Here is a 228,920-nt window from a genome sequence, read left to right as displayed (position 1 = left end):
CGAGGCCCGCTAACAGTGGCAAAGCTGGGTAGCTCCCGCGGGAGTAACACCATTAGACGATTGAAGTTGTCACGGGAAGACCTCATGCTCTCTCGCTTCAGGCGGATCGAGGAAATCGATGCCAGGCTAAGGATCTGGCACGAGGAGAGAGATTTGGAGCGCAAGGCGCTCTACGCGGAAGACGTAGCAGCTGCCATAGCGACGGACCGCGAATTTTCTGGCCTTCTTCGGGCCTACGCAATTGCAACCGGCTTCCCCGCCGAAAGCCACGAAGAGCTTCTGGAAGAGGAATAGTCTATCGATTGGGTTAGGAGGAAGAGATGTGTTGTCGAGCCGAAACCTCACTCTTCGCCACCTCCTCAGCCCGGGTTGCTCGTCTGGAGTTTCGAATTTGAGTCGGTCCGTATTCGCTCAGCATGCGGCACGACCCGACTCTTCACTGCAGGAGAGACCCCCGGGGCTTGAGGCCAAGGGTCTCACTTCACTACTTATTGCTCAGGCCCCCCGTCAGCCTGTCGCCCCGGACGCCCGGGCGGCGGCAAGGACCGACTGCTAGCACTGCGTCCTCGATCTGGTTTCCACGCAGCAACCGCGCAGGCGGCACATCGTCCAGCCGAGGATTCATACCCTAGAACCGGCCTGGACCACGGCTCGGGACTCAGGGCGCAGCCGCGTCTCACCTCGGGTGATGGCCTTCGTTCGCCGTCGGCCCACTGCCGCACAGCACGGGTTTCCTTGACCGAACCGACCGACATAGGCAACGAGCTTCGCGCCGAGGCTGTCACACCCTAAATCACAGGTGATAGGCCGATATTTGATCTTTTTTCAACCTGCTACCCAAGCTGATTGTGATCTATGGCGGACTGGAGGGCTGCTACGGAAGGGCCGCCAGCCGGAGGTACTGGTACACGGTCTCCCTGCTGATGCCGTAATCGCGGGCGAGGACGGATTTCGGAACCCCGGCGGCGGCCCGCTGGACCAGCTCGGCCGCGCGTTCAGGCGTGAGGGTCTTTTTCCGCCCTTTGTAGGCGCCGCGCTGCTTGGCGAGTGCGATGCCTTCGCGCTGGCGTTCACGGATGAGGGCGCGTTCGAATTCGGCGAAGGCCCCCATGACCGAGAGCATGAGGTTGGCCATGGGGGAGTCCTCGCCAGTGAAGAGCAGGTGTTCTTTGACGAACTCCACCCACCCCTTTACGGGTGAGTCGCTGGACCAGAGCACGCAGGTCGTCCAGGTTGCGGGCCAGCCGGTCCATGCTGTGCACAATGACGGTGTCCGCGTCGCGGGCGAAGTTCAGCAGTTCTGCTAATTGTGGTCTGGCCGTGTCCCGACCGGACGCCTTGTCCGTGAAGGCCCGATCGAGCTGGCGCTTCTCGTTCTGATCCAGCGTGCTCACGCGCACGTACCCGATCCGCTGACCAGCCACAGCTGCCTCCAACCCTCTTACATGTGAGATTGAGTTCTAGGGCCTCTCCAGAGGCACGTCAAGGCTGATTGGCCGCAGAGCATCTGGTGAGCGGCCAATCCGCTGCCGCTATTCGCCCGCGGAGAATGACTTGCAGACTTCGGGAAGTAACAGACTGTCCCGTCCTGTGCTCCATCGCTTAGCTGTTCGGGCTCGTCAACGAAGCAGACGGGCCCGGAGTCGAGGTCTCCGAAGTGCCACTGGATGGCCTGATGGCTCGAGGAAGCACCGTGGAGCGGGGTTGGTGGTCCCGGGCAGAATGACCGCGCCGTGGATGCTAGCCCAGGGGCAGGGTTACTGTCACGCAGGCTCCCGCGCCGCTGGATGAATCGGCTGTCACCTCTCCGCCGGCACGGCCTACGGCCAGGCGCATGAGGCGCAACCCATGCCGGTGTGCCGACCAATCATGGCTGCCGGCACGTCGAAACCATGGCCATCGTCGGTTACTTTGAGCTGAATTCCATGGCTCATGCCTCGCGTGACGCAGCTCAGCCGGACTTCACTTCTGAGGCCGGGCGAATTTGTAGACGTTGCTAAGGAGCTCCTGCGCCGCCCGGTACAGGAGTGCAGCGGTCTGTCGGTCCACTTCCATCCTGTGGTGCGGAGCCTACAGCTGCACCGCGGTTCCACTCTCGCGCAGGGGAATCGCCAGGCGGTCAATGGCGCCGGTGACGCCAAAGGCATGAAAGTCGACCGGGTGTATATCGGTGAGGGCGCCGCCTACGGCGACCACGTCGTCGCTTATTAGTGACTTCTTACCCTTACTGTGCGCCTGTGTCGTCGGCATTTACTGATGCCGCGCCGAGGACTTCGAACCTCGAAGTGGCTGCGTTGCTCACCCGCAAGGCGCCGCACGCCGCGGCTTCCTGATGCCCGCCAATATCGCACTGAACCTGCGGAGCCGCAGTGGTGCGGCGCAGGCCTTTTGGCTCATTCGGGCTCGCGGCAGGGGGTCTGGGGTGGACTGATAATAGCGGGCCTGCGCAACTATCAGCCTAGTTACTTGACGTAACGGCGGTTATCGGCGTTGTCCGGGATCTCAGTTGATGCGAGAATCCCGCATATCCGGTCTCAGTCAGTTAACCTGGCAACCTACTGGTTGAGGCCGTTTTTTCATTTGAGTTGGCAACGCCGAGATCACCGAAACCAGTAACTACAAGGCAATCCGGCCTGTTCTCAACGCTGGATGCCTACGGAATTGCCAAGTTAAGTGAGACGACTCTGACCGGATCAATCTCACTTATGTTGGCAAAACCCCATGTCGGCGTTGCCACAAAACTGAGAACGTCCACCGCACCTGATTGCGAGCCCGTCGAGCGCCAGCACTATTCCAAAAAAGCAGTGGCTTCGCGCTTCCGTGATCATGGCCCGTTAGGCCTCACTTGTGGCCCGGCGCCCGTGGGCGCGTATTTTTTGTAGGGAAGGCAGCATGCTTTCAGGCGGAGCTGGCACGATAGCTCCATGAATTCCGGAAAACCCCTGCCTCGACGCTTCCTACTCCTGGGTACGGCTGCCACAACGGCGGGCGGCGCGCTGGCGCTGTCCTCCTGCTCCGTCTCGCCCGCGGGCAGCACCACCGTCCCGACGGCTTCCGGCGCTTCAGCACCGCCCGGCCGTCTCTTCCGGATCGGCAAGCTCAGCGAGATCAACGTGGGCGACACTGCCACCGGTAAAGCCAACGGAAGGACCGTCGTTGTGTTCAGAGCTGAAGACCGCAAGGTCGTGGCCTATGACGCAACATGCACGCACGCCGGCTGCACGGTTGCGCCTGCCGGGACCACCTTCGAGTGCCCCTGTCACGGCTCCACCTTCACCGGGTCGGACGGCAGCGTCATCACCGGGCCGGCCCGCCGCCCTCTCACGTCTCTTACCGCCGCCATCGACGGGGACTGGATCACGGTCGTCGCCTGATAATTTGAACCCCAAATCGCACGCGGCTCGTCACCGTGACTGGCGTCAGCTCTATGAGGCTCCAAGCCCAGATGCGCCTGAGGGCACGTTGCAGGAGTAGAAGTGGCTGCCGAACTCCCGCGCGTGGAGTCGTTCGGCAAACCTCGACGCTGCTCCCGCGCAGAAAGCCAGAGCCATGATTCCTCTGCGACGACGGGAAGTCCGCCTTTGGAGGTGCTGGAGGTTCCCTCCAGCTTGGCGAGTAGCGACATCTCTTCGGCCCGTGCGCGGCCCGACAGCGCACGGATCAAACCGTCCTTATTGCCAACCAGAAACAGCAGCACGCGGGGGTTCGAGCCGATCTCAGCCGCCAAGGGACGCAGCGAGAAGTCTGTCCGCCCGTGCTTGAGCACATGCGCGGACGCAAGCTCGAGCAGCTCTTCACGCCGCGGTCCAGGAACGCTCCGAGCGAAGCTTTGGCGCTGATCTGGTCAGCCAGACATACGAAGCCGACTTGTAGGGAGCAATACCTCGTCTACCGGCGCAACGTGCGGCGGCCGCTAAGCCCGCCCAACCAAAAGCGTTGCTCCGGACCGCCTCTAACCAGGAACGGCTTAACCAGGAACGACGGCGACACTCCGGACTCGCCGGTGTGCCGCCGTCGTCCCCAACCGCCCCCTAACCTCGCAAGCTCGGCCGGAACCCTGCGGTCGTGGCCCCAGCGTCAAAGAGGGTCGGGACGGAAGCGGGGGAGCCCGTCAGCCGCGGAGGCGCTCCATGCCGGGGTCGAACAGCGGCTCGGCGCTGACCGTGGCAGGGATGCGGCGGCCGAAGTACCCGATTTCCACGGCGTCGCCCTCGGAAACCGCGGCAGGCAGCCAGACGTAGGCGATCGGCTTGCCGATCGAGTAGCCGTACGCAGCGCTGGTGACGTAGCCCGACGCCACGCCGTCCACGTACACAGGTTCCTTGCCCAGCACGATGGAGGTGCCGTCGTCAACCGTCAGGCAGCGCAGCACGATGTCCGCGGGCTGTTCCTTGAGCACAGTCAGGGCCTCCGCCCCCACGTAGCCTTCCTTGTCCTTCGCCACCGAGAAGCCGAGGCCGGACTGGTAGGGGTGGTGCTCGGTGTTCATGTCCGTGCCCCAGAGGCGGTAGCCCTTCTCCAGGCGCAGGCTGTTGAACGCGCCGCGGCCTGCGGCGATGATGCCGTGTTCCTGTCCGGCCTCGAACAGCAGGTCCCACAGCTTGAGGCCGTATTCGGCGGTGGTGTAGAGCTCCCAGCCGAGTTCGCCGACGTAGGACAGACGCATGGCCGTGACGGGGATGCCGCCGATGGAAATTTCCTTGGTGCGGAAGTACTTCAGGCCGTCGTTGGTGAGGTCGTCGCTGCTGACCTTGCCGATGACTTCGCGGGCCAGCGGGCCCCACAGGCCGATGCAGCAGGTGCTGCCCGTGATGTCGGTGACGTGCACCCACTTGGTCGGATCGGCGGCGGACTGCTTACGGGCCTCAACGCGCAGGTAGTCGAAGTCAACATTGCTGTTCACGCCGAGCTGGAAGTCTTCCTCCCCGAGCCGGGCCACGGTCACGTCACTGCGGATGCCGCCGTCGTGCTCCAGCAGCAGGCAGTAGGTGACCGCGCCGGGCTTCTTGGCGATGTTACCGGTGCTCAGCCGGTGCAGCAGCGCCTGGGCGCCCGGGCCGTTGACGGCCAGCCGCTTCAGCGGCGTCATGTCGTAAAGCGCGACGGCGGTACGCGTCTTCCACGCTTCGGCCGCCGAAATGGGGGAGGAGAACATGGCCGCCCAGGGTTCGCGCTCCGGCGTCTGCCATTCCGGCGGCAGTTCCTCCAGCAGGGGGCGGTTGGCCTCGAACCAGTGCGGGCGCTCCCACGCGGCCGACTCCAGGAAGAAGGCGCCGAGTTCCTTCTGCCGGACGTTGAACGGGCTGACGCGCAGGTCCCGCGGGGATTCCTTGGGCTGCAGCGGGTGCAGGACGTCGTAGACCTCCACGAAGTTCTGCTGGGAGGTCTCGCTGACGTACTCGTCAGACGTCTGCACCTTCTCGAAGCGGGTGAGCTCGGTGCCGTGCAGGTCGGTACGGGAACGGCCCTCGATGAGCAGCTCGGCCACGGCCTTGGCCACGCCTGAGGAGTGCGTCACCCACACGGCCTCCGCAACGAAGAAGCCGGAGAGGTCCGGGGCTTCGCCGATCAGCGGGCCGCCGTCGGGGGTGAAGGAGAAGATGCCGTTGAAGCCGTCCTCGATGGCGGCGCTGCGCAGTGCCGGCAGCAGGTCCTGGCAGTCCTCCCACGCGGGCGCGAAGTCCTCCAGGGTGAAGTCCAGCCGGGACGGCATCCGGTGGTCAGACATTTCCTCCGCGCCGATCCGGGGCAGCTGCTCCATGTCCACCGGCATGGGCCGGTGGGCGTAGCTGCCGATGCCGATCCGGTCGCCGTGCTCGCGGAAGTACAGGTCGCGGTCCTGGTAGCGCAGGATGGGCAGGTGGGCGCCGTTGGGCAGTTCGTTGAGGCCGCGCTGCTCCTGGAGCGGCGTGGTCTTGACGTACTGGTGAGCCAGCGGCAGCAGCGGCACCTCGAGGCCGATCATCTTGCCGAGCTCACGGCCCCAGAAGCCTGCGCAGGACACCACGATGTCGGCAGGGATCACGCCGGAGGACGTCTCGACGCCGGTGACCTTGCCGCCCCACTGGCTGATGCCGGTGACGGTGGTGGAGCCGAGGAAGGTCACGCCGCGCCCGCGGGAGCGCTCGATCAGCAGCTGCACGGCACGGGCAGCCAGGGCCAGGCCGTCGGTGGGGATGTGCAGGCCGCCCAGAACCTCACGGCCGCCGGTGAGCTGGCCGGTGTTCAACAGCGGGTAGATTTTTTCGCATTCATCGGCGTCGACGATCCGGCTTTCGACGCCCCAGGAGGTCATCACACCCATTTTGCGCCTGAGGTCGGCCAGGCGCTCTGGAGTGGTTGCCAGTTCCAGGCCGCCCACCTGGTTGAAGCAGGACTGGCCGTCCTGGCTCAGGGAGAGCAGCTTGTTGACCGTGTACGTGGCGAATTCCGTCATGGTCTTGGACGCGTTGTTCTGGAACACCAGGCCGGGGGCGTGCGAGGTGGAGCCGCCGGCCAGTTCCAGCGGGCCCTGTTCGACGACGGTGATGTTGTTCCAGCCGCGGCTGGCCAGCTCGTCCGCGAGGTTGGTGCCGACGATGCCGGCGCCGATGATGACGACGCGTGGTGATGCGCTCATGGTGTGTGGTTCTCCTGGTTCGCGTTAGCGGAAAATTAGCGGAATACGACGGTGCGGGTCTTGTTGAGCAGGACGCGGTGCTGGCAGTGCCACTTCACCGCACGGGAGAGCGCCTGGGTCTCCGCGTCCCGGCCCACAGTCACCAGTGCGTCGGGGTCGAGGGCGTGGTCCACCCGGAAGACTTCCTGCTCGATGATGGGACCTTCATCGAGGTCGCCGGTGACGTAGTGGGCCGTGGCGCCGACCATCTTCACTCCGCGGTCGTAGGCCTGGTGGTACGGCTTCGCGCCCTTGAACCCGGGCAGGAACGAGTGGTGGATGTTGATGGCGCGTCCGCGCAGCTTCGTGCACAGATCGTCGGACAGCACCTGCATGTAGCGCGCCAGCACCACAAGGTCTGCATCGTATTCGGCCACCAGCTCCAGCAGGCGGGCCTCGGCCGCCGGCTTGTTGCCGGCCGTCACCGGAACGTGGATGAAGGGCAGCCCGGCCGCTTCGGCCATGGGCCGCAGGTCCTCGTGGTTGGAAACCACGACGGCGATCTCCGCACCCAGGCTGCCGGCCCGCCACCGGAAGATGAGGTCGTTCAGGCAGTGGCCGAACTTCGACACCATGACCAGCAAACGCTGCGGGCGGCCGTCGTGGATGCTGAAGTCCATGCCGAACTCGCCGGCGACGGCTGCGAACTCGGTGGTGAGGCTTTCGGCCGTCTGCTGGCTGACGTCGCCGGCGGCGCCGCTCAGCGTGAAGGCGGTGCGCAGGTAGAGCTTGCCGCTGACGTGGTCGTCGAACTGCTGGTGCTCCACGATGTCGAAGCCGCGGTCAGCCAGGAACGTGGTGATGGCACGGACGATGCCCGGCCGTTCCGGGCACGCCAGGGTGAGGACAAATTCAGCGGTACGGGTCTTGGCACTGGCACCGGCTGCGGGCGCGCCTTCAAGGACTGTGGACAAGATTTTCTCCAATGGGGTTTGCGGCAGCGGGGTAGCGGAAGGGCTGTTCGGCTTAGACGTGGCCGTTCACGGTGAGCCCGGGGGGCAGGTTGGGCGCCTCATCCGACTCGATGACCATGATGTCGCCGTCGACAACAGTCACTTCATGCGTACGGACCGGCAGCTTGGCCGGCGGTGCGTCGACCTTGCCGGTCCGGAGGTTGAACTTGGACGCGTGCAGCGGGCACTCGACCTCGCAGCCCTCCACCCAGCCGTCGGTCAGCGAGGCGTCCTGGTGGGTGCAGGTGTCGTCAATGGCGAAGAGCTCGCCGTCCTCGGTGTGAAAGACGGCGATGGGCGGGGCAGTGTTCAGACGCAGGGCTTCCCCTGGTGCCAGTTCGCTGAGCGGGCATGCCTTGTGCATGGGGGGCCTCTTTTCTTGTAGGGAAGGTATATGGATACTGATGGCGGCCATTTGTTCCGTATAGTTCAACAGCCGTCGTAATATGCAACAGAGTGCTTTCCATCACACTGTTTTGTCAAGGGCTAAGGGTTCCGATTACGCGGCCTCTCTTTAATGAGTCCCCAACCCCTTGACAGTCACCGTGGCATGGATCACGCTGTTGCATATAGCGATTGTTGTTGCGCTAATAGCAATAGAAAGAGGGTGAAGAAATGCAGACACTTGCGATCGTGGGAGCCTCGCTGGCCGGACTTTCCGCCGCGCGGGCAGCCCGCGCCCAAGGCTTCACCGGACGCCTCGTCATCATCGGCGATGAAGAGCACCGTCCGTATGACAGGCCGCCGCTCTCCAAGGACTTCCTGCTGGGATCCATTACGGCTGAGGACCTGTCCCTGGAAACCGATACTGACGACCTTGACGCCGAATGGCTGTTGGGTACGCGTGCCGTGTCCCTGGATGCGTCCTCGAAAATCATCGGCCTGGCCAATGGCGAAGTTGTCCGGGCGGACGGCATCGTCATCGCCACCGGTGCACGGGCCCGGCAGCTGCCGGCCCTGGCCGGCCTGAGCAATGTCTTCTCCCTGCGCACCCTCGCGGATGCGCAAAGCCTGGCGCCGGAACTGGTGCCGGGAAGCAAAATGGCGGTCATCGGAGCAGGCTTCGTCGGCGCCGAGGTCGCCTCTTCCGCCGCCTCGCGCGGCATGGACGTCACACTTGTCGACACCAAGCCGGTCCCCTTTGCAGCCCAGCTGGGCATGGAGATGGGCTCCGTGGTGGCCGGTCTGCACACCGCCAAAGGTGTCCGGCTTATCTCCTCGGCCGTCATCGAGGACTTCTACGCAGGTGAAGGCAACGTGACCGGGCTCCGGCTGGCCGACGGAACGTTCGTGGCTGCGGACGTCGTGGTGGTGGGCATCGGAGCCGAAGCCAATGTTGAGTGGCTCGCCGGTTCGGGCGTTGAGGTCGACGGCGGTGTGCTGTGTGATGCGATGGGCCGGACCAACGTTCCGGGCATCGTGGCGGTGGGGGACTGCGCGGCCTGGTTTGATGCTGCTGTCGACAGGCACCGCCGGGTGGAGCACTGGACGGGTGCCCTGGAGCGGGCGGCGCTGGCGGTGCAGGCACTGCTCGATGACGACGCCCCGGCGCAGCCGCTGAAGCCGCCGTATTTCTGGTCGGACCAGCACGGGGTGAAAATCCAGTTCGCCGGCCACTCAGCCGGCTACGACCGCCTCGACGTCGAAGCGGACGAGGCTGCCGAGCACAGTCTGCTGGCCGTGTACTACCGGGAGGACGTTCCCGTCGCCGTGTTGGGCATGAACCAGCCACGGCTGTTCACCAAGTGGCGCAGGAGCCTGGCGACGTCGGCGCCCAAGCCGGCAGCCGCCGTCGTGCCCGAAGTTTTGACGCCGGCGGGCGAACCCGCCCTTGCCGGTGCCGCCGCAGGGCTTTAGCCCCACTTTCCTTCTTGTTTTAGTTGTTTGTGTTTGGAATAGGAGAACAAATTGTCTGTTGAGGTATCCACCCCGAGCCTGATCCCGACGCTGGGCGGTCATCTGTACACGGATCCGGCCATCTTCAGGGCCGAGCAGGAGCGTATTTTCGAACAGATGTGGTTTTGTGCGATCCGGTCCTCGGACCTGGACAAGCCCGGGGCGTGGCAGACGGTGCAGATTGGCCGGGAAAGCGTGCTGATCTCGCGGACCCGCAAGGGCGAGATCCGCGCCTTCTACAACGTCTGCCGGCACCGCGGCGTGAAGCTGTGCATGGAGGAAAAGGGCGAAGCTGCCCGCAACTTCCAGTGCCCGTACCACGCCTGGACCTATGACTTCGAGGGCAAGCTCATCGCAGCCCCCAACCTGACCAAGATGCCGGACATCGACCGCGACGAGTATGGCCTCTCCAAGGTCCACATCCGCGAATACCTCGGCTACGTGTGGGTATGCCTCGCCGAGGAGCCGCCGTCCTTCGAAGAAGAAGTGATGGGCGCGATCGAGGAACGCCTGGGCAACGTGCACGCCATTGACGGGTACGACGTGGCAAACCTGTCCGTGGGCCGCCGCATCCGCTACGACGTGAAGGCCAACTGGAAGCTCATCATTGAGAACTTCATGGAGTGCTACCACTGCGCCACCATCCACCCTGAGCTGACCGAGGTCCTGCCGGAGTTCGCTGACGGCCTGGCCGCGCAGTACTTCGTGGGCCACGGCGCGGAGTTCGGTGAGGACATCAAGGGCTTCACCGTCGATGGCTCCGAGGGCCTGGACATCATCCCGGGCGTGGGCGAGGACCAGGACCGGCGCTACTACGCGATCACGATCAAGCCGACCGTGTTCGTGAACCTGGTTCCGGACCACGTGATCATCCACCGCATGTTCCCGATGTCCGCAGACCACACGATCGTCGAATGCGACTGGCTGTACCTGCCCTCCGTGGTGGAGTCCGGCAAGGACGTCAGCGCCTCCGTGGAGCTGTTCCACCGCGTGAACATGCAGGACTTCGACGCATGCGAGCGCTGCCAGCCGGGCATGGCCTCCAAGTCCTACGCCAAGGGCGGCGTGCTCGTCCCCAGCGAACACCACATCGGCGCATTCCACGACTGGGTCCAGGAAAAGGTCGGCGACGTCCAGCTGACCGGGGAAGCCCTGCTGGGCCTCACCGAGGACACCCCGCCGCTGGAGGAACGGGCCGTAACCCTGCAGCGCAAAGAGGCAGAAGCAACCCCGGCCTCCTAGAGCTCCGCTGACTGAGCCTGCCGAAATCAAATTCGGCAGGTTCAGTCATTTAAGCGGCCTGGGTCAGCCGTAAGCGGCTCGGGGTCAGCGGTGGGTGTAGCCCATCTTTCCGCTGATGGTCAGGCCGGCCTCCTGGAGGCCCGGGATCAGGCCGGGCGTATTTTCCGGGTCAAAGCGGAAGGCGGGGCCGGAGATGCTGACGGACCCGATGACCGTCCCGAAGTGGTTGTAGACGGGCACGGCAACCGCGGTCAGGCCGATCTCAAATTCCTCGTGAACAATGGCATAGCCATCGCGGGAAACCTCGAGGAGCTGGTTTTCCAAGGTGTCCCGGTCCGTGATGGTCCGCGGCGTGCGGGCCGGAAGGCCCACCTTCTGGAAGATCCGCGAGCGTTCCTCCACCGGCAGCGCCGCCAGCAGCACTTTGCCGCTGGAGGTGGCATGAAGGGGCGTGAGGCTGCCCACCCAGTCGGACGTGGCCAGCGTTGACGGGCCCATGGCCTGGTCCACATTCACTGCGTAGTTGGACCGCAGGACGGCGAGGTTGACGGTTTCCTTGTATTGGTCTGCGAGGGCCTCCAGGATGGGACGCGCCTCGTGGACCAGGCTCAGCCTGCCGGGAATGGAGCTTGCCAGGCGCAGGATGCCAAAGCCGAGCTGATACTTGCCGCGGTCGTTGTTCTGCCGCACGATCTCCCTGGCCACCAGCGAGCCGAGCAGCCGCGAAACGGTGGACTTGTGGACCCCCATTTCGTCTGCGATGTCGCTGACGCCGGCGTGTCCGTCCCTGGCGAGGATCTCCAGGATCTGCATGGCGCGGTCCACGGACTGGACGCCTCCGCCTTGGGCGTCCGGATCCCTGCCAGTCCCTGGTTCGTCTCTTGCAGCCATCAGTGGTGCTCCCATGTTGTCGCCGCGACCAGCGGTCAGGCGATGCGCCATCCCGCCTGCTTCACATTCCGATCCTAGACTGCGGCGGACACCACGGTGTCATTTTCCTGAACACAACGTTTATTTCCCGGACGCATAGCTTCCAAATGCGAGGAACCCCGCCGCGGCAGTGCCGTGGCGGGGTTCCCATGTATTTCTCTGGAGTAGTCAGCCGATTTTCAGGCTGTTTAGCGCTGGTGCCAGCCGTTCCTGGCCCACATACGCATTGAGGCTCTTGCCCCGGCTGAAGCCAACAAGGGTTACACCGGTGTCGGCGGCGAGGTCCGCTGCCAGGCTTGAGGGCGCGCTGACCGCGGCCAGAACTGGAATGCCGGCGAGGGCAGCCTTCTGAACGAGCTCAAAGGACGCCCTGCCCGAGACCTGCAGGACGGTTCCGCGCAACGGCAGAAGCCCTTCACGCAGCGCCCAGCCGACCACCTTGTCCACGGCATTGTGCCGGCCCACGTCCTCGCGGAGGCAAAGCAGCTCCGCTTCACCGGAGTCGCCGATCTTGAACAGCCCTGCCGCGTGGACGCCGCCGGTCTTGTCGAACAGGGCCTGGGCCTCGCGCAGCTGTTCGGGCAGCCGGGCTATGACGTCCACCGGCACACGCAGCTTGTCCGCGTGCACGTCATGGAGGTCAAAGTCGTCGCCGGGTCATGCGTGCCACGCCTTAGTCCCCCCGGATCAAATTGCCGGGAAGCGGCGGCTGCAGCTCCGGGCGCCAGGGGAGCGCAAATGCCGGAACCGGCTCACCCAGCTGAACGCCGCGGGACGGAACTGCCATGACGCCGTCGGCGGTTGCCAGTCCGCGCATCATTCCGGGGCCGGTGTGGTGGGCGGGATTTGCCAGGCCGTTGACCCAGCGGAACGGCATGAGCCGGGTGGGCGCGCGGTGGGGGTCGATGGTGGTCCCGCAGGGCACCCGGCTGATGCCGGGCAGGGGCTGGTGGCCGAGGGCCGCCAGCAGCGGACCGCCAACGGTGAACAGCGCCATGAGGGCGGCGAGCGGATTGCCTGGAAGTCCGACGACGAACCGCCCGTTGGGCAGTTTGGCCAACGCCGCGGGATGGCCGGGCCGCACGGCGATCCCGTCGACGAGTAGCCGCCCGCCGAGGGCGGCCACGGCGTCGCGGAAGTGGTCAGCGCCTGAGCGCCCGGTGCCGCCGGTGGTCACGATGACGTCGGGCCACTGTCCCATCGGCGCTTCGGAGGCACCCAGGGCTGTCAGCCACTCCTCGTAGGAGTCACCGATCCGGACCAGTGGCCCCGGGACGCCCCCAAGCATCTGGATGACGGTGCTGAGCTGGGGCCCGAAGGCATCCCTGACCTGTCCCGGTGCCGGGATCCTGGCCGTGACCACCTCCGAGCCGGTGACCAGCATCTTGACCAGTGGCTTGCCGCGCACCGTCAGCTGGTCGAAGCCGGCGACGGCGGCCAGGGCGATGTGCGCGGGGTTCAAGGTTGTTCCTGCGGGGATCAGCAGCTCGTCGGCTGCCGCTTCCTCACCCGATTTGCGGATGTGCTGCCCCGGGCGGGGTTCGCCGGGGGATGCCCCGTCACCCAGCATGAGCATGGCCTGGCCGTCTGCGCGCGTTGCAACCCGCCCGCTCTCCACGCGGAGCACCGACTGGGTGCCCGGAGGGATGACGCCGCCTGTGACCACCGGGCTTGCCTCTCCGCTGCGAAGCGGCCTTCCCGGTTCCGTCATTACCCAGGGGCCCTCACCACTGACCGTCCAGCCGTCCATCGCGGATGAGGCGTAGTGGGGCATCTCCTGAAGCGCGACGACGTCGGCCGCCAGGGTTCTGCCGATCGCCCCCGCAAGCGGGACATCCTCTGGTCCAAGGGGGCTGGCGCAGTCGAAAGCCAGTCGGCGTGCTTCCGCCCAGGTGTGCTCACCGTGGGGGACCGGGCCGCCGGCCGTGCCCGGCCTTTCGACGGTTTGAAGGGCTGGAGGTGTCACAGGTGGTTCCCTCGTTGGATGGTTGGCAGGTTTCGTTTCCCGAAAGCGGTGTTCCGGCGCTTACCTCCCCAGGTATTTCAGGCCTCCGAAACACCGTTTACGGGAAACGAAACTGCTGCTCTACGCCCCTGGTGGTGCGGGCTTGGGCCGCGCACCGCCGGCGGCCGCCCTGATATTCCAAATATATCGTAAAGATATATCAGTGCGGAAGGGCTGCAAGCATTTGATTTTCCTCTGTCTTGGCCTTCGCCGGTTCCAGCCTCACCACGACGGACTTGGAGGTGGGAGTGCCGCTGGTGTCGGCCACGGAGTCCAGCGGCACCAGCACGTTTGTCTCGGGGTAGTAGGCCGCGGCGCAACCCTTCGGCGTCGAGTAGCTCACGATCCGGAAGTTCTCGGCCCGGCGTTCTGTCCCGCGGAACTCCGAGACCAGGTCCACCATGTCGCCGTCGGCATAGCCCAGCTCGGCGATGTCCGCCTCGCTGACCAGCACCACGCGCCGGCCTCCGTGGATTCCGCGGTAGCGGTCGTCCTTGCCGTAGATCGTGGTGTTGTACTGGTCGTGGGAACGCAAGGTTTGCAGGATCAGGCGGCCGGGCGGGACCCGAAGGTACTCCAGGGCGTTCGCCGTGAAATGCGCTTTGCCCGAGGCGGTCTTGAATTCCCGGTTGTCCCGTGGCGGGTGGGGCAGGACGAAACCGCCGGGGCGCTGGATCCGCTCCTCGAAATCCTCGAAGCCGTCGATGACAGCCTCGATGTGCTTCCTGACCAGGGAGTAGTCATCCCGGAGGGAGAGCCAGTCGGCCGCCGGCGTGTTGGGACGGGCCTGGCCGGAGGCGTCGGTGAACACCTTGTGCGCGAGGTTGCAGACGATGGCCACCTCAGACATCAGGTGCTCGCTGGCGGGCTTGAGCCGGCCGCGCGATGCATGGACTGCGCTCATGGAATCCTCCACGGTGACCCTCTGGTCGCCGGAGCGCTGGACATCCCGCTCGGTGCGGCCCAGCGTGGGGAGAATCAGGGCGCGCTTTCCTGTCGACAGGTGTGAATGGTTCAGTTTCGTCGAGATCTGCACGGTCAGCCGGGTATTGGCCAGGGCCTTTTCGGTGGCATCCGAGTCCGGAGCCGCCCGCACAAAGTTCCCGCCCATGCCCACGAACAGCCGGACCTTGCCGTCCCGCATCGCCCGGATGGCGGCGACGGTGTCGTAGCCGTGTGCCCGGGGCGAACGGAACCGGAATTCCTGGTCGAGCCGGTCGTGGAAGCCCTCAGGCATCCGTTCGAAGATGCCCATGGTCCGGTCGCCCTGGACATTGGAGTGTCCGCGGACCGGGCAGACCCCCGCTCCGGGCTTGCCGATGTTGCCCTGCAGCAGCAGGACATTGACCACGTCGCGAAGGGTGGGTACAGAGTGCTTGTGCTGTGTCAGGCCCATCGCCCAGCAGACGATGGTGGAGCCTGACGCCAGAAGCCGTTCACCGGTGGCGTTGATCTGTTCCATGGTCAGGCCGGTCGCCTCGACGATGTCGTCCCACTGCACCTGTTCCAGCTGCGAAAGGTAGGACTCCAGGCCCACGGCGTGGTTCCGGATGAACTCGTGATCCAGCACCGTGGACAGGCCGGGGGTGTTCCTGCCCGCACGTTCCGCGTCCAGCAGGTATTTGCCGAGGCCTTGGAACAGTGCCTGGTCGCCGCCCGCCCTGATCTGCAGGAAGTCATCAGTCAGCTGCGTGCCCACCAGCGTTCCCGAGATGGTCTGCGGGTTCTCGAAGTGCAGGAGCCCGGCCTCGGGGAGCGGATTGACGGATACGATGGCGGCGCCGTTTTTCTTGGCCTTCTCCAGTGCGCTGAGCATGCGCGGATGGTTCGTGCCCGGGTTCTGGCCCGCCACGAAGATGAGGGAGGCCGTTTCCAGGTCCTTGAGGCTGACGGAACCCTTGCCGATGCCTATGGTTTCCACCAGCGCCGATCCGGAGGACTCGTGGCACATGTTTGAGCAGTCCGGAAGGTTGTTCGTGCCCACGCCGCGGACGAGCAACTGGTACACGAACGCCGCCTCGTTGGAAGTCCTGCCGGAGGTGTAGAAGACGCTCTGGTCCGGGTCATCCATGTCCCTGAGTTCCTGGGCAATGAGCTCCAGGGCGTCGTCCCAGCCAATGGGCCTGTAGTGCGTTGCACCCTCATCCAGGACCATCGGGTGGGTCAGTCTTCCCTGCTGCCCCAGCCAGTAGTCATCACGGGTTTTGAGTTCGGCGACCGAATGCCGGGCGAAAAACTCCGGGCTGACCCGCCGTCGGGTAGCCTCCTCCGCCACCGCCTTGGCGCCGTTCTCGCAGAATTCCGCCGCATTGCGCTTCTCATGTTCCGGCCAGGCGCAGCCCATGCAGTCAAAGCCGTCGATCTGGTTGACGGCCATCAGCGTCTGGACGCTGCGCAGCGGACCCATCTGCTCCAACGATATTTTCAGGGCGTTGGCCACCGCAGGGATGCCCACGGCCTTGGTTTTCGGTTTGCTGACTGTCAGTCGTGACTCGTCGATGTTTTCGCGAGGGGCCTTCGAAGCCATGGGTTCTTCCTTTAGATCTTTGCCGGGCCGGTTTCGGGGTGTGCTTTGCCTAGGGAACTTCGACGGTGACGATGTCGCCGTTCTCGCGGAAGAACATGCGGCGGCCGCCCCCGAAAGCCCGGACCAGCCACAGGATGCGGCCATCCTCGGTCAGGTCATCGATCCAGCCGCTGTGGCGGACCGTATACGACTCCAGCACGGTGACGAAGTCGCCGGGGATGAGCGCCGTCCAGTCCGCCACCACCTTGGTGCTGGAGGGCTGCGGCGCGGTGGTGCGCGCCATCACCGCCTCACTCACCGTGTGAGGACCGGTGTCCGGGCTGCACGGAACTGTTCGCGCGCCGCTTCGGCGGTGTGGAGGAGCAGCAGGGCGGTGGTGACCGAGCCGACACCACCGGGGACCGGCGTCAGCGCTGCGGCGACCGGGCGGACACTGGCTTCGTCGACGTCACCGACGAGCGAGCCGTCGGAGAGTACATTCGTTCCCACATCGATGACCACCGAATGTTCGGAAACATCAGTCCCGGTGAGCAGCCCGGTGCGCCCTGCGGCAACAACCACGACGTCGGCACCCCTGGTGTAGTTCGCGAGGGGGCCGGACTTTGAGTGGCAGACCGTCGTGGTGGCGTCCTTCTGCAGCAACAGCAGGGACAGCGGCTTGCCCACGACGGTTGAACGGCCCACCACCACCACGTTGCGGCCAGCCACCGGAATTTCGAAGTGGTCCAGCATTTCCACAACGGCGCGTGCCGTGGCCGGGGCGAAGGCGCGTTCCCCGACGGCGAGAAGCCCCAGGCTCAACGGGTTCGCGCCGTCGATGTCCTTTTCCGGGGCGATGTACTTGACCAGTTCCTGGGTTCGGACGCCCGCAGGCAGGGGAGTCTGCAGGATGATGCCATTGACGGAGGACTCCGCGCTGAGGTCCTGCAGCACGGCGATGAGCACCTGTTCGGTGGCGTCGTGGCCGACGTCGATGATCCGGCAGCCGATGCCGGCGTTTTCCGCGGCGCGCTCGATGGAGCGCACGTACCAGTGCGTGGAGCTGTCCTCCGTCGCGACCACGACGGCGAGGGTTGGGCTTGCGCCCTCGTCGGCCAGGGCTTTGGCTTCGGTCTGGGCCTGCTGTTGGATCAGTTTGGCGAGAGGCTTGCCGGAGAGCTGGGATGCCGTCATCGGAGGATCCTTTCCCGTACCTGGCGTGACAGCGAGTCAGCCGCCAGAACGACTTTTTCTTCAAGCCCGTCGGTTCGTTCCGCCAGCGCGGCGCGGGCCTGGGCGTCTTTAATGGCTACGACGTTGATGTCGATATTCACCCGGGCTGTGGTCGCGGCTGCCCTGGCCGCGTCGGCTGCCGCGGCAATGTCGCTGATGACATTCGGGTTCGCGATGTCCAGAAGTTCGGCCGCGAGCTCCACCACGGCGCCCGACAGGCTGATCAGCCGGGCCGGCGGCTGGGCAGCCTGTCCCAGCGCGTCGCCGATGGCGGCTGCGCGTGCCTCACGTTCAGCGTCGCTTGTGGCGGGCAGCTTGTAAGAGGCGATCACGGCTTTGAAGGCGGCTTCGTCGGCATCGGCCAGCCCCAGTGTCTCGCCAATGAGCTGGTCGGCGGCGGCAATGATTCTGGACGTGGTCTCTGCGTGCTGCTCATATTTGGCGCCGGTGCTGAATCTTGCCACCATCGCCACCAGGGCCGCGCCCTGCGCCGCGTGGAGTGCCGCGGCCGCGCCGCCACCAGGGGTGGGCTGCCGTGCGGCCAGCCTGCCGAGGTAGTTGTTGATTGTTTCTGAACCGATCATTTGTCCATTCCTGGGCTGGTAGAGGCTGGAGCGGAAAGGGGGTTGCACGCAGCCCGGCTCCCGTTGCGAGGATGAGCCGGGCTGCGTGCCCCCGGAGGGCCCTGCGGGCTGTTTAGCCGCGGAGCCTGGTCATTTTGGGGTCGTACAGCGGCTCTTCCGAAACGGTGGCCGTGATGCGCCGCCCGAAGTATTCGATTTCGACGGAGTCGCCCACCGAAACGGTGGCCGGCAGGTAGGCGTAGGCGATGGGCTTGGCCACGGTGTAGCCGTAGGCGGCGCTGGTGATGTAGCCGACGGCCTGTTCTTTGTAGAAGACGGGTTCCTTGCCGAGCACGATGGACCGGCCGTCGTCGACGGTCAGGCAGCGCAGCCGGCGGGCGGAGCCCTCCTCGGTCCGGCCTTCGAGCGCGCCCTTGCCGATGAAGCTTTCCTTGGCCATCTTGACGGCGAAGCCGAGGCCGGCTTCGAAGGGGTCGTGCTCCGTGGTCATGTCCGTGCCCCAGGAGCGGTAGCCTTTTTCAAGGCGCAGGGAGCTGAAGGCCGCCCGGCCGGCCGCGATGACCCCGAGGGGCTGGCCTGCCTGCCAGAGCGCATCCCAGAGCCGCTGTCCGTTGTCGGCGCTGGTGTAGAGTTCCCAGCCGAGTTCGCCGACATAGGAGAGCCGCATGGCGGTGACCGGGATCCCGCCGATGACAACGTTCTTGGCCCGGAAGTACTTCAGGCCTTCGTTGGTGAAGTCATCGTCGCTGACCTTGCTGACCAGGTCGCGGGCCAGGGGACCCCACAGGCCGATGCAGCAGGTGCCGCCGGTGGTGTCGCGCACCTGGACCCAGTCAGAGGCGGAGCCGCTTTGCGTCTGGTGCCGGGCCGCGCGTTCAAAGTAGGCGGTGTCGATGCTGCCGTTGGCGCCGAGCTGGAAGGTGTCCTCGGCCAGGCGCGCCACCGTGATGTCGCTTCGGACGCCGCCGGCGTGGTCGAGCAGGAGGGTGTAGGTGACCGCCCCGGGCTTCTTGTCCAGGTCCGCCGTCGTCAGCTCCTGCAGCAGCTTCAGCGCTCCCGGGCCTGAGATCTCGAGGCGCTTGAGCGGGGTCATGTCGTACATGGCCACGGCCGTGCGGGTTTTCCATGCTTCGGCGGCGGCGATGGGGGAGCTGAACATTCCTGACCATGAGTCGCGTGCCGGTGGCAGCCATTCGGCCGGCATCTCCTTGAGGAGGGCTGCGTTGGATTCGAACCAGTACGGCCGCTCCCAGCCGCCGGATTCCAGGAAGAATCCGCCCAGTTGCTTGTGGCGGGCGTGGAACGGGCTGACGCGCAGGTTGCGCGGGGAGAGCTTGGGCTGCAGCGGGTGCAGGACGTCGTAGATCTCCACGAAGTTCTGCTGCGAGGTTTCGCTGACGTACCCGGGGGTGAGCTGGACGTCCTCGAAGCGGGTGATGTCGCATTCGCCCAGGTCGGTTTCGGACTTGCCAGTGGTCAGCAGTTCGGCCATGGCTTTGGCAACGCCGGCGGAGTGCGTGACCCAGACGGCCTCGGCGACATAGAAGCCGTCCAGTTCCTTGGACTCGCCAAGGAGCGGGCCGCCGTCGGGGGTGAAGGAGAAGATGCCGTTGAAGCCATCCTCAATCTCGGCCTCTGCCAGTGCGGGCAGGAGCTGCTTCGTGGCCTCCCAGGCCGGGAGGAAGTCCTCCAGGGTGAAGTCCAGGCGGGAGGGCATGTTGTGTTCGCTGACGGTCTCTGGGGCGTACGTTCCCAGGGTGTCGACGTCGACGGGCATGGGCCGGTGGGCGTAGGAGCCGATCCCGTAGCGGTCACCGTGTTCGCGGTAGTAGAGGTCCTGGTCCTGGTGGCGCAGGATCGGCAGGGTTGCCCCGTTGGGCAGTTCGTTCCTGCCCTGCTGCGCCGGGACCGGTGTGGTCTTCACGTACTGGTGGGCCAGCGGGAGCAGGGGAACTGCCATGCCGATCATGGCACCGATCTTCGCGCCCCAGAAGCCGGCACAGGAGATGACGATGTCGGCCGGGATGACTCCCTCGGATGTCTCGACGCCGGTGACCCGCCGTCCGGACCGTTCGATTCCTGTCACGGTGGTGGAGCCGCGGTACTTCACGCCCGCGGCCTCGGTGCGCTTGATCAGCAGCTGCACGGCACGCGCCGCGAGTGCCAGACCGTCGCTGGGGACGTGGAGGCCGCCCAGGATGTTCTCCTCGTTCAGGAGCGGGTAGAGCTCCTTGCATTCTTCACGCGAGAGGATCTTGCCTTCGATGCCCCAGGAGGATGCGTAACCGAGTTTCCGCTTCAGGTCGGCGAGACGGGTCTCGGTGGTGGCGACTTCCAGGCCGCCCACCTGGTTGAAGCAGCTCACGCCGTCCTCAGTGAGCGAGAGCAGCTTTTCCACTGTGTACTTGGCGAACGACGCCATGGTCTTGGAGGGATTGGTCTGGAAGACCAGCCCCGGAGCGTGGGAGGTGGAGCCGCCGGGCATGTTCAGTGGCCCCTGGTCCAGGACCGTGATGTTGTTCCAGCCCCGGGCGACCAGCTCGTCGGCCAGGTTTGTGCCGACGATGCCAGCTCCGATGATGACAATACGTGGCGTGGATGCCATGTGGTTTCTCCTGCTGATTTAGGTAGTGGGCTTCTGCGGCCTGTGGGTGGCTGCTTTAGCGGAAGACGATGGTGCTGGCCTGGTCGATCAGCACGCGGTGCTCACAGTGCCACCGCACCGCGCGGGACAACGCCAGGGCCTCCGCGTCCTGCCCGATGGTGGAGAGCGTGGTCGGTCCGTAGCTGTGGTCGACGCGGATGACTTCCTGCTCGATGATCGGGCCCTCGTCAAGGTCTGCGGTGACGTAGTGGGCGGTGGCCCCCACGAGCTTGACGCCGCGGTCGTAGGCCTGGTGGTACGGGCGTGCTCCCTTGAACCCGGGCAGGAACGAGTGGTGGATGTTGATGGCCCTGCCCTGGAGGGACCGGCACAGATCATCGGAGAGCACCTGCATGTACCGGGCCAGGACCACGAGGTCGATGTCGTACTCGTCCACGAGCGCGAGCAGGCGCCGCTCGGCATCCTGCTTGGTGTCCGGAGTCACGGGAATGTGCACGAAGGGAAGGCCGGCGGCCTCGGCCATCGCCCGGTGCGTTTCGTGATTGGACACCACCAGGGCCAGATCCCCGCCAAGGCTGCCGCCCCGCCAGCGGAAAATCAGGTCGTTCAGGCAGTGCCCGAACTTGGAGACCATGACCAGAACGCGCTGCTTGGTCTCGTCGTGGACGTTGAACTTCATCTCAAAGCGTTCCGCGATGGGGCGGAATTCCTCTTCGAGCGTCTGCAGATCGAAATCCGTGGCGCCCGAGAAGGCCGTGCGAAGGTGCAGGGTCTGGCGGAGGCCGTCGTCGAACTGCTGGTGTTCCTCGATGTTGAATCCGCGCTCGAACAGGAAGGTGGTTACCGCCTGAACGATGCCGGCGCGTTCGACACACGACAGTGTGAGCACGAACTTGCCGGTCTTGGTTTCTCCAGCGGCTGCCGTCTGCGCCGCCGGGCTGGTTTCTGTGGCTGTATCCACAACGGTCATCTCGAATCCTTTAGATATATGGTTGATCACCTTATTGATATATCAGGGCTGATGGCCAGCGTATACTGATGTGCGGATGGGGTCAATAGTCGAATGTTGGCCCACAGGAGAGGCGGAGCGGTGGCGTTTGAAGCTTTGGCGACGACAGAGGCCGGAGGTTCGAGGTCTTTGGCCGATGTGGCCTATGAACGGATACGTGACAGCCTGCTGACCCTGGAGATCCGGCCCGGCGACCCCCTCTACGACGAGGGGATTGCCAAGGAACTCGGCGTGGGGCGCACTCCCGTCCGGGAAGCGCTGAAGCGGCTTGAAGTGGACCGGCTCGTGGTGACCTATCCGAGGCGTGGCACCTTCGCCACGCGCGTGGAGGTCACGGACCTCGCGTTCATCTCGGAAATCCGTGCCCAGCTGGAGCCCCTCGCGGCTTCCCGCGCTGCCAGGGTGGCCACCGCGGCCGCCCGGGACCGCCTCCGCCTCATAGTGGAGGAAGTGGAGGCTTTTGACGTGGCCAGCGCATCCGTGGTGGAGACCCTGCGCCTGGACGCCAGGGTGCACCAGGGAATCTACGCCGCGGCGGCGAATCCGCACCTTGAAGATGCGCTGATCCGCTATGACAATCTGGCAACGCGCATCTGGTGCATGGTGCTGGACCGCCTGCCGAACCTTTCCCGGCATGTGCACGAGCATGTCGAGCTGCTTGAAGCGGTGATCGAGGGAGACGAGGCCCGCTCGGCAGAGCTGGCCCGTACCCACGTCGACGGTTTTGAGAAGGCCGTGCGCACGGCGCTGTTTGCTGCCTAACGCTGGTACTGCTCAGCCAAGACGACGGCGGGACGTTGCCCCGCCGTCGTAATCGCGAAAGATGTGTCCCCGTCGTGCAAACGACGGGGACACATCTGTGTGGCAGTGGGCGGCCGGCTGAGAATGGCACCATCCCAGGGCATGGGAGGCATCGGCGGATTCCCCAGCCCTCGCGACGATCCGGGGCACGCTGTGAACGGGAATCCCATGAGGCCCGGTACTTCATGCGTTGCCGGAAGCCGTTCAAACCTGTCGTAGGCCGCCAGGTAGAAGCCCGTTCAGGCGCGAAAGTCAAGGGTGGAGCAGGCTGCGGAAAGCGTCCTTGACAATATCCGTGACGTGCACCACTCTGTTGTTTATTGCGAAGCTCATTGCTCCATACGGAACAAATCGAAGCGGTGCCCAGCGGTTTCGCGATCAGTCCCTGAACTTTAGAGAAGTGCTTTATGCACCAATGCCACTCTTTGAACCTCGCTCCCAGGGAACTGCAGCACCTGTTTTGACGAACCGAACCTGCCAGCCCAGGACCGGTCAGTCGAGGCAAAAACTGAGGCATCCGCAACACTCAGTAAGGGAACACTTTCATGACAAGCACACGTGACGTCAGCGCCGATGAACGTAGCGAAAGACCCGACTCCGTCGACACCTCCATATCAAAAGAGACCAGCTCCAAGTTCAAACGCCGCTTCATGGTGCGGCTTGTCGCTGTCTTCATCGGCGGGATGTTCCTCGACGGTTACATCCTCGGAATTATCGGCCCCGTCAGCGGACTCATGCGGTCAGATCTCCAGCTCGACGCACTATCTCTGGGCATGATCGCTGCAGGCCCGCTGGTTGGTATCTTCGTCGGCTCCCCACTGGCCGGCTGGGCTACTGACAAGTTCGGACGCAAGCCCATGTTCATGGTGGACATGGGCCTGTTCCTGGTCGCCTCAGCGGCCCAGTTCTTCGTGACCTCCGGAGACGGGGCCGTGATCCAGCTGGCCGCCATCCGGTTCTTAATGGGCGTCGCGATCGGCGGCGAGTACTCAATCGGTGGGCCATTGCTATCAGAGTTCTCCCCCCCAAAGCTCCGCGGCCGATTGCTCGGGCTGACTCTGATCGCCTGGTACGTCGGTTTCATGATGGCATTCATCATCGGCACGCTCCTGCACGACGCCGGCACCCCATGGCGCCTCGTAATCGGCACGAGCACGATACTCGCACTCGTCCTGTTCCTCGCCCGCTTGGGCCTCCCCGAATCGCCGAGCTGGCTCATTACGAAGGGACGGCATGAGGAAGCACTCGCGATCGCACGCAAGTATGTCGAATCGCCCCAGATGCACGACAGCATCACCGGAGAGATCGATCTGAGGATGATCCAGGAGGCCCAAGCCGCGCAGAGTAAGACCAAAATCAAGGGCGCCTCCTTCGGAATGCTGTTCTCGAGGCAGTACTGGCGCACCACCCTCTTCACCTCAGGTTTTTGGTTCTGCGCGGTCACTCCGTACTTCGCGATCGCGACCTTCGCCGACGACGTGCTCAAGCAATTCGGCTTCGGCGGCTGGACCGGTGGAGTCGGCCTGTCCGCACTTGCGGCCGCGGGTGTTGTCACCACCGTGCTTCTGATTGACAAGCTCGGCCGCCGAATCCTCACCGTGCCCGGGCAGTGGCTCTGTGCAGGCATCCTGCTGATCATCGGAGTCTGGGCGAACGCACCAGCGATCCTCGTGCTCGTACTGTTTCTCGCCTTCTCCTTCTTCAATGCCGGCTACACCACGATGACCCAGGTCTATCCGGCCGAGGTATTCCCCGGCCACCTGCGCGGCATCGGCATGGGCTTCGCCGCGGCCTTCAGCCGCATCGGAGCCGCACTCGGCACCTTCGCCCTGCCATGGGCGATCAGCAACATCGGCCTGGGCCCAAGCATGGTCGTAGCCGCCGCCGTCGCATTACTCGGCGCAGTCCTCTCGCAATGGCTCGCGCCTGAGACGAAGGGGCGCACCCTCGCCGAAATCTCAGCAAACTTCTCCCACTGACACCGGGACTGCACGGGTGCGAAAATCGTTCCGCCAGTTTGAAGCATTGCTGTCTGATAGCCGTCGATCTGTGATTCCCGGGACGGATTTGCCGGGTGAGCCGAAACTGTGGCTCGGACGATTGCGGGGGAGTAGTTTCTCCTGAGTTGTTCCCATGTCGGGTACATCTTTCCGCATGCTGCCGCGGCGGCGCTCGGGTCACCCGGCGCCGCCCGGCGGCTTGGCGCTGTTTTCCGCTTCAAGCAGCCCGGCAAGTGAGCGGCGCGAGCCCGTTAGAGCCGGACAATAGCCCGGCAATAGGTGACTGCGCATGGGCTCTCGGAGGAGAGACGATGCGGTGGAGAGAATGCAGGCGGGGCTGGAAGGAAACTCCAGGCCTGTGGGTGCTGTGGAGGATCCGGCCTTGGCGACCGTGCCTGTCTTTGCCGCGGGGCCCCTTTGAACGACGGCGAGGGCCTTCACCCGCGGCGACCTCGACCGCAAAAAACCCTTCCTCACGTCCTGCAGGTTTTGACGCGATCCTCCCTCACCTTTCGCAGGTTTTGACGCGATCCTCCCTCACCTTTCGCAGGTTTTGACGCGACGCCGTTCAAGTGGTGCGGCACGCCGAACGGCCCCCCATCTGCGGATGGGGGGCCGTTCGGCGGTTGCCGGTTGCTTACTGGGCTATTTTGGCGAGGGTTTCGCGTTCGGCGGCGATGGTGGTGTTGTCGCCGTGACCGGTCCGGACCACCGTCTCGGCCGGGAGCGTCAGGAGGCGCTCACGGATGGAGGTCAGGATGGTGGGGTAGTCGCTGTAGGAGCGGCCGGTCGCGCCGGGGCCGCCGTTGAACAGGGTGTCCCCGGTGAACACGGTCCCCTCGGTTTCGAGGTGGAAGCAGGTGGAGCCGGGTGAGTGGCCGGGGGTGTGGATCGCCTTGAGCACGGCGCCGCCGACCTGGAACTCGTCCCCGTCCGTGATGTCCCGGTCGGCGGTGGTGCCGGGGTAGACCTGTTCCCAGAGGACCTGGTCCTCCGGGTTCAGCCAGATCGGGGCGCCGACGGCGTCGGCGAGTTCGCGGGCGGCGCCGATGTGGTCGTTGTGCGCGTGCGTAAGCAGGATGCCCAGGACCTTCCGGCCCCGGACCTGGTTGATGATCGCGGCCGCGTCGTGCGGGGAATCAATGATCACGCACTCGGTGCCGTTCCCGACGATCCAGACGTTGTTGTCCACATCCCACGTCCCCCCGTCCAGGGAGAACGTCCCCGAGGTGACCAGGTTCTCAACCGTGACACTCATGCCGAAGCTCCCTGGGTTGCGGCGGGCTGGGTTGTCGTGGCGGGCTGGATTTCAACAACTGAGCGGAGGACCTTGCCCTCGTGCATCTTGGCGAAGGCTTCCTCGACCTGGTCGATCGTGATCCGTTCGGACACGAACGCATCCAGATCCAGGTTCCCGGCCTTGTAGTGGGACACGAGCATCGGGAAGTCCCGGGAGGGCAGGCAGTCCCCGTACCAGGAGGACTTCAGCGACCCGCCCCGGCCAAACACATCCAAAAGCGGCAACTCAAGGACCATCGCCGGGGTCGGGACACCCACCAGGACCACCCGGCCGGCGAGGTCGCGGGCGTAGAACGCCTGCTTGTAGGTTTCCGGGCGGCCGACCGCCTCGATCACGACGTCCGCGCCGTTCCCGCCGGTCAGGGCCCGGATCGCCTCCACCGGGTCAGTGGTCCGGGAGTTCACCCCGTGCGTCGCGCCCAGGGACCTGGCCATCTCGATCTTGTTCTCATCGATGTCCACGGCGATGATCGTCGTCGCCCCGGCGAGTTTGGCGCCGGCGATCGCTGCGATCCCCACCCCGCCGCAGCCGATCACGGCCACCGACTCGCCGCGCTTGACCTCACCGGTGTTGATCGCCGCCCCGATCCCGGCCATCACCCCACAGCCCAGCAAACCGACGGCGGCCGGGTCCGCGTCCTCGTCAACCCTGGTGCACTGCCCGGCAGCGACCAGCGTCTTCTCCGCGAACGCCCCGATCCCCAACGCAGGCGACAGCACGGTGCCGTCCTCCAGGGTCATCTTCTGCGTGGCGTTGGCCGTGTTGAAACAGTACTGCGGCTGCCCCTTCGCACACGCCCGGCACTGCCCGCACACCGCACGCCAGTTCAGGATCACCCGGTCGCCGGGGGCGACCTCGGTGACGCCCTCGCCAACAGCGGACACCACACCCGTGGCCTCATGGCCCAGCAGATACGGGAACTCATCCCCAATGCCGCCCAGCTTGTAATGCAGGTCCGTATGGCACACACCGCACGTCAGAACATCAACCAAAGCCTCACCCGGACCCGGATCCGGCACCAGAATCGTCTCCACCGACACCGGAGCATCCTTCGCCCTGACAACAACTGCCTTCACTTTATGAACCATGATCTGTGTTCCTTTCGGGCGTTCCGCGACTTGTCACACGCGACCGGACTTTGCGAAGCAGGTGCTTGCATGCTGTCGATGAGGGAAGAGCGCGGTGCCCTGGGGTCGGGCCGCCAATACGCCGTGATGTTTGAGATGTACAACTGATATATGAGTGATCGTATGCGCCGTAACTGACCTGAGTCAACGTGTTGGCGATGCCCCGCAAAGCCGTGCCCTGCCCCCGACGGGCTGATGCAAAGAGGCCCATGACTTACGGTGCCGCGCCTTGTAAGGTCGGGGCACCAGCTATAAACGGAAGTGTTCTGTACAAGGAGAGATCATGGCCGTCGACGATGAAATGCAGATCCTGCGGATGTGGTGCGAGCAGCTGGCGAAGGCGCTGGAGGTCCCTGATCTCGACGTCGATCAAGAACTGCTGCTGGATCTGGCGCGAAAATCTGCGGATCAGGTAATTCATGCCGCGGCGCCGGTGACGGCCTACATGGTGGGCTACGTGGCCGGTCATGAGGCGGGCAGGGGCGGCCCAGGTCCTGCGGGGGCCAAGGAGGCGACTGCCCGGGCAGCAGACATTGCGTTCCGGCTGTGCGAGGACCGGGCGAACAACAAGGGCGGCGGAGGCGGCGGTCCGGCCGGGGCGGCGTAGCCGGCAGAACTCAGTGGGGACCAACGCGAGAGCGGCCGGACCCCGGTGGTACCGGGATCCGGCCGCATCGTACTCAGTGCGTGCTGTGTTTAGTGCCGCTTGTCCCCGCTCGGATCAAGCTCATTCTTGGCGCACCGTTCATCACATTCGTGCTTTGTCACGAGGTCGAACTGGACGCCGCCGTGCTGTTCGACGCCACTGCGGATGGAACGCTCGACGACGGACGTGACCAGCCGCCTGCGCAGCGACAGTGGGTCCCTGCGGAGGTCCCTCGTGAGGGCGAAGCACATCAGGAACATCACGACGACGAAGGGCAGGGCTGACACGATGGTGATCCGTTGCAGTCCGGCCAGTGCCTCGGCGGGCTTGTCACCGCCGGCGAGGAGCATCACCGCGGCCACGGCTCCGGTGAGGGCACCCCAGAAGATCACGACGCCGCGGCGCGGTTCTTCAACGCCGTTGGAGCTGAGCGAGCCCATCACGATGGAGGCCGCGTCGGCGCCGGTGACGAAGAAGATGGCCACCAGAACCATCGCCAGGACGGCGACCGCGCCGGCAATGGCGTTGGGCAAGGGCAGGTGGTGAAGCAGGTCGAACAGGGCGCCGTCGAAGGAAATCGAAGGTTTCCCGTCCACGATCTTGGCCAGGCCATCGCCGGTGTCCGGGGTGGCATCCGCCGTGGCCTGGATGTTGATGGCGGCGCCGCCGAAGATGCCGAACCAGATCACGCTGACGATGCTGGGGACCAGCAGGACACCGGTGACGAACTGGCGGATAGTGCGGCCGCGGCTGATGCGCGCGATGAACAGGCCGACGAAGGGGGTCCAGGAGACCCACCAGGCCCAGTAGAAAATGGTCCAGCCGGACATCCATGTGCGGAGTGCGTCGTCGCCGACAGCCTCGGTCCGGGAGGCCATCTCGGCCAGGTCCCGGGCATAGTCGCCGACTGCCGCCGGGATCAGGTTCAAAATGAAGAGCGTTGGGCCGGCAACGAACACGATGACGGCCAGGACTGCAGCCAGGACCATGTTGATGTTGGACAGCCATTGGATGCCGCGGCTGATCCCGGAGACCGCCGAGGCCACGAAGCAGGCCGTGAGAATGGCGACGATCACCACGAGCACGGGGGTGGCCAGTTGGCCGTCGATCCAGCCGTTGGAGGCCATGCCGCTGCCGATCTGGAGAGCCCCGAGTCCGAGCGATGCTGCCGTTCCGAACAATGTGGCGAAGATGGCCAGCATGTTGATGACCTTGCCGAGGGGACCTTCCACCCGCTTGATGCCGAAGAGGGACGTGAAGACGGTGGAAATGAGCTGCTTGCGGCCGAGGCGGTAGGTGCCGTAGGCCATGGCAACGCCCACCACTGCGTACATGGCCCACGGGTGCAGGGTCCAGTGGAAGATCGAGGTTGCCATCGCGGTCTGGACGGCCGCGGGCGTCTGCCCATTAACCGTGCCCGGCGGCGGGGAGATGTAGTGGTAAAGCGGCTCGGCCACGCCGTAGAACATCAGGCCGATGCCCATGCCGGCGGCGAACATCATCGAGACCCACGAGACCATCGAGTACTCGGGCTTTTCGGAGTCTTTCCCCAGCGGAATGTTGCCGAAGCGGCTGACCGCCAGCCACAGCACGTAGACCACGAACAGGGAGGAGAGGGCAACGAACATCCAGCCGGTGTTTTGCATGACCCAGTCAAGGACCACCTGGGAAGTGGCGGCCAGGTTCTCCCGGCCGACAAATCCCCATACAACGAAGGCCAGCGTGAGCAGTCCGGCGACGCCGAACACTACCTTGTCGAGGCCCCCCTTTTGGAACAGCCGGCTGCTGCGCCGTGCTTCTTCGTGTTCTGATTCGGTTTCCCGGAGGGCCTGAAGGATTTGCAGATCCTCCTGGTGAGGTTCAGGCTCTCTTTCCAACGCCGGGTCCACCCCCGAGGACCGGTCGTCTTCACTGCTTTCATCGATAGTGACGTCACTATTGATTGTCATAAGGGGTTTCCCTATCTGAATTTGGGGCGGCCCAGCTGCTGTCGGCGGTTAGGCCGGCGGCAGCTTCGGCTCGTCCTCGGATTCGATTGTCGCCATCGACAATCTTGGTTACGTGTATGCGGACCACAGGTTCCGCCGGGGGAGGGGCGTCGGTTCCTGCTACTCTTCCGTTCCGAACTGATCAACACGATTCGTCTGCAGCAACAGAGTGCGCCAGCTCACACGCGTTGTCAAGGATTTTTTTGGTGCGGCCGTCATTCTTGACAGGGGATATGCCATACACGATGCTGTTGCTTATCATGACTGTCGTTGCGTATGGCGCAGTTTTCTGACGCCACCGTATTTTTCGGAAGCCAGCCGGTCCGGCACCTCGACCGATTTTCCGGCGTGGCGACGGCAACCGCCTATGCGCGTACGATATTCCTGTCGCTGCCCGGCGGAGGAGTATCTGTCATGCATTTCGCCTTTGTTTGCCTTCCGGCCACGGGACACGTGAACCCCACGCTGCCGGTGGTCGCAGAGCTGGTCCGCAGGGGCCACCGCGTCACGTACGCCACGTCGGCCAAGTACGCGGCCGCCGTCGAATCTGCCGGGGCCGTCTTTTTTGAGAACGGCGAGGACCTGTCCGCGCAGTTTCCCCGGTTCGGTAATGCTGCTCCCGGCAGTCCCGGGCAGGACGACGCCGGCCGGTCGCCTCGGGCGGGCATGCTCGCGGGGTTGGGGTCAGGCATGATGTCGGGACTTCTGGAGCGGCTGCTGGAGAGGGCGCGGGAAGAATTCCCCGCCTTGGTGTCCCGCCTGGCCGCCGATCAGCCGGACGCGGTCTGCTACGACGCCATGACTCTCGCCGGGAAGATGGCCGCCATGAAACTTGAACTGCCGGACATCGCATTGCTCCCGACCTATGCCACCAATGACCATTTCTCGATGCGGCAGCTGATGCCGGCGCGCCCAACAGCAGACATGCTGGCGGCGTGGAAGCAGGCGCGCGAGCTCATCGGGGATTTCGCCAGGGAGCAGGGCCTGCCCGGGTTCAACTTCATGGAAGGACCTCCGGCTTCCCTGAACATCTGCTTCATCCCGCGGGAATTCCAGCCCGCAGGTGACACCTTCGACGACCGTTTCCATTTCGTGGGACCCAGCCTTGGCCGGAGGGGCGGCGAAGAGGAATGGCAGCCCCGTGGAAAGGACGCGCCGCTGCTGTTCATTTCGCTGGGAACCACGCCGTTGAACGACCGGCCGGATTTCTTCCGCATGTGCCTGGAAGCGTTCGCAGGCACGCAATGGCAGGTGGCCATGGCCATCGGCGACCGGATGGAGGCGGCCGAACTGGGGGAGATCCCGCGGAACGTAGAGGTCCGGCCCTTCTTTCCGCAGCTGGATGTCCTGCGGCATGCCGGTGTGTTTCTCTCGCACACAGGAATGAACTCGACCATGGAGGCGCTGTACCTGGGCGTCCCTCTTGTAGCGTTTCCGCTGCAGCCGGAACAGGAAGCCAACGCCCGCCGCGTCGCGGACCTGGGGCTGGGACGCCGCCTGCCCGCCGAAGGCCTTACCCCGGGGCTGATCCGCGACGTCGTGGCGGAGGTCAGCCAGGACCGGGAGATTCGGCGCAACCTTGCGGCGATGAGCCAGCGCGTCCGCAACTCCGGCGGGGCAGCGGCGGCCGCCGATGCCATGGAGCAGTACGTGAGCGGTCCGGCTTAGCGCCGGGTGTAGCCCATGTTGGCGCTGATCCGCAGGCCGGCCTGGCCCAGGCCCTCGATGAGGCCGGGTGTTTTTTCCGGGTCGAAGCGGAAGGCAGGGCCGGAGATGCTGACCGCGCCGATGACCGTTCCCAGATGGTTGTAGACCGGCACCGCCATGGAGTTCAGCCCGATTTCGAACTCTTCGAGGACCACTGCATAGCCGTCGTGGGCGACGTCGATCAGCTGCTTTTCGAGTTTGTCGCGCCTGGTGATGGTCCGCGGAGTCCGGGCCGGCAGCCCTGTCTCCTTCAGGATGCGCTCACGTTCATCCGCGGCCAGCGCTGCCAACAGGACCTTCCCGCTCGACGTCGCGTGCAAGGGAGTCAGGCTTCCCACCCAGTCATAGGTGGCCAGGGTCGATGGCCCCATGGCCTGGTCCACGTTGACGGCGTAATTGGAGCGGAGAACGGCAAGGTTGACGGTTTCCTTGAACTCCTCGGCCAGGCTTTCGAGCACGGGGCGCGCCTCGCGGACCAGGCTCAGCCGGCCGGGAATCGAACTGGCCAGGCGAAGGATGCCAAAGCCCAGCTGGTACTTGCCCCGTTCGCTGTTCTGGTGGACCATCTCCCTGCCAACGAGCGAACCAAGCAGCCTGGACACGGTGGACTTGTGGATGCCCATCTCCTCGGCGATTTCGCTCACGCCTGCGTGGCCGTCGCGGGCCAGGATCTCCAGGACGGCGAGCGCCCTGTCGACGGACTGGACGCCGCCCTGCTGCCCGCCCTCGGCGTCGGCGTCGGCATCGGATTCAAGGACATTGTTCGAAGCCATCTCCCGATCCTATGCCGGGAAGTGTGACGGAGCCGACATCGCGTTAAGCCGGGTAACGCCGTCGGGCGTCGTGCCCGGTCCGGCCGGCCCAGCCAAATCAGCGCAGATCAAGGCGCATGAGCACGCGCGGGAAGCCGTTGAGGACGGAGTCGGTGCCGGCGGCCCTGGTGAAACCGGCTGCCTCGAAGAGCCTGCGGGTGCCCACGTAGGCCATGGTGAGGTCCACCTTCTTGCCCTGGTTGTCCACCGGATAACCCTCGATGGCGGGCGCGCCGTAGGAACGTGCAAAGTCGACGGCGCCCTGCAGCAGCCGGTGGGAAATTCCCCGTCCCCGGTACCCCGGCCGGACCCGGATGCACCACACGGACCACACGTCCAGATCGTCCACGTGGGGAATGCGGCGGTTGCGGGCGAAGCTGGTGTCGGCGCGCGGATGGACACCTGCCCACCCAACTACCTCGCCGCCGTCGTACGCCAGAACCCCGGGCGGCGGATCCTCCGTCAGCAGGTCCCGGACCAACTCCCCGCGGGCAGTGCCCCGCAGCTCCGCGTTCTGTTTGGAGGGGATGCGGTAGCTCAGGCACCAGCACACCGTTGCGTCCGGCCGCTTGGGCCCCACCGCCGCTTTCACGTCCTCAAACTGCGTCGCCGGACGGACTTCGATCGCCATGCCGCCACCCTGCCACCGGCCTGGAATGAAGGCAAGCGCCGGTGGTGCCCAATTGGGTAGCAGATCAGGGCGTTCTGAGCCCTGGGAACCCCCTTAGCTGCTACCTGGTTTTCGGCGCTTAATTGTCGGACCCCCTTGGCAGACTGTGTTCATGGAAGGCATCCGGAATTCGCGGCAACCGAGGTCGATCCAACCTGCCTAAAGAAACTCAAGATCTGGTTCCGGCGGCTCTACACCGCCCCCGGAACCGGAGACCTCGTCGCGATGGACTCGAGACGGCGACTCTTCCCGGCCCCGGTACGCCGCTTCATTCAAATCCGCGACGACACCTGCCGCACACCCTACTGCGACGCCCCAATCCGCCACCACGACCACATCATCCCCTGGCACAACGGCGGCCCAACCAGCCTTGCCAACGGCGCAGGCCTCTGCGAAGCCTGCAACCACACCAAAGAACTCCCCGGCTGGAAAGCCCAACCTCGACCCGGCCCAACCCAGACCCGGACCAAGACACACCATGGAAATCACCACACCTACCAATCCACCGCACCACCGTTGCCGGGCAGGAGGCTGCGGACAGTCGCACAGCCGGGAACCGGCGAAGCTGGAACCGGGCCGCCCCTACCCAGTCGGTCCTAACGCAGGCCGTTGCTGTGTGCCAGGGCGATTGCCTCGGTGCGCGAGGTGGCGCCGAGCTTGCGGTAGATGTTGCGGAGGTGGAACTTCACGGTGTTCTCGCTGACGTGCAGCATGGCCGCGATCGCCCGGTTGCGCTGCCCGGCGGCCAGCAGCTGCAGCACCTCGAGTTCACGGTCGCCAAGGTTCCAGGCGCCGACGTCGGGCAGTTTGCGCTCCGGCGCATCCAGCGGAAGGGTGACGGCGACGTCGGCGCCCCAGCCCTTCATCAGGTCAATCGTCATCCGGCCGTCCAGGACATCCACCCGTTGCAGCAGGCGGACAATGCTGGGGGCCTCGCGGGACAGGTTGCCCTGGCCGTCGTCGCGGACGTTGATGAGGAGGTTCTCGCCGTCGCAATCCCACTGGGTGCGGATGCGCCGCACGTCCGGCTGCTCAACCATGGCGAGCACCAGGCCCCGGACGATGGCCCGGGCCGCATGGGCCACTTCCCCGGGAAGGGCCCGGCCGTTGACCGGAGGTTCGATGAACTGGACGTCGATGCCGCTGAAATGCATCAACGGGCGGAGGTCGTCGCGGAGGCGCTGGAACGCCGTGGCAACAGGCTCTTCAACGAGTTCCGTGGTGCGGTCATTGAGCGTCCGCAGTTCCACCAAGGCTTTGGCAGCGACGTCGGTGGCCGACTTCCGTGCCGCCTCGTCGGCGAGCGAGGGAGCGCGCAGCGCCGCAAGCAGGGTCTCCAGCGTTGTTGAGTGCCGGTCCACCAGCTCCGCCGTGACCCTGACCCGTTCGGCGGACGCCGCCCGGGATTCAATGAGGTACGACGGCGGTGCATCCGCCACCTTTTCGCGGATACGCTCGGCCGCGAGGGTCCACAGATAACGGACCAGCCACGGCACCGGAACCTCCAGACCGGAAAGGCCAGCGCCGCCTTCTCCGGCGCCTTCTCCGGTGACCGGCCGGGGATCGACCAAAACCAGCAGCGCATTCGTGGGCGAGGGGAGTGCAAGGACCGGGTGCTCCCGCCCGCCGATCGGCGCCCGGCCCTGCCACGTTTCATCCCCGGACAGTGTGGCCTTGATGGCGTCCAGTTCGGCGATGGAAACCTGGCTGATCACGGCTTCGTCGCCGGACTTCTTTTGCGGCCGGCCCGTGCAGTCTTCCGTGAAGATAACGAGGGCGCTGCTGCGCAGGTAAGGGAGGGTGGCCTGGTGCAGCCGCTGGGCAATCTCGCCGAGCGACGCCGAGGACAGGGACGCGATCGCCTCAAGCAGGGGCTTTACACCTTCGGCGGTGTCTGGCGTCGGGCGAACAGTGACTTCGGTGGTGACTGACACCTGTCCATTGTATAGAAATCTGAGGGTATGCCTATCCCTTTGGATGGGAAAGACTGTCCGATTATGTCGTGGCGCCCACCCGCCTCGCCTTCGAGGATGGAACCAGGGAAAAACCAATCCTGAAAGACCTCACGAACAAAGGAAAGACTCATGAAGCTCCAAGTTGCTATCGACCTCCTGACCACCGAAGCCGCGCTCGAGCTGGCCGGCAAGGTTGCCGAATACGTTGACATCATCGAGCTCGGCACGCCGCTGATCAAGGCCGAGGGCCTCTCCGTCATCACCGCGGTCAAGGAAGCCCACCCGGACAAGATCGTTTTCGCTGACCTGAAGACGATGGATGCCGGTGAGCTTGAGGCCGACATCGCGTTCAAGGCCGGCGCTGACCTGGTCACCGTGCTCGGTGCCGCAGATGACTCCACCATCGCCGGTGCGGTCACGGCTGCCAAGGCGCACAACAAGGGCGTCGTCGTCGACCTCATCGGCATCGCCGACAAGGTCACCCGGGCCAAGGAAGTTCGCGCCCTGGGTGCGAAGTTCGTCGAGATGCACGCCGGCCTGGACGAGCAGGCCAAGCCCGGCTTCGACCTGAACGGTCTGCTCCGCGCCGGCGCCGAAGCCCGCGTTCCGTTCTCCGTAGCCGGCGGCGTGAAGCTCGCCACCATCGGTGACGTCCAGAAGGCCGGCGCCGATGTCGCCGTCGCCGGCGGTGCCATCTACGGTGCAGCCGACCCCGCAGTGGCCGCGAAGGAACTCCGCGCAGCCATCGTCTAGGTCTTTCCTGGTTCAAGGCCGACGGCGGCATCCGCCGCCTGGGCGGCCCGCACCGACAGGTGAGGGCCGCCATCGGTGTTTAACTCCTGCGGCTGCTAGGAACACGAATCCCCGTCTGAATCGAGACCGGGCAGGGATTTGAGGACCACCTCCGTGTTGGCACCGCTCGGTGGCTGGCTGATAACCGGCTCCCGTGCCTCTACATCAGCGGCTGCCTCCACCCCGGCCTCCGCCGACCGGTTCTGCGCCGTTGTTTCCTGCGCAGACCTGTTCCTGGTGCGGTGGGTGGTCCTGTGTTCCCCGCGGGTGTGGTGGTCCAGGGCAGTAGCTGACACCAGGATCACAGGGTCATTGGAGACCTGTTGCCTCGTCTGCCCCTGGGCGGCGAGTGCTCCGCCGCTGGCCGTCCCCAGGAGGACGGCGATGCTCGCCACGATGGTGGCATTGCGCGTACGTGTTTTCATTTTGGCCTCTTCCGGACCGGGCGGCCTGCATCTCCGGCGCGGACGTCGTGGAGAAGTGGCCCTTTCTCGAAAGTTACGCCCGCCCGGCCGCGACAAGAACCCTGCCGGTCAGATTAAGAGTGAACTCACAGTTTGATTCCAACAAGAGAACCGGTGCGATCCTCCCGCCACCAGCCTGCTGCTGCCGTCCGGGAGTTCGACGGCGGCCTGAACGCCGTCCGGCAGGTCCAGTTCGAGCGTGAACTGGCCGTGCTCAATTGCCCAGGCAACGCTGATGCGGCCCTGGGAAGTTACGACGGCGGCGGTCGCCGACGTGATTCCGCCGCCGGGCTGCGGGGCGATGCTCACGCGCCGGTAGGCGGTTTCCTCCTCCACCGGATTCTCCGGCAGGCCGATGCCGGCCAGGTGGGTGTACAGGAACGATCCCGCCGCGCCTTTGCTGTAGTGGTTCAGGGAGCCGCGGGCGCCGTGGTCCGTCACCCCGTCCCACCATTCCCACATGGTGGTGGCGCCGGCTTCCAGCATTCCCAGCCAGGAGGGCGTTCCGGTGGAGAGCAGCAGTTCGTAGGCGACGTCCAGGTAGCCGTGGTCGGCCAGGACGGGCAGCAGCATCCCCGTGGCCAGGAACCCGGTGCCGAGCCGGTTCCCGTTGGCACGGATGAGTTCCACCAGCCGGGCCGCGGCTTGCGGTGCCACCTCATCCGGCACGAGTCCAAAAGCCAGGGCGCGCACATAGTGCCCTTGGGACTCCTCGCCGAGGACGCCGTTTTCGTCCAGGTATTCCGTCCGCCAGGCGGCCAGTACCTCCTCCGCCAGGGCTGCGTACTTTGCTGCCGCGGCCGCGTCCGCCAGCACTTCGGCGGTGCGGGCCAGGACGCTGGCGGAACGGAACAGGTAGGCGGTGGCAAGGATCCCGTGGTCCCGCGACGGATCGGGGTTGGGCGGGCTGTCCGGCTCGAGCCACTCGCCGAAGTGGAAGCCGGTGTCCCACAGGAAGCGCTCGTGCGCCAGGGGCACGGGACGCCTGCCGGACCGTCCGGGGTGGCGGGCACCGGCTGCGGCCGCGGCAGCATAGTCAACCCAGCCGCGCATGGCCGGGAACGTCCGGGCCAGCGCCTGCTTGTCCCCGTAGGCCCGCCAGAGTGACCACGGGACCAGCACGGCGGCGTCACCCCAGCCGGCCGAGCCCGCGGCCATGTCCTCAAAGGCATTGCCGGAGGGGCCGTCGCTGGCGGGGTTGGGAACCACCGTGGGCACCCGCCCGTCGAGCCACTGGTCGGCGGCGAGATCGCTGAGCCACTTGCCGCTGAACGCTGCAACATCGAACATCAGCGCCGCCGTGTCCACGAAAACCTGCCAGTCGCCGGTGAATCCCGACCTCTCCCGTTGCGGGCAGTCGGTGGGGACGTCGCAGGCATTGCCGCGGAAGCTCCAGGAAATGGCGTCATGCAGGGCGTTCAGCCGCGGATCACTGCACTCGAACCAGCCGGTGCGGTCCAGGGGAGTGTGCACCACAACGGCGCTGATGTCCTCCGCAGCGAGCGTCCCGGGCAGGCCCTCGAGCTGGACGTAGCGGAAGCCGTGCGTGGTGTGCCGGGGCTCGAAGACATCGCCCGGCCGGCCAGCAGACACCACCTCGTCAACCTGCCCGGCGGAGAGGGGCGTCTTGGTGGCGAAGTCGAAGGCGCGGATGTTCTCCGTGGAAACCAGTCCCGCCGTGTCCAGGACCTCGCCGTGCCGGAGGACCGTGCGCGTTCCCTCCGGCCCGAGGCGGCCCAGCCGGACCCAGCCGTTGATGTTCTGCCCGAAATCGACGACGGTGATGCCGGCCGCCGGTGTTGTCATCCGGACGGGCCCCAGCTCCCCGATGCGCCGCGCCGGCGGCGCGGCCGGCAGGACCAGCCGGGAGCGGTCGTCGTACAGGGGACCCGCGGCCGGAACCACCGGAACCCAGCCATCCGCCGTCGTACTGGCCTGCCGGGCTTGACCGGCTAGCCCGGCCTGACCGGCGCGGAGCAATGCCGGGTCGTGGCGGCGGAAATCGGTGATCTGCCCGTCCATCAGGTCGGCGCGGGTGATGTGGCTTTCCCGGCAGAGCCAGCTTTCGCCGGTGGCGAGGAAGGTCTGCGTGCCGGCGGCGCTGGTGACCGAGGCCAGGAAGGCGGTCTCGGTGCCGAAGCCGTCCGGCCGCCGTTCGAAGCCGTGCCGGCCCCGGAACCAGCCGTCCGAGAGCAGGGCGGCAACAACATTTTCGCCGCCGACCAGGAGGTCCGTGATGTCCCACTGCTGCACCTGGAGGCGCTTCCGGTAGGACGTGAAGCCTGGGGTCAGCTCGTCCTCGCCCACGCGCGTTCCGTTGACGAAAAGCTCGTAGATGCCGTGGGCGGTGGCGTGCACAACGGCGCGCTCGCTGGCAGGGGCGTCCGGTTTTTGGGCGCCCGGCGCCGTCCAGCTGAAGGAACCCCGGAGCCAGTAGGCGGGCCGGTTGCCGGCTTCAGCGGAACCTGTCTCGACGGGGGAAATCCAGGCGGCGTCGCGGAGCCCGTTCCGGGCGGAGCGGTGCGAGGTGTCGGCAGTCACGGCTTCTCCTTGAAAGTGTGCTCAAAGAGTAGCGGATAAAAACCGGGTGCGCACTGTTTTTATCTGCGGTCCTCCACGGGATCGGCGTCACCGGTCCAGGCCGCCCAGTCCCGGGGGTCCACCGAGGGCCTGCCCAGCAGGTAGCCCTGGCCTCTGGCGATTCCCAGTTCCACGACGGCGGCGAGCTCCTCGCGGCTTTCGATACCCTCCGCGGACAGCGTTGCTCCAGTCTGTTCGGCCAAGGCAAAAACGAAGGGGGGCGGAGCCGGCCGGTTGCCTGTTGCGACGGCGCCGGCCAGGAACTCGCGGTCTACTTTGATGATGTCGGGCAGCAGGTGCAGGATGTGCTTCGCCGAGGTGGCGGCCGGACCGGAGCCGTCCACGGCAAGGCGCACACCGTGCTGGCGGAGGGGGCTCAGGACCGAGGCGAGGCCCGCGAGTTCCCGGTCCGCAATGTCGCCCATGATTTCGATGACCATCCGGTCCGGGTGGACCGTCCCTCCCAGCATCAGCGCCTGAACGCGGGGATCGGCGCATGCGGTGGGGCTGAGGTTGAACGACGCAAAAAGGTGGGGCGGAATCTCTCCCGCTGCGGAAAGGGAGAGGTGCAGGGCTGCGATTTCCAGGTCCGGGCCCAGTCCCATGGCTGCCGCTCCCCGGAACCAGACGTCTGCGCTGGTCCCCTCGTGGCTGACGAACCGTGCCAGCGCCTCAACCCCGATCACTCCTCCGCCGGGCAGTTGCCTGATGGGCTGGAAGGCCGTCAGCAGCATCCTCTTTGCCGGTGCGGCCGGGGCCGGCCCGGCAGCATCCTCCGACGGATCCTCATGTGAAGAGTCGGGAACGTTCCTGGTGCTGATCAGGTGGTGCAGCAGCGCCTGTTCGGGGTCATCCATGTGGGCCGCCAGCAGGTCGAGCAGCTGCTCCCTGGCCCAGGCCTTCTGCGGATCGGAGTCTGCCAGCACATCGCTGATGATCTCCAGCACCTGGCGCCGGAGCGTTTCTCCGTCCACGTTGCGGAACAGTTCCGGTGTATGTTCACCGTCCGGAGGCGACTCGTCCATGGCCATCACACTACTCCTCGGTAGTTGGTGCCGCGATTGAGGGAACGCCGGGGATGGGGCCATCCGTTACTCCGGGACGGTGCGGGGCCGCTACCCTGAAGCGGTGCGGACGAGGCGGAAAACAGGCAGCTACGAGGTGGGCCGGGCCAAGCGCGCCGAAATTCTGGACGCTGCCACACGGCTCTTTGCGGCCTCGGGATATCACCGGGTGCCGCTGTCGCAGGTCGCCGCCGACGTTGGACTCAGCGAAAGCGGGCTGCTGCACCACTTCCGCTCCAAAAGGCATCTCCTGCTGGCAGTCGCCGAGCGCCGGCTGGAGCAGACCGCGCTGTGGTGGAGTTCCGTCCAGACGGACGGCAGCGACGATCCGCACGAGCTGTTCCGCTCCATGGTCGAGTCCACGCGCAGGATCGTGGCTGAGCCGGGCCTCATCGAGCTGTTCGTGCTGGTTTCTGCTGAGGCCGCGGACCCGGCTACGCCCGCCCACCAGCTGTACGGCAAGTGGTACGAGCGGGCGGTGGACGAGACAGCACAGGTCCTTGCCCGCGGGGTGGAAAGTGGCTACTTCCGGCCGGACACGGATGCCCAGGCCGTCGCGCGGGAAATCATTGCCGTCAGCGACGGGCTGCAGCTGCAGTGGGTCCTCTCCGGGGGCAAGCTGGACCTGGTTGGGGGGATCCGCGACTACGCCCGCCGGCTGGCCCGCTCGATTCTGGTGAGCGGGGTTCTGGTGGACGGGGTTCTGGTGGACGGGGACGGGCCGATCCTCTAGGTCCGCCACGTCCTAGGTGCCGGGCACCCGGACCAGCTGCAAAAACCCTTCAAGGTGCGCGGCCATGTCCACGGACTCGTCGTACAGCCAGGCCAGCTGGACGCCTTCAATGAGTGCGGCGATCTGCCGTGCCAGCACGGCGGAATCGAGGCCGGGCAGAATGCGGCCCGCTGCAACCTCCCGCTCGATCTCTGTACGCAGTGAGCCGATGATTTCCCCGTCGCGGCGCCGGATGAAGCCGTGGGCCGGATGGTCGGGCCGGACGGCTTCGGCGCGCAGGGTGGCATCCAGCTGGATCACGCCGCGGATTCCGGCGTTGCGGCGCATGACTTCCGGCACTGTTTCGAGCAGGCCCTGTTGCTCCAGCAGGGTGCGCCGCCACGGTCCTTCCTGTTCCTCGCGGCGTACCAGGACGGCCTCCAGCAGGGCGTCCTTGCTCCCGAAGTGATGCAGCAGCGCTGTGTGGCTGGTCCCGATTTCCTCGGCGATTTGGCGGATCGACAGGCGCTGGAACCCCTTCTCCGCGAACACCGCAAAGGCCGCGTCCACCAGCTCGGCCCGCTTGCGCTCGCCGTTGGCGTAGGGCGCCCGCCGGCCGCTGCGCGCCGGCTGCCGTGCCGCCGTCGTCGTTTCCGTCATGCTGCGCCTCCTCGCGGCCGCGGCCGCCTTGGCTGAAGTCTTGCCTTCCCGAGGTTACCAAGTTTCTTTTCCACTTTGGTCAAGAAAATCACACCAAAGTATTCCAACTTGGAAAATGTTTGCCTAAAGTGAAGCCCAACCACAGAAAGGAACTTCATGACCGACCTCCAGCACTTCCCCGACACCTTCCTCTGGGGTGTGGCCACCGCGGCGCACCAGGTGGAGGGAAACAACACCAACAGCGACACCTGGCTCCTCGAGCACCTGCCGGGTACGATCTTCGCCGAGCCGTCCGGGGATGCGATCGACCACTACCACCGCTACCGCGAGGACATCGCCCTCATCGCCTCGCTGGGGTTCACCACCTACCGTTTTTCGCTGGAGTGGGCGCGGATCGAACCCGAGGAAGGGTATTTCTCCGCCGCGGAACTGGACCACTACCGGCGGGTGCTGGAAACCTGCCACGAGCACGGCCTGACGCCGGTGGTCACCTACCACCACTTCACCTCGCCGCGCTGGCTGCTCGCCGCCGGCGGCTGGGAGGACGAGGCCACACCGGAACGCTTCGCGCGCTACTGCAGCCGCGTGACCGAACATCTCGGTGACCTCATCGGCGTCGCCTGCACCCTCAATGAACCCAACCTGCCATGGCTCCTCAAGGCACTCGGCATCGGCGGCGAACCGGCCGAGCGGCGGGCGGATGTTCCGCTCTGGTCGGCGGCAGCCGGACGCCTGGGCATCGAGGCCGCGAAGGTTGCGCCGTTCCAGTTCACCGTGTCCGACGCCGGCTTCGACATTAAGCTCGCGGCCCACCGTGCCGGGCGGGACGCCATCAAGGCGCTCCGGCCGGAGCTGCTGGTCGGGTGGACCCTCGCCAACTCCGATATCCAGGCGGCCGAGGGCGGCCAGCAGGTGGCGGACCAGGTGCGCCGGGACGTCAACGAACGCTTCCTGGAGGCGTCGCGCGGCGATGATTTCGTGGGCATCCAGACCTACGGCCGGACCGTGTTCGGCCCCGACGGAGTGGCCCCGGCTCCCGAAGGCGCGCCCACCAACGCCATGGGGGAGGAGATCTACCCGCAGGCCCTCGAGGTGACCATCCGCGAAGCGGACCGGATCGCCGGCATCCCGGTCATGGTCACCGAAAACGGATTGGCCACCGACGACGACACGCAGCGGGTGGAGTACCTCCGCACTGCCGTGGCCGGGGTCTCGGCGTGCCTCGCCGACGGCATCGACGTCCGCGGCTACATCGCCTGGACGGCCTTCGACAACTTCGAGTGGATCTTCGGTTACCGGCCCAAGTTCGGCCTCATCGCCGTCGACCGCACCACCCAGGGGCGCACGCCCAAGCCCAGCGCCCACTGGCTGGGCGGCGTGGCCCGGGCCGCCCAGGAGCGGCTCACCGCGGTGGGCTGAAACATGCCGGGCTGAAACAGCCCAAAAGAAGCACGACGGCGGTCCGCACCTGATGGTGGGGGCCGCCGTCGGCCGTGGTTAACGCCGTGCTGACATCCCTTCCGTGGGCTGCGTGTTGTAGCCCAGGTTTCGGGAGACGGCCCTGGCGGTCGCCTGGACGGCCGGCGCCAGCACGTTCGGGGGAGTGGCGCCGTCGGGAACCACTATGGACAGTGCCGCGGCGACGGATCCCTCGGCGTCGAAAATCGGCGACGCGACGGAGACTGTCCGGGACGGCGCGGACCTCCTGATCATGGCGACGCCGGTGCGCCGGACGTCGGACAGCGTCCGCCGCAGCTGCCCCTCCGGCATGGCGTCAACGCCGGCTTCGGCGTCCGGCGGCTGCCGGATGACCGCTTCCTGGAATCCCGCATCGGCGCCGGCCAGCAGCACCAGGCCCACCGCCGTCGTACGCAGCGGCGCGCGGCCGCCCACCCGGTACGCCACCTCGGTGGCCTCCTTTGAGGACAGGCGCTCGATGAGCACGGCCTCGTTCTTGTCCCGAACGGCCAGCAGCACGTGGTGCCGGGTGACGGCAAAGAGGTCCTCGAGGTAGGGCAGGGCGATCTCCCGGACGCCGTGCCCGCGGGGGGACAGGGACGCCACCTCCCACAGCCGCACGCCCACCACGTAGCGCCCGTCCTCGAGCCGTTCCAGGGCGCCCCACGCCACCAGCCGGGCGATGAGGCGCAGGGCCGTCGGAGCCGGCATACCCGCATAGCGGGCCATTTCTGACAGCGTCAAAGCCCGACGGCGGTCGGTAAAGACGGCGAGCAGGCTCAGTGCCCGGTCAATCACCGGTTCGCCCTGTTTGGGGCGCTTGCCGCGCTGCGGGGCCGTTTCTTCCTGTCCTGCTTCAGCCGTCACCGGGGTCCTTTCGTCAAGCCGTGGAGTGACCAGCACCACAATAGCGTTTCAACCAATGAAATTACCGTGGGGTCCGTGAGGCCGTCCCAACGATTCTTGAAGAAGCCGGTCACCGGAAGCCATCTGACGAGAGGGCGCCGACCGAACGGCCCGCGATGCGGTCGATGCAGACCGCACCGGGCTCCCCCCAGATGTTGATTCCCGTTCGTCATCGAGAATGCAAAGGCGCACACATGAAACTCCTTTCCACCCCCGCCCGCCGGAGCGCGGCCGTCCTGGCCGGTGCGCTCCTCCTCACCCCGCTGACCGCCTGCGGCGGCGGAACCCAGGCCGCAACCGCCGTCGACAAGAGTGCGCTGACTATCGCGGTCGACAGCGACAGCGCTTCCTTTGGGTTCGATCCGCTGCGTGTTGCCGACGCGCAGCGCCAGTTCTTCGAGGGCCTCTACGAGAACCTCATGACCCTGCAGCCGGACGGGTCCGTGGCACCGGGCCTGGCCAAGGAGTTCAGCTACAGCGCGGACAACACGGTCCTGACGCTGACCCTCAAAGAGGGCGTCACCTTCACGGACGGCTCCACCCTGGACGCGGCACTGGTCAAGGCGAACCTCGACCGACGCAGCGACCCGGCGCTGAGTGCCTACTCTGCGATTGCCAAGGGCGGCGCGCAGGAAGTGACCTCGGTGACCGTCGCCGGCCCCACGAAGGTGGCCATCAAGTTCGCCAAGCCGCAGCCAGGGTTCGAAAAGAACCTCACCGGCACCATGGGCATGATCGTCGGCAAGACCGCCGCCGCCAAGAGCGCCAGCCTCGCCACCACCCCGGATGGCTCGGGCCCGTACACCCTCGACGCCACCGGGACGGTCAAGGGCAACAAGTACGTCTTCACCAAGAACGGCAAGAGCGCCGACGCCGCCAAGTACCCCTACACCAAGATCACCTTCAGCGTCATCCAGGACCCCCAGGCCCGCGCCAACGCCCTCGTCTCCGGGCAGGCCGACGTGGCCATGCTCACCTCTCCCACGGTGGACTTCGCAAAGTCCAAGGGCCTCGGCGTGTCCCAGATCGGCGGCACCCTGCACACCATGGTCTCCTTCGACAAGATCGGCAAGACCGCGCCGGCCTTTGCCCAGGAGAAGGTCCGCCAGGCGTTCCAGTACGCCATCAACCGCCAGGCCCTCGTGGATGCCCTGCACAAGGGGGACGTTGCGGCGTGGAACGCCCTGCCCAAGGACTCGGCCGGCTTCACCGAGGAACTGAACACCCGGTTCGCCTACGACCCGGCCAAGGCCAAGAGCCTCCTGGCTGAGGCAGGCTACGCCAGCGGTTTCGAGTTCACCATTGTGGGCAGCGCCGAAACCCAGACGGACCTGCAGGCCGTCCAGAAGGACCTGGCCGCCGTCGGAATCAAGATGAACATCAAGATGGCCACCTCCACGGACGAAGCCTTCGCGGCCGTGGCAACCACGCCCCTCGGCTATGCCGCGCTCGGCTGGGACAACCCGGTGGGCCTGATGTACGGCGTCGTGCTGAACGGATTCACCAACGTGCAGAAGGCCACCGATGAGCAGCTGAGCGCCGCCACCGGCGAGGCAGCAGCCGCGAAGGACGATGCCGCAAGGAAGACCGCGCTGACCAAGCTGAACACGCGTCTGGTGGAATCCGGCTGGATGATCCCGCTCTACGAGTCCCTCACCAACCAGGGCTACAACACCAAGAAGGTCCAGCAGGTGAAGTTCGCCGGCACCAACGCCTACCCGCTGCTGTCCTCCTACGCCCCCGCCAACTGATCCATCCACCGGCCGGAGGTCTTCCCCGCACGGAAGACGTCCGGCCGGACACCTGACCAATGGAGGTCTTCCCATGGCAATGTTCATCGCCAAGCGCCTGCTGATGGCGTTCGCCACCGTGCTGGTGGTCGCGGTGCTGGCATTCCTGCTGGTCCACGCCATGCCCGGCAGCCCGGGCGCCGTGTCACTCGGTGCAGGCGCGGCGCAGGACGCCATCGACGGGGTCAACCAGCGGCTCGGCTGGAACGATCCCCTCGTGGTCCAGTTCTTCCGCTGGCTCGGCGACGCCGTCCAGGGCAACCTCGGGACCTCCCTGATTGACGGAAGGTCCGTCAGCGCCGACCTCGCCAGCCGGCTTCCGGTCACGGCATCACTCGCCGCCGGGGCCACGGTGCTCAGCGCCGTCCTCGGGATCGGACTGGGCGTCACCGCAGCCGTGCGCGGCGGCCTCCTGGACCAGGTGATTGGAGGTTTCGTCGGTCTCCTGGTGGCCCTGCCCGCGTTCTGGATCGGCATCATCTTCGTCTACCTGTTCGCGGTCCAGTCGTCGGTGTTTCCCGCCACCGGCTACGTTCCCTTCGACGTTTCGCCGCAGGACTGGGCGCTGTCCCTGGCGCTGCCCGTCATCACCCTGGCCGTCGGCGGCGCGGCCTTCATCGCCCGCCAGACCAGGGCCTCCATGCTCGAGGCACTGCAGCAGGAACACATCCGCACCCTGCGGGCCACTGCCACCCCCACGTGGAAGATCCTCTACGTCCACGCGCTGCGCTACGCCAGCCTGCCCATCGTTGCCGGCATTGCCCTGCAGTTCATTGGCCTGTTCGGCGGCTCCGTCATTGCGGAGCAGCTGTTCGCGATGCCGGGCCTCGGCCAGGCCGTCCAGTCCTCCGTCAACACCCATGACGCCCCGGCGGTCCAGGGCGTGGTGGTCATCGCCACTGTCGTGGTGGTTGCCGTGAACCTGGTGCTCGAACTCGCCACCAAATTCCTTGACCCGAAGTTGCGTGCCTCATGATCCCCTCCATTGCGCCCACTGCAGCCCCGCGGAAGACCGTCCTGGCGAAGTTCTCCGGGCACCGCCTCCTCGCCTCTCCCGGCGGCCTCGCCGGTACGGTCTGGCTCGCCGCCCTGGTGGCCGCCTCCCTCACCGCATCCTGGTGGCTGCCGTACAAAACCGAGGACCAGGACTTCACCGCCGTCCTCGCCGGCCCCACCGCCGTCCACTGGCTGGGCGCGGACGAACTGGGCCGGGACCTGCTCAGCCGTATTTTCGCCTCAGCAGCCGGAACGTTGGGGACGTCGTTCATCACGGTGCTTGTCGGCGTCGGGCTTGGAACCATCCTGGCCATGACCGCCGCTGCCGCCGGCGACCGCGCCGAGGGGGTCATCAGCCGGGTCACCGAAATCATGATGTCGCTGCCCGGCACCGTCATCATCCTGGCCGTCATCGGAGCTGTCGGGACAAACATCCCGCTGATCATGGCCATTCTCGGCGTTCTCATTTCCGCCGGCATCTACCGGGTCATGCTGGGCCAGGCCAAGTCGCTGCAGTCCCAGCTTTATGTTGACGCGGCCAAGGTCGACGGCGTCGGCACACTGGGCATCAGCGTCCGCCACGTGCTCCCTGGCCTGACCAACACCATCGTGGTGCAGTCGGCCCTGATCTTCGCCGTCGGCATGCTGATCCAGGCGGGCCTGGCGTTCATCGGCTTCGGCCCGCCCATCCCCGAGCCGAGCTGGGGCGGCATGATCCAGAGCGCCTCCCAGCACGTCTACGACGCGCCCTGGCTCATGGTTCCCAGCGGCGCGGTGCTGGCCCTGACTGTCCTTTCCGCCAATGCGATCGGCAACGCCCTGGGCAAGTCCCCGAACGCTGCCGCATCACACCTGCCCTCGGCGGCCATCCGGCGGAAACGCGCCGCGGATGCGGCAGCAGCCGCTGCCGCCGCGCCTCCGGTGGATGATGCGCCCGGCGCCGGCCAGCTCAGCGTCCGCGGCCTTTCGGTAGCGGTCGACGGCGGCACCCCGCTGGTCACGGACGTCTCCTTCGACGTCGAAGCCGGCACCGTCCTCGGACTGGTGGGGGAGTCGGGCTGCGGCAAGACCATGACCGCACTGTCCCTGCTGGGGCTGCTGCCGTCGGGTGTCTCCGTCGCCGGCGGACAGATCCTGTGGAACGGCCGGAACCTGGCCGCCGCCACGGAAAAGGACCTGGAAGCCGTCCGTGGCCGGGACATCGCACTGATCTCGCAGGAGCCCATGCGTGCCCTCGACCCCATGTTCACGGTGGGCTACCAGCTGACCGCCGCCATCCGCCGGCTCCGCTCGGTGGGCAAAGCTGATGCCCGCGGGGAGGCCCTCAGCCTCTTGGAGAAGGTGGGCATCGTTGACGCCCGGCGCATCCTGAAGGCCTATCCCCACCAGATCTCCGGCGGCATGGCCCAGCGCGTGGCCATCGCCCTGGCCCTGTCCGGGAAACCGCGGCTGCTGGTGGCCGACGAGCCCACCACCGCCCTCGACGTCACGGTCCAGGCCGAGATCCTCTCACTGCTGCGCTCGCTGGTGAAGGACACCGGCATGTCCGTGGTGATGGTGACGCACGACCTCGGCGTTGTCGCGGACATCTGCGACAACGTGGCCGTCATGTACGCGGGCCAGGTGGTGGAGAGCGGCCGGACCGCCAACATCCTGGACAACCCGCGCCACCCGTATACGCTCGCGCTGCTGGCCGCGGACCCGCACGCCAACACTGCCGACGACATGCCGGAACGGCTGGCCACGATCAAGGGACAGGTCCCGCAGCCCAAGGACTGGCCCACCGGCTGCCGCTTCGCCGCCCGCTGCCAGTTCGCCGGATCCGCCTGCACCACCCCCGTTCCGCTGCTGCCCTCCGGCTCGGAAAACGGGGAGGTCCGCTGCGTCAAGGCGGATGAGCTCGCCGTGGAGGGCCTGGCCTGGGTCGCCACCGAAATGCCCGCACACCGCGTACTTGAGATCGCTGAAAAGGACATGGCATGAGCATCAGCACCGTAGAACGCGAGGACGCCGAAGCAGTCCTGCCAGCCCCGGCCATTCTGGAGGTCAAGGACCTGGTGGTCCGCTACGGCCGCGGCCGTAAGGCGGCCTCGGCGCCCGCCGCCGTCGACGGCGTGAGCTTCACCATCCGCCCCGGCGAAACCGTGGGGCTGGTGGGGGAGTCCGGATCGGGCAAGTCCACCATCGGCAAGGCCATCCTTGGGCTGCAGACGGTGTCCGGCGGCTCCATCAGCTTCCAGGGCAGCGACATCACGCACGCCAACACGGCGAGGCGCCAGGACCTCGGCGGCGACCTGCGGGCCGTGTTCCAGGACCCCAACTCGTCGCTCAACCCGCGCAAGACCGTCGGCGCCTCGCTGGCCGAACCGCTGCGCGTCCGCGGCATCTCCGCCGCAGAGGCGCGGACCCGGGCCGAGGAGATGCTGGAACGGGTCGGACTTCCGCGCGACGCCGTGGACCGCTACCCCAGCCAGTTCTCCGGCGGCCAGCGCCAGCGCATCTCCGTGGCCCGTGCCCTGATCTGCGAACCGAAGCTCGTGGTGTGCGACGAGGCTGTGAGCGCCCTGGACCTCTCCACCCAGGCCCAGGTGCTGAACCTCCTCGCCGACCTGCGGGACGAACACGGCCTCAGCTACCTGTTCATCGCCCACGACATCTCCGTAGTCCAGTTCCTCGCCCAGCGGGTGGTGGTTCTCTACCGCGGCCAGGTCATGGAGAGCGGACCGGCCGCAGCCGTCACCGAAAACCCGAAGCACCCGTTCACGCAGGCCCTCGTGGCGGCGTCCCCGGTGCCGCGCCCCGCGGAGCAGGCCGAACGCCGGAAACTGCGGGAATCGCTCGGTGTCCGGACCGCTGCAGCTGTGGCTGCATCGGCAGGAGGCTGCCCCTTCAGCCAGCGCTGCCCGCTTGCCACCGAGCTCTGCACCGCCGAACGCCCCGCCCTGCGGCGGGCAGGCGAGTCCGACGTCGCGTGCCACTACGCCTGACCTGCCGTTCGCAGTTTCACCCCCCCAGACAGGAGTGCTTCGTGACCTCAGAGTCCCTTGCCGCCGCTGACAGCACCGTCACGGCCGATGGCTTTGCCTCGAAAACAGCGGCGATGCTGCCGCGCCGCGTGCCCACCCCGCCGCCGTTCCCCGCCTTCCAGACGCCCGGCACGCCCGAGGAAGTCTCCGAGCACTCGCTGCTGCACCGGGAGTTGAACTACGCGATCGCCGTCGGCTTCCGCCGGCTCTCCATGGACGTCTGGCTGCCGCGCAACACCAGGGACGCCCGCGTCCCGCTGGTGGTCTGGATCCACGGCGGAGCGTTCCAGCTGGGTGACCGCCGGGAACTGCCGCCCACCTTCCAGCCCAATTCGGTCTTCCGCCTGCTAAACGAGGCCGGAATCGCCTGCGCCACCGTGGATTACCGGCACGCGCTGGAGGCTCCCTTCCCGGCCCAGCTGCACGACATCAAGGCGGCGGTCCGGTACCTGCGCGAACACGCTGAGGTGCTGGGCATCGATCCAGAACGCATCGGCGCCTGGGGCGAATCGGCCGGCGGCCATCTTGCCGCACTGCTTGGCCTGACCGGGAGCCGGGAGGACCTTGAGGGCGGACTGGGCGTCCAGGGGCAGCCGAGCTCGGTGACCGCCGTCGTCGATTTCTACGGCGTTTCCTCGCTGACCCGGATGCCGCCGATGGAGGCGACCACCAGCTTCATGAGCGGCGCGCTGCTCGCGGCCGTGCCGGACGGCGTGTCCCTGGAACCGGGGCCCATGCTGGTGGGCAACTCGCACGATCCGGCCCTGCTGGATGCCGCCAGCCCGCTGGGCTACGTCACCCCGGACGCGCCGCCGTTCCTGCTGATCCACGGCGACAGTGACGGCCTGGTCCCGCTGTCCCAAAGCGAGCTCCTGGCTGAGGCCCTGGCCGGCGCCGGCGCACAGCAGGAACTCATCACCGTTGAAGGCGGCGACCACTGCTTCTTTTTCGCCGAGGACCAGCTGGACCGCATTCTCAGCACCGCAGTGTCCTTCTTCGCACAGGAACTGACCACGCCATGAAGGAATTGACCACGCCATGACATCTACTTCAGGAGCCGCTCCGATGACCACCCCTTCCGCCCTCCGTTTCGAGCACCACGAGGAGCCGTTCGGCATTGGCGAGGACCGGCCCCGGCTGTCCTGGCAGGTCCGCACCGGTGCCCCGGGCTGGGTCCAGGCGGCGTACGAACTGGAGCTGGGCCCGGACGCGTCCAGCCTCGTGAGCTACGGGCGCGTGAACTCCGCCGGGCAGCACCTGCAGCCCTGGCCCGCACGGCCGCTGGGCAGCCGCGACCGTGTTGCTGCCCGGGTCCGCGTCTGGGGCAACGACGACGGCGGCCCCTCCGAGTGGAGCCCCGTGGCCTGGGTCGAGGCAGGGCTGCTGGACGCGGCCGACTGGCAGGCGTCCATGATCCGGCCGTCGTGGGGCGAGGACAGCATGTCCGACGAACCCGCGTCCCGCATCAGCACCACCTTCGAGCTGGACGGCAATGTTTCCTCGGCCCGCCTGTACGCCAGTGCCCACGGCATCTACGTCGCGTCCATCAACGGCCGCCGCGTGGGACGGGACCTGCTGGCACCCGGCTGGACGAGCTACCACCACCGCCTGCGCTACCAGACCTACGACGTGGCGGACTATCTCCTGCCGGGCACCAACGTGATCGGCTTTGAGGTGGCCGACGGCTGGTGGCGGGGCAATCTCGGCTTCCAGGAGAAACGCAACAAGTACGGCAACCGCACCGCAGTGATCGGCCAGTTGGAAGTCGTCGACGCCGATGGCCACATCACCGTGGTGGGCACCGATGAATCGTGGCTGGCGGGGCGCGGTCCAGTGCTGTCCGCAGATCTCTACAACGGCGAAACCTACGACGCGCGGCTGGCGGACGCCGGCTGGGCGGGAAGCGGCGGGGGACTGGAGCCCGTCGCCGTCGAAGACTTTGACACCGCCCTCCTGGTGGCCCCCGACGGGCCGCCGGTCCGCGCCACGGAAGAGCTGCCCGTCCGGGAAGTCCTGACCACCCCGTCCGGGCAGACCATCCTGGACTTCGGCCAGAACCTCGTGGGGCACGTGCGCTTCCGCGTGCGCGGCGAGGCAGGCACCGAGGTGGTGCTGCGGCACGCCGAGGTGCTGGAACACGGCGAACTGGGCGTGCGCCCGCTGCGGGTGGCCAGGCAGACCGACACTTTCATCCTGCGCGGGACCGGCGAGCCTGAATCCAGCGCAGAGGAGCAGTGGCAACCCGAATTCACCGTGCACGGGTTCCGCTACGTCGACGTGAGCGGCTGGCCGGGTGAGCTGGATCCGGAAGCCTTCACCGCCGTCGTCGTCCATTCCGAACTCAAGCGCACCGGCTTCTTTGAATGCTCGGAGCCCATGCTGAACCAGTTGCACGCCAACGTGGTGTGGGGCATGCGGGGCAACTTCGTGGACGTGCCCACCGACTGCCCGCAGCGCAACGAGCGGCTGGGCTGGACCGGGGACTTCCAGGTCTTCGCCTCCACCGCGGCCTTCCTGTACCGGATTCCCGGCTTCGCGACGTCCTGGCTGAAGGACCTGGCGGTGGAACAGGGAACCGACGGGCCGCCGCCGCTGGTGGTGCCCGAGGTGACGTTCGACAAGCCGCCGTTCCCCACCCGGCCCGTGATGGCAGCCTGGGGCGACGCCGCAGTGCTGGTCCCCTGGGTGCTGTACCAGCAGACGGGGGACCTTGAATTCCTGCGCCGGCAGCTGCCCGGAATGGCGGCGTGGCTTGCCGCGGCGGCAGAAGCCGCGGGGCCCGAACTGCGGTTCGAGCAGGGCTTCCAGTTCGGCGACTGGCTGGACCCGGCGGCGCCGCCGAACGAGCCCGGTGCCGCCAGGACGCCGTGGCAGCTGGTGGCCCAGGCCTACCTGGCCCACTCGGCGTCGATCGCGTCGCAGGCGGCGGCCGTGCTGGGGGAGGACACGGAGTCCGCCCGCCTGCGCAGCCTGTCGGACCAGGCCCGGGCCGTCTTCCGCAAGGTGTACATCGCCGCCGACGGCACTCTCGACCCTGCCACGCAGACCTCCTACGCGCTGGCGCTGCGCTTCGGGTTGCTTGAGCCGGAGGAGCAGGCCGCCGCCGGCGTGCGGCTGGCCGAAACTGTGGCTGGCGACGGTTACAGGATCGCCACCGGCTTCGTCGGCACGCCGCTGGTCACCGACGCGCTGAGCGACGAAGGCCAGGTGGAAGCGGCGTACCGCCTGCTGCTCCAGACCGAGTGCCCGTCCTGGCTGTACCCCGTCACCATGGGCGCCACCACCATCTGGGAGCGCTGGGATTCCATGCTTCCCGACGGCACCATCAACGCCGGCGAGATGACGTCCTTCAACCACTACGCGCTGGGAGCCGTGGCCGACTGGATGCACCGCACCGTCGCGGGGCTGGCCCCTGCCGACCTCGCGTACCGGAAAATTGCGGTCCGGCCGCTGCCCGGCGGCGGACTCACCTGGGCGGCCGCCCGGCACGAAACCCCTTACGGCGAGGCGGCAGTGCGCTGGGAGCACGACGGCGGGACGTTCGTCCTGTCGCTCACGGTGCCGGCCGGTTGCACCGCCTCGGTGTACCTCCCGGACGGCTCCGAGGCCATGGAAGTCGGGTCCGGAACGCACTCCTTCAGCTGTGGACCCGGCCCCGTTGCGGGGACCCCCCGGAGCCCGCAACTGTCGGTGCTGCCGTGACCCTGGATCCGGAGCTGGCCGCGCTCCTGCACCACATGGCAGGGGTGGAATCGGTCCCCGGGCTCCTCACCGAGCCGGGCGGGGCGGGGCGTCTCGACGCGTTTTGCGGCGGCCTGCTGCCGTACAGCCCGCCGGACGTTCCGCTCCGCGACCTGGCGGTGCCGGGCCCCAACGGCCCGGTCCCGGTCCGGATCTATGGCGGCCGCCCGGAGGGCGGGCAGCCGGGAAGCGCGGCTTTCCACGGCGGCACGGGCGACGGCGGGTTGCCCGCCCTGGTCTGGATGCACGGCGGGAACTTCGCGGTTGGCGGCCTGGACATGCGCGAGTCCGACCAGTTGGGACGGGAAGTCGCGGCCCGGAGCGGCGGCGTGGTGGTCTGTGTCGGGTACCGTCTGGCCCTCGACGGCGTCCACTTCCCGGTTCCGCATGAGGACGTGCTGGCAGCATGGTTCTGGACGCTGGCGCACGCCCGGGAACTCGGCGTCGACCCGTCCAGGGTCTGCCTGGGCGGGGCAAGCGTCGGCGGGAACCTGGCCGTTGGCGCGGCACTGTATCTGGTGGATGCGGACCTTCAGCTGCCGGCCAAACTGCTGCTCGCATACCCGTTACTGCACGGTGAACTCCCGGCTGAACCATGGCCGGACCTTCCCGCCATGGACCGGATGCCTCAGTTTCTGCGGTTCTCTGACGAGGACTGCCGGGACATGCTGGAGAACTACATCGGCGGACCTTTGGCCATGGCATCCTCTTACGCCATGCCCGGGCACGCCGACCCGGCCGGGCTGCCGCCGGCCGCTGTGCTCGCCTGCGAGTACGACGACCTCCGTTTCTCGGCCGAAGCCTTCATGGACGGGCTGCGTGCCGCGGACGTGGAAGTCAGCCACCGGCTGGAGGAAGGGGCCTTCCACGGCTACCTCAACCATTCCGCGGCGCTCGGTCTGGTGCGGCAGGGATTGTCCTTCCTGGCCGCCGAACTGGAGTCGGCAAAGCCGTTTCAATGATTGAAATGACCCCTGCAGGCTGTACTCCTGATCCGACAGTCTTGGAGGGACAGGCCGGGCCAACGAGGAACCGGCAGAGGCAGCAAAGGAGCCGATGATGACGGAAGGCCGTGTGCTGAAAGGCGTGGAGTTCGCCCGCACGGATGGTCCCGGCTCCCGCCCACTGCTGCTGGACCTGTACCTCCCGGAGCCTGCCGGCAGCGGGGCCGAAAACCGGCCGGGCGCAGCGGAACCGCTCCGGCCGGCCATCGTCCACTTCCACGGCGGCGGCTGGCGCGTTGGTGCGCGGTCTTCCCTGGGGCCCGTCACGGACGGCTTCGGGCTCACACCCTTCGAGGTCCTGACTGAAGCCGGCTTCGTCGTCGCCTCGGCGGACTACCGGCTGAGCGCTGAGGCGGTCTACCCGGCCCAGCTGCACGACGCCCAGGCCGCGGTCCGCTGGCTGCGGGACCACGCGGCCAGCTATGGCGTGGACCCCAACCGGATCTACGCCTGGGGCGACTCCGCCGGCGGCCACCTGGCCAGCCTGGTTGGCCTCATTGGCGGTGACAGCCGCGTCGCGGCGGTGGCTGCCTGGTACCCGCCCACGGACCTGAACCGGATGGGGGAGCAGGCCCTGCCCGACGCGGTCGCGCGGGCCAGCGACCACGGCTCCCGGGAAGAACAGCTCATCGGCGCCGTCCTCGCGGAGGAGCCGCAGAAGGCGGCGGCCGCGAGCCCCGTCAGCTACGTCGGTCCGCATGCCCCGCCCTTCCTCCTGGTTCACGGCACAGCGGACCGGTTCGTCCCCGCCGCCCAGTCCGAAACCCTGGCCGCCGAACTGGAAAAGGCCGGGGCCGCCGTCGAACTTCTTCTTCTCGACGGAGCGGACCACATGTGGTCCCTGCCCGACGGCAGCCCGGCCGCGGCGGAGAAGGCACTGGCCGCCACCGTCAGCTTCCTCCGCCGGCAATCCGGCATCCCCTGAGTTTTCACAACACCCCGCAACGGTGATGCCTCGCCTGAGGCTTTATTTGCCGTGCCCTCCGACCGACACCCGCCCCGGGCGAACCTGAAAGGCCCTCCATGCAGTACATAGGCATTAATCACGACGGCGACACGTGGGCAGCCGCCCTGAACGGCACCATGGTGTTCCCGCTGGCTCCCGTCACGGACTTCTGGGCGGACGCCGATGGGTGGCAGGAGAAGGCGCGTTCCCTGACTGCGGACGGCGGTCAGTGCTTTGAGCGGAGCACCGTCACCGAAGTTCCCCTGGTTCCGGCGTCTGCCCGCGTCATCTGCGTCGGGCTCAACTACAAGGCGCATGCGGCGGAAGGCAGCTACAAGGACCAGGAACTGCCGCCGCACCCCACCCTGTTCGGGCGATGGACCGCTTCACTTTCGGTCGGCAACGTCCCCGTCCCGGTGCCGGGCGGCGAGGCAGGCCTGGACTGGGAGGGCGAAGTAGCTGCCTACATCGGCAAGCGTGCGGAGTCCGTGACCGAGGACCAGGCCGCGGTGGCCATCTTCGGCTACTCCACCTTCAACGACCTCACGGCCCGGCGCGCCCAGAAGCTGACGTCGCAGTGGACCCTGGGCAAGAACGGCGACTTCACCGGCCCGCTGGGGCCGCTGGTCAGCCGTGACGAGGTGGGCGACCTGCGCGACGGCCTCGAAGTCCGCACCCGGGTCAACGGCACCGAGGTCCAGCACGGCAACACGCGGGACATGATCTTCTCCGTGCCCGCCATCATCTCGCTGATCAGCCAGACGTTTACGCTGCACCCCGGCGACGTGATCGCCACCGGTACCCCCGAGGGCGTCGGCTACGCACGCACGCCGCAGTGGCTGCTGCAGCCGGGCGACACCGTTGAAGTTGAGATTGAGCGGCTGGGCACCCTGGTCACTCCCGTCGGCGAACCGTCCCTCCGGGCGAGGGCCTGATGACCGCCGTCGATCATGCCGGGCTTGCGGACCTGCCCGGACACGTCCCGGTCCTGATCTCCGGGGGAGGGCCCAGCGGGCTCTTCCTGGCCCTGGACCTGGCCGGCCGGGGCATCCGCAGCACGGTCATCGAGCCCCGCACGCAGATCGACCCGGACAGGCCGCGCGCCAAGACCACCAACGCCCGGACCATGACGCATCTGCGCCGGCTGGGCCTTGCCGGCACGCTCCGTAAGGCGGCGCCGCTGCCGGTGGGTTTCGCGCAGGACGTCATCTTCTGCTCGGCGCTGACCGGGCGCGAGATCCGGCGCTTTCCCAACGCGTTCCAGCTCGACTCCGGCCGCTACGGGCCGCAGCCCGAATGCGGCCAGCAGGTGCCGCAGCCGGTGCTGGAGGCCGTGCTCCGGGAAGCCGTGGCGGCGTCTGCACATGCCACCCTGCTCACCGGACTGCGGGTGGAGGAATTCGCTGCCCGCCCCGACGGCGGGCAGCGGGTGACGGTTGCCGACGCCTCCGGGCACCGCACCGCCGTCGACTGCGCCTTTCTGGCAGGGGCCGACGGCGGCTCCTCCACGGTCCGCCGCGGCCTGGGCCTCCGGCTGGAGGGGGAGTCCGCCGCCCTGTCCAACATCAGCATCCTCTTCCGCTCCCGGGACCTCGGCTCCGCCATCACGCTGGACCCCGCCGTCCAGTACTGGGTGCTGGGGCCGGACGCGGCGGGCATGGTGGGACGGATGGACCTTGACCACACCTGGTGGGCCATCATCCAGGGCGTCAGCGATGGATCAGATCTTGATCCGGCCGCCCTGGTGCGGTCCCTCGTGGGCACGGACGTCGACGTCGACGTGATCGCCACGGATCCCTGGACAGCCCGCATGCTCCTGGCCCCGTCCTACGGCACGGACACGGTGTTCCTGGTGGGGGACGCGGCGCACCAGAACCCGCCGTGGGGCGGCCACGGCTTCAACACGTGCATCGGTGACGCCGCCAATCTGGCCTGGAAAATCGCCGCCGCCTCCGAGGGGTGGGCAGGACCGGGACTGCTGGAGAGCTACGGGCTGGAGCGCCGGCCCGTGGCAGACCGGACCATCCGCGACGCTGCGGCCAACGGAAAGGCGCTCGCCTACCACTTCGCCGATCCCGCCCTGATGGCTGACGGAGTCGCGGGGGAGGCCGCCCGGGCCGGCGCCCACGACGCCCTCGCCGTCAAGCAAAGCGAGTTCGATTCGCTGGGCCTGGTCCTCGGCTACAGCTACTCCGCCTCCCCGCTGGTGGTCCCCGACGGCGCACCCGTTCCGGCCGAGGACCCGATCCGTTACGTGCCCTCGGCCAGTCCCGGCGCCCTGTTGCCGCACGCCTGGCTGGACGGCGGCGCCTCCCTCTACGACACCCTCGGGGAGGGCTTTTCGCTGCTCGTGGACGCTGCCGTTCTCGACAAGGCGGGCGGTGTGCCGCCGGAGCACCTCTTTGCCCCGGTGCTTGCTGCGGCTGCCGGCCACGGTATCCCGGTGACCGTTACCGCCGTCGGGCCTTCCGACGTCGGGACGCCAATGGCGGAACTGTGGGCCGCCGATGCCGTCCTCGTCCGCCCGGACCAGCACGTCACCTGGCGCGGGTCGTCCGCGGAATCGGCGGCCGCAGCCCTGGCAGTCGCTGCCGGCTGGAGCACCACCAACTCATTCGAGCACCTGAAGGAGGGCACCAATGCCGGCGCCGTCGTTTCGTGATTTCCTGTACGCGCCCCACCACCCGCGTGTGGCGCGCCTGCGCGGCCTGGACGCGCGCGCCTACGCCGAGGAGGCCAAGACCGACTCATTTGCCGGCCCCATGATCGAGGGCTGGCAGAAGCTCTACCCGGAACCTTTCGTCGGTGTGACGAACGACGGCGTCGTCCGCCCCGGCCTGTTTCACCTCGCCGGGGCGCGCCCCGGGGAAGAAGCGCCGACGGCGGAGATGGTGGCCGCTGCGGGCAAGCTCCTGGCGGTTGCTTCCGCGGAGCAGCGGGACCGGCTGAGCTACGCGGTGGACGCCCACGACTGGCAGAGCTGGGCCAACCCGGAGTTCATGCAGCACGATACCGGGCTGCGCCTCGAAGACCTGGACCCGGCCGTGCGCGATGCCGCGCTCGCCGTCGTGGAAGCCAGCCTGAGCCCCGAGGGGTACGTGCTGGCGCGGAATCTGATGCGGATCAACGGCTTTCTCGGCGACCTGGTGGAGCTGCCGGAGCTGATGAACGAATACAGCTACAACTTCGCCCTCTACGGGGAGCCCTCGGAAACCGAGCCATGGGGCTGGCAACTGTTCGGCCATCACCTGGCGCTCAACTGCCTCGTAGCCGGGCCCCAGCTTGTCCTGTCGCCGATGTTCCTTGGTGCCGAGCCGGATGCCATCGACGCCGGGCCGCACAAGGGCGTGAAGGTGTTCAAGGAACGCATCAGCCTGGCCCGCGACCTGATGGCATCGCTGCCCGAGCCGCTTCGGCTCGAGTCGCTCTCCTTCGCCGAAATGGTGGATCCGGCGATGCCCGAGGGCCGGCTGCACCCGGGCGACGAACGCCACCTCGCGGGCTGCTTCCAGGACAACCGGGTGATCCCCTACGAGGGCATCCGCGCTGACTCCCTGCCACCTGAATCACTGGCGCTGCTGGACCGGCTGGTGGCGGACTTCGTCGCAGCCCTCCCCGCCGGTCCCCGCGCCGCGCGGATGCGGGAAATCCGGGAGCACTACGGTGAAACCTGGTTCTCGTGGATCGGCGGCTGGCAGGGGGAGGACGCGTTCTACTTCCGCATCCAGAGCCCCGTGGCAGTCATGGAGCTGGACCACCACACGGGCGTGTTCCTCAACAACAACACCCCTGCCCCGTTCCACATGCACACCGTGCTCCGCACACCCAACGGCAACGACTACGGGCGCGCGCTGATGCGGCAGGCGGCGGCGCGCTAATAACCCCATCGGTTGCTCCGCAGGTGCCCTTTTCACCCTCGAAAACGGCACCTGCGGAGCAGTCGATGGGTCTGCCGAGTGCCAATCCGCTGAACACCAAGAGGCCCGGACTCCATGGGGGAGTCCGGGCCTCTGGCTTTGTGGTCGTGGCTGGCGATCCTGGCTATATGTCCAGCGCCGGGCGGCGCTGGGGCGGCGGGCCGACGACGGTGAGGTCCATCTCCGCCTGCGCGCGGCCGAAGCCCTCCATGTCCATGTAGGGCTCTCCGCCTTCCGTGTACATGTAGTCGTCGGTGGGCTTATTGAAGTATTCGAAGAAGCCGTTGAAGACCGACGGCGTGAGGAACCCGACCATCTGGGTGTTGTGTGAGTCGAACGCGAAGGAGTGGACGGTACCCGCCGGGGCGTGCAGGAAGTCGCCCTTGGTGAGCAGCACCTCCCGGCCGTTGGCGTAGAGCCACATGCGGCCCTCGGTGCAGAGGAAGTTCTCCGTGTGCTCTGAGTGGAAATGCAGCGGAATGTATGGGGACCTGGCGCCCTTGGTGTGGACGGCGAAGTAATTCGAGCCCGTGTTCTCCGGCCGGGAAAGGTAAGTGAACATGGTCTGGTAGCTGACCAGGCGTTCGCCTTCACCGGCACTGAGGAAGTAAGGGCTCAGTGTGGCAGGCAGTCCGGCATTCTGCTGCAGTGACGGTGCCACCCTCTCGACGTCGGGGAAGGTGATACCGAATTCGGCACCGACTTCCGCCGCCTCCCGGGAGCTCAGCCGGTGCCCGGCATGGACCGGCGGGACATGCGAATCGATGGGGGTGCCGACCCGTTCGTAGTACGCCTCGGCGCCGCCCGGAGTCATCCAGTTCAGGAAGCGCGTGTAGTGGCTGGCCATCCGGTAGGCGTGAGGTGTCCCCGGCGGAATCACGACGGAGTCACCCGGAGTCAGGATGCGGCTTTCACCCGGGAGCCACACGTGGAGGATGCCGTCAAACACGTAGAGGGTCTTGTGCTCGACGCTGTGGCTGACGAACGGGGATTCGGCTCCCATGCCGCCGGAAATGTAGGCCGCGCTGAAAATGCCGCCGGTGTCCGAGGCACGGGCGATCACGGTCACCAGCTGCCCGTCGATCTCGTACCGGGCACCCTCGCCGGAGGCCATGTAGTAAGGCACGGCCTCGCCGGGCAACACATTCGCAACCGGCAATTGCTTGTTCATTTCCTCGACGCTGAGGGTCATCGCTTCCTTCTTTCTTCGGCATCGCCGCGGGGACGTCGTTTGGACAAGCTTGGCGGATTGCCGGACTCAAGTATGCGTGGATTTCATTGGTTGAAAAGTTGCTCCGTCAGCCGGGTTCACAGCCTCCTGACAGTTTCCGAACAGCGGTGCCCTAACCTGCTGCCGGATCTTTGAGGAAGGGGCTAGGACAGATGCCCTTCCGTTCAAAGCCGTACCGCACGGCCGATCAAGGAGACAGCATGTCACGAACCAAGAGAATCACCCTCGGCATCACCGCCGGCGCGCTGGTGCTGGGCGCCGGCGTGGGGGTTACCGGAATGGCCTCAGCAGCCACCACTCCGACCCCCAGCGCAACGTCGAGCACGTCGACGGACAGCAGCGCATCGACCGACGGCTTCCGGGGCCACAGGGGCGGCGACCGCGGCCAGATCGCGGCAGACCTTGCCACCAAACTGGGTGTTGACGAAACGAAAGTGAGCGACGCCATCCAGGCGTTCCGCGAGGCCAACAAGCCGACGACGGCGCCGACCGAGGGCACCAAGCCTGACCGCACGGCCCAGGATGCGGCGCTGGCCAAATCCCTGGCCACGGCACTCGGTGTCGACGAAGCCAAGGTCACCGCGGCCCTGACGGAAATCCGCACGGCTGAGCAGGCCGAACGCGCTGCCGCGCTGAAGACCAAGCTGGACACGGCCGTCAAGGACGGCACACTGACCCAGACCGAAGCCGACGCCGTCACGAAGGCCGTCGAAAAAGGCGTGATCGGAGGTGGTGGCCACTAGAAACCAGTCCGAGGGCGGCTACACCGTCAGCCCTGAATTCACCCATGAACTGAAATCACCCATGAACTGAGAATCCCCGGGAAAGTCCCGGGGGATTTCTCGTTCCTGTCAAACGCTCCCGCACATCCCGCGGCTTCGTCCCGCGGCGCGAAGGTGAGGACGCGTTTGGGTTGACGCGACGAAAGGTGAGGACGCGTTTGGGGTTGACGCGACGAAAGGTGAGGAAGCGTTTGGGGTTGCGCGACGAAAGGTGAGGACGCGTTTGGGTTGACGCGACGAAAGGTGAGGACGCGTGTGGGGTTGCGCGACGAAAGGTGAGGACGCGTGTGGGGTTGTGCGACGAAAGGTGAGGACGCGTGTGGGGTTGTGCGACGCGTCCTCAGATCCTGCCGCTGGGTGCCAAACGCTTCCGCAGTTCCCGTCGGCCGGAGCTAGCCCCGGTCCAGGTTCACGGTCCAGCTGCCGTTGGTATTGACCGCCGAGCACTGGAATTCTGTGAGTGAGGATTTTCCGGCGGTCGGGTCAGTGTAGGAGCCAGTGGTTTGGAAGTTGCCGCTCTTCGCCTTGGCGGTGGACTTGGTGCCGGGCTGGACTTCGGCAGTGGGGTACTTCTCGGTCACGCGCATTTCGCACACCGTGTTGGCCTCGTCCAGGAGCTCCGCGGCCGCCGGCTTCGCCGCAGCATCACTGGGGGAGGCGACAGACGGGGTAGCCGTGGCAGCCGGCTGGTCCGCCCGCGGACCCGGAGCCGAAACGGCGATGGCCACACCCGCCAGAACCACCACCATGGCGGCAAGGAGGATCAGAAGCAGCCGACGCCGGGACGCGCCTTTGGGGGTGGGAGCAATGGACACGGCGTGCCTCTTTCGAAACGCTGGTCAGGCCTGGAAGTGGCAGGTACCTGGCCCTGCGGTCACCCCCATTGGCGGCGGACGTTTCTGGCAGAATAGCCGCCCGGATCGCCGCCAACAAGGCATACGGCGAGCCGGCAGTTCACTACAGCACCTTGCGGATGGTCTCCTCGAAGCTCGTCACGTGGTGCAGTGCCAGCTCGCCTGCCTTGTCCGCGTCCCCCTCGGCCACGGCCCGGAGCAGGTCCACGTGCTCGCTGATGTGGCCGCTGACCGACGGCACCTTGTCCAGCACCAGGCACCAGATGCGTGTGGCCAGGTTGTCGTAGCGGATCAGGGTGTCCTCGAGGTGTGGGTTGGCCGCGGCGCGGTAGATCAGCCGGTGCACCGTCAGGTCGTACCGCATGAGCTCCCGGGACTGGGCGGGGGTGGGTGCCAGCTCCGAGATGGCCTTGGCGACGTCCAGCAGTTCCTCGCGCATGGCGGTGTTGGCCCGTTTGGCGGCCCGGCGCGCCGCGAGCGGTTCAAGCAGTTCCCTGATTTCCGAGACGTCGGCCAGCTCCGTGAAGTCCACGGTGGTGGCGAAGGTTCCCCGGCGGGGGTAGGACACCACCAGGTGGTCCACCTCCAGCCGCTTGATGGCCTCACGCACGGGCGTCCGCCCGAAGCCGAGTTCAGCCGCCAGCTGGCCGTCATTGATGGGCTCGCCGGGGCGGATGTCCAGCATGATCAGCTTGTCGCGCAACTGCCGGTACGCAGCCTCGGCCTGGGACAGCGATTCATCCTCGGCGGGCGGCATGGCGGGAAGAGCATTCACAGCGCGGCTCCGTTCATGGGCTCCAAGCGGAAGCGAAGTGCCATTTTGCTTCCGGCTATTGACTCTGTTGTGAGCTCAATCATACCATTGACACCAACACTGATATATCAGTCCAAAGCTAAGTGGTATTTCATAAGGAGTATTCGTGGTTGAGCAGTTGAACGACCGACTTTCCGCAGTCGATCCCGAGATCCAGCAAGCCGTCGCCCGCGAGCTGGACCGCCAGCAGTCCACGCTGGAAATGATCGCCTCGGAGAACTTCGCTCCCGCGGCCGTTATGGAGGCGCAGGGTTCGGTCCTCACCAACAAGTACGCCGAGGGCTACCCGGGCAAGCGCTACTACGGCGGCTGCGAGCACGTCGACGTCGTCGAGCAGTTGGCCATCGACCGTGTGAAGGCGCTCTTCGGCGCCGAGTTCGCCAACGTCCAGCCGCACTCCGGCGCTCAGGCAAACGCTGCCGCCATGTTCGCCCTGCTGAACCCCGGCGACACCATCCTCGGGCTGGACCTGGCCCACGGCGGCCACCTGACCCACGGCATGCGCATCAACTTCTCCGGCAAGCTCTACAACGTGGTCCCGTACCACGTACGTGAATCCGACTTCCGAGTGGACATGGCCGAGGTCGAGGCACTCGCACTGGAACACAAGCCCAAGCTGATCGTGGCCGGCTGGTCCGCCTACTCCCGCCAGCTCGACTTCGCCGAGTTCCGCCGGATCGCCGATCTCGTCGGCGCCTACCTGATGGTGGACATGGCCCACTTCGCCGGCCTCGTCGCCGCAGGCCTCCACCCCAACCCGGTGCCGTACGCCGACGTCGTCACCACCACCACGCACAAGACCCTGGGCGGCCCCCGCGGCGGCGTCATCCTGGCCAAGGAGCAGTACGCCAAGAAGATCAACAGCGCAGTCTTCCCCGGCCAGCAGGGCGGTCCACTGGAGCACGTCATCGCCGCCAAGGCCGTGGCCTTCAAGCTTGCAGCAACCGAGGGCTTCAAGGAACGCCAGGAGCGCGTCCTGGAGGGCGCCAAGCTGCTGGCCGAGCGCTTCCTGCAGCCCGACGTCGAAGCCGCCGGCATCACGGTGGTCAACGGCGGCACGGACGTCCACCTGGTCCTCGTTGACCTGCGCAACTCCGAACTGGACGGCCAGCAGGCCGAGGACACGCTGCACCGGATCGGCATCACCGTCAACCGCAACGCCGTCCCGTTCGACCCCCGCCCGCCGATGGTTTCCTCCGGCCTCCGGATCGGGACCCCCGCCCTGGCCACCCGCGGCTTCGGCGCCGCCGAGTTCACCGAGGTCGCGGACATCATCGCCACGGCCCTGATCGCCTCCGCCGGTGCCAGCGCCGCCGGCACGGGAACGCTCGACGACGGCACCGCCGTCGAACTCCGCGCCCGCGTCACCGCGCTCGCCGGGCAGTTCCCCCTGTACCCCCAGCTCAGCGGCGCAGCCGAGATTGCCGCCTTTGAAAATGACATGATTGGAGCAGCCCAGTGAGCACCCACCAGCTCCCGGAGCACCCGGATTTCCTGTGGCACAACCCGGAGCCCAAGTCCTCCTATGACGCCGTGATCGTCGGCGGCGGCGGGCACGGCCTGGCCACCGCGTACTTCCTGGCCAAGAACCACGGCATGACCAACATCGCCGTCCTGGAAAAGGGCTGGCTGGCTGGCGGCAACATGGCCCGCAACACCACCATCATCCGTTCCAACTACCTCTGGGACGAGAGCGCCGCCATCTACGAGCACGCCCTGAAGCTGTGGGAAATCCTGCCCGAGGAGCTGGAGTACGACTTCCTCTTCAGCCAGCGCGGCGTGATGAACCTGGCCCACACCCTGGGCGACGTGCGCGAGAGCATCCGCCGCGTGGGCGCCAACAAGCTCAACGGCGTGGACGCGGAATGGCTGGACCCGCAGCAGGTCAAGGAACTCTGCCCCATCCTGAACATCCGCGACGACATCCGCTACCCGGTCATGGGCGCCACCTACCAGCCGCGCGCCGGCATCGCCAAGCACGACCACGTCGCCTGGGCCTTCGCTCGCAAGTGCGACGAGCTGGGCGTGGACATCATCCAGAACTGCGAAGTCACCGGCTTCGTCAAGGACGGCAACCGTGTGGTGGGCGTCAAGACCAACCGCGGCACCATCAACACCGAGAAGGTGGGCCTCTGCGCCGCCGGCCACAGCTCGGTCCTGGCGGAAATGGCCGGTTTCCGGCTCCCCATCCAGTCCCACCCGCTGCAGGCACTGGTGTCCGAACTCCACGAGCCGGTCCACCCCACCGTCGTCATGTCCAACCACGTCCACGTGTACGTCTCCCAGGCGCACAAGGGCGAACTGGTCATGGGCGCCGGCGTCGACTCCTACAATGGCTACGGCCAGCGCGGCTCCTTCCACGTGATCGAGCACCAGATGGCGGCCGCCGTCGAACTGTTCCCGATCTTCGCCCGGGCCCACGTGCTCCGGACCTGGGGCGGCATCGTGGACACCACGCTGGACGCGTCGCCGATCGTGGGCACCACCCCGGTGGACAACATGTTCGTCAACTGCGGCTGGGGAACCGGCGGCTTCAAGGGCACGCCGGCTGCCGGCCTGACCTTCGCGCACACCATCGCCACCGGCGCACCGCACAAGCTCAACAGGCCCTTCGCCCTGGAACGCTTCGAAACCGGTGCCCTGATCGACGAACACGGCGCCGCCGCCGTCGCCCACTAGCCCCGGCCCACAAGAAAGAAGACGCACATGCTGCTTATCTCCTGCCCCAACTGCGGCCAGAGGGACGAAACCGAGTTCCACTACGGCGGCCAGGCCCACGTGCCCTACCCCGAGAACCCCAACGACCTCACCGACCGGGAATGGGCCGAGTACCTGTTCTACCGCGAGAACACCAAGGGCATCTTCGCCGAACGGTGGGTGCACAGCACCGGCTGCCGGCAGTGGTTCAACATGCTCCGTGACACGGTCACGTACGACATCCAGGCCATCTACCCGATGGGGGTGCCGCGGCCAGCCGCGCCCGTCCCGCCCGCGGCTGACACCGGCACCGCAAGCACCGGCGCCGCCAGCACCACCCCCCTCAGCCCCAGCACCGCCCCGGAAGGAGCGACCAAGTGACCTCCCAGAACACGCGCCTCAGCACCGGCGGCCGCATCGACCGCAGCATCTCCTGGCTCTTCACCGTGGACGGCGAGGAGTTCACCGGACACCCGGGCGACACCCTGGCCTCCGCGCTGCTGGCCAACGGCCGCATCGCCGCCGGCAACTCGCTGTACGAGGACCGTGCCCGCGGCATTCTGGCAGCCGGCGTCGAAGAGCCCAACGCCCTGGTCCGGATCGAAGCACGGTTCCCCGGCGACGTGGCCGAGTCCATGCTCCCCGCCACCACCGTTTCACTGGTGGACGGCCTGAAGGCCGGCTACCTGAACGGCCTGGGCAAGCTGGATCCCGCGGATGACCGCGCCGAGTACGACAAGAAGTACGTCCACACCGACATCCTGGTGATCGGCGGCGGTCCCGCCGGCCTGGCCGCGGCCCGCGAAGCCGTCCGCACCGGCGCCCGCGTCATCCTGATGGATGACCAGCCGGAACTCGGCGGGTCGCTGCTGTCCGGATCCACCGCCCCCGAACTGGCGGAAACCATCGAGGGCAAGCCCGCCCTGGAATGGGTTGCCGACGTCGAGGCGGAGCTCGTCTCCGGCGCCGAAAGCACCGTTCTGAACCGCACCACCGCGTTCGGCGCCTACGACGCCAACTACGTCATCGCGGTCCAGAACCGCACCGACCACCTCTCCAGCCCGGCCGCCGCAGGCGTCTCCCGCCAGCGTATTTGGCACATCCGTGCCAACCAGGTTGTGCTGGCCCCGGGTGCCCACGAGCGTCCGCTGGTGTTCGAGAACAACGACCGCCCGGGCATCATGCTCGCCTCGGCTGTCCGAAGCTACCTGAACCGCTACGCCGTGGCCGCCGGGTCCCGCGTGGTCATCAGCACCACCAACGACAGCGCCTACGCCCTGGCGTCTGACCTGCGCGCCGCCGGCGTCAAGGTTGCGGCCGTCGTCGACGCCCGTCCCGCCCTCACGCCGGTGGCTGCCGCCGCCGTCGAAGCCGGCACCCGGGTGCTGATCGGCAGCGCGGTGGCCAACACGGCAGCTGATTCCGACGGCCGGCTGGACAGCGTCACCGTCCGCAGCATTAACGACGACGGCGAACTCACCTCGGGCATCGAAGAGATCGCCGCCGACCTGCTGGCAGTGTCCGGCGGCTGGAGCCCGCTGGTGCACCTGCACTCGCAGCGCCAGGGCAAGCTGCGCTGGGACGAGGACCTCGCCGCCTTCGTGCCGGCCACCGTGGTCCCGAACCAGCAGACCATCGGCTCCGGCCGCGGCAGCTTCGAGCTCGCGGACTGCCTGGCAGAAGGCATCTCGGCCGGAGCATCGGCGGCCATCGCCGCCGGCTTCGAATCCGCCGTCGAGCCCTCCGCCCCGGCGGAGCCGAAGGCCTCCGCCCCGACCCGCCAGCTGTGGCTGGTTCCGGGCCAGACCGGAACCCCCGACGACTGGCACCACCACTTCGTCGACTTCCAGCGTGACCAGTCAGTGGCCGACGTCCTGCGCTCCACCGGCGCCGGCATGCGGTCGGTGGAACACGTCAAGCGTTACACCTCCATCAGCACCGCCAACGACCAGGGCAAGACCTCCGGCGTGAACGCCATCGGCGTCATCGCCGCAGCCCTCCGCCAGGCCGGCGAGGCCTCCCGGGGCATCGGCGACATCGGCACCACCACCTACCGCGCGCCGTTCACCCCGGTGGCCTTCGCGGCACTGGCCGGACGCCAGCGCGGCGAGCTGTTCGACCCCGCCCGCGTCACCTCGGTCCAGCCGTGGCACGTCGCCCAGGGTGCGCTCTTCGAAGACGTCGGGCAGTGGAAGCGGCCGTGGTACTACCCGCAGAACGGCGAGGACATGGACGAAGCCGTGCTTCGCGAATGCGCCGCCGTCCGCGATTCCGTGGGCTTCATGGACGCCACCACCCTCGGCAAGATCGAGATCCGTGGCAAGGACGCCGGCGAGTTCCTGAACCGCATCTACACCAACGCGTTCAAAAAGCTCGCGCCGGGTTCCGCCCGCTACGGCGTCATGTGTCTCTCGGACGGCATGATTTTCGACGACGGCGTGACCCTGCGCCTGGACGAGGAGACCTACTTCATGACCACCACCACCGGCGGCGCCGCCAAGGTGCTGGACTGGCTGGAGGAATGGCTGCAGACCGAATGGCCGGAACTCGACGTGCACTGCACCTCGGTGACCGAACAGTGGAGCACGATCGCCGTCGTCGGACCCAAGTCCCGCGACGTCATCGCCAAGGTTGCCCCGGAACTGGCCGCCAACGGCGGGCTGGCCGCCGAAGCGTTCCCGTTCATGACCTTCCGCGAAACCACCCTCGCGTCCGGCGTGCAGGCCCGCATCTGCCGGATCTCGTTCTCCGGTGAACTGGCCTACGAAATCAACGTGCCGTCCTGGTACGGGCTGAACACCTGGGAATCCGTGGCCGCCGCCGGCGCCGAGTTCAACATCACCCCCTACGGCACCGAGACCATGCACGTGCTCCGCGCCGAGAAGGGCTACCCGATCGTTGGGCAGGACACCGACGGCACCGTCACCCCGCAGGATGCCGGCATGGAATGGATCGTCTCCAAGGCCAAGGACTTCATCGGCAAGCGCTCCTACTCCCGGCTGGACCAGCAGCGCGATGACCGCAAGCACCTGGTCAGCGTCCTGCCGGTGGACGGCTCGCTGAGGCTGCCGGAAGGAACCCAGCTGATCGAGAAGGGCATCCCGGCGAGCCCCGCCTACGGCCCGGTCCCGATGCAGGGCTTCGTGACCTCCAGCTACCACAGCGCCGCCCTGGGCCGCTCGTTCGGCCTGGCCCTGATCAAGAACGGCCGCAACCGGATCGGCGAGACCCTGGTGGCCGCTGCCGGCAACCAGCTCGTCGACGTAGTCGTGGCAGAAACCGTACTGTTTGACCCCGAAGGGACCCGCAAAGATGGCTAACACCGCAGCTTTCACAGGCATCAATGGACTCCGGGAAATCCGCCGCAGCCCAGCCTCACACCTGGCCGAAGCCTTCGACGCCGGGTCCGTGCAGGGAACAGTCACCCTCAACGAGGGCCCGTTCCAGACCATGGCCGGCGTCCGCGTGGGCCCCCGCTCCGAGGCCGGCGCCCGGATCGCCTCCGTCACCGGCGGCCTGCCGGAGCGCTCCGGCGAGGTCCGCGGCACGGAACGCGTCAGCGTCCTGTGGCTCGGCCCGCAGGAGTTCCTGGTGGTGGCCCCGGAAGACGCCCACGACTCCCTCGGCGGGGACCTGATCGGCTCCCTCAAGTCCGCCCTGGGCGACGCCGCCGGGCAGGTGGTGGACCTGTCCGCCAACCGCACCACGTTTGAACTGTCCGGCCCGCGGGCCCGCGCAGTGCTGGAGAAGGGCTGCGCCCTGGACCTGCACCCGCGCACGCTGAAGCCGGGCACCGCCCTTAACACCGAGGTGGGCAACATCCCGGTGGTCCTGTTCAAAACCGGGGAGGAAAGCTTCCGGCTGTTCCCCCGCGCCTCGTTCGCGGACTACCTGGGCCGCTGGCTGCTGGACGCCATGAGGGAGTTCGCTTCCCCCGAGGTGCCCTGATGGCGCTCAGCGCGCTGGACCTGTTTTCCGTTGGCATCGGGCCGTCGTCCTCACACACGGTCGGCCCGATGCGGGCGGCGAAGCAGTTCGCCGACGGGCTCAAGGGCGGCGGGCTGCTGAGCTCCACCACCCGGGTCCAGGCGGAGCTGTTCGGGTCCCTCGGTGCCACCGGCCGCGGCCACGGCTCCGACAAGGCTGTGGTGCTGGGCCTGCAGGGCCTGGACCCGGAGACCGTTGACACCTCCACCGCCGATGATCAGGTGGCAGCCGCCGCCCTCGACGCCGAACTACGCATCGGCGGGGACCACCGGGTGGACTTCAACTGGGACGAGGACGTGGTGCTGCACCGGCGCAAGTCGCTGCCGGCGCATCCCAACGGCATGACCTTCCGCGCCCTTGACCACGCCGGCACGGTGCTCAGCGAACGGAGCTTCTATTCCATCGGCGGCGGCTTCGTCGTTGACGGCGACGCCGACGCCGGCGCCAAGGTGGTGGCGGACGAAACCCCGCTGCCGTACCCCTTCACCACGGCGAACGAGCTCCTGGAGATCTGCAGCCGCGAAAACATGTCGATCTCCGACGTCATGCTCGCCAACGAACTGGTGTGGCGCAGCGAGGCGGAGCTCCGGCAGGAACTGCTGAAGCTGTGGGCCGTCATGCGCGAATGCGTGGACAACGGCTGCGCCGCGGAAGGCATCCTGCCCGGCGGGCTGAACGTGCGGCGGCGGGCGCCGCAGCTCTTCCAGACGCTGACGGCGGACACTGGTGTCACCGACCCGCTCCGCGCCATGGAGTGGGTGAACCTCTTCGCGCTGGCCGTGAACGAGGAGAACGCGGCCGGCGGGCGCATCGTCACCGCCCCCACCAACGGCGCGGCCGGGATCGTTCCGGCGGTGCTGCACTACTACGTCAAGTTTGTTCCGGGAGCCGACGACGACGGTGTGGTCCGCTTCCTGCTCGCGGCGGCCGCCGTCGGGATTCTGTTCAAAATCAACGCCTCTATCTCCGGTGCTGAAGTGGGCTGCCAGGGCGAGGTCGGTTCGGCCTGCTCCATGGCCGCCGCCGGTCTCTGCGAAGTGCTGGGTGGAACCCCGGAACAGGTGGAGAACGCCGCCGAGGTGGGGATCGAACACAACCTGGGGCTGACCTGCGACCCCGTGGGCGGGCTGGTGCAGATCCCGTGCATCGAGCGGAACGCGATCGCCAGCGTCAAGGCGATCAATGCCGCGCGGCTGGCCCTGCACGGGGACGGCAGCCACAAGGTGTCGCTGGACAAGGCCATCAAGACCATGCGCGAGACCGGAGCGGACATGAAAACCAAGTACAAGGAAACCTCTCGAGGAGGCCTCGCCGTGAATGTGATTGAGTGCTGAGCGATGACTGCAATTCAGACTGAGAACCGCGCCGCCGAACAGGCCGCCAACGGCGTCGAGCACGTGCTGACCCTGGACTGCCCCGAAGGCCCGGGCATCGTGCACGCCGTCTCCGGCTTCCTGCTGGAATACGGCTGCGACATCATCGACAACAAGCAGTTCGGCGACCGGTCCGAAGGGCACTTCTTCATGCGGGTGCATTTCGCGTCGGACGGCAACGAATCCACGCTGGACCAGCTGCGTGCCGGCTTCACGCCTGTGGCCGAGAAGTACAACATGAAGTGGCGGCTGGAACGGAACGGGTCCCGCCGCAAGGTCCTGATCATGGTCTCGAAGTTCGGCCATTGCCTCAACGACCTGCTCTTCCGGGCCCGCGTGGGGGAACTCCCCATCGAGGTTGTGGGCGTGGTGTCCAACCACACCGACCACCAGGCCCTCGTGGACTGGCACGGCATCCCGTTCTTCCACATCCCCGTCACCGCGGCCACCAAGCCGCAGGCGGAGGCACGGCTGCTGGAAATCGTGGACGAGCTCGACGTCGAGCTGGTGGTGCTGGCCCGGTACATGCAGGTCCTCAGCGACGACCTGGCACGGAAGCTGGACGGCAAGGCGATCAACATCCACCACTCGTTCCTGCCGTCGTTCAAGGGTGCCAAGCCGTACCACCAGGCCTACGCCCGCGGCGTGAAGACCGTGGGTGCCACGGCGCACTACGTGAACGCTGAGCTCGACGAGGGTCCGATCATCGCGCAGCAGGTGGTTGAAGTCGACCACACCTTCGGCCCCGAGGACCTGGTCGCCGCCGGGCGGGACACCGAGTGCAAGGCGCTCAGCAACGCCGTCCGCTGGCACTGCGAAGGCCGGATCATCCTCAACGGCAACCGGACCGTGGTCCTGAAGTAGCGACGCTTCCTCACATCCCGTCGCTTCAAACAGGACCCTTCCTCACGTCCTGCCGCTTCAAACAGGACCCTTCCTCACGTCCCGTCGCTTAACCCGAAACGCTCCTGCAGTTCATGTCTGCAGGAGCGTTTCGGTTTAGGCGACCAAAGGTGAGGACGCGTTTGGTGTTAGGCGACCAAAGGTGAGGACGCGTTTGGTGTTAGGCGACCAAAGGTGAGGAAGCGTTTGAGGGTCAGACGCCCAGGGCTTCGCGGAGCGCCTGGACGTGGCCCTGCGCCTTGACCTGGTACTGGGCCAGCGTGACCTTGCCTTCGGGATCCAGCACCACGGTGGAGCGGACGATGCCCTCGTGCACCTCGCCGTCGATGAGCTTCTCGCCCCAGGCGCCGTAGGCCAGCGCCACGGCGTGGTCCTCGTCGGCCAGCAGCGGGAAGGTGAGCCCGAAGTCGCCCGTGAAGTTGGCCAGCTTCTCCGGCGCGTCGGGGGAGATACCCAGCACCGCGTAGCCGGAGCCCTGGAAGGATGCCAGGTTGTCGCGGAAGTCGCAGGCTTCTGTGGTGCAGCCGGGGGTGGCGGCCTCGGGGTAGAAGTACACGATGACGTTCTTGCCGCGGTAGTCGGCCAGCGCGGTCTGCTTGCCTTCTGCGTCAAGCAGGGTGAAGTCCGGCGCCTGGGTTCCGGGCTGGAGCTTGGTGGTCAGTTTGGGGCTCATGGCATTCCTTCTGGATCTGGGTCGAGCGAAAAATCTGGTCAAGCACAATGACTGATCGGGCTGAAATGGTTAACAGCAGCCCTAGATACTGTATTCCGCCGGGCCGCGCACGGTGGCTGCGGGTCCGCAGATGAAGCGGTAGCCGCCGCCGCGGACGGTGGCGATCGCGTGCCTGCCGCCGCGCAGTTTCCGCCGGACCCGCCCCACATAGACGTCGATGGAACGGGTCGCGGCGCCGGGGCTGTCGAACGACTCCAGGAACAGCCGCAGCTCCTCCCGGTCTACGGTTCGCGAGCAGTGTTCCACGAGGTAGCGCAGCAGTTTGAACTCGACGCCGGTCAGCGGCACCCGCTCGCCGTCCAGCAGCACCTCGGATTCGGCCAGGTCCACGGCCACGCGGCTGACGTGCCCGGCCGACGGCGGGCGGTGGGTTGCGCCGCCGTCGTCCGTTTCCGGGGACTCCGGTTCCTGTTGCGAGGGGTCCGGTTGCAGGGAATCCTCCCGGGAGGACGACGGCGGCACGGGAGTTCCGCCGTCGGGCGCACCGTTGGGCGCCCCCTCCCCAGGGGACGTGCCCGGGTGCGTCCCGGCGGCGGAAGTTGCAGCTCCGGCGGCGGGCCAGTGGACTTCCGCCTCCGGAGCAAATTGAAGGGCGCGCGCCAGCACCAGCTCGGAGGCCCGGGCCAGGACCTCGGGATCGATCTCCTGGCCTTCGGGCGGAGCTACCCAGACGGCCAGGCCGTGGGCCTTGGCGCCCCAGGGGGCGGAAGTGCCGCGCGGTGAATGGGCGTGCACAGCCACCGCGCGGCCCTCAGATGCCGCCGCGGCGGATCAGCTTGCCGCCGGGGGTCTGGCCGTCCACCACGCTGCCGCGCAGGTACGTGCGGCGGACCACGCCGGAGAGTGCCTTGCCGTCGTACGGGGTGATGGGGTTCTTGTGCTTGAGCTTGGACACGTCCACCACGAAGGCCTCGTCCTGGGCGAAGACGGAGAAGTCGGCATCGTATCCCAGGGCCAGCTGGCCCTTGTTGGAGAGGCGGGCCAGGGACGCGGGCTTCTCGGCCATCCACGACACGACCTGCTCCAGCGGGATGCCGCGGTGCCGGGCCTCGGTCCAGATCAGGGACAGGCCCAGCTGCAGCGAGGAGACACCGCCCCAGGCCACGGCGAAGTCACCGTTTTCCAGGTCCTTCAGGTCCAGCGTCGAAGGCGAGTGGTCGGAGACGATGCAGTCGATGGTGCCGTCCTGCAGGCCCTGCCAGAGGAGCTCGCGGTTGGAGGCCTCACGGATGGGCGGGCAGCACTTGTACGCGGTGGCGCCGTCGGGGATTTCCTCGGCCATGAGCGTGAGGTAGTGCGGGCAGGTCTCCACGGTGAGGTGCACGCCGTCGCGCTTTGCCGACGCGATCATCGGCAGCGCGTCCGACGAGGACAGGTGCAGGATGTGGGCGCGGGCGCCGGTCCAGCGGGCGCGCTCGATCACCTCGGCGATGGCCTTGTTCTCGGCGCCGCGGGGGCGGGAGGCGAGGAAGGTGGAGTAGTGTGCGCCGCCGGGGTGGGGCGCGTGGTCGATGGCGTGCGAGTCCTCGGCGTGGACGATCATGAGCGAGTCGAAGGACTTCAGCTCGCGCATGTCCTCTTCCATCTCGTCCGCTTCCAGGTGCGGGAACTCGTCCACGCCGGAGTGGAGCAGGAAGCACTTGAAGCCGAAGACGCCCTCGTCGTGCAGCGGGCGCAGGTCGGCCTTGTTGCCGGGAATGGCGCCGCCCCAGAATCCGACGTCGACGAACGCCTGGTCCTCGGCCACCTCGCGCTTGAGCTTGAGGCCGTCCACGTTGGTGGTGGGCGGAATGGAGTTCAGCGGCATGTCGATGATGGTGGTCACGCCGCCGGCGGCCGCGGCGCGGGTGGCGGAGGCGAAGCCCTCCCACTCGGTGCGGCCGGGCTCGTTGACGTGGACGTGGGTGTCCACGAGGCCGGGGATCAGGGTTTCGTCGTCGGCGAGTTCGATGACCTCGGCGCCCGCTAGGCCGTTGCCGAGCGGTTCCAGGGCGACGATCTTTCCGCCGCGCACGCCCACTTCACGGGCCGCGATCCCGGCGGTGGTGAGGATGCGCCGGCCCCGGATGACCAGGTCAAAGCGTTCTTCAGACATTCAGGGGCTCCTTCGTGTTAGCGCTGTCGGTCAGGTGCACGCCGATGTGCTGACCCAATTCTTCAAGCAGGCGGCCTGCTTCAGCTATACATATCTCTACATTGCCCTCCAGCGCGGTCAGGGGGTAGACCTGCCGAAAGCCGGATGTCTGCTGCTGCTGCTGCGTGAGCGTGGTGCGGCCACAGACGGCGAGCACCGGGACACCGGCCTGTGCAGCCGCCCGGGCAACGCCCATGGGCGTCTTGCCCAGCAGGCTCTGTTCGTCCAGGCTGCCTTCGCCGGTGATCACCAGGTCCGCGCCGGCCAGCCGCTCTGCCAGTCGGGTGAATTCAAGCACGACGTCGATGCCCGGCCGGCGTGATGCGGCCAGTGCCGCGATGGCAGCGTAGCCGACGCCGCCTGCCGCTCCGGCGCCCGGTGCGCTGGCGGCCTTGACGGCCCGGGGGCCGATCTCCGCGGCGAGGACCTGGACGAAGTTGGCGAGGGCGGCGTCCAGCTCGCCGACGTCGGCGGCGGTGGCACCCTTCTGCGGCCCGAAGATGGCGGCCGCGCCGTCCGTTCCGAGCAGCGGGTTGTCGACGTCGCTCGCCAGAATGAAGCGGGATTCCTCGAGCCGGGTGTCGAAGCCGGAGAAGTCGATGGTCGCCAGGTCCGCGAGGGCGGCGCCGCCCAGGGGCAGTTCGTTGCCGGCGGAGTCGAGCAGCTTCGCGCCGAGTCCCTGCAGGACTCCCGCGCCGCCGTCGGTGTTGGCGCTGCCGCCCACGCCCAGGATGATCTGCCGGCAGCCGGCGTCGAGCGCCGCGCGGATCAGTTCCCCGGTGCCCAGGCTGCTGGCAGCCCGGGCAGAGGCGGAACCCGGCCGCCCGCCGTCGTACCCGGGAAGGACAGCGAGACCTGAAGCCGCGGCCATTTCGATCACGGCCTCCCGGCCGCGGACCGCGAACTCCGCCGTCAGCGGCTGTCCGGTGGGGCCGCTGACCACGGCGCGGCGGCGGGTGAAGCCGGAGCCGACGGCGGCGTCGAGGGTGCCCTCGCCGCCGTCGGCCACGGGAATCCGCAGTACCTCAAGGGTGCCCTGTGCCTCAAGGCTGCCCGGCCCGCCCGCTGTGGCGGAGCCGTTCCGGAGCCCTGTTTCAAGGTGCCGGGCGACGTCCGGGGCGGAGAGTGAGCCCTTGAACTTGTCCGGCGCGATCACGATGCGCATTGCTTGCCTATCTTCGGTACTTTTCGGTGCGGCTGGTATGTCCCGCTGGGTGCCAGTCCTGCAGGCTGTTAGTCCTGCAGGGCCAGGATGGCGGTGGGGGCGTCGGCGGCGGTGGCGGCCAGCTCCTCGAACTCGTTCACGGCGTTGATTTCCAGGCCCATGGAGATGTTGGTGACCTTTTCCAGGATCACTTCCACCACCACGGGAACCTGGAACTCGCCCATCAGGGCCTTGGCCTTGTCGAACGCGGCCGGCATGTCCTCCGGGTTGGTCACGCGGATGGCCTTGCAGCCGAGGCCCTCAACCACCTTGATGTGGTCCACGCCGTAGCCCATGGTCTCGGGGGAGTTGATGTTGTCGAAGCCCAGGGACACGTTCTGCTCCATGTTGAAGCCGCGCTGCGACTGGCGGATCAGGCCCAGGTAGGAGTTGTTCACCACCACGTGGATGTACGGCAGGTTGAACTGCGCGCCCACGGCCAGCTCCTCGATCATGAACTGGAAGTCGTAGTCGCCGGACAGGGCAACCACGGTCTCATCCGGCTTGCCGCGCACGACGCCGAGGGCGGCCGGGGCGGTCCAGCCCAGCGGGCCTGCCTGGCCGGCATTGATCCACCTGCGGGCGCCGAACACGTGCAGCATCTGGGCGCCGGCGATCTGGGACAGGCCGATGGTGGACACGTAGGTGGTGTCCTTGCCGAAAGCCTTGTTCATCTCCTGGTACACGCGCTGCGGCTTGATCGGCACGTTGTCGAAGTTGGTCTTGCGGTGCAGGGTGGCCTTGCGCTCGGCGCACTCGGCGGCCCAGGCGGAGTAGTCCGGCAGGGAGCCGGCGGCGCGGCGTTCGCGGGCGATCTCCAGCAGGCCGTCCAGGGCGGCGCCGGCGTCGGAGGCGATGCCGAAGTCCGGGGAGAACACGCGGCCGATCTGGGTGGGCTCGATGTCGATGTGCACGAACTTGCGGCCGGCCGTGTAGGTGTCCAGGCCGCCGGTGTGGCGGTTGGCCCAGCGGTTGCCGATACCGATCACGAAGTCGCTGCGCAGGAAGTTCTCGTTGCCGTAGCGGTGGCTGGTCTGCAGGCCCACCATGCCGGCCATCAGCCCGTGGTCGTCCGGGATGGCGCCCCAGCCCATCAGCGTGGGGATCACGGGAACGTTCAGCAGCTCGGCCAGTTCCACCAGCTGCGCGGAGGCGCCGGCGTTGATGATGCCGCCGCCGGCCACGATCAGCGGGCGCTCGCCTGCCGTGAGCATGTCCAGGGCCTTCGCCAGCTGCTTGCGGCTGGCCTTGGGCTTCTCCACGGGCAGCGGCTCGTAGGTGTCGATGTCGAATTCGATCTCGGCCATCTGAACGTCGATCGGCAGGTCCAGCAGCACGGGGCCCGGGCGGCCGGAGCGCATCAGCTGGAACGCCTTCTGGAACGCGCCGGGAACCTGGCCGGGCTCCAGGATGGTCATGGCCATCTTGGTGACGGGCTTGGCGATGGACTCGATGTCCACGGCCTGGAAGTCTTCCTTGTGCAGCTTGGCCACGGGGGCCTGGCCGGTGATGCAGAGCATCGGGATGGAATCGGCCCACGCGGCGTACAGCCCGGTGATCATGTCGGTGCCGGCGGGGCCGGAGGTGCCGATGCAGATGCCGATGTTGCCGTCGGCGGCACGGGAGTAGCCGTCGGCCATATGGCTGGCGCCTTCAACGTGGCGGGCCAGCGTGTGGCGGATGCCGCCGTGGGCCCGCATGGCCGAGTAGAACGGGTTGATCGCCGCGCCGGGCAGGCCGAACGCCTCGGTGGCGCCCTCCTTTTCCAGAATGGCGACGGCAGCGTCTACGGTGCGCATCTTCGTCATGGTGTGCTCCTTGAAAGTCTGTTTTGGGTGTGCTGAAGGAAGGCCCGGCGTTCGCCAGGCAGTTTGGGGGTGCCGCCGTCGTGCTTCCCGACGGCGGCAGTGGAGTTTTTGTGCAGATAATGGCCTCTGGAGGGCCGTTAGGGCCGATTATCTGGACAAAAACTCCGGGGGAGACGGGCTGTTACTCCCGGCCGCTGAGCTGGAGGACCTGCTTGAAGAGTCCCGAGTGGTCCAGGCCGCCGTCGCCCTGGTTGACAGTGGCGGCGACGAGCTGGGCGACGACTGCGCCGAGCGGGATGGAGACGTTGGCTTCGCGGGCTGCGGAGGTGACGATGCCCAGGTCCTTGTGGTGCAGGGCGAGGCGGAAGCCGGGGTCGAAGTTGCGGTCCAGCATCTTCTGGCCCTTCTGGTCAAGGACCTTGGAGCCGGCAAGCCCGCCGCCAAGGACCTTGAGTGCGGCGTCGGTGTCCACGCCGTAGGCCTCAAGGAAGGCGATGGCCTCGCCGAGGACCTCGATGTTGACGGCGACGATCAGCTGGTTGGCAGCCTTGACGGTCTGGCCGGAGCCCGAAGGGCCGACGTGGACGATGGTTTTGCCGACGGCGTTCAGGACATCCTGGGCTGCCTCGAAGTCTGCCTTGTCGCCGCCGACCATGATGGACAGGGCGGCGTCGATGGCGCCCTGTTCGCCGCCGGAGACCGGGGCGTCGAGGGGGCGGATGCCGGCTGCGGTGGCCTCTTCCGAGAGGCGCTTGGCAACGTCCGGGCGGATGCTGGAAGCGTCGATCCACAGGGTGCCCTTCTTCGCGTTGGCGAAGACGCCGTCCGTGCCACTGACTACGCCCTCAACGTCGGGGGAGTCCGGCACCATGGTGATGACGACGTCGGCGTCCTTGACGGCATCGGCGATGCTGGACGCGCCCTTGCCGCCTTCGGAGACGAGCTTGTCGATCTTGTCCTGGCTGCGGTTGAAACCAGTGACCGTGTGGCCGGCCTTGACGAGGTTGATGGCCATGGGCAGGCCCATGATTCCGAGTCCGATGACTGCAACGTTGCTCATTGTGGTTCCTTTACTGAAAGTCTTGTGGGTGGTGCCGGAGGGTTAGTTCGTGGCGTGTTCGCGGATGGCCCAGCTGAAGGCGGTTTCCTGCGGTTCCTTGTATTCGAGGCCGATGTAGCCGTCGTAGCCGAGTTCGCGGCTGCGGGCGATCCATTCGCCGAGGGGAAGCTCGCCGGTTCCGGGAGCCCCGCGGCCGGGGTTGTCGGCAATCTGGATGTGGCCGAAGTCCTTGGCGTGGTTTTCGATGACGGCGGCGACGTCGTCCCCGTTGACGGCCAGGTGGTAGAAATCAGCGAGCAGCTTGATGTTCTGGGCGCCGGATTCCGTCCTGACCCGGGCGATCACGTCGAGCGCGTCCTGGGCCTTGAGGAGCGGGTAGCGCGGGGCTCCGCTGACGGGCTCGAGAAGGACGGTGCCGCCAATCCGGGCTACACCCTCGGCAGCCGCGGCCAGGTTCCTGGCCGCCAGTTCGTCCTGTTCCTCCGGGCTGAATTCCTCCTGGCGGTTGCCGTAGAGGGCGTTGAAGGCCTTGCATCCGAGGCGCTTACCGATGCCGGCGACGACGTCGATGTTGTCCTTGAACTCACCTTCACGGCCCACCCAGGAGACCAGGCCGCGGTCGCCGACGGGCATGTTGCCGGCATTGAAGTTCAGGCCGGAGAGCTGGACGCCGGCGTCGGTGATGGCGCGCTCGAAAGCCGTGGTCTCGGCGTCGGAAGGGGCTGAGCTCTCAAAGGGCCACCAGAACTCGACGGCGTCAAAGCCCGCCGCCTTCGCGGCCGCGGGGCGCTCGAGCAGGGGCAGCTCCGTCAGGAGGATGGAGCAGTTCACTGTGTACGTCATCGTAGGTCCTTCCGGGGAGGGGCTTTGATCTATCTTCCCTGCTTCTCGGTCTTTCAACCGTTTCCGCTTTGTGGAATTTAGATTCTGCTTTATGAAAAGTGTAGGGAAGGGGTGGCGGGTGAGTCAAGGGAGTGTGCACGGGAAACGGGTTTGGGATACCAAAAGCGGTGGTCCTATGCGCCTGAATCGGCCAATCGCGTAGTGATTGGCCCGGACATCCCTTCCGGGCGGCCGCCGACTGCGGTGCGGCTATGCTGAGGAACGCCGGGAGGGTCCGGCGGGGGCGTGGCGGCAAGGACCATCGCCACTGGTCGCGGAAGGACAAGCGAATGGGGCGTGCGACAGTCCAGGACGTTGCGAAAGCAGCTGGAGTGTCTGTGGGGACGGTCTCCCGCGTCCTGAACGGAAGTCCGGCAGTCAGCGAGTCGAGCAGGGACAAGGTCAACGCAGCAATCCGCCAGCTCAGTTACCGGCCCCTTGCTTCCGCCCGCGACCTTCGCAGGGACCGGACCATGCGTGTTCTGGCCCTCGCCAAGAATCTGGACTCGCTGGTGATCAGTGAAGTCTTCCGCGGTGTCGGCGACGCCGCGGCGGAATCGGGCTATGTCAGCCTCATCGCAGCGACGGCCGGGGACCTGGAGCGCGAACAGCAACTGGTGGACATGCTGCGGAACGGCTCCGTGGACGGACTGGTCCTGTTCTCGCCGACGATGTCGGATGACGACGTCGATGCGGTGGCCGAGCAGATGAGCGTTGTCCAGGTCTGTGAGATTGTGGACGCCGAAGCGGCCTTCGGCGTGTCCATCGACGACCGTCAGGCCGCTTTCGACATTACGCGGCATCTGATTGACACCGGCAGCCGGCGGCTGGCCATGATCGGGCACAGGGCCGCCCGCTCTGGCCGGCTGCGCGAGGCGGGCTTTCGGCAGGCAGTCGCCGATGCGGGCCTGTCGCCGGAGCTGATGCTATTCGGAGAAGGCGGTTTCGGCTTCCACGCCGGGCGCAGGCTGGCGCGGGAACTGCTGGAGGCGGAGCACCTTCCGGACGCGGTGTTTTGCGGTACTGACATCGTGGCGGCCGGATGCGTCCGTGAACTCACCGACGCCGGGTTGCGGGTGCCGGACGACATTGCTGTGGCAGGTTTTGATGACTCCGCCCAGGCGGAGATGTGCGTCCCGGAGCTGACCACTGTCCGGCAGCCGGCCTATGAGATGGGCCGGGTGGCGTTCGCGGAGCTCCTCGAGCGGATGACGGTGCCCGGTGCGCACCGCCGCGGCCGCACCTTCCTCCCGCACGAACTCGTGGTGCGGGACTCCACCAAGGCTTAAACCGGGGGGTTGACAGCCTCGTGTGGCGCCTGTCACACTACTTTGGAATCGATTCCACGGCCGCGGGCCGATTTTTTTGGTGCACATATGGAATCGATTCCAAAGTAGACATAGAAAGCATCGGCAAAGAAGCCATGCTCAGGGTGCGTGGCAGTCTCCGTTGCTGCCGCCACGCTGAGCTTCCCACTTCCCACAAACCCCCAAAGGAGCCACTTGTGGACTTGATTCGAACTGCTTCTCCGCTCCAGGAGGACACTGCAACATCCCAGAACGCTGCGGCCCAGGCAGCCGCGCCCAGAGCTGAACGGGGCGGTTCGCCGCGGCGGCGGCGCCTCATCGTTGGCGCAGCCGCGGCAATGGCCGCAGGCCTGTTGGTGAGCGGGTGCGGTGGCGGCGCGGCCACCCAGGGTGCGGAAAAAGCGGTAGCTGCCGATCCGGCGTCGGGCGCTAACGCCAACGGCACTGTGAGCATCTGCGGCGGCAAAGACGCCTCCGGTATCTACAAGGGCACCGCAGAAGCGTTCAGCAAGGCGAACGGCAAAGTCACCGCCAAGTACACCGAGATCGGGGCCACCACCGACGAGGCCCGGACACAGGCTGTGCAGCGTCTCGAAGGCAAGTCCACCGAATGCGACATCTTCGTCACGGACGTCATCTGGACCTCCGAGTTCGCCTCCCAGGGCTGGCTGCTGGACCAGACCAAGCTCGTCGAGGCCAACAAGGACCGGCTCATTCCCTCCACAGTGGAGACCACCAAGTACGAGGACAAGTACTGGGCCTCGCCGTTCTTCACCAACGCGGGACTGGTGTACTACCAGAAGGACAAGGTGGCCAGGCCCGCGACCTGGCAGCAGCTCTACGCAGAAGCAGCCAAGGCCCCCGGCAACGGATTCGTCTACCAGGGCAAACAGTACGAGGGCCTGACGGTGAACTTCCTTGAGATGCTGTACAGCGCCGGCGGTGAGGTGCTCAACGACAAGGGCGAGGTCAGGATTGACTCGCCGGAGACCCGCAAGGTCCTCAACTTCATGAGCAAGGGCCTCAAGGACGGCTCCGCGGACCGCGCCGTCCTCACCTACAACGAGGATCCGGCCCGGCTGGCCTACGAATCCGGCAACTTCGGCTACCAGCGCAACTGGCCGCACGTGTACCGCCTGCTCAATGCCACGGCGCTGGCAGGCAGCTTCGGTGTGGCGCCGCTGCCGGCATGGGAAGGCGGCAAGGCCTCCGGCGTGCTGGGTGGCTGGAACCTGGCCATCTCGGCCCACTCCACGAACCAGGCCGCGGCCGTGGCGTTCATCGACTTCGCCACGACCCCCGAATGGCAGAAGCACGTGGCCATGGACTACTCCCAGGCCCCGGTCAATGAGGCCGCCTACTCTGACGCCGACGTTCTCCGGAAGATGCCGTTTGCCACGGAACTGCTCGCCTCCGTCAAGGCGGCCAAGCCCCGTCCGATCTCCCCGGTCTACCCGCAGATCTCCCAGGCGATCTACAAGAACGTCTACGCCGTTCTCTCCGGCACAGCCTCGACGGAGGAGGCCGTGAAGAAGATGGCCGAGGAAATCACCACCGCCAAGGCGAGCTTCTGATCATGTCGACCAGGACACTCTTGCCCGGCCGCCTAAACGGCCCCGGCCGCCTGAACGGCCCTGGCCGCCTGAACGGCCCGGGCCGCGGCGTTCCCAGCCGCGACCGGGCCGAGCGGCGGCTCGCCATCCGGATGACGGCCCCGTCGCTTGTCCTGATGGCATTGGTGGCGGCGGTCCCCATCGGGTACGCGATCTGGCTGTCCCTGAACCAGTACAGCGTCCGCACTGCCGGCCTCTCCCGCTTCGTGGGCCTGGAGAACTACATCACGGCGCTGAGCAGCTCCGAATGGTGGGCCGCCTTCGGCCAGACGTTCCTGTTCGCCGCCCTTTCGGTCTCCCTGGAGCTGGTCCTCGGCACCGCCATGGCCCTGCTTCTGAACCTCGCGTTCAAGGGCCGCGCACTCCTGCGCACCGTGGTCCTGCTGCCCTACGCGATCGTCACCGTGGTCAGCGCCATCACCTGGCAGACGATGTTCCAGCCCAACCTGGGCCTGGTCACCAACGTCCTTTCTGCCCTGGGGCTGCCGGGCGGCGACGTCGTCTGGCTCGGCGAACATGGATACGCCATGGCCGTGATCGTCCTGGCCGACGTTTGGAAGACAACACCGTTCGCGGCCCTCATCATCCTGGCCGGCCTGCAGGTCATCTCCGCTGAGACCTACGAGGCAGCAGAGCTCGACGGCGCCAGCAAGTGGCAGACGTTCGTGCACATCACCCTGCCGCTGCTGCGTCCTGCGATCGTCCTGGCCGCAATCTTCCGCACCATGGACGCCCTGCGCGTCTTCGACCTGCCGTTCGTGCTCACCCGCGGCGCCAACGGCACCGAGTCCATGTCGATGCTGGCCTACACCCAGCTGCGGGAAAACCGGCTGGTGGGCGAAGGGTCGGCGCTGTCCATCCTGACCTTCCTGACGGTCATGGTGGTCTCCGTCATTTACATCCGCTTCGCCGGGGGCAACATCCGCGAAGTCGCCAAGGAGGAACAATGAGCACGCTGACCGCAGAACGCCCGACGGCGGAACTCACCACGCGTCCGACGGCACCGAAGCGCCGGCTCCGCGGCGCGGCGAAGCTGCACCCTCTTGTGTGGGTGTTCGTCATTGCCGTCATGGGCTTCTCGCTCATACCGTTCTACTGGCTGGTCAACACCTCGCTCAAGAAGGGTACGAGCCTGTCCAAGGGCGAACTCTTCCCCAGCCAGCCCAGCCTGGAGAACTACCTGGTGGTGTTCCAGAACGCCGAGTTCCTCCTGGCCCTGCGCAATTCGGTGATCATCGCCGTCGTCACCACCACGGTGGCACTGGTGTTTGCCTCCTTCGCCGCCTACGCCCTGGCCAGGCTAAAGATGCGCCGCAAGGCCATGATCCTGACCCTCATCCTGTCCGTAACAACCTTCCCGGCCATCGCCATCGCGGCCCCGATGTTCTCGATCTGGCGCGAAATCGGCCTGTACGACACACTCCTGGGCCTCATCATCCCGAAGCTGACCTTCGCGTTGCCGCTGGCGATCTACACGCTGACGTCCTTCTTCAAGGAGATCCCGCGGGAGCTCGAGGAATCGGCGTACATGGACGGGGCCACGCCGTTCACCGCCTTCCGCAAGGTCATTCTTCCCCTGGCGGTCCCGGGCCTCGCCACCACCGCGATCCTGGTGTTCATCTCGGTCTGGAACGAATTCCTGCTTGCCGTCACGCTGACCACCTCGCCGGAGGCCCGCCCGGTCCCGGTTGCCATCGCCTTCTTCAGCGGAACCAGCGAGTTCGACCAGCCACTGGGCACCATCAGCGCCGCGTCGGTGATCATCACGGTCCCGCTGGTCATCCTGGTGCTCGTGTGCCAGAAGCGCATCGTTTCCGGGATGACAGCCGGCGCCGTCAAGGGCTAAGCCCCACCACCGAATCCAGACCCACCCACAGACTCCAACGAGAACCACAGAAAGAACAGGAACAACGTGAGCATTCAGCAGCAGGCTTCGTCCGCACCCCTCAAGGTAGGAGTTGTGGGCATCGGCTGGGCCGGCCAGCAGCACCTGAAGGCGTACAGCACCATCGACGGCGTCCAGATTGTCGCCGTCGCCGGCATGGAGCAGGAACTCCTGGCCCAAATGAAGGACGAATACAGCATTCCGCACGCCTTCGCCCGCTGGGAAGACCTGATCGAGCTCGACGGCCTCGACGCCGTCAGCGTGGCCGTCCCCACCTTCCTGCACGCACCGATCTCCATTGCGGCACTGGAACGCGGACTGCACGTGCTGAGCGAAAAGCCGCTGGCCCGCAACGGCGTCGAGGGCCAGGCCATGGTCGACGCCGCCCGGAAGGCCGGGCGCGTCCTGGACGTCGCGTTCAATCACCGCCGCCGCGGTGACATCCAGGCACTCAAGCAAGTGATTGACGACGGCGGTGTGGGCCGCCCGTACTACGCCAAGGCATCCTGGCTCCGCCGCCAGGGCATTCCCACGCTCGGCAGCTGGTTCACCAACCCCGAGCTCGCCGGCGGCGGGCCGCTGGCGGACATCGGCGTCCACGTCCTGGACTATTCCCTCCACCTCCTGGGCGAACCGAAGGTCGTGGCGGTCTCGGCCTCGACGCATTCCGAACTTGGCCCGCGCGGCCTCGGCGGCAACGCCCGCTACACCGCCACCACATCCAGCCACAAGTTCGAGGTGGAAGACTTCGCGTCCGCGTTCATCCGGCTGGAAGGCGGCGGGACCCTCGTCCTGGAAGCAGGATGGGCCAGCTACCGTGACGAGCGCGACCTGATCGACTTCACCGTCTACGGCACCGACGGCGGAGCGGAACTGCGCTCGGTGGGAGCTTCCGAAACTCCGGTGGCGGAAGTGCGCGTCTTCGCGGAGAAGGACGGTGAAAACGCCGACTTCAACGTGGTGGCCGAACCCGGCCGCGCCCACCAGGCCGTCGTCGACGACTTCATTGCCGCCGTCCGCGGCGGCGAGACCGTCTGGGGCAGCCACGACGGATCGCTTGCCTTGAGCCGCGCCCTGGTCCTCGATGCCTGCTACAAGTCCGCCCGCGAGCAGCGTGAAGTGGTGCTCTGACATGTCTGATAAGAAACTGAAGGTCGTCGTCTGGAACGAGGCCGTCCATGAGGCCCGCAACGAGCCGGAAACCATGGCCGGGATGTACCCGGAAGGCATCCATGGCGCCATTGCCGCCGGGCTCCGGGCCTTCTACCCGGACGCGGAAATCACGACGGCGACGCTCGCCGATCCGGAACACGGACTGTCCGAAGAGGTACTCGCCCAGACCGACGTGCTGCTGTGGTGGGGGCACATCGCGCACCGGGAAGTCAGCGACGACGTGGTGGAACGCGTGCAGCGCCACGTCCTGGGCGGCATGGGCCTGGTGGTGCTGCACTCCGGGCACTTCGCCAAGATCTTCACCAGGCTGCTCGGCACCACCTGCTCACTGAAGTGGCGCAACGAGGGCGAACGCGAACTCGTCTGGACGGTCAAGCCTTCACACCCGATTGCGGCCGGCGTCGAAAGCCCCATCGTCATCCCCCAGCAGGAAATGTACGGGGAGCTGTTCGACATCCCGGAGCCCGATGACCTGATCTTCATCAGCTCCTTCACCGGCGGCGAGGTGTTCCGCTCCGGCGTGACGTTCTCCCGGGGCGCCGGCCGGATCTTCTATTTCAGCCCAGGCGACCAGGAATACCCGGTGTACCACCAGCCGCAGATCCAAAGGGTCATCGCCAACGGCGTTGGCTGGGTGGCGCAGCCGGACCGGTTCCGTGCGGCACCGGAGGTCTCCAACCCGGACCGCGGCTGGTTCGACAAAGACTAGGGCACTCCGCCGCAAACCCCCGCCCGGCCCACCGCAAAAGATCCCAGGAGCACCATGACCACCTCCCCTGCACCGTCAGATCCCCGCCCGTTGGGTGTGGCAATGATCGGCTATGCCTTCATGGGCAAGGCCCACTCGAATGCCTGGCGGAACGTGGCCAGCTTCTTCGACGTCCCCGCCTTCGAGCAGAAAGTGCTCGTGGGCCGGGACGCCGGCAAGGTGGCCCAGGCCGCAGCCAGGTACGGCTGGGCCGGGTCCGCCACCGACTGGCGCTCCGTGATTACCCGGGACGACATCGACATCGTGGACATCTGCGCCCCGGGCTGGATGCACGCAGAGATCGCCATCGCCGCCCTCGAAGCCGGGAAGCACGTACTCGTGGAAAAGCCATTGGCCAACACCATCGCTGAGGCCGAAGCCATGAGTGCGGCAGCCGCGGCGGCCGCAGCCAAGGGCGTCCAGTCGATGATCGGGTTCAACTACCGGCGTGTGCCGGCCCTGGCGCTGGCCCGCGAACTCATCGCCGAAGGCAGGCTTGGCACTGTCCGGCACGTCCGGGCGGCGTATTTGCAGGACTGGCTCGCGGACGCCGGGGCCCCGATGAGCTGGCGTTTGCGGAAGGAAACCGCAGGCTCGGGCGCTCTCGGCGACATCGCGTCCCACGCCATAGACCAGGTCCAGTTCCTCACCGGTGAGACTGTCACAGAGGTGACCGGAACGCTGAGGACCTTTGTGGCCGACCGGCCGGGTCCGAAGGGCTGGGAACAGGTGACTGTTGACGACGCCGCCTGGGCCACGCTGGGGATGACCGGCAATGTCAGTGCGTCCGTGGAGGCCTCCCGGGTTGCCACCGGCCAGAAGAACAGCCTGGGCATCGAGGTCTACGGTTCACTCGGGTCGCTGACGTTCTGCCTGGAAAACCTGAACGAACTGAATTTCCTTGACGCCAGCCTCCCGGTCCGTGAGCAGGGTTTCCGCCGGATCCTGGTCAACGAACCAGAGCACCCGCACATGGACGCGTGGTGGCCGCAGGGCCACATCATCGGCTGGGAACACACCTTCACGCACCAGATCCGCGACTTCCTCGCCGCCGTTAACGCGGGCGAGGCGCCGACGCCGTCGTTCGAGGAAGGCCTCCGGGTCCAGCGGGTGTTGGCCGCGATCGAAGAGTCCGCCAGCAACAGGAGCACCATCACCCGGGTGGACCGGATGGCGTTCGCTACCGAGGGGACCTGACGCCTGGCCGTAGAAAGCTATCCATGCCCGCCTGCAGCCAGCCCCACGCCGACGGCCGCCACAAACGCGTCCGTCTCCACTGACCGCAGACTTACGGGCGGGCTGCGTCCACGAGGACGTCGTCGATCCGGGACAGCACCCCGGGCCAGCCGTTGCCCATGCCGTCGAAGGCCTGCTGGCCCATCGGGGTGTCGAGTTTGAAACCGGCGTGCTCGAGGTGCAGGACAGTTCCGTCCTCGACGGCCTCGAGCGTCCACGTGACGGTGGTGTCCAGGGTGCCTTCAGCGAAAAGGAAGCTGATGGAGGTGCCGGGGTCGACGCTGAGGACTTCGCACTGCTGGGTGCCCCAGGCGCCCATGTCGAGGGTGAAGCGGTGGCCCGCGGTAGGGGCGATATCGCCTGGCGCCCACCAGCGGGCGAGCAGGTCCGGCGTCGTGAGCGCCTTCCAGACTGTCTGGGGCGGGTGCGGGAAGCGGCGCGTGAGGCGGATCGTGTTGTCGGTCATTTTGGGTTCTCCCCGTTCAGTAGGTTGCTGTCCAGTAGGTTGCCCAGCGCATCGAGGCGCCGGTTCCAGTAGTGCTCGTAATGCTTTAGCCAGCCGTCCACCTCGGCCAGGCCGTCGGCCTGAAGGTGGTACACCCGGTGCCGGCCCTGCCGCTCTTCCCGGACGAGCCCGGCCTCGCGGAGCACGGCTAGGTGTTCCGACGCCGTGGACCGGCTCTGCGCGAGCAGGCCCGTGAGGTCGCCAGCTGTCCGCGGGCCATTGCAGAGCTCGTCGAGGATGGTGCGCCGCGAAGGGTTCGCCAAGGCGCCGAAGATGTCGGGAAGCACGCCTGCAGGATATGTCGGAAATTTCCGAAATGAAAGTGCGGACCCTATTGGCGCCGGATCTTGGGGCCATGTGCCGCGCAAATCTGCACCACTTTCGCGGACACCAGAGGCCCTCGCCCGCGGTTTCTCGGGGCACCTCCGTGCAACGGCGGGCCAAAGTGGTGCAGATTTGCCGGGCCAGGCCTCATGGAGCGGGTGGCTGGAGGTTTTGGCGACAGATTTGCCGAAAAATCCCTGTTTCGCGGGGCCCCGGGCCCGTAAAATAAAGGTGGGGCCGACGGCAAGAGCCCCGGTGAGCGATCCTTACGAGCCCGGGGTGCCTTCCCAACCGCCGCCGGCCCTTATGAATGCTGCCAGCGGGTACCAGAGGTTCCGATCCGGTCACGCTCCACCGGCAACTCTTCCTGCAAGATCACGCTCATGTGACCATTGGGCATGAGCGAAGAACTTCTGGCGGCGGCACCCTCCGGCGGTGGCGCCCCCCGCAATCGAACGGCCGGACTGATCCATTCCGAAGGCTCCGAGGCAACACGGCAGATGCGTGAACGGGCCAAACGGCGTCGGGAAGCAGAAGCGAAGCTGCAGCTGCACCTGATGGAAACCCGCAACAAGGCAGCCGGAACACCCGACCCCGCACTCTGAGAGCCCTGAACTCTGAGAGCCCTGAACTCTGACAGCCCCGCACTCCGGGGCCACTCCGGCTGAAAGCCCCACGCCACCCCCCTACGCCCGTTGCGGGACGTGCGCCTCTGTAGCAGCGGAACCCTGCCGCTGAAGAACCTCCGCCGGCAGTTTGTTGGGGGAGCCGAGGGCGCGGTAGTCCCAGCCGGCGGCGCGGTAGGCGTCGGCGTTGAGTGCGTGGCGGCCGTCGACGATGTTGCGTAGCTGGACGAGGTGGCCCAGTGTGGCGGGGTTGGCGTGGCGGAATTCGTCCCATTCGGTGAGGAGGGCAACGATTTCGGCTCCGGTGACGGCTGCTTCGAGGGATGGGGCGTAGGTGAGGTCGGGGTAGGCGCGGCGGGCGTTGTTCATGGCTTGGGGGTCGTAGACGGTGATGTGGGCTCCGGCTTGGTGGAGCATGCGGGCGACGTCCAGGGCGGGGGCGTCGCGGATGTCGTCGGAGTCGGGTTTGAAGGCTGCGCCGAGGACGGTGATGTGGACGCCGGTGAGGTCGCCGCAGGCCATTTCGGTGATGAGGTCCACGGTGCGTTGGCGGCGGCGTTGGTTGATGGCGTCGACTTCCTGGAGGAAGCCGACGGCGTGTCCGACGCCGAGTTCTTTGGCGCGGTGGGTGAAGGCGCGGATGTCTTTGGGCAGGCAGCCGCCGCCGAAGCCGAGGCCGGGTTTGAGGAAGCGGCCGCCGATGCGGTTGTCGTAGGAGAGTGCGGTGGCGAGTTGGTTGACATCGGCGCCGGTGGCTTCGCAGATTTCGGCCATGGCGTTGATGTAGGAGATTTTGGTGGCGAGGAAGGAGTTGGCGGCGGCTTTGACCAGTTCGGCGGTGGCGGGGTCGGTTACTACCACGGGGGTGCCGTGGTCGATGATCGGCGCGTAGCAGGCGGTCAGGAGGGCGCGGGCGTGTTCGGTGGGGACGCCGAAGACCAGCCGGTCGGGGTGGAGGGTGTCTTCGACGGCGTGTCCTTCGCGGAGGAATTCGGGGTTCCAGGCGAGTTCGGCCCGGGCTCCGGCGGGGGCGGTGCGCTGCAGGTAGGCCGTGAGGCGTTCGGCGGTGCCGATGGGGACGGTGGATTTGCCGGCGACGAGGCAGGCTGTGTCCAGGTGCGGGGCGAGCCGGGCAAGGGCTGCGTCGAGGAAGCGGAGGTCGGCGGCGGGGGAGTCGGGCATTTGCGGGGTGCCGACGCAGAGGAAGTGGATGTCGGCGCCGGCCGCGGGGGAGAAGTCGGTGGTGAAGCTCAGCCGGCCGCTGTCCAGCATGCGGCGGAGCAGTTGGCCGAGCCCGGGTTCGTAGAACGGCAGCTGCCCGGTGGACAGGGAGCGGATCTTGTTCTCGTCGACGTCGATCCCCACCACCCGGTGCCCCAGCAGCGCCATGCAGATCGCGTGCGTGGCGCCGAGGTATCCGGTGCCGATGACCGACAGGGACAGGCCCGCAGGTGCGGAAGGAACGGACGACGGCGGAACGGGCGGGGCGGCGTAATCTCCCCATGGGGAATTACTCATGTCAGGCTCGGTTCGGTGCTCAGGTGCGGGACGGACGCGCGGGATTCGGGTGACCGGCGCAGGGCAGGCGGGACCAGGTCCTGTGACGACAGGTACCTCACCGCCCAGGATCCCCACGGCGGCCGGAACGAGTACATGCAGGCCAGCCGGAGCCGGGCGGAGGCGGCATACGCCTCGAACCGTTCCGGGCTGACGTGCAGGCGGCTCGCCGCGGACACGATGCTCGCGTGGGCGATGGTAAACCGCCGCCCGCTGAGGAGGTTCTGCCGCCGGCGCAGTTCCAGGTGCACGTCGAGGTTGGCCAGGTCCAGGGCGGCCTCGGCCCTGCAGGCCTCATCGAAATCCAGCAGTCCCGGCGCTCCGGCGTTGTCGGTGCCCAGTGAGTCGGTGCCCAGTATGTCGGTGCCCGGTGAGTCAGTGCCCATTATGTCGGTGCCCAGTATTTGCTTGTCGTGCAGGTCTCCGTGCGCCCAGCCCAGGGAATCGAAGGGCCCGGCCAGAAGACCGGCCGTGACGGCGTCGGCCTGTGCAAGGAGCGCAGCGCGTCCCTGCCCGGCCTCGGGGATCCCTTCGCTGTGCAGGAGCCAGTGATCGATCCACCGCCGCACCTTGACCAGTTCCTCCTCGGCATCGTGCACCGGAAGCTGCTCCAGGCTGGCGCGGAAAGCGGGGCCGCTGGCGCGGGCAACAGTTTCCGTCCAGGCCTGCGACCAGTGAGCCCACATGCCGGCAAAGTAGTCGTCCGGGACGGCGGACTGGTCCTGGCCGAGCTCATAGTAGGGCCGCCCGGCCACGCGGCTGAAGACCAGGACATCTGGCCGGGGTGCGGTCATCACCGGTGTCCTGAAGCGGCCGCCGGCCAGGGGCACGGTGGCCAACGCGTGGTTTGCGGCCGCCGCCGGCGCCTGTTCCGGCCGGAACACTTTGATGTACGTGTCGCCCGCACGCAGGACTGCCCGCTTGTGGGCCCGGTGGACCACTGTTTCGCCCTTCGGCGATTCGAGGGCCAGTGCGGGCAGCTTGGAGTCTTCCGCGCCTACCGGGACGAACCGGCCTTCGCGGAAGAACCCGCCCAGCACTCCGGGATGGTTGTGCGACTGCACCTCCAGGACGTACCGGCCTGCCGAGACGCCGGGCCAGGCACGCTGGACGGACCAGACGGATCCTGCAGGGTCGGTCACGCGGCGGGGGACAGGCGGATGCCAGGTCATGGGATCAGCTCCGTTGCACGGTTCAGATGCCAGGACATCTCCTCGGCCCAGTCCGGCGAGCGGTCGCGGAAGGGGTCAACGCTGCTGTTGAAGAGCCGGAAGGCCGTCCAGGCATCCATCCCGGACCGCGTGAACCGTCCGCCGGCCCGGCGGTAGCCTTCGGTGAGCCGTGCCGTTTTGGGGCCGCCGGCAGGTGAACCGCCGGAAGCCCGCAGCGTCGCCTCCTCCGCCGCGGCGAATGATCCCAGGTCAGCCTCGGCCGTTCCGGCGTGTGCCCGGTCGAAGTCGATGAGACGCACCTCCGAGCCCCCCACCAGCACCTGGTCGGGCGAGAAGTCGCCGTGCACCAGCACGTGGCCGGACCCTGCACCATCCGGCAGGAGCGGCCCGAGTCCGGCCTCGATGCGCCGGGCAGGCTCCTCCAAGGCGGGCAGCAGGACGGAGACCATAGTGCGGGTCGCCCTCAGTTGCGCCGCTGCGTTAGCACTGGGTTCCGCCGCTGAACCGTCTACCGGGACGCAGTGCAGCCGTGCCAAAGCCTCGCCGGCAGCGAAGGCGGCGGAATCGTCGTCGAGCCCTGCAAGGTCACCGCCACCCCAGGCGACGCAGGCGCTGATGCCGTGCTCCAGGCATTCCGCGTCCCCCAGCTGCGGGAGGAGCTGCACCCCGTGGCGCTCCAGCCGGTTCAGGAAGGCGGTTTGCTGTCCGGTGCCGGCGGGCTTGGCAACGGTCTTGATCACGACGGCGGTGCTCGCCTTGTGCGCGAAGAGGACCAGGCGCCGCTCGGGCTTGTAGCGCAGCACGCTGCTGCCCCCGGGCAGGCCGGCTGCCGCTCTGGGGTGAAGTCCCAGCCGTTCGGCGCCGGTCTCGCGCAGCCATGCGAGGTTCCTGTACAGGGCCCAGTCATCCTCCACACCGCCTACCCCCACCAAAATGTCCGGGTGTGCGGGGTCCGGCCGGAGGACGCGCATGTTCCCGCCGCGTGACCGTGAGGTGCTTTCGCGCCGGAGCAGCTTGGCGGAAGGGGTGGCCAGGGTATAGGCCCAGCCGTAATCAAAGCTTCCGTTGCGCAGGCGACGGTAGGCAACGAGGAGCGAGGTGCCCGGTTTGTAGCGGACGCGGGTGACGCGGACCGTCTCGCCGAGCAGTTCGGAGAGCCGTGTGTTGTCCAGCAGCCAGGCCAGGCCGGGCAGCGCGGCGTCGCGGCTGGCCAGCGAACGGTCCGGATTGCTGAACCCGGATGGTGAGGCGTTCACGGCACCACCTGCCTGACTTCGCCACGCTGGTCATCCACACCAAGGTCCTCGTCCTTCAGCCATTCGGCGAACCGTGAGCCGGGGTCGCGGAGCAGGTCCTCCGGGCGCCCGGCTTCGATGATGCGGCCGTGCTCGAGCCAGATGATGCGGTCGCAGGAGCGGGCGGAGTGGGCGTCGTGGGTGATGGTGATGGAGGTGCGTTCGCGGGTCAGGGCGGCGAGGGCCTGCAGGACGGAGTTGCGGGAGACGGGGTCCAGTCCGGCGGTGGCTTCGTCGAGGATGACGATGGGTGCCTGGCGGAGGATGGCGCGGGCGATGGCGATGCGTTGGCGCTGGCCGCCGGAGAGGTCTTTGGCTGCTTCGCCGAGGACGGTGTCGTACCCGTCCGGGAGGGCTCGGATGAAGCTGTCGGCCTGGGCCAGGGCGGCGGCCTCCTCGATGTCCCGGTCGGTGGCGTCGAGCCGGCCGAAGCGGATGTTGTCCCGCACCGAGGAGCCGAAGAGCACCGAGTCCTGGAGGAGGATGGACACGTGGGAGCGGACGGAGGCGATGGTGAGGTCGCGGAGGTCTTCGCCGCCGACGCGGACGGTTCCGGTGCTGGGGTCGATCATGCGCAGGATCAGGGAAGCGAGGGTGGACTTGCCGGCGCCGGAGGGGCCCAGGATGGCGAGATGTTCGCCGGATCGGATGGTGAGGCTGATCCCGTGCAGCACGGTCCCGTCGCCGTGGCCGGCGGAGACGTTGTCCAGGACGATATCCGGGCGGGCGCTGTCCAACCGCCGGGCGTGGGGGGCTTCGGGCAGGTCCGTCTGGGCCTCCAGCAGGTCGGCCACGCGTTCGCCGGAGGCGGTGGCGCGGGCGATCCGGCCAATCTGTTTTGCCACGTCCTTCAACGGTTTCATGCCCGTCTTGAGGTACATCAGGAATATCACCAGATCGCCCGGGGTGATCGCGTGCTCCAGCACGCGCCAGCCGCCGCCGGCCAGGACAACCGCCGTCGCAATGCCGATGAGCACGTCGGTGCGCCGCTCCAGCCCGGCCGCGAGCCGCAGCGCCGCGACGCCTGTCCCAAGGGTTGCCTGGTTGCTGCTGCGGAAGCCTGAGCTGATGGTGTCCTCCAGGCCGTAGGCCTGGACCTCGCGGATGGCACCCAGAGTCTGCGCCGCCGTCGTGGCCAGATGCCCCTCCCCCTTGCGGGAGTTGCCGGCCGCCGCGGTGATCTGGCCTGAGCTGGCGCGGGACAGGAGGACGAAGGCGCCGCCGGCCAGGACCACCACCAACGAGAGCAGGGGATCCAGCCAGAGCAGGATGCCGACCATCGCCACCAGAGTGGCCATGTTGCCCATGAGCGGCAGCCCGGCGGTGATGGCCACGTCCTGCAGCCGGGAGACGTCGCCCACCAGCCGCTGCACCGTGTCGCCGGTGGAGGCGCGGGTGTGGTGGCGCATGGACAGGCTTTGGACATGGCGGAAGGCCTGTGCCCTCAGGTCTGCGGCCACCCTTGAACCGATGAGGGCGAAGCAGATGGCGGACCAGTAGTTGGAGATGGCGCGCCCGATGCTGATGGCTACCACCGCCGCCCCGCACAGGATGAGTGTCTGCACGCTGGCGTCCATGGTGGGGCCGGGCTTGTGCAGTGTGGCACCGAGGGCGCGGGATACGGCGTCGACCACCAGCTTGAGGGGCCACGGTTCCACCAGACGGAAAATCACGTCGAACGCCAGCCCGACGAACCCGCCCGCCATGAGGAGGCGATGGCCCCGCAGGTGCGGCCGCACGCAACGCAACGTGCGCCGAAGCCCCGATTCCGGTTGCGGCGGCGGGGCAGGATTCCGCTGGCGCCGGGATGGCCGCCCCTGCTTCTGCGCGGCGGCCTGCTGCGCGGCGGCGGCCGGCTGCGCGGCGGCGGCCGGCTGCCGCGACGGCTGCGCCCGGTGGGCGTGCGCGCTCATCATGCCACCTCCTGGCGGAGCGGCAGCTCCGCGGTGATGCGGGACAGCACACCGTCCCAGCTGTAGCGGCCGACGGCGGCGGCCCTCGCCTGCGTGCCCAGGCGCTCCCGCAGCGCCGCGTCCGCACCCAGGCGCCGGAGGGCTGCGGCGAAAGCGGACGCGTCACCCGGCGGGACGAGCAGCCCGGTTCGCCCGTCCTCCACGATGGACGGGATCTGGCCCACCGCCGTGGCCACGATCGGCATGCCGGCGGCCAGGTACTCGTAGACTTTCAGCGGGGAAAAGTAGTCGTCCCGGCCGGGCACCGGCTGCGGGTACGGCGCGGCGGCGGCGTCGCATCCGTGGAGCAGTCCGGGGACGGCGTCCGGGGGCACGGCGCCGGTGAACTCGGCCTCCACGCCCAGCCCGGCTGCCGCCCGTTCGAGGTCTTTCCTGCCGGGGCCGTCGCCGATGATCTTCACAGTCCAGCGGTCGGCGCGCGCCAACGGTCCGGCGTCGCCCGCCGCGCCTAGGGGCCCAGCGTCAGCGTTGGCCAGCGCCACCGCCGTGAGCAGGGCGGGGACACCGTGCCAGGGTTTCAGCGTGCCGACGAATCCCACGGTGAGCCGGTGCGGGTGGCCCCGGCCGCGCGGCCGGGGACCGATCCGCTCAGTGTTAACACCGTTCGGTGCCAGCAGCGTTTTGGCGCCCGGCACCCGGCGCTCCAGCCAGCGCACCACGGGCTCCGAGACAGAGGCCACAGTGTCCGCGGCCAGGGCGTTGCGGCGCAGCACGGTCTCGGCCAGCCGGACGTCAAACAGCTGCCGGTAGTGCTGCTGCTCCTCGATCAGCGGCGCATTGACCTCCAGCGCAGCCGGGACTCCGAGGCTTTCAACGGCCACGGCAAGGGCCGGGCTGAACAGTGAGTAGCGTTCGTAGACCACGTCGCAGCCGTCGCGGACCACCGACTCGGCCAGCGCCGCTGCCGCTTCCCCGATGGCGCGCTCCCGCTCCTCCCCGGAACCGGGCTTCTCCCTGTCCACGCGGCGGGGCGGGAGTTCGACGACGGCGAGATCCGCCAGGTCTGCCGGCCGGTCGGTGCCGGCGCGGGTGCAGTAGACCGTGACGTCTGCCCCGGCCCGGCGCCAGGCCCGCACGATCTCCTGCACATGGACCGAGGAACCCTTGCTGCCGAAGACGGGAACACCGGGGTCGGCGCAGACGTAGGCGACGCGCATCAGGCAACCCTCCTTTCCGCCAGCGACAGGGCCCGGAGCGCCTCCGCCTGCCGCCGCACGTCGTAGTCCCTCTCGATCAGGGCGCGCGCGTTGCGGGCCAGCGCTACCCGGTCCGTGGCAGGAGAGCTGATGCGGCGGATGGCCTGCGCCAGCAGACGAGGCTGGCCGGGCCGGGTCAGGATTCCCGTGTGCCCGTTGCGCACCGCTTCCGGAATGCCGGTGACGGAGGTGGAGATGCAGGGAACGCCGGCGGCCATGGCCTCCAGCAGGACCGTGGGCATGCCGTCGGCGTTGCCGTCCAAGCCCACGACGCAGGGCGCAATGAAGGCATCGGCCGAGTCCAGCAGCTCGTGGACCTGGTCCTGGGTCTGTGGACCGAGCAGCCTCACATGCCGGTCCAGCCCGAGTTGTTCGATCGTGCATTCCAGCTGCTCGGCCAACACGCCCGTGCCGGCGATCCTCAGGTCCAGCGGGAAACCCTGCGCCACCAGTTCCGCTGCGGCAGGCAGCAGGTGCTGGAACCCCTTCTTTTCCACAAGGCGCCCCACCGCGGCCACCCGCACTGTGGAGCCGATGGGACCGGGGTCACGGTACGGAAAACGCTCCAGTTCCAAACCGTTCCGCACCAGGTGGAGGTGGGAAGTGACGTCCGGGAAGCGGCGCTGCAGAAAGCGCAGGTTGTACTCGCTGATGGTCACGGCGTGGTGGGCCTGGGCGAACTTGGTCCGGAGGTCGTCGGCCACGGTCTCAACGAAGATGTCCACGGCGTGCGCCGTGAAGGAATAGGGGATGCCGGTGATGGCGGAGGCCAGCCTCGCCACGCTGGTCGGAGTGGACGCGAAGTGGACGTGCAGATGCCGGATATTGCGCTTCTGCAGGGCAACGGCGAGGTTGATGGCCTGAAGCGCATCGTTTGGGTCAGTTGTGGCCAGTTCCGCGAAAACCCGGGACACCGCCGGGGCGAGACCGCTGGCTTCCGCGGCGCGGAAGGTCTCCCAGACGCGCTCGGCGCTTTTGGGCCGGCCAATAAGGGTCACGGGCGCCTTGACGCGTGCCAGCTCGGGATGGAACCGCTGGTCGTTGCAGGGGCGCAGGGAGAAGATTTCGATCCTGTCCCCGGCGGCCTCGCGCGCCAGGATCTCCGACACGATGAACGTCTCGGAAAACCGCGGATACATCTTGAGGATGTAAGCGATGGCCGGTTCAGACGGCAGCATGGGCGGCACCTTCCCGTTCGCTGCGGTCATGTGCGCCCGCGGCCCGTGCACCGGTCGCCGGGGATGCGGCCGCCTGCAGCGCAGGCTGCAGCAGTTCGGCCGCCAGTTGCGGCACGCGGACCAGCCCGTCGAGCCGGGCCTTCCGCCGGTCTACCCGGGTGCCCAGCCGGCCGGCCAGCCAGCCGGAGAGGATCTCAGGGGTGAGTGTGCCGATCTCGTGATAATCCAGGTAACCCGCGGAGGCCAGGGAGGCGGCCCGGATCCGCTGCTCGGACCGCGCCCGTGTGCGCGGCACGATCAGGGCAGGAACGTTGGTGCTCATGATTTCGCAGACGGTGTTGTAGCCACCCATGGACACAATGGCCCGGGCCCCGGCCAGATGGGGCACCATGTCATCGAGCCGCTCGACAATCCTGACCCCCGGGACTGCCCGCCGCCGCAGGTCCGAGAGCTGGTCTGCCGGCATCTGGGGTCCGGCGACGACCAGGTGTCCCATGCCGGGCGGCAGGTCCGCCGCCACTGCCACGGCTGCGAGTGCGTGCCCGTCAGCCCCGCCGCCCACCGTCGTCAGGAAGTAGGGGACCGGCATGGTGATATGGCCCGGTCCTGCAGGCCTGCCGGCCGCGAGGTAACCGGTGTAGCGGACAAGTTTTCCTACGGACAGCGGTATTTCCCCGGCGGCGAGCGGATCATGCACAGCGGGGTCACCGTAGACCCAGATGGCGTCAAACAGGTCGTTCACGAGGGGAGCGCCGCCCTCCCGCTCCCACTCGGCGATGGCTGCCGCCGGCGCATCCAGGATTTCGCGCAGTCCCAGAACGGTGCGGACGGGCCCGGCGGAGCGGACCCGGCGCAGTGCCGCTTCGAGTTCGTGATGGATTCCGGTGGCGTGGCGGTCCACCACCACCAGGTTGGGGAGGAAGCCGCCCAGCACAGATTCGAGCAGGCCGGCCCGGAGCGACACGAGGTCCTGCATGGGCACGGTGAGGCTGCGGGGCTGGTAGCCGGCCGGGCTCTTATCCACCCCGGGCAGGATGACCCAGTCCCAGCCTGCCGGAACATCGAACCCGGAGGCTAAAGCGGTGCCGGAAATGAGGATGCCGGTGACGTTGCGGCCCGTCAGGTAGGGAAGCTGGTTCGTCAGGGCGTGGGCCAGCGCGAGATTGCGCCGCACGTGACCGAGACCCAGAGAGTCGTGTGAATAAAGAACAATTCTTAAGTGGTCCATGTGGGCCCCCATAGCCTGCCGGTTCTCGGTGAGAATAATTGTTGCGGCAAGCCTCAACGAAGACTTTGTTGGGAATGGAAGAGTATTAAGGAACTCTCATTTATGTCCGGGCGCGGCGCATTTCTGCCGCGACTGTTACGAAATCAAGTTGTGCTGGCCCGGCGCGGGCGCTGGGCCAAAGGGTGTTTGCGTGTGTCCCCCGACGCTGGGGGAATGAAGATGAATCCCACGTTGCCACCGCGGGCCGTGCAGGTCAATCCTCAAATTAAGCGAATAATTTCCGGCATTTACGGCACCAAATGGACAAAAACGACGGCGGGTTGTCCCGCCGCCGTTTTCGGCTTATTGCCGCCATGCCGCCGTCGAAATAAATGCCCGACGGCGGCACATGCGTTCCCGGCGCTGCGCCGGTGTTGCGCTGGCGTCAGTGCTGGCCGGAGGTGCCGCCCAGGGGCGGGACGGTGCCGGGCCCGCCGTCTTCCGGCTCGGCCCGGTGCGCGGCGCTCCGTGTGTCGCTCGCCGCTGTCTCGTCCGAGTCGCCCTCGTCGTCGATCAGTCCGTTGGTCTGGTCGAACGGATGGGCGACGTTCTCGTCCGTCAGCGCCGAGCCGGGGCCAGCCGCTGTTCCAGTGGCGGCATTCCCGCCGGTAACGGTTCCGCTGACGGTGTCCGCCGCGGTTCCGCCGGAGAAGCCCGGGGTGTCGGTCGTGTCCGTAACAGCGGTGGGATCGGTGGCAACCCCGGGCGTGAAGTCCTGGTCGGCGGCCGGATCGACATCCGCGTCCTTGCTGCCGGCAGCAACTGCGGCTGCGGCGCCTGCCGCAGCCGCCACCCCGGCCGCTGCGGCAACCTTGCCTGAGATTCCGGCCTTGCCGCTGTCCCCGAGTGACCCGGCCGCGTGCTCAACCCCCGGCGTACCCACCGAACCGCCTTCGTTGACGGAGCCCCGCCAGGCTCCGCTGGCGTAGCGTTCGTCCTCGATGAATGCCTTGAACCTCTTAAGGTCGGCCTCGGCCTGGTGCTCCACGACGTGCAGCTTGTCGCCGATCTTCTCCACGAGCCCCTCGGGTTCGTAGTCGATGAACAGCCTGATGGAGGTCTGCCCGCCGCCCACGTCCTCAAACTCCACCGAGCCGGCGTTGGTGGCCCCCTCCGTGGCGGCCCAGGCAACCTTCTGGTCGGGCTTCTGCTCGAGGATCCTTGCCTCCCACTTCCGCTTCACGCCTGCGATCTCGGCCACCCATTCGAGGCGGTCGTCGCTGAGTTGCGTCACCTTCTTGACGCCGCCCATGAAGTGCGGAAAGTCTTCGAACTGGGTCCACTGGTTGTATGCCGTGCTGACCGGCACGTTCACCAGAATGCGCTTCTCAACCCTCGTGCTCATAGTGTCTCCTTCGTCGAAGTGAACAGGTGATGGTCCGCAATAACCGAAGTCATCAGCATGCTTACTATATCTTCGACGGCGGAGCGTGGCCAGAGCCGGCCGGGCCGGACCGCGTTGTTGAGGGGTGGAAATGTGAAGCCTCCGCGCGAATCAAAGGACTCAAGCGCGGAGGCTTCCAGCGCTCCATTTATTTGGGGGGGAAAGAGGAGAGCTTGCACCAATGTACAGCGGACGGGACCCTGGGGAAGGCCTATTTGGCCGTTTCGGCAATTCTTGACTAAACCTTGAGTGGCCGTTGCGAATCGACGGCGTCAACCAGTTTGGCGAGCACGTCGGCCGGGTGTCCGCCAGCGTCGATCTCCACCATGTCCGCATACTCGGGCTGTGCGCGGTAGGCGTTCCGCAGGGCGGACAGGTCGGCCACGGATTCCTCGTCCGTGCCGCGCGCCAGGATCCGCCGGTGAGCTGTTTCGGGGCTCACTTCCAGGTGGAGGACCAGATCCGGGGCCGGCAGGGTCCGGAGCAGCCAGGGGAGAAGCCGGCCGCGGGGCAGGTCCTTTGCTCCGCGCAGTGCCAGCTGGCAGTGAAGGTGGCGGTCCATGACCACGGGACCCTCGAAGCAGTGTGCCCTGGCGTGCGACACCAGCACATTGAATACCCGCATGGTGGTTTCCGCCGCATCGGCGAGGCGGTTGGGCAGCCGGACGCCGAGTCGGGCACCGATCAGCGACATCCGCCGCCGGCCTGCATAGTTGCTCAGCAAAAGTGCGTCTTCGCCATCCGCCCGGGCCGCGGCAGCCAGGGAACGGGCCGCCGTCGTCTTTCCCGAGCCGTCGATTCCGGTCAGGACAATGAGCATGTGACCTCCTTCCGTCCCCCTGTCCAACGGCCGGGGGCCGGGCAATGTTGCCGCTTTGAGGCGCACGTCACGTTGTTGGTTCTGCCCGCGGCGGTGTCACACCCCAAAACGTACGACGGCGGGCCCGCCGGATCTTGCAGCGATCCTGCCGGAATGTTGTGCCATTCTTGAGCGTCGCGGAGGACAGTATTGCGCAGGGGCCGTGCAGAAGCGCCGCGGCCCCGCAAGAAAACCCCGATACGAAGATCACCTTCGGATCACCCGCGAAGACCACCGACTGGGACGGGCAGGCGCAATGGGGCACCGGCCCGTCCCCGGCAGTTTCTTCGCTGGGTGGTCCTACTGCGGCAAGGTCAGCCCTGGCGGGCCTTCATTCTGGGGTTCGACTTGTTGATGATGAACGTCCTGCCGCGGCGGCGGACCACCTGGGCTCCCGGAATCTTCTTCAGTGCGCGCAGCGAATTCCGTACTTTCATTAGTTACTCCTTATTGTGGGGTGTCCCGGACTGGGGTATGCCGGGAATCAGTGTTGCCGGGCAAGGTCAAAAGGATCGCTCAGGCTTCCGGTGCCGGCGGCCAGTTCCGCATCAGTTAGCTGGCAGGACGCCAAAAGCCGGCCGATCTCCTCTGCGTCCAGGTCGTCGCCTGTGGCCGCGAGCCAGGTCCCGCGGCCCCCGAAGCCGGAATGCCAGCCGGGGATCGGGCCGAAGTGCTCCGAGGGTCCGGCTGAGGGCAGTGATGGCTCGCCGCCGGGCCATGGCCCGGTGTTCTCCAGCCAGATGCGCGGACCAATGCCATGAACCGCGATGCGGCAGTCCGGGGCCGTGGCGATCCAGAGCTGGCCGCGGAGCCAGCAGCATCCGGCGGCCATGGCGGCCAGCGCGTGGCGGAACCTTTCAGGGTGAAGCGGGCGCCGGATCCGCTGGATGACGGTGGTGAATGGCGCAGTGGACGGGTCTGCGGGGACACTCACGGTTCCGGGCAGGGTCCTGCCGACGGCCTGCGCATAGTCGTGCCGCCCAGCGCGGATGCCGGCGGCCTCCTCGGCGATGTCGGCGTGGGGTGCCAGTTCGCGGAGCAGCTGGAGCCCGCGGGCGCGCGCTTCGGGGGCAACGGGAACAATGTCGGGATCGGCAGCAAGTACGGTATCGCAGAACGAAAGCTCCCCTATGAGGAACTCGCCGGGCGTCCGTTCGTCCTCCGGGACGGGTGTGAAGCCCGACTCGAATAGTGTGTGGTGATCCCAGATGTGGTCCTCCACGCTGTCCGGGGCGCAGGCGAAAATGGCGGAACTGACGCCGCAATCCAGCCCGAGCGCCCCTCTTAAAGCGCTGATCGCCGTCCCCGCCTCGACGCCCGATGGCGGGCCCACAATAATGTGCTGCTCGCCCCGCGCCAGCAGTTGTTCGACGGCGGGCACCAGGTCGAGACGCACTGTGCAGCCCAGGCAGTTATGCTCCAGGACTGTCTCGTGCCGCTCGACAGCCCCGGCCGGGCCGAGGGTCCGGCGAATAACAGTTCCGTTCTCCAGAAGGTCGAGGACGATGACGGCGGCCGCGGGATAGATGGCAGCCAGCGCTTCGCAGGCTTGCTGACGGCAAAGGGCATCCAGGGAGCTGACGACGGTGAGGTTCATGCCTCCAGAATAATGAGAATGGTTCTCATCTGCAAAGCTGCTCCGTTGGTTCCAGCGCCTTCCGGCACGGCGGGCCGGCCCCGGGCGGGCCGGAAGGACCCGGCGCCGGACTACAGGAGGACGCTGCCCCGGATCACCGTGCGGCTGGTGCCGCCCACCCAGATGCTGCCACCTTCGCTGGTGATGGTGAGCCGTCCGCCGCGGCCCAGGGCAGTGCCCTGGCTGACCGTGTAGTTTCCCTCCGCCACGCCCGAGCCGATGAGCCATTGGGCGAGGCCGGCGTTAAGGCTGCCGGTGACCGGGTCCTCTGGAATGTCGAGGCCGGGAACGAAGCCGCGCACCTCAAAGTCCGCGGGGCCGCCGTCCCCGTAGGCGCCGATGACGCCCACGTTCAGCTGTCCCATGGCCACGAAGTCCGGCGTAAGGTCCAGCACCTGACGGGCCGAGGCCAGCCTGATTCCAAGCCAGCCCGGGCCGTTGTCCACCCAGTTGCTGTCCAGCACCTGCTCGGGCGTGATGCCCAGGCTCGCGATGGCCTGCTCCAGCACCTCAGGTTCCACGGGACCGGAACGGCGCAGCGGCGGGGCCTCGAAGAACTGTTCACCGGCGGTCTGGCTGATTTTGACGAGGCCTACCTCGCATTCCTGCACGAGTTCGCCAGGCCGCTGCGGCCGGCCGCCGTTCTCCAGCCACGCGTGCGCGGACCCCAAGGTGGGGTGGCCAGCGAAGGGAAGCTCGGACGCCGGAGTGAAGATCCGCAGCCGGTAGTCCGCCTCCGGCTGTGTTGGCTTCAGCAGGAACGCGGTTTCGGAGAGGTTGGTCCAGTTGGCAAAGCTCTGCATCTGCCCGGCCGAAAGGCCGTCGGCGTCATGGACGACGGCCACCGGGTTGCCGGGCTTGGGCCCCGGGGCGAACACATCGACCTGCGAAAACGGGTATTCGTTCACGGTGGCCATTATGCCTCCGCCGGTTCGCCCAGTTCGGATTGGTTGGGAACCGTGGCGAGCCCGTCCACCACCTCGACGCCGGGCAGCTTACGGAGTTCGGCCGGGTCGAGGACGATCTTGCTGGACCTGTTGCCGCCGCCCATCACCACCCGCGGCACGTCCATCACGGCCCGGTCCACGTACACGGGCAGCCCGACAATGCCGGGCACCGTGACGCCGCCCACCAGCATGCCGGTCAGCGCGGTGGTGGTCCCGGCGTCGGCAAAGGAGGCACGCTTGACGTCGAGCAGGGCCCGGACCATACGGTTCACGTCCAGGCGGGTGGTGCCCAGGACCACGCACACCGCATACCGGGGCGGCTCCACCTTCTTGGAGGCGACCAGGATGGTGTTGGCTGCCTGCTCCATGGTGAAGCCGTAATGGGCGCAGAATTCCGCCGTGTCCGCCAGTTCCGGCAGGCATTCGAGGACCTCGTGGGCCACGCCGTGGGCGGCCAGGGCCTCCGCGACGGCGGGCAGGAGGAGCGTGTCAGTCACAGGAGTTCTCCTTTAAGGGTGGCGTCTTTAAGGGCGGTGTCCGCGCCGGAAGCTGCCGGCACGGGATAGGCGGGTGCGCCGCGGCGCAGCAGGAAGAACCGGTTTGACGCGGGAAGCCACATGAGCGTAGCCCCGGCCAGCGTAAGGACCAGGCCGGCAAGGATCAACGCCGTGAGATCTACGGGTGCGCCGAGCGCCGACAGGGCTGCGGCGACACTGAGAAGGATGCGGGCCCAGCGGGCGCCGTGCAGCAAGTGCTGGGCTGCCAGGACCTGCAGCGCGGTCAGCGGGACGGCGAAGGCCACGAGATAGGGCACGGCCCAGTCCGGGATCGACTGGCCAAAGTCGACGCCCGCCACCTCCAAAATGACAGGCATCATGCCGGCCACCACGGCGCTGGCCACCCAGCACGCTGCCGAGAACCGGACAGCCGCCGGTATGTTTCCGGGCTCGCCAAAGCCCAACTGCTGATCGCTCAATGAAGTCCCCATTCTTCAATTTGCGGTGCCTAATTTACGGTGTTTCCGGAATCCCGGCGATGGCCCCAGCCTACAGGCTGTCCCAAGCCGCCGGACGTACACTGGCCTTCCCATCACTTCGAGGACCTGCTGCAAGGGTGCATCTGGATGCTTTGGAAGCTTCTTGTCCGGTACCTGCAGCCGCAACGGCGGCTGCTGATCGCCGTCGTCGTTTTTCAGCTGGCGCAGTCTGTTGCCTCCCTTTATCTCCCCACCCTGAACGCGGACATCATCGACCTGGGCGTGGCCACGGGGGACACCGGCTACATCCTGCGGGTCGGCAGCCTCATGCTGTTCATCACCCTGCTGCAGATCGCGTGCGCCGTGACGGCCGTGTACTTCGGCGCCAAGGCGGCGATGGGGATGGGCCGGGACCTGCGCGGGGCGATCTTCACCCGGGTGGGCGGCTTCTCCGAGCAGGAGGTCACCCGGTTCGGCCCGGCCAGCCTCATCACGCGGTCCACGAACGACGTCCAGCAGGTGCAGCAGCTGGTGCTGATGTCCGCCACGCTGATGGTGGCCGCGCCCATGCTCAGCATCGGCGGTGTGGTGATGGCCGTGCGGCAGGATGCCCAGCTGTCGTGGCTGATCGCTGTGAGCGTGCCGGCGCTGCTGCTCGGCGTCGGGTTGATCGTGAGCCGGATGGTGCCGCTGTTCCGCCTGATGCAGCTGCGGATCGACGCCGTCAACAGGGTGCTCCGGGAGCAGCTCGCCGGCATCCGGGTGGTGCGGGCGTTTGTGCGCGAAGACCTGGAAACCGGCCGGTTTGCGGGCGCCAACGCGGACGTCACGGACACGGCGCTGCGGGCGGGGCGGCTGATGGCGCTCGCGTTTCCCGTGGTGATGCTGGTGCTGAACGTGTCCAGCGTGGCGGTGATCTGGTTTGGGTCCTTCCGGATCGAGGACGGCTCCATGCAGGTGGGCACGCTGGTGGCGTTCCTCAGCTACCTGCTGCAGATCCTGATGTCCGTCATGATGGCCACCTTCATGGCCGTGATGATCCCCCGCGCGGCCGTCTCGGCGGACCGGATCGGCGAGGTGCTGGAGACGGAGTCGTCCGTCCGGTCGCCGGCGCACCCGGTGCATTTCACCGACGATGCTTCCCGCAGCACCGCCCGCGGCGAGCTGGAAATGCGCGACGTCGGCTTCGCCTACCCGGGTGCCGAACGGCCGGTCCTCAGCGGCGTCAGCTTCACCGCCGCCGCGGGCAGGACGACGGCGGTGATCGGCAGCACGGGCTCGGGGAAGACCACCCTGGTGAACCTGATGCCGCGGCTCTTCGATGCCACGTCCGGGGCCGTGCTGATGGGCGGCGTGGACGTGCGGGAGCTGCACCCGGACCTGCTGTGGGGGCACATCGGCCTGGTGCCGCAGCGGCCCTACCTGTTCTCCGGAACCGTGCGGAGCAACCTGCTGTACGGCAAGCCGGACGCCACCGAAGAGGAGCTGTGGCACGCGCTGGCCACCGCGCAGGCCGCGGATTTCGTGCGGGAAATGGAGGGCGGCCTGGACGCGCCCGTCTCGCAGGGCGGCACGAACGTGTCCGGCGGGCAGCGGCAGCGGCTGGCGATCGCCCGGGCCCTGGTGAAGCGGCCCGAGCTGTACATCTTTGACGACTCGTTTTCCTCGCTGGACACCGCCACCGACGCCCGGCTCCGGCAGGCGCTGCGGCGGGACACCGCGGGGGCCACGCTGGTGATCATCGCCCAGCGCGTCTCCAGCATCGTGGACGCGGACCAGATTCTGGTGCTCGACGGCGGCAGGATCGTCGGGCGCGGAACGCACCGCGAGCTGCTGGAGACGTCGGAGACCTACCGCGAGATCGTGTCCTCCCAGCTGGCGGCGGAGGAGGCGGCATGAGCACAGCCCGCGGCACCCGGCCTCCTGCCGGAACCCGGCAGGCCGACGTCGTACGCATTCCCCGGCCGACGGGCGGGCCTGGACGCGGCGGACCGTTCGCCGGGATGAATGTCCCGGCAGAGAAGGCGCTGAACTTCGGGACGTCAGCCCGGCGGCTGCTGGGGGAGCTTCGCCCCGAGCGGGCCTGGCTGGCGCTGGTACTGGCGCTCGCCGTCGTAAGCGTTGCGTTTTCGGTGACCGGGCCGCGGCTGCTGGGCGAGGGCACCAACCTGATCTTCGCCGGCGTCGTGTCCAAAAACCTGCCGGCCGGGGCGAGCAAGGAGCAGGTGATCGCCGGGCTGCGGGCGTCCGGGCGGGATTCGCAGGCGGACATGCTGGGAGCGATGACGCTGACGCCGGGGGCGGGGATTGACTTTGCGGCGCTCGCGAACGTGCTGCTGTGGGCGCTGGCGCTGTATGTGCTGGCGTCGGCGTTCGGCTGGATCCAGGCCTACGTGCTCAACGGCGTGGTGCAGCGGACCGTGTACCGGCTGCGTGAGCGGATCGAGGCGAAGATCCACCGGCTGCCGCTGCGCTACTTCGACTCCATCCAGCGCGGCGAGCTGCTCAGCCGGGTGACGAACGACGTGGACAACATTTCGCAGAGCCTGCAGCAGTCGATCAGCCAGGCCGTCACGTCACTGCTCACGGTGCTGGGCGTGCTGGTGATGATGTTCCTGCTCTCGCCGGTGCTGGCGCTGATTGCCCTGGTGACGGTGCCGCTGACACTGGTGACGACGGCGCTGATCGCCAAGCGCTCGCAGAAGCTGTTCGTGGCGCAGTGGAAGCACACGGGGGAGCTGAACGGGCAGATCGAGGAGACCTACACGGGGCACGCGCTGGTGAAGGTGTTCGGCCGGCAAAGGGAGGTGGAGGAGCGGTTCCGGGAGAAGAATGCGGAGCTGTTCGAGGCGAGTTTCGGGGCGCAGTTCATTTCCGGCCTGATCATGCCGGCGCTGACGTTCATCGGGAACCTGGTGTACGTGGGGATCGCCGTGGTGGGCGGACTGCAGGTGGCCTCCGGGGCGATGCAGTTGGGCGACGTGCAGGCGTTCATCCAGTACTCGCGGCAGTTCACCCAGCCGCTGGCGCAGCTGGGTTCGATGGCCAACCTGCTGCAGTCCGGGGTGGCGTCCGCCGAGCGGGTGTTCGAGCTGCTGGACACGGAGGAGCAGTCCGCTGATCCGGATTCCGGCCGTGTGGCGTCCGGCAGTTCGTTCGACGGCGGGCGGGGCCGGCTGGTGTTCGAGAACGTCTCGTTCTCCTACTCGCCGGACAAGCCGCTGATCTCTTCCCTGTCTTTGGTCGCCGAGCCCGGGCAGACGGTGGCAATTGTGGGGCCCACCGGGGCCGGCAAGACCACCCTGGTGAACCTGATGATGCGGTTCTACGAGCTGGATGCGGGCCGGATAACGCTCGACGGCGTGGACGTCACCGCTGTTCCCCGGCGCGAGCTGCGCTCGCGGATGGGCATGGTGCTGCAGGATACGTGGTTGTTCGGCGGCACCATCCGGGACAACATCGCCTACGGCCGGCCCTCGGCTTCCGAGGAGGAGATCCTGGAGGCGGCGCGGGCGACCTACGTGGACCGGTTCGTGCGTGCCCTGCCGGAGGGGTACGACACGGTGCTCGAGGACGAGGGCTCCAATGTCTCGGCCGGCGAGAAGCAGCTGCTGACGATTGCCCGGGCGTTCCTCTCCCGGCCGTCGGTTCTGATCCTGGACGAGGCCACGAGCTCGGTGGACACCCGCACCGAGCTGCTGGTGCAGAAGGCGATGAGCGCGCTGCGGTCGGACCGGACAAGTTTCGTGATCGCGCACCGCCTCTCCACGATCCGCGACGCCGACCTCATCCTGGTGATGGAGGCCGGGCAGATCGTGGAGCAGGGGACTCATGCTTCGCTTTTGGCTGCGGGCGGGGCCTACGCACGCCTGTACGAGGCGCAGTTCGCGGCGCCGGCGGCGGAGGAGGTCTAAGCGCGAGCGGCCACTTGGGTCCCTGCGTCAGCGCCGGCGTTGGTCCTGGTGCGCCTGGGCTACGAAGTGCTCAACCCGCCGGTCCGGAACGAGCCAGATCAGGGCCACCACAGTGTAGACCGCAACTCCGAGCAAGGGATGCAGCGTGCTCAGCGCAAGGCCCCCCAAATAGATCAACGGGGACGTCTTGCCCTTCCAGTCCCTGCCGACGGCCCGGGCGAGGGCACCGTCCCTGCCCTGCTGGCGGATCAGGGTCTGCTGCAGGATGTAGTAGGCGATGGCCGCGCAGAGGAGGTTGATCCCGTACACCAGAACCGGGACCAGCAGAAACCCGGATTCGTCCATCCACCGGGTGCTGAACGGGAAGAGCGAGAGCCAGAACAACAGATGCAGGTTCGCCCAGAGGATCCCGCCGTTGACCCTGTCGGCCAGATGGATCATGTGGTGGTGGTTGTTCCAGTAGATGCCTACGTACACGAAACTGAGCAGGTAGCTGAGGAAGGTGGGCAGCACCTCGGCCAGCCCCTGCCAGCTCGGTTCGTGCGGCACACGCAGTTCCAGCACCATGATGGTGATGACGATGGCCAGCACGCCGTCGCTGAATGCCTCGAGCCGGTTCTTGTTCACAGCGGTCCCTCCTCAGCGCATCATCCCAAGTCCGTGCCCGGCGGCCAATACCCGTTAGGGAGAAAGTCCGGGCTCGGTGAGGAAGCGGAAGACGGCGGGACCTTCCCGCCGTCGTCCGCTTTCCGTTCGCTGATCGTTGCCGTTCAAGCGCCCCCAGCGGGGACCGCTGGCCGGGTCAGGCGGAAACCTGGGTGCTGGACCCGCGGCCCGTTACCGTTCCCAGACCCTTGGCATCCGGGCCCGCTTCGCTGCTCATCAGCAGCGCCCGGCGCGCGGAAGCGACGTGATGCCGCATGGCTGCGCCCGCGGCTTCCGGGTTGCGGGTCTGGAGCGCGTACAGGATGGCCCGGTGCTCATTGAGCGCGTCCCGCCGCGGATCCTTGCGGGTCAGGCTCCTGTACTGCCGCATGACGAGCGCATACAGCAGCTGGTCCGTGAAGCCCGACAGCGTGGGCTGGCGGGCGGCGTCGCGGACCAGCTTGTGGAACTGACGGTTCAGCCTGGAGTACTCAGCTTCCTGGCGGTCGTACTCCGCGCTGGCCATCTGCTCGCAGATCGCCCCGAGCTCATCGAGCTCCACGTCGGTGGCCCGCTCGGCGGCTTTGGCTGCCAAGGCCGATTCCAGGATCTCGCGGGCCTCGAGAATTTCCACCGCTTCTTCCACGGTGAAGATCCTTGTCCGCACGCCGCGGTGGGGTTCGCTGGTGAGGTAGCCCTCCGACACGAGCCGGGCGGTGACAGAGCGCACGGTTCCACGCGAGACGTCCAACAGGCTGGTCAGCTCCGCGTCGGTCAGGCGTACGTTCGGTTTGAAATGACCCGAAATGATGAGGTTCCGCAGATCGTCGTAGGCCTGGTTGGACCGGGTGGAGGCCAGATCAGCGGTGACCGGTGTTAGCTCGCTCATGTGCTGTGACCCTTCCGTGCTACACATGGCGAATTTATCAGGTCGTGGCCAGCGCGGGGTAAAGACGCCTGGTGGTGCTACTGAAAATGCCGGAGCGGTTCTCCGCGGACACCAGGCTCAAGACCCGTTCCGCCAGGGCGCGCAACTCATCCAGAGGCTGTTCGGCTGCCGGGCAGTTCGAGCCCCAGCCGATCCGGTCCGCGCCGAATGCCTCGATCACGGGGTCCAGGAAGTCCCGCGCCCTGTCCCCGATATCGTCAAGGCCCTCCAGTGTGCGGTGCGTCAATTTCAGGTGAAGCCCGGAATGACCGGCCAGTGCTGTGAGGTCGTTGGCGGCTTTCGTGGGCGAGGTGCGCACGTCCGGATACCCACAGTGGTCCAGGAGAATCGTGGCGTTGGGGTGGCGCGAGAGCAGGTCTTTGAGGACCGGTGCGGTGTCGTCACCGAGCCGGAGCTGCAGGCAGACCGGGACCTGTTCCTGGCCCGCAGCCGCCCAGAATTCGTCCGTCGCTTCGTCCGCGAACCACATGCCCTGCTCGGAAACCGTGCTGCCGGTGGTAAACAGCCGGACCCCGGCCAAACCGCGTTCGACGCCGGCCCGCAGCCGCCCGCCGGCGTCGGCCGCCAGCGGGTCGAATGTTCCGACGGCAACGAATCTGTCTGGCCAGCGGGCTGCCGAGTCGAGAACGTAGCTGTTGTCATAGCCGTAGGCGGTGGTGGCCTGCACGAGGACGGCCTGGGCGATGCCGGTCTGGTCCATGCGTTCGAGGAGCTGTTCCGCGGTGACGGGGCGTTCACTGGCCCAGACGGACTGGTGGCCGCCCAGCGGTGCCCGGGGATAGGTGTCCGTGTCGGACGCGAGGATGTGGCAATGGCTGTCGACGATGTCCATGTGTCTCCTTCTTGGGTCGTGGTTGTTCAGCAGTCTGCGTAAGTGCCGGGTGCGAAGATCGGGTCGCCCGGGTTTCCCTCCGTGAGGCCCTGGTCCCGGCTGAAGCGCTGCAGCGCTTCGATGCTTGCCTTGTTGCTTTCGAGTCCGTACGGAATCGGGTCCGCTCCGATCATGCGTCCCTGCTTGGCCAGGCGCGGCAGCGCGGCCCAGGCGTGGTCCTCGTCCAGGTGCAGTTGCTTGCTCTGCGCGAAGGCGGCGTAGAGCTTAGACGGCAGGCTGGGATCCTTTTCTACCAGTTCATTGCGGACAACAATCACCGAGTGCAGCGGGTAGATGCCCGTGCGAAGGTATGAATCCCGCTCAATGATGTCGCTGTCCGGGAACAGGGGATAGGTCTCACCGTTCTGGGTGACGGGGGTAGCCGATTCCCAGCCGGCGGTGGGTGCACCCGCCCGTCCCGTGCCCGCGTTGCCGGTGAAGGCGGCGTCCACCTCGCCGGCAAGGAGCAGCGAGCCCAGTGACCGCCCGTCTGTGACCCGTTCCGCATTGGAGGGCACCTTGCCCTCAACGTGGTCATCGTCGTCGATGACCCACGTGATCGATTTCAGATCCACCCCGTAGTCCTCGTCAAGAATGCCGCGGCCCCACACGCCGGTGCTCACCGAGTATGCCCGGACGCCAACGCGGCGGCCCTCAAGATCGGTTGGCACCACGACGCCGGATCCCGGCGCGCACTGAAGGTCACCGTGGTGGAACCGCCGGTTGAGGAAGACCGGTATCGCGGTGATCGGCACCCCGGCTTCGCGAGCCATCAGGTACGAGACCGGGGCCAGCTCGCATACGTCGAACTCCAGGTCGCGGATCATCCTGCGATAGGCCGCGATGATCGGCTTGACCTCGATTGGCTTGACCACGTAGCCCTCGACGGCCGCGCGGCCGTCGAGAACGGCCGCTGAATGAGGATAGTCGCCCAAGGCGACGGTTAGATGTTCCACCAAGACCTCCATTGATTGTTGGACAATACGATCACTGTAGCACGCGTGGCACCGAGCGCCAGAGCCCTCGTGAAATCACTGATTTGTTCTAAAAACTCCAGTGATCAAGCGGATGGCGTCTGTTCTGGGCAATAAATTGTGGCCCCCTTCACAACTTCGCCAACATAGTGCTACCGTCAATGTTGTTATACAAAACGAGTCACGGTCGCTTCTCAAGCCCACATTCCGCCACTGACGGCAGGCCTGGCCTCTGACAAGGACCGTCTACTGAACCGGAGCCCTTCTTGATCACCATCACCCAGCGCGTATCAGTTCCCCATCCGCCGGACGTTGTCTGGAGCGTCCTCTCCGATCCCCACAAAGTGGTGGGCTGCATCGACGGCTCCCGCTTGGGCGAATTCCACGACGACGGCAGCTTTGATGCCCTGATGGCCGTCCGCTTCGCAGCCATCAAGGTCTCGTTCAAGGCCCGGGCAAACCTGGTCCTTGACGAGGACGCCCGGACCGGGCGGCTTGAGGCGAAAGGCAGCGACAGCCGGGGTTCAACCCGCGTCCAGGGCCACGCCGACTACAGCGTCCAGTCTGCTGCAGATGGATCTGTCGTCATCCTTGACGGCCAGATCGACATCGGGGGAGCACTTGCCTCGCTGATTACGACCGGCGCCTCGATCGTCGTCGACCGAATGACCAAATCGTTCAGCGAGAGCCTCATCAGCACATGCGCGCGGCTCGATCCGAACACCGCAGGCCTCCAGGAGGCCGGCACTGAGCGCAAACCGCGTCTTGGGAACTTGTTCCGGGGTGCCGGTGCGCGGGTGGGAAGCTCCACGGAAGGGAGTGGAAACTGATGAGACTCAACCGCATCATCGACAAGTTTGAAAAGGGCGAACGGGTCTTCGCCACCTTCGCCTCGCCCGACCCCGCCGGAGCGGTCGCAGTCCGCGACGCCGGCTACGATGCGCTGCTGTTTGAGGCAGAGCACAAGCCGTGGGACGTTCCTCAGCTCAAGGACGCCATGCAGTACCTGCTTGACCGCCGGCAGGTGTTCGACGCCGACAGCCTGGCGCCGAGGACCACCCCCTTGGTCAGGGTTCCGCCCAATGGCGGGGAACGGTCACAATGGCACGCCAAGCAGGCCCTTGACCTGGGGGCTTACGGCATCGTGTGGCCTCACGTGGACACCGTGGGCGATGCGCGCAACGCCGTGGCTGCATGCCGGTACCCCAGCATCAACCAGGACGAGAGCCGTGAACCCTTTGGCCTGCGCGGTGACAGCCCCGCCTGGGCCGCGCGTTACTGGGGCGTGCCGGTGGGTGAATACTACGAACTCGCGGACGTCTGGCCGCTCGCGCCGCAGGGGGAGATCCTGGTGGGGCTCATGATCGAAAGCGTCCGGGCAGTCGAAAACCTCGACGCAATCCTTGAACAGGTCCCCGGCGTAGGTCTGATCCTCGTCGGGGAAGGCGACCTGAGCCAGGAGCTGGGCGTGCCGCGCCAGTTTGAGCACCCGACCGTGCAGGCCCACCGTGACCGGATCGTCGAGGTCTGCAAGGCCCGGGGAGTCCCCGTCGGCCACCCGCACGTCACCGAAAAGAATGTCGACGAGGTCCTGGAAAAGGGATACGAGTTCCTGATGACCGCCCCGGTGGTGACCTACCCCGGTCTGGTCCGCGGCCGAAACCTCGCCGACGCGGCTGCAGCCGGCACCGCCCGATAACCAGGAGAGCAGAACAAGACCATGTACATCGACATACACGCGCATTTCACCACCGTTCCCGACGCCCTCAAGACCTGGCGTGACCGCCAGATCGCCGAGATCGAGCAGCACGGCCGCCACCTCCCAGCCGACGGCGTCGAAATCTCCGACGACGAGATCGCCGCGGCGCTCACGGAAGGTCAGCTCGCGCTCCAGGCCAAGCACGGCATCGACCTGGCACTTCTGTCACCCATCGCCGGCAAGATGGCGCACCACTACGGCGACCAGGAGACCAGCCTCACCTGGAGCCGGCTGGCCAACGACACCGTGTACCGCGCCTCGGTGCTCTTTCCGGACAGCTTCGCCAACGTGTGCCAGCTGCCCCAGTCACCCGGCGGCGACATCCAGGCCTCCGTCGAGGAACTGCGCCGCTGCGTCGAGGATCTCGGCTTCGTCGGCGCCAACCTCAACCCGGATCCCTCCGACGGCTACTGGCAGGCCCTCGCGATCACGGACAAGTACTACTACCCGCTCTATGAGGCGATGGTGGAGCTTGGCGTGCCGGCCATGGTGCATTCCTCGATGTCGGCCAACCCTGCCGTGCACGGAACCTGTGCTCACTATCTCAACGGCGACACCACGGCGTTCATGCAGCTGGTCCAGTCCGACCTGTTCCGGGATTTCCCCGATTTGAAGCTGATCCTGCCGCACGGAGGCGGCGCGGCCCCCTACCACTGGGGCCGTTACCAGGGGGTCATGCACGATCAGGGCCGCGGCGACCTGGCCGACATCATCGGGGACAACCTCTACTTCGACACCTGCGTTTACGGCTCGCGCGGGCTTCAGCTCCTGATCGACACCGTCCCGACCAAGAACATCCTGTTCGCCTCCGAGATGATCGGGGCCGTCCGCGGCGTCGACCCCGAAACGGGCCACCGCTACGACGACACCCGCTTCCTGCTCGACTCGTTGGACTTCGCGGATCAGGCCCAGCTGGAGTCCATCGCTGCGGGCAACGCCCTGGGAGTATTCCCGCGGCTGCGCCAGCGGCTCGAGGAACGAGGACAAATTCCACCCGCAACCGGCACTCCGGTTGGCGCCACTACGGCCGCACACTGACGAGGAGCAACCATGACAAAGGTCTATGAAGCACTGGCGGACGCATTTATCGCCGAAGGAACCACGCACATCTTTGGCATGACCGGCGACGCCAACATGCACTGGATGTACGCCATGGCCGAGCGCGGGGCGACGCTGTTCGAGGCCCGCCACGAGGGCTCCGGGCTGGCCATGGCCGACGGCTGGGCGCGAGGGGCGCAGAAACCGGGAGTGGCATCGACCACGAGTGGGCCCGGCGTCACCCAGCTCGGCACCAGCCTTGTGTGCGCCAGCCGCGCCAGGACGCCCCTGGTGATCTTCAGCGGCGAAGTCGCGCTGGGAGACCTGGGGGCTACGCAGTATCTCGACCAGGCAAAATTCGCCGAAGGCGTTGAGTGCGGATTCGTCCAGGTCTCGTCCCCGACGCGCGCCCAGGAAGCTGTCCAGCGGGCCTTCTGGCTGGCCCGGACCACATCCCGGCCGGTGATGGTCAGCGCGCCCACCAATGTTCAGCAGGCAGAGTTCGACGGCGCACCCGTCTACATTCCCTCGACCGCGCTGATCGACAACGCCCTGGCACAGCCTGCACCCGAGCGCATCGACGAGGCCGTCAGGATCCTGGCCGAAAGCGAAAGGGTGGTGGTTCTTGTGGGCAAGGGCGCACGCGCCGCCGACGTCGGGGACCTGGTCCTTGCGCTGCAAAACAAGACCAACGCCCTGATCGCCACGACGCTCCAGACGAAAAACTGGCTGCGCGACCGCACGGACTATTTCGCGGGCATCTCCGGCCTGTACGGCACGGCCACGGCCCACGAACTCCTGCAGGAAGCCGACTGCCTCATCGCTGTCGGGGCCAGCCTGAACCACTTCACCACCGAGCACGGCTACCTGTACCCGACGGCCAGGATCATCCACCTCGACCACGCCGAGCAGGTGGTCACCGGAACCGGCCAGCCCGTGGACTGTTATGTCCGGGGCGACGCCCGCCCGTCCCTGGAAGCGATCGTGAAGGCACTGCCGGACACCCCGGAACACGGCGGCGGCTACCACACGCCGAACATCGCCGCAGCCCTCCGCACGGCCGACGCCCTCAAGGAAGACTTCCACCACGAAGACGGCCGCCTGGATCCCCGCGAGGTGATCCTTGCACTCGACCGCCTGGCACCCGCGGAGCTGCCGCTCGTGATGGGCAGCGGCCATCAGACCGACTTCGGCACCATGCTCTTTACGCGTCCGCGCGAAATCGTCTCGAACTACGGCCTCTTCGGAGCGATCGGCCAGGCTCCGCTGCTCACGATGGGATGGAGCGTCGGCCGCGGGGAGAAGCCCACGTTCGTGGTTGAAGGCGACGCCAGCTTCATCATGCACCTCGCGGAGTTCGACACCGCCTGCCGATACAAGTGGCCCGTCCTGGTTGTTGTCATGAACGACGAGGCGCTCGGAGCGGAATTCCACAAGTCGGGGGCACACGGACTGAACCCTGAACTTACCGCCATCCCGTCCCCGGACCTCGGCGCCGCTGCGGTGGCCCTTGGAGGACGCGGATCACAGGTGCGCACCATCGCCGAGCTCGAGGCCGCCGTGCAGGAGTTCATCGCAAACCCGGCGCCCACCGTCATCGATGTCCGCATCACCCGCGAAGTCATCAGCATCCCTTACCGGCGTCTGTGGCACGCGGAGGAAGTATGAGAAAGGAAAACACGTCAATGACGACCGCTGAAATTGAGTTTTTGATCAACGACAAGGAGCTCGCCGGAGCGGCGCTCACCGCCCTGGAGTCGCACGCATCGGTGGGAGGTGTGACAGCATCACCCCTGCGCCCGGTCCACAACGGATTCAAGTCGTTTGTCGGAGGGCAAAGCTTTGAGGTCAGCGAAATCGCGATCGTGACAATGCTCCAGGCGGTGGCGCACGACCGGCCGGTGCTGTTCCTCCCGCTCACCGCCCTGGGCCGGCACCAGCACCAGACCCTGATCAGCACCCAGCAGCTCTCCGTTGATGACCTGCCCGGCCGCACCGTCGGCGTGCGGGCCTGGAGCCAGACCACAGGCATGTGGGTGCGCGGCTTCCTCGCGCACCAGTACAACGTGGACCTGCGGTCGGTGCGCTGGCGTACCTATGAAGGCGGGCACATCGCGGAGCAGGCTGAACCCTCATGGGTCGAACGCGCCGACGACGGAGCCAGCCTCGCGAAGGACCTGCTGGAAGGACGCGTCGACTTCGCCGTGATGGGCAACGACCGTCCCGACGATCCAAGTGTGCGCAGCGTCATCCCCGACCCTGCTGCCGCGTCCAAGGAATGGGCCGAGAAGGTGGGCTACGTTCCGGTCAATCACATTTTCGCCGTGCGCGAAAGCGCTGCCCGGGAACTGGGCGGCGCCGTTTGCGGCGTGTACGACGCTGTGGCCGAGCGGCTGGAGGCCCGAAAGGGATCGGCCGCAGGTGTTCCCCTGGAACCCTACGGCTTCGCCGCCCTCCGCCCTGCGGTCACTGCCGCGGCCCAGTACGCGTGGGAGCAGGAACTGCTGCCCCGCCCCGTGGACTACGACGAGCTGGTGGCACGCACGTGCGCGGCCTTGGGTGTTCCGGCCTCCCGGCTGGGTGGCTAGGATGTTCAGATTGTTGTACGAAATGACCGCAAACCCCTTGAATGTGGCGGGCATCACTGTTACTTTTAGGGCGGATTGTATAACAAAACGTCGTTTGGCAAAGGAGCTTCGATGACCATCCCATGGACCGTGGCGCTGCGCGACTACGAGCACACGCGCCCCCTCAAGGACGGCACGGTCGTCGCTGAGGGAGTCGACCTGGAATTTGTCGAGGTCGAGCCGATCCACCGGGCGTTCGCTCCGATGGTGCGTGAGGGCGGCTACGACGTCTGCGAGCTGGCAATCGCCACGCTGTTCCAGGCAATCGAAGCAGGCCGTCCCGTTGTCGCCCTGCCGGTGGTCCTGCATGGCAACTTTCACCACCGGTCGATCTCCATCTGGAATGGCGAGGGCCGGCTCAGCCCGGAGGATCTCGCCGGCCGGCGGCTCGGGGTACGCGCCCACAGCCAGACGACGGGCCTGTGGGTGCGCGGGATGCTCGCCGACACGTACGGACTGCGTTCCCAGGACGTCACCTGGGTGACCACGGAAGGTCCGCACGTGGCCTCCGCCGACGAGCCCGTCAACGTGGAACGCACAGACCGGAAGCTCGTGGACCTGCTCACGGCAGGTGAGTTATCCGCCGTCGTCATGGGCGCACGATCGGCCGACCACGTACCGGGCCTGGAGCCGCTGCTGCCGGACTGGAAAGCACGCCAGGACCAGTACCACCAGGAACACGGCTGGGTGCCGATCAACCACCTGGCCGTTGTTCGACGCGAACTGGCCGAGGCCCACCCCGACGGCGTTCGCGCTGTCTACCGGGCGTTGCAGCAGAGCATCGACGCTGCCCGGCCTGAGGTTCCCACCGGGACCACCCGGGAGATGGTCATCCAGTACGGCGTCACCGACAGCCTGCTGGCAACCCTTGAGACCGCCATCCGCTACGCCCGGGAACAAGAGATCATCCGGACAGACCTGTCCGCCGAGAAAATATTCGCCGACTTCGAGAAATACGTGGGGGAGCCGTGACCGGGAAGCGCCCGGCTCCTTGCCCCCACACCCTGTACCCGCGTCCCGAGGAGGACTGATGCAATACTTCGATACCCACACACACGCCATCTCGACCGACACCGGGACCTACCCGGCAAAGCCGCTCGGCGGAACCCGCTCGGAATGGTCCCAGGTCCGGCCCGTCGACGTCGACGGACTGATCCGCAGCCTGGATGATGCAGGCGTGGAGCGGGCAGCCCTGGTGCACGCCTCGACGGTGTACGGCTTTGACAACCGCTATGCGGCCGCCGCCCTGGCCCGGTACCCCGACCGCCTCGTCGGGGTCGGCGCGGTCGACTTCCTCGCCGACTCTGCCGTGACGGACCTGCAGGAGCTGATCGAGGAGCAGGGTTTCAGCGGCGTCCGGATCAGGGTCTCCGACGGAACCACCAAGGTCCCGACGCCGGGCTCCGGTGTCTCCGACGAGCGGATGGACGCGGTCTGGGACTATGTGGCAGCCAACGACGTCCCGGTGTGCATCCAGATGCACTCAAAAGACGCGCCGAAGCTTGTCCAGGTTCTTGAGGCCCGCCCAACGATGACGGTGCTGCTTGACCATGCCGGCCGCCCCAACGCCGCCGGCGGCCCGCCCTACGCGCATCTCGATGAACTGGGGCAGCTCGTCCGCTTCGCCGGGGTGCACCTCAAGATCACGCCTCCGGCCATCAAGCGCCTGACGGACGAACCGGACGCCAACGTCACCGAGGTGCTCGGCCGGCTCGTAGAAACGTTCGGCGCGGAACGGCTCATGTGGGGATCGAACTTCCCCGCCTCCGCAGGAACCCTCGCGCAGTTGCGTGGCTCCATTGAGGCGCACCTGCCCGATCTCGACGAGGCACAGCGAGCTGCGGTCCTTGGCGGCAACGCATCCCGAATCTACAGCGCGGCAGTGGTTGCCCGTTAGCCGTCGACGCCGTCAAAGCCGCCGGCGCAGACTAATACCAGGAGGACTCTCATGAATAACACGACAAACAGCAGCGCACGGGCCTCATTCGGCCGGAGCCGGCTGAGTCTCAGGCTGCTGGCCGTGCTCGCGGCCGTCACCGTCACCGCTTCAGCGTGCGGGGGAACCGGCGACGCAGCCGCCAAGCTCCCCGCCTCGATGCCTGATCTGGTCAAGCAGGCCGAAAGCGAAGGCCAGGTCGCATGGTCGGCACCCAAACCGCTGGAGCAGATGCAGCCCGCCATTGACCTCTTCGAGAAGAAATACCCCGGGATCAAGGTGAAATACACCAACACCAAGGCCCCGGACCAGGTCAGCCAACTCAAGATGGAGCAGGCAGCCCGAAAAGTCTCCGTGGACGTCGCCGCTGCGGGTGAACTGACGGTACCGCCCTCCCTGGAACTCGCCGACAGCGTGGACTGGGCTACCTACGGCATTAAGAAGGAGCACATCTTCTTCGAGGACAAAGCCGTCTACATCTGGGCTGCCCCGAAGGTCTGGGCCTACAACAAGACGATGGTGACCACCGCGGATGTCCCCACCACCTGGGATGACCTCCTCAAGCCGCGCTGGAAAGACGCACAGATCGGTGCAGAGTCGCGGGCTTCCTTCATGACCGTCTGGAACCTTGATCCTGCCCTCGGCGAGGCCAAAGCACTGACCTGGGCACAGCAGTTTGCCGCCCAGAAGCCGCACTTCACGCCGAACACAACCCAGTCCGAGGGGCTGATCGAAAGCGGGCAGGTTGACATCGGCACCAGCCTCATCAACCTCGTCCTGCAGGCCCAGAAATCCGGGGCACCGGTTGAACTGGCGCCGTTGTCGCCGACCAACACGAATGAGACCTTCATTTACATGCCAAAGGGTGCGCCCCACCCGGCGGCGGCAGTGCTGCTGACCTCGTTCCTGTCCTCAGATGAAGCGCAGGCAGCACTGGCAACAACCTATAACTCACGGATCCCCCAGGAAACCGACTGTTCGAACCCCGGCCAGAGCCCCGTCGTGAAAGCACTGTGCACGGCTAAGATCACGTGGCACTCAACGGGAACGATCGACCACTACAACGCCCTGGCCGAATTCTTCCCCAAGGCTCAAAAGGCCCTGGGAACGGACCTTGGGTAGGCGATCCACATGACAGTCAACGCAACAGAGGCGCCAGCAATCGGCGAAGCGCCGCCGCCGCCGGAGCAGCCGGCACGGGTCAGCCGAACCCGCCACGGACTGGGCAGCAAAGCTCTAAACGTAGCGATGATCCTGCTCGTGGGCTACCTGATTGTTGTCCCGCTGGTAGTCCTCTTCTACAGCAGTTTCAAGGCATCAACGACCAAACTGCCCTTCGACGTTAAGGGATTCTCCTTTGACAACTATGTGCACGTATTCCAGTCGAGCCGGCTCGGCGAGGTCACCCTCAATACGGCAATCTACGTCGTCGGTTCCGTGCTGGTTGCCTTGGTGCTGAGCGTCGCCCTCGCCTATCTCTTCGAGCGGACCGATATCCCCGGCCGGAGGATCCTGGCGCCAATGGCGCTGGCTCCCATGGCTGTGCCCGTGGTGGTCATGGCAATCGCCTGGGCCCTCGTCGCAAACCCGGCCAACGGGCCACTTGCCATCATCATCCGGCAGACGCTGGGACTTTCGATCGACATCTACTCACTGCCCGGCATGATCGTCGTGATGGGCATCTTCGGGGTGCCGAGCATGTACCTGATGATCGCACCGGCGTTCGCCAGGCTGAACCCGGAGCTCGAGGAGGCGGCCGCGGCTGTCGGTGCCCCTCTGCTGCGCCGGCTACGGCTCATCGTGTTCCCGCTGATCGGGCCGGCCGTTTCCGCCGCGACCATGCTGTTTGTCGTCGTCGTTCTCGAAGGATTCTCCATCCCGGCCCTGCTTGGCCTGCCCGACCAGATCTTCGTCTTCAGCAGCCTGATCCAGCACTCCCTGGAACCGCCGACAGGATCACCCAACTATGGCCAGGCAACCACTTACGGCGTGCTGATCCTCGTACTGTCCTTTGCCATGCTGCTGATCTACCGGCGACGTATCCGGGACACCCACCGGTTCAAAGTCGTGGTCGGCAAGGCGTACCGTCAATCCCGGACACCGCTAGGCAAGTGGCGGATCCCGGTCTTCACCGTCGTCGCCTTGTACATGCTGATCGGCATTGTCCTGCCGATTCTTGCTCTCCTGTGGACCAGCCTGTCGCCGTTTTCCCGCCCCATCAGCTGGGACGGCCTGTCCGACCTGACATTCGCCCAGTTCGCCAAGATCCTGACGGACCCTGGCATGGGCGAGGTCATGCTGAACACCGCGATCGTGGTGCTGGTAACCGCGACTGCAACGACAGCGATGTCAGTGTGGATCGCCGTCGCCGCCCACCGCCGCAGCTTCCGTGGCAGCGCAGTGCTGTTCGAATCGACATATCTCGTTTTCGGAATCCCCAGCGTTGTGCTCGGTGCAGCAGTCCTGTTCCTGTACCTTTTCATTCCCATCCCGATCTACGGCACGGTCTGGATCATCATCGTGGCGCTGGTGACACGCTTCCTGCCCCGCGGGTCGCGGCTCGTCCAAACAGCGCTACTGCAACTGGACGAGGGACTCATCGAAGCTGCCCGCGTCACCGGGGCATCGCCCTTCACGGTGACCGCAAAAATCCTGCTTCCCTTGCTGCGCCAGGCGCTGTGGAAGTGCTGGCTTTGGGTCTTCGCCCACGCCCTCGGAGAACTGCCCATCGCACTGCTGCTGACTAGCGCGGACAACCGGACCCTCGTCGTCGAGGTCTGGGACACATTCACTTCGAGTGTCAACTACCCGCAAGCGAGTGCGCTGGCGGTAATCATCCTGGTGATTTCAATGATTGCGGTCCTGTTGGTAAACCGGCGCGGGGCCTCTGAGAAGGAAGCATGAGCAACATGACACGCACTACTACTGAAAGCTCGATCACCATCCACGAGCTGCGCAAGAGTTACGCCAAAACCCGGAAGGGTGAGCAGCCCTACGCCGTGGACGGTGTCTCGTTCGAGGTGCCCAGAGGCCAGTTTGTCACGCTCCTCGGTCCCAGCGGCTGCGGCAAAACCACAACCCTTCGGTGCATTGCCGGGCTGGAACAGCCGGGTGACGGCCAGATCATCATGGCCGGGCAGACGGTATTCGACGGAGCCCGGAGCATCCAGATCCGGCCCGAAGACCGGCCGATTGCGATGGTCCCGCAGTCATACGGAATCTGGCCGCACATGACCGTGCTCGACAACGCCGCCTTCCCGCTCCGGCATGGCCGCAACCGCAAGGGACAGCAAAACATCAAGCAGCGGACCCTCGAGATGCTGGAACAGGTGGGCCTGTCCGCCTACGCCGACCGGTGGGCAACCCAGCTCAGCGGCGGGCAACAACAGCGCCTGGCCCTGGCGCGGGCACTGCTCTCCGAGCCAGAGGTGCTCCTGCTCGACGAGCCGCTGTCCAACCTCGACGCCAAGCTGCGTGCGAAACTCCGGTTGGAGCTTCGCGCCTTCCAGGAACAGTTCGGCGTCACTTCGGTCTATGTCACTCACGACCAGGCAGAGGCCCTGGCGCTCTCCGACATCGTCGTGGTCATGAACCAGGGCCGAATCGAACAGATCGACCGGCCGGAACGGCTCTACCAGCAACCGAAGTCAGCATTCGTCGCAGACTTCATCGGCAGCGCGAACCTGATCCCGGCCCGCGAGATCACCAGCGTGTCCGGCGGGGTTCTCGCCAAGACAGACGTGGGCACGTTCCTGTGTGCCGGTGAGGGGCAGGAAACGACGACGACGGCACTTGGCGGAAATGTCTGCGTCAGGCCGGAGAACGTCGAGATAGACGCGGCAACATACTCGCGAAACGGCCTTTCCGACCGCAACGAGATGTCCGGCCGGGTCATCGGGGCCGAATTCCTCGGCGACCGGCTGGAACTGGTCATCGACCTGGCAGGAACGAAGCTGACAGCCTCTGCTCCAGCCGCCCTGACAGCGCGGCCCGGGGACGACGTCGTAGTGCGGGTGAACCCGACGCACGCCCGGTATCTCGCCTCGTAGGCCGGGGCAGCCAACAGGGTCACAGACGCTATGACCCGCGGAAGCCAATGACCCGGGGAAGCTGCGCGGCAAGCCGCTTCCCCGGGCCCGGACTGTTCCGCGAATCCTGCGTGCCCCGGTCGGGCCGGGGCCGAATGTCGCGAAACTTCCCACCACACACAAAGAGGAGACCATGATCCCTCTCACTTCACCCGAAGCCAACCCGAACTTCCCTCCGGACGATCCCCGGGTCGACTCTCTCAGACTCGCGGTAGGGCGCCTTGCCCGTCGATTGAAAAAGCACTCGGGATCCGACCTGACGCCCGCACAAATGTCCGCGCTGACCAGCTTGAGGCGGCAGGGTTGTGTGCGCATGGGCAGGCTTGCGGAACTGGAGGACATCAGCCGGCCGACGGCGACAAGGCTGATCGGAATGCTCCAGGACATGGGGTTGGCCCAGCGCGTTCATGACACCGCCGACGCGCGGAGTTGCATGGTGGAGCTGACACCGGACGGGGACCGCTTTTTGGCTTCCGCAAGCCTGCGGGCTGACGAATATCTGGCTCGCCAAATCTCCGCCCTCCAGCCTGACGATCAGCGACGGATCCTGGAAGCCCTGCCCGCCCTGCAACGACTCCTGGCTAACAAGGCATGAGGCGCTACTTTCTTGCCACGTTCGCTTCACTCCACAACCGAAACTTCCGGCTGTTTTTCTCCGGCCAGACACTGTCGATGGTCGGCACCTGGACACAGAAGATCACCCAGGCATGGCTGGTGCTCGAGCTTACCGATTCCGGGACACTCCTCGGGGTGACACTGGCCGTCCAGGCGGTTCCCACGCTGCTGTTCAGCGCATGGGGTGGCCTGCTGGCTGACCGGCTGAATAAACGGCGGATCCTGCTCTGCACGCAGGCAGCCTCGATCCTGCCGTCGGCCATTCTCGGTGTGCTAACCGCAACAGGGAACGTCTCGTTGTGGATCGTGTTTGTGATGGCGGGTGTGATCGGCACTGTCGAGGCTCTCGACAAGCCGGCCAGGCAAACCATCCTCGCCGAGATTGTGGGGCGCGAGCATCTCACCAACGCGCTGACGTTGAACAACATCACCGTCAATGCCGGCAAGCTCATTGGGCCGGCCATTGCTGGCGTCCTCATTACCGGAGTTGGGATGGCGGCCAGCTTTTTCGTGAATGCTGCCTCTTTTGGCGCGGTGCTCCTGGCGCTGGCCTTCGTCCGCGCTGATCAGCTGGAACCTCCGGTGCCTGCGGCCCGCTCCAAGGGCCAGGTTCGGGAGGGCCTGAAATATGTGCGGACCAATCCCCGCCTCGCTGGTCCGTTGATTCTCTTGACGGTGACGGGCCTCCTTGCCTGGGAATGGACCGTGACTTTGCCGCTGCTCGCCCGGGACGTGTTCCACGGTGACGCCCAGACCGTCAGTTCCATGTTCATCGCGATGGGCTCTGGCGCCATTTTCGGCGTGCTGGCAATTGCAGGGGCGCTCCGGGCCACAACCCGGCGTCTCATTGCCGCCAGCCTCGCATTTTCAGCCCTGCTGGTGTTTGCCGCCATTGCACCGGTTCTCCAAGTGACGCTGGTCCTGCTGTTCCTGCTGGGCTGCGCGGGCGTCGCCTACCGGGTCATCACAACGTCGCTGGCGCAGCTGGAGGCTGCACCAAGCATGCGGGGCCGCACGATGTCGCTTTTCATCATCGCGGTAGGTGGAACATCTCCGGTCAGCGCCCCCTTGCTGGGGTGGCTTTGCGAAACTGTCGGGGTGCGGTCAACCTTGGCGATTGGCGGCGTGGGAAGCGCCATCGTCGCGCTTCTGGTCATGGGTTACATGTCGGGCCATGATGCCAAGCAGGTCACCGGGGCCCAGGAGATCCATGACCTGGGGGACAAAGATGACGCGCCAAGCCGCAGCGCCAGCGGCTAGCAAAACGCGAACGGACAATTGCGCCCGCACGCGCCGCCGCGTCGTGAGGTCCCCCCGCGCCAACCTTTCCGCAAGGAATACGCCGCAGAGTTGATATCGGCCGGCAAGGGCTTCACTTTGGATCGAAAGGACGGCGATGGACGTCAGGCGTACCACTCTGCTGGCGGCGGCACTGTTTGGGGCCTTGGCGATGGCCGGCTGCGCCGCGTCAGCTCCGGCGCCGACAGTTACCGTGACTGCGGCGCCCGCCGCTAAGCCGGCAGCCCAGAAATTCACGGCCGCCACCAGCGGCAAGCTCCTGGCGGCCCGGCTCATGGCCCGCGCCCACCCCAAGAGTGCCGGAGTCAAGATCACAGGGGTGGAGTGCAAGAACTTCCCAAACATCAAGGTCGGTACCCACACCGATTGCCAGATGAGGGTCAACGGCGCCAAACGCGGGTACCTCGTCACGTTCACCGAGCGCGACGGGCACTACGTTGTCAAGACGCAGAAGCGCACCTGGTAGCCGCGGGCGGGTCGCAGCGGCAACTACACGCGGGAGGACCTGCCGCGGATGAAGTGGAAAATCAGGACTACCACGGCGATGACCAACAGCAGGTGGATCAGCCCGCCGCCGATGTTGCCGAGCAGGCCGAGAAGCCAGAGCACCGCGATAATGATGGCTATCCAAAGCAACATGAGAGTCTCCTTTATTTGTCCGCGGAATGGGAAACGCTAAGTACGCTTCCCATCTGTGGTGTTTATCACCCTATGCCCGGATCGGGTTGCCGCAAATAGCCATACACCGCCTACTTGTCCAGGGAACCCTGGACATTAGGGACCCGGCGGGGCGGGTCAGGATGTGGACCGCGTGTCGAACGCGGCAGCCGATTCCCGCAGGAGCCGCGCGACCGTGTCCACAGGCATGCTGGCTGACCGCCGCCGGTCGAACCGCCACAGAACAATGCGCCGCGTACCCAGCCCGGGGACGTCCAGGACCTCCACCCCCTTCTGGTTGACGCCGCTCAACGCCAAGGTGGGCACGATGGCGACACCCTCGCCCGCAGCGACCAGCGCAAGAGCGGTCAGCGTGTCCGCGTACTGATGCACAGTTTCCATCTGGGCGCCCGTTGATTCACGGAGCCGGCCGAGCACCGAAGCGTTGGCCGCTGATGACTCGACGCCGAGCCACGGAAGTGGAAGGCGGCCAAGATCGATGTTCTCGGTGGTGAGCAGGGCGCCCGCGGGAACCACGAGCTTCCAGGGCTCGTCCAGCAGGGGCTCTTCGGTCATTCCGGCGGAAAGCGAGCGGTTCCCGGCTGTGGTCGAATCGAGCTCCACCACGACGGCGTCGAGCGCACGCTGCCGGAGCAGCCGCATCAAGGCGGGGAAGTCGTCCTCAATCATCCGGATCTGTAATTGCGGGTACTGGACGCGCCACTCGGGCAGGCGCGGGATCACCACCGTGCGCACAAAACTGGTGAATCCGCCCACCCGCACCACCCCTGCGATGTTGGCGCCGCCTTCTATCCGGGCGCGGGCGACGCTGAGGGCACGTTCGATCTCCTCGCCGGCTTCCGCTATTGCGAGGCCGGCGGGTGTCAAAACCGAGCCCTTGGGAGTGCGCACCACCAAGGCGTGGCCCGTCTCGTCCTCCAGTTTGTTGAGCTGCTGGGACACGGCCGAGGGCGTAATCCCCAGTTCGTCAGCCGCGGCGAGCACCCCGCCGGCACGGGCAACGGCAAGAAGAACTCGCAGCCGGCGCGGATCTATATCCATGTTAAGTAGTTCTAAACCATGTCTTCAGCGGAATGCAATTGATCTAAAGATAGTTCTTCCTCATAATTGCTGTTAAAAGTACAGGTAAGGGATAGAGGCCGGCCCTCCAGCCAATGGGGCCCGGACCGTACGGGTGCGCAAACGCCGTTCGAACGCGCCCTGATCCCGTTGGCAATGGAGCCTATTCCGAAACACATACACATGGCCCGCCATCTCCACTCCGACGAGGGATGGCAGCCGGGCATCAACCCTGAAAGGACATCATGGAACTGCTGTGGGAAATCTCCGGTTGGGCAGGCGCGGTTGCGATACTCAGTGCGTACCTGGCAGTGTCCATGGGTTGGCTGAAGGCCGGCAAAGGCTTCCAGCTGGCGAATCTCCTGGGTTCTTGTGCCTTCATTATCAATGGCGCATTCCACGAAGCCTGGCCGTCCGTGGTCACGAACGTCGCCTGGTTCCTCATTTCTGCGGTAGCACTTCTTCGGATGCGCGCCACGCAGGAGTCGCCGGCGCCCGCCCCTGAAGCACATCAGGTGCAGTTTCCAGGTGTCCCCGAAACCGGCCAATTGGCCATTGTTGAAGCATCGCAGCTGCAATTTCCTGGTGTCCCCGAAACCGGCCAGCTGGCCATTGTCGAAGCGCCTCGCGCAGCCCGCTGCGCCTAAGCGAACGACGGCGGGACGTCCCGCCGTCGTCCGTTTCAGGACAATTCCCCTTATGATTTCGGTACCGCCGTTTTCTAGGGAGTGACGTGCGAGGTATAACGATCCGGCGGAAATCCGCCGCATGGCAGGGCTGGCTCTGGCTGATTGGAGCCGGCTTCGCTGTTTTGCTCGCCGGGATCGTCTTCGGCCTGCAGAAGACGGGCCCGCTGTGTGGCAGCCCGCTGATGCCGGACAGCCGTGCCGCGCAGGTATTCGACGCGCTCCGCCACGGCGCCAGAGCAGCGGCGGGCTGCTACCGCAGCATCGGGGCGGCTGCGGCTCCTACCTGGATCCTGATTGCGCTGGGCGTCGTTCTGGTGTTGGTGGGAGTGACCGTCCGGATCATCGCCATCAGCCGTCTGCAGCCGCCCGCGCATACGAGGCCGTGACGCGGCGGTACACAGGCGTAAGAAAAGCCCCCAACGCGGCCGCGATCATGATGATTCCGGCCACGAGGAACACCGGGGCGATGCCCCGGGAGGTGCCCTCGCCAAGGAGCGGGGCCAGCTGGGCGGCGCCTTCGGCCGAGCGCGCGTACGGGATGATCCAGAACTGGGCAATGGGGGCAATGAGGAACGCGGTGACCGGCGCCGCAGCCGACTCGAATGCCATGGCGAATCCAAACACCCGGCCCTGGCGGGGCAGCGGCACCACCTGCTGGATGACGGTCTGCTCGGCGGCCTCCACGAACGGTATCAGGACCAGATACAGCCAGATGCCCGCGACGTACAGCCAGGCCCACTCCCGCAGCGTGAACACCGCACCGAGGAGCCCCATCACCGCCACGGCGATGAGCAGGGTGCGCAGCGGGTTGGCACCGAGCCCGAACTTGCCGATCAGTGCTCCGCCCACAATGAAACCGGTGGAGCCGAGCGCGAAGACGGCGCCCCACATCTCCACGGAGAACATCTCCAGACCGTACGGGTCCATCAGCGCCATGTAGACGCCGCCGATGAAGTTGTTGAACGTGGAGAACAAGATGAGCGCGAACAGTCCGGCTATCGCAAGCACGGCAGCGAGTGAACCGCGCAGATCGAAGCCGCCTTGCGCATCCGAGGCCGCCGCGCGCACTTCCTCGGGCATGCGCAGGGTGAGCAGGTGCGCGAAGGCCAATGCGGTGAGCACCAGGGCGACGACGATCGTCCACCCCATGCCCAGCAGCCCGACGGACAGCCCCGAGAGCAGGGAAGTGACGATGAACATCAGTCCCTGCACCATGCCCACCAGCCCGTTGGCGTTGGCCCTCCGGTCGGGCTCGATGAGGATGGTGACCGTGGTGGACAGCGCGATGTTCCGCAGGTTTTCCACCACCGCACCCACCAGGATGATCAGCGTAAAGATCCAGAACCAGGGCCGGGCCAGGTCCAGGATCAGGGCGGTGGGTGCCAGCAGGAACATGACTCCGGACAACACGAACATCACCAGGGTGAAGCCGGCGGCGAAGCGCATCACCGCCAGCTTGCGGTAGCGGTCCACGAAAGTGCCGAAGCTGATGCTGGAAAGGGCGATTAACAGCATGTACGCGCCGCCGACCACCCCGGTGGCGATCACGTTGCGCGTCTCCAGGTACACCCAGAACGTCAGCGCGAACCAGAGGTAGCTGGTGGTGATGTTGGCCAGCGCCGTGTTCACCAGGATTCCGGCGAAGGTGCGGGACCGCTGTGCCTGGCTGCGCAAGGAGGTATCGACGGCGTCGGGATCGGTCAGACGGGGAGCCTCGGCGTCCTGGACCGGGGCCGGTTCCTGCTCGGTCATGCGTCCCAGTTTACTGAGAACTGACGGGCACGGACACGGCAGCAAGCGGACGACGGCGGTCCCTCCCGCCGTCGTCCGCTTCCCTTAAGCGCAACGCGCTGGAATCACCGCGCCGCGGCTACGGGCTGCTCCTGAAAGGCCGGCACCACGTGCTCGATGAAGAGCTCGAGGGAGCGCTTCTTCTCCTCGTGGGTGAGGCTGTTGTCGGACCAGAGGCTGAACTCGGTGACGCCGAGTGCCTCGTAGTGGCGGAGCCGCTCGATGACCTCCTCCGGCGTCCCGATCATCGCCGTCTGGTGCAGGGACTCCGGCGTGAACTCCGGGCGGCCGGCGAACTTCTCCTCAGGGCTGGGCTCGAGGAAACCGTTCTTCGGGGCGGTCTTGTTGCCGAACCAGGCATCGAACGTCCGGTAGAACTTGTTGATGCCCTCGGCCGGACGCCGCCAGCCGTCCGGCTCGTCCGCGGGGTGGACGTGGGTGTGGCGGAGCACCATGAGGTCCGGGCGGGGGACGCCGGGGTTGTTCTCGACGGCGGTGTCGAACTTGCGCGCGAGGTCCTCGACCTCCTCGTCGCCCTTCATCAGCGGCGTCACCATCACGTTGCAGCCGTTGGCGACGGCGAACTCGTGCGAGGAGATGTCGCGGGCGGCGATCCACATGGGCGGCGTCGGCTTCTGCACTGGCTTGGGGACGCTGGTGGAGGTCGGGAACTGCCAGACCTCGCCGTCGTGCGCGTAGTCGCCTTCCCAGAGGGCGCGCACGGCCGGGACCATCTCGCGCAGGTGCTTGCCGCCGTCGACAGCGGACATGCCGCCCATGAGGCGGTCGAACTCGAACTGGTACGCGCCGCGCGCCAGTCCCACTTCCATCCGGCCGTTGCTGATGACGTCCAGGAGCGCCGTCTCGCCGGCCACGCGGAGCGGGTTCCAGAACGGCGCGATGATGGTTCCGGCGCCAAGGCGGATGCGCGAGGTCCGCGCCGCAAGGTAGGCGAGCTGGGGCATCGGGCTGGGGGAGATGGTGTACTCCATGGAGTGGTGCTCACCAATCCAGACGGTGCTGAAGCCGCCGGCCTCCGCGATGAGCGCGAGCTCCGTCAGGTTCTCGAAGCACTCGCGGTGTGAGACGGACTCGTCCCAGCGCTCCATGTGGACGAAAAGGGAAAAACGCATTAGGAACTCCTTCGATCTGCGGCGATGCTCGCCGGCGCCTGCTGGGCAGTTGCCTGCTGGACAATTGCCTGCTGGGCGGGGGCCGCGGCCGCCGCGTTGCGTTCGGCGATGGTCTGGTTGCCGCGGGACCAGTGCTCGTGCTCAATCTCGCGGATGATGACGGTGGTGTTTTCCGGTGCTGCGCCCACGGCGTTCTCGGCGGCGCGGTGCAGTTCGCCAATGAGCGCGCGGAGCTGCTCGGGGGTCCGGCCCCGGGCGATGGAGACTTCGATAAGAGGCAAGGTGGTCAGCTCCTCATGATGAAGGGGTCGGCGATGGGGGACTCGTCCGTGTTGATCCAGATGCTCTTGAGCCTGGTGTACTCGCGGATGCTCTCGATGCCGTGTTCGACGCCGACGCCGCTGGTCTTGAAACCCTCGCGCGGGGACGCCGGGGACATGGCCCGGTACGTGTTCACCCACACCGTTCCCGCCTCCAGCCGGCTGGCCATCCGGTGCGCCCGGGCCAGGTTGGTGGTCCAGACCCCGGCGGCGAGTCCGTACGTGGTGTCGTTCGCGAGCCGCAGGACCTCCTCCTCCGTTTCGAAGGGCATGATGGCCGCCACGGGGCCGAAGATTTCCTCCCGCACCACGCGCATGGAATTGTCGACGTCGGTCAGCACGGTGGGCTCGAAGAAGTAGCCGCCCAGCGGGATGTTGGGGCGGCCGCCGCCGGTCAGGACGGTAGCGCCTTCCGAGACGCCCAGGTCAAGGTAGCTGGCTACCTTGTCGCGCTGGTCCTGGAACGCCAGGGGGCCAAGTTCGGTGGCGTCGAGGAGCGGATCGCCAATCACGATGCTCCTGGCACGGTTGGCGACGCGCTCCAGCAGTTCGTCGTAGACGGACTTGTGGGCGAAGACGCGGCTGCCCGCGATGCAGGTCTGGCCTGCCGCGGCGAAGATGCCTGCCACAACACCCATGGACGCGTTCGTGATGTCGGCGTCGGCGAAGACGATGTTCGGTGACTTGCCGCCCAGCTCCAGGGTGGAGCCGATGAAGCGCGACGCCGTTGACGAGGCGATCCGCGCGCCGGTGGCGGTGCTGCCGGTAAACGAGACCTTGGCCAGCCGCGCGTCGTCCACCAGGGCCGCGCCGGCCTCTGCACCGAAGCCGGTGACCACGTTGATCACACCTGCCGGGAATCCTGCCTCGTCGGCAAGGGCGGCCAGGCGGAGGACGGTGGCCGAGGTGTATTCGGACGGCTTGATGACGATGGTGTTGCCGGCCGCAAGTGCGGGGGCGAGCTTGCTGGTGGTCAGCGTCAGCGGCGAGTTCCACGGCGTGATGGCACCCACCACGCCCAGCGGTTCGCGGAGCGTGTAGTTCAGGATGGCCGGGGTGGAACCGGGAATGGTGTCGCCCTGGATCTTGTCGGCCAGCCCGGCATAGTAGTAGTAATACTCCGGCATGGCCGCCAGCTGGGCCCGCATCTCCCGCAGGAGCTTGCCGTTGTCCTGGCTTTCCATCCGGGCGAGCTCGTCGGCGTGCTCGCCCACCAGATCACCGAGACGGCGGAGCAGGTGGCCGCGCTTGGTCTGGCTAAGGTTCCGCCAGCTGGGATTCTCGAAGGCCGCGGACGCCGCTGAGACGGCGCGCTCGACGTCGGCCGCGTTACCCCGTGCGGCCTGGTACAGGACGTCAAGGGTTGCCGGGTTGGTGCTGTCGAAGTAGTCACCACCCGACGGCGGGACCCACTCCCCGTTGATGAAGTGGTTGTAGCGGCGTTCAACGGACATGTGAATGCTCCTTGATGAAAGCGGTAAGCGTGTTGGCGAGCTCTTGGGGACGTTCCACCGGCATCATGTGGCGGGCGCCGCTGATGATCGAGTAGGTGCAGCCGGGGATGGCGGCGGCCAGCCGGGCGCTCATTTCGGGTGTCGACCCCGGGTCCAGCTCGCCGGTCACGGCATGGGAGGGGACGGTGATCAGGGGCAGTTCGGCGGCGATTTCCGCGTCTGCGGTGGCGAACACGCGGTAGCAGGCCAGGAAGGACTCAGGGTCATTCCTGAGCAGGACCTCCCGGGTCGCTTCGACCAGCCCGGCCGGGACGGCGGACCCTTCCGGATACCACCGGCGGATTGATGCCTCCACCGTAGCCGGAAAATCGGATCCCGCCGAGGCCAGCCGGACCATGACAGCGGCGTGCTCCTCGGAGGTGCGTGCGCAGACCGAGGCGACAGAGGCCAGGCTGGCAACCAGGTCTGGCCTGAACCTGGCCAGGTGCTGGGCCACGAGGGCACCCAGCGAGAACCCCACCAGGTGCGTGTCCGGCTCGAGTTGTTCGGCGGCATCCGCCGCGAGCCCGGCAAGCGTCACCCCACCAGGCGCCGGCGGCCGGCGTCCGTGTCCCAGGAGTTCCAGGACCTGGACGTCGTATTCCGGTTCAAGGAATTCGCGAAGGGGGCCCCACATCGACCCGTCGAGGCCGACGCCGTGGATTAGGGCGATGCGGTCGCGGCTCACGGCGGCTGGCACCTACTTCGTTTCGGTGGCGAACGCTGCCAGGCGCTGCTGGGGCCGGCCCCGGGCAGCGGCGGCGAGGGCGATCACGATTTCATCGGCGTGCGGTGCGTCGTTGATCCGCACCTCGATGCTCTGGTGGTGGGAGCGGATGGTGGCGTCAGTAATGTGCTTGAGTGGGATGTCGAAGACAACACCGGCCGGCCCGCGCTTTTCCACTGCCGGAAGGAGCGTGGTGGCGTTGGCGGCGTCGCGGAAATGGTTTCCGAAGGCGAGCGTGTGGATGAGCCCTGAACCGTGCTCGATTTCGCCGTTCAGCCCCACAATGGCGGCCTTGCCGTACGCTTCGGCCGGGGAGCCAAGGGCCTCGAGCACGCGGGGGGCCAGCAGCGCCCCGATGGCGGATGCGTTGCCGTCGATGCCGGCGGAAAGGTCCTCGACGAATCCCTGGCCTGCCCAGGGATTCTTGACGATGGCGGCGACGACGGCAACGCGTGCGGCGGGGCTGACTTCGCGGCCTCCTTCGATGAGGACGTCTTCGGTCAGGGTGACGATCTTACGGATGCTCATGAAACAAGTTCTCCTAGTGTGTCTGCTTTGACGATCGGGTCGGTGAGGCGGTCACCGATGCGGGAGTGGGGGCGTGGCCCGGTTGATGCACCGAGGACGACGACGATCTCACCCGGGCGGGGTGCGTCACCGATGCGTGTGGTGATGGTTTGGTAGTGGGTCCGCGTTGCTGCGGCGTTCTTGTGCCAGAGGGGTACGACGAGTGAGGCGCCGGCGTCGCCGCGGTCATCGGCGAAGCAGATGATGGATTCGCCTTCGAAGTACTCGCGGACGAGGTTGCCGAAGAACGGTGTGTGGATGAGCGCGGCGCCGTGTTCGATTTCGCCGTCGGTGCCCACAATCGCGGCCTTGCCGAAGGCCTGGATTGCGTCCACGCCGCCGAGGTTGGCAGCGAGCACGTCGGTGAGCTTGCGCGCCAGCACCGGGGCAAGCTGCACCACTTCGTCGCTTAGGTCATCGGTCGCGTTGCCACCGAGCCATGGGTTGCTGACCACGGCCGCTGCCGTTGCGCGGACCGCGGGCACGGCGGGGGAGTGGCCGTTTTCGAGCAGGATTTCCTCGCTGTAATACACGATCTTGCGGATGCCGAAGCTTTGGTCGTTCGTCATTTGGGCTCTTCAATCATGGAGAAGCGCATGGCTTCCTTTCGTGGACGTTGGGTCAGTTCCGGCGGTCTTGCGCCGGGTCGGTCAGGGCCTCCCGCGATGAGGCGTGGACGTGGTTCCGCATGGCGGATTCGGCCCCGAAGGGGTCTTTATGCTCGATCATGTCCAGGACGGCGCGGTGTTCACGGGTGGAGGCCTCGAGCCTGCCCGGATGCTCAACCGTGCGCAGGACCAGCCGCTGGTAGGCGAGCTGGTTCATGAGCCGCTCGTAATGCTCAACAAGCTTGCGGTTATCCGAGCCGCGGACGATCGTCCAGTGAAACTCGTGCACCAGCCGGGCATAGGCGTCGGTGTCATGCGTGAGGGAAGCCATTTCGGACTCCTCAAGGTTCCGCCGCAGCACGGACAGTTCCTGGACCTCACCGCGGCGGGCAAGCAGGGATGCCGCGAGTCCCTCCAAAGATTCCTTGAGCTGGAAGAGCTCGATGATCTCCCTGCGGGTGGGTTCCCGCACGAAGGTGCCCACCTTTGGGCGGATCTCCACCAGGCCTTCGTGCTGAAGCTGCTTAAGCGCCTCTCGGATCGGAGTCCGGCTCACGTCGAACTCCTGGGCGAGGAAAGCCTCGGGGACGACTGCACCCGGGGGAAAATCGCCTCCGAGGACGAGTCGGCGGATCCGGTCCAGGAGTCCGTCACGGTCAGCTGCTTCCCTGACTACTTCGAGATCATCTTGCATACATGAAAGCGTATGTTGCATGCATCAGCAGCGTCAACAGTTGTGGCGATACTTTTCGAAAACTCGCTGTTTTCTAGGAAATCCGCGGAATTTCATATTCCTCTTGACCTTAGGTTGTGAGCTGGATTACCGTCATTGGTATGCAACAGACCTTGGAACCGCTCATCACATCGGCTTGGCTCGCGGCCTGGGACAAGGGAGACCTTGATGCCCTCGATGGCCTCGTAGCCGCCGGCTACACGCGCACCAGCAAGGCGACGGGTGCAACTGTCGACCTCGCTGGCCTCAAGTCAGAGATCGCTGCGGTGCGGGGGGCTTTCCCCGACCTGCGCACCACGGTCGATGACGTCGTCGAAGGGGACGGCACCGTCGCCGTCTTCTGGACATCCACCGGCACACACACCAATGAATATCTTGGGGTTCCGGCAACGGGACTCACCGTACAGACCCGGGGTTCGAACATCCTGGTCCTCGAGGAGGGCAGGATCGTTCGGGAATCGGTGACCTGGGACGGAAGCGAGCTGCTCGCCGGCCTCGGCATCCGGCCCCTGCGCGGCATTGCAGCACCCACCGTTTCCGACGGCGACGACTTCCCGGAAATCGACCCGGACCTGATGAAGGCCTTCAACCGGCAGTTCATCACCGGAGTTACCGTCGTGACCACCAAGGAAGGCGAAACCCCCAAGGGGCTGGCGGCCAACTCCTACTGCTCCGTCTCGCTCGAACCGCCCCTGGTGCTTGTATGCGTCCAGAAGACGTCCAGCACCTACCCTGCGCTCTTCTCCTCCAGCCACCTCGGCATCAACATCCTGGGAACCGAGCAGCTGGACACGGTGAAGGTCTTCGCCTCGAAGGCGGCGGACAAATTCGCCGAGCTCGACTGGCATGAAGGGCCCCAGGGAAGCCCCCTCCTGGACGGCTCCGCTGCTTCCCTCGAAGCCGAAATCCAGGAACGGTTCCAAGCCAAGACCCACACGGTCTTCATCTGCCGGGTCCGCCACGCGGAAACCAGCAGCACCGCGCCAATGGTCTACAAGGCCGGACGGTTCTTCGACGGCGCCGAACTCGCCCAACTCTAAAGTTCCGGCGCGGCTGACCACCCTCGGACAGGAAACCAGCCGCGCCGACCCAATCTGCTCTCAAGCAGCGCACCTAGGTGCGCATCCCACATTAGGACAACAATGAGCCCAGACACCATGCGCGCCGCCGAAAACAGCGTCGCCGAAGACCGCGGTTACCGCGACAGCCTCACCAAAATCGAGCCCTACGGCATCGAGCACATCCCCGACGTCGAACGCCACGGGAAGCCCCGCTCCCAGTTCTTCCTCTGGTTCGCCGCGGGAATGAACTTCCCCATCGTCGTCCTCGGCTTCAGTGCCACCTACTTCGGACTCCCCTTCTGGGCAGCGGTCCTGGCGATCGTCCTCGCCGGCGTGACCTCCTCGGCAGGAATGGGATACCTGTCGGCAATGGGAGTCCGGCTGGGCGTCCCGCAGCAGATGCAGGGCCGGGGACCGCTCGGCTTCATCGGCAACCTGTTCCCGGTGGCCTACGTGAACGTGTTTGCCGGCATCGGCTGGGCTGCCGTGACCGTCATCCTCGGCGGCCAGGCCATCGCACTGCTGACCGATATTCCGTTCTGGCTTTCAGCCCTGATCCTCATGGGCATCCAGCTCGGGGTGGCCGTCATCGGCTACAACCTGATCCACTTCCTGCAGCGCATCCTGTCGTTCGTCCTGGTGGTCGGCTTCGTCTTCATCACCATCGTGGCAGCGGCCAACGGCAAGGTCGTCAACACCGCCAACGAATCCGCCCCCGGCTTTGACGGCATCGGCGGATGGATCATCTTCTTCGGCTGGTTCTTCTCCTTCATCGTCGCCTGGATGCCGTTCGCCTCCGACTACTCCCGCTACCTGCCCAACACCCCGGGCAACCGGCGCGGCGCCGGCTGGGCCACCATGTCGGGGAACTTCGTCACCCTCGTCTGGATGGGCATCCTGGGCACCCTCCTCGGATCCACCACCACCGCATCCGACAGCATCGGTGCGCTCAAGGAGCTCATGGGCCCCTGGGCCGCCGTCGGCCTCGGCGTCGTCGCCCTGTCCTCCTTCACCCAGAACTTCCTGAACGTCTACGGCGGTGCCATCTCCATCCAGACCATGGGCGTCCCCGTCAAGCGCCACACGGCAGTGGTCTTCATCTGCGTGGCCTCCTACCTCGTGGCGCTGTGGGGCCAGACCGGGTTCAACAGCGGCTTCACCGCCTTCCTCAACCTGACCGCGTACTGCATCGCCCCGTACGTCGCCGTCCTCGTGTGCGACTACCTGTTCGGAGGCCGGCGCACCGAACGGGGCCTGCGCGAGCTCTTCGACAAGAGCCGGAAGTTCGAATGGGGTTTCGTGGCCTGGGCTGCCGGCGTCGTACTTTCCTCCCCGTTCTGGATGTCCTCGATCTACACCGGACCCATCGCGGCCGCCTTCCCGCAGATCGGTGACCTCTCCTACTATGTCGGCGGAGCGGTCGCAGCGGGTGTCTACTTCGCCACCCACCGGCGCCAGCGCCTCTCCGGACGGGAAATGCTCGACCGCGGCGCCGCGGCCCAGACCCTGTGAAAACAGACCCTGTGAAAGCAGGCCCTGTGAGCGTCGACCGTTCCGGGCTGGAGGGCAGGACGCTCGTGGTGATCGACATGCAGCGGGCGTTCCGCGACGAGGGCCAGTGGCAGGTGCCCCGGTACCAGGAGATCGTGCCAGTCATCAGCCGCCTGCAGCAGGCGCTCGGCTCCGGTCCCGTCTTCACCCGGTTCATCCGGGACGAAGCCGAGACCGGCGCCTGGGCCGCCTACTACCGGCGCTGGAACGGCATGCGGTTCCCGTCCGGCTCCGAGGCCTGGGACATCACCATGGATGTCCCGGGCGGGGCAACGGTGGTCGATGCCCCGACCTTCTCCAAGTGGGGACCGGAGCTCGCCGCCCTGGTTCCCGAAGGCGCGGAGATGGTCCTCACCGGCGTGGCCACGGACTGCTGTGTCCTGTCGACGGCCCTCGGCGCCATCGACGGCGGTCGCTTCGTGACTGTCGTTTCCGATGCCTGCGCCGCGGTCAGCGACGAAGCCCAGAAGCAGACCCTGGCCCTCCTGGAACTGCTCTCGCCGATGTGTGAAGTGGTCACCAGCCAGGAGTTCCTCGCCCGCACCACGAGCACCGGATGAGCACCGCAACACTGCAAAGGCCACGAACCGAAGAAGACCCCACAGTCTGCCCGCCCCGGGCCGTGGTGGCTGTAGTCGTTGAGTGGCGCGGGCGGCAAACCCTTGGCTGGTGCACACGTTCACCGCCGTCAGCAAGCGGCGCCGGCTGACGATCAACGACGAGCACGACGCGTACCGCTGGACCGTCCCCGCCAAGATCAGCCGGTTCTCCAACCGGGTTCCTGGCTGGACACAGTCCTCCAAGGCGCTGAGATAGAGCCGCGGATCGTCGAAGACCGAACATGAGCTACGCATAGTAAGGAGCCCGATGTGGCTGAAGGAAACATTGTGACCACTGAACGCGAGACCGGACTGCTGGCGTCAGTGCCCACCGGGCTGCTGATCAACGGCGCATGGCGGGACGCCTCCGGCGGAGGCACGTTCGACGTCGAGGACCCGGCAACCGGCAAGGTCCTGGCGACGCTGGCCTCGGCCACCAGCGAGGACGCCCTCGCCGCGCTCGACGCAGCGGACGGTGTCCAGACGTCCTGGGCGCGCACGGCACCGCGGCACAGGGCCGAGATCCTGCGCCGGGCCTTCGATCTGGTCACCGAACGCGCCGAGGACTTCGCCCTGCTGATGACCTTGGAAATGGGGAAGCCGCTGGCCGAGGCGCGGGGCGAGGTGGCCTACGCTGCCGAGTTCCTGCGCTGGTTCTCGGAAGAAGCGGTCCGCGATTACGGCCGGTACCTGACCACGCCCGAAGGCAAGAACAAGATCCTCGTTCAGCACAAGCCGGTGGGCCCGTGCCTGCTGATCACGCCATGGAATTTCCCGCTGGCGATGGCCACCCGCAAGGTGGCGCCTGCCGTGGCGGCCGGCTGCACCATGGTGCTCAAGCCGGCAAAGCTCACGCCGCTGACCTCTCAGCTCTTCGCGCAGGTGATGATCGAAGCGGGCCTGCCGGCCGGAGTGCTGAACGTCGTGTCGTCGTCGTCGGCTTCTTCCATCTCCGGACCCCTGCTGAAGGATGCCCGCCTCCGAAAGGTTTCCTTCACGGGCTCGACGCCGGTGGGCAAGCAGCTGATGGCGGAGGCGTCCCGGAACGTGCTGCGCTCCTCGATGGAACTCGGCGGCAACGCCCCGTTCATCGTGTTCGAGGACGCTGACCTGGACAAGGCGGTGCAGGGCGCGATGGCGGCGAAGATGCGCAACATGGGTGAGGCGTGCACCGCCGCCAACCGGTTCCTCGTGCACGAGTCCGTGGCGGAGGAATTCACGGCCAGGTTCGCCGGGGCCATGAAGGCACTTCGGCCTGGCCGTGGCACCGACGCCGGCGTCACGGTGGGTCCGCTGATCGACGGCGGCGCGCGCAAGGACGTGCATGCCCTGGTGGAGGACGCCGTCGCTGCCGGTGCAACGGTTATCACCGGCGGTGCGCCCGTGGATGGCCCCGGCTACTTCTACCAGCCCACCGTCCTGGCCGGCGTCTCCAACACCGCGGAGATCCTGCGCACCGAGATCTTCGGTCCGGTCGCCCCGATCACCACCTTCAGCACCGAGGAAGAGGCCATCGCCATGGCCAACTCGACCGAGTACGGCCTTGCTGCTTACCTTTACACCCGCGACTACGCGCGGATGTTCCGCGTGTCCGAGCAGATTGAATTCGGCATGGTCGGCTTCAACGCGGGTGTCATTTCCAACGCCGCGGCACCCTTCGGCGGAGTCAAGCAGTCCGGCCTGGGGCGTGAGGGCGGCGCCGAGGGCATCGCCGAGTACACCACCACCCAGTACATCGGTATAGCCGACCCCTACGCATAGAAACTGGGAGTTTTTGTCCAGATAATGGCCGCAAAAGGTCCATTAGGGCCGATTATCTGGACAAAAACTCCGGAGTTATATACCTGGCGGTCAGCGCGTCAAGGGTGCCGTAAGCCCGTCTGTTGAGGTCCTCGGTGTGAGCCGGCTTCCGGTGGAAACCGGGAAGGGGAAGCCGAGGACGGCGAGGCGGCCGCGGACCTGGTTCTGGGCCTGGCAGTCCTGGACGCACTCGGTGGGGGAGTTGGCCACTTCGGTGGCGTCTTCGCCGGTGACCATGCCCATCCGGCCGCCGCTGGCGACGTCCCAGACGGACATGCCGCCGCAATGGTTGCGGGTCTCGCTGAGGCCGAGGGCGTTGGTGAAGTCCGGGCCGCAGGCCGCTTGCGGCACCCGGTCGGCCACCTGGGCGCTGTCGCGGACGGCGAACTTGGCTGAGACATTGTTGCCGATATTCACCCGGGGCCGGACCCGGACGCAGAACTGGCTTGGCGGTCCGGTCTGCACACTGGTGCAGGCGGATCCGACGTAATCGCCGAGGCGCGCGCGGAAGTTGGCGTTGTCAAAGTAGAAGGCTTCGGTGGCGAGGCTGTGCACGATGCGGGTCCGGGTGCCGTCGCCGCGTTCGGGCTCCATCTGGAACAGCCCGCCATTGGCGCAGTCCTTGGCCTGGATCGTCATGGACAGCCCGCCGGTGCCTGTCCGGGAGAGAGTTGCTTCTTGGTCCTTGACCTCAAGGGCGATGGTGCCGGTCAGTGTGAGTCCGCGGTGGTCGGGGATCTTGCTGGCAAAGACCGGGGTGTACCGGCCGCCGGTGATGTCGAGTTCATTGGCCGCGCCGGTGAAAGCGTAGTTGTAAATCGCGAAGTTCGCCGGGTCCACCTCGAACCGGACATACTTGCCCTGGACCACGAACCGGCCCCCGGTTGCCCCGACTGTGCCGTCGAATTCACCGGTCTTGCCCAGCACCGCGAAGCCGCCGCCCACGCACCCTTTCGACGACGCTGCCTGCGCCGGTCCGGCGAGGCCCGCGAAGCCGGCCGCCGACGCCGCCAGGGCGATGGCCGCCGCCGCTGCCCGGAATTTCAAGTTCGGTTGCTGCCCCACAGCACGCATCAGATCCTCCTTGTCGGCTGGCATCGCAGAACTCATTTATTGAGTTTCCGTCCCGTCAACCGACGTCAGACTATGACTCGGGCAGCGCCGCAGGAGTGGAAGTTGCCGTATACGGTACAAACCTTGGATAAACCTTGGAAGTTCCCTGAAGGTCTCCGCCGGAGGGTCCCCCCGAGGCCGCCGAGAGGTCCACGCCGCTTAGACCAGCGGCCACGGGTAGCGCATCCCGGTGCGGTCAACGGGCAGCACCGGTTCGTGCAGCAAGCGCCGGACCCGGCGCCGCAGGGAGGCGGCCTCGTCGCCGTCGAGCAGTTCGGCCACACTGGCAGGCACAGCCTCGGCGAGCGGGGCGATGTCCTCGAGCAGGGCTTCGGGGATGGGGTCGCCCGCAAAGTCCCAAATCACGGTGCGCAGCTTGAAGATCGCCGAGAAGCACAGCCCGTGGTCGATGCCCCACACCCGCCCGTCGTCGCCGCGCAGCACGTGACCGCTTTTGCGGTCAGTGTTGTTGGCGACGTAATCGAACAGGGCGATGCGGGCCAGGTCGCTGTGGGTCTCCGGGACATCGGCGTACAGGGTGAAGTAGTGCTCGCTGAAGTCGCAGTCGATGAACCACTGGAGTGAGCCGACACCCAGTGGGGCTTCCTCGCGGATCACCGTCGGCGGCACGATTCCCCAGCCCAGGGACTCGCTGAGCAGGTACGCCGCACGCTCCCGCCGGTACAGCCCGGGCTCAAAATCGGACAGCGGCCGCTCCCCGGCCTCCGGCTTGTACACGGCAAAGCCGGTGTCGTCCCCCGCGGAAATCTCCACCAGGAACGTTTCGTTGCTGCTGCGCGGAATGCGCCCGAGCAGCTCAACCTGCCCCTCCGCCAGCAGCGTCAGCTCGCGTCCGGACACCGGCTGCCCCGTTTCACGGTCCGCCCCGTCTCACGGAACCCTCAGCCCGCTCAGCGGTTCCGACGTCGAATTCACCATGAGCACGGCCGGCGCCTGACCGTCCGAATAGGAGATGGCGGAGACCGACCCGGGGCTGATGACGATCCGCTGGAAAAGGTCCAGGGGCGTGCCCAGGGCATGAGCAACAGCCGCCTTGATGGGATCGGCATGGGAAAAGCAGACGACGACGCCCCCGGCGTGCGCTGCGCCCAGCACCTCGAGCGCCCCAACGATCCGCGCCTGCATCTGCGTGAAGCTCTCGCCGTTCGGGAAGCGGAAGGCCGACGGGTTGTGCTGCACCTTCTGCCATTCCGGCAAGCCCGCCAGTTCGGCCAGCGCGGCGCCGGTCCACTCGCCGAAGTCGCATTCAATCAGGCCGGCGTCCTTGCGCACGTCCAGACCTGCGCTGGCTGCCGTGGGCTGGGCCGTCTCGCACGTTCGCTCCAGCGGCGAGGAGTAGACGGCATCGACCGGCAGGCCCACGAGCCGTTCCGCCACGCGCTCGGCCTGGGCCCGGCCACGGTCGGACAGGTGCAGCCCTGGTGCCCGCCCCGGCAGCACCATGCCCGTGGTGGGCGTCTCCCCGTGGCGCACCAGAAGGAGGAGCGTGCCCCGGGCTTTCGAAGGCGGTGCGGACGGTGCTGCTGCAGTCATCAGGATCTAAGCGTAGCGGCAGGGGCCCCGACCGAGCTTGCAAGGGCGGGGGAGCCGCGAAGCGGTAGCGGTATCGAAATTGCTCGATTCCCGGCAGGGTCGAGGACTACGGTAGAGGGGTGAGTGATCGTCCCGATATCTTCACCGTTGGCGAACTGCGTGCATCCGGCCACGTCCACAAGGACCTGCGCCATGAAATCCGTGACAATCTGATCGCCGCGCTCGCGGCGGGCCGCGATCCGTGGCCGGGGTTGTTCGGGTTCAGCCGGACCGTCCTGCCGCAGCTCGAACGTGCCCTGATCGCGGGGCACGACGTCGTCCTGCTCGGCGAACGCGGGCAGGGCAAGACCCGGCTGCTCCGCACCCTGGCCGGGCTGCTGGACGAGTGGTCGCCGGTGATCGAGGAATCGGAACTCAACGAGCACCCGTACGAACCGATCACCGAGCAGTCCCGCGCCCGTGCCCTCACCGAAGGCGACCGGATGCGGGTGGCCTGGCGCCACCGCTCGGAACGGTACGTCGAAAAGCTCGCGACGCCGGACACCTCCGTGGCCGACCTCATCGGCGACGTCGACCCGATGCGCGTGGCCGAGGGACGCCGGCTCGGGGACCCGGAGACCATCCACTACGGCCTGGTCCCGCGCTCCAACCGCGGAATCATCGCCATCAACGAGCTGCCTGACCTCGCCGAACGGATCCAGGTGTCCATGCTGAATGTGATGGAGGAACGCGACATCCAGATCCGCGGCTACGTGCTGCGGCTGCCGCTTGACGTGCTCGTCGTCGCGTCCGCCAACCCGGAGGACTACACCAACCGCGGCCGGATCATCACGCCGCTGAAGGACCGCTTCGGCGCCGAAATCCGCACTCACTACCCGATCGAGCTCGATGACGAGGTCTCCGTCATCCGGCAGGAGGGGAAGCTGGTGGCCGACGTGCCGCCCGTCATCCTCGAGATCCTGGCCCGCTACACCCGGGCGCTGCGGCAGTCCCCGGCCATCAACCAGACCTCCGGCGTTTCCGCGCGGTTCGCGATCGCCGGCGCGGAAACCGTCGCCGCTGCGGCCCTGCGCCGGGCCAGCGTGCGCGGCGAGGACGAGGCCGTGGCGCGGATCATCGACCTGGAATCCGCCGTCGAGGTCCTGACCGGCAAGATCGAGTTTGAGTCGGGCGAGGAAGGGCGCGAACAGGGCGTTCTGGACCACCTGCTGCGCACGGCCACTGCCGAAGCCGTCCGGGCGCATTTCCAGGGTATCGACATGGGCCCGCTCGTGGCCGCGCTCGACGGCCACACCACCGTGACCACCGGGGATCAGGTCACGGCGCGGGAGTTCCTGGAGAACCTTCCGTCCCTCAACGGATCGAGCCTCTACGACAAAATCACGGAGCGCCTTGGCGCGGCAAACGACGGTCAGCGCGCCGCCGCCGTCGAACTTGCGTTGGAAGGCCTCTACCTCGCCCGGCGGATCTCCAAGGAGTCCGACGACGAGGAAACGGTCTACGGCTAAGCACAGTTTCCGCGGGGTACAAGTCCTCCGCGGTACAGATCAGCGGGTACGGGAGGCATCATGACCCTTCACAACCGGTCCAGGTACGGCCGGTATGCCGGTGGTCCGGATCCGCTCGCCCCGCCGGTGGACCTGGCAGAGGCTCTCGACGCGATCGCCGAGGACGTCATGGCAGGGTACTCGCCCCGGCACGCCCTGCAGGAGTTCCTGCGGCGCGGCGGCCAGAACCGCGACGGGCTGGACAACCTGGCCCGGCGCGTCCAGCAGCGGCGGAGTGAGCTGCTGGGCCGGCACCGGCTGGACGGCACCCTCAACGAGGTCAAAAAGCTGCTGGACACCGCAGTGCTGGAGGAACGCAAGCAGCTCGCCCGCGACGCCGTGATGGACAACACCGAGCGCGCCTTCCGCGAGATGCAGCTGCAGAACCTGCCCCAGTCCACGGCGGCTGCCGTGAACGAACTCGCGTCCTATGACTGGCAGTCGAGCAGCGCCCGGGAGGCCTACGAGCGGATCAAGGACCTGCTGGGGCGTGAAGTCCTGGAACAGCGCTTTGCCGGCATGAAGCAGGCGCTTGAGAACGCCACCGACGAGGACCGCGAAGCCGTGAGCGAGATGCTGCGCGATCTCAACGAGCTGCTGGGCAAGCACCGCCGCGGGGAAGACACCGCCACGGATTTCCGGGACTTCATGGCGAAGCACCGGGACTTCTTCCCGGAGAATCCGCAGTCGGTCGAGGAGCTGGTGGACGCCCTCGCCAAGCGTGCCGCCGCGGCCCAGCGGATGCTGCAGTCGATGTCCCCCGAGCAACGCGAAGAGCTGATGCGGCTGTCCGCCCAGGCATTCGGCTCGGCAGAACTCATGGCCCAGCTCAACCAGCTCGACGACAGCCTGCGCGCCCTGCGGCCCGGCGAGGACTGGAGCGGCTCCGAACGCTTCCAAGGCCAGGAAGGGCTCGGGCTGGGAGACGGCACAGGCGTGCTGCAGGACATCGCCGAGCTCGACGAGCTGTCCGAGCAGCTGTCCCAGCACTACAACGGGTCAACCCTTGACGACCTGGACCTGGATGCCCTCGCCCGCCAGCTCGGGCAGAACGCCGCAGTGACGGCACGTACCCTCGCCGAGATCGAACGGGCCATGCAGGATGGCGGCTACCTGCGGCGCGGGGCTGACGGCGACCTCAGGTTGTCCCCGCAGGCCATGCGGCGGCTCGGAAAATCGCTGCTGCGGGATACGGCCAAGCAGCTGTCCGGGCGGCAGGGGGGCCGGGATACGCGCCTTGCCGGGGCCGCCGGCGAGCAGACCGGCTCCAGCCGCCAGTGGGAGTTCGGCGACGCCGAGCCGTGGGACGTCACCCGCACCATAACCAATGCGATCCGGCGCACCATGGCAGACGGCGGCGATCCGGGCCAGGGACTGCACCTCGCCGTGGGTGACATCGAGGTGACGGAGACGGAGGCGCGGACGCAGGCCGCCGTCGTCCTGCTTGCCGACGTGTCCTTCTCGATGGCCGCCGAGGGGCGGTGGGTGCCGATGAAACGCACGGCGCTTGCCCTGCACCATCTCGTCTCAACCCGGTTCCGCGGGGACCGGCTGCAGCTGATCACGTTCGGCCGCTACGCGCAGTCGATGGACATTGGCGAGCTGACGGCCCTGCCGGCGTTGCGGGAACAGGGAACCAACCTGCACCACGGATTGCTGCTGGCCGGTCGCTTCTTCCGCCAGCACCCGTCGATGCAGCCCGTCCTCCTCGTGGTGACCGACGGTGAGCCCACCGCGCACCTGCTGGCCGACGGCGAGTCGTGGTTCTGCTGGCCGCCGGACCCGGAGACCATCCGCGTCACCGTCGCGGAGCTGGACCGGCTGGCGCGTGCCGGCACGCAGGCGACGTTCTTCCGGCTTGGTGACGACCCGGGCCTGGAACGCTTTGTCCGGCGGCTGGCCCGCCGGATCGACGGCCGGGTGGTTGCGCCGGAAACCGGAGACCTGGGCGCCGCCGTCGTGGGGGCCTATCTCCGCACACACTTCCGGGATGGCCTGTACGACGACGACTGGTCGGCGGGGATTTAACCCCGGCCTTGTGGGGCGAAGGTTAGGCGGCGGCCAGCACAGGTGCGGCGACCGGAAGCGCTGCCGGCTTCGGCGCTGTGACCTTCGGGGCGACGATGCTGAACCGGTAGTCGCGCTGGAGTGGATCGACCTGCAGCGGAAGGTGATGGGAGCGGGCGCAGCCGCGGAGCTCTTCGAGAGCCTGGGGCTCGACGTCGGCCAGGGTCATGTCCAGTTCCAGTGACAGTCCGGGGACCAGTGAGTCGGCCCGCTTCATGACGTCGTACAGGCCCTGAATGCTTTGGACGGTCACATGGCCCTGTGTCTTGACCCGGGCCTTGGCGCCGTCGAGGTCAACGCTGACCAGCACCCGAAGCTTCTCGTTCACTCAGTTGTCTCCCCAGTTTAGAAAGGGCCACCACGCTGTGGCCCCCGACTACGATAGACGAATGTGACCTGGCTAACAAGTGTGCGGGCTGGGAGGCCCTGCCCGGACCTCCCGGAACGGATGCCCGCTGGGGTGTAATGGCACCATGAGCAAGAAAGACGACATCCGGAAGTTCCTTATCTCCCGGCGTGCCAACGTCACCCTCGCACAGGCCGGGCTGCCCGACTTCGGCGACGAACGGCGCGTGCCCGGACTCAGGCGTGAAGAGGTCGCGCAGCTCGCCGGCGTCAGCGTGGACTACTACACGCGGCTGGAGCGCGGCAACATCCACGGCGCGTCCGAGGCCGTGCTCAACGCGATCGCCCGGGCACTGCACCTGACCGACGTCGAACGCGAACACCTCCTGGATCTCGCCCGTCCCGCCACGGCGGCAGCGAACGCCACGGGAAGAACGACGGCGGCCGTCGCCGTCCGCCCGTCCGTCCAGCGGGTACTCGACAACCTGGCCATGCCCGCCGTCGTTTACAACGCCCGCCAGGATCTTGTGGCCTCGAACCTGCTGGGACGGGCGCTGTTCTCGCCGCACTTCGACTCCGACCGGCCCAACATGGCCCGCTTCATCTTCCTCGACTCCCGTGCACAGGACTACTACGCCGACTGGCCGCTCGCCTGCAGCCTGACCGCTGCGATGCTCCGCTATGAGGCCGGCCGCGATCCGCTCAACGCCGAGATCACGGAACTCATCGGTGAACTTGCCACCCGCAGCCCGCAGTTCCGGAAGGACTGGGCGGACCAGGACGTCCACGAGCACCGCACCGGCCGGAAGGTCTATGGCCACCCCGAAGTGGGTGCCATGGACCTCACATACGACGTGTTCGAGATGCCGGGCGAACCGGGGCTGTCCATTGCCACGTACACCCCGGACGAGGGCTCCGAATCAGCCGACAAGCTCATCCTGCTCGCCAGCTGGGCCGCGACCCAGGAACTTGGCTCCGGCCCGGGCGCTTAGCCGGACAGGAAACCGCCACTCGCCCAGCGCCGCAGTTCAACCTTCTCGGTTTCATCAAATTCCATGAGCGCCACCCGGCACAGTTCCTCCACGTTTTCCGTCCACGCCGCCGCCAGTTCGCCCGCGGTGGCCGTATCGCTGAGCTGAAAGTCCACGTAGCCGAAGCCCTGGATGACAAAGTTGACCGCGTTCCGGGAGACGGGCTGGCCCGCCGTGACGCAGTCATCCCGGACAAGTCTCGCCAGTTCGCTGCGGGTGACGGGGTTTTCCCGGAGCCGTGCCTCCAAAGCCAGGAACATCTGCCGGAACTGCGCCTCCGAGAGGGCCGGGACGTCCGTCACGCGAGCGACCTGTTCCTCGATGCCGGGCTGGACCGCGGCGTCGGTGGGCAGGTCGGCACCTGAAAACCGCTTCGTGTCCCAGACCCAGCCGCCTTGCGCCGCCGAATACTCAATCCCGTTGCCCAGCTGGGCGACCCATGTCCCGAATTTTCCGTAGCCGCCCCAGTCGGCCTTGAGGGACGGGTCCGCCGTCAGTGCCCTGTGGGCCACCATGGCGCCCGCCACCGGTCCGGGCGCGCCGCGGACAAACTCGCCCACCTCGTTCACTGCTGGTGAAACGGCCTTGGTCCTTCCCGGGAGGACGCCGCCCTTCGTATCAACAGAACGCATCGCGGGCATGGGCTCAGACGTTGTGCCGTGGAGAATGGCCACGAAATCGTGGGACTCGACGACGTTGTCTGCCATCTCCCGGTAGGCGAAGGCCACCGCGCCTGCCGCGATCACGGTGGTCATGCGGTCTGCGGCCCTGAACCGCTGCACCAGCGACGTGAAGTCCGCGTCCGCCGAGGCAATGAAAAACTCCTCGATTCCCGCCGGGCCGGCCAAGGCATCCATGGCGTCGAGCACAAGGTTGATGTCCGTGCTGCTCTTGCCCCGCTGGGTCAGGGAAGGGCAGTCGATGACGCGAAATCCCGCCCTGGTCCAGTACGTCCGGTACTTGGAGTACACCACGGGGTTGAGGTAGCAGTTGCGGATCAGGAAGCGGCGCGACTGCTCGCCTGCGCCACCCGCGGACAGCGCATCCGCCCAATGCTTTGGGTCCTCGGCAAACCGCTTGGCTGCGACCGGGTCCAGCGCATGCAGCCCGGTGTAGACATTGTCGAAATCAACGAACATCGCGGCCCGGATGCCTGGCCGCCTGGACTGCGGATACGCTTCGGTCATTGGCTCAGTGTGCCAGCATGACTGTGCCGCCACCAGATGACGAGGCCGGTCCGGCCCCGGTTATGTCACCGCCGTCGCGTTCGCCGGTGACCCTGTGGCACCCGTGATGTTCAGCGGCTTGACGGTGACGAGGGCGTCCCAGTTTCCGGTGGCCTTCATGTGCCGGCTGAGCGGGCCGAGCTGCCAGAGTTCGCCCAGGGGCAGGCCGAGTTTGGCGAGGAGCTGCTGGTGCATCATGCCGTGGTCGTTCGGTGCCGTGTCCCGGAACGGACTCGACGGGACGGGCGGCAGGCATTCGACGGCGAAGTTGTCCGCCGCGAGGACGGCGAGCCGGTTGTCCCAGGCCCAGGCGACGAACTCTGCCGACTGCCCGATGCCGCTGGCCCGGCGGCTGTCCCGCAGGCTGTTCCTGTCCTCCGGCGGCAGCGAGAGGAACCATTCGCACCATCCCGTGTGCAGCATGAGGACGTCGCCGGGCCGGAGAATCAGGGACTGCGCTTCGGCCGCTGCCCGGATCAGGGCCAGACTGAGAGGTTGCCCGTTCGCGTGGTCGATCGGCGTGCCCTGTTCCCGGCAATAACCGTCCAGGTCCACCAGCACGCCCCGGCCGACGATGGGCTGCTCGGCCCACACCTGGATGCCGAGCGCCGCTGTACCTTCCCGGACGTCGCCGTCGGGCGTGCCGTTGTAGAAGCCGACGTCGTCCGCCCTGCGGTGCCGGAGCCCGTCGATCTGGCTGGAGCCCTGCAGGTAGAACCCGTCGAGGTAGTCGTCGCGGTGTGCGGGGTGGGACGAGTAGATCGTGTGCCGGGGAGCCCTTCGTTTCAGCGACATGCCGGGATCGAACGCGTCGGCGGGGTAGTCGAGGCCGAAGACGGTGCCGGTCCTGATGCACGCGGAGGCTTCCCGGACGGAATCAGGGCCGATGAAGGACGGGGTGCCGCGTCCGGCGTCGGGGAAAAGGCCCCAGGAGGTTCCCGAGAGGGGCCCGTCCCGTTCCAGCAGGGACTCGAAGGAAGGGTAAGTTGTGCCGGATTCCGGGGTCATCGTGTGCGGGCTTCCTGCTGCGGGCTGTTCTGTTTCGCCGGGGCCTTGTAGCTGAGCAGGAACCCGGCGATGGCGCAGACGGACGCGGCGATGCATGCCGGGCCCTTGACGGCTTCATTGAGGACTGCCAGCCACTCGCCCTGGCCTGTAATCAGGGCGATGGCCTGTCCGGCAACGAAAACCATGCCGGCGATGAGGAGCACCGCCAGGCTGACCACGAAGACGGCGTTGATGGTGTGTCGTAGCTTCTGCATTTGCACGCTTCCTAGAGGGGGACGCCGATGGGGAGGACACCGACGGCGATCAGCACGCCGATGGCCAGCAGGGGCAGGGCGTAGAGGGCGAACAGGCGGGCAAAGGTCTTGATCGGGTCCACATCGGCGATGCCGCAGGCAACGTACAGGGGCGCGCCTCCCGGCGGGACCGCCGCCTCGCAGGAGGAGAAGACCAGTACCGCGACTGCCGCCGTGGTGGCCGGGACGCCGGCCGCAACCAGTGTGGCCACGCCAACGGTTCCGACGGCGGCCATGGTCGCCGTCGCGGAGAGGGGCGCCGCGACCGCGATGACGATCAGCCCGATCAGGATGGCCAGCAGCCACAGCGGCAGGTTCAGCCCGTTCAGCAGCGCCGTCATCTGCTTGGGCAGGCCGGTGGCGGCCAGTGCGTTGGCGCCGGCGAACGCGAAGACCACCGTGACGCCGACGACGCCGAAGCGCGGGGCGGACTGCTGCAGGAACTCCCAGTAGGCCTTCGGACTGCGGGGCAGCCGCTTCCGTCCCAAAATGGTTCCGGTGATGATGAGGATCACGGGGATCCAAACGATGACGCTGACGGATTTGGTCACGTCCGAACCGGCCCAGTCCGTTAGCGCCGCGGCGACGGCCCCGGAAGTGATGATCAGCGGGATGGCCACCACCACGAACAGGAGCAGGGTGGCCCAGCCCTGGCTGAACGCCCGCCGGATGGGAGCCCGGTGGGCCGGGTCGAGGGGTGCCATGTCGCTCTTGCGGATCAGCACATACGTGATGATCAGGCGGTGCAGGAAGCACCACAGCCCGCCCAGCAGCAGCGGAAGGACAAGGTCGTTGATCTGCAGCAGCGGCCCGACGGTGGCGGATCCGACCAGGACGAACATGGAGGCGCTGAACGGAAAGGTAATGCCCATTCCGGCGTTCCCGGCCACGAGCGTGGCCGCGGACGGTTTGTCCAGCCGGGACTTTTCCATCCAGGGAATGGTCACCGAGCCCACGGTCGCGGCGATCGCGGCCTGGTTGTGGACCACGCCGCCCAGGCCGGCCGATGCCACCGTGGAGACCCAGGCCGGGCCGCCCTTGACGCCGCCGATCAGGGAGTTCAGGAGGTCGATGAGCCGGTCCAGCACCCCGGTGCGCTCCAGCAGGTAACCCATGAAGACGAACGCCATGGTGGCGTAGACGATTTCATCGGTGATCGCGTCATAGAACGAGTCCCAGCCGATCTGCGCGGCGGCCCCGGTGAACGGAAGGACAACGAGGAATCCGAGGAGCATGGCTTCGCCGACGCTGCGCCTGATGACCGTCGTCCAGAGCAGGATGACGGCCAGATAGGCCCCCAGCGCCCAGATGCCGGTCATCGGGCTGCTCCTTCGTAGGTTTCGTTGGTGTCCGGGTTCATCGTTGACTCCCTGTTCATTGATTCTGCCTCATGCGCGGTCAGCGCAGGGCTGCCTCCGGTGCGGGTACCGCGGCGATCCGCGTCAGGGCTGCCGCCGAGGCTTCCGTCATTTCCGCCGGGACGCCGAGCTCTGCAAGGTAGTTCGCGGTGTCCTGCATTTCCCGGGACCTGCGCACGGCGTGCTTGGCCGTTCCGGTCAGCAGCCTGTCGATGACAGCCTGGCCGTCGCCGGCGAGCTGCCGTGCGATCTGCTCCCGGATCCACTGTTCCAGCCCTGCGGCCCGGCCTGCGGTGACGGCTTCGACGATGATCGAGGCGAGGCCCTTCATCAGGACGCTGCGCAGCAGCTTGTGGGACATTGCCGCCCCCGGCCCGCCGTCGGCAATTTCGACGGCGGTACCCAGCGGAGTCAGCAGCTGCGCCACCGCAGCCGAGCCGGGACCGCTGACCATGAGCGGCGTCTTGACGCCGAGGGCGGCGACCGGGCCCAGGATCGCGACGTCGGCGAAGAGCGCCTGGCTGGACAGCTGGCCGAGTTCTTCCATGACCGTGGGGGAGGAGGAGGTGAGGTCCGCGTAGGTGCTGCCGGCCGGGAGTACGGGCAGGCAGTCCTGCGCGACGCTGCGGGCGGCGGCGGCGCCGGTGAGCACCAGAACGATCACCGCGTCCCGGCAGGCTTCGGCGGCGGTGGCCGCCCGCGTGATTCCCGGCGGGGTGGAGGGGGCCACGGGGTCAAACCCGGTGACCTGGTGCCCGGCTGCAGCCAGGGCTTCGGCGTAGGCTGCTCCTGCTTCGCCCAGGCCGATGATGGTGCACTTTGTCATGGGAGGTCTGTCCTTACTGCTGGCCGCGGGCGGCGATGATTGATGCGCGGCGGTTGGTCTCGTCGGCGAAGACGGCTTCTGCGGCGTCAGCCACGGCCGCGGCCTGCTCACTGGGGATGACGACGATGCCGTCGGAGTCGCCGATGATGATGTCGCCCGGCAGGACGGGAACGCCGCCGAAGGCGACGGGGCCGCCGAGCCGGTGCGGGCCGTTCTTGTACGGGCCTGCCGGGGTGACCGCCCGGGCGAAGACCGGCATGCCGATCTCGCCCAGAGCCTCGGCATCGCGTGCAGCACCGTCAAGGGCGAAGCCGGCGATGCCGAGGCTGATGGCGCGCTCGCCGATCAGCTCACCCAGGAGCGCGCGGGACTCGTCCGCGCCGCCCGAGACCACGATGACGTCCCCCGGCTGCGCCAGCCCCAGGGCCTGGTGGATGCCCTGGTTGTCACCCGGGCGGGTCCAGACGGTGAAGGCGGGACCGGCGATTTTCGCCCCGGGCCAGATCGCCTGGATCGCTGAGTCGGCGACGCCCAGCCGGTCCATGGCGTCACCGATGTTCGCGGCCGGCAGCTTGGCCAGCCGGTCGATCAGTTCCTGGTCCGGGCGGGTGAAGGAGGTGTCCTGAAGGGCGGGGGTGGTCATGGCGGTGTCTTCCCTGATGGTGTTGGTGTGGCGGCTAACGGGCGGGCGGTGGTTCGGACTAGTCCTTCTTTTGAACCAGCGGCAGGACCTTCTTGAAGTCCGCTTCCTGTCCGGCCCAGAACGTCTCGTAGTCCTTGCCGGAGAGGTAGCTGGTCTGCAGGCCGAGGTCGTTCATCTTCTTGACAACCTCCGGGTCCTCGATGGCCTTCTGGAAGGCGGCCTCGAGCTTCTTGGCGACGGCGTCCGGCAGGCCGGCGGGGGCGGAGTAGCCGCGGGCGGTGCCGGCTTCGACCTCGTAGCCGCTTTCCTTGAACGTGGGCACGTCAGGCAGCGACGGGGACCGCTCGGCGGTCATGATGCCCAGGACGCGGGCCTTGTTCTGCTTGGTCAGATCGGTCACGTCACTGACGTTGGCGACGAGGACGTCCACGTGCTTGCCCAGGAATGCCGTGGTGGCCTGGGAGGCTCCTTCGGAGAAGTGGACCGGAGCGAACTCGGCGCCGGTGGTCTCCTGGATCTGGGCCAGGGCAAAATGCTCGCCGGTCTGCAGGCCGGTGGTGCTCGCGGTGAGGGACTTGGGCTTGGCCTTGACCGCGTCCAGCAGTTCCTTCAGCGTCTTGTACGGGCTGTCCGGCTGGACGGCGATGACGGCCGGGTCGATGACCTGGCGGCCCAGCGGCTGGAAGCTGCTGCGCGTGTACTTCGCGCCGCGGGCCGGGTCCAGCGGGGACACGACGACGGACGGGGAGCCGGTGGCGCCGATGGTGTAGCCGTCGGGTTTGGCGCCGGTCAGCTGGGTGTAGCCGATCTGGCCTCCGGCGCCCGGCTTGTTGATGACCTCGACGTTGGTGCCGAGTTCCTTTTCCAGCACGGGCTGGACGAGGCGGGCTGCGGTGTCCACGGCGCCGCCTGAGGAGAAGGCGACGATGAGGTCAATGGTCTTGCCCTTCTTGGGGAAGTCGTTCCCGGAGGCGGAGGATGCGCCGGCGTTGGCGCCGCATCCGGTGAGGGCGAGCAGGGCGGCTGCGGCAAGGGCCGCGGTTACTTTGTTGCGTGACAAGGTTCTTCTCCTTCGAAGAGATGCGTGGGCTAAGGGGCGGATAGGTATGTGGACAGGTGACGGGGTGAATCAGGCTTCGGGGTCCTCGGTGAGGGCCTTGGGTTTGCGGAACTTGAGCAGTGGGCTGCAGATGATCAGCACGCCAAGGCCGATCAGCACTGCGGAGATGGGCCGGTTGAGGAAAACGCTGAAGTCGCCCTGGGAGATTTCCAGCGATTCGCGAAGTGAGCGTTCCATCAGCGGTCCCAGGACCAGGGTGAGGACCATGGGGGCCAGCGGAATGTCCAGGTGCCGAAGGGCCAGGCCGAGGAGGCCGAAGCCGATCATGACGAAGACGTCGAAGACGCTGAAGTTGATGGTGTAGGCGCCGATGACCATGAACAGCAGGATCAGGGCGGTCAGGATGGGGGTGGGGACCCGCAGGATCGAGGTCCACAGACCCACCAGGGGGACGTTGAGCAGCAACAAAAGCACGTTGCCGATGAAGAGGCTGGCGATGATCGCCCACGCAATATCAGAGTGTTCGGTGAACAGGCTGGGTCCTGGGGTCAGGCCCTGCTGGAGGAATGCGCCCATCAGAACGGCGATGGTCGGGGATGCCGGGATGCCGAGGGTGAACAGCGGAATGAGCGCTGCGTTGGCATGGGCGTTGTTGGCCGTTTCCGGGCCGGCAACGCCTTCGACGGCGCCCTTGCCGAGTTCGCCGCGGAAGCGGGAGAACTTCTTTTCCGAGGCGTAGGACAGAAGGGATGACACGGATCCGGTCATTCCGGGGATCAGCCCCAGGCCGAAGCCGACACCCGTGCCGCGGGCCATGGCCGGTGCGCTGCGGCGCCATTCAGTCCGTGAGGGGAACAGGGAGCGGAACCCCGGAGCGTGCACCAAGGGGGTCTCCGCGTTTTTCCGGTAGGACAGGATTTCGGAGAGGCCGAAGACGCCGACGATGACGGCCACGAAGCTGACGCCGTCCAGGAGCCGGTCCATGCCGAAGGTGAAGCGGGGTGCGCCGGCGACGGGGTCGATGCCCACCATGGAGATCAGCAGGCCCAGGGCCCCGGAGATCAGGGCCTTGACCATTGATTTCCCGGCCAGCGCCACGAGCAGGGAGATGCCGACGACCATGAGGGCGAAGAACTCCGGGGGTCCGACAAGCAGGCCGAGTTCGCCCAGGGATTTGGCGGCGATGACGAGTCCGATGGTGGCAATGGTTCCGCCGATGAAGGATCCGACGGCGGCCAGGGTCAGTGCCGCTCCTGCCCTGCCGAGTTTGGTCATGGCATAGCCGTCGATGGTGGTGATCGCTGAGGATGCCTCACCGGGAGTGTTCAGGAGGACACTGGTGATGGTGCCCCCGTACTGCGTGCCATAGAAGATCGCGCACAGCATGATGATGGACCCGGCGGGGTCCAGGTTCAGCGTGAGCGGGATCAGGAGTGCGACGCCGGCGACGGGTCCGACTCCGGGCAGGACGCCGATGACGGTGCCCAGGAGGCAGCCCAGGAACGCAAAGATCAGGTTCTGCCAGGTCATGGCAGTGGCGAAGCCGTTCAGCAGTTCATTGAGGGTGTCCATGTCTAGAGTCCGATCAGGTTCAGGACGGGAATGGATGAGACAGGAAGGGCCACGTTCAGTCCGTAGTTGAAGGCGTAGAAAGCGCCGACGCTTCCGGCCAGGGCGGTCAGCAGGGCGGACAGCCAGCCCCGCTTCCCCCGGATCTTCAGGTGGTACATCAGGAAGAGGAACATGCCCAGCTGGAAGCCGATCAGGTCCAGCAGGGCTGCCAGCAGCACAAGGCTGACGACGACGGCGAGCACCAGTCCGCCGTCGGCCCCCTCACCGGCGGCGCTGGGGCGCTTGAGTTCCTGCAGCAGCCACAGGGCCGACATCGCTGCGAGCACCGCTCCCATGGCGAAGGGGAAGAGCCCGGGACCGGGACCCAGGGAGGTCCACAGGCCGAGGCCCACCGAGCTAACAAGTACGTAGGCGCCCAGTGCCCCGAAGGCGGCGATCCCTGCCAGAACGCTGCGCGCTGGCCTCGCCCGGGCGGGGGACTGGGTCATGGTCGACTCCGTTGTCATCAAAATTGCCTTCCAATTGCTTTCATAGAATGAAAGTCTCTTACGTCAGAAGAAATAGTGACACGGCCCACAGGAGCTGTCAAGCGGGCGGGGGCGGAGTGGAAGTTACATAGAATGAAAGAATGACGGTGACAAACACCCAGCCCGGCACTGCGGCGGACGACGGCGGCAAGCCCTCCAACATGCGCTCGCTGTCGCGGGCCATGGAGGTGTTCGCGGAACTGCAGCGGGCCGACAGGCCCCAGCGGCTCAGCGATCTGGCGCGGAACTGCGGCATGAGCCTGCCCACCACGCTGCGCATCCTGCGCGTGCTGCAGGATTTCGGCATGGTCAGCCAGACGGACAAGACCTACCGGATCGGGCCGGCCGTATTGCCGGCGGCGCGCAGCTACATCGAAAACGACCCCCTGGTGACCGCGTCCCGCCCCGTGCTCCAGCAGGTGGCGGCGCAGACCGGAATGACCGCGTCCCTCTACACGCGGCTGGGTTTCGAGCGCATCCTGGTGGTCCGCGTCGACGGCGACGCCCCGCTTCGGTATGACATGCCCCTTGGCAAGCGGCTGCCCCTCACTCTCGGGGCGGCGGGCAAGATCCTGCTCGCGGGCGCACCGGATCACCATCTCGAGGAGGTGGTGCAGCAGGCGGTGGCGGCCGGGCATGAGGAATCCACCTTCAGCCTGGCCGAGCTTAAGGCCCGCCTGCCCCAACCCGGAACGGACTACGCCTATTCGGCCGACGAGCGTGCCACCGGTGTACATTCCGTTGCGGTCGCCATCAGGAGGTCCGGACTGCCCAGCGAATCGATTGCGCTGACCAGCCCGGTGGAAGCAGCCACTAAAGACGGGCTGACGGCCAGCGTGCCCGAACTGCGCCGCGCTGCGGGCCGGCTCGCCGAGCTGCTGGAGGGAACCGTCTACTGAAATTAAACAGACACGGCCGCCCCTGCCGTACGTGTGCAGGGGCGGCCGTGTTGTGTTGGGAAATGGCTAGCGGGTGCGGGCGGAGATGACCTGTTTGGTCATGGCGCCTGCGCTGCCGAGGTAGCCTGCGGGGTCGCAGAGCTGTGCGATGCGGTCCTCGCCGAGGTGCTGGACGAGTTCCGGATGCCTGACGAGTTCGGATTCCAGTGTGGTGCGGGTTTCGATGGCGGTCTTGCAGGCGTCGTAGATGACGTGGTGGGCCTCCTGGCGGCCGAGGACGGGGGCGACGGCCATCATGACGGCCTCGGCGACGATCAGCCCGCCGGTGATGGCGGTGTTTTCGCGCATCCGGTCGACGTTGACCTCGAGTCCGGACAGCATGAATTCCGCCTGGGCCAGGGAGCTGGCGAGCAGCAGGAAGGATTCGGGGATGGTGGCCCATTCCAGGTGCCAGGGGCCGGTGGCGCGTTCGAAGTCCTGCACCATGGCGTCGAGCATGGTGGAGGATTTGTCCCTGAGCATTTTGGCTGCGGCGAGCATCAGTTCGCAGGAGATGGGGTTGCGCTTTTGCGGCATGGTGGAGCTGGCGCCACGGCCCATGACGAACGGTTCGGCGGTTTCGCCGTATTCGGAGGAGCACATCAGCATGACGTCCAGGGCAATCTTGCCGAGGGAGCCGCCGATGTTGGCCAGCAGGGATACCAGTTCGGCCAGGCCGTCCCGGGCGACGTGCCAGGTGATGTCGGGATCGGCCAGGCCGAGCTCCGCCGCCAGCGCGGCCCGTGTTTCCAGGCCTTCGGGCCCTTCGCCGAGGGATGCGAGGGTGCCGGCGGCGCCGCCGAACTGGACCATAAGGTCGCGTTCGGCGGCCTGGGCGAGCCGGTCGGCCTGCCGGTCGAGGGAGGAGAGCCAGACGGCGCAGCGGTAGCCGAAGGTCACGGGCAGGGCGTGCTGCAGGTGGGTGCGGCCGGCGGCGAGGGTATTCACGTGGGTTTCGGCGAGCCGGGCCAGCGCAGCCCTGACTCCGTTGAGCTGTTCTGTCAGGATGGCGACGCCTTCCTTGCACTGGAGCATTGTGGCGGTGTCCATGATGTCCTGGGTGGTTGCGCCCCAGTGGATGTAGCCGCCGTCGTCGCCGCACTGCTCCGAGAGCTGCTGCACGATAGGCAGGATGGGGTAGCCGACGATTTCGGTTTCCCGGCGGAGCCGCTCCTGGTCGAGTCCGGCGAAGTTGGCGGTCTGGGTGATCCGGGCGGCGGCGTCTGCGGGAATGAGGCCCACCCTCGCTTCGGCGCGGGCGAGGGCCGTTTCGGTGTCGATGATGCGGCTGACGTAGGCGTCGTCGCTGAAGACTTCGCGCATGCGGGCGGTGCCGAACATGTCGCGGAACAGCAGGGAATCGTAGACGGTGGAGCTCATGCGAGGGGATCCTTTACTTCGTGGCGGCGGCGGAGAAACTGCCGGATTCGTGGACGGCGGCGGGGGTTAAAGCGGGGGAGGAGGCTTCCCTGGCTTCCTGGCGTTCCATTTCGGCGAGGAAAAGGGCGGGGTCGGCCAGCGCGCGGCGGACCTTGGGAACGTCCATTTCCTTGGTCAGCTTGGAGACGACGATGGTGGCCACGACGTTGCCGAAGGTGTTGCAGAAGGCGGTGGCAATGGACATGAACCGGTAGACGCCGAAGAGGATCGCAACGCCTTCCAGCGGCAGGTAGCCGGTGGCCGCGACGGTCGACGCGAAGACGACGTAGGTGCCGCCGGAGACGGTGGCGGCGCCCTTGGAGGTCAGCAGCATCAGTGCCATCAGGCCCAGCTGTTCGCCCAGTCCCATGTGAACGCCGAACGCGTTGGCCAGGAAGATGGTGCAGATGGACATGTACAGCGACGTGCCGTCCAGATTGAAGGCGTAACCGGTGGGGACCACCAGCCCGACGCTCTGTTTGGAGCAGCCCATGGCGGTGAGCTTCTTCAGTAGCCCGGGCAGCGCCGACTCGGAGGAGGCGGTGCCCAGCACCAGGGACATCTCAACCTTCACGAAGCGCAGGATCCGGAAGACGTTGAACCCTGCGATCAGGCAGACCAGTCCGAGGACGACGGTGATGAACAGTGCGACGACCGCCCAGTATTCGAGTACCAGCTGGGCAAGTGCCAGCAGCATGGCGCTGCCGTTGGTGCCGACCGAGTAGGCGATGGCACCAAAGGCGCCGATCGGGGCGAGCTTCATGATCACGTTGATGAAGCCGAAGAACGCCTCGGAGACGGTGTCGAGGCCGCCCTGGATCTTGCCGAGAACGGCAGGTTTGAGGGTGAGGAGGCCTGCTCCGAAGATGACGGCGAGGATGACCACCTGCAGCAGCTGGCCGGAGGTGAAGGCGCCGAAGAAGTTGTCCGGGAAGATACCGGTGAGGAAACCGGCAAAGGAGTGGTCGCCGTTGGTGGCGGGTGGCTTGCCGCTGCTCGCGGTGAGCGCGCCGGCCCCCTCGCCGACGTGCAGGAGGTTCGCGGCCAGCAGGCCGAGGCCCAGGGCGAGCGTGGACACGACTTCGAAGTAGATGAGGGCGGAGAAGCCGATCCGGCTGGCCTGCTTGAGGTTCCCGGCGGACAGGATGCCCAGGACCACGGTCAGGAAGACCAGCGGGGCGATGCCCGTTTTGATCAGGGCGAGGAACAGGTCGCCCACGATCTTGAGCTGGGCTGAGAACGCCGGGAAGGCGAAACCGACCACGATGCCCAGTGCCATGGCGATCATGACCTGCGCACCCAGGCCCCGGTACCAGGCTTTCTTCGGCCGGGGAGCGGCTGCTTCCAGGAGCTGTTCTTGCGACTTCATTGACGCCTCACTTGTCTAGACACATTTTCTGTCTAGACAAATGTGAGGCATGTCATGGGGTTCTGTCAAGGCCGCTGCCAGAGTGGGCCCGGCGGCAGCGGGGTGGGACTCGGGTTAGCTGCGTTCCAGAACGGACTCGTAGACGAAGCGGGAACCGGGGTGTGTGCTGACCGCGACGGCGAGGATTTCGCCATCGGTACCGATGTAGCGCCGCGTGAGCTGCAGGGCGACGGAACCCGGCAATTCTCCCAGCGCCTTGGCGGCGTCGCCGTCGAGCACTGTGGCTTTGATGTGCTGCAGGACGCGCTTGACCTGGCGGCCGGTATGCTCGGCGATCAGTTCGGCCACGAGCCGGTCGCTGTCCCTGAGCTCGTCCGAGATGAGGGTGGCGTGCTCGGGGGAGAGGTACACCTGGGCCCAAGACAGTGGGCGGCCGCCATCCGCCGGCTCCTGCCGTGTCGACGTGATGCGGGTCCGGACCGTGCCGGCGGGTACACCCAGATCGTCCGCGAGGCCGTCGTCGACGGTGACCAATTCCGTGGACAGGATGCTGCGCACCGCAGTCCGCCCATACTGGGCAAGCTCTTCGATGGAGGAGAGCTTCGTGTGGAATTCCTGGGCCGGCTGCAGCCGGACCACCCGTGTGCCCTGGCCTTTGCGCCGCGCGATCAGGCCGGCCTCCTCAAGCTGGCGGAGGGCCGCTCGCAGCGTCTCCCGGGACACGCTGTACTGGGACGCCAGCTCCGGCTCGGACGGGAGGAAGGCGCCCACCTCCCACTGGCCGCCGGCGATCCGTGCCTGCAGATCCTCAGCGATCGCTATATACCTGGCAGCCACCGCTGGCCTTCCTCCCTTGGGGTCGATACTCTTGCAGACAAGTCTAGACAGGTTGGGGCCGGATGCCGCGGACCTCGCATGAGGGAGTCTCAATGGCCGGAATGCCGCCGGCAACAGTGGAGGTGAGTGCCGCCGTCGTCCATGCCCTCCTCCGGGACCAGCGGCCGGACCTTGCCGGCCGCTCCCTCGAGCGGGCAGCCAATGGGTGGGACAACGCGACCTTCCGGCTCGGGGCCGATTTGGCGGTCCGGCTGCCGCGCCGGGACGAGGCCGTTCCGCTGATCCTGCACGAGCAGCGGTACCTTCCCGGTATCGCCAACCGGTCCCCGGTTCCGGTTCCTGTGCCCGTCCATGCCGGCCGGCCGACGTCGGACTTTCCCTGGCCGTGGAGCATCGTGCGGTGGGTGCCCGGGGCGCCGGCGGTGGACGCCGGACCAGCGGGCCGCGGACAGGCCGTTGACGGCCTGGCCGCGTTTCTCATGGCCCTCCACGTGCCAGCAGAAGCAGGTGTCCCGGTGAATCCCGTCCGCGGGGTGCCGCTGATGGACCGGAACGCGGTGGTGTCGGCGCGGCTCGGGGACCGCGGCCGCTACCCCCGGGCAGAAGAACTGAAGGCGGTGTGGGCGGAGGCCTGCGCGGCCGGGGCCTGGGCGGGTCCGGAAATGATGCTCCACGGCGACCTGCATCCGGCCAACATCCTGCTGGCGGCGGACGGATCGCTGGCCGGCGTGATCGATTTCGGCGATGTCGGGGCCGGGGACCCGGCCGTTGACCTTGCGGCGGGATGGTTAATGTTCGACGCCGGCACCCGCCGGCGCTTCATGGGCGCCTTTGGCTCCTCGGTGGACAGCGGCACCTGGGCCCGTGCCCGCGGCTGGGCACTGGTCCTCTCCACCGCCATGCTCAGCAACTCCGACGACAATCCGCAGATGTTCTCCGTGGGGGAGTTCGGGATAGGGCAGGTTCTGGCGGGCTGAGGCGGCGTTTTGCGCGGGCCGGGGCGTAGGGTGGGGCGCATGGAGATGCGCCTTGAAGTTGTGCAAGTGCCCGTGGCCGACGTGGACGCGGCGAAGTCGTTCTATGTGGAGAAACTGGGCTTCGTCCTCGACCACGATGTGGAACACATCCCGGGGATGCGGGTGGTGCAGCTGACGCCGCCCGGTTCTGCTGCCTCGATCGTCATCGGGACGGGAATGACCAGCATGTCGCCGGGGAGCCTGGAGGGGCTGCAGCTTGTGGTGCCCGATATCGGTGCGATCCGCGCCGAGCTGCTGGACCGCGGCGCCGGCATCAGTGAGGTCCAGGACATGGGCGGGGTGCAGTTTGCCTTCCTTAGCGATCCTGATGGCAACCGCTGGGTCATCCAGGGTGCGACGCCTCCGGAGGTCAAGAGCGCGCACCTGGACGCCCCAGCTTCGTAGCCGCCGGGCGCACGGCGTCGCCGATATTCGCTGGCGCCCTATTCGTTGACGAGGACGGGGACGCCCACGGCGGCGGAAACCGCCTTGCCTCGGAGGTTTTCCGGGACCGGGATGCTGAACTTTTCGGTCTCCGACGGCGGTCCGATGTGGCTGTGCCCGTCTTCCGAAGCGTGGTGCACGTAGCGGCCGGTGCCGAGCAACTTGCCCTGGTCGTCGTAGAAGCCCGCCAGGACCTGCAGCTCGAGAAGGTCGCTGACGTCGCTGGTGATGCGGATTGTTCCGCTTGCACCGGTGGCGGTGAACGCCGGCTGCTCCAGGACGAACCGGTCGTCGAACGGTCCCTTGACCTGGACGGCCCGGCCCTTGGCGGGTTTGGCGCTCTGCAGTCCGGGCAGTCCGGGTTCCCCGGATGCCGGGACCAGGCCCGGCAGGGTCGCCTGGACGGTCGCGGCCGGACGAGGCGTTTCTGCCGCGGCCGGACCTGCAGGCTGGTTCAGTGTCCCCGCGAGGACAGCGGCCGCAGCCAAAAGTGTTGCGCCGCCGATGATGACGGTCTTCATTTTGTGGTGCATGTGAGTGTTCCTGTGCTGGCAAGGATGGAGACATGGTTCCGGTGGCCGGGGATGTTTCCCCGGCCACGGGAAGGGGGAATGGTCAGCTCACCCGCAGGGCGTCGCCGACGATGGTGAAGAGATCGGTGTTGTCTACGCTGCCCTGGAGCTTTTCCGAACCCGAGCCGAAGGAGAAGACGGGGACGTCCGCACCGGTGTGGTTGCCGGAAAGGTAGGTCAGCCAGAGGCTGGCGTCCTTGGACCCGTCCTGGACGCCGGCGGCGTCATCAGGGGTGCGGAAGGTAGCGGGGGCGAAGTTGTGCGGATCGCCCGAACCGGCGCCGTTGACGATGCCGGTAGAGCGGCTGGCGTCCTTGGTGTTGCCGCCCGTGCGGGTGGGGGCGGAGTTGTTCGCCGGGTTGCCGCTGTCCACATTCACGGGCGGGTTCGCGGCTTCGGCGTTGGTGAAGGAGCCCTTCTCAATGATGTTGAACCCGGCGCATTCGTGGTCTGCGGTCACAATCACGAGGGTGTTGCCGTCCTTCTTGGCGAAGTCCATGGCCGCGGCGACGGCGTCATCGAAGGCCTTGATTTCCTCGAGGGTCTGGGACGCGTCGTTGGCGTGGGAGCGCTTGTCGATGAGGGCACCCTCGACCTGCAGGTAGAAGCCGTTGCCCTTGCTGCCGGAGCCGAGCAGGTCGATGGACTTCCTGGTCATTTCGGCCAGGGTGGGTTCCTGGGCCTGCGGGGCCGACGGGTTGTCCTGCTTGGACTTCTCCACGGTCAGGTTTCCCTTGTTGAACAGACCGAAGACCCTGCTCCCCGCCGCTGCCGAGAGATCCGTCTTGGTTGCCACGGTCTGGGAAGCGGGGGAGCCCAGGACCGTGTAGCCCTGGTCGCGGAGCGCCTTCTCGTCAGCGGTGTCAAAGCGGCTCAGGCCGCCGCCGAGGATGACATCGGCGGTGCCGTTGCGGGCGATCTGGTCGGCGATCGGGGTGACGCGAAGGTCGCTGGTGGCCAGGGGCGAACCTGTGATGGCGGTGTCCTGGCAGGCGGCCGCGGAATAGACGGGTCCCTGGCAGCCGCGGGCGAGGGCGTGGCTCATCTGCCCGGCAGGGGTGGCGTCGGTGATTTCGGCGGTGGAGACGTTGCCGGTACGGTATCCGGCCTGCTTGGCCTTTTCCATCAGGGTCGGGACGGAGGTTCCCTTGGCGTCCACGCCCAGGGCGGCGTTGTAGGTCTTGACGCCGGAGGCCCATGCGGTGGCCGAGGATGCGGAGTCGGTGACGTAGTTCGGGCGGAAATCTGCCTGCCCGGGCTGGCCGGAGTTTTTCTCCACGGAATAGGTGCTGACGTAGCCGTGGGCAGGCAGCTTTTCCATGTTCAGCCGGCCATCGGCGCCGTAGAAGCGCTCACGGCCGGCAGTGACGTGGGTACGGCCCATGCCGTCTCCCACCATGTAGATAACGTTTTTTACGCGGCCGTTGTTGGCGGCGTCATTGGCTGCTGTTGCCGGCGAGCCGGCGGCGGCCAGCCCGGCAAGGGCGGCAACTGCGACGAGCGTCGCCGATGCGGACACGGAAAATGTGCGTTTCATGTGGAGGTTCTCCCGGATGCGAATGATGGGTGCGAATGGCACCGCTCAGACACTAGGGACGGCACACGATGCGGCGGTGACCAGAAGGTGCCCCGCCGCTGGACGGGAGCTTACGGCCGGATTAACCTGCTTGCGCCATGAGTGATTTTCAGGCCAGGTGACAGCTGTATAGATCGGATCGGAGACATTCCGTCAGGGACATTCCTGCCCTGCTCTAGTCCACGTCGCTGGACGGTTCTGCAGCCCCTTTGCGGCCGGTAAGCCATCCGGGCAGGGCGGCGTCCAGCGCGTCTGAACGTTCGGGGGAGAGGTCGCCGTGGCGGAACTTGTACCGTTGGCTGCGCAGCCACCCCCGAGCTCCTTTTCCACCCCGGCCACGCCGGGGGTGGTGCGGGGCCAGGGGTGCCCCGTGGCGAGATAGGCAGCCAGCTGCTCCAGACGGTCCTGCCATTGCTGGTCCTCCCTGGCCTCGCGGGGTTTGCGCCGCCAGTCGGGCAGGACGGACAGGCCTGCGCCAATGACCGGGTTCAGGATGCCGGCGTCCGCGTCGCGGCGGCGGCGCCGCAGCCACTGCGCGAGTTCCCGCTCCGCCTTGTCGCCGGCGTTGCGGGAGGGGTAGCGGCCCGTGGCCTCGACCATGGTGAGCAGCTGGTATAGGCGTTTGATGCCGGGCGCCGCGGGGCTGGTCCCTGCTGCAGCTGCTGCCCGGTGCTCCGTTTTCAGGCCGGGATCCGTGGCCTTGGCCGCCGTGAGGTGGGTGGTGACGGCGGCGACTTTGACCCGGGCCAGTTCGGCGATCTTCTTCCGGGACAGCCCCTTGCGGTACATCAGGGTCCACTCCGGATGTGCATCCCCGGAGCTCTTCAACGACCCGAAGCGTTTCTGCTCCCCCACCGTCACGACGTCCTGTCGAGCAGTTCGGCGCGGTGCCGCGCGGCGGCCACGAAATCGTCCAGATCCTGCCGGGTGGCCGGCGAGGACCAGCGCCGGAGCGGACCGGCGGTTTCTACGGTGACCTTCAGGAGGGTACGCCCTGAATCGGGGACGAGGGTAAATGACTGGACCACCCGGAGCAGCCGCAGCGGCAACGCGGAGGTCCAGGTCATGACCTCGCCCGCGTCCTGCCGGACCCGCGCCCGGACCGGGCGGCCCCGGCGCGATGTGGTGATGCGGACCGTTTCACCGTCACGGAGGTCCCCGTCGATCTCTGTGATACCCGAGTCCCAGACGGGCATGTTGCCCGCATCCGTGAGGACGTCCCACACCGTGGACAACCGTGCGTTGATCAGCACCTCGGATGCATGGAGAACCATTGGCCAAGGATAGCCATCGGAGCCCTGTGCCCGGCCGGGATTCCCGCACGTTTCATCCAACATTCATCTTCACCCGTCGGAGGGTGTCCGCGCCGTGGCCGCCGGCGTCACAGTGGCTGTGGCTGTTTATGCGGAGCCGGGCGGGCGTGCCCGGACAACAGCAAGTGTGTACTGCTTAGGCAGCTTCAGGACCTGCGGCCGGGCAGAAGGAGCAGCGCATCGCCCACCGGGCGCTCACCGGTGGCGTCGGAGGGCGAGTTCACAACCTGGCCGTCCTGGACCATGGTGGTGGACCCGCCGCCGTCGAGGTTGATGGCGTCGACCATGCCGAGCGAGCGGGCAACGTCCGCCGCCTCCTTGATGCTCAGGCCAAGCGAAGTTGTTTGGCGTCCATCGGCGGTGACCAGCAGCGTGCGGCCCTCGGCGTCAACACCGGCAATCGTGCGAGGGTTCCGCTTGTGCACCCAGCCGTAGTAAAAACTGTTGCTGTCACCGGAGCGGACCATGCCGTCCCGGGCAGCCGTCACGTGGACCGCACCGTCTTCGATGAGCACCGGCCCGCCGTTGACGACGTCGGTGGTGGCGCCGGTTTTCAGGGGCTTGCCGTCCCCGTTGATGAGGTCAGTTTCGACCTTCAGCCGGGAGCCAACCTTGGCCAGCGCGGCGAGCTTGTCCACGTCCGCTCCGGTGGCCTGCAGGGTGTGCCCGCCTGCAGGGACAGCTGTGCCACGGACGCTATTGACGGCGGTGACCGTCCCGTGGACGTCCAGGACGACTTCCATCCCGGGGCCGGACGGCGTGGCGGAACCGAACTCGGGCGTGAAAGCCACTATCTCGTCCGCGTCGGTGCACGTGAAGTCGTGCAGCGGCAGCGAAATCGGGGTGTCGTCGGTGCCGCCGCAGTTCCGGATGAGGCCGGGCACGCGGTTGACGCCGTCCAGGGCCAGCTTTCCGGTGTTCCCGGCGGCAGTAACTGACCCGGCCCAGTGCAGGCGCTGGATGGAGCTCTGATCCTTGGGACCGATGACCAGGGAGGGCCGGTCTCCGACCGGTTCGCTCAGCACCTTGCCGTCCCGAACTGCCGTGCCGGCCGGGTCTCCCGGTGCTCCGGCCTTCGGGTCCAGCACGAAGTACCCGCCGTTCACGGCTGCGAGTGCGCCGGCCGCGGCTGCAAGCTGGCTGGTGGTTTCCCGGTCCTGCAGGTTCGGGCCGAAGGAGGACTCCAGCTCGCCGCGGAATTCCTTAGGGTCAATCGTGAGGACCTCCAGCTTCCAGGGACCGCGCGTGTTTTCGGCGGTGCCCTCGTCGCCGTCCCAGCCGGTGTAGATCACGGAGGATGCGTAGCCGGCGGCCTTGATCTTCGCGACGGTGGCGGACCCGTCGGCTTTGGTCGGGAACTGTCCGGCGCGCACCCGGTAGCCGAGGTCGCCACCTGAGTCGGCCAGCCTGGGGGACTGGACATGCTCGACGCGTGCAGGAACGCCGGCTGCCTGGAGTTTGCCGGCAACCGAGCGGGCCTGCGCCTCCGCGGACAGTGCTGACGCGGGCGCGTCGGGGTCAGGTGACGCCGACGGGATGGCCACCTCGGCGGTCCACTGCAGGTTCTGGTTGGGGGTCCCCCGGGTGATGGAGGTCCGGGTCAGTCCGGGGGCCAGTTTGGTCTCGGTGCGGTTCTCGGGCAGGTCTGCAGCGCCAAGGTCCAGGATGCCGGACGCCGCGGGCGCGGCGGCTGCATGGGCCGGGGTCCAGGCTGCGGCATTGGAGGGACCGGCGGGGGCGACGAGGCAGGCAAGGGGGAGCCCCAAGGCCAGGGCGGCGACGGCGGTCCTGCTGAGGCGGCGGTTGAAGGCAGGCATGCTCAGATCCGTTCCGCGCCGGGGCGGCCGTTCCCGACAGCGAACGAGGCATCGACGACGGCGGGTGAGGCCGTGTCGGCGGCGGACGCCACGACGAGGTAGTCGCTGCGGAACTCCTCGGGTGTCACGGTGCAGCGGGTCCAGCCGCGCTTGTCCGGGTTGATGTAGCGAGTGTGCGGGTTCGCCGGCAGGCCGTTCTTGATGGCCTGCGCCCAGCCGCAGCCGGAGCTGATTGACGTTCCGACAAATTCGGTAGCCACCACCCTCGACTTCGGATCGGCATAGTCGCGAAGGAGGTCGTTGGCGAAGGCTGCGTGCCAGTCCCCGCTGAGGACCACGGGGTTGGCCGGTGCCTGCTGATCGATGAAGTTGGTGAGCCGGTTGCGCGAGACCACGTACCCGTCCCACTGGTCGTGGTTGACCGACAGGATCTCGCCGGGGTCGTAATCGTACTGGGCCATCATGGTCTGCTGGGCGATCACGTTCCAGCGGGCGGGCGAGGAAGCCAGCCCCTGGAACAGCCACTGCTCCTGCCCGTCGCCCATCAGCGTCCGGGAGGGATCGTACACGCCGGGGTGCTGCGGGCCGCCGGGGAAGTTCTCGGTCAGCTGGTCCGAACGGTACTGCCGGGTGTCCAGGACGTGGAACCGGGCCAGGTTGCCGTAGTCCAGCCGGCGGTACAGGACCATGTCCGGACCGGTGGGCCGTTGCGGGCGGCGCAGCGGCAGGTGCTCGTAGTAGGCCTGGAAGGCATTGGCCCGCAGCTGGAGGAAACGCTCCGGATCGTTGGACGCCTCATTGTCCGGCTGCGATACGCCGTCGGCCCAGTTGTTCTCCACCTCGTGGTCGTCGAACGTCACGACGAACGGGAATTTCGCGTGTGCTGCCTGCAGGTCCACGGAGCTCTTGTACTTGGCGTGGTTGTTGCGGAAGTCGGCCAGGGACTCGTGGTTCCGGCCTTCGTAGGTGTAGTCGCCCACGTGCACCACGAGGTCAAGGTCCTCCTGCGCCATGGTGCGGTATGCGGCGTAGCGGCCGCCGGCCCAGGACTGGCACGACGCCAGGCCGAAGGTGACCCGGCCGGGGTCCGAGCCCGCGGCCGGGGCGGTGCGTGTGTGGCCCACAGGACTTTCCTCGTTGCCCACACGGAAGCGGTACCAGTAGTCCGCCGACGGCCGCAATCCGCTGACTTCGGCGTGCACGGAGTGGGCAAGCTCAGGCGTGGCCGCCTCGCTGCCAGCCTTAACCACGTTGCGGAAGCCGGGGTCGGTGGCCACCTGCCAGCTCACCCGGACCTGGTACGGCGGCATGCCGCCCATCCCGTCTGCCGCCTGTGGTTCGGGGGCCAGCCGGGTCCACAGCACCATGCCGTCCGGGGTGGGGTCGCCGGATGCGATCCCGAGCGTGAAGGGGTTCTGCGGGAAACGCGGATCTGCCCAGGCGGGGGCCGCCGAGAAGCCGTAGACGGCAGCTGCCGCGACGGCGCCGCCAGTTGCGGCGAGGAATCCACGCCGGGACGTGGTGAAGGAACGGGACACAGTGTCTCCTGAAACAGTGATGGGTATGGTCCCATCCATTCAGGCAAGGGCAATTGATCTGATAGTGAACGGCCAGTTAACGCAGTCCGAACCTCTTGCGGCTCGGAATCTCCGCGGAACATCAGCTGGGAGGGCGGCCCGGATCCGTGCCCGCAGCGCCGGATCTGGTCTGCGCTCGGCGCTCGCCGGGGGGCCTTAGCGCCGGACCCCTGGCAGCCGGTCGAGGCGCGACGTCGAATCCCGGATCACGAGCTCGGGCTCGACGACGTAGTGCTGGGCGGGTTCTCCGGTCAGAATCTGGTGGTGCAGCATCTTGAATGTCGCCATGCCCAGCGCCTGAAAGTCGAGGCGCATGGTGGTCAGTGGCGGGGAGAAGTAGGCGGCTGCAGGCATGTCGTCCACCCCGACGATGGAAAAATCCAGGGGTGCCCGAAGGCCGCGTTTCTCCATGGCGCTCATGAAACCGAGGGCAATCTCGTCATTGCTGGCGAAGACTGCCGTGAACGTGCCGGGATCCACAGCCTTGCCGGCTTGGTACCCGGCGTCCGAGGACCAGTCCTTGGCGACATCGAGTACCTGGGGGTCGAGGCCGGCGCCCTGCATGGCATCGCGGTAGCCGCGCTCACGTTCGCGGGCTTCATTGCGGGTGGACGGCCCGGCCACATGCAGGATGTCGCGGTGTCCCAGGCCGATGAGGTGACGGGTCGCCTCCCAGCCCGCAGCGTGCGAATGGGTGCCTGCCGAGCCTTCGTCCGATGACGGAAGCTCGGAAACCGTGATCAGCGGCGTTGACTGGTCCCAGTCGGCGAGCAGCTTACCGACGCCGGGCAGAGGCGTGGACACCACAACGCCGTCCACCTGTACGGATTTGAAGTGCGCCAGCGCCCGCCGCGCCTCGGCTTCCCAGTTCTTCGCCTCAAAGTCGAGATTCAACGCCGCGATAGTGAGGGTGACGTCGGCCTCGCGGGCCGCGAACCCCAATCCCGTGAGGACGCCCGAACTCCCGTAGACGAAGGCGCCCATGGTCAGGACGCCCACTGAGTTCGTCCTGCTGGTACGGAGCGCACGGGCGGACTGGTTGGGCACGTATCCCAGTTCCGCGATGGCGGCGGTGATCCGCTCGCGGGTCTCGGCCCGCACGTAACCAACGCCGGTGAAATAGCGCGACACCGTCTGGGTCGAGACGTTGGCCAGCCTGCCGACGTCGGCCATGCTGGGCCGCGCTCCCGTCCTTGCTTTCGCCACTGTCCGCCTTCCGTCCGCAGCAGTCTGCACCCTACGCCCATCCAAAGTAAGTTTACGATCACCTATGCGCGAACGGCGGCAGTTCGTCTTCTTTCACAAATATTGGTCAACCGGTTGACGTGGGTTATCGTAAACCCCCATACTCCTTTATGGGCTAGGTCACATCTTCGGCCGAGATATCAGTGACGAAAGCACCCTCAACTCATACCTACGAAAGGACGCGACGATGCGTTTGCTTGCCAAAGGCGCTGTTGCCCTGACCGCCATTGCTGTTCTGGCTGGCTGCTCCGCCGGCTCCGGCTCCTCTGCTTCCGGCAAGACCGAGCTGAACTGGTGGGTGATCAACCTGACTTCCCCCACCGCGGTTGCTGCCCAGGACAAGATCATCAAGGATTTCGAAGCAGCAAATCCGGACATCACCATCAAGAAGACCGCCCGCGCCGTTGACGCGCACAAGGACTCGCTGCGGACCGCGATCGGCACCTCCGCGGCGCCGGACATCTACGACTACTGGGCAGGTCCGGGCCTGGGCGGCGAGCTGGTCAAGAACGGCGCCAGTGCCGATCTCACCAGCGAGTACACGCAGTACAAGTGGGAGAACCGGTTCACCGAAGCTGCCCTCGGGCCGGCGAAGCAGTACGGCGGCTTCAACGGTGTGCCGTGGAAGCTCAACGGAGAGGCCATGTACTACAACAAGGCCCTCTTCGAAAAGGCCGGCATCACCAAGCTGCCCACCACCATTGACGAACTGAACGACGCCGCAGCCAAGCTCAAGGACGCCGGCATCACCCCGATCGAGTTCGGCGGCACCGTCAACTGGCACGTCATGCGCCTGCTGGACACCTTCCTCGAGGGCTACTGCGGTTCCGGGACGTTCGACAAGCTGGTCACCAACCAGGCCAACTGGGGCCAGGAGGAGTGCGTCACCAAGTCCTTCACGAACCTGCAGAAGTGGTCCAAGGACTATTTCAACAACGGCTTTATCGGCATCAACAACGACGAGTCGTCCTCGCTGTTCTACACGGGCAAGGCGGCCATGGCCCTCGAAGGTGACTGGTTCAACGCCAGCATCAAGGACAACGCCAAGGTCGAAGACTTCGGCGTCTTCGCCCTCCCGACGGGTACCGGCCGCATGTACGGCTTCGAGCAGGCCATGTACGTCACCAAGGACAGCAAGAAAAAGGACGCTGCAGCCAAGTTCCTGGACTTCATGATGTCCACCCCCGTCCAGAAGGAAACTGCAGGCCAGTTCTCCACCCAGTCGGTGAACAAGGAAGTGAAGTCCGCAGCAACGGACAGCCTCAGCAAGTCCTGGGACGGCATCTTCAAGAACGCCAAGGGCCTGTACATGAACAACGACCAGAACCTCAGCCAGTCCCAGACCACCGAGTACTGGCGGATCCAGAACCTGGTTGCCACCGGCAGCCTGGACCCGGCCAACGCCGGGGCTGAGTTCCAGAAGTTCCTGGATTCGAGCAAGTAGCTCGTTCGCTGAAGGGCGGGACTGTGCCCCGCACGTGGCCCGCCCTTCAGCCCACTGACCGATCCACAGATCAAAGGCGACCTCTCTTGTCTAAGCTCACAGCCACGCGCCTGGAGACACCACCGGGCCCCGTCATGCGGCAACCCTCAAAGAAACCGCTCCTCAAGCGCATCGCCGGCGGCGGATTCATCGCAGCCCTGCCCTTCCTAGCCCCCGCCCTGGCGGCCTACGTTGTCTTCGTCATCGGCCCGATGGTCACCGCCGTGCGGCTGAGCCTGTTCAAGTGGTCCGGCTTCAACTCGGACCCGCAGGTATTCGTCGGATTCCAGAACTACGTCCGTCTATTCACCCAGGATCCGGTGTTCTGGACCGCGATGCAGAACACCATCGTCTGGGTGCTGCTCTCCCTGGTGATTCCCACCAGCCTCGGCCTGGTGATGGCGCTGGCCCTGAACCGTCCGATCTTCGGCCGGAACCTGTTCCGTTCCGTCTTCTACATCCCGGGTGTCCTTGCCCCGATTGCCATCGCGAACATGTGGCGCTGGATGTACAACCCGAACTACGGCGTCTTCTCCGAACTGGCCAAGGCCTGGCACCTGGGTGACGGCTCGGGAGTGACCTTCCTGAGCGATCCCAAGGTGGCCATCTATGCCATCTTCGCCGCCTTCGTCTGGCAGGTCGCAGGCCTGAACATGGTCCTCTTCCTTGCCGGCCTGCAGAGCGTTTCCAAGGAACTGGTCGAATCGGCACGCCTGGACGGTGCGAACAGCTGGAAAGTCTTCCGGCACGTGACCTTCCCGGCGCTGCGCCCCACCGTCGTCGTCGTTCTGGTGCTGACCATCGTCCACTCCATCAAGGTCTTCGACCTGGTGGTGGGCATGACCGGCGGCGGCCCCGCCCAGTCCTCGCAGGTGCTGGCGCTGTGGTCCTACTCCAAGTCCTTCCTGCAGCACGACTTCGGCATGGGCAATGCGGTGGCCACGGTACTGCTGGCCATCACCCTTGTCCTGGTCATCCCTTACCTGATCTGGTCCACCAAAGGAAACGAAGACTGATGAGCACCCTCACTCTCGGGCGCGCCAAGCACGCCGACGGGACTTCCCGTCCACGCCGCAACGTCGACTACATCAGGGTGGGTCTATGGATCGCGCTGGCCGTGACCATGGTCATCTGGGCCATGCCCCTGATCTTCGTGATGTTCACTTCCCTGAAGTCGGAATCGGCAATCTTCTCCACGTCCGCCTTCTCCCTGCCCACCTCGGCCGAGTGGAGCAACTACGCCGAAGCCATGCAGACCGGTAATCTCCTCACCGCCGGCGGCAACAGCCTGCTCATCGCGGCGATCAAGGTCCCCCTGGGCCTGCTGTTCTCGGCGGCTGCCGCCTTCGGCCTGTCCCGGATCCGCTTCAAGCACAGCAAGCTGGTCCTCGGCGCCTTTGCGCTGGGCTCCATGGTCCCCATCCAGGTGGCCCTCGGCCCGCTCTTCAAGATCATCCTGGACCTCGGCCTGCTCAACAGCCCGGTGGGCGTGATCCTGCCCTACATCGGGTTCGGCCTGCCCATCCAGATCTTCATCCTGCACGGCTTCTTCAGCGCGATCCCGAAGGAGATTGACGAGAGCGTCCGCGTTGACGGCGGCGGCAACTGGCGGCTGTTCTGGCAGATCATCCTGCCGCTGTCCAAGCCTGCGCTGGCCGCCCTGTTCATCCTGGACTTCGTGTCCACCTGGAACGAATACGCCATCGCACTGGTCATCCTCCAGGACCAGACCGCGCAGACCATCCCGCTGGCCATCCAGGGCTTCCAGTCCCAGTTCACCAGCTCCTACGGGCCGCTGAACGCCTTCACCATCATGTCCATCCTGCCCGTCATGATCGTCTACCTGCTGTTCCAGCGCTACTTCGTCGAGGGCATGTTCAGCGGCGCCGTCAAGGGCTGACCGTCTCTTTCGGATCAACAACCAACTCTTACAGCAGCTTTCACCGCAGAAAGGCCACCATGGCGACCTTCACCGCCCAGACCCCGCTCTTCGACGTCATGCGCGACCCTGCAGGGCACGAGATCCTGGCCAGCCACGTTCCCGGCCTGGCAGCCAACCCCCTGCTCCACACGCTCTACCACTACCAGCTCGGCCTGATCCTCGGCACCGAGGAATCCCTTCGCAATGACCCGCAGAAGAAGGCTGAGATCCTCGCCAAAATCGAAGCGCTGGATCCGGTGCCTGCCGGCCAGGACCGCTCCGTGCGGGACATCGAACGGCCGTCCGGGTACGAACCTGACTCCGTGGAGCCCGGCAGCGCCACCGCCGAATACCCGGCCGAGGCCCGCAAATGGCAACAGTTCGAGCTCACCCTGCAGGGTCCCTCGCACGGCAACCCGTTCACCGACGTCGAACTCCACGCCGACTTCAGCAGCGGCGGCCGGACACTGCGGGTCCCGGGTTTCTACGACGGAAACGGCACCTACCGCGTCCGCCTGCTGCTGCCGGCTGAGGGCGAGTGGTCCTTCACCACGGACAGCAACGCCCGCTCACTGGACCGGATCACCGGTTCCTTTACGGCGGAAGGTGCCGAACCGGCGTCACGCGGTGTGGTCCGGGTAGCGAATAAGTTCCACTTTGCTTACGACGACGGCACCCCCTACCTGCCGATCGGCACCACCTCCTACGTCTGGACCCACCAGGGCGACGCCCTCGAAGAACAGACGCTCGCGTCCCTGGAATCCGGACCGTTCAACAAGATGCGGATGTGCGTCTTCCCCAAGTCCTACCTGTTCAACGAAAACGAACCCGAAATCTACCCCTACGCGGGAACCCTGCAGGAAGGCTTTGACTACACCCGGCCCAACCCTGCCTACTACCACCACCTGGAACGGCGCATCAGCCAGCTCGAGGAGCTCGGCATCGAAGCGGACCTGATCCTTTTCCACGCCTACGACCGGTGGGGCTTCTCCACCATGAACGCCGCGGCGGACGATCTCTACGTCAAGTACGTCACTGCCCGGCTGGCGTCGCACCGGAACATCTGGTGGTCCTTGGCCAACGAATACGACCTCATGTTCGAGAAGACCACCGAGGACTGGGAACGCTTCGCGGCGATCGTGCAGGAGAACGACCCCAACCAGCACCTGCTCTCCATCCACAACTGCCGTGAGTTCTACGACCACACCCGGCCCTGGATCACGCACTGCAGCATCCAGCGGCGTGACATCTACAAGACCGCCGAGATGACCACGGAGTGGCGCGAGCAGTACGGCAAGCCGATTGTCATCGACGAGTGCGCCTACGAGGGGAACATCGACCAGGGCTGGGGCAACATCACCGGCGAGGAGATGACGCGCCGGTTCTGGGAAGGCGCCATCCGCGGCGGCTACGTGGGGCACGGCGAGACGTACGTCCACCCGGAGGACATCCTCTGGTGGGCGAAGGGCGGCGAGCTGCGCGGAACCAGCCCGGACCGGATCGGCTTCCTGCGCCGCATCCTTGACGAGAGCCCCGGCGGGCACCTCGAACCGCTGGCGGGCCACTGGGACGCACCCAGCGCCGGCATCAAGGACCAGTACGAACTGATCTACTTCGGGTTCAACCAGCCCACCTACCGGCGGTTCGTCAAGCCGCAGGACCAGGCGTTCGAGATCGATGTCATCGACACCTGGAACATGACCGTGGAGACCCTTCCCGGCACGTTCTCCGGGCGGTTCAAGATCGAGCTGCCCGGCAGGCAGTTCGTGGCCGTGCGGCTGCGCGCCCTCTGACAGTTCCACATCACGGCCGGGGACGGGTTTACCCTGTCCCCGGCCTGCCCGCCAGGCTTGACCCACCGCGCCCCTGACCGACCGCTCCGCTGACCCACCGCGACCGAAAGCACAACGTGATCCCCGCCGACAACACATCCCGGTTTCCTGCACCGGCCCGAACCATTGAAAGCGGCCCGTGGCGCCTCCAGTTGCGCGGGGACGAACTGGCCGACATCGAATACCGCGGCCACCCCGTGCTCCGGGCCATCCGGCCCGTGGTCCGGGACCACGACTGGCGGACACTGGCTCCGGCGGTCGAGGCAGTGACGTTCGACGACGGCGGCACGTTTACTTTGCGGCTCACCGTCCGGTTCGCCGGCTTCGGCGCCGAATACTCCGCAGACCTGACCGTCAGTTTTTCCGGCAATGACCTCAGGGTCACCTTCGACGGCACCGCACCAAGTGATTTCCGCAGCAACCGGATCGGCCTGGTGGTCCTGCACAGGCCCGACGACGCCGGGCGGCACGTCACCGTCTCCGCTCCGGGCGGGACCCGCACCGAGTCTGCCTTTCCGGCCGACATCAGCCCGCACCAGCCCCTCGTGGACATCGCGGCGATGGCCTGGGACCGCGACGGCACGGCCTTCCGGCTCGAGTTCACCGGCGACGTCTTCGAAACCGAAGACCAGCGCAATTGGACCGACGCCTCCTTCAAGACCTACAGCACCCCGCTGTCTCGTCCCTTCCCGGTCACCGTGCACGCGGGGGACCAGGTGCAGCAGAGCATCTGCCTCACGGCCCAGCCGGCAGCCGCGGATCCGGGACCCGCGGAACAGGGACCCGCGGAACAGGCGGCTGACGCGGTATCCGCCGAACCGGCAGACAACGTGCTGACGGTGCGGCGGCAGATTCAGGGCAAGGTTCCCGCCCTGGGAACGTCAGCGTCCCGCTCGGCGGCGAGGCTCGGCGTCGTACCTGGTCTGGACGCCCTGATCGTGGAGCTTCCAAGCGACGTAACCCGGGCGAGCGAACTCCTGCAGCCCGCCGTGCGGCAGGCCGCAGAGCTGGGCGCCCCACTGGACGTGCGGATCGCCGCTGGCGGCGGCGCCGACGTCGGGCCTGTGCTGGATCTGCTGCCCCTCGGCAAGGTGGCAAGGCTCGGGGTGTTCAGCTCTGACAGCCACGTCACCGAACCTGAGCTGTGGGAGGAACTGCGCTCCGAAGCGCAGCGGCGCGGCTTCACCGGCACCCGGCTCGCCGGCGCGCGCTCCCATTTCACCGAGCTCAATCGGCGGCAGGACGTCCTTCCCCGCGACGCCGGTGCCCTCACCTACAGCATCACGCCGCAGATGCACGCGACCGAAGTGCCCCACATCGTTGACAGCGTCCCGATGCAACGGCTGACAGCGCGGAACGCGCTCCGGATCGGGGCCGGCAAGCCGCTGCATATCGGCCCGGTGACGCTGAAGGCCCGGTTCAACGCCGTCTCCACCGACGGCGCCTACGATGCCCGGACCGCCGAGGCCATGACCACCGACCCGCTGCAGGCAGAGGACTTCGCCGCCGCCTGGCTGCTGGGCAGCATCGCTGCCCTGACCCTGCCCGGCGTCGAGTCCGTCAGCTATTTCGAGGCCAGCGGCCCCAGGGGCCTGATCGCCGACGACGGGACCCCGACGCCGGCCTTCCGGGTTTTCGAAAAACTGGCCGCCCTGCGCGGCGCCGGGGTACTGCAAGTGGACGGCGACGTCCCCGGGCTGGTGCTCTACCCCGTCTCAACAGACGCCGGCGTGCTGCTCTTCGCGGCGAACCTGACGGCAGCACCGTTGTCCGTGGCGGTCCGGCTGGAAGACGGTGGCGCGCAAACCTTTGACATTCCCGCCTGGCAACACACCATCCGGCCGCTCGGCTGACCCACGAAATGAGGAACAAGATGACCAACAGGCTTGCAGGAAAGACCGCCCTCGTCACGGGTGCCGGATCCGGCATCGGGCTGGCCGTGGCGCAACGCTTCACCGCCGAAGGCGCCCGCGTGTACTTCGCCGACATTAACGCCGAAGCCGCCGAAAAGGCGGCCGCGGCCACCGGCAGCGACCGCGCCACGGCCCTGCCGGTGGATATTTCCGACGAGCCCAGCGTGGAAGCCGCCTATGCCGCCATCGCCGCCGACGGGCCGCTGGACATCGTGGTGGCCAACGCCGGCGTCCAGCTCTTCGGGCAGGACGCCAAGGTGGGCGAGCTGTCCCTGGAGGTCTGGGAAAAGACCGTGGCGGTCAACCACCGCGGAGCGTTCCTCACACTGAAGCATGCCGTGCGGGCGCTCCAGGGCCGGGGCGGGTCCATCATCTGCACCGGCAGCCCCACCGCCGTGGTCGCGTGCGGGCAGACGTTCACCGCCTACTCGAGCTCGAAGGCCGGCGTCCACGGCCTGGCGCGCGTCGTCGCCGCCGACTACGCCAAGGAGGGCATCCGTGTGAACACCGTGGTACCCGGCTACACCGAGACCCCGCTGGTGCAAACCATCGCGGACGATCCCGCCAGCCGCGCCGGCCTGGTGGACTCCACCATGCTCGGACGGGCCGGCACCGCCGCCGACGTCGAAGGCATCATGGTCTACCTCGCCAGCGACGAATCGGCGTACGCGACCGGTGGCCTGTTCACGGTCGACGGCGGCCTGACGGCACTCTGAGCTCATCGAGCAGCCGCAGCACCCGCTCAGGCTGCTCGATGTTGGCGAAATGGCCGCAGCGCGGAATCGTCACCAGGCGCACGTGCGGGACGAGATCGGACAACCGGAGCAGGTCCGACGGCGGCGTGAACACGTCACGGTCCCCGCGCGTCGCCAATACCGGACAGCGGATGCTGCGCCATTGGCCAAAGTCGTAGAGAGCAACGGCTCGGGCAGCCCGCCAGAAGCTGGCCGGCCGGGCGTCATGCCCGAGCCCGCGGATCACCTGCCCGGGAACGGCGGCCGGGTCAGCGAAGAGCGGGGACAGCAGTGGTCCCATCACCGGTGTGGCGGCAACTGCCCTGATCAGCGCCGGCCCGGCCGGTCCGAGGGCAGCCATGGAGCGCATGGCCCACAGCGTGCGGACGAAGGCCGGGAGGCCGGACAGGCTGCGAACGGGATGCCGGACCGCCGCGGACACGCCGAACGTGGTGGCGGAAATGGCTGCAACTCCTGCAGCCCGGTCGGGCCACCGCGCAGCCAGGTGCAACGCCAGGAAGCCTCCCATGGAATGGCCCACCAGGTTCCATCGCCGGTATCCGAGCGAATCCAGAATTTCGACGACGGCGCGCCCCATCGCCTCGACGCTGAAGTCTTCCAGCCGGACATCTGCCGTGGATTCACCCCAGCCGGGCAGGTCTATGAGCACTCGGTCAGCGTCCGGTTCCCTGGGCAGCAGCGCCCTGAACGTGGTCCAGGTCCCGGCAGCGCCGTGAAGGTAGACGACCGGTGTCCCGGACGCGGGATCCCCGCCTCCGGAACCCTGCTGAACCCGCACGGTGGCAGGACCCAACTCCGTGGGAATCATGTGTAGCCGCAATGCAGGTGCACTTGCCGGTGCGATCTCCTGCTGAAGGCCTATGGTCATCTGCTGCTCCTAATACTCTGAAGAGTGTTCGGAGCCGGCAGCGGACCGGACTGCCTGCACCGGTGAGGTCAGTCGCCCCGTTGTTCGAGCAGATTACGCTGGGCGGTGATGATCTGTTCCTCGCCGCCGACGACGAGTTTCCGCACCTCGGCAGCGATGGCTTCCGGATCTCCGCCGTATACGGTGTCCAGCATCTGGCGGTGCCACTCCACGGACCGCGACAGCGGCTCGTCCAGTGCTGTGGTCAGCCGGAACAACTCCGCGAAGGTCGGCACCTGCTGCTCCCATACCGCCAGCAGCCGGCGGTTGCCGCACGCTGTGAAAAACGCCGAATGGAATGCTGCATCTGCACTGGCAAACGCATCTGTGTCACCAGCTTCGGCCGCGGTCCGCATGTCCTCCAGGGCTGCTTCTGCCGCCTGGCGCAATCCCTCGGGGTTCTCCGCCGCGCACTGCTGCGCGGCCGCGAGCTCAAGCAACTCCCGGAGCGCGAAGAGGTCGCGGAGGTCCCGCTGGTCCAGGCCAACAACCCGATAGCTCCTGCCGGAGGCAGCGATCAGGCCTTCGCCAGACAGGATTCGCAGGGCGTCCCTCACAGGACCGCGGCTGACCCCAAAGGATTCGGCGAGGGCGGCCTCGACCAGCAGGTGCCCCGGGAGAAGGTCGCCGGTAAGTATGTCCGACCGCAGCGCTGCTACAACCTGCTCACCCAATGCCTCCGCACGGGCAACACGTCGGGTCACAGCCATGCCATTCCACCTGTCCTCTGGTTCCTGTCAGTTCAACGGTCAACAGCTTACCGTTTACCGCGGACGGATGACGGTGGTGCGGCAGCTGCGTGGCTAGTCGCCCCACACGGCGACGGGCTTGCCGAGCACGCCTTCGTCGACTTCGAGGCCGAGCCCGGGCGTCTCCGGGGGAAGGATCCCCCCATCGCGCCGGATGACGTCGAAGTTCGCGGTCTTGAGCGTCACCATGTCGTCGCAGTTGAGGACGCAGCGGAGCAGCTTTTCGGGCACGGTGGCACCCAGGTGGGCGATGCCGGCGAAGGCAATGGCGGATCCCACCGTGTCCTGGACGCTGACTGTCAGCCCGGCCGCGCGGGCAACGTCGCGCTGGCGCCGTCCGGGGGTGAGCCCGCCGGCCTTGGAGATTTTCAGCCCCAGCCCGTCCGCCACATCGTTGGAGATGGCCCAGGCAAGGTCGCTGTCATTTTGGGCGAGTTCGTCGAGGATGATCGGGTATGGGCACCGTTGCCGGAGTGACATGGTTTCGCGCCACGTGGCGCACGGCGCTTCGATGACGAAGTCGAGGCCGCGGGGGAGCATGGCCACCATCCGCATGGCGGATTCAGGCGTCATTCCGCCGTTGGCGTCGACCAGGAAGAATTCCACCGGCTGCCGGTCGGCAAGGCAGGCGGTGATGCGCTCCGCGTCAAGGGCGGGTCCGCCTTCGCTGTCAGGGGTGCCGATCTTGATGGAGTGGCCCCGGTAGCCGCGGGCGCGGTGGTCGGCCACACGCTGCCGCATTTCCTCCGGGTCCCCTGCGTGAATGGAGGAGATCATGGCCATGGGCGTTCCAGTCCCGCCGCCCAGCAGTTTCGTAGACGGGCAGGCCTGCCGATTTGCCGAAGATGTCCCAGCAGGCGATGTCCAGCGGTGTCTTTGCGTGGTTGTGTCCCACAAGCGTGGCATCCATCAGGTCATAGTTCCGGTCCACCCGGCGGGGGTCGCGGCCCAGGAGTACGGGTGCGAGTTCTGCGATGCCGGCCCGTGTCCCCCGGGCGTGGGCGGCGATGTAGGTGGCGCCGAACGGTGTGCTTTCGCCCCAGCCTGTTGTTCCGTCGTCGGCGGTGATTTTGACGATGGAAGCGTCGAAGGATTCATAGGTACGGCCTCCCGACAGGTGGTAAATGCCCCCCGAGTAGGGCAGGTCCACCTGGAAGAGTTCGATGCGTTCTATTTTCATGGTCAGATTTCCGTCTTGTTGGTATTTGCCGGGTTCGCGGATGTAGCCGCTGGCGGGAGGAGGACGAGCTTGCCCGTGTGCTTCTTGGACAGGAAGTCTTCCTGGGCCTGGGCGATGTCGGCCAGGGGATAAGTCTTGGCGACGACCGGGTGGATCTCGTTGGCCTCGATGTAGCTGATCAGGTTTTCGAAGACCCCGTCCTCCTGAAAGGTGCAGCCGAGCAGGCTCAGGTCCTTGAGGTAGATGGTGCGCAGGTCGATCCGGGCCAGGGGACCGGAGATCGCGCCGGCGATGGCGTACCGGCCGCCCGCGCGCAGCAGTTCGAGCAGCTGCCCGGCCTGGCTGCCGCCGACAATGTCGATGACGACGTCGAAGGAGTTCCGTCCCAGTTCGGCCACGAGGTCCGTTCCGCGGTCGACGGCGCGGTCCGCGCCTTCGGCCAGGACCTGGCCGGCCTTCGCGGCGGAGCAGACGGCGGTCACGGTGGCGCCGCGGCGCTTGGCCAACTGGACGGCGGCGAGTCCCACTCCGCCGGATGCTCCGGTGATGAGGACGCGTTCGGCGCCTACACCGGCGCGGTGCAGCATGTTCTCCGCTGTGGAGTAGGCGCAAGGGATTGCGGCCAGGTCCGCGTCGGACCAGTCCGAGTTGACGGCGTAGGTTTCGCGGGAGGGGGCGACGGCGAACTGGGCGAAACCGCCGTCGCATTCGCTGCCGAATGTCCAGCACTCATAGGGGCGATAGCCGACGTAGGTCCGCAACATGTTCCGGACCAGAACCCGCTCACCGATGCGTTCGCCCGGCACACCGGGGCCGACGGCGACGATGCGGCCGGCGGCATCCGCCCCCTGGATCCGGGGGAAAGTCAGCGCCTCACCCGACCACGCGGCGTCGGCATCGGTGATTTTTTCGAAACCTTCCGCTCCACCGGCGTTGGTTCCGGAATCGACTGCTTTTGAATACCAGCCAATCCGCGTGTTGATGTCGGTGTTGTTGATCCCTGCCGCCGCGACTTCGATGAGCACCTCGCCCACGCCGGGAACGGGGACAGGAACATCGGTGCGGTACTCAAGCTTCTCCAGGCCGCCATGGCCGGTGAGCAGCGCGGCGGCCATCACCTCGGGCAGTGCGGCCTGGTCCGTAGCTTTGAGGCCAGTGAGGGCCTGATCTTCAGTACGAGTGCTCACAGAACTCCTATGTTCGTCTCTGCTGATGTTGATGGAGGTTACGAATTTTGAACGTGACGTTCAATTTATGTGGCTCACTATACTTTGTCAACGGTAAACCGTTTGCAAGGTCCCGTCGCTCATCGTCTTCCGGCGAAAAGCGCCAGTCCACAAGCTTCGCCCGCCTTTTCTCGCCCCAGTACCGGAAGGCAACAATCATCGGGCTCTTCGCCCACGTCTCGCCGGCGATCATCCTGGGCTGACTCGTCGCCCAACGGCTCGCGCCCGAGACCAAGGGCCTGAGCCTGAGCCAGGCCTTCGCGCCCCTCGCCCAAGTGGCGGCGAAGTAATCGCACGACGGCGACAGAGCTACCCACCCCAAACCGGCCGGCGTTAGGATGCCGTGTGACTTTCACCCACGGATACGCGGCAAACGGCGACCTCCGCATGTACTACGAGGTCCACGGCCGGGCAGTTGGCGATAAGGCCCCGCTGCTGCTGATCCCGGGCGGGGGATCCAACATCCAGACGAACTTCGCCAGCCTCATCCCGTTCCTGGCCAGTAAGCGCCAGGTGATCGCGGTCGACGAGGAAGGCCACGGCCGTACGGCCCCGACCGGCCGGCCGCTCACCGCCGAGAACTCGGCCGGTGACGTCCTGGCGGTCCTCGACCAGCTGCGGCTGGATTCGGTGGACGTGCTTGGTTTCAGCGCCGGCGGCCACACGGCCCTCGCCCTGGCCATGCAGCATCCGGCCAGGGTCCGGCGCCTCATCGCCGCTTCCACGTTCTTCAGCCGGGACGCCGTGCCCGACGAATTCTGGGAGGGCATGAAGACGGCCACCCTGGACAGCATGCCTGCTGCCTATCAGGACGCCGACCGCACGCTCAATCCCGAGCCCGGGCACCTCGAGCGGCTGTTCGAGCTGGACCGGCAGCGCATCATCGGCTTCCCCGGCTGGTCCGAGCCGGACCTCGCCAGGATCACGGCGCCCACCCTGGTGGTCGCAGCCGACCAGGACGTGATGAGCCCCGAGCACGCCGTCCGCATGTCGCGCGCCATTCCGGAAGCCCGGCTGCTGATCGTGCCCGGCGGCCACGGCGACTACCTCGGCGAACTTGCCGCCAGCGACGGCGACCTGCAGGCCCTGCTCAGGACCCTGCCGTTCATCCTGCGCTTCCTGGACGCCTAACCTTCTGAGGCATAGGCGGGACGAACGACGGCGGGGCCTCCCGCCGTCGTCCGTCCCGTTGTCAGGGCAGCTGCCAGAATGCGCCTGTCAGGCCGCGCCCGTCGAGCAGCGACTGGTGGTGCTCGCGGCTGTGCGGTCTGCGTCCACTGTTCGGCGTGGTTCTGAATGCAGAACATGCGGATCATCGTGCAGGTGCGAACCACGTCATCCCACCATTCCCGGGCCGGCCTGGGAAACCGGACTGCGAGGTCCGACGGGGGCGGACCAGGCGCACCTCACCAGGCGTCTTCGCCGCATAGCTACGGCCGGACTGTGTGTCCGAGCTGTTGCAGGAACCGGGCGACGGCGTCCTCCGCAGTGGGCGGCGGTCCGAAGACCTCACGCTGGCGGGCGGTGTCCGCGACGTACTTACCGGTCTGGAACCAGTCGATCATGGCACTCATGTCACGGGCCAGCGGAACGGCCCGGCCGAGGATCTTCCCGGCACCGCGCAGGAGACCGGCCGGAATGGAACGGACGCTGATCCGTTCCCCGAGAAGCCGCCCGCTGATATCTGCAATTTGGTGCATGGACACCGGGCGGTCCCAGCCGATGTCGATGCGCGACCCGGGGGCCACGTCCGCGTCGACGGCAGCCGCCAGGTACCCGGCGAGGTCGGATGTCAGCACGAACGTCATGGGGACCTGGTCCGAGCCGAACCAGGTCAGCCGGCGCTTCGCGAACGGGTCGCCGCCGAACCGGGCCACCTGGTCCAGGAAGGCACCCGGACGGAGCGCCACGAACGGAACCTGCAGTTCCTCAAGCCGGTCCTCGGCCAGCCTCTTGTGCCAGAAGTGCGGCACGCCGGGCGTCTGGTCGCAGGTGAGGATGCTGGTGAGCACGAACCTGCGAACACCGGCACGGGCGGCGGCGTCGGCGAGGTTGGCATTGCCGGTGATGTCAATGTCGGCAGTGTCGCCCTTGCTGTGCCGCGTGTATCCGGCCGCCGAGGTGATGACGGCATCGGCCCCCTCCATGGCGCGGAGCACGGAATCGGGGTCCATCATGTCCCCGCGGACAACCTCCACACCGCCGTCCTGGAGCCCGGTGGCGTCCGAACCGGCCCGCACCAGGGCGCGCACCGGCTTGCCCTTGGCCTGCAGCGCGGCGACCACCTTGCCACCCAGCATGCCGGTTCCGCCCACCACAAGTACAGGACCGCTGCTGCTCATAGTTCTCTCCTTGCTTTCCGTGCGGGTGCAGGGCCGTCAGTCCCGTCCCTGCCACGTGCAAATGTCCACCACATTCCCCTCGGGGTCGATGAGGGAAACCCACGCTGGCGCGAAGCGGTCACCGAGGACGCGGCCACCGGCGGCCACGATGGCGTCGACGCGGGCCTGCGCCTGGTCATGCGGGAGCGAAACGTCCACGTGGATCCGGTTGCGCGGCGTGACAAACTCCTTGTCCTGGAACCAGGCGGGCGGACCGATCAGGTTGGGTTCGATGAGGTCCTCGTCCCCGACGGCGACGTAGCCCAGCGCCGCACGCCAGAACTCCATGACGGCGGGGCGGTCGGCGGCGTCGAACGCGAGCTGGACGTGCTGCACGGCCGATGGGTCCGCCTTCAGCCCAAGGAGCGCCGCGGCACCGGAGATCCTGCGGGCAAGCTCGAGGTCGCGGTCGCTCAGCCCCACGCCTGGCGTAATCACCTGGACGGTCACGGTGTCCGGACGCAGGTCCACCAGCGGGGCGTGGCCGAGTGCTTCGGCGGCCTCCGCCATCGCGGCAACAAACGTGGCGCCTGTGGCAAAGTCGCCTGTCTCGTAAAGGGTTTTCGCGCCCCAGAAGAGCACCCGCCATTCCGCGACGCCGTCGGCGGATGAGAACTCTGCATCGGAAATCGCTGTTGCCATGCCCCCACTATTCGGACTCCGGGGGCAGGGGTCAATGGGCGCTGTCAACCCGGCCTTCCTGTCAGCTAGTAGGCTTCCTTGGGTTGGCTTCACGCCGAAGCATTATTTGGAAATCTGTTGGGGGAAAATTTCATGAAGTACCGCTGGGCCACGTTCACTGCCGTGGTTGGAGCAATCCTGAGCCTGGCGGCAGCGCCGGCCGTGGCAGCGCCCGACCAGGAAATCTCCATCTACGGCACGCCGGTGCGGGTGGCCATTGCGGGCGACGGAACGGCCTATCTCGCCAATTACGGCCAGGGCGGAGGCGTCTTCGTGGTTCCCTCCGGTGCCACCATGTCTTCGCGGACCATCAGCACGGGCGGTCACATCACCACCGGGCTCGCGCTCGGCCCGGACGGCACGCTGTATGTGGCGACGGCGGACGACGCGGGAGATGGCGTCGTCGGGGTTATCCCGCCCGGGGCGGCCAGTGTGGCACGGACCGTTCCGGTGTCCGCCGGGCTGCATCCGCTCGCCGTGGGACCGGACGGAACGGTGTACGTCGCCAATTCCGCGGGCAACACCGTGTCCGTCATTGCGCCCAACGGCACAGCGGTGGACCGGACCGTCAAGGTAGGGGCGGGCCCGGCGGAACTAGCGGTGGCCAAGGACGGAACGGCGTTCGTGACCAATCAGACCGCCGGCACACTCTCCGTGATCCCGGCCGGGACGGACGCGGTCTCGAAGACCATCGAGCTGGTCTCAGACACCGGAACGTCGGAGCAGCCGCACGGGATCGCTGCCGGACCTGACGGAACCGTCTACGTAGCCAACATCAAGTCCAATGACATCGCCGTCATCAAACCGGGCACCGGCACCGTGGCCGACCGGATCTATGTGGAGGGCGGCCCGCAGGACGTCGCCCTCGCCCCGGGCGGCTCGCTTTATGTGACGAGCCTGCTGACCCAGAAGCTGTCCGTGATCCCACCCCACGCCAAGGCGGTGGCAGGCTCCATCCCCACCGACGGCGGCCCCGGTCACCTGGCGGTGGCCCCGGACGGTTCGGTTATCGTGGTCAGCCCCCCGGATTCACTGCCGGGCGACGGCGCGGTAGGCAGGTACTCCGCGGCGGCCTTGGCCGCGGCGTCGCAAGGTTCGACGGCGGCAACGCCGGCTGCGTCCGGGGCGCCGAAGGCGGCCGCGCCGGCCGCAACCCAGGCCACGGAAGTAGCAGTGCAACCAGCCGCAGGCTCCTCAAACGCCCTGCCCGCAGTGGCCGGCGGGGTGGGAGCGCTCGTGGTCGGCGTGGCGGTTTGGCTTCTGGTGAACGGCCGACGCCGGAAGGCCGGCCCGGCTGCCGGCGCCAGCCAGGCCGGGTAGCGGCTGTAACATCGTTCACATCCGTCGGTGAAAGGGGAGCAGTGCGCGCAACGGTCAAGGACGTCGCGCGGCATGCCGGGGTTTCACCCAAGACTGTCTCGAACGTGATGAACGGCGTGGTGCCGGTCAGCGGAGCCACCAGGCTCAAAGTGGAACAGGCCATCCTCGAACTTGACTATGTGCCCAACCTCTCCGCCCGCGGCCTGCGCAACGGCAGATCGGGAGTCATTGCCCTGGCACTGCCGGACCTGGCCACGCCGTACTCCGCTGAAATCGCGCACAACGTGGTGGAGGTGGCCCACGAACAGGGCTGGAGCGTCCAGATCGAGGAAACCGGATCCGATCCCCGGCGCGAATACGAACTGATGTCGCGCGCGCGGTCCAACCTCATCGACGGGCTGATCCTGAACCCCGTGGTGCTGGACGAGACCGCCGTCCAAGTGGGCGTCTCCCTCCCCCCGGTGGTCCTGCTGGGGGAGGTGTCCCAACAGCTGGCGGACCGGGTGTGGGTGGACAGCGTGGCGGCCGCGCGCGATATGACCCTCGCGCTGGCCCGGACGGGCCGCCGCCGTATCGCGGTGCTCGGAACAGCAGAAGGACGGCACTCGGCAGCTGCAGTTCTGCGCACCCGCGGCTACCAGGCGGCGCTCAAGGAACTCGGCATTGACCGGGATGACTCATTGCTCATCCCCTGCGAGAAGTGGACACCCGACACGGCGGCGGGCGCCATGGCCTCGTATCTGGACTCGCACCCGCTTCCGGACGCGCTGTTCTGCTTCACCGACTCCATGGCCATCGGCGCGCTCAGCGTGCTGTGGAAACGGGGAATCAGGGTCCCGGACGACGTTGCTGTGGCCGGCTTCGACGACATCGCCGACGGGCAATTTGCCGTGCCGTCGCTCACCACCGTGTCCTTCGACAAGCGCCGGGTGGCCAGCGAGGCCCTGCGCCTCCTCACCGAGCGGATGGCCGACCGTACCGGCGGGCAGCGCGTGGTCACGGTCGACTACACCATCGTGGAGCGGGACAGCACCCGCAGCTAAATGAGACCGCCACATCATCTTGTTGGCGCTAACAATTTTTCCTTGTGCCGCGTTTTACAACGATGTAATGTGAGGTCTGCGTCACACGCCAGACTTCACCGGACCCGGGATGCAGCGAACCGGAACAGCTGGCGCGGTGCCATCAGGATTACTTTCAGCGGACCCATCCAAAGGAGTGACGGGTGAAGCAGTTTGAATTTTTCGGCGGGAAACAGTTGTCCCGCAAGCAGTTGCCCGACAGGCAGGTGTCACGGCGGCAGCTGCTGGCAGGAACCGCAGCCATGGGCAGCCTGTTCGCCGCGGCCGGCCTCACGGGCTGCGGCGGAACCGCCTCGGCGGCGGCCGTGCGGGACATTGCGTTCTGGCACCTGCTGTCCGGCGGCGACGGCATCAAGATGCAGGCCATGATCAGCGCGGCGAACGGGGCCAACCCCGGCTTCAAAGTGCATCCGACCGTCCTTGCCTGGGGTCCGCCCTACTACACAAAGCTGGCAATGGCGTCGGCCGGCGGCCGGCCGCCCGAACTGGCCATCATGCACGCGAGCCGGGTGCCCGGCTACGCGCCCGGCGGACTCATTGACCCTTGGGACATGTCGCTGCTGGCGGAACACGGCGTTACGGCCGGGAGCTTCGCCCCAAGGATCTGGGACAAGAGCCAGCACAACGGCCAGGTGTTCTCCATCGCCCTGGACTCCCACCCATTCGTGATGTTCTACAACACGGACGTCGCCGGCAAGGCAGGGCTGCTGGCCGCCAACGGCCAGCTCCAGCAAGTGAGCTCCCCGCAGGACTTCCTCGGCATGGCCCGCGAGATGCAGAAAGTGACGCAGGCGCACGGACTGTCCTTCGGCTACCTCGGCAGCGGATCGCAGATGTGGCGCCTGTTCTACACGCTCTACAAGCAGCACGGCGCTGACATGGAGCTCACCCCGGGCCAGCCGATGAAGGCGGACCGGGATGCCGCGGTCGAGTCCCTGGAATTCATGGCGTCTCTGTTTGATGACACCGTCGCCGCCAAGAGCGGGGACATCGGCACGGGCATCGCCGAATTCGCCCGCGGCGGTTCGGGGATGCTGTTCAGCGGCGTCTGGGAACTACCCACCTTCAAGAAGGCGGAGCTGCCCGTCGACGCCGCCACCATCCCCACGCTCTACGGGACCCCGGCGTCGTACGCGGACTCGCACTCCTTCGTCCTCCCGCGCCAATTGAACGTCGACGACCAGAAGCGGCGCGACGTGTACAAGTTCGTCAGCGACATCCTCTATGGGTCGCTGTCCTGGGCCGAGGCCGGCCACATTCCGGCCTACCAGCCCATTGTCCAGTCGCAGGCCTACCGGGAACTCACACCCCAGATCCACTACGCCAACGCCGCCGACATCATCGCCTACGACCCCGAGGCCTGGTTCAGCGGCTCGGGCTCGGACTGGCAGACCTACTTTGCGGAAAACGTGCAGAACGTACTCCTCGGCCGCGACAAGGCGGCCGACGGCTGGGACGCCTTTGTGCGGCGCACCAACACCCTTCTTTCCCGGCCCAACCCGGTCTGAGGCCACTGAGCTTAAGCACTGAGCGACAAAGGAGTCCCCGATGAGTTCCTTAGCAACATCCCCAGACGCCGGGCAGAAGGCGCCGGCACTGACCGGCCGGCCCCGTGGAAACCAGCCCCGTGGAAACCCTTCCCAAACCGACCCGCCCCAGTCGAGTCCGCGCCGGACCCGGAACAACCTCAACGGCTGGGGCTTCGCCGCCCCGTTCCTGGCGTTCTTTTTGGTGTTCCTCGTCTGGCCGCTGCTTTACGGCCTGTACATGAGCCTCACCGGCAAGTCACTGACGGGAGCCAATGACAGCCTGATCGGCCTGGCCAACTACGCCGAAGCCCTGGCGGACGCCGACATGTGGCATTCCCTGGGCAACACCCTCTACTTCACGGTGATCAGTACCGTTCCGCTGGTGCTCGTGGCCCTCGTCATGGCAGCGCTGGTCAACGTGGGGCTGCCGGCGCAGTGGCTGTGGCGGCTGTCCTACTTTGCGCCGTACCTGCTGGCCTCCACCGTGGTGTCCCTCTTCTTCTCCTGGATGTACAACCCCCAGCTGGGCCTGATTAACGACTCCCTCGCGAAAATCGGACTGCCGAAGGTGGCCTGGCTGAACGACCCGAACGTGGCCATGTGGGCCATCGTCATCGCCACCCTCTGGTGGACGGTGGGCTTCAACTTCCTGCTGTACCTGGCCGCCATGCAGAACATCCCCGCCCAGCACTACGAGGCCGCCTCACTGGACGGGGCCGGAGCCTGGCGGCAGTTCTTCTCCATTACGCTGCCGCAGCTGACCCCGACCACCGTGATGATCGTGCTCCTGCAGATGCTGGCCTCGCTGAAGATCTTCGATCAGGTGTACCAGATGACGGCCGGCGGCCCGGCGGGATCAACCCGGCCGGTGGTGCAGTACATCTTCGAAACCGGGTTCACCGGCTACCGGCTGGGCTACTCCGCAGCCATCTCCTACATCTTCTTCGGGCTGATCGTGGCCGTCTCGGTCATGCAGTTCTTCATCACTCGCCGCAGGAGTGCATAACCATGGCAACCCAGACACTCACCCGACCCGCCCCCCGCAGTACATCAGCCTCAACGCTCCGCCGGCCCCGCAGGAAAATGACGGCCGGCAGGGCCGCCGTCCTGGCGGTCGCCGCGATCCTGGCCGTCCTTTGGCTTATTCCCTTCGCCTGGGCAACGGCCACCGCTTTCAAGAGTGAAACGGATGCCGCGGCGCCGAAAGTAAGCTGGATCCCGCCGTCGGGCTTTACCGCCGACGCCTTCATCAAGGTGTTCCAGGACGGCAACATCCCGCTGTGGACGTGGAACTCCCTCTACACCTCCGCGGCCATCACCGTGATCACGCTGGCCATCTCCGCGCTGGTGGCCTACGCCCTGTCCCGCATCGACTTCCGGGGCAAGAAGGTGCTGATGACGGTGATCATCGCCTCCATCATCATTCCGCCGCCGGTGCTGATCATCCCGCTGTTCTACCAAATGGTGGCGCTGCACATGATCGACACGTCGTGGGCCATCATCCTGCCGCAGGTCATCCACCCCGCCATGGTGTTCGTGCTCAAGAAGTTCTTCGATCAGATCCCGCGTGAACTGGAGGAAGCAGCGGTGATGGACGGCGCCAGCCGGATGCGGATCTTCACCCAGATCATCCTGCCGCTCTCACGGCCCATCCTGGCCGCCGTCGCGATCTTCGTGTTCATCGGCGCGTGGAACAACTTCCTCTGGCCCTTCATCTCCACCAACGACGGCTCCATCCTGACCCTGCCGGTGGGGCTGCAGACCATCAAGAGCGCCTACGGCATCCAGTACGCACAGAACATGGCCTCCGCGCTGCTCGCGGCGCTGCCGCTCATCCTCGTCTTCCTGTTCTTCCAGCGCCAGATCATCAAGGGCGTTGCGACGACGGGACTCGCCGGGACCTGATCCGGCACCTTCGCTTTCACCTGATTTTCAACAGATTAGAACCACAACCAAGGAGTACCCCACATGTCCCGCGCAAGGATCACCCTCGACCGCGACTTCACCATCGGGGAAGTGCCCCGCCGCCTCTTCGGCTCCTTCGTCGAGCACATGGGCCGCTGCGTCTACACCGGCATCTACGAACCCGGCCACCCTGAGGCCGACGACAACGGCTTCCGGCAGGACGTGCTCAAGCTCGTCAAGGAGCTCGGGGCCACCGTCATCCGCTACCCCGGCGGCAACTTCGTCTCCGGCTACAACTGGGAGGACGGCATCGGCCCCCGGGAAAACCGGCCCCGCCGGCTCGACGGCGCCTGGCACACCCTGGAGACCAACGCCTTCGGCCTGCACGAGTTCGTCGACTGGTCCCGGCAGGCCGGCACCGAAATCATGGAAGCCATCAACCTGGGCACCAGGGGAGTGGACGCGGCCCGCGAGATCGTGGAGTACGCCAACCACCCGGGCGGCACCTACCTGTCCGACCTGCGGGCCAGGAACGGGCACAAGGACCCGTTCAACATCAAGCTGTGGTGCCTCGGCAATGAAATGGACGGTCCCTGGCAGATCGGCCACAAAACCGCCGAGGAGTACGGCCGGCTGGCCCAGGAAGCCGCCAAGGCCATGCGGTTCGTGGACCCGGACATCGAACTGGTGGCCTGCGGCAGTTCCAACTCCGGCATGCCCACCTTCGGCGCCTGGGAGCAGACAGTGCTGACCCACGCCTACGAGGAAGTGGACTACGTCTCGCTCCACGCCTACTACCAGGAGCACGACGGCGACGTCGGCAGCTTCCTCGCCAGCGCGGTCGACACCGACTACTTCATCGAATCGGTGATCGCCACCGCCGACGCCGTCCGGGCGAAGGGCAAGCACAAGAAGCACATCAACCTGTCCTTCGACGAGTGGAACGTCTGGTACCAGCGCGGCCTGGACACCGAGGACCAGCCGCACAACGTCTCCAGGGCGGGCTGGCGCGAGCACCCCCGGGTCATCGAGGACAAGTACAACGTGACGGATGCCGTCGTCGTCGGAACGCTGCTCAACTCGCTGCTCCGCCACGGCGACCGGGTCAAGATCGCCAACCAGGCGCAGCTGGTCAACGTGATCGCCCCGATCCTTAGCGAGGAGAACGGCCCGGCCTGGCGCCAGACCATCTTCCACCCCTTCGCCCGGATGGCCGAACTGGCGAAGGGGCAGATCCTGCGCCTGTCCGTCGACTCGGACAAGTACGGGAACGCCCGGTTTGGCGACACCGACCTTGTGGACGTCAGCGCGACGTGGAACGAGGAAACCGGCCGGGTGGCGCTGTTCTTCGCGAACCGCGGCCTGGAGGAGGCGGCCGACGTCGAGGTGGCCCTGCGCGGCTTCGACGCCCGCCAGGTGCTGCGGGCCGAGGTCCTGGAAATCCCTGAAGGCGGGGACCGCTTCACCATCAACACCCAGGGCAGTCCGGACCGTGTGGGCCTCAAGCCCCTCGAAGGGGCGAAGGCCACCGGCTCCGAGCTCCGGCTGACCCTCCCGGCCCTGTCCTGGGCCGTCGTTGAGCTGGACGTGGTCAAGAACTGATCCTCCCGGGCCTGTGGAGGGCGTTATGTACATTCGTACGCAACCAGTGTACGTTTGTACATAACGCCTTCCGGAAGGATCTATTGTGGAGCAGTATTTTGCCGGTGACGGCAGGACGATGCAGGAGCGGATGCTCGCCGGGGACCTGTACATCGCCGACGATCCCAACCTCGCCGCCGACAACGCGCGCGGCATGGAGCTCGCCGACCGCTACGGCCGGACGTGGGCCACGGACCGGGAGGGCGCACAGCGGATCCTGGCCGACCTCCTTGGTGCGATCGGCGAGGACACGGACATCCGGCCGCCGCTGTTCGTGGACTACGGCAAGTACATCCGGATCGGTTCCCGGACCTTCATCAACTTCAACTTCACGGCCCTGGACGTTGCGGCCATCACCATCGGCGACGACGTGCAGATTGGCCCGAACGTCCAGCTGCTCACGCCCACCCACCCGGTGGAGCCCGGACCGCGCCGGGACAAGCTCGAAGCCGCGAAGCCCATCACCATCGGCGACAACGTCTGGATCGGCGGCGGCGCAATCATCCTGCCCGGCGTGACCGTGGGGGAGAACTCCGTGATCGGCGCCGGTGCCGTGGTGACCAGGGACGTGCCGGCGAACGTCGTGGCCGTCGGCAACCCCGCCCGCATCGTCCGCAGCCTGTGAGCGTGCGGCGCCACGACCCCAACCGCCGGCAGCGGCTCATCGAGGTGGCGCTGGACGTCATCGCCGAACATGGCGTTGCCGCCACCACCCACCGGAAAGTTGCCCAGGCCGCGGACGTGCCCCTCGGCTCGCTGACCTACCACTTCAAGGGCCTGGACGACCTGTTTGCGGCCGCCTTCACGAAGCTTGCCGACGAGACCGCGGACGGATTCGAAGCCGTCCTGTCCGGCGCCGACGGCCCGGACGCTGCGCGGGAAGCGGTGGTGGGGCTCATCACGGGGGACTTGCTGGGGGAGCGCCGGAACATCCTGCTGACCTACGAGCTCTATGCGCTGGCCGCGCGCCGGCCGGACCTGCGCCGGGTAACCGACACGTGGATGGCCAGGAGCCGTGCCGCCCTGGCACGGCACTTCGATCCCACCACAACGGTGATGCTTGACGCCCTGATCGAGGGCCTCTCCATCCACCGGGCGCTGGCCCTGAACCCCATGTCCGCCGAGACCGTTCGCGACGCCGTGAACAGAATAGTGACCCCGCAGTGAACAACTCTTCGACAACAGCGCCGTCCGCCGCCGTCGTCCTCTCCGCCCCGCCCGGCAGGAACGGCAAGGCCCGCGCCGCGGTGGCCATCCTCTTCCTCACCAACGGCGCGCTCTTCGCCAACCTGCTGCCCCGGTACCCGGCCATCATGGCGGACCTGGGCCTGAGCAACGCGCAATTCGGCCTTGCCGTGGCGGCATTCCCGCTCGGCGCGCTTCTCGCGGGACTCGCCTCCGGAGTGTTGATCCGCCGTTTCCGGTCGTCCCGGGTTGCGGTGGCGGGCACCATCCTGACCAGTGCGGGCATCCTGTGCGCGGGCATGGCGCCGTCCTGGGCGGCGCTCGCCGCGGCGCTCTTCTTCGCCGGAGCCATGGACGCCGTGACGGACGTGGCGCAGAACGCCCACGGGCTGCGCGTCCAGCGGCTGTACCAGCGCTCCATCATCAACTCCCTGCACGCGGTGTGGAGCATTGGTGCGGTGCTGGGCGGCCTGATGGGCGCCGCGGCGGCGGGCCTGAATCTTGCGCCCGGAATCCACCTCTCGATTTCTGCCGCGCTCTTCGCGGCGCTGACGCTGTGCTGCTACCGCTTCCTCCTCCCGGGACCGGAAACTGACGACGGCGGTGCTACTGCCGCTGATGCGGCGAACGGAACAACGGCGAACGCAACAGCGGCACCGGACTTCGGCCCGGCGTCGGCCGCCCGGGGAGCAGTCGCCAAGTACGGTGTCCTGGCTGCCCTGGTGCTCATCGCCACGGCAGGCGCCCTCGTGGAGGACGCCGGCAGTTCGTGGTCAGCCATCTACCTCAGCGACACCCTTGGGGCGGCCACCACCATCGCCGGCCTGGGCTTTGTGGCGCTGACCGGCGCCCAGTTCATCGGCCGCCTGCTGGGCGACCGGCTCGTTGACCGGTTTGGCCAGCGCACGGTGGCGCGGGCCGGCGGTGTGATCGCCGCCGTCGGGATGGGCACTGCCCTGGCTGTCCCCAGCATCCCCGGGACCATTCTCGGCTTCGCGGCGGCCGGCCTCGGCGTGGCAACCCTCGTGCCCGCGGCCATGCACGCAGCGGACGAGCTCCCCGGGCTGCGGCCCGGGACAGGGCTCACGATGGTGAGCTGGCTGATGCGCGTTGGCTTCCTGGTCTCGCCGCCGGTCGTGGGCGCCATCGCCGATGCCGCCAGCCTGCGCGTCGGCCTCATCGTAGTGCCGCTGGCAGGCATTCTGGTCCTGGCGCTATCTGCGGTGCTGGCCAAACGTAGGCAGTTGGTTTCCAGTCATTGAAATCGCCGGAGGCAAGGCAGGGCCGATCGAGCCACGCTTACTCAGGTGAACATGATCAACGTGGAACCGCGCTGCCGAATCATCCTGGACAACGACTGGGCAGGTGATCCGGACGGACTGATCGGGTTGGCCCATCACGCGTTGTCTCCCGCCAACCGGATCATCGCGATCACGAGCTCGCTAACCAACCCGATGTTCGGGCCGCCTGAAGGCATGGCACAGGCAGGAGCGGACCTGGCTGAGGACCTGCTTCGGGTCCTGAAGCTCCCGGAGCTGGCAACCGTCCACGCGGGCCCGGACACTTATTTCACCGGGCAACCCCGGGACAATGCGGCAGCACGGGCCATCATTGACGCCGTCAGGGCCGGCACCTCAGACGACATTCCGCTGATCCTCGTGTGTGCCGGTCCGCTGACGAATGTCGCCGACGCACTCCTCCTGGAACCGGGAATCGCCGCCTTGTTCACGCTTGCCTGGGTCGGCGGGTCCGCTGCGAACGAGGATGAATACAACTGCTACACGGATCCTGCCGCCGCCCGGTTTGTGCTGGACAATCAACAGCTCGGCGTGTGGCAGTTTCCTTTGGAAACCTACCGCCAGCTTGTCATTTCTGTTGCCGAACTCGACTATTCGCTCAAAACGGCGGGCCCGGGCGGTGCCTGGCTGTGGGAGCGGTTCAACACCGTGCAGGTCCCTGACTTCGTCAAATTCGGGCCGCTGTGGTGTCTGGGGGACAGCGCGCCTCTTGTCGTCACCGGGCTCGACGACGTCACGTGCACCTTCGAGGAAACAGACAGCCGGCCCTCCAGGAGGACCTACACGGGCGTGGACTCCAGACTGATCATCGCAGACTTTTTTGCGCGGCTGCGGCTGCACAACTAAGCGCACGCCCGGCGCCGTCGTCCTCCCGAACCTGACGTGATGGCGGGATTCGAACCCGCGTCAACGGTTTTGCAGACCGCTCCCTGGCCTCTCGGGCACACCACGTACCGGTAGCCTAGGCAAAGCCCGGGCAAGGTGTCCTCTGTGTGTAGAACTCGGTCGTTACGTTGCGGCTGACTACGCCGGAGCTGGACGGAACTACGCGGCCTGGTAGCCCGCCAGGTCCAGCGTGTACACCACCAGCTGGACCTTCGGGGCAGGCCGCGGCCGTTCCCGTTCCGGCCGCCGGACAAAGCCGAAGCGCCGGTAGAGCTGCTGCGACCGCTCGTTCTCCGCCCCGGTGTCGAGCACCAGGCCGCCGGCGCCGGTGGCCTGCGCGAGGTTTGCCGACTCGGCGAGCAGCCTCCAGCCGATGCCCGAGCGGCGGGCCTGCGGCAGCACCGCCAGCAGCCGCAGCTCCATCTCGCCGTCGAGTGCCTGGCGTGCCAGGGGTGAACCAAAAGGCAACAGGCTCGCGGTACCCACCAGGCCGCCGTCGGCCGCGTCCTCGGCGACCAGAAGCACACCCTCCCTGGCACGGGCCGCGGCGTTGAGCAGCAGTTCGAGGCGCTCGGAATCAGGCGCCGTGGCGCCCGGGAGGTGGTGCCCGAAGCCCTCATAGGTCACGCGGCCCACGGCGTCGAGTTCTGATTCCGCAGCCTCGCGGATCCGGTACTGTGTTGCCGTTCCTGACAGTGTCACGCGTGCACTCCTTTGACGTTGAGGGGCTGGCCGCAGGCCTGCATCACAGGCTAAACGCGCCGCGCGAGCGGCTCCCACACCAGCGACATACCCCGACGTTCTTCGTCACCCAGGGCACGCATTTCGGGCTGTTTTGTTACGCCCCGCTTCGGGCCGTGAAGCTGCGTTTCCATGCGCGTCAGTTCGTTGCGGCCCGGGTTGGGAAGCGGGCCGCAAGGTGCTTGATTGGGTCTACACGCTTCGAAAGGACTCGCCATGACGGAACTCTCAGACCTCAGCCCGCGCCGGATCCGCAACGTGCTGGGCCACTTCGCAACGGGCCTGACCGTGATCACCGCGGCCACCGAGAACGGCCCTGCCGGGTTCACCTGCCAGTCCTTCGCGTCCCTCTCGCTGGAACCGGCGCTGGTGACCTTCAGCCCCGCACGGACCTCCAGCACCTGGCCGCTGCTGCGCGCGGCGGGCCGCTTCACCATCAACATCCTTCCCGCAGACCACCAGCACCTGGCGGCCCAGTTCGCGCGGTCCGGTGCGGACAAGTTCGCGGGCGTCGACCACTCGCCGTCGCCCCTCGGCAACCCCGTCCTCGACGGCGCCATGGCCTGGGTGGACTGCGAATTGCACCAGGAGTACGACGGCGGTGACCACACCATTGTGGTGGCCGCGGTTCATGCGCTGAGCGCCCGTTCCGAGGTCGATCCCCTCCTCTTCTTCAAGGGCGACTACGTCTCCGTGCAGGCGCGGGCCAAGATCCTGGAGGGCGTCGCATGACACGGGGCGGCGTGGCGAGGGTGAAGGCCACGTCCCGGCGGCGTGGCCGCCGGTCCGCGCAGCCGGAAACCAGCGACGACGTCTGGCAGCCCGCGGAGGACTGGGAAGCCATCACGGTGGGGGCCACGGTTGAAGTCACTCTTCCCGCCGGGCACTCCTACACTGGCCGGGTCGACTCAAAGACGCCGGACTCCGACCTGGTGTGGGTCATCGATTCCGGCGGCCAGGGGCGCCAGATGTACGGCAACCGCGACGGCGTGCGCCTCCGCCCGGCACCGGGGAGGCGGGCATGAGCGTCCTTCTGCTGTCCGCGGCCTTCGTTGCCCTCCTCGCGGCGGGCGGCGTGTGGGCGGCGTTGCCGCTGCTGACCGGTGCGGCTGACGCTTTCCACGGGGCTGAAGCGGACCGGGCCGCAAACCTGGATCCCCCTTCCGCAGACGCCGCCTTCAACGTTTACCCCTACGGCTGGAAGCCGTAGGGGTTTTCGCTTTCAAACTGCCGGTCACGCTAGCTAGCCTTCACCGCTCCGGCGATCCGGCCGTCAACCAGCACCGCCAGCAGACCACCATCCAGCAGACCACCATCCAGCAGGCCACCAGCCAGCAGGCCACCATCCCGTAGGCCACCATCCAGCCGGACGCCGCCGGGCAGTACATCTGCCAGCAGCTCGCCGGTTCCAAGGGTGGTGAACGCAACCCCGTGCCGTGCCGCGGGTTCCCGTGCCTGCGACGGTCCTGCCGCCAAGGCGGCCTGCAGCGAACCCAGCGTCACCGCCGCCGCGACCTCCCTCGGGTGGACGCTCCCGTACGAGGTCCCGCGGTCCAGGGCCACGAAGGCAGGTTCGCCGTCCTCCAGGCCGCGCCGCTGCAGCTCGGTGTGCGCCTCGGCCACGGTGCACGAGACGGGCAGAATGTGCACGCCCGCGGCAGGAAAGGGCAGCAGGCTCCCTGCGGTGCCCTCCTCGGCCGAGGGCTTGAGGAAGCCCGCGGATGTCAGCCAGCCGTCGTCGAAATACGTGGAGAGGTAGTTGCGCCCGGAATCGGGAATGATCACCACGATCGTGTGGGTCTCGTCCAGTTCTTCAGCCAGCCGCAGGGCTGCGGCCAGCGCAGTGCCGGCCGTGCCGCCGATGAGCAGGCCCTCTTCGCGGGCGGCCTTCCGGGCGGTCAGGATGGACTCCCTGTCGCTGACCCGCACGTAGCGGTCCACCAGGGAGGTATCGAACGCCTGGGGCCAGACGTCCTCGACTGAATCGGGATGGACGGCGTGACCGGCCCCTTCGACGTACTTGGCGGCCCCGTCGCCGCCGCCGTACGCGGAGTGGTCGGGGTCGGCGGCCACCACCTGGACCGATCCGCCGCTTGCCTGTTTGAGGAACCGGCCCGTCCCGGTGATGGTCCCGCCGGTGCCCACGCTGGCCACCAAATGGGTGACCGCGCCATTGGTGTCGCGCCAGATCTCCGGGCCCGTCGATTCCACGTGGGCGCCGGGGTTGGCCGGGTTGTCGTACTGCTGCGCCAGCCACGCGCCCGGGGTGGCCTCGGCGAACCGGGCCGCGCGGTTGGCCAGGTGGTCCGGGTGGCTGCGCGGAACGAAGTCCGCCACGAGATGCACCTCTGCGCCGTAGGCTCGCAGGAGCCGGATCTTCTCGGCAGCGGTGGCCGCAGGGGCGAACACCACCGCGCGGTAGCCGAGGTGGGCTGCCACGAGGCTCAGGCCGATCCCGGTATTGCCGCTGGTGCCTTCAACCACGGTGCCGCCCGGCGCGAGCAGGCCGTCCCGCTCCGCCGCACGGATCATGGACAGCGCGGCGCGGTCCTTGACACTGCCGCCGATGTTCTGGAACTCCAGCTTGGCGTAGATGCGCGGGCGCAGCCCGTCACTCAGCCGGGTGAGCCTGACCAGCGGGGTGTTGCCGATGGCGTCCAGCACCGACTCGTAGATTGTCATGGCTGGAACGGTAGGCCGCCGGGCATCCGGCCGCAAAAGGCCTTAAGCCGTGTTGCCAAGCGTGTCTCTCCATGAGCTTTGATGTCGGTTTTCCGGATGTTTGGGTCAAATTACGACGGCGGCCGGGCGGGTTCCGTCACCGGCGTTCACGGGGGTTCACCCTCCGACCCGCGATGCAGGGGCGGCCGCCGGCCAGCCGTAGAGTCCGGCCCATGGGGCGGCGCGGAGCAACAGACACGGATACATCAGCACGCGCCGGCCTGTGGTTGTGCCTCGGCGCCGGCTTCATCACCCTCCTTGACCAGTCGGTCTTTGTCCTCGCCGTTCCGGCGATGACCGCCGGGCTGGATGCGGACGCTGCGCAGGTGCAGTGGATCCTGGCCAGCTACTCGCTGGCGTTCGGAGTGGCGCTGGTTCCGGCGGGACGGCTCGGCGACGTCCTGGGCAGGAGGGCGCTCTTCATCGCGGGCATAACGGTGTTTGGCGCCTTCAGCCTGGTGGGCGGACTGGCCTCCGACCCGGCTCTGGTGATCGCTGCCCGGCTGCTCCAGGGGCTCGGCGCCGGCACCCTGAATCCGCAGGTCCTGGGTCTCCTCCAGGACCTGTTTTCCGGAACCCGACGGGCCAAGGCACTGGGCTACTACGCCGCCGCCGGGGGCTTCGCCGCCGTGTGCGGCCCCCTTGCCGGCGGCCTGGTCCTGTCCGCGGCCGGGGACTCTGCCGGGTGGCGGGTGCTCTTCCTCATCAACGTCCCGCTGGTGGTGCTCCTGGTGCCGCTGGCGTTCCGGTTTCTGCCGGCACGCCCCGGCCGGGACCGCCACCCCGGCTCCGCGTCCATCGACGGGGTAGGCGCCCTGCTGCTGGGTGCCGTGGTGGTGGCCTTCCTCGTCCCCACGGTCTACGGCACGCCGGAGTCGTCCCCGGCCTGGCTGGCCGCAGGAGCAACGGTGCTCCTGGGTTTTGCGGGCTGGGAGCTGCTGTATCACCGGCGCGGGCGGACGCCATTGCTCAGCGCAGGGCTGGTCCGTTCCGGGGGCTACGTGCTGGGCACGGTGGTGGCGCTGTGCCAGTTCGGCGTGGGCGCTGCGATGTCCGCGGTCATGGCTTTCTACTTTCTGTCCGGAAGCGGCCTCGCCCCGCTCGCCGCGGCAGGCATCCTGGCACCCCAGGCCGCCGGCATGCTGCTGGCCTCCGGGTCCAGCTGGCGGTTCGTCGCCAGGTTCGGCCGGGCCGGCATCGTCTTCGCACTGGCCGCCAGCCTCGCCACCCTCGTCGCCAAGGATGCTGCGGTGCAGCACCTGGACCACTCGGCCGCGGCGCTGGCTGTTGCCGGGGTGGGCCTGGTCCAGGGAGCGGCGACGGGCCTCGTGGTGGCGCCCAACCAGGCCCTGACGCTGGGGCATGCGCCGGCCGGGACCGCCGGGGTGGCCGCCGGCTTCTACCAGCTGAGCCAACGGTTCTCGGCGGCGCTGTGTTCGGCCGCCGTGGCCGGTCTGTTCCTGCACGCAGGATCCGGTTTAGGCAGTGCTGCCGGGTCCGTGGCCGCGGGCAACGGCTACCGCGGCGCCTTCCATGACGGCATCATCCTGTGTTCGGCCCTGACCGCCGTTGCCATCGCCGCCGGCAGCCTCGACTGGATCCGGACCGCGGTGGTGCGCCGCCGGAACGGCAACGCCGCCCGCCCCGCTGTAGCGGAACGGACGGCGTCGGCGGAACGGACGGCGGCAGCGGAAGGGACGGCGCCGGCCGACCAAGCCTTGGCGGACTCTCGCTAGACGGCCGCCGGCTGGGCCGGCTCGTCGATTTCCACCGTCGGCCCGGTGGCGGGGACCCCGGCGTCGCGCAGTGCCGGGAACCCGCCGTCGACATGCACGGCACGGGAGTAGCCGAGCAGCTTGAGTTTCTCGGCCACGGGACGCGAGCCGTTGACCGAACCGCAGAAGACGACGATCTGCTGGTCCGTTCCGGTCACGCCGGTGAGGCGGGCGGGGGACTCCGGCCCAAAGTCCTGTGCCACGTTCTCGCGGTCCACCACGACAGCCGCCGGAACGCTGCCTGTGCTGGCCCTGCCCTTGTCGCTGCGGACGTCGATCAGGAGGGCCCCCGCGCCGATAAGCCGTGCGGCCTCATCGGCGCTGACCAGCTGCGGATCAAGAGTGGTGTTTTCGGTGCTCATTGGTGCTCCTTCGAATGTTGGTTAATGATGGGAAGGGTGTCAGGAGAGTCCCCAGGCCTGCGCGAGCAGCTCCTGGGACCGGACCCGGTCAGCCTGGTGGTGGGTGATGGTGGTAACCAGGAGCTCGTTGGCTCCGGTGGCGCGCTGCAGGGTGCGCAGCCCCTCCGCCACCTGCACGGGGTCGCCCACGAAGCGGGTGTCCAGCCTGTCCTGGATGAGGTCCGCTTCGGCCGGCTCCAGCTCCGGCCGGCGTTCGGCATCCCCGGGCGCCGGGTACGGAATGGCGCCGCGGCCGGTCCTGATGCTGTGGACCCAGTCCGCGTACCCGGCTGCGATGGTCCTGGCCCGGGACTCGGTCTCAGCCACCACGACATCGGCGGACACCGCTACGTACGGCTCAGCCAAGGTGGCGGACGGTTTGAAATGCGACCGGTATTCGCCGACGGACTCCAGGACCGCGGCCGGGGCCACATGATAGTTCGCCCCGAAGGGCAGGCCGAGCTTTCCGGCGAGCCGGGCACTGGGTCCGGCGCTGGACCCGTGGATCCAGAACCCGGGAGCGTTGCCCTGCGCCGGGTGGACGGTGACTTCCGTGCCCTGCGCTGCGCGGTATTCGCCGGCGAAGAACGCGATGATGTCCTGGACGTCGTTTTCGAAGTTGTCCGCATCACCGGCCACCCGCCCCAGCAGATCGGCCTGGACCTGGAAGCGCTCGGGGAACTTCCTGCCGAACAGCGGCCGCGGGGCCGGGATCACCAGGCCGTCCACCACGCGGTTCCCCGAAGGGCCGGAGGAGGCCGGCGAAGGGGCCAGCGGAGCGGGAGCCCCGGCCTCTTCGGCCGGCACCTTGGGCACCCCGGACCTGCCAAAGCCGAGGTCCACGCGCCCCGGGTACAGGGCGGACAGTGTCCCGATGTTTTCGGCGATCTGCACCGGCCGGTAGTTACCCAGGATTGTGGCCGCCGTTCCCACCCGGATGCTGCTCGTCGCCGCGGCAATGAGGGCGGACAGGACGTGCGGGGCGGAGCCGGCAACGCCCGGACTCAAGTGGTGTTCGGCCAGCCAATAGCGGCTGTACCCCAGCGCCTCTGCCGAGACGGCCAGCGCAATGCTGTTCCGCAGGGCGTCTGCGGCAGTCTGGCCGGCGGAGACGGGGCTGAGATCAAGGACCGAGAGGGGAACCGCGGAAGGCTTGGGCATGGCAGAACACTACGGAGCGTCCGGCGCTGGCCAAACTCCTCCGTCACCGTCCTCAATGTCCGGAAACCGGGGGTAACCGGAGCCCAAAATCCGTCACAAATGAAGGCTGCGCATGACGGAATGCACCGCTGCTTGACGCGGTATTTCCCGAATTGACACCACGAGACCGGCGGTTTGGAAAAGTCCGGCCAGCCCTCCTAGATTCAACGTCTAGGTCCAGAGTCAGCACGCCAAGGACCGGCTCGTGCTGCGGCAACCCTCAGGCATTTGATGGCGGGGTGCTCCGGAAACAGACCTGGCCGCATTGCGGCAAGTGAATGTCGAGACGGCCGTCCGCGGCCCCTAAAAAGAGGGAACCATGCCTTCATTACCCACACCCAAAAACCGTTCCGCCGTGCTCGGCATCGAGCTCGACGGGGACGGCGCGCACCCGGCAGCCTGGCGGTTCGCCGCGCACGAGCCCAACGCCCTGCTGACCGGCAGCCGCATCCGGGAAACCGTGCAGGCAGCGGACGTCGCCGGCTTCCACCTCGCCACCTTCCACGACTCGCGGACCATGGACACCGAAGCCGCCGGGATCGCGGGACGGATCGACGCGGTGCAGCGTGCGGCCTTTGCCTCGCCCGTGACGCGGTCGATCGGCCTGGTGCCCGAGGCGGGCGTGGTCTACACGGAGCCCTTCCACGTGGCCACCCAGCTGGCGAGCCTGGACTATTCCTCCCGCGGCCGGGCAGGGTGGCTGGTCAGCGCAGAGAACACGCCGCAGGAAGCACGTTCGGTAGGCCGCGACGTCCTTCCCGCCGGGGAAGCCGGCGCGGAGGCGGCGGACGTCGTCGAAAGCGCCCGGCGGCTGTGGGATTCGTGGGAAGACGACGCCGTGATCCGGGACGAGGCCACCGGCCGGTTCCTCGACGCGGGCAAGCTGCACTATGCGGATTTCGAGGGAAGCCAGTTTTCCGTGAAGGGCCCGTCCATCATTCCGCGCCCCTTCCAGGGGCAGCTGCCGGTCTTTGCCCCGGCGGCCCTCCTGCCCACCGTCGAAGCCGACGTGGCGCTGGTTACCGCGGCCACGCCGGAGGAGCTGGCGCCGGCAGCCGAGGCTGCAAGGAACGCCGGCGCCCCGCGCACACTCCTGGAACTGGACGTGGTCCTCGACGCCCGTGGCCAGCGGGCAGCCGACCGGCTGGCCGAACTGGAAGCGCACGAGCCATGGCAGGGCGGCGCCCGCTACGTGGGAGACGCGGCCGGGCTGGTGGAGCTCCTCGCCGAGCTGTTCCAGCAGGGCGACGGGGTCCGGATCAGCCCCGCGGTGCTGGACACCGACCTTCCGGAGCTGGCCGCCCTGGTGCTCCCGGAACTTCGGCGCAGCGGCCTGCTGTCCAGCCCCCTCCCGGGCAGCACTCTGCGTGAATCCTTCGGCCTGCCCCGTCCCGCCAACCGCTACGCCGCCGCCGCGGCCCTCTAGAGAGGCCAGACCCATGAGCACCCCGTCGCGCACTGCCGGCAACGGCCAGATCCAGTTCGGCGTCTTCTTCCAGGGCGTCAACCACACCACAGTCTGGCGTGATCCAGAGAGCGGATCCCAGACCGACTTCGAATCTTTCCGCCGGGTGGCACAGACCGCAGAACGCGGCCTCTTCACGGCCTTCTTCCTGGGCGAAGGGCTGCGGCTCCGCGAACACCTGGGCCGGATCCACGAGCTCGACGTCGCGGGCCGGCCGGACGCGCAGACGGCCCTCGCGGCCCTGGCTGCAGTGACCACCAACATCGGACTCGTGGCCACGCAGAACACCACCTACAACGATCCCGCCGACCTGGCCCACCGGCTGTCCAGCCTGGACCTTCTCTCGGGCGGCCGGGCGGCGTGGAACATCGTGACCACGGACAACGCCTGGACCGGTGCCAACTTCCGGCGCGGCGGGTTCCTGGCTCACGAGGACCGCTACATCCGGGCCGAAGCATTCGTCCAGACCGCCAAAGCGATCTGGGATTCCTGGGCTGACGGCGCAATCGCCGGGTCCCGGGGCTCCCGCAGATGGCTGGCCGAGGACGGCATCACCTCCGTCCGCCGCAAGGACGCGAGTTTCGACGTCGAAATCACCGGCCGCCTCCCGCGCTCCGGCCAGCACCACCCGGTCCTGTTCCAGGCCGGCGACTCCCCGGACGGGCGCGACTTCGCGGTCCGCAACGCCGACGTCATCTTCTCCCGGCACGCCGGGCTGGAGGAGGCCAAGAAGTTCCGGGAGGACATTGTGGCCCGGACGCTAAAGGCAGGCCGGCCGGCGGATGACGTCAAGATCTTCCCGGGACAGGAGTTCATCCTGGCACCCACCGCCAAGGAAGCGGAGGAAAAGCACCAGTGGGTCCGCGAACGGCAGGTGGGTCCGCAGACCGCCATTGCGTTCCTGGAGCAGTTCTGGGGCCGCACCCTCAGCGAATACGACCCCGACGGCCCGCTTCCCGGCGTCGACCCCGTCGTAGACGTCACCGACCCCACCCGGGGCAACGCGTTCCATGGAAAGAACGCCCGGGAGCTTGCCGCGGAGTGGCGGGCCGAGGCGAAGGAGAAGGGGCAGTCCATCAGGCAGTTCGTCTCCGGCCGCGCCCAGCTCAACGGCCGGGGCCTGGTCGGTTCCTACGACGACGTCGCCGACCTGCTGGCCGAATACGCCCATTCCGGTGCCGTGGACGGTTTCAACATCACGCCCTGGATCGTCCCCTCCGGACTCGACGACATCGTCAACGAGCTTGTCCCCAGGCTGCAGGACCGAGGGGTCTACCGGACCGAATACGGGGGCACCACGCTCCGCGAAAACCTGGGGCTCCGCGCCCCGCTGTCACACCGCAGCGGCTCCCTGGCATCGGTGGGCACCAACGAAAACGAGGAAGTCGCATGACCACCCGAAACATCAACGCTGCTTCCACCCGTCCTGAACCGGCCAAGGCACGGCGGATCGGCAGGACAGCGGCCGCCGGTGCGCTGCTGGGAACCGTTACGCTGCTGCTCGCCGCGTGCGGCGGAACGTCCGACGCCGGATCCCAGCCGGGTGCCAGCGGCACCCCTGTCCGGGGCGGCAACCTCAATTTCGCGGTTTCCGTGGACCGCGGGTGCATCGATCCGCAGCAGGTGGGCAACAACGACGCGATCGCCGTCGCCCGCCAGACGGTGGCGTCGCTGACCTCCCAGGACCCGGACACCGGCGAGATCGTGCCGTGGCTGGCCGAGAAGTTTGAGGCGAACAAGGACGCCACGAGCTTCACGTTCACGCTCCGGAGCGGGGCCACCTTCGCCGACGGGACACCCATTGACGCCCAGTCGGTCAAGACCAACTTCGAGGCGATCAAGGCCCTCGGCGCCAAAGCCACCTTGGGTTCCACGTACCTCAGCGACGTCAGCGGCATCACGGTCAAGGATCCGAAGACCGTGGTGGTGGATTTCGCGAAGCCGAACGCCCAGTTCCTGCAGGCCACCTCCACCTTCACCCTCGGGCTGCTCTCCCCGGCGTCGGCGAAACTCAGCACGGCCGACCGGTGCGCCGGCAAATTCGACGGATCGGGCCCGTTCACCGTGAAGAGCTACACGGTGGACAAGGAAGCAGTCCTGGAGCGCCGGGCAGGATATGCGTGGCCGGCCTCCACGAACAGCAACAAGGGTGAGGCCTACCTGGACACCGTCACCTTCAAGATCATCCCGGAAGCAGGCAACCGGACCGGCAGCCTGCAGTCCGGGCAGATCGATGCCACAGCGGCCATCTCCGCTGCGGACACCAAGCTCTTTGACGGCAACGGCTTCTGGAAGGAGACCAGGGCGAACCCAGGCGTGGTCTACAACCTGTACTCCAACGAGTCCACGCCGAAGCTCAAGGAGACGGCGGTGCGCCAGGCGATTTCCAGGGCCATCAACCGCGAGGAAATCACCAAGACGCTGCTGACCGAGGCAGACCAGCCCGCCAAGGGAGTGCTGTCCCACACCACCCCGTTCTTCAAGGACTTCAGCGATCTGCTGAAGTTCGATCCCGACGGCGCCAAGAAGCTCCTGGACGACGCCGGATGGAAGCCCGGAGCGGACGGCATCCGCGCCAAGAACGGCCAGAAGCTCTCCTTCTCGGTCACCTACTGGCAGTCGCCGAAGGAAGTCCTGGAACTCGTGCAGCAGCAGCTCAAGGCGGTGGGCATCGACCTTCAGCTGAAGTTCACCACCATCGCTGACGTCACGGCAGCCCAGGCGAACAAGGACTACGACTTCTCCTACGGCAACCTGACCCGCAGCGATCCGGATGTCCTGCGGACCGTCTTCGGCGCCAACACGGCCCGCGGCGGCAGCAACCTCCGCTCTGCTTTGCCGGTGGACACCACCCTTGGCGAGCAGGCAGCCGCACTGGACAAGGGCGCACGGCAGAAGCTCGTGGACCAGGCCCAGGAGACACTCATCAAGGACGCGCACTCCATCCCGCTGTACGAGCTCTCCACCACGATCTCCGCCAGCGGGAAGGTGCACGACCTGAAGTTCGAGGCCTCCAGCCGCCTGGACTTCTACGACGCCTGGCTGGCCAAGTAGTGTTCCGCTACATCGGGCAACGTCTCTTGCAGGGTGCCTTTGTTCTCTGGGCGGCCTACACCGTCTCCTTCTTCATCCTTTACCTGCTCCCGGGCGACGCCGTCAGCATCATGGCCAGCGGGGACGAACAGAATTCCGTGGACCCTGCGCTCGTGGCGAAGCTCCGCAGCGAATACGGGCTGGACCGGCCGCTACACGAGCAGTACCTCATCGCCCTGGGCAAGGCCCTGCAGCTCGACTTCGGCATCTCCATCAAGAACGGCGTGGCTGCCACCCAGTCCGTGGCCGAGGTCCTGCCGGAAACCATCAAACTGGCCGCCGCGGGATTCGCCCTGGCCGTACTGCTCGGCAGCGCCCTGGCCACCGCGGCCACCTTCAGCCGGAACCCCTGGGTGCGGCAGGCCCTCGGCTCGCTGCCCCCGCTCGGGATCGCCGTGCCGACGTTCTGGATCGGGCTGCTGCTCCTGCAGCTGTTCTCCTTCCGGCTCCGGATGTTTCCGGCGATCGGTAACGACGGCGCCGCCAGCATCGTCCTGCCGGCACTCACCCTGGCGATCCCGACGGCGGCCGTCATCGCCCAGCTGCTGTCCCGCAGCCTGCGCCAGACCCTCGGCGAGCCGTACATCGAGCAGGTCCGGGCCAAGGGTGCCAGCGAAGCACTCATCAACTTCGGGCACGCCCTCCGCAACGCGGCCATCCCCACCCTGACGATGCTTGGAATCCTGGTGGGGAACCTGCTGGCCGGTGCCGTGGTCAGTGAAACCGTATTTTCGCGCGCCGGCATCGGCCGGCTCACGGTCACGGCGGTCAACAGCCGGGACATTCCCGTGGTGCAGACGCTCGTTGTCCTCGCGGCCGCCATCTTCGTGGTCACCAGCCTCGTGGTGGACCTGATCTACCCTCTCGTGGACCCCCGCATCAACGTCGGCAAGACGGCCAAGGCCTAGGAGGCACCATGTCACAGCAGCTCTTGTCGGAGACCGACACGGATTCCCACACAGCCCGGGCAGGAGACGCAGCCGCCCGTCCGCCGCGCGCAGCGGGTGGAATTGACGCCGCCGCGGCCGCTGAACCGGCCCGTCAGCCGGGCAGGGGAGCGACGGGGCAGGGCCCGGGTCTCCGTTTCCTGAACCGGGCGGCCCGGGGCATCGTCAGCAGCCCGGGCCTGTTCCTCGCCGTCCTGGTGCTGGCTACCACACTGCTCTGGGCCGCCGTCCCGGGCGCCTTCACCCCGTGGCCGCCGGACACCGGGGTCCCTGCGGACCGGCTGCTGCCGCCGTCGCCCACGCACTGGTTCGGCACGGACAGCCTGGGCCGTGACCTGTTCTCCCGTGTGGTGCACGGCTCGGCGACGTCGCTGGCCGCCACTGCCGTCGCCGTGGCCGTTGGCCTCGTGGCCGGTTCGGCCCTTGGGCTGCTGGCCGGGTTTGTGCGCGGCTGGGTTGATGACGCCATCATGCGCCTCATGGATGTCCTGCTCGCCATTCCGAGCCTCCTGCTGTCCCTGGCCCTGATCACGGTGCTGGGCTTCGGCACGGTCAATATCGCCATCGCGGTAGGCGTGGCCAGCGTGGCCAACTTCGCCCGCATCATGAGGTCCGAATCGCTGCGCGTGGGAACGGCGGTGTACGTCGAGGCGGCACGGTCCTCCGGCGTGCGCTGGCACACCATCCTGCTCCGCCATGTGCTGCCCAACGCGGCCGGGCCGGTGCTCGCACTGTCCGCGCTGGAGTTCGGCGCGGCCGTGCTGTCCATCTCGTCGCTCAGCTTCCTGGGCTTCGGCGCCCCGCCGCCCGCCTCGGAATGGGGTTCCCTTGTGGCCGGAGGCCGCGACTACCTCGTGGCCGCGTGGTGGCTGGTGACCCTGCCAGGCGTGGTGATTGCCGCCGTCGTGCTTTCCACCAACCGCATCTCCCACGCTTTCCAGACAAGGACCAGCCGATGACCGCCAATACAGATGCAGCTGCCGGACCGCCACTGCTGACGGTGGAGGAACTGAACGTTTCCTACCTGGTGGACGGCGAACCGCAGCCCGCCGTGCTCGGGGTCAGCTTCCAGGTCAATGCGGGCGAGGTGGTGGCCATTGTGGGTGAATCCGGATCGGGCAAGACCACCACCGCGCACTCCATCATCAACCTTCTGCCGGGCAACGCCCACCGCGATTCCGGGACGGTACTGTTCGACGGCGCCGACCTCACCCGATTGACGCGCAAGGAATGGCAGAACGTGCGGGGCAAGGAGATCGGCCTGATTCCGCAGGACCCCACGGCGTCGCTGGACCCGCTGCAGCGCGTGGGGGAGCAGGTGGCCGAGTCGCAGACCATCCACCGGATCCAGCCCAGGAAGGCTGCCCGCGAAGCCGCCGTCCGGCTGCTCGAGGAGAGCGGGATCAGCGACGCCGCGGCGCGCGCCTGGCAGTACCCGCACCAGTTCTCCGGCGGAATGCGGCAGCGGGTCCTCATCGCCGCCGCGCTCGCCGCCAGGCCACGGCTGGTCATAGCCGACGAGCCCACCAGCGCCCTCGACGTGACGGTCCAGCGGCAGATCCTGGACAACATCGCCGCCCTGACCGCGGAGCGTGGAACTGCCGTGCTGCTCATTACGCACGACCTCGGCGTGGCAGCGGACCGGGCGGACCGGATCATCGTAATGCGGCACGGGGTCATCGTGGAGCAAGGCCCCACGGCGTCCGTGCTGGCCAACCCGCAGGACGAGTACACCCGCGCTCTGATCGCGGCAGCACCTGGATTGAGCCCGCGGCGGCTGAGGCCGGCTGGTGCTTCGACTGCCGGCGGCGCCCCTTCAGCTTGGGGCGCCCCTCCTGCCGGCGGCCCAGCTCCTGCGGGCGGTGCCCCGGAGTCCCGGCCCCTGGTGGAGGCCGCCGGACTGCGGAAGGTGTTCGGCTTGCCGCGTGCTGCGGGCAGCGCCCGGACTGTCACCGCCGTCGACGATGTTTCCTTTGACATCCGTAAAGGCGAGACTCTGGCACTGGTTGGTGAGTCGGGGTCCGGCAAGAGCACGGTAGCCAGGCTGCTGCTGCGCCTCGAGAAGCCCAGCGCCGGCTCCGTGCTCTTCGACGGGACGGACCTGGCCAGTGCGAGGGGCGAGAACCTCAGGCTGTTGCGCCGCCGGTTCCAGGTGGTGTTTCAGAGCCCCTTCGCTTCGCTGGACCCGCGCTTCAGCGTGGCGGACAGCATCGGTGAGCCGCTCCGCGCCTACGGCGACGGAAGCCCGGGCGAGCAGCGCGGGCGGATCGCGGAGCTCCTCGAGGCCGTGCAGCTGCCTGCGGCCTTCGCGCAGCGGCGCCCTGCGGAGCTGTCGGGCGGGCAGCGCCAGCGCGTGGCCATCGCGCGTGCCCTGGCCCTGCGGCCGGACCTTGTGGTCCTGGACGAGGCGGTGTCGGCCCTGGACGTTTCGGTGCAGGCACAGATCCTGGATCTCCTCGCCGGGCTGCAGGAACGGGACGGACTGAGCTACCTCTTCATTTCCCATGACCTCGCCGTGGTCCAGCAGATCTCGGACCGGGTGGCCGTGATGCGGGCAGGCAAGCTCGTGGAGCTCGGGGCCACCGCGGAGATCCTGGGCAATCCCGCGCACGAGTACACACGGCAGCTGATCAGTGCCATTCCGGGCAGGCAGGCGCTGGCCGTCTGACGGCAGGACTTCCGGGCCCGGGTTGTGGCCTACCGGCCCCAGTTTTCGAGCCGCTCCCTTCTGCGGTGACCGGCCTGCTCAACGAGTTCTATCATCCAGGGCCGGTGCCCCTGGTGGAACGTCATCCCTTCAGGCAGTCCCCGGACGGAAGGGACGGAATCGGCGATGTCGAAGGTGATGCGGCCGCCGCCCAGGGGAGCGTTGGTGATATGCAGGTCCCCGAACGACGGAGGAAGAACCGGGTCCATCCAGACGCCGCCCGCTGAAACAACAGGGTCATACCGCATCAGGCTCGTCACCAGCTGGATCGGCGCGGTGGCCGCCCAGGCCTGCGGCGAGCACGCCGTCGGGTACGGGACTGGGGCGGCGAGCTGCTCCCGGCTGAAACCGCAGAACAGCTCCGGGAGCCGTCCCTCGGAGTACTCGGCCGCATCCATCATGCCGGTGGCGATCCGCTGCGCCTCATCGACGAATCCATAGCGGAGGAGCCCGGCCGCGACGATGGCGTTGTCATGCGGCCAGACCGATCCGTTGTGGTAGCTGGCAGGGTTGTAGGCGCCCATGTCGCTGGCCAGGGTACGCACGCCCCAGCCGCTGAACATCTCCGGCGACATCAGGTGTTCGGCCACCTGAGGTGCCTTGTCCTGGTCGATGAGCCCCTGGAGCAGGCAGTGCCCCATGTTCGAAGCGCACGCGTCCACCTGCCGCTTCTTGCCGTCCAGGGCGATGGCGTAGTACCCGCGTTCAGGGATCCAGAACTGCTCGTTGAACTGTTTCTTCAGCCGGGCCGCACGGTCGGTGAGTTCGTTCCCGTAAGCCGTGTCCCCGGCGTCGTACGCCAGCCAGGCGCGCGAAAGGTAGGCGACGTAGACATAGGCCTGGACCTCGCACAGTGCGATCGGCGGCTCGGCCAGCCTGCCGTTGGCGAAGTTGATCCCGTCCCAGGAATCCTTCCAGCCCTGGTTGATGAGCCCCTGGTCGTTGAGGCGCTCGTATTCGACGAAGCCGTCGCCGTCCCTGTCCCCGTACTTCGTGATCCACTCGAGGGCGCGGTCTGCATGGGGCAGCAGGGCGGCGATCGTGTCCGCGGCGAAACCCCAGCGGCTGACCGCCCCGAGCACCATCAGGAACAGGGGCGTGGCGTCGACGCTGCCGTAGTAGTTGGACTTGCCGCCCAGCGACAGGCCGCTGGAGACGTCGAGCCGGACCTCGTGGAGGATCTTGCCCGGCTCCTCCTCGGTCATGGGATCCACCACGGATCCCTGGCGGTCCGCCAGAGTCTGCAGCGTGCCCAAAGCCAGCGACGGGTCCACCGGCATCGCCATCACCGAAGCCCACAGCGAGTCCCTGCCGAACAGGGTCATGAACCAGGGCGCCCCCGCGGCCACCACGACGCGCTCAGGATGGTCCGGGTCCTCGATCCGAAGGGCGCCCAGGTCGTCGTAGCTGCGGCGCAAGGTCCGTTCTACCGACCGGTTGCCCATCTGCAGGACCGGAATCTTGGCCACCCACTCCCGCCGCCGGAGGTCCCGGGGGGACAAGCCGTCCCCCTCGGAATGGACGAAAGCCATCGCCGAATCGGATCCCTCGGCGCTGGGCAGCACCGTCAGGACTGTGCTCCAGTGTCCGTGCGCCGGAACCGTTGCCCGGTACATGACCGCGTCGGCCGAAATGTCCGCGCCGGGGGCCTGGACCACCACGCCCTTCCGGACGTCCTGCCACGCCGCACGAATGGTGAGCGTACCGCCGTCGACCTGCCGTTTTTCGTCCCAGCGTCGCAGGATCCGCGCCTCTTTCACCTCGAAGAGGTCCGCGAAGTCCGCCCCGACCTTCAGCGCGATGACACAGTCGACCGGCTCGAGGGAGAAGTTCCGGACGGTGACCTGCTCCTGGATGCCGGCGCCCACTTCCCGCAGGCGCTCCACGATCAGCGGACTGTCGGCGTAGCCGTCCGAGCGGGGAACCCGCCCCACAAACAGTGCCCGGTACGGCTCCTTCGTCTCGGCCGCCAGCGGCTCCAGCGCCAGGCCGTCAACCGTCAGGCGCCAGCCCGAGAGGATGCGGGCGTCCTGCACAAAGAGGCCATGCGGATGCTCTGCACTGATGTCCCCGTTCGGCAAGGAAATGCAGAAGGACGACCCCTCCACCAAGGTGACTGTCCCGGCCCCCAACGGGCCCGCCGCCGTATCAGCATTCCATCCAGCCATCGGGGCCACCTCCGGGCAACTAGCAACAGCGCAACTGGCAACAGCGTGCAGTTCGACGCTACGCTTGCTTGCCCTGCCTAGCTAGGGCCGGACCCGGTTCTTCGCGCTAGGGGGTTGGACTACGACGCCGGGTGCAGAATTACGCCGGGATCGCCCCGGATTCCGGCTGGACGCCCCACGTCATCTTCCGGATCGTTTCGCGCTGCAAACCGCTGAGGGCGGCGAGCTCATAGTCGTCCAGAACTCCCCGCCGTCGTGCTGTTGCCAGGAGGTTCAGGCGGCGGTCTTCCAGCGTGGACTTGGACTCTTCAAGGTCAGCCAGCTCCGACTTGAGCCGGCGGATCTCGGCCAGGTGGTGCTCAGCCGGCAGGCCCGACGGGATCAGGTCGTCGGCCGACAGGCCCACGGTGCGGACCGCCCAGCGGGAGAGCGCCGCGGCTTCGGCGAGTCGGGTGACCTTCATTCCGTCGCAGAGCGCCTGGGCGACCTGCTGGTTCAGCCGGACGGAGAGGGCGCGCATGCTGGTGGCATTGAAGGAAATCCGCTGCCGGCTGTCCCGGAGCAGTTTGCGCGTCTTTTCCGCTTGGACGGCGGTCTTGTCGGGTTTCGCCGCCCCCCGGTAGCGGTAGTAGCCCTCCGGGCCGTCGTCGCGGTGCAGAACAGCCAAGCGCACTCCTCGGTTCGGAATTACATCGGACGGCGCCGCGGCGGCGCTGCCAAGCGGCACCCGCCGAGCGGGCCTGACTTACCTAGAAGGCTAGGCAAAAGGGACGGAGGGGCGGAAATACCTATAGTGCGTGGAGCCATAACCAAAAAGTTTGGCCGGTGTTCTTTTGCAGGACGTTCGACGGCGGTCCATAAGAGACGCTTATCCGTCCACGCAGATTAGGTCTTATCCATACCGGCCGGGATTCCCTAGTGTCGAAGGAACGAGTATCGCTCCGTCCTGACTCCCTAGGAAGAGACCATGTCTGAATTTGAACCTGCATCGCGAGTGTCCCGCATCAAGTCTTCTGCCAGCGTGGCCGCAGCTGCCCGCGTTCGTGAACTCAAGGCAGAAGGGCGCCGGATCCTGGACCTTACGGTCGGTGAGCCGGACTTCGATACCCCCGAGCACATCAAGGCCGCAGCGGTTGAGGCCATCAGCAAGGGCGAGACGAAGTACACCTCGGTCACCGGAACGCCGGCGCTGCAGAAGGCCATCCTCCAGACCATCGAGCTGCGCTCCGGCGTTCACTACACCCCGGCAGAGATCACCATTGGCGGCGGTGCCAAGCAGGTCATCTTCACCGCGTTCATGGCTTCCCTGGATGCCGGCGACGAGGTTGTGGTGCCCGCGCCGTACTGGGTCTCCTACCCGGACATGGTGCTCGCGAACGAGGGCACGCCGGTGGTTGTCACCTGCGGCGAGGAGTCGGGCTTCAAGCTGACCCCCGAAACCCTGGCCGGGGCGCTCAACGAGCGGACCAAGTGGCTAATCCTCAACACCCCGTCGAACCCCACTGGCGCCGTGTACTCCCGGGCCGAACTCCGGGCCCTGGCGGATGTCCTCGCCAACTTCCCGCAGGTCTACGTCCTGACGGACGAGATCTACGACCAGATCTACTTCGGCTCCGGCCGCATCTCGAGCCTGGTAGAAGTTGCGCCGGAGCTGAAGGACCGTGTTCTCGCCGTCAATGGTGTTTCGAAGGCCTACGCCATGACCGGTTGGCGGCTGGGCTACGCAGCCGGACCCGCACCGCTCATCGCAGCGATCAACAAGCTCCAGTCGCAGATCTCCTCCTGCCCGTCCTCCGTGAGCCAGGCCGCCAGCGCCGCCGCGCTCACCGGCGACCAGACCTTTGTCCGGGAGAGCGTCGAGGTTTACCGCAGCCGTCGCGACGCGGCGGTAGCCGCGCTGAACGCCGTCGACGGCCTTTCATGCGCGACGCCGGAGGGCGCCTTCTACGCGTACGTTAACTGCGGCGGTGCCATCGGCAAGACCACCCCGGAGGGGAAAGTCATCGCCAACGACGAGGACTTCACGCTTTACCTTCTCGAGGCAGCCTCCGTCGCCGTCATCCAGGGATCGGCCTACGGCCTGGGTCCGTACTTCCGCATCTCCTACGCCACCAGCCTCGACGTCATTGAAGAGTCCATCGCAGCCATCGACAAGGCCGTCCGGGCCCTCAGCTAAACCCCTACCCACCCGGCGCCCAGCTAACTCCCACCAAATGAAGGAAAATTCCGTGATCCACGTCAAGACCAACATCGAACGACCCGACGCCGACGCCGTAGCCCGTCTGGCAAAGTTCTCGTCCGCCACGATCCACGAGGCACAGGGCCGCAAGGGCGCACTGAGCTCCAAGATCAAGCCGATCGACCGCAGCATGTCCTTCTGCGGCCCGGCCACCACCGTCCGCTGTGCCCCGCGGGACAACCTCATGCTGCAGGTGGCCATCCACTACGCCGAGGCCGGGGATGTTGTCCTGGTGGCGGCAGGGGAGTACGAGGAAGCCGGCACCTTCGGCGACGTCCTCGGCAACGCCATGAAGGCCAAGGGCCTGGCGGGCATGGTGACGGACTCCGGCGTCCGCGACACCCAGGACCTCATCGAACTGGGGCTGCCCGTCTTCTCCGGAAGCGTGTCCATCAAGGGCACCGTTAAGGAGACCATCGGCCCCATCAACCACCCGGTGGTCTTTGGCGACGAGATCATCTACCCCGGCGACGTCCTGCGCGGCGACGCCGACGGTGTTGTTGTTGTCCGCAAGGACGAGATCGAGGAAGTCATCCGCCTCTCGCAGGAGCGTGACGACGCCGAGCGCGAACTCATCGAGCTCTACAAGGCGGGTGGAACCACCATCGACCTGTGCAACCTCACTGACGTGCTGAAGGCCAAGGGCCTGCTGGTCGAACACGCGTAGTCGCTTATTGGTAGTCACCTAATTTATATGGCGACTGCGGCCATCACCGCACGCCGGCGATCACCTCAGGCGGGGCAGTACTACTGTCCCGCCTGAGGCCTGTTAATGCTGCAGCGCTCTGCCCCCCGCACTTTGCTCCGGGGACGCGGCATGCCAGCCCCAGCCCGCCCGCTACGGCGCTGGGCCGAGCCGTTCGGACTGGAGCGTTTCGCGCGCCCTGGTCCCTGGCAGCGGCGGTGCGGTGGAGCGGTAGGTGTGGCCGGTTGGGGTGGTGATTCCGATGGTGTGTCGTGGGCCGGGTCGGGGTTTTGCTTTCCAGCCGGGGAGTTCTTTGGTGTGGTTGCAGGCTTCGCAGAGTCCGGCGCCGTTGGCCAGGGATGTTGGGCCGTCGTCGTGCCAGGGGATGATGTGGTCGTGGTGGCGGATGGGTGCGTCGCAGTAGGGTGTGCGGCAGGTGTTGTCGCGGATTTGGATGAAGCGGCGCAGCGGTGGCGGGAAGAGCCGTCGCCGTGAGTCCATCGCCACGAGGTCGCCGGTTTCCGGGGCGGTATAGAGCCGGCGCAGCCAGATCTTCAGTTCCTGCACGGCTTTCTGGCCTGCGTCCTTTTGGCCGGTGGCTGGGTCGGGCGTGTTTGAGCTGCCGGCCCGAGGTTCTTGTCCCTGCACCTGTCGGTGTTCTGGTGTTTGTTCCTGTGCCTTTTCCTGATTGAGGAGCTCCCGTGCCCACGGGGCGGGGACGACGCCGTAGCCGGTGAGGCGTGCGGGTTCGCTGTCGCCTTGGAGGAGGGTGCGGTCGGTCATGACGAGGCTGATGTCGATGCCGGTGATGCCGCCGGGCGTGCCGGTGGTCCATTCGACGAGGGTGTCGGCCTTGATCTGCCCGAGGCTGCGGGGGTCGCCGGCGGACTTAAGTGTGTCGGCGTGCCGGGTCAGGGCCGCATATGCGGCGACGCCCTGGTGGGCGGGCAGCAGCGCTGTCAGGTAGGTCATGCAGTCCGGAGCGGGGCGCAGGCTCACAGACCGCTCCGACGCGGCGTGGCTGGCCCGCTGCGTGACCGAGCGGGAGTCCCGCCGGGTGGAGGCGGCCTTGACCGCGGCGATGACGCCGCGGGTCCCGACGCCGTTGAAGGTCCCGGTATCGGCGGCGAGCTCCTCGTCCACGGCGGCCCGGTCTTCCACGGTGAGGCAGGCTGTTTCCTTGACGAAGTGCATGGCGCGTTCTTCGTTGAGCTGGCCGGTGTCCAGGGCGGCCAGGGCGTGGGGCATCTCGGTCACCAGGGCCTTGCCCATGCCCAGCAGCCGGCCGCCGCGGTGCGGGGACTCGCCCCGGGCCAGGGCGATCTGCTCCGCCACCCCAAGGTTCTGTTCTTTGGGCCGTTTCTTGCCCAGGTCCTCCGCAGACACGGCGCTGCTGTCAGCCTGTGTCCCGCGTTCGGCTTGTTCCTCGCGGTGCCTGACCTCGAAAGTGACGGCAAGCCGGGCCTGCTGACCAGTGGCCCAGCATTTGAATTTTTCCAGCGCCTGGGTCTGGTCGATCAGGCCGGGACCGTCGGCGGTGAGGTCGGCCGTCAAGATGACCTCTGCCGCCGCGAGCCTTGTGTCGAGACTCAGCCGAGGCGCATCAGCGACGGAGGGCGCGCCGCCGGCGAACACCGCGTCGTAAAACAGTGCCTCGGGAAACGGATCCACCGGAAAGGATTCCGGATACTCGGTGTCGAGGCCATCGTCGTAGGGAGCCCCGTCCTCCAGGAACCCGTCAGCCCGGAATCCGTCGTCCGCGAACTCATCGAACGGAAAAGCCTCGTCAGAGAACCAACCGTCTGGAATCGCGACGAGGGGAAGGGCCGTGTCTGTAAAAAGGGCGCCGGGAACCGCGACAGCACGCAGGTCGTCGCCGTGCGGCGCCGCTCCTGTCACTGCCGAATTCCCGCTACCGTCCATGAACACAGTCTGCCAAGGGGGTACGACATTAAAGAGCCCGTCGGGCACCAGACGCGGGCGTGATCCAAAAATTTTTTTGATTCCACCCGCGAACGGAATCTGGGTAGCAGCTCGCGGCGTTCTCAGCCGTCAGAACGCCCTGATCTGCTACGCAGTTGGGAGAACGGACCCGGGAAACAGCCTGGCAGAAAGCCCAAGCCGCGGCAGCGCCGCCGTCGTACGGGGTTTCAGCCCCATGGGGCGGGGAAAGTAGGTGACAGCTCGCGGCGTTCTCAGCCCTGGGAACGCCCTGATCTGCGATCCAGTTGGGAGGCCGGCGGGTAAGTGCCGTCAGACGCGATGCGGGACCGCGTAGGCCGGGGCGCCGAAGACGGCGTCCTCCAGATACCAGACCGTCGAACCACCGCCGCTGACCGGCATGATGCTCCCCTCGAAAACGAAGATCGGAGCTGCGGACCGGTCCTCCGGCCGCCAGAAACCGTTGGTGGGGCAGTGGGACCCGGTTTTCGCCATAAGTCCCAGAGCCGGGTCGGTAGTTCTCCTGATGGTGCTGAGCTTTTTCATGGCAGGCTCCCCGTTGATTCTGATTGTGGAAAGTGCTTTTCCGCAATTTCTTGGCTTGCTGCCAATATTAGAATCCCGGGGGAGTGGTTACTAAGACAAATGATGAGTGCCCTAATAAGCGGAACCTATGAACCCCTAGCGGCCATACTTATTGCTGAGCATTTCCTGGAGCATTTCCTTCAGCACGAGGAGTACAGCCGACGCCGCCTCCGAGAGAGGATCGTGGTCGGGCGTGCACAGCGCGATCTTGCACTGTAGTGCAGGATCGACGATCCGCAGGACGTGGAAGTCCTCCTCATGGAACAGGGCGTCAGCAGCAGACTTGGGCAGGATGGTGGCCCCAAGGTCGGCACGCAGCAGCCGGGTCAGTGAGGGCACCGACTCCACCTCGCCCACGAGCTGGAGCTTCAGGCCCTTGCTGTCGAAGCCGGCCTCGACCGTCTGGCGAAGGGTATGGATCTTCTCGGGAAGGAAGAGCCCGAGGCGGGCCACCTCCTCCAGCGTGATCTCGCCCTTTCCGGCGTCCACATCCGTTCTGGCGGCGTTGACCACGAGGTGCAGGTCCTCGACGATCATCGTGGTGAAAAGGACGCCGCGGATGGGGCCGGGCTCGTAGATGAGGGCCATGTCCAGCCGGCCGTTCTTGATGGCTTCACTCAGGACACCGCCGTAGATTTCCGTGACGTGCAGGACGATGTCCGGGTACCGCCGGGCTACTTCGCTGATGATCTGCGGGGTCAGGCTCGAGGCCATGCTGTAGGGCGCGATGGCGATGGACACCCGGCCGGACGGCGCGGCCCCGGACTTGGCAACGTCCTGCCGGGCCTGTGCGACGAGCCGCAGGATGGACTGGGCGTGCCGGTACAGCGTGTGCCCGGCCGCCGTGGGCTGCACGCCCTGTTTGCTGCGGATCAGCAGGCGCTGCTTGAGTTCAGTTTCCAGCGCCGAAACCTGCTGGCTCAGGGCCGGCTGGGCCACATGCAGAGCCGCCGCAGCCTTGGTGATGCTCCCCGAGTCCACGATCTGTACGAAGTACGCAAGTTTCCTGGTGTCCACGGCGCCCTCTCTCTTTGCGGCGTCCTGAACCCACAGAAGGTCATAACGGGTGGCTATGAAGGGATACGCAATAGGTCTTTGTGTGATCCACATCGCTGACACTAGGTTGAACCCAGAACGCTATTTCACTAGGCGTACATTCTATCCCCTCCGGTGACATGCAAATTCCTGATGGGGGCAGATGCATTTTGCATGTTATTCGCTTTTACCGAACTCGCCGGTTTCTTTTACATTCCGGAAATAAATGCTCCATATCTTCAAAGCAACGAGGGCGGACCGCCAAAGGCCGAACCCTCCTCAGTGGAAAGGAGGCGGTCATGGACTCCACTTCGGCGGCGGTCATAACCAGCACCTATCCCGTGACACCGATTACGTCTTTGTGTGAGCCAAATCCCGGTGTCAGACTTTTTTCCAGAAGCCGGTTGCCCGGCGGCGCCGAACCGGGAACCTGCACAGGGCCAGTTCGGACACACTTCATCACCAGCGCAGCTGATCCCATTGCCCATGCGGGCCGGGCCGCAGCTATCCACCCCAGGAAGGCAGATAATGGGACTCACAGTTGATCTCGTCGCAGATCTCGGAGAAGGCTTCGGCGCCTACTCGATGGGCGACGACGCTGCCCTGCTCGAGGTGGTTTCCAGTGCCAATATCGCCTGCGGCTTCCACGCCGGTGACCCGGACATCATGCACGCCACGGTCGCTGAATGTGTCCGCCGCGGGGTCAGCATTGGGGCGCACCCGAGCTTCCCGGACCTGCGTGGGTTTGGCCGGCGCGCCATGGACCTGACGGAGGACGAGGTCCGCAACGACGTCCTCTACCAGTTCGGCGCGCTCAGCGCCTTCGCCGCGTACCACGGCACCGGCGTCGCCCACATTGCGCCGCATGGCCGCCTCGGCAACCTCGTCGCCACCCGCCCCGACTACGCAGCAGCCGTGGCCGACGCCGCCGCACGCCTCAACCCCGGGCTTATCGTCCTGGCACAGGACGGCGAACTGGCCTCCGCTGCCGCCGAACGGCAGCTCCCGGTGGGCATCGTTGGCATCGCCGACCGAGCCTACGAAGCCGACGGCACATTGGTGCCCCGCGGCCGCCCCGGCGCAGTGATCCACGATCCCGCCGCCATCGTGGAGCGCACGGTCCGCATGGTGTGTGAAGGGCTCATCGAGACCGTCGCCGGCACGGACCTGCCGATTGTTGCCGATACCGTTCTCCTGCACGGGGACACCCCCGGTGCGGTGCAGCTGGCCCGCCAGGTCCGCGCCGAACTCGAGAACGCCGGCGTGACCATCGCCCCTCTCGCCCAGGTACTGGCCGCCAAAGTGAAGGTCGCCTGACATGGCTGCCAACCCAAATCCAACCCCCGTTGAGATCTTCGAGTCCGGGGATTCGGCCCTGCGGGTCGTCGCCTCCTCCGCTGACACGGAGGCCAACTGGAGCACCGTCCATTCCCTCGCGCAGTGGCTTGAGACTGCAGGGGCCGACGGCGTACACGGCGCAGTGCCGACGTACGACTCGCTGCTCGTGGAATTTGACCCCGGTGTCACCTCCGCGCGCCAGGTCCGGGCATTTGTCCTCCTCGGCCTGCGCCAGCTTGAGCACGTCGGCGCACCCGCCCGCACGCCCCGCGAGTTCAGCGTCCCGGTGGTTTACGGCGGCGAGTACGGCCCGGACCTGGAGCGCGTTGCCGAGCACGAGCAGCTCTCCGTGGAGGAGATCATCGCGCTCCACACTGCCAAGTCCTACGTCATCCGTTGTTTGGGTGCCCCGGCGGGTTCACCCATGATGGACGGCCCCGACTTTCCGCTCCCTGTTCCGCGGCTGAAGGACCCCCGGCTGTCCGTTCCGGCGGGTGCCGTGGCCGTCGCCGGCCGGCAGGCAGTCATCGCCCCCGCGGTGGCCCCCGGCGGATGGTGCGTCATCGGCCAGACTCCGCTGACCGTCCTTGACGCCGCCAGTGAACCGCTGGTCCCCTACCTGCCCGGCGACCGCCTGAAGTTCCGTCAGATCCAGCCGGAAGAGTTCGCAGACTACGCGGGACGGAAACTGGAGGCAGCACGATGAGCGGGTCACTGATCATCCAGCAGCCCGGAAACTCCGTGGTCACGGACCTGGGCCGCTTCCGTGGACCCCGGTTCGGGCTCCCCGTCAACGGGGCGCTGGACCAGTTCTCGGCACGGGCGGCGAACATCCTCGCGGCCAACGCCGACAACGCCCCGCTGCTGGAAATCACAGCACTCGACTTCCGGATGCAGGCCACCACGGACCTCCTCATCGCGGTCACCGGCGCACCGCTGACCCTCACGGTCGGCGGCCGCGAATGCCCGCAGTGGGAACCGGTGTCTGTCCGTGCAGGGGAGACTGTGGCGGTACGCCGCATCACCGGCGGCCTCCGCGCCTACCTGGCGGTCCACGGTTCGGTGGAGGCGCCGGCGCTGCTGGGAAGCTGTGCCCCCGATACGGTCATCGGCTTTGGCCTTCGGCTCTCCGAAGGCACTGAGCTGAAGACCTCCACGAGCGTCGGACCCATCCGGCAGCCATACTTTGACCTTCCGCTGTTCCGGCTGGGGCTGACCCGGCCGGAGTTCAGCAGCCGGGCGGTCATTGACGTCACGGACGGTCCGGACGTTGAAGAATTCGGCGAGACAGCGGAGCTGCTGTACAACACCGAATACACCGTCAGCGCCCGGAGCAACCACATCGGGCTGCGCCTCGGCGGGGCGCTTCCCGAACGCCAGTCGTCAGCCGAAGTGCTGTCGCGCGGCGTTCCGGTGGGAGCCATCGAGGTTCCCTCCAGGGAAGAGCTGCTGGTGCTGCACCGGGGACGCGGAGTCACCGCCGGGTACCCCGTTCTGGCAGTGGTCACCAGCCGTTCGCTCGACACCCTCGCCCAGGCACGGCCCGGGCACACCGTCACCTTCCGCAAGACCACCGTCCCCGAAGCCACAGCAAAGCATCGGGCCGCATTACGGGAACTGGAAAACCTCCGTTCCCGAGTCAGCACCGTCTTCGCCCTCCTTGGCATCGGCAAAGAGCCCGGCTGGCCGGAACTCGTACCGGCAGCCGGCAGCTAAGGATTACCGATGACCTCCCCTCGAACTAAGTCCAAGTTAGGAATGAAAATGTCTACACCAACGCGTGCGAGTGCACCGCAGCACGACCGCCTCGATGCGAGGCAGACCCGGAAAGTCGTCACCGCCGGGTGCGTCGGAATCTTTGTGGAGCTTTACGACAACGGCATTTTCGCCTTCATGGCCGGAACGCTGGCGCTCGTGTTCCTGGCTCCCGGGAACCCGGACAACGCCCTGCTGTTTGTCTTCGCCGGCTACGCCGTGTCCTTCTTCGTCCGCCCCCTGGGCGCCGTTGTCTGCGGCATCCTGGGCGACAAGATCGGGCGCCAGAAACTACTGGTCTTCGTCATCCTGCTGATCAGCATCGCCACCGCCGGCATCGGGCTCCTGCCCACGTACGCGGCCATCGGCATCGCAGCCCCCGTGCTGCTGGTGCTGCTCCGCCTGCTGCAGGGCTTCTCCGTCGGCGGCGAGGCTGCCGGCGCCATGACCTTCCTCGCCGAGCACGCCCCCGAAGGCAAGCGCGGCATCATCACCTCCTACGCCCAGATCGCCTCCTTCGCGGCTCTCCTCACCGGCACCCTGGTTGCGTTCTCCATGTCGCCTTGGCTCACGCAGGCAGCGATCGACGGCGGCGGCTTCGGCTCGTTCGCATGGCGCATCCCGTTCCTGGTTGCCATCCCCATGGGCGTCATCGGCTGGTACATCCGCAAGGCCATCGCGGACACCCCCAACTTCGTGAAGCTGAAGGAGGAGGGCGGCCTGTCCAAGAACCCCCTCAAGGAAGCCTTCGCCTCCGCCGAACACCGCCGCGCTATGCTCCTGGCCCTGTTCATCCCGCTCATGAACGGCTCCGGCTACTACGTCCTGTTCTCCTACATGCCGACGTTCCTCAAGGGCAAGCAGCTCAACTTCACCATCGGTGAGGCACTCCTCGTCACCGCCTGCAGCCTCGTGGTCATCTGCATCGCCATCCCGTTCATGGGCGCACTCTCCGACCGCATCGGCCGCAAGAAGGTCATCGCCGGCTCGGCAATCGCCATGGCTGTCCTCGGCATCCCTTCCTACGCCCTGATCGCCACCGGCAACATGGCCCTGGCCATCCTGGGCGCCTGCCTCATGGCCGTCGTCTTCGCCGGACATACCGCGGTGATCCACATCCTGATCGTGGAACTGTTCCCCACCCGCGTCCGGTACTCGGCCTACGGCCTGGGCTACAACATCTCCTCGGCACTCTTCGGCGGCACCGCCCCGCTGCTGATGACCTGGCTGATCTCGTCCACCGGCAACATCTACATGCCTGCTTTCTACGCGGTCATCACCGCGCTGGGCACGCTGGCGGCCGTCAGCACCGTCAAGGACCGCGCACACCTTCCGCTGCGCGACGCCTAACACTTACCACTGCACTAACCAGGAGACTTACATGCCGTTTTCAGACTACTCAACCGCCCTCGTCACCGGCGCCTCAACCGGGATGGGTGCCGCGATCGCCGAGCGCCTCACCAAGCGGGGGCTCACCGTTCACGCCGTGGCCCGCAACGAGGAACGCCTGAAGGACCTGGCCGACAAGACCGGCGCCATTCCCCACATCGTCGACCTGACCGACACCGCGGCCCTCACAGCCGCCGTCGGACACCTCGAAGTCGACGTCCTGGTGAACTGTGCCGGCGTCTCCCGGCCCGGCAATATCCTGGACTCCTCGGAGAACGACATCGACGAACTCATTGACGTCAACCTCCGCGGCCTGCTGCAGCTCACCCGGCTGGTCCTGCCGGGCATGGTGGAACGCGACCGCGGCCATGTCATCAACATCAGCTCCATCGCCGGCCTGTACAACTTCTACGGCCACACGGTCTACCACGCCACCAAGGCGGCCGTGCACCAGATCTCGCGCCAGCTGCGCAACGACACCGTGGGCAAGCGCATCCGCGTCACCGAGATCTGCCCCGGACGCGTCGAGACCGAGATCTTCGGCCGCAACATGGGCGGCACGCCCGAGGCCATGGAAGAGGCGTGGCAGACGTACTACGAGGGCTACGAATCCCTGACCACCGACGACATCGTCAACGCCATGGATTACGCCATCGAAACACCGCGCCACGTGAATGTTGGCATGCTGGAACTCATGCCCACGTTCCAGGTCCCCGGCGGGCTCACGTTCGACCGGCGCCAGGCCTAAGCTGCCAACGGTGGGGCCGGCCCAAGGCCGGCCCCACCCTGTCCACCCCAGATCCACAGAATCGATAGGTTTCCGATGCAACCAGTACGCACCGTCAGCTTCCCCGACCGGCAACTGCTCGCCGATCTCGCACCACTTCCTGAGGGCCTGCGGGGCGTGGTCTGGGACATGAAATCGGATCCCGAGGACGCGACGCTGGGAGAGATCGACGGCGTCATCCTCCCGTACATCAACGCCGGCGCGGTTCTGGGATCGCTCGCCCAGGTGGACGAACTGAAGTTCGTCCAGACGCAGTCCACCGGATACGACGGCGTGATTGAGGCCGCCGGTCCGGCGGCCGGCGTCGCGACCGCCTCAGGCGTGCATGCGGCGGCGACGGCGGAACTGGCGGTGGGTTTGATCCTCGCCAAACTGCGCGGAATCGACCAGGCCGTCCGCGACCAGCAGTACGGCCTCTGGCGGCCGGAGCGGCGCCTGTCCCTTGCGGACCGCCGCGTGCTCCTGGTGGGCGTCGGCGGGATCGGGCACGAAATTGCCCGCCGCCTGGAGCCCTTCGAGGTCACGGTCACCCGGGTGGGAAGCACGGCGCGGACCGACGAGCACGGAGAGGTCCACGCCTCCGCGGACCTGGCCACGCTTGCCGCAACGCACGACGTCCTGGTCACGGTGCTGCCGCTGAACGACCACACCCACCACCTGATCGGCGAGGAAGTCCTCGCGGCCCTGCCCGACGGCGCCCTCGTGGTGAACGTGGGACGCGGCCCGGTGGTGGACACGGCAGCGCTGACCAAGGAAGTCCTGTCCGGCCGCCTGCAGTGCGCCCTCGACGTCATCGATCCGGAACCGCTGCCGCAGGACCACCCGCTGTGGGCAGCGCCCAACGCCCTCATCACGCCCCACGTGGGCGGCAACACGTCGGCCTTCGAGCCGCGGATCCTGAAACTCCTGCGGCGGCAGCTCGAAGCCCTGGCCGCGGGAGAAGCCCCCGCCAACCTCGTGCAGCAGGGTCCTTTCTAGGCAGAGCCCTTCTAGGACGCAGCCACCTCTACAACAAGCGCGAACGTACACTTGGGCCCCGCGCAGGGCCGCAAATGGGGCCACAAGTGTACGTTCGCGCCAAAAGCACGTCCGGCCAGGTGAACGGCCCAGGCGGACGCCAAGGAACCACCATTTAGCGCACTGCGCAGACCGCGGCGAAGGAGCTGCTTCTTTTCATGACTTCACTTTTTGATTTGACCGGGCGGGTTGCCCTGGTGACGGGTTCGAGCCGGGGGATTGGTAACGCGTTGGCGCGGGGGCTGGCTGATGCGGGTGCGACGGTGGTGTTGAACGGTGTGAATGCGGAGCGGTTGAAGGCGGCTGAGGCTGCGATGGCCGCGGATTATGCGCCGGGGCGGGTGCATAGTGTGGTGTTTGATGTCACGGATGACGCTGCGGCTGCGGCGGGTGTTGCCTGGGTGGAGGAGCAGGTGGGCCCGCTGGAGGTGCTGGTGAACAATGCCGGGATTCAGCACCGGGTGCCGATGCTGGAGTTGGATGTGGCGGATTGGGAGCGGGTGATCTCGACGGATCTGACCAGTGCGTTCCTGGTGGGTCGGGCGGCGGCCCGGCACATGATTCCGCGGGGGCACGGGAAGATCATTAACATCTGTTCGGTGCAGACGGATCTGGCCCGGCCCACGATCGCCCCGTATGTGGCGGCGAAGGGCGGGTTGCGGAACCTGACCCGGGCGATGACTGCTGAGTGGGCGGGTTCGGGGTTGCAGATTAACGGGATCGCGCCGGGGTATATCCATACCGAGATGACGCAGAACCTGGTTGATGATGAGGCGTTTAATGCCTGGATTCTGGGCCGGACGCCGGCGGCGCGGTGGGGGACGGTGCAGGATCTGGCGGGCCCGGCGGTGTGGCTGGCCTCGGCGGGGTCTGATTTTGTGAACGGGCAGACAATCTTTATCGACGGCGGAATGACGGTGGTGGTCTGATGACACACGCAGCAGCAACAGAAACAGAAACAGCAGAAACAGCAGCAGAAACAGAAGCGGCGGCAACGGTGCTGCCGGTGTCGGGTCCGGCGGTGGTGGCGCATGGCAAGGGGGATTTGCGGGTCGATGAGGTCCCGCTGAAAACCCCGGCACCGGATGAGGCGGTGGTGGAGGTGCTGTATGGGGGGATTTGCGGGTCGGATCTGCATTACTGGCTGCACGGGGCGGCGGGCGAGTCGATCCTGAAGGCGCCGCTGGTCCTCGGGCATGAGATCAGTGGCCGGGTGGTCCGGGCCGCCGCGGACGGGTCCGGGCCGGTGGCGGGGACGCCGGTGGCGGTGCATCCGGCCACCCCGGGGCCGGGTGACGGGACGGCCCGGTACCCGGCGGAGCGGCCGAACCTGTCCCCGGGGTGCACGTACCTGGGGTCCGCGGCGAGGTTCCCGCATACGGACGGGGCGTTCAGCCGGTACGTGACCCTGCCGGTCCGGATGCTCCGGGAACTCCCGGAAACCCTGGATCTGCGGACGGCGGCTTTGATCGAACCGGCGTCCGTGGCGTGGCACGCGGTTGCCCGGGCCGGGGAGGTGGCCGGCAAGACCGCGCTGGTGATCGGGTCCGGCCCGATCGGGGCGCTGGCCGTGGCTGTCCTGAAGCGGGCCGGCGCGGCCCGGATCGTGGCGGTGGATATGCATGCCAGGCCGTTGGAGATCGCCGCGGCGGTGGGCGCGGACGAGGTCCTGACCGCCACCGACGGTGAGGCGATCGCCGCGGTGCAGGCCGACGTCGTGATCGAGTCCTCCGGGAACCACCACGGCCTGGCCTCCGCGATTCAAGGCGCGGCCCGGGGCGGGACCGTGGTCATGGTCGGGCTGCTGCCCACCGGGGCGCAGCCGGTCCTGATCTCCCTGGCCATCACCCGGGAACTGGACCTGAAAGGTTCGTTCCGGTTCAACGACGAAATCGACGAGGTCATCACCGCCCTCGCCGACGGCACCCTGCACATCGGCCCGGTCATCACCCACGACTACCCCGTGACCGACGCCCTCAACGCGTTCGAAACCGCCCGCGACTCCGCCCAATCCGGCAAAGTCCTCCTCAACTTCGGGGAAGCATCATGATCACGAAGCTGCCGCCCCTGGTTGTCATGGGTGTCTCCGGCTGCGGAAAATCGACCGTCGGCGCGCTGCTGGGCGAGCGGCTTGGCGTGCCGTTCTTCGACGGGGACGACTTCCATCCGGCCGCCAACAAGGCCAAGATGGCAAGCGGCACACCCTTGAATGACGAGGACAGGGCACCGTGGCTCGCAGAGATCGGTGCCGCGCTGGCAACGCCATCCGACGCAGCCCGCTCGAATATCATCGCCTGCTCGGCGCTCAAGCGGAGCTACCGCGACCTGCTGCGCAGCTTCGTTCCCGGCCTGGTGTTCGTCCACCTTTCCGGCGCGGAAGCCACCATTTCGGGCCGGATCAGCGGCAGGGCGCACGAATACATGCCCAGCAGCCTCCTGGCCTCGCAGCTTGCGACGCTGGAGCCGTTGGGAACCGATGAGGCGCATATTCCCGTGGATATCCTCGGCGATCCGGCAACGCTCGTAGACGGCATCGTCCGCGAGCTGGAACGTTCCTGACCCTACCTCTGGGGCTGGATCCCGTTCCCCGCGCCCTTGGCGAGTTCCACTTCGGTGTTGATGATTTCGGCGGAGCACTGGAACTGCACGTCGCAGCTTTGCAGCACGATGGTGGCCGCGGCCGTGCCCTCATTGAACGCCATCACGTTGGGAACCACCCGGATGGTGACGGTCTGGGCTTTCCGGGTGCAGCTCAGCTGGTCGTTTCCGATGCCGCCGGCGATCCGTCCGTCGCTGACCCTTTGGGTGAGCTGGATGACGGGTATGGCGGTAGTCAGGGTGGGGCCGGTGTCGCAGACGAAGGTGATTGGAATATCGACGGCGGCGCCGTCGGCGACGAGGATTCCGGGCCCCGCGCTGACCAGCGTCGCGGGGGCTGCGTGGGCGGGGGCGGCGACGCCCATGAGGCCGGCGGCGAGTGCGACGGCGGCGAGGCGGCTTCTAGTGCCTAACATCAGGTTCTCCCTTAGAGGCAGGTTGGAGTGGATTATGCTGCCAAACGTCCGCGCGGCCGAAAGTCCGGCTGGCCGCACCATACTCACGCACCGGTTGCGCTGACAAGAGCCAAATAAAAGGGAAGCGGACGACGGCGGGGGGGGCCCCCCGCGGGCCCGGGGAAGAAAAGGGGTTTTGGGTTTTTTTTCACAAAACCCGGGCGGATAAGTGAAAAAACCACGGGA

General features: G+C 66.9%; 207 protein-coding genes, 1 tRNA gene, 4 pseudogenes and 1 riboswitch (1 of these 213 only partly in view). Of the genes and pseudogenes, 106 read left to right on the top strand and 106 right to left on the bottom strand.

What is annotated here, in order from left to right:
• Positions 1-294, top strand: partial view of an HNH endonuclease gene (locus tag ACFRAU_RS03375; protein ID WP_377998790.1) — the end only. Its footprint begins 372 nt before the window's first position; 294 of the gene's 666 nt are visible here — the last part of the coding sequence; the start codon falls outside the window, past its left edge; the stop codon is at positions 292-294.
• A gap of 580 nt (positions 295-874) precedes the next feature.
• Here the strand turns inward: ACFRAU_RS03375 and ACFRAU_RS03370 are convergent.
• A pseudogene (locus tag ACFRAU_RS03370) lies at positions 875-1,424 on the bottom strand (recombinase family protein).
• A 517-nt stretch (positions 1,425-1,941) separates the two neighbouring features.
• On the opposite strand from ACFRAU_RS03370, the gene ACFRAU_RS03365 reads away from it, so the two are divergent.
• Positions 1,942-2,211: a hypothetical protein gene (locus tag ACFRAU_RS03365; protein WP_377998789.1), complete on the top strand. Its 270-nt coding sequence runs from the start codon at positions 1,942-1,944 to the stop codon at positions 2,209-2,211.
• Positions 2,212-2,924: 713 nt separating this feature from the next.
• On the top strand, positions 2,925-3,374 hold the full coding sequence (locus tag ACFRAU_RS03360; RefSeq protein WP_377998788.1) for a Rieske (2Fe-2S) protein: 450 nt from the start codon (positions 2,925-2,927) through the stop codon (positions 3,372-3,374).
• 737 nt (positions 3,375-4,111) lie between these two features.
• On the opposite strand, the gene ACFRAU_RS03355 is transcribed toward ACFRAU_RS03360, so the two are convergent.
• The 3 genes from ACFRAU_RS03355 to ACFRAU_RS03345 are packed head-to-tail and all read right to left on the bottom strand — an operon-like array spanning position 4,112 to position 7,975.
• The gene (locus tag ACFRAU_RS03355; RefSeq protein ID WP_377998787.1) at positions 4,112-6,619 is read right to left on the bottom strand and encodes an FAD-dependent oxidoreductase; all 2,508 of its coding nucleotides are present in this window, start codon (positions 6,617-6,619) and stop codon (positions 4,112-4,114) included.
• 35 nt (positions 6,620-6,654) lie between these two features.
• Positions 6,655-7,572: a formyltetrahydrofolate deformylase gene (gene purU, locus ACFRAU_RS03350; RefSeq protein ID WP_377998786.1), complete on the bottom strand. Its 918-nt coding sequence runs from the start codon at positions 7,570-7,572 to the stop codon at positions 6,655-6,657.
• 52 nt (positions 7,573-7,624) lie between these two features.
• A complete protein-coding gene (locus ACFRAU_RS03345; protein WP_377993747.1) occupies positions 7,625-7,975 on the bottom strand; it encodes a bifunctional 3-phenylpropionate/cinnamic acid dioxygenase ferredoxin subunit in 351 nt (116 codons plus the stop codon).
• A gap of 251 nt (positions 7,976-8,226) precedes the next feature.
• Here ACFRAU_RS03345 and ACFRAU_RS03340 point away from each other — a divergent pair, with 251 nt between their 5' ends.
• Together ACFRAU_RS03340 and ACFRAU_RS03335 are read left to right on the top strand one after the other, a co-directional pair.
• Positions 8,227-9,468, top strand: coding sequence for an NAD(P)/FAD-dependent oxidoreductase (locus tag ACFRAU_RS03340; RefSeq protein WP_377998785.1), 1,242 nt, complete (start codon positions 8,227-8,229; stop codon positions 9,466-9,468).
• 51 nt (positions 9,469-9,519) lie between these two features.
• Positions 9,520-10,749, top strand: a complete 1,230-nt coding sequence (locus tag ACFRAU_RS03335) for an aromatic ring-hydroxylating dioxygenase subunit alpha (RefSeq protein WP_377993749.1) — start codon at positions 9,520-9,522, stop codon at positions 10,747-10,749.
• Between the two features lie 84 nt (positions 10,750-10,833).
• On the opposite strand, the gene ACFRAU_RS03330 is transcribed toward ACFRAU_RS03335, so the two are convergent.
• The 9 genes and pseudogenes from ACFRAU_RS03330 to purU (ACFRAU_RS03290) form a co-directional block, all read right to left on the bottom strand.
• A complete protein-coding gene (locus tag ACFRAU_RS03330; protein WP_377993750.1) occupies positions 10,834-11,640 on the bottom strand; it encodes an IclR family transcriptional regulator in 807 nt (268 codons plus the stop codon).
• A 207-nt stretch (positions 11,641-11,847) separates the two neighbouring features.
• Positions 11,848-12,300 (bottom strand): annotated as a pseudogene (locus ACFRAU_RS03325) (formate dehydrogenase accessory sulfurtransferase FdhD); the annotation flags it as partial.
• A gap of 52 nt (positions 12,301-12,352) precedes the next feature.
• A complete protein-coding gene (locus ACFRAU_RS03320; protein WP_377998784.1) occupies positions 12,353-13,645 on the bottom strand; it encodes a molybdopterin molybdotransferase MoeA in 1,293 nt (430 codons plus the stop codon).
• A 199-nt stretch (positions 13,646-13,844) separates the two neighbouring features.
• A complete protein-coding gene (locus tag ACFRAU_RS03315) occupies positions 13,845-16,211 on the bottom strand; it encodes an FdhF/YdeP family oxidoreductase (RefSeq protein ID WP_377998783.1) in 2,367 nt (788 codons plus the stop codon).
• A 49-nt stretch (positions 16,212-16,260) separates the two neighbouring features.
• Positions 16,261-16,494, bottom strand: coding sequence for a hypothetical protein (locus ACFRAU_RS03310; RefSeq protein WP_377998782.1), 234 nt, complete (start codon positions 16,492-16,494; stop codon positions 16,261-16,263).
• An 11-nt stretch (positions 16,495-16,505) separates the two neighbouring features.
• Positions 16,506-17,384 (bottom strand): bifunctional 5,10-methylenetetrahydrofolate dehydrogenase/5,10-methenyltetrahydrofolate cyclohydrolase, encoded by an 879-nt coding sequence (locus ACFRAU_RS03305; RefSeq protein ID WP_377998781.1) that lies wholly within the window; start codon positions 17,382-17,384, stop codon positions 16,506-16,508.
• On the bottom strand, positions 17,381-18,007 hold the full coding sequence (locus tag ACFRAU_RS03300; protein ID WP_377998780.1) for a cyclodeaminase/cyclohydrolase family protein: 627 nt from the start codon (positions 18,005-18,007) through the stop codon (positions 17,381-17,383). The genes ACFRAU_RS03305 and ACFRAU_RS03300 overlap by 4 nt, the downstream gene beginning before the upstream one ends.
• 112 nt (positions 18,008-18,119) lie before the next feature.
• Positions 18,120-20,612 (bottom strand): FAD-dependent oxidoreductase, encoded by a 2,493-nt coding sequence (locus ACFRAU_RS03295; protein WP_377998779.1) that lies wholly within the window; start codon positions 20,610-20,612, stop codon positions 18,120-18,122.
• Between the two features lie 55 nt (positions 20,613-20,667).
• Positions 20,668-21,582, bottom strand: coding sequence for a formyltetrahydrofolate deformylase (gene purU / locus ACFRAU_RS03290; protein WP_377998778.1), 915 nt, complete (start codon positions 21,580-21,582; stop codon positions 20,668-20,670).
• 120 nt (positions 21,583-21,702) lie between these two features.
• Between purU (ACFRAU_RS03290) and ACFRAU_RS03285 the strand changes: the two genes are divergently transcribed.
• Together ACFRAU_RS03285 and ACFRAU_RS03280 are read left to right on the top strand one after the other, a co-directional pair.
• The gene (locus ACFRAU_RS03285; RefSeq protein ID WP_377998777.1) at positions 21,703-22,383 is read left to right on the top strand and encodes a GntR family transcriptional regulator; all 681 of its coding nucleotides are present in this window, start codon (positions 21,703-21,705) and stop codon (positions 22,381-22,383) included.
• A gap of 584 nt (positions 22,384-22,967) precedes the next feature.
• Positions 22,968-24,401, top strand: coding sequence for an MFS transporter (locus ACFRAU_RS03280; RefSeq protein ID WP_377998776.1), 1,434 nt, complete (start codon positions 22,968-22,970; stop codon positions 24,399-24,401).
• A 658-nt stretch (positions 24,402-25,059) separates the two neighbouring features.
• Here ACFRAU_RS03280 and ACFRAU_RS03275 read toward each other — a convergent pair.
• Positions 25,060-25,680 (bottom strand): MBL fold metallo-hydrolase, encoded by a 621-nt coding sequence (locus ACFRAU_RS03275; RefSeq protein ID WP_377998775.1) that lies wholly within the window; start codon positions 25,678-25,680, stop codon positions 25,060-25,062.
• Positions 25,677-26,810, bottom strand: coding sequence for an S-(hydroxymethyl)mycothiol dehydrogenase (locus ACFRAU_RS03270; protein WP_377998774.1), 1,134 nt, complete (start codon positions 26,808-26,810; stop codon positions 25,677-25,679). Before ACFRAU_RS03270 ends, ACFRAU_RS03275 begins: the two co-directional genes overlap by 4 nt.
• 322 nt (positions 26,811-27,132) lie before the next feature.
• On the opposite strand from ACFRAU_RS03270, the gene ACFRAU_RS03265 reads away from it, so the two are divergent.
• Positions 27,133-27,456, top strand: coding sequence for a DUF6457 domain-containing protein (locus ACFRAU_RS03265; RefSeq protein WP_377993761.1), 324 nt, complete (start codon positions 27,133-27,135; stop codon positions 27,454-27,456).
• A gap of 89 nt (positions 27,457-27,545) precedes the next feature.
• On the opposite strand, the gene ACFRAU_RS03260 is transcribed toward ACFRAU_RS03265, so the two are convergent.
• Positions 27,546-29,444 carry a BCCT family transporter gene (locus tag ACFRAU_RS03260; RefSeq protein WP_377993762.1) on the bottom strand — a complete coding sequence of 633 codons (1,899 nt, stop codon included), beginning with the start codon at positions 29,442-29,444 and terminating at the stop codon, positions 27,546-27,548.
• Positions 29,445-29,897: 453 nt separating this feature from the next.
• Between ACFRAU_RS03260 and ACFRAU_RS03255 the strand changes: the two genes are divergently transcribed.
• Complete coding sequence (locus tag ACFRAU_RS03255) at positions 29,898-31,151, top strand: macrolide family glycosyltransferase (protein WP_377993763.1); 1,254 nt, start codon at positions 29,898-29,900, stop codon at positions 31,149-31,151.
• On the opposite strand, the gene ACFRAU_RS03250 is transcribed toward ACFRAU_RS03255, so the two are convergent.
• Both ACFRAU_RS03250 and ACFRAU_RS03245 read right to left on the bottom strand, forming a co-directional pair.
• Positions 31,148-31,963: an IclR family transcriptional regulator gene (locus ACFRAU_RS03250; protein WP_377993764.1), complete on the bottom strand. Its 816-nt coding sequence runs from the start codon at positions 31,961-31,963 to the stop codon at positions 31,148-31,150. The genes ACFRAU_RS03255 and ACFRAU_RS03250 overlap by 4 nt on opposite strands.
• A gap of 97 nt (positions 31,964-32,060) precedes the next feature.
• The gene (locus tag ACFRAU_RS03245; protein ID WP_377993765.1) at positions 32,061-32,633 is read right to left on the bottom strand and encodes a GNAT family N-acetyltransferase; all 573 of its coding nucleotides are present in this window, start codon (positions 32,631-32,633) and stop codon (positions 32,061-32,063) included.
• A 210-nt stretch (positions 32,634-32,843) separates the two neighbouring features.
• Here ACFRAU_RS03245 and ACFRAU_RS03240 point away from each other — a divergent pair.
• Positions 32,844-33,272: pseudogene (locus ACFRAU_RS03240) on the top strand (HNH endonuclease); the annotation flags it as partial.
• Here ACFRAU_RS03240 and ACFRAU_RS03235 read toward each other — a convergent pair.
• The gene (locus tag ACFRAU_RS03235) at positions 33,269-34,606 is read right to left on the bottom strand and encodes a LuxR C-terminal-related transcriptional regulator (RefSeq protein ID WP_377993766.1); all 1,338 of its coding nucleotides are present in this window, start codon (positions 34,604-34,606) and stop codon (positions 33,269-33,271) included. The pseudogene ACFRAU_RS03240 and the gene ACFRAU_RS03235 overlap by 4 nt on opposite strands.
• 150 nt (positions 34,607-34,756) lie before the next feature.
• Between ACFRAU_RS03235 and hxlA the strand changes: the two genes are divergently transcribed.
• Positions 34,757-35,380 (top strand): 3-hexulose-6-phosphate synthase, encoded by a 624-nt coding sequence (hxlA, locus tag ACFRAU_RS03230; RefSeq protein ID WP_377993767.1) that lies wholly within the window; start codon positions 34,757-34,759, stop codon positions 35,378-35,380.
• Between the two features lie 95 nt (positions 35,381-35,475).
• On the opposite strand, the gene ACFRAU_RS03225 is transcribed toward hxlA, so the two are convergent.
• The 3 genes from ACFRAU_RS03225 to ACFRAU_RS03215 all read right to left on the bottom strand — a co-directional run bounded on the left by ACFRAU_RS03225 (position 35,476) and on the right by ACFRAU_RS03215 (position 39,494).
• On the bottom strand, positions 35,476-35,844 hold the full coding sequence (locus ACFRAU_RS03225) for a hypothetical protein (protein WP_377993768.1): 369 nt from the start codon (positions 35,842-35,844) through the stop codon (positions 35,476-35,478).
• Positions 35,845-35,952: 108 nt separating this feature from the next.
• The gene (locus ACFRAU_RS03220) at positions 35,953-38,424 is read right to left on the bottom strand and encodes a family 78 glycoside hydrolase catalytic domain (RefSeq protein ID WP_377998773.1); all 2,472 of its coding nucleotides are present in this window, start codon (positions 38,422-38,424) and stop codon (positions 35,953-35,955) included.
• A gap of 59 nt (positions 38,425-38,483) precedes the next feature.
• On the bottom strand, positions 38,484-39,494 hold the full coding sequence (locus ACFRAU_RS03215; RefSeq protein ID WP_377998772.1) for an EAL domain-containing protein: 1,011 nt from the start codon (positions 39,492-39,494) through the stop codon (positions 38,484-38,486).
• 97 nt (positions 39,495-39,591) lie between these two features.
• Between ACFRAU_RS03215 and ACFRAU_RS03210 the strand changes: the two genes are divergently transcribed.
• Positions 39,592-40,260, top strand: coding sequence for a TetR/AcrR family transcriptional regulator (locus ACFRAU_RS03210; RefSeq protein ID WP_377998771.1), 669 nt, complete (start codon positions 39,592-39,594; stop codon positions 40,258-40,260).
• A 12-nt stretch (positions 40,261-40,272) separates the two neighbouring features.
• On the opposite strand, the gene ACFRAU_RS03205 is transcribed toward ACFRAU_RS03210, so the two are convergent.
• Positions 40,273-40,899, bottom strand: a complete 627-nt coding sequence (locus ACFRAU_RS03205; protein WP_377998770.1) for a TetR/AcrR family transcriptional regulator — start codon at positions 40,897-40,899, stop codon at positions 40,273-40,275.
• Positions 40,900-41,055: 156 nt separating this feature from the next.
• Here ACFRAU_RS03205 and ACFRAU_RS03200 point away from each other — a divergent pair, with 156 nt between their 5' ends.
• The gene (locus tag ACFRAU_RS03200; protein ID WP_377998769.1) at positions 41,056-42,318 is read left to right on the top strand and encodes a glycoside hydrolase family 1 protein; all 1,263 of its coding nucleotides are present in this window, start codon (positions 41,056-41,058) and stop codon (positions 42,316-42,318) included.
• A 78-nt stretch (positions 42,319-42,396) separates the two neighbouring features.
• Here ACFRAU_RS03200 and ACFRAU_RS03195 read toward each other — a convergent pair whose 3' ends face one another.
• Positions 42,397-43,224 (bottom strand): IclR family transcriptional regulator, encoded by an 828-nt coding sequence (locus tag ACFRAU_RS03195; protein WP_377998768.1) that lies wholly within the window; start codon positions 43,222-43,224, stop codon positions 42,397-42,399.
• Positions 43,225-43,457: 233 nt separating this feature from the next.
• Here ACFRAU_RS03195 and ACFRAU_RS03190 point away from each other — a divergent pair, with 233 nt between their 5' ends.
• The 11 genes from ACFRAU_RS03190 to ACFRAU_RS03140 all read left to right on the top strand — a co-directional run bounded on the left by ACFRAU_RS03190 (position 43,458) and on the right by ACFRAU_RS03140 (position 58,644).
• A complete protein-coding gene (locus tag ACFRAU_RS03190; RefSeq protein WP_377998767.1) occupies positions 43,458-45,014 on the top strand; it encodes an ABC transporter substrate-binding protein in 1,557 nt (518 codons plus the stop codon).
• A gap of 73 nt (positions 45,015-45,087) precedes the next feature.
• Entirely contained in the window at positions 45,088-46,029 is a 942-nt protein-coding gene (locus tag ACFRAU_RS03185; protein ID WP_377993776.1) for an ABC transporter permease, read from the top strand.
• A complete protein-coding gene (locus ACFRAU_RS03180; protein WP_377998766.1) occupies positions 46,026-48,032 on the top strand; it encodes a dipeptide/oligopeptide/nickel ABC transporter permease/ATP-binding protein in 2,007 nt (668 codons plus the stop codon). The genes ACFRAU_RS03185 and ACFRAU_RS03180 overlap by 4 nt, the downstream gene beginning before the upstream one ends.
• The gene (locus tag ACFRAU_RS03175) at positions 48,029-49,036 is read left to right on the top strand and encodes an oligopeptide/dipeptide ABC transporter ATP-binding protein (RefSeq protein ID WP_377998765.1); all 1,008 of its coding nucleotides are present in this window, start codon (positions 48,029-48,031) and stop codon (positions 49,034-49,036) included. Before ACFRAU_RS03180 ends, ACFRAU_RS03175 begins: the two co-directional genes overlap by 4 nt.
• Positions 49,037-49,077: 41 nt before the next feature.
• Positions 49,078-50,097, top strand: coding sequence for an alpha/beta hydrolase fold domain-containing protein (locus ACFRAU_RS03170; RefSeq protein ID WP_377998764.1), 1,020 nt, complete (start codon positions 49,078-49,080; stop codon positions 50,095-50,097).
• Between the two features lie 43 nt (positions 50,098-50,140).
• Positions 50,141-52,777, top strand: a complete 2,637-nt coding sequence (locus tag ACFRAU_RS03165; protein ID WP_377998763.1) for a glycoside hydrolase family 78 protein — start codon at positions 50,141-50,143, stop codon at positions 52,775-52,777.
• Positions 52,774-53,778 (top strand): alpha/beta hydrolase fold domain-containing protein, encoded by a 1,005-nt coding sequence (locus tag ACFRAU_RS03160; RefSeq protein ID WP_377998762.1) that lies wholly within the window; start codon positions 52,774-52,776, stop codon positions 53,776-53,778. The genes ACFRAU_RS03165 and ACFRAU_RS03160 overlap by 4 nt, the downstream gene beginning before the upstream one ends.
• A 97-nt stretch (positions 53,779-53,875) precedes the next feature.
• A complete protein-coding gene (locus tag ACFRAU_RS03155) occupies positions 53,876-54,745 on the top strand; it encodes an alpha/beta hydrolase fold domain-containing protein (protein WP_377998761.1) in 870 nt (289 codons plus the stop codon).
• A 98-nt stretch (positions 54,746-54,843) separates the two neighbouring features.
• Positions 54,844-55,701: a fumarylacetoacetate hydrolase family protein gene (locus ACFRAU_RS03150; protein WP_377998760.1), complete on the top strand. Its 858-nt coding sequence runs from the start codon at positions 54,844-54,846 to the stop codon at positions 55,699-55,701.
• A complete protein-coding gene (locus tag ACFRAU_RS03145; protein ID WP_377998759.1) occupies positions 55,701-57,428 on the top strand; it encodes an FAD-dependent monooxygenase in 1,728 nt (575 codons plus the stop codon). The genes ACFRAU_RS03150 and ACFRAU_RS03145 overlap by 1 nt, the downstream gene beginning before the upstream one ends.
• Complete coding sequence (locus ACFRAU_RS03140) at positions 57,406-58,644, top strand: DUF3500 domain-containing protein (protein WP_377998758.1); 1,239 nt, start codon at positions 57,406-57,408, stop codon at positions 58,642-58,644. Before ACFRAU_RS03145 ends, ACFRAU_RS03140 begins: the two co-directional genes overlap by 23 nt.
• A 163-nt stretch (positions 58,645-58,807) precedes the next feature.
• On the opposite strand, the gene ACFRAU_RS03135 is transcribed toward ACFRAU_RS03140, so the two are convergent.
• Positions 58,808-59,875 (bottom strand): quercetin 2,3-dioxygenase, encoded by a 1,068-nt coding sequence (locus ACFRAU_RS03135; RefSeq protein WP_377998757.1) that lies wholly within the window; start codon positions 59,873-59,875, stop codon positions 58,808-58,810.
• Positions 59,876-60,114: 239 nt separating this feature from the next.
• Between ACFRAU_RS03135 and ACFRAU_RS03130 the strand changes: the two genes are divergently transcribed.
• Positions 60,115-60,657, top strand: a complete 543-nt coding sequence (locus ACFRAU_RS03130; RefSeq protein WP_377998756.1) for a hypothetical protein — start codon at positions 60,115-60,117, stop codon at positions 60,655-60,657.
• A gap of 431 nt (positions 60,658-61,088) precedes the next feature.
• Here ACFRAU_RS03130 and ACFRAU_RS03125 read toward each other — a convergent pair whose 3' ends face one another.
• Complete coding sequence (locus tag ACFRAU_RS03125) at positions 61,089-61,511, bottom strand: hypothetical protein (protein ID WP_377998755.1); 423 nt, start codon at positions 61,509-61,511, stop codon at positions 61,089-61,091.
• Positions 61,512-61,653: 142 nt separating this feature from the next.
• Positions 61,654-62,325: a GntR family transcriptional regulator gene (locus ACFRAU_RS03120; RefSeq protein WP_377997516.1), complete on the bottom strand. Its 672-nt coding sequence runs from the start codon at positions 62,323-62,325 to the stop codon at positions 61,654-61,656.
• A 145-nt stretch (positions 62,326-62,470) separates the two neighbouring features.
• Here ACFRAU_RS03120 and glyA point away from each other — a divergent pair, with 145 nt between their 5' ends.
• From glyA to purU (ACFRAU_RS03085), 7 genes are read left to right on the top strand one after another with little or no spacing between them, the layout of a single operon-like run.
• The gene (glyA, locus tag ACFRAU_RS03115) at positions 62,471-63,826 is read left to right on the top strand and encodes a serine hydroxymethyltransferase (RefSeq protein ID WP_377998754.1); all 1,356 of its coding nucleotides are present in this window, start codon (positions 62,471-62,473) and stop codon (positions 63,824-63,826) included.
• Positions 63,823-65,043 carry a sarcosine oxidase subunit beta family protein gene (locus ACFRAU_RS03110; protein ID WP_307105398.1) on the top strand — a complete coding sequence of 407 codons (1,221 nt, stop codon included), beginning with the start codon at positions 63,823-63,825 and terminating at the stop codon, positions 65,041-65,043. The genes glyA and ACFRAU_RS03110 overlap by 4 nt, the downstream gene beginning before the upstream one ends.
• Positions 65,044-65,070: 27 nt before the next feature.
• Entirely contained in the window at positions 65,071-65,442 is a 372-nt protein-coding gene (locus ACFRAU_RS03105; RefSeq protein WP_377997518.1) for a sarcosine oxidase subunit delta, read from the top strand.
• Positions 65,439-68,381: a sarcosine oxidase subunit alpha family protein gene (locus tag ACFRAU_RS03100; protein ID WP_377998753.1), complete on the top strand. Its 2,943-nt coding sequence runs from the start codon at positions 65,439-65,441 to the stop codon at positions 68,379-68,381. Before ACFRAU_RS03105 ends, ACFRAU_RS03100 begins: the two co-directional genes overlap by 4 nt.
• Complete coding sequence (locus tag ACFRAU_RS03095; protein WP_377998752.1) at positions 68,374-69,009, top strand: sarcosine oxidase subunit gamma; 636 nt, start codon at positions 68,374-68,376, stop codon at positions 69,007-69,009. The genes ACFRAU_RS03100 and ACFRAU_RS03095 overlap by 8 nt, the downstream gene beginning before the upstream one ends.
• Entirely contained in the window at positions 69,009-70,382 is a 1,374-nt protein-coding gene (locus ACFRAU_RS03090; protein ID WP_377998751.1) for an L-serine ammonia-lyase, read from the top strand. Before ACFRAU_RS03095 ends, ACFRAU_RS03090 begins: the two co-directional genes overlap by 1 nt.
• A gap of 3 nt (positions 70,383-70,385) precedes the next feature.
• Positions 70,386-71,285: a formyltetrahydrofolate deformylase gene (gene purU / locus ACFRAU_RS03085; protein ID WP_377997522.1), complete on the top strand. Its 900-nt coding sequence runs from the start codon at positions 70,386-70,388 to the stop codon at positions 71,283-71,285.
• Between the two features lie 232 nt (positions 71,286-71,517).
• On the opposite strand, the gene bcp is transcribed toward purU (ACFRAU_RS03085), so the two are convergent.
• From bcp to ACFRAU_RS03050, 7 genes and pseudogenes are all read right to left on the bottom strand, one after another.
• Positions 71,518-71,997, bottom strand: a complete 480-nt coding sequence (gene bcp / locus ACFRAU_RS03080; protein ID WP_377997523.1) for a thioredoxin-dependent thiol peroxidase — start codon at positions 71,995-71,997, stop codon at positions 71,518-71,520.
• An 81-nt stretch (positions 71,998-72,078) separates the two neighbouring features.
• A complete protein-coding gene (locus ACFRAU_RS03075; protein ID WP_377998750.1) occupies positions 72,079-72,798 on the bottom strand; it encodes a winged helix-turn-helix domain-containing protein in 720 nt (239 codons plus the stop codon).
• Positions 72,799-72,808: 10 nt separating this feature from the next.
• A complete protein-coding gene (gene allB, locus ACFRAU_RS03070) occupies positions 72,809-74,152 on the bottom strand; it encodes an allantoinase AllB (protein ID WP_377997525.1) in 1,344 nt (447 codons plus the stop codon).
• Entirely contained in the window at positions 74,145-75,356 is a 1,212-nt protein-coding gene (locus tag ACFRAU_RS03065) for a glycerate kinase (RefSeq protein ID WP_377998749.1), read from the bottom strand. The genes allB and ACFRAU_RS03065 overlap by 8 nt, the downstream gene beginning before the upstream one ends.
• Before the next feature lie 68 nt (positions 75,357-75,424).
• Positions 75,425-77,203 (bottom strand): glyoxylate carboligase, encoded by a 1,779-nt coding sequence (gcl, locus tag ACFRAU_RS03060; protein ID WP_377998748.1) that lies wholly within the window; start codon positions 77,201-77,203, stop codon positions 75,425-75,427.
• Between the two features lie 181 nt (positions 77,204-77,384).
• A pseudogene (locus ACFRAU_RS03055) lies at positions 77,385-78,269 on the bottom strand (2-hydroxy-3-oxopropionate reductase); the annotation flags it as partial.
• Positions 78,270-78,305: 36 nt separating this feature from the next.
• Positions 78,306-79,106 carry a hydroxypyruvate isomerase family protein gene (locus ACFRAU_RS03050; RefSeq protein WP_377998747.1) on the bottom strand — a complete coding sequence of 267 codons (801 nt, stop codon included), beginning with the start codon at positions 79,104-79,106 and terminating at the stop codon, positions 78,306-78,308.
• 329 nt (positions 79,107-79,435) lie between these two features.
• Here ACFRAU_RS03050 and ACFRAU_RS03045 point away from each other — a divergent pair, with 329 nt between their 5' ends.
• The 7 genes from ACFRAU_RS03045 (at position 79,436) to ACFRAU_RS03015 (ending at position 87,068) form a co-directional block, all read left to right on the top strand.
• A complete protein-coding gene (locus ACFRAU_RS03045; protein WP_377998746.1) occupies positions 79,436-80,434 on the top strand; it encodes a LacI family DNA-binding transcriptional regulator in 999 nt (332 codons plus the stop codon).
• A 215-nt stretch (positions 80,435-80,649) separates the two neighbouring features.
• Positions 80,650-82,026 carry an ABC transporter substrate-binding protein gene (locus tag ACFRAU_RS03040; RefSeq protein ID WP_377998745.1) on the top strand — a complete coding sequence of 459 codons (1,377 nt, stop codon included), beginning with the start codon at positions 80,650-80,652 and terminating at the stop codon, positions 82,024-82,026.
• A gap of 2 nt (positions 82,027-82,028) precedes the next feature.
• Positions 82,029-83,015: a carbohydrate ABC transporter permease gene (locus ACFRAU_RS03035; RefSeq protein ID WP_377998744.1), complete on the top strand. Its 987-nt coding sequence runs from the start codon at positions 82,029-82,031 to the stop codon at positions 83,013-83,015.
• Positions 83,012-83,911, top strand: coding sequence for a carbohydrate ABC transporter permease (locus ACFRAU_RS03030; protein ID WP_377998743.1), 900 nt, complete (start codon positions 83,012-83,014; stop codon positions 83,909-83,911). The genes ACFRAU_RS03035 and ACFRAU_RS03030 overlap by 4 nt, the downstream gene beginning before the upstream one ends.
• 66 nt (positions 83,912-83,977) lie before the next feature.
• On the top strand, positions 83,978-85,081 hold the full coding sequence (locus ACFRAU_RS03025) for a Gfo/Idh/MocA family protein (protein ID WP_377997533.1): 1,104 nt from the start codon (positions 83,978-83,980) through the stop codon (positions 85,079-85,081).
• A gap of 1 nt (position 85,082) precedes the next feature.
• Entirely contained in the window at positions 85,083-85,832 is a 750-nt protein-coding gene (locus ACFRAU_RS03020) for a ThuA domain-containing protein (protein ID WP_377998742.1), read from the top strand.
• Positions 85,833-85,886: 54 nt separating this feature from the next.
• Positions 85,887-87,068 (top strand): Gfo/Idh/MocA family protein, encoded by a 1,182-nt coding sequence (locus ACFRAU_RS03015; RefSeq protein WP_377998741.1) that lies wholly within the window; start codon positions 85,887-85,889, stop codon positions 87,066-87,068.
• A 91-nt stretch (positions 87,069-87,159) separates the two neighbouring features.
• On the opposite strand, the gene ACFRAU_RS03010 is transcribed toward ACFRAU_RS03015, so the two are convergent.
• Both ACFRAU_RS03010 and ACFRAU_RS03005 read right to left on the bottom strand, forming a co-directional pair.
• The gene (locus ACFRAU_RS03010) at positions 87,160-87,573 is read right to left on the bottom strand and encodes an SRPBCC domain-containing protein (RefSeq protein ID WP_377998740.1); all 414 of its coding nucleotides are present in this window, start codon (positions 87,571-87,573) and stop codon (positions 87,160-87,162) included.
• Positions 87,570-87,899, bottom strand: a complete 330-nt coding sequence (locus ACFRAU_RS03005; RefSeq protein ID WP_377998739.1) for an ArsR/SmtB family transcription factor — start codon at positions 87,897-87,899, stop codon at positions 87,570-87,572. Before ACFRAU_RS03005 ends, ACFRAU_RS03010 begins: the two co-directional genes overlap by 4 nt.
• 435 nt (positions 87,900-88,334) lie before the next feature.
• Here ACFRAU_RS03005 and ACFRAU_RS03000 point away from each other — a divergent pair, with 435 nt between their 5' ends.
• Complete coding sequence (locus ACFRAU_RS03000; RefSeq protein WP_377997538.1) at positions 88,335-88,541, top strand: hypothetical protein; 207 nt, start codon at positions 88,335-88,337, stop codon at positions 88,539-88,541.
• A gap of 81 nt (positions 88,542-88,622) precedes the next feature.
• On the opposite strand, the gene ACFRAU_RS02995 is transcribed toward ACFRAU_RS03000, so the two are convergent.
• The 14 genes from ACFRAU_RS02995 to ACFRAU_RS02930 all read right to left on the bottom strand — a co-directional run bounded on the left by ACFRAU_RS02995 (position 88,623) and on the right by ACFRAU_RS02930 (position 104,002).
• A complete protein-coding gene (locus ACFRAU_RS02995) occupies positions 88,623-90,005 on the bottom strand; it encodes a UDP-glucose dehydrogenase family protein (protein ID WP_377998835.1) in 1,383 nt (460 codons plus the stop codon).
• Positions 90,006-90,076: 71 nt separating this feature from the next.
• On the bottom strand, positions 90,077-91,291 hold the full coding sequence (locus ACFRAU_RS02990) for a hypothetical protein (protein WP_377998738.1): 1,215 nt from the start codon (positions 91,289-91,291) through the stop codon (positions 90,077-90,079).
• Complete coding sequence (locus tag ACFRAU_RS02985; protein ID WP_377998737.1) at positions 91,288-92,547, bottom strand: phosphotransferase; 1,260 nt, start codon at positions 92,545-92,547, stop codon at positions 91,288-91,290. Before ACFRAU_RS02985 ends, ACFRAU_RS02990 begins: the two co-directional genes overlap by 4 nt.
• Positions 92,544-94,499, bottom strand: a complete 1,956-nt coding sequence (locus ACFRAU_RS02980; RefSeq protein WP_377998834.1) for an ABC transporter ATP-binding protein — start codon at positions 94,497-94,499, stop codon at positions 92,544-92,546. Before ACFRAU_RS02980 ends, ACFRAU_RS02985 begins: the two co-directional genes overlap by 4 nt.
• Positions 94,499-95,716 (bottom strand): glycosyltransferase family 4 protein, encoded by a 1,218-nt coding sequence (locus tag ACFRAU_RS02975; RefSeq protein ID WP_377998736.1) that lies wholly within the window; start codon positions 95,714-95,716, stop codon positions 94,499-94,501. Before ACFRAU_RS02975 ends, ACFRAU_RS02980 begins: the two co-directional genes overlap by 1 nt.
• Positions 95,716-96,933: a glycosyltransferase gene (locus ACFRAU_RS02970; protein ID WP_377998735.1), complete on the bottom strand. Its 1,218-nt coding sequence runs from the start codon at positions 96,931-96,933 to the stop codon at positions 95,716-95,718. The genes ACFRAU_RS02975 and ACFRAU_RS02970 overlap by 1 nt, the downstream gene beginning before the upstream one ends.
• Positions 96,920-98,107, bottom strand: a complete 1,188-nt coding sequence (locus ACFRAU_RS02965) for a glycosyltransferase family protein (RefSeq protein ID WP_377998734.1) — start codon at positions 98,105-98,107, stop codon at positions 96,920-96,922. Before ACFRAU_RS02965 ends, ACFRAU_RS02970 begins: the two co-directional genes overlap by 14 nt.
• Before the next feature lie 478 nt (positions 98,108-98,585).
• The gene (locus ACFRAU_RS02960; RefSeq protein WP_377998733.1) at positions 98,586-99,545 is read right to left on the bottom strand and encodes an SRPBCC family protein; all 960 of its coding nucleotides are present in this window, start codon (positions 99,543-99,545) and stop codon (positions 98,586-98,588) included.
• Positions 99,546-99,822: 277 nt separating this feature from the next.
• Positions 99,823-100,404, bottom strand: coding sequence for an AAA family ATPase (locus ACFRAU_RS02955; protein ID WP_377997239.1), 582 nt, complete (start codon positions 100,402-100,404; stop codon positions 99,823-99,825).
• 353 nt (positions 100,405-100,757) lie between these two features.
• Positions 100,758-100,880: a type B 50S ribosomal protein L36 gene (gene ykgO / locus ACFRAU_RS02950; protein ID WP_377997240.1), complete on the bottom strand. Its 123-nt coding sequence runs from the start codon at positions 100,878-100,880 to the stop codon at positions 100,758-100,760.
• 47 nt (positions 100,881-100,927) lie between these two features.
• Complete coding sequence (locus ACFRAU_RS02945) at positions 100,928-102,040, bottom strand: GTP-binding protein (protein WP_377998732.1); 1,113 nt, start codon at positions 102,038-102,040, stop codon at positions 100,928-100,930.
• Positions 102,041-102,150: 110 nt separating this feature from the next.
• Positions 102,151-102,996, bottom strand: a complete 846-nt coding sequence (locus ACFRAU_RS02940) for a PhzF family phenazine biosynthesis protein (protein WP_377998731.1) — start codon at positions 102,994-102,996, stop codon at positions 102,151-102,153.
• On the bottom strand, positions 102,996-103,523 hold the full coding sequence (locus ACFRAU_RS02935) for a YbaK/EbsC family protein (protein ID WP_377998730.1): 528 nt from the start codon (positions 103,521-103,523) through the stop codon (positions 102,996-102,998). Before ACFRAU_RS02935 ends, ACFRAU_RS02940 begins: the two co-directional genes overlap by 1 nt.
• Positions 103,520-104,002 (bottom strand): hypothetical protein, encoded by a 483-nt coding sequence (locus tag ACFRAU_RS02930; RefSeq protein ID WP_377998729.1) that lies wholly within the window; start codon positions 104,000-104,002, stop codon positions 103,520-103,522. The genes ACFRAU_RS02935 and ACFRAU_RS02930 overlap by 4 nt, the downstream gene beginning before the upstream one ends.
• 147 nt (positions 104,003-104,149) lie before the next feature.
• On the opposite strand from ACFRAU_RS02930, the gene ACFRAU_RS02925 reads away from it, so the two are divergent.
• Entirely contained in the window at positions 104,150-105,901 is a 1,752-nt protein-coding gene (locus ACFRAU_RS02925) for an ABC transporter ATP-binding protein (protein WP_377998728.1), read from the top strand.
• A complete protein-coding gene (locus tag ACFRAU_RS02920; protein WP_377998727.1) occupies positions 105,898-107,916 on the top strand; it encodes an ABC transporter ATP-binding protein in 2,019 nt (672 codons plus the stop codon). The genes ACFRAU_RS02925 and ACFRAU_RS02920 overlap by 4 nt, the downstream gene beginning before the upstream one ends.
• Positions 107,917-107,943: 27 nt before the next feature.
• On the opposite strand, the gene ACFRAU_RS02915 is transcribed toward ACFRAU_RS02920, so the two are convergent.
• The 4 genes from ACFRAU_RS02915 to ACFRAU_RS02900 form a co-directional block, all read right to left on the bottom strand.
• Complete coding sequence (locus ACFRAU_RS02915) at positions 107,944-108,543, bottom strand: TMEM175 family protein (protein ID WP_377998726.1); 600 nt, start codon at positions 108,541-108,543, stop codon at positions 107,944-107,946.
• 175 nt (positions 108,544-108,718) lie between these two features.
• Positions 108,719-109,450 (bottom strand): GntR family transcriptional regulator, encoded by a 732-nt coding sequence (locus ACFRAU_RS02910; RefSeq protein ID WP_377998725.1) that lies wholly within the window; start codon positions 109,448-109,450, stop codon positions 108,719-108,721.
• Positions 109,451-109,487: 37 nt separating this feature from the next.
• On the bottom strand, positions 109,488-110,342 hold the full coding sequence (locus tag ACFRAU_RS02905; RefSeq protein WP_377997248.1) for an amidohydrolase family protein: 855 nt from the start codon (positions 110,340-110,342) through the stop codon (positions 109,488-109,490).
• 26 nt (positions 110,343-110,368) lie between these two features.
• Complete coding sequence (locus tag ACFRAU_RS02900; RefSeq protein ID WP_377998724.1) at positions 110,369-111,337, bottom strand: hypothetical protein; 969 nt, start codon at positions 111,335-111,337, stop codon at positions 110,369-110,371.
• A gap of 284 nt (positions 111,338-111,621) precedes the next feature.
• Between ACFRAU_RS02900 and ACFRAU_RS02895 the strand changes: the two genes are divergently transcribed.
• From ACFRAU_RS02895 to ACFRAU_RS02835, 13 genes are all read left to right on the top strand, one after another.
• On the top strand, positions 111,622-112,185 hold the full coding sequence (locus tag ACFRAU_RS02895; protein ID WP_377997250.1) for an SRPBCC domain-containing protein: 564 nt from the start codon (positions 111,622-111,624) through the stop codon (positions 112,183-112,185).
• A complete protein-coding gene (locus ACFRAU_RS02890; RefSeq protein WP_377997251.1) occupies positions 112,185-113,054 on the top strand; it encodes an HpcH/HpaI aldolase/citrate lyase family protein in 870 nt (289 codons plus the stop codon). The genes ACFRAU_RS02895 and ACFRAU_RS02890 overlap by 1 nt, the downstream gene beginning before the upstream one ends.
• 21 nt (positions 113,055-113,075) lie before the next feature.
• The gene (locus tag ACFRAU_RS02885) at positions 113,076-114,152 is read left to right on the top strand and encodes an amidohydrolase family protein (RefSeq protein WP_377998723.1); all 1,077 of its coding nucleotides are present in this window, start codon (positions 113,076-113,078) and stop codon (positions 114,150-114,152) included.
• Positions 114,153-114,164: 12 nt separating this feature from the next.
• On the top strand, positions 114,165-115,820 hold the full coding sequence (locus tag ACFRAU_RS02880) for a thiamine pyrophosphate-binding protein (RefSeq protein WP_377998722.1): 1,656 nt from the start codon (positions 114,165-114,167) through the stop codon (positions 115,818-115,820).
• A 17-nt stretch (positions 115,821-115,837) separates the two neighbouring features.
• Entirely contained in the window at positions 115,838-116,740 is a 903-nt protein-coding gene (locus ACFRAU_RS02875; protein WP_377998721.1) for a hypothetical protein, read from the top strand.
• A gap of 111 nt (positions 116,741-116,851) precedes the next feature.
• Positions 116,852-117,751, top strand: a complete 900-nt coding sequence (locus tag ACFRAU_RS02870) for an ABC transporter substrate-binding protein (protein ID WP_377998720.1) — start codon at positions 116,852-116,854, stop codon at positions 117,749-117,751.
• 58 nt (positions 117,752-117,809) lie between these two features.
• A complete protein-coding gene (locus tag ACFRAU_RS02865) occupies positions 117,810-118,676 on the top strand; it encodes an amidohydrolase family protein (protein WP_377998719.1) in 867 nt (288 codons plus the stop codon).
• A gap of 51 nt (positions 118,677-118,727) precedes the next feature.
• Positions 118,728-119,837: an ABC transporter substrate-binding protein gene (locus ACFRAU_RS02860; protein WP_377997257.1), complete on the top strand. Its 1,110-nt coding sequence runs from the start codon at positions 118,728-118,730 to the stop codon at positions 119,835-119,837.
• Between the two features lie 9 nt (positions 119,838-119,846).
• Positions 119,847-121,619, top strand: coding sequence for an ABC transporter permease (locus tag ACFRAU_RS02855; protein WP_377998718.1), 1,773 nt, complete (start codon positions 119,847-119,849; stop codon positions 121,617-121,619).
• Positions 121,616-122,764, top strand: coding sequence for an ABC transporter ATP-binding protein (locus ACFRAU_RS02850; protein WP_377998717.1), 1,149 nt, complete (start codon positions 121,616-121,618; stop codon positions 122,762-122,764). The genes ACFRAU_RS02855 and ACFRAU_RS02850 overlap by 4 nt, the downstream gene beginning before the upstream one ends.
• 172 nt (positions 122,765-122,936) lie before the next feature.
• Positions 122,937-123,398 carry a MarR family winged helix-turn-helix transcriptional regulator gene (locus ACFRAU_RS02845; RefSeq protein ID WP_377998716.1) on the top strand — a complete coding sequence of 154 codons (462 nt, stop codon included), beginning with the start codon at positions 122,937-122,939 and terminating at the stop codon, positions 123,396-123,398.
• Positions 123,395-124,678: an MFS transporter gene (locus tag ACFRAU_RS02840; RefSeq protein ID WP_377998715.1), complete on the top strand. Its 1,284-nt coding sequence runs from the start codon at positions 123,395-123,397 to the stop codon at positions 124,676-124,678. Before ACFRAU_RS02845 ends, ACFRAU_RS02840 begins: the two co-directional genes overlap by 4 nt.
• Before the next feature lie 136 nt (positions 124,679-124,814).
• A complete protein-coding gene (locus tag ACFRAU_RS02835; protein ID WP_377998714.1) occupies positions 124,815-125,183 on the top strand; it encodes a hypothetical protein in 369 nt (122 codons plus the stop codon).
• Positions 125,184-125,206: 23 nt separating this feature from the next.
• On the opposite strand, the gene ACFRAU_RS02830 is transcribed toward ACFRAU_RS02835, so the two are convergent.
• Both ACFRAU_RS02830 and ACFRAU_RS02825 read right to left on the bottom strand, forming a co-directional pair.
• Positions 125,207-125,356, bottom strand: coding sequence for a lmo0937 family membrane protein (locus ACFRAU_RS02830; RefSeq protein WP_307105367.1), 150 nt, complete (start codon positions 125,354-125,356; stop codon positions 125,207-125,209).
• A gap of 156 nt (positions 125,357-125,512) precedes the next feature.
• Positions 125,513-126,436, bottom strand: a complete 924-nt coding sequence (locus ACFRAU_RS02825; RefSeq protein ID WP_377997263.1) for a LysR family transcriptional regulator — start codon at positions 126,434-126,436, stop codon at positions 125,513-125,515.
• A gap of 263 nt (positions 126,437-126,699) precedes the next feature.
• Between ACFRAU_RS02825 and ACFRAU_RS02820 the strand changes: the two genes are divergently transcribed.
• A complete protein-coding gene (locus tag ACFRAU_RS02820; protein WP_377997264.1) occupies positions 126,700-127,101 on the top strand; it encodes a hypothetical protein in 402 nt (133 codons plus the stop codon).
• 86 nt (positions 127,102-127,187) lie between these two features.
• On the top strand, positions 127,188-127,529 hold the full coding sequence (locus tag ACFRAU_RS02815) for a hypothetical protein (RefSeq protein ID WP_377997265.1): 342 nt from the start codon (positions 127,188-127,190) through the stop codon (positions 127,527-127,529).
• On the opposite strand, the gene ACFRAU_RS02810 is transcribed toward ACFRAU_RS02815, so the two are convergent.
• The 8 genes from ACFRAU_RS02810 to ACFRAU_RS02775 all read right to left on the bottom strand — a co-directional run bounded on the left by ACFRAU_RS02810 (position 127,492) and on the right by ACFRAU_RS02775 (position 134,476).
• The gene (locus ACFRAU_RS02810; RefSeq protein WP_377998713.1) at positions 127,492-128,895 is read right to left on the bottom strand and encodes an MFS transporter; all 1,404 of its coding nucleotides are present in this window, start codon (positions 128,893-128,895) and stop codon (positions 127,492-127,494) included. The genes ACFRAU_RS02815 and ACFRAU_RS02810 overlap by 38 nt on opposite strands.
• 104 nt (positions 128,896-128,999) lie before the next feature.
• Entirely contained in the window at positions 129,000-130,067 is a 1,068-nt protein-coding gene (locus tag ACFRAU_RS02805) for an LLM class flavin-dependent oxidoreductase (RefSeq protein WP_377996321.1), read from the bottom strand.
• The gene (locus tag ACFRAU_RS02800) at positions 130,067-130,348 is read right to left on the bottom strand and encodes a 4-oxalocrotonate tautomerase family protein (RefSeq protein ID WP_377998712.1); all 282 of its coding nucleotides are present in this window, start codon (positions 130,346-130,348) and stop codon (positions 130,067-130,069) included. The genes ACFRAU_RS02805 and ACFRAU_RS02800 overlap by 1 nt, the downstream gene beginning before the upstream one ends.
• Positions 130,349-130,353: 5 nt before the next feature.
• Positions 130,354-131,841 (bottom strand): aldehyde dehydrogenase, encoded by a 1,488-nt coding sequence (locus ACFRAU_RS02795; protein WP_377998711.1) that lies wholly within the window; start codon positions 131,839-131,841, stop codon positions 130,354-130,356.
• The gene (locus ACFRAU_RS02790) at positions 131,831-132,568 is read right to left on the bottom strand and encodes an alpha/beta fold hydrolase (RefSeq protein ID WP_377998710.1); all 738 of its coding nucleotides are present in this window, start codon (positions 132,566-132,568) and stop codon (positions 131,831-131,833) included. Before ACFRAU_RS02790 ends, ACFRAU_RS02795 begins: the two co-directional genes overlap by 11 nt.
• A gap of 12 nt (positions 132,569-132,580) precedes the next feature.
• Positions 132,581-133,135 carry an amino acid synthesis family protein gene (locus ACFRAU_RS02785; protein ID WP_377998709.1) on the bottom strand — a complete coding sequence of 185 codons (555 nt, stop codon included), beginning with the start codon at positions 133,133-133,135 and terminating at the stop codon, positions 132,581-132,583.
• Positions 133,132-133,743, bottom strand: a complete 612-nt coding sequence (locus ACFRAU_RS02780) for an amino acid synthesis family protein (protein WP_377996327.1) — start codon at positions 133,741-133,743, stop codon at positions 133,132-133,134. The genes ACFRAU_RS02785 and ACFRAU_RS02780 overlap by 4 nt, the downstream gene beginning before the upstream one ends.
• 52 nt (positions 133,744-133,795) lie before the next feature.
• A complete protein-coding gene (locus ACFRAU_RS02775) occupies positions 133,796-134,476 on the bottom strand; it encodes a GntR family transcriptional regulator (protein WP_377998708.1) in 681 nt (226 codons plus the stop codon).
• 152 nt (positions 134,477-134,628) lie between these two features.
• Between ACFRAU_RS02775 and ACFRAU_RS02770 the strand changes: the two genes are divergently transcribed.
• The 5 genes from ACFRAU_RS02770 to ACFRAU_RS02750 all read left to right on the top strand — a co-directional run bounded on the left by ACFRAU_RS02770 (position 134,629) and on the right by ACFRAU_RS02750 (position 139,487).
• Complete coding sequence (locus ACFRAU_RS02770; RefSeq protein WP_377998707.1) at positions 134,629-135,555, top strand: flavin reductase; 927 nt, start codon at positions 134,629-134,631, stop codon at positions 135,553-135,555.
• A gap of 102 nt (positions 135,556-135,657) precedes the next feature.
• The gene (locus tag ACFRAU_RS02765) at positions 135,658-137,088 is read left to right on the top strand and encodes a purine-cytosine permease family protein (RefSeq protein ID WP_377998706.1); all 1,431 of its coding nucleotides are present in this window, start codon (positions 135,658-135,660) and stop codon (positions 137,086-137,088) included.
• A 26-nt stretch (positions 137,089-137,114) separates the two neighbouring features.
• Positions 137,115-137,687, top strand: a complete 573-nt coding sequence (locus ACFRAU_RS02760) for a cysteine hydrolase family protein (protein WP_377998705.1) — start codon at positions 137,115-137,117, stop codon at positions 137,685-137,687.
• Positions 137,688-137,796: 109 nt separating this feature from the next.
• Positions 137,797-137,943 (top strand): hypothetical protein, encoded by a 147-nt coding sequence (locus ACFRAU_RS02755; RefSeq protein WP_377998704.1) that lies wholly within the window; start codon positions 137,797-137,799, stop codon positions 137,941-137,943.
• Positions 137,944-138,014: 71 nt separating this feature from the next.
• Positions 138,015-139,487 carry an NAD-dependent succinate-semialdehyde dehydrogenase gene (locus ACFRAU_RS02750; RefSeq protein WP_377998703.1) on the top strand — a complete coding sequence of 491 codons (1,473 nt, stop codon included), beginning with the start codon at positions 138,015-138,017 and terminating at the stop codon, positions 139,485-139,487.
• A 90-nt stretch (positions 139,488-139,577) separates the two neighbouring features.
• On the opposite strand, the gene ACFRAU_RS02745 is transcribed toward ACFRAU_RS02750, so the two are convergent.
• The 3 genes from ACFRAU_RS02745 to ACFRAU_RS02735 form a co-directional block, all read right to left on the bottom strand.
• Positions 139,578-140,624 (bottom strand): hypothetical protein, encoded by a 1,047-nt coding sequence (locus ACFRAU_RS02745; protein WP_377998702.1) that lies wholly within the window; start codon positions 140,622-140,624, stop codon positions 139,578-139,580.
• 174 nt (positions 140,625-140,798) lie between these two features.
• Positions 140,799-141,500, bottom strand: coding sequence for an SCO1664 family protein (locus ACFRAU_RS02740; protein ID WP_377998701.1), 702 nt, complete (start codon positions 141,498-141,500; stop codon positions 140,799-140,801).
• 30 nt (positions 141,501-141,530) lie between these two features.
• A complete protein-coding gene (locus tag ACFRAU_RS02735) occupies positions 141,531-142,193 on the bottom strand; it encodes an MSMEG_4193 family putative phosphomutase (RefSeq protein ID WP_377998700.1) in 663 nt (220 codons plus the stop codon).
• A gap of 119 nt (positions 142,194-142,312) precedes the next feature.
• On the opposite strand from ACFRAU_RS02735, the gene ACFRAU_RS02730 reads away from it, so the two are divergent.
• Together ACFRAU_RS02730 and ACFRAU_RS02725 are read left to right on the top strand one after the other, a co-directional pair.
• Positions 142,313-143,701 (top strand): sigma 54-interacting transcriptional regulator, encoded by a 1,389-nt coding sequence (locus tag ACFRAU_RS02730; RefSeq protein WP_377998699.1) that lies wholly within the window; start codon positions 142,313-142,315, stop codon positions 143,699-143,701.
• A gap of 60 nt (positions 143,702-143,761) precedes the next feature.
• The gene (locus ACFRAU_RS02725; RefSeq protein WP_377998698.1) at positions 143,762-145,768 is read left to right on the top strand and encodes a VWA domain-containing protein; all 2,007 of its coding nucleotides are present in this window, start codon (positions 143,762-143,764) and stop codon (positions 145,766-145,768) included.
• 22 nt (positions 145,769-145,790) lie between these two features.
• Here the strand turns inward: ACFRAU_RS02725 and ACFRAU_RS02720 are convergent, their stop codons facing one another.
• Positions 145,791-146,135 (bottom strand): hypothetical protein, encoded by a 345-nt coding sequence (locus ACFRAU_RS02720; protein WP_377996344.1) that lies wholly within the window; start codon positions 146,133-146,135, stop codon positions 145,791-145,793.
• A gap of 145 nt (positions 146,136-146,280) precedes the next feature.
• On the opposite strand from ACFRAU_RS02720, the gene ACFRAU_RS02715 reads away from it, so the two are divergent.
• Positions 146,281-147,144, top strand: coding sequence for a helix-turn-helix transcriptional regulator (locus ACFRAU_RS02715; protein WP_377998697.1), 864 nt, complete (start codon positions 146,281-146,283; stop codon positions 147,142-147,144).
• On the opposite strand, the gene ACFRAU_RS02710 is transcribed toward ACFRAU_RS02715, so the two are convergent.
• The 9 genes from ACFRAU_RS02710 to ACFRAU_RS02670 form a co-directional block, all read right to left on the bottom strand.
• A complete protein-coding gene (locus ACFRAU_RS02710) occupies positions 147,141-148,370 on the bottom strand; it encodes an NYN domain-containing protein (protein ID WP_377998696.1) in 1,230 nt (409 codons plus the stop codon). The two genes, ACFRAU_RS02715 and ACFRAU_RS02710, sit on opposite strands and share 4 nt — an antisense overlap.
• Positions 148,371-148,430: 60 nt before the next feature.
• Complete coding sequence (locus tag ACFRAU_RS02705; protein WP_377998695.1) at positions 148,431-149,417, bottom strand: cyclase family protein; 987 nt, start codon at positions 149,415-149,417, stop codon at positions 148,431-148,433.
• Positions 149,414-149,671 carry a hypothetical protein gene (locus ACFRAU_RS02700; RefSeq protein WP_377996348.1) on the bottom strand — a complete coding sequence of 86 codons (258 nt, stop codon included), beginning with the start codon at positions 149,669-149,671 and terminating at the stop codon, positions 149,414-149,416. The genes ACFRAU_RS02705 and ACFRAU_RS02700 overlap by 4 nt, the downstream gene beginning before the upstream one ends.
• Positions 149,672-149,682: 11 nt before the next feature.
• Entirely contained in the window at positions 149,683-151,029 is a 1,347-nt protein-coding gene (locus tag ACFRAU_RS02695; protein WP_377998694.1) for a TRAP transporter large permease subunit, read from the bottom strand.
• Positions 151,030-151,108: 79 nt separating this feature from the next.
• Complete coding sequence (locus ACFRAU_RS02690; protein ID WP_377998693.1) at positions 151,109-151,894, bottom strand: DUF1932 domain-containing protein; 786 nt, start codon at positions 151,892-151,894, stop codon at positions 151,109-151,111.
• 13 nt (positions 151,895-151,907) lie between these two features.
• Entirely contained in the window at positions 151,908-152,537 is a 630-nt protein-coding gene (locus ACFRAU_RS02685; protein WP_377996351.1) for a methyltransferase, read from the bottom strand.
• 58 nt (positions 152,538-152,595) lie between these two features.
• Positions 152,596-153,597 (bottom strand): tripartite tricarboxylate transporter substrate binding protein, encoded by a 1,002-nt coding sequence (locus ACFRAU_RS02680; protein WP_377998692.1) that lies wholly within the window; start codon positions 153,595-153,597, stop codon positions 152,596-152,598.
• A gap of 69 nt (positions 153,598-153,666) precedes the next feature.
• Entirely contained in the window at positions 153,667-155,169 is a 1,503-nt protein-coding gene (locus ACFRAU_RS02675) for a tripartite tricarboxylate transporter permease (RefSeq protein WP_377998691.1), read from the bottom strand.
• Positions 155,170-155,171: 2 nt separating this feature from the next.
• On the bottom strand, positions 155,172-155,675 hold the full coding sequence (locus ACFRAU_RS02670) for a tripartite tricarboxylate transporter TctB family protein (protein ID WP_377998690.1): 504 nt from the start codon (positions 155,673-155,675) through the stop codon (positions 155,172-155,174).
• Between the two features lie 122 nt (positions 155,676-155,797).
• Here ACFRAU_RS02670 and ACFRAU_RS02665 point away from each other — a divergent pair, with 122 nt between their 5' ends.
• On the top strand, positions 155,798-156,595 hold the full coding sequence (locus ACFRAU_RS02665) for an IclR family transcriptional regulator (RefSeq protein ID WP_377998689.1): 798 nt from the start codon (positions 155,798-155,800) through the stop codon (positions 156,593-156,595).
• 66 nt (positions 156,596-156,661) lie between these two features.
• Here the strand turns inward: ACFRAU_RS02665 and ACFRAU_RS02660 are convergent, their stop codons facing one another.
• The 3 genes from ACFRAU_RS02660 to ACFRAU_RS02650 form a co-directional block, all read right to left on the bottom strand.
• Entirely contained in the window at positions 156,662-158,014 is a 1,353-nt protein-coding gene (locus ACFRAU_RS02660; RefSeq protein ID WP_377998688.1) for an adenylosuccinate lyase family protein, read from the bottom strand.
• Positions 158,015-158,027: 13 nt separating this feature from the next.
• Entirely contained in the window at positions 158,028-159,422 is a 1,395-nt protein-coding gene (locus tag ACFRAU_RS02655) for a cation:dicarboxylate symporter family transporter (RefSeq protein ID WP_377996357.1), read from the bottom strand.
• Between the two features lie 114 nt (positions 159,423-159,536).
• Entirely contained in the window at positions 159,537-160,259 is a 723-nt protein-coding gene (locus tag ACFRAU_RS02650; RefSeq protein WP_377998687.1) for a GntR family transcriptional regulator, read from the bottom strand.
• A gap of 92 nt (positions 160,260-160,351) precedes the next feature.
• On the opposite strand from ACFRAU_RS02650, the gene ACFRAU_RS02645 reads away from it, so the two are divergent.
• Entirely contained in the window at positions 160,352-161,236 is an 885-nt protein-coding gene (locus ACFRAU_RS02645) for an aminoglycoside phosphotransferase family protein (RefSeq protein ID WP_377998686.1), read from the top strand.
• Positions 161,237-161,275: 39 nt separating this feature from the next.
• The gene (locus ACFRAU_RS02640) at positions 161,276-161,680 is read left to right on the top strand and encodes a VOC family protein (protein WP_377998685.1); all 405 of its coding nucleotides are present in this window, start codon (positions 161,276-161,278) and stop codon (positions 161,678-161,680) included.
• Positions 161,681-161,718: 38 nt separating this feature from the next.
• On the opposite strand, the gene ACFRAU_RS02635 is transcribed toward ACFRAU_RS02640, so the two are convergent.
• From ACFRAU_RS02635 to ACFRAU_RS02605, 7 genes are all read right to left on the bottom strand, one after another.
• Positions 161,719-162,252, bottom strand: a complete 534-nt coding sequence (locus ACFRAU_RS02635) for a hypothetical protein (RefSeq protein ID WP_377998684.1) — start codon at positions 162,250-162,252, stop codon at positions 161,719-161,721.
• 82 nt (positions 162,253-162,334) lie between these two features.
• The gene (locus tag ACFRAU_RS02630) at positions 162,335-163,828 is read right to left on the bottom strand and encodes an alkaline phosphatase (protein ID WP_377996362.1); all 1,494 of its coding nucleotides are present in this window, start codon (positions 163,826-163,828) and stop codon (positions 162,335-162,337) included.
• A 192-nt stretch (positions 163,829-164,020) separates the two neighbouring features.
• Positions 164,021-164,722 carry a hypothetical protein gene (locus tag ACFRAU_RS02625; RefSeq protein WP_377998683.1) on the bottom strand — a complete coding sequence of 234 codons (702 nt, stop codon included), beginning with the start codon at positions 164,720-164,722 and terminating at the stop codon, positions 164,021-164,023.
• 2 nt (positions 164,723-164,724) lie between these two features.
• Complete coding sequence (locus tag ACFRAU_RS02620) at positions 164,725-165,141, bottom strand: SRPBCC family protein (protein ID WP_377996364.1); 417 nt, start codon at positions 165,139-165,141, stop codon at positions 164,725-164,727.
• Positions 165,142-165,326: 185 nt separating this feature from the next.
• On the bottom strand, positions 165,327-166,997 hold the full coding sequence (locus tag ACFRAU_RS02615) for a phosphodiester glycosidase family protein (RefSeq protein WP_377998682.1): 1,671 nt from the start codon (positions 166,995-166,997) through the stop codon (positions 165,327-165,329).
• Between the two features lie 2 nt (positions 166,998-166,999).
• Entirely contained in the window at positions 167,000-168,535 is a 1,536-nt protein-coding gene (locus ACFRAU_RS02610) for an alkaline phosphatase D family protein (RefSeq protein WP_377998681.1), read from the bottom strand.
• A gap of 195 nt (positions 168,536-168,730) precedes the next feature.
• Positions 168,731-169,780, bottom strand: coding sequence for a LacI family DNA-binding transcriptional regulator (locus ACFRAU_RS02605; RefSeq protein WP_377998680.1), 1,050 nt, complete (start codon positions 169,778-169,780; stop codon positions 168,731-168,733).
• 226 nt (positions 169,781-170,006) lie between these two features.
• Between ACFRAU_RS02605 and ACFRAU_RS02600 the strand changes: the two genes are divergently transcribed.
• The 6 genes from ACFRAU_RS02600 (at position 170,007) to ACFRAU_RS02575 (ending at position 177,684) form a co-directional block, all read left to right on the top strand.
• Positions 170,007-171,263, top strand: coding sequence for an extracellular solute-binding protein (locus ACFRAU_RS02600; protein ID WP_377998679.1), 1,257 nt, complete (start codon positions 170,007-170,009; stop codon positions 171,261-171,263).
• 86 nt (positions 171,264-171,349) lie between these two features.
• Complete coding sequence (locus tag ACFRAU_RS02595) at positions 171,350-172,318, top strand: carbohydrate ABC transporter permease (protein ID WP_377996371.1); 969 nt, start codon at positions 171,350-171,352, stop codon at positions 172,316-172,318.
• Positions 172,318-173,202: a carbohydrate ABC transporter permease gene (locus ACFRAU_RS02590; RefSeq protein WP_377996373.1), complete on the top strand. Its 885-nt coding sequence runs from the start codon at positions 172,318-172,320 to the stop codon at positions 173,200-173,202. The genes ACFRAU_RS02595 and ACFRAU_RS02590 overlap by 1 nt, the downstream gene beginning before the upstream one ends.
• Positions 173,203-173,261: 59 nt before the next feature.
• Entirely contained in the window at positions 173,262-175,016 is a 1,755-nt protein-coding gene (locus ACFRAU_RS02585; protein ID WP_377998678.1) for a DUF5605 domain-containing protein, read from the top strand.
• Between the two features lie 116 nt (positions 175,017-175,132).
• Complete coding sequence (locus tag ACFRAU_RS02580) at positions 175,133-176,908, top strand: hypothetical protein (RefSeq protein WP_377998677.1); 1,776 nt, start codon at positions 175,133-175,135, stop codon at positions 176,906-176,908.
• Between the two features lie 20 nt (positions 176,909-176,928).
• A complete protein-coding gene (locus ACFRAU_RS02575) occupies positions 176,929-177,684 on the top strand; it encodes an SDR family NAD(P)-dependent oxidoreductase (RefSeq protein ID WP_377998676.1) in 756 nt (251 codons plus the stop codon).
• Here the strand turns inward: ACFRAU_RS02575 and ACFRAU_RS02570 are convergent.
• The 5 genes from ACFRAU_RS02570 to ACFRAU_RS02550 form a co-directional block, all read right to left on the bottom strand.
• On the bottom strand, positions 177,653-178,591 hold the full coding sequence (locus ACFRAU_RS02570) for an alpha/beta fold hydrolase (protein WP_377998675.1): 939 nt from the start codon (positions 178,589-178,591) through the stop codon (positions 177,653-177,655). The two genes, ACFRAU_RS02575 and ACFRAU_RS02570, sit on opposite strands and share 32 nt — an antisense overlap.
• 68 nt (positions 178,592-178,659) lie before the next feature.
• Positions 178,660-179,340 carry a GntR family transcriptional regulator gene (locus ACFRAU_RS02565; protein WP_377998674.1) on the bottom strand — a complete coding sequence of 227 codons (681 nt, stop codon included), beginning with the start codon at positions 179,338-179,340 and terminating at the stop codon, positions 178,660-178,662.
• 93 nt (positions 179,341-179,433) lie between these two features.
• A complete protein-coding gene (locus tag ACFRAU_RS02560; RefSeq protein ID WP_377998673.1) occupies positions 179,434-180,162 on the bottom strand; it encodes a mandelate racemase/muconate lactonizing enzyme family protein in 729 nt (242 codons plus the stop codon).
• Positions 180,050-180,559 (bottom strand): hypothetical protein, encoded by a 510-nt coding sequence (locus ACFRAU_RS02555; RefSeq protein WP_377998672.1) that lies wholly within the window; start codon positions 180,557-180,559, stop codon positions 180,050-180,052. The genes ACFRAU_RS02560 and ACFRAU_RS02555 overlap by 113 nt, the downstream gene beginning before the upstream one ends.
• Positions 180,560-180,561: 2 nt before the next feature.
• A complete protein-coding gene (locus ACFRAU_RS02550; protein ID WP_377998671.1) occupies positions 180,562-181,746 on the bottom strand; it encodes an alcohol dehydrogenase family protein in 1,185 nt (394 codons plus the stop codon).
• 384 nt (positions 181,747-182,130) lie between these two features.
• Between ACFRAU_RS02550 and ACFRAU_RS02545 the strand changes: the two genes are divergently transcribed.
• Positions 182,131-182,916 carry an alpha/beta fold hydrolase gene (locus ACFRAU_RS02545; protein WP_377998670.1) on the top strand — a complete coding sequence of 262 codons (786 nt, stop codon included), beginning with the start codon at positions 182,131-182,133 and terminating at the stop codon, positions 182,914-182,916.
• Here ACFRAU_RS02545 and ACFRAU_RS02540 read toward each other — a convergent pair.
• From ACFRAU_RS02540 to ACFRAU_RS02530, 3 genes are all read right to left on the bottom strand, one after another.
• The gene (locus ACFRAU_RS02540) at positions 182,913-183,119 is read right to left on the bottom strand and encodes a hypothetical protein (RefSeq protein WP_377998669.1); all 207 of its coding nucleotides are present in this window, start codon (positions 183,117-183,119) and stop codon (positions 182,913-182,915) included. The two genes, ACFRAU_RS02545 and ACFRAU_RS02540, sit on opposite strands and share 4 nt — an antisense overlap.
• A 96-nt stretch (positions 183,120-183,215) precedes the next feature.
• Positions 183,216-184,127, bottom strand: coding sequence for an SDR family oxidoreductase (locus ACFRAU_RS02535; protein ID WP_377996962.1), 912 nt, complete (start codon positions 184,125-184,127; stop codon positions 183,216-183,218).
• Positions 184,128-184,163: 36 nt separating this feature from the next.
• A complete protein-coding gene (locus ACFRAU_RS02530; protein ID WP_377998668.1) occupies positions 184,164-184,808 on the bottom strand; it encodes a VOC family protein in 645 nt (214 codons plus the stop codon).
• Positions 184,809-184,940: 132 nt separating this feature from the next.
• On the opposite strand from ACFRAU_RS02530, the gene ACFRAU_RS02525 reads away from it, so the two are divergent.
• From ACFRAU_RS02525 to ACFRAU_RS02480, 10 genes are all read left to right on the top strand, one after another.
• Complete coding sequence (locus ACFRAU_RS02525; RefSeq protein WP_377998667.1) at positions 184,941-186,167, top strand: hypothetical protein; 1,227 nt, start codon at positions 184,941-184,943, stop codon at positions 186,165-186,167.
• A gap of 41 nt (positions 186,168-186,208) precedes the next feature.
• A complete protein-coding gene (locus ACFRAU_RS02520) occupies positions 186,209-187,210 on the top strand; it encodes a LacI family DNA-binding transcriptional regulator (protein ID WP_377996959.1) in 1,002 nt (333 codons plus the stop codon).
• 182 nt (positions 187,211-187,392) lie between these two features.
• A complete protein-coding gene (locus ACFRAU_RS02515) occupies positions 187,393-188,757 on the top strand; it encodes an extracellular solute-binding protein (protein WP_377998666.1) in 1,365 nt (454 codons plus the stop codon).
• A gap of 40 nt (positions 188,758-188,797) precedes the next feature.
• Complete coding sequence (locus ACFRAU_RS02510) at positions 188,798-189,784, top strand: carbohydrate ABC transporter permease (RefSeq protein WP_377998665.1); 987 nt, start codon at positions 188,798-188,800, stop codon at positions 189,782-189,784.
• Positions 189,785-189,786: 2 nt separating this feature from the next.
• Complete coding sequence (locus ACFRAU_RS02505; protein WP_377998664.1) at positions 189,787-190,683, top strand: carbohydrate ABC transporter permease; 897 nt, start codon at positions 189,787-189,789, stop codon at positions 190,681-190,683.
• A 63-nt stretch (positions 190,684-190,746) separates the two neighbouring features.
• Positions 190,747-192,285 carry an alpha-N-arabinofuranosidase gene (locus tag ACFRAU_RS02500; protein ID WP_377998663.1) on the top strand — a complete coding sequence of 513 codons (1,539 nt, stop codon included), beginning with the start codon at positions 190,747-190,749 and terminating at the stop codon, positions 192,283-192,285.
• 82 nt (positions 192,286-192,367) lie between these two features.
• The gene (locus ACFRAU_RS02495; RefSeq protein ID WP_377998833.1) at positions 192,368-192,949 is read left to right on the top strand and encodes a sugar O-acetyltransferase; all 582 of its coding nucleotides are present in this window, start codon (positions 192,368-192,370) and stop codon (positions 192,947-192,949) included.
• 2 nt (positions 192,950-192,951) lie between these two features.
• A complete protein-coding gene (locus ACFRAU_RS02490; protein ID WP_377998662.1) occupies positions 192,952-193,491 on the top strand; it encodes a TetR/AcrR family transcriptional regulator in 540 nt (179 codons plus the stop codon).
• A complete protein-coding gene (locus ACFRAU_RS02485; RefSeq protein WP_377998661.1) occupies positions 193,488-194,771 on the top strand; it encodes an MFS transporter in 1,284 nt (427 codons plus the stop codon). Before ACFRAU_RS02490 ends, ACFRAU_RS02485 begins: the two co-directional genes overlap by 4 nt.
• A gap of 51 nt (positions 194,772-194,822) precedes the next feature.
• The gene (locus ACFRAU_RS02480) at positions 194,823-195,653 is read left to right on the top strand and encodes a nucleoside hydrolase (RefSeq protein ID WP_377998660.1); all 831 of its coding nucleotides are present in this window, start codon (positions 194,823-194,825) and stop codon (positions 195,651-195,653) included.
• Between the two features lie 34 nt (positions 195,654-195,687).
• On the opposite strand, the gene ACFRAU_RS02475 is transcribed toward ACFRAU_RS02480, so the two are convergent.
• Both ACFRAU_RS02475 and ACFRAU_RS02470 read right to left on the bottom strand, forming a co-directional pair.
• Positions 195,688-195,758, bottom strand: a tRNA-Cys gene (locus ACFRAU_RS02475).
• A 93-nt stretch (positions 195,759-195,851) separates the two neighbouring features.
• Positions 195,852-196,394, bottom strand: a complete 543-nt coding sequence (locus ACFRAU_RS02470; protein ID WP_377998659.1) for a GNAT family N-acetyltransferase — start codon at positions 196,392-196,394, stop codon at positions 195,852-195,854.
• Between the two features lie 255 nt (positions 196,395-196,649).
• Between ACFRAU_RS02470 and ACFRAU_RS02465 the strand changes: the two genes are divergently transcribed.
• Genes ACFRAU_RS02465 through ACFRAU_RS02455 form a run of 3 tightly spaced genes read left to right on the top strand, consistent with a single transcriptional unit; the run spans position 196,650 to position 197,643 of the window.
• Positions 196,650-197,165 (top strand): flavin reductase family protein, encoded by a 516-nt coding sequence (locus ACFRAU_RS02465; protein ID WP_377998658.1) that lies wholly within the window; start codon positions 196,650-196,652, stop codon positions 197,163-197,165.
• Positions 197,162-197,458 (top strand): hypothetical protein, encoded by a 297-nt coding sequence (locus ACFRAU_RS02460; protein ID WP_377996950.1) that lies wholly within the window; start codon positions 197,162-197,164, stop codon positions 197,456-197,458. The genes ACFRAU_RS02465 and ACFRAU_RS02460 overlap by 4 nt, the downstream gene beginning before the upstream one ends.
• A complete protein-coding gene (locus ACFRAU_RS02455; RefSeq protein ID WP_377996949.1) occupies positions 197,455-197,643 on the top strand; it encodes a hypothetical protein in 189 nt (62 codons plus the stop codon). Before ACFRAU_RS02460 ends, ACFRAU_RS02455 begins: the two co-directional genes overlap by 4 nt.
• Positions 197,644-197,672: 29 nt before the next feature.
• On the opposite strand, the gene ACFRAU_RS02450 is transcribed toward ACFRAU_RS02455, so the two are convergent.
• Positions 197,673-199,115, bottom strand: a complete 1,443-nt coding sequence (locus ACFRAU_RS02450) for a PLP-dependent cysteine synthase family protein (RefSeq protein ID WP_377998657.1) — start codon at positions 199,113-199,115, stop codon at positions 197,673-197,675.
• Positions 199,116-199,327: 212 nt separating this feature from the next.
• On the opposite strand from ACFRAU_RS02450, the gene ACFRAU_RS02445 reads away from it, so the two are divergent.
• Complete coding sequence (locus tag ACFRAU_RS02445; protein WP_377998656.1) at positions 199,328-200,890, top strand: MFS transporter; 1,563 nt, start codon at positions 199,328-199,330, stop codon at positions 200,888-200,890.
• Here ACFRAU_RS02445 and ACFRAU_RS02440 read toward each other — a convergent pair.
• Together ACFRAU_RS02440 and ACFRAU_RS02435 are read right to left on the bottom strand one after the other, a co-directional pair.
• Positions 200,887-201,291, bottom strand: coding sequence for a rhodanese-like domain-containing protein (locus tag ACFRAU_RS02440; RefSeq protein WP_377998655.1), 405 nt, complete (start codon positions 201,289-201,291; stop codon positions 200,887-200,889). The two genes, ACFRAU_RS02445 and ACFRAU_RS02440, sit on opposite strands and share 4 nt — an antisense overlap.
• Before the next feature lie 39 nt (positions 201,292-201,330).
• Positions 201,331-202,491, bottom strand: a complete 1,161-nt coding sequence (locus ACFRAU_RS02435; RefSeq protein ID WP_377998654.1) for an LLM class flavin-dependent oxidoreductase — start codon at positions 202,489-202,491, stop codon at positions 201,331-201,333.
• A 213-nt stretch (positions 202,492-202,704) separates the two neighbouring features.
• Positions 202,705-202,813, top strand: a riboswitch (SAM riboswitch).
• A gap of 36 nt (positions 202,814-202,849) precedes the next feature.
• Here ACFRAU_RS02435 and ACFRAU_RS02430 point away from each other — a divergent pair.
• The 6 genes from ACFRAU_RS02430 to ACFRAU_RS02405 are packed head-to-tail and all read left to right on the top strand — an operon-like array spanning position 202,850 to position 210,703.
• Positions 202,850-203,956 (top strand): LLM class flavin-dependent oxidoreductase, encoded by a 1,107-nt coding sequence (locus ACFRAU_RS02430; protein ID WP_377998653.1) that lies wholly within the window; start codon positions 202,850-202,852, stop codon positions 203,954-203,956.
• A 13-nt stretch (positions 203,957-203,969) separates the two neighbouring features.
• Positions 203,970-205,388, top strand: coding sequence for an NtaA/DmoA family FMN-dependent monooxygenase (locus ACFRAU_RS02425; RefSeq protein WP_377998652.1), 1,419 nt, complete (start codon positions 203,970-203,972; stop codon positions 205,386-205,388).
• Positions 205,385-207,049, top strand: a complete 1,665-nt coding sequence (locus ACFRAU_RS02420; RefSeq protein ID WP_377998651.1) for an ABC transporter substrate-binding protein — start codon at positions 205,385-205,387, stop codon at positions 207,047-207,049. The genes ACFRAU_RS02425 and ACFRAU_RS02420 overlap by 4 nt, the downstream gene beginning before the upstream one ends.
• Entirely contained in the window at positions 207,049-207,996 is a 948-nt protein-coding gene (locus ACFRAU_RS02415) for an ABC transporter permease (protein ID WP_377998650.1), read from the top strand. The genes ACFRAU_RS02420 and ACFRAU_RS02415 overlap by 1 nt, the downstream gene beginning before the upstream one ends.
• An 8-nt stretch (positions 207,997-208,004) precedes the next feature.
• The gene (locus tag ACFRAU_RS02410; RefSeq protein WP_377998649.1) at positions 208,005-208,994 is read left to right on the top strand and encodes an ABC transporter permease; all 990 of its coding nucleotides are present in this window, start codon (positions 208,005-208,007) and stop codon (positions 208,992-208,994) included.
• Positions 208,991-210,703 (top strand): dipeptide ABC transporter ATP-binding protein, encoded by a 1,713-nt coding sequence (locus ACFRAU_RS02405; RefSeq protein WP_377998648.1) that lies wholly within the window; start codon positions 208,991-208,993, stop codon positions 210,701-210,703. The genes ACFRAU_RS02410 and ACFRAU_RS02405 overlap by 4 nt, the downstream gene beginning before the upstream one ends.
• Before the next feature lie 29 nt (positions 210,704-210,732).
• Here the strand turns inward: ACFRAU_RS02405 and ACFRAU_RS02400 are convergent, their stop codons facing one another.
• Entirely contained in the window at positions 210,733-212,910 is a 2,178-nt protein-coding gene (locus ACFRAU_RS02400; RefSeq protein ID WP_377998647.1) for a glycogen debranching N-terminal domain-containing protein, read from the bottom strand.
• A gap of 139 nt (positions 212,911-213,049) precedes the next feature.
• The gene (locus ACFRAU_RS02395) at positions 213,050-213,583 is read right to left on the bottom strand and encodes a hypothetical protein (protein ID WP_377998646.1); all 534 of its coding nucleotides are present in this window, start codon (positions 213,581-213,583) and stop codon (positions 213,050-213,052) included.
• A 294-nt stretch (positions 213,584-213,877) separates the two neighbouring features.
• Between ACFRAU_RS02395 and ACFRAU_RS02390 the strand changes: the two genes are divergently transcribed.
• On the top strand, positions 213,878-215,086 hold the full coding sequence (locus ACFRAU_RS02390) for an aspartate transaminase (RefSeq protein ID WP_377996936.1): 1,209 nt from the start codon (positions 213,878-213,880) through the stop codon (positions 215,084-215,086).
• Between the two features lie 52 nt (positions 215,087-215,138).
• Complete coding sequence (locus ACFRAU_RS02385) at positions 215,139-215,816, top strand: 4-carboxy-4-hydroxy-2-oxoadipate aldolase/oxaloacetate decarboxylase (protein WP_377996935.1); 678 nt, start codon at positions 215,139-215,141, stop codon at positions 215,814-215,816.
• Positions 215,817-215,987: 171 nt separating this feature from the next.
• Here ACFRAU_RS02385 and ACFRAU_RS02380 read toward each other — a convergent pair whose 3' ends face one another.
• From ACFRAU_RS02380 to nac, 3 genes are all read right to left on the bottom strand, one after another.
• A complete protein-coding gene (locus ACFRAU_RS02380) occupies positions 215,988-217,757 on the bottom strand; it encodes an HNH endonuclease (protein ID WP_377998645.1) in 1,770 nt (589 codons plus the stop codon).
• Positions 217,758-218,087: 330 nt separating this feature from the next.
• Positions 218,088-218,321 carry a hypothetical protein gene (locus tag ACFRAU_RS02375; RefSeq protein WP_377996933.1) on the bottom strand — a complete coding sequence of 78 codons (234 nt, stop codon included), beginning with the start codon at positions 218,319-218,321 and terminating at the stop codon, positions 218,088-218,090.
• Positions 218,322-218,456: 135 nt separating this feature from the next.
• Positions 218,457-219,377, bottom strand: a complete 921-nt coding sequence (gene nac / locus ACFRAU_RS02370; protein ID WP_377996932.1) for a nitrogen assimilation transcriptional regulator NAC — start codon at positions 219,375-219,377, stop codon at positions 218,457-218,459.
• 546 nt (positions 219,378-219,923) lie between these two features.
• Between nac and ACFRAU_RS02365 the strand changes: the two genes are divergently transcribed.
• The 9 genes from ACFRAU_RS02365 to ACFRAU_RS02325 all read left to right on the top strand — a co-directional run bounded on the left by ACFRAU_RS02365 (position 219,924) and on the right by ACFRAU_RS02325 (position 228,240).
• Positions 219,924-220,712 (top strand): LamB/YcsF family protein, encoded by a 789-nt coding sequence (locus ACFRAU_RS02365; RefSeq protein ID WP_377998644.1) that lies wholly within the window; start codon positions 219,924-219,926, stop codon positions 220,710-220,712.
• Between the two features lies 1 nt (position 220,713).
• Positions 220,714-221,439 carry an allophanate hydrolase subunit 1 gene (locus ACFRAU_RS02360; protein ID WP_377998643.1) on the top strand — a complete coding sequence of 242 codons (726 nt, stop codon included), beginning with the start codon at positions 220,714-220,716 and terminating at the stop codon, positions 221,437-221,439.
• Positions 221,436-222,449 (top strand): biotin-dependent carboxyltransferase family protein, encoded by a 1,014-nt coding sequence (locus ACFRAU_RS02355; protein ID WP_377996929.1) that lies wholly within the window; start codon positions 221,436-221,438, stop codon positions 222,447-222,449. Before ACFRAU_RS02360 ends, ACFRAU_RS02355 begins: the two co-directional genes overlap by 4 nt.
• Before the next feature lie 48 nt (positions 222,450-222,497).
• Positions 222,498-223,838, top strand: a complete 1,341-nt coding sequence (locus tag ACFRAU_RS02350) for an MFS transporter (RefSeq protein ID WP_377996928.1) — start codon at positions 222,498-222,500, stop codon at positions 223,836-223,838.
• A gap of 31 nt (positions 223,839-223,869) precedes the next feature.
• Positions 223,870-224,625 carry an SDR family oxidoreductase gene (locus ACFRAU_RS02345; protein WP_377996927.1) on the top strand — a complete coding sequence of 252 codons (756 nt, stop codon included), beginning with the start codon at positions 223,870-223,872 and terminating at the stop codon, positions 224,623-224,625.
• 75 nt (positions 224,626-224,700) lie between these two features.
• Entirely contained in the window at positions 224,701-225,642 is a 942-nt protein-coding gene (locus ACFRAU_RS02340; RefSeq protein ID WP_377998642.1) for a 2-hydroxyacid dehydrogenase, read from the top strand.
• A gap of 197 nt (positions 225,643-225,839) precedes the next feature.
• Entirely contained in the window at positions 225,840-226,610 is a 771-nt protein-coding gene (locus ACFRAU_RS02335; RefSeq protein ID WP_377996925.1) for an SDR family oxidoreductase, read from the top strand.
• Entirely contained in the window at positions 226,610-227,731 is a 1,122-nt protein-coding gene (locus tag ACFRAU_RS02330; RefSeq protein WP_377998641.1) for an L-idonate 5-dehydrogenase, read from the top strand. The genes ACFRAU_RS02335 and ACFRAU_RS02330 overlap by 1 nt, the downstream gene beginning before the upstream one ends.
• A complete protein-coding gene (locus tag ACFRAU_RS02325) occupies positions 227,728-228,240 on the top strand; it encodes a gluconokinase (RefSeq protein WP_377998640.1) in 513 nt (170 codons plus the stop codon). The genes ACFRAU_RS02330 and ACFRAU_RS02325 overlap by 4 nt, the downstream gene beginning before the upstream one ends.
• Positions 228,241-228,242: 2 nt before the next feature.
• On the opposite strand, the gene ACFRAU_RS02320 is transcribed toward ACFRAU_RS02325, so the two are convergent.
• On the bottom strand, positions 228,243-228,695 hold the full coding sequence (locus ACFRAU_RS02320) for a hypothetical protein (RefSeq protein ID WP_377998639.1): 453 nt from the start codon (positions 228,693-228,695) through the stop codon (positions 228,243-228,245).
• Positions 228,696-228,920: the final 225 nt, after the last annotated feature.

Origin of the sequence: Arthrobacter sp. NPDC056691, from assembly GCF_042791415.1 — a bacterium.
Taxonomy (GTDB): Bacteria; Actinomycetota; Actinomycetes; order Actinomycetales; family Micrococcaceae; genus Arthrobacter.
Note: the sequence above shows the minus strand (reverse complement) of the source record. Positions and strands in the feature narration are given on the sequence as shown.

Coding starts and splice junctions, on each gene's coding strand:
- ACFRAU_RS03360 (WP_377998788.1), top strand. CDS start 2,925: ATGAATTCCGGAAAACCCCTGCCTCGACGCTTCCTACTCCTGGGTACG.
- ACFRAU_RS03355 (WP_377998787.1), bottom strand. CDS start 6,619: ATGAGCGCATCACCACGCGTCGTCATCATCGGCGCCGGCATCGTCGGC.
- ACFRAU_RS03345 (WP_377993747.1), bottom strand. CDS start 7,975: ATGCACAAGGCATGCCCGCTCAGCGAACTGGCACCAGGGGAAGCCCTG.
- ACFRAU_RS03340 (WP_377998785.1), top strand. CDS start 8,227: ATGCAGACACTTGCGATCGTGGGAGCCTCGCTGGCCGGACTTTCCGCC.
- ACFRAU_RS03330 (WP_377993750.1), bottom strand. CDS start 11,640: ATGGCTGCAAGAGACGAACCAGGGACTGGCAGGGATCCGGACGCCCAA.
- ACFRAU_RS03315 (WP_377998783.1), bottom strand. CDS start 16,211: ATGGCTTCGAAGGCCCCTCGCGAAAACATCGACGAGTCACGACTGACA.
- ACFRAU_RS03310 (WP_377998782.1), bottom strand. CDS start 16,494: ATGGCGCGCACCACCGCGCCGCAGCCCTCCAGCACCAAGGTGGTGGCG.
- ACFRAU_RS03305 (WP_377998781.1), bottom strand. CDS start 17,384: ATGACGGCATCCCAGCTCTCCGGCAAGCCTCTCGCCAAACTGATCCAA.
- ACFRAU_RS03300 (WP_377998780.1), bottom strand. CDS start 18,007: ATGATCGGTTCAGAAACAATCAACAACTACCTCGGCAGGCTGGCCGCA.
- ACFRAU_RS03295 (WP_377998779.1), bottom strand. CDS start 20,612: ATGGCATCCACGCCACGTATTGTCATCATCGGAGCTGGCATCGTCGGC.
- purU (WP_377998778.1), bottom strand. CDS start 21,582: ATGACCGTTGTGGATACAGCCACAGAAACCAGCCCGGCGGCGCAGACG.
- ACFRAU_RS03280 (WP_377998776.1), top strand. CDS start 22,968: ATGACAAGCACACGTGACGTCAGCGCCGATGAACGTAGCGAAAGACCC.
- ACFRAU_RS03275 (WP_377998775.1), bottom strand. CDS start 25,680: ATGAGTGTCACGGTTGAGAACCTGGTCACCTCGGGGACGTTCTCCCTG.
- ACFRAU_RS03270 (WP_377998774.1), bottom strand. CDS start 26,810: ATGGTTCATAAAGTGAAGGCAGTTGTTGTCAGGGCGAAGGATGCTCCG.
- ACFRAU_RS03265 (WP_377993761.1), top strand. CDS start 27,133: ATGGCCGTCGACGATGAAATGCAGATCCTGCGGATGTGGTGCGAGCAG.
- ACFRAU_RS03260 (WP_377993762.1), bottom strand. CDS start 29,444: ATGACAATCAATAGTGACGTCACTATCGATGAAAGCAGTGAAGACGAC.
- ACFRAU_RS03255 (WP_377993763.1), top strand. CDS start 29,898: ATGCATTTCGCCTTTGTTTGCCTTCCGGCCACGGGACACGTGAACCCC.
- ACFRAU_RS03250 (WP_377993764.1), bottom strand. CDS start 31,963: ATGGCTTCGAACAATGTCCTTGAATCCGATGCCGACGCCGACGCCGAG.
- ACFRAU_RS03245 (WP_377993765.1), bottom strand. CDS start 32,633: ATGGCGATCGAAGTCCGTCCGGCGACGCAGTTTGAGGACGTGAAAGCG.
- hxlA (WP_377993767.1), top strand. CDS start 34,757: ATGAAGCTCCAAGTTGCTATCGACCTCCTGACCACCGAAGCCGCGCTC.
- ACFRAU_RS03225 (WP_377993768.1), bottom strand. CDS start 35,844: ATGAAAACACGTACGCGCAATGCCACCATCGTGGCGAGCATCGCCGTC.
- ACFRAU_RS03215 (WP_377998772.1), bottom strand. CDS start 39,494: ATGGCCATGGACGAGTCGCCTCCGGACGGTGAACATACACCGGAACTG.
- ACFRAU_RS03205 (WP_377998770.1), bottom strand. CDS start 40,899: ATGACGGAAACGACGACGGCGGCACGGCAGCCGGCGCGCAGCGGCCGG.
- ACFRAU_RS03200 (WP_377998769.1), top strand. CDS start 41,056: ATGACCGACCTCCAGCACTTCCCCGACACCTTCCTCTGGGGTGTGGCC.
- ACFRAU_RS03190 (WP_377998767.1), top strand. CDS start 43,458: ATGAAACTCCTTTCCACCCCCGCCCGCCGGAGCGCGGCCGTCCTGGCC.
- ACFRAU_RS03185 (WP_377993776.1), top strand. CDS start 45,088: ATGGCAATGTTCATCGCCAAGCGCCTGCTGATGGCGTTCGCCACCGTG.
- ACFRAU_RS03180 (WP_377998766.1), top strand. CDS start 46,026: ATGATCCCCTCCATTGCGCCCACTGCAGCCCCGCGGAAGACCGTCCTG.
- ACFRAU_RS03175 (WP_377998765.1), top strand. CDS start 48,029: ATGAGCATCAGCACCGTAGAACGCGAGGACGCCGAAGCAGTCCTGCCA.
- ACFRAU_RS03165 (WP_377998763.1), top strand. CDS start 50,141: ATGACCACCCCTTCCGCCCTCCGTTTCGAGCACCACGAGGAGCCGTTC.
- ACFRAU_RS03155 (WP_377998761.1), top strand. CDS start 53,876: ATGACGGAAGGCCGTGTGCTGAAAGGCGTGGAGTTCGCCCGCACGGAT.
- ACFRAU_RS03150 (WP_377998760.1), top strand. CDS start 54,844: ATGCAGTACATAGGCATTAATCACGACGGCGACACGTGGGCAGCCGCC.
- ACFRAU_RS03145 (WP_377998759.1), top strand. CDS start 55,701: ATGACCGCCGTCGATCATGCCGGGCTTGCGGACCTGCCCGGACACGTC.
- ACFRAU_RS03140 (WP_377998758.1), top strand. CDS start 57,406: ATGCCGGCGCCGTCGTTTCGTGATTTCCTGTACGCGCCCCACCACCCG.
- ACFRAU_RS03135 (WP_377998757.1), bottom strand. CDS start 59,875: ATGACCCTCAGCGTCGAGGAAATGAACAAGCAATTGCCGGTTGCGAAT.
- ACFRAU_RS03130 (WP_377998756.1), top strand. CDS start 60,115: ATGTCACGAACCAAGAGAATCACCCTCGGCATCACCGCCGGCGCGCTG.
- ACFRAU_RS03105 (WP_377997518.1), top strand. CDS start 65,071: ATGCTGCTTATCTCCTGCCCCAACTGCGGCCAGAGGGACGAAACCGAG.
- ACFRAU_RS03095 (WP_377998752.1), top strand. CDS start 68,374: ATGGCTAACACCGCAGCTTTCACAGGCATCAATGGACTCCGGGAAATC.
- ACFRAU_RS03090 (WP_377998751.1), top strand. CDS start 69,009: ATGGCGCTCAGCGCGCTGGACCTGTTTTCCGTTGGCATCGGGCCGTCG.
- purU (WP_377997522.1), top strand. CDS start 70,386: ATGACTGCAATTCAGACTGAGAACCGCGCCGCCGAACAGGCCGCCAAC.
- bcp (WP_377997523.1), bottom strand. CDS start 71,997: ATGAGCCCCAAACTGACCACCAAGCTCCAGCCCGGAACCCAGGCGCCG.
- allB (WP_377997525.1), bottom strand. CDS start 74,152: ATGTCTGAAGAACGCTTTGACCTGGTCATCCGGGGCCGGCGCATCCTC.
- ACFRAU_RS03065 (WP_377998749.1), bottom strand. CDS start 75,356: ATGCGCATCGTGATCGCGCCGGACAAGTTCAAGGGCTCACTCTCCGCC.
- gcl (WP_377998748.1), bottom strand. CDS start 77,203: ATGACGAAGATGCGCACCGTAGACGCTGCCGTCGCCATTCTGGAAAAG.
- ACFRAU_RS03050 (WP_377998747.1), bottom strand. CDS start 79,106: ATGACGTACACAGTGAACTGCTCCATCCTCCTGACGGAGCTGCCCCTG.
- ACFRAU_RS03045 (WP_377998746.1), top strand. CDS start 79,436: ATGGGGCGTGCGACAGTCCAGGACGTTGCGAAAGCAGCTGGAGTGTCT.
- ACFRAU_RS03035 (WP_377998744.1), top strand. CDS start 82,029: ATGTCGACCAGGACACTCTTGCCCGGCCGCCTAAACGGCCCCGGCCGC.
- ACFRAU_RS03030 (WP_377998743.1), top strand. CDS start 83,012: ATGAGCACGCTGACCGCAGAACGCCCGACGGCGGAACTCACCACGCGT.
- ACFRAU_RS03020 (WP_377998742.1), top strand. CDS start 85,083: ATGTCTGATAAGAAACTGAAGGTCGTCGTCTGGAACGAGGCCGTCCAT.
- ACFRAU_RS03015 (WP_377998741.1), top strand. CDS start 85,887: ATGACCACCTCCCCTGCACCGTCAGATCCCCGCCCGTTGGGTGTGGCA.
- ACFRAU_RS03010 (WP_377998740.1), bottom strand. CDS start 87,573: ATGACCGACAACACGATCCGCCTCACGCGCCGCTTCCCGCACCCGCCC.
- ACFRAU_RS03000 (WP_377997538.1), top strand. CDS start 88,335: ATGAGCGAAGAACTTCTGGCGGCGGCACCCTCCGGCGGTGGCGCCCCC.
- ACFRAU_RS02990 (WP_377998738.1), bottom strand. CDS start 91,291: ATGACCTGGCATCCGCCTGTCCCCCGCCGCGTGACCGACCCTGCAGGA.
- ACFRAU_RS02980 (WP_377998834.1), bottom strand. CDS start 94,499: ATGAGCGCGCACGCCCACCGGGCGCAGCCGTCGCGGCAGCCGGCCGCC.
- ACFRAU_RS02975 (WP_377998736.1), bottom strand. CDS start 95,716: ATGCGCGTCGCCTACGTCTGCGCCGACCCCGGTGTTCCCGTCTTCGGC.
- ACFRAU_RS02970 (WP_377998735.1), bottom strand. CDS start 96,933: ATGCTGCCGTCTGAACCGGCCATCGCTTACATCCTCAAGATGTATCCG.
- ACFRAU_RS02960 (WP_377998733.1), bottom strand. CDS start 99,545: ATGAGCACGAGGGTTGAGAAGCGCATTCTGGTGAACGTGCCGGTCAGC.
- ACFRAU_RS02955 (WP_377997239.1), bottom strand. CDS start 100,404: ATGCTCATTGTCCTGACCGGAATCGACGGCTCGGGAAAGACGACGGCG.
- ykgO (WP_377997240.1), bottom strand. CDS start 100,880: ATGAAAGTACGGAATTCGCTGCGCGCACTGAAGAAGATTCCGGGAGCC.
- ACFRAU_RS02945 (WP_377998732.1), bottom strand. CDS start 102,040: ATGAACCTCACCGTCGTCAGCTCCCTGGATGCCCTTTGCCGTCAGCAA.
- ACFRAU_RS02940 (WP_377998731.1), bottom strand. CDS start 102,996: ATGGCCACCGTGAACGAATACCCGTTTTCGCAGGTCGATGTGTTCGCC.
- ACFRAU_RS02925 (WP_377998728.1), top strand. CDS start 104,150: ATGCTTTGGAAGCTTCTTGTCCGGTACCTGCAGCCGCAACGGCGGCTG.
- ACFRAU_RS02920 (WP_377998727.1), top strand. CDS start 105,898: ATGAGCACAGCCCGCGGCACCCGGCCTCCTGCCGGAACCCGGCAGGCC.
- ACFRAU_RS02910 (WP_377998725.1), bottom strand. CDS start 109,450: ATGAGCGAGCTAACACCGGTCACCGCTGATCTGGCCTCCACCCGGTCC.
- ACFRAU_RS02905 (WP_377997248.1), bottom strand. CDS start 110,342: ATGGACATCGTCGACAGCCATTGCCACATCCTCGCGTCCGACACGGAC.
- ACFRAU_RS02890 (WP_377997251.1), top strand. CDS start 112,185: ATGAGACTCAACCGCATCATCGACAAGTTTGAAAAGGGCGAACGGGTC.
- ACFRAU_RS02885 (WP_377998723.1), top strand. CDS start 113,076: ATGTACATCGACATACACGCGCATTTCACCACCGTTCCCGACGCCCTC.
- ACFRAU_RS02880 (WP_377998722.1), top strand. CDS start 114,165: ATGACAAAGGTCTATGAAGCACTGGCGGACGCATTTATCGCCGAAGGA.
- ACFRAU_RS02875 (WP_377998721.1), top strand. CDS start 115,838: ATGACGACCGCTGAAATTGAGTTTTTGATCAACGACAAGGAGCTCGCC.
- ACFRAU_RS02870 (WP_377998720.1), top strand. CDS start 116,852: ATGACCATCCCATGGACCGTGGCGCTGCGCGACTACGAGCACACGCGC.
- ACFRAU_RS02865 (WP_377998719.1), top strand. CDS start 117,810: ATGCAATACTTCGATACCCACACACACGCCATCTCGACCGACACCGGG.
- ACFRAU_RS02860 (WP_377997257.1), top strand. CDS start 118,728: ATGAATAACACGACAAACAGCAGCGCACGGGCCTCATTCGGCCGGAGC.
- ACFRAU_RS02855 (WP_377998718.1), top strand. CDS start 119,847: ATGACAGTCAACGCAACAGAGGCGCCAGCAATCGGCGAAGCGCCGCCG.
- ACFRAU_RS02850 (WP_377998717.1), top strand. CDS start 121,616: ATGAGCAACATGACACGCACTACTACTGAAAGCTCGATCACCATCCAC.
- ACFRAU_RS02845 (WP_377998716.1), top strand. CDS start 122,937: ATGATCCCTCTCACTTCACCCGAAGCCAACCCGAACTTCCCTCCGGAC.
- ACFRAU_RS02840 (WP_377998715.1), top strand. CDS start 123,395: ATGAGGCGCTACTTTCTTGCCACGTTCGCTTCACTCCACAACCGAAAC.
- ACFRAU_RS02835 (WP_377998714.1), top strand. CDS start 124,815: ATGGACGTCAGGCGTACCACTCTGCTGGCGGCGGCACTGTTTGGGGCC.
- ACFRAU_RS02830 (WP_307105367.1), bottom strand. CDS start 125,356: ATGTTGCTTTGGATAGCCATCATTATCGCGGTGCTCTGGCTTCTCGGC.
- ACFRAU_RS02825 (WP_377997263.1), bottom strand. CDS start 126,436: ATGGATATAGATCCGCGCCGGCTGCGAGTTCTTCTTGCCGTTGCCCGT.
- ACFRAU_RS02820 (WP_377997264.1), top strand. CDS start 126,700: ATGGAACTGCTGTGGGAAATCTCCGGTTGGGCAGGCGCGGTTGCGATA.
- ACFRAU_RS02810 (WP_377998713.1), bottom strand. CDS start 128,895: ATGACCGAGCAGGAACCGGCCCCGGTCCAGGACGCCGAGGCTCCCCGT.
- ACFRAU_RS02805 (WP_377996321.1), bottom strand. CDS start 130,067: ATGCGTTTTTCCCTTTTCGTCCACATGGAGCGCTGGGACGAGTCCGTC.
- ACFRAU_RS02795 (WP_377998711.1), bottom strand. CDS start 131,841: ATGTCCGTTGAACGCCGCTACAACCACTTCATCAACGGGGAGTGGGTC.
- ACFRAU_RS02785 (WP_377998709.1), bottom strand. CDS start 133,135: ATGAGCATCCGTAAGATCGTCACCCTGACCGAAGACGTCCTCATCGAA.
- ACFRAU_RS02780 (WP_377996327.1), bottom strand. CDS start 133,743: ATGACGAACGACCAAAGCTTCGGCATCCGCAAGATCGTGTATTACAGC.
- ACFRAU_RS02775 (WP_377998708.1), bottom strand. CDS start 134,476: ATGCAAGATGATCTCGAAGTAGTCAGGGAAGCAGCTGACCGTGACGGA.
- ACFRAU_RS02765 (WP_377998706.1), top strand. CDS start 135,658: ATGAGCCCAGACACCATGCGCGCCGCCGAAAACAGCGTCGCCGAAGAC.
- ACFRAU_RS02745 (WP_377998702.1), bottom strand. CDS start 140,624: ATGCCAGCCGACAAGGAGGATCTGATGCGTGCTGTGGGGCAGCAACCG.
- ACFRAU_RS02735 (WP_377998700.1), bottom strand. CDS start 142,193: ATGACTGCAGCAGCACCGTCCGCACCGCCTTCGAAAGCCCGGGGCACG.
- ACFRAU_RS02725 (WP_377998698.1), top strand. CDS start 143,762: ATGACCCTTCACAACCGGTCCAGGTACGGCCGGTATGCCGGTGGTCCG.
- ACFRAU_RS02715 (WP_377998697.1), top strand. CDS start 146,281: ATGAGCAAGAAAGACGACATCCGGAAGTTCCTTATCTCCCGGCGTGCC.
- ACFRAU_RS02710 (WP_377998696.1), bottom strand. CDS start 148,370: ATGACCGAAGCGTATCCGCAGTCCAGGCGGCCAGGCATCCGGGCCGCG.
- ACFRAU_RS02705 (WP_377998695.1), bottom strand. CDS start 149,417: ATGACCCCGGAATCCGGCACAACTTACCCTTCCTTCGAGTCCCTGCTG.
- ACFRAU_RS02700 (WP_377996348.1), bottom strand. CDS start 149,671: ATGCAGAAGCTACGACACACCATCAACGCCGTCTTCGTGGTCAGCCTG.
- ACFRAU_RS02695 (WP_377998694.1), bottom strand. CDS start 151,029: ATGACCGGCATCTGGGCGCTGGGGGCCTATCTGGCCGTCATCCTGCTC.
- ACFRAU_RS02690 (WP_377998693.1), bottom strand. CDS start 151,894: ATGACAAAGTGCACCATCATCGGCCTGGGCGAAGCAGGAGCAGCCTAC.
- ACFRAU_RS02685 (WP_377996351.1), bottom strand. CDS start 152,537: ATGACCACCCCCGCCCTTCAGGACACCTCCTTCACCCGCCCGGACCAG.
- ACFRAU_RS02675 (WP_377998691.1), bottom strand. CDS start 155,169: ATGGACACCCTCAATGAACTGCTGAACGGCTTCGCCACTGCCATGACC.
- ACFRAU_RS02670 (WP_377998690.1), bottom strand. CDS start 155,675: ATGACAACGGAGTCGACCATGACCCAGTCCCCCGCCCGGGCGAGGCCA.
- ACFRAU_RS02665 (WP_377998689.1), top strand. CDS start 155,798: ATGACGGTGACAAACACCCAGCCCGGCACTGCGGCGGACGACGGCGGC.
- ACFRAU_RS02660 (WP_377998688.1), bottom strand. CDS start 158,014: ATGAGCTCCACCGTCTACGATTCCCTGCTGTTCCGCGACATGTTCGGC.
- ACFRAU_RS02655 (WP_377996357.1), bottom strand. CDS start 159,422: ATGAAGTCGCAAGAACAGCTCCTGGAAGCAGCCGCTCCCCGGCCGAAG.
- ACFRAU_RS02645 (WP_377998686.1), top strand. CDS start 160,352: ATGGCCGGAATGCCGCCGGCAACAGTGGAGGTGAGTGCCGCCGTCGTC.
- ACFRAU_RS02640 (WP_377998685.1), top strand. CDS start 161,276: ATGGAGATGCGCCTTGAAGTTGTGCAAGTGCCCGTGGCCGACGTGGAC.
- ACFRAU_RS02635 (WP_377998684.1), bottom strand. CDS start 162,252: ATGCACCACAAAATGAAGACCGTCATCATCGGCGGCGCAACACTTTTG.
- ACFRAU_RS02630 (WP_377996362.1), bottom strand. CDS start 163,828: ATGAAACGCACATTTTCCGTGTCCGCATCGGCGACGCTCGTCGCAGTT.
- ACFRAU_RS02620 (WP_377996364.1), bottom strand. CDS start 165,141: ATGGTTCTCCATGCATCCGAGGTGCTGATCAACGCACGGTTGTCCACG.
- ACFRAU_RS02615 (WP_377998682.1), bottom strand. CDS start 166,997: ATGCCTGCCTTCAACCGCCGCCTCAGCAGGACCGCCGTCGCCGCCCTG.
- ACFRAU_RS02600 (WP_377998679.1), top strand. CDS start 170,007: ATGCGTTTGCTTGCCAAAGGCGCTGTTGCCCTGACCGCCATTGCTGTT.
- ACFRAU_RS02590 (WP_377996373.1), top strand. CDS start 172,318: ATGAGCACCCTCACTCTCGGGCGCGCCAAGCACGCCGACGGGACTTCC.
- ACFRAU_RS02585 (WP_377998678.1), top strand. CDS start 173,262: ATGGCGACCTTCACCGCCCAGACCCCGCTCTTCGACGTCATGCGCGAC.
- ACFRAU_RS02575 (WP_377998676.1), top strand. CDS start 176,929: ATGACCAACAGGCTTGCAGGAAAGACCGCCCTCGTCACGGGTGCCGGA.
- ACFRAU_RS02570 (WP_377998675.1), bottom strand. CDS start 178,591: ATGACCATAGGCCTTCAGCAGGAGATCGCACCGGCAAGTGCACCTGCA.
- ACFRAU_RS02565 (WP_377998674.1), bottom strand. CDS start 179,340: ATGGCTGTGACCCGACGTGTTGCCCGTGCGGAGGCATTGGGTGAGCAG.
- ACFRAU_RS02560 (WP_377998673.1), bottom strand. CDS start 180,162: ATGGCCATGATCTCCTCCATTCACGCAGGGGACCCGGAGGAAATGCGG.
- ACFRAU_RS02555 (WP_377998672.1), bottom strand. CDS start 180,559: ATGAAAATAGAACGCATCGAACTCTTCCAGGTGGACCTGCCCTACTCG.
- ACFRAU_RS02535 (WP_377996962.1), bottom strand. CDS start 184,127: ATGAGCAGCAGCGGTCCTGTACTTGTGGTGGGCGGAACCGGCATGCTG.
- ACFRAU_RS02530 (WP_377998668.1), bottom strand. CDS start 184,808: ATGGCAACAGCGATTTCCGATGCAGAGTTCTCATCCGCCGACGGCGTC.
- ACFRAU_RS02525 (WP_377998667.1), top strand. CDS start 184,941: ATGAAGTACCGCTGGGCCACGTTCACTGCCGTGGTTGGAGCAATCCTG.
- ACFRAU_RS02510 (WP_377998665.1), top strand. CDS start 188,798: ATGAGTTCCTTAGCAACATCCCCAGACGCCGGGCAGAAGGCGCCGGCA.
- ACFRAU_RS02505 (WP_377998664.1), top strand. CDS start 189,787: ATGGCAACCCAGACACTCACCCGACCCGCCCCCCGCAGTACATCAGCC.
- ACFRAU_RS02500 (WP_377998663.1), top strand. CDS start 190,747: ATGTCCCGCGCAAGGATCACCCTCGACCGCGACTTCACCATCGGGGAA.
- ACFRAU_RS02480 (WP_377998660.1), top strand. CDS start 194,823: ATGATCAACGTGGAACCGCGCTGCCGAATCATCCTGGACAACGACTGG.
- ACFRAU_RS02465 (WP_377998658.1), top strand. CDS start 196,650: ATGACGGAACTCTCAGACCTCAGCCCGCGCCGGATCCGCAACGTGCTG.
- ACFRAU_RS02460 (WP_377996950.1), top strand. CDS start 197,162: ATGACACGGGGCGGCGTGGCGAGGGTGAAGGCCACGTCCCGGCGGCGT.
- ACFRAU_RS02455 (WP_377996949.1), top strand. CDS start 197,455: ATGAGCGTCCTTCTGCTGTCCGCGGCCTTCGTTGCCCTCCTCGCGGCG.
- ACFRAU_RS02450 (WP_377998657.1), bottom strand. CDS start 199,115: ATGACAATCTACGAGTCGGTGCTGGACGCCATCGGCAACACCCCGCTG.
- ACFRAU_RS02445 (WP_377998656.1), top strand. CDS start 199,328: ATGGGGCGGCGCGGAGCAACAGACACGGATACATCAGCACGCGCCGGC.
- ACFRAU_RS02440 (WP_377998655.1), bottom strand. CDS start 201,291: ATGAGCACCGAAAACACCACTCTTGATCCGCAGCTGGTCAGCGCCGAT.
- ACFRAU_RS02435 (WP_377998654.1), bottom strand. CDS start 202,491: ATGCCCAAGCCTTCCGCGGTTCCCCTCTCGGTCCTTGATCTCAGCCCC.
- ACFRAU_RS02430 (WP_377998653.1), top strand. CDS start 202,850: ATGCCTTCATTACCCACACCCAAAAACCGTTCCGCCGTGCTCGGCATC.
- ACFRAU_RS02425 (WP_377998652.1), top strand. CDS start 203,970: ATGAGCACCCCGTCGCGCACTGCCGGCAACGGCCAGATCCAGTTCGGC.
- ACFRAU_RS02420 (WP_377998651.1), top strand. CDS start 205,385: ATGACCACCCGAAACATCAACGCTGCTTCCACCCGTCCTGAACCGGCC.
- ACFRAU_RS02410 (WP_377998649.1), top strand. CDS start 208,005: ATGTCACAGCAGCTCTTGTCGGAGACCGACACGGATTCCCACACAGCC.
- ACFRAU_RS02405 (WP_377998648.1), top strand. CDS start 208,991: ATGACCGCCAATACAGATGCAGCTGCCGGACCGCCACTGCTGACGGTG.
- ACFRAU_RS02400 (WP_377998647.1), bottom strand. CDS start 212,910: ATGGCTGGATGGAATGCTGATACGGCGGCGGGCCCGTTGGGGGCCGGG.
- ACFRAU_RS02390 (WP_377996936.1), top strand. CDS start 213,878: ATGTCTGAATTTGAACCTGCATCGCGAGTGTCCCGCATCAAGTCTTCT.
- ACFRAU_RS02380 (WP_377998645.1), bottom strand. CDS start 217,757: ATGGACGGTAGCGGGAATTCGGCAGTGACAGGAGCGGCGCCGCACGGC.
- ACFRAU_RS02375 (WP_377996933.1), bottom strand. CDS start 218,321: ATGAAAAAGCTCAGCACCATCAGGAGAACTACCGACCCGGCTCTGGGA.
- ACFRAU_RS02365 (WP_377998644.1), top strand. CDS start 219,924: ATGGGACTCACAGTTGATCTCGTCGCAGATCTCGGAGAAGGCTTCGGC.
- ACFRAU_RS02360 (WP_377998643.1), top strand. CDS start 220,714: ATGGCTGCCAACCCAAATCCAACCCCCGTTGAGATCTTCGAGTCCGGG.
- ACFRAU_RS02355 (WP_377996929.1), top strand. CDS start 221,436: ATGAGCGGGTCACTGATCATCCAGCAGCCCGGAAACTCCGTGGTCACG.
- ACFRAU_RS02350 (WP_377996928.1), top strand. CDS start 222,498: ATGTCTACACCAACGCGTGCGAGTGCACCGCAGCACGACCGCCTCGAT.
- ACFRAU_RS02345 (WP_377996927.1), top strand. CDS start 223,870: ATGCCGTTTTCAGACTACTCAACCGCCCTCGTCACCGGCGCCTCAACC.
- ACFRAU_RS02340 (WP_377998642.1), top strand. CDS start 224,701: ATGCAACCAGTACGCACCGTCAGCTTCCCCGACCGGCAACTGCTCGCC.
- ACFRAU_RS02335 (WP_377996925.1), top strand. CDS start 225,840: ATGACTTCACTTTTTGATTTGACCGGGCGGGTTGCCCTGGTGACGGGT.
- ACFRAU_RS02330 (WP_377998641.1), top strand. CDS start 226,610: ATGACACACGCAGCAGCAACAGAAACAGAAACAGCAGAAACAGCAGCA.
- ACFRAU_RS02325 (WP_377998640.1), top strand. CDS start 227,728: ATGATCACGAAGCTGCCGCCCCTGGTTGTCATGGGTGTCTCCGGCTGC.
- ACFRAU_RS02320 (WP_377998639.1), bottom strand. CDS start 228,695: ATGTTAGGCACTAGAAGCCGCCTCGCCGCCGTCGCACTCGCCGCCGGC.